Source organism: Mycobacterium deserti, assembly GCF_025345615.1.
In the GTDB taxonomy this organism is placed as follows: domain Bacteria; phylum Actinomycetota; class Actinomycetes; order Mycobacteriales; family Mycobacteriaceae; genus Mycobacterium; species Mycobacterium deserti.
In genome coordinates, this window is record NZ_JAODWD010000001.1 from 555,834 (window position 1) to 784,222 (window position 228,389).

The window sequence follows — 228,389 nt, forward strand, 5'->3', positions numbered from 1 at the left end:
CCCGGCGCGAGCGCCTGCGGTCCGAGCAGTCGCGGATCGATGCCCGTCGGCCCGACATCGGTCACCTTGAACTCGGGCCCGAAGTTCGACCGCACGTCCTTGACGCGGGCGATGTCGGCCTGCGGCGCGTCCGCCGAGTCGCCACACGCGGTCAGTACGAGGGCGCATGCCAACAACCACTGGCTGCCCAGCATCGCCCTCTTCGACATCGCGCACAATCTACCCGTCCGCCGAGCCGCCGGTCAGCCGCGCAACGCCGAGACCGTTCTCACCAACAGTTCAGCCGCGAAGTCCTGTCCGAGTTGCGGATTCGGCGAGCCCGGGTCTGTCACGACGGTGACGAACACGACATGCCCATCCAGATACGCGCTCGCGGTGTCGGCGTGCGAGCGCGTTTCGGTTCCGCCTTCGACGACAGTGGTGGTGGCCGTGGCCATCCCGACCGTCTGCGCACCGTCGATGCTCGGCGCCGCACCCAGCGAGACGTCGCCGGAGGTCTTCCCGCCCGACACCGTCCAGCGGCCGCATTGGGAGAGCAGCGCGGGATCCGGTGACCGACCGTCGGCGACCGCGGCGTAGACGATGCCGCCCGCACCCGAGGCCGACCACCCCCGCGCGTCGCCGGTGACCGGATCGGCCAGCACCCCGCACTGGGGCGGATCGGCCGTCCACTCGGCGCCCAGGCCCCACGACACGGCCGGCGCGATCCCGCCCGCCAGGCCTGCCACCTCGTAGCCGTCGGGCAGGTCACCGCGCACACGATCGATCCTGGCCGGATTCACCGGCGGCATCCGAGTCGAGGGCAGCGGTTCGGGATCCGGTTCCGACGGGACGCCGCAGGCAGCGAGGCAGATCACGATCGCCGCGATGGAACACTTCACGCCCGCCCGACGATCAACAAGTAGCGACATTTTCTCTCATAGGACGGAGGCTGTCATGCGTGCTCTTCGGAGTGTGGCAGCAACAACAGCGGCGGCGGGCATAATCCTGGCGCCAGCGGGGTTTGCCGCCGCGCAGCCGATACAGGCCGGCGACGCCCAGCAGACCATTGGTGAACTAGAGGCCACGGGCTACGACGTCGTCATCGACCGTGTCGGCAGCGGGCCGCTCAACCAGTGCATCGTCACCAGCGTGCGCAACCCGAAGACGGTCACCGAGACGATCTCGGTCGGCAGGGGCGAGGACCGCGAACTCATCACTGTGGTCAAGAGCCGGTCGATCACCGTCTCGCTCAACTGCTCGCGCTAAGCGGCGGGTGCCTCAGCCTCGTTACCGTTCGACACCGTTTCGGCGGTCGTCGTCTCGTCGTTCCCCGTTTCGGCCGTCAACGGCGCCCGGGCCGGTTCCCGCGAGTCGAACTCGACGGGTCCGCGCACGTCGGGGGTTTCGGGGTCGGTCACCGGCGTTGTCGGGGTGCCGGTCTGGCTGTCGGCCTCGTCGTCCTCTTCGACGACGATGACCTCGTCCTCCACGACGGCGACCTCGTCCTCCTCGATGACCTCGTCATCTTCGATGACACCGTTGGTCGCCTCGTCGATCGCCTCGTCGACGGGGCCGACCGGCTCGTCTTCGCTTCCACCCTGCCGGGCGCTGTCGTCACCGACGGAGGACGCCGACGTGACCGCCGCGTCGTTCAGCTCCTCGGACGGCGGCTCGGGGAGTTCCGGGCCGCCCACACCGAACGGACTGGTCACCGGCGCGGTTCCGAGCGGGCGGAACGTCGGATCGCCCGTCACCTCGGCGAGCGCGTCGTCGATTCCGGTGGGGATCGACCTGAGCAGATTGATCGCCGTCGCGACGGGATTGCGGAACGGCAACAGGCCGACCTTGGTCGCGACTCCCGGATCGACGTCGCGGGCGTACGCACCCTCGATCAGCACCCGAAGCGGTGCGTCCAACAACGTGAGGATGGGCGACGGGACGAAGCCTTCGACCGGCTTCAGGATCGGCAACCGCTGCGCCCGAATGAGGTAATAGTCCGTATCGCCCGTGTGCCCCTGATACTCCGCATCTTCGAAATCGCGGTTCTGAAGATCACCGTGGAAGTAGTAGTAGCCCGCCGCCGCGTTCAGGATGGCCAACACGTTGGTGAGGCTGGCCGGGGCGTCGCCACCCAATCCGTCGTACTGAGCCGCGACGTCAACGGTGGGCATGCAGGGACCGACATCGCAACTGTTCGTGGGCGTGGCGCCGTAGAACGGAATGTTCAGGATCGGGATGGTGAAGGGGAAGGGACTACGCGCCAGGACACCGCCGTTCGGGCGCATCGGATTGGCCAGGAGGAAGAACGACGTGTCCGCGCCGTCCGGGCGCGGAGTGGCGATCAGGTCCCTCTTGACCAGTGAAGCGACCACCGCGCTCTGCGAGTAGCCGAAGATCACGAAGTCCTCGGTCGGGCTCGGCGCCAGTTCCGGGCCGGGCGGCGTGACCTCGGGGTTGGTGTTGTAGTCGCAGCCGTCGCCGCGGACGCAACCGGTCAGGTTGGTGACGCCCGCGTCGACGGAGTCGCCGAAGGTCGTGTCCCGGAACACCGGGGTGAAGCCCGCCGGATAGATGACGGCGTAGACGTTGCCGTCGGCGTCCTGGATGGGATCGAGGCCCGGGCTCGTCGGCGCCTGCGAGGCCGGGCCGATGTAGCCGTTGATCGCGTTCTGCAGATAGTTGCTGACGAATGCCGGATCCTCGTCGTTGGTCAGCGGATGGTCGGTTCCGCCCATGATCAGCGCCGTGGCCAGCAGTTGGACGGTGGCCGCCGTCGTCCACGCGACCGCTATGGCGACGGTGCTCGCCAGCGCCAGAATGACTACCCCCAGCGAACGCATGGCTGCTCGCATTTCCGAAGCCTCCCCAAAGTAGCTACGCCCCCGCGATGGGACGCAATCTTGCTACACAAAGCGATCCCTCGCGGGAAAATGGGCGTCGCCCGAAGCTCGGTTCCAGGGCGATTCACGTGCGCCCAGCGAATGCCGACCGTAGGCTACCGCCGAGATTTCAATCGACGGGAGCATCCATGAGCACGTCAACCAGGGCCGGCGTGATCGCCATCGCTGCCGTCTCGCTCGGCCTGGGCCTGGTCGGCTGCGGTTCGGACACCAAGACCGAGTCCAGCGAGCAGGAGACGACCAGCACGCCGACGACCACGACCACCACCAGCGAAGCCGCCCCGGCGGCGCCGGCGCAGGCCGCAGGCGCCAACAAGACGATCGTCGACTACATCCGCGAGAGCGGCATCGTCGAGACGCCGGTCAAGCGCGGCGCCCCGGGCTCGCCGACCATCAATCTTCCGATCCCGCCCGGATGGCGCGACGCCGGCCCCAACGCCCCTGAATGGGCATACGCCGCAATAGTTTCCACGGATGCGGCATTCGCGCAGGACCCGCCGAGCATCATCGCGCTGGTCTCCAAACTGACCGGTAACGTCGACCCTGCCAAGATCCTCGAGTACGCGGCCGGCGAGATCAAGAACCTACCGGGATACGAGGGCGCCGAGGCAGGCCAGTCGAGCCAGCTCAGTGGGTTCGACGCCACCCAGATCGGCGGGCTCTACAACAAGGACAGGGTCCGGCGCGCCATCGCCCAGAAGACCGTGGTGATTCCCGGTCAGGACGGCCTGTACGTGCTGCAACTCAACGCCGACGGCACCGAGGAACAGATGGGCGTGCTGATGGACGCCACATCTGCCATCGACGATCAGACCACGATCATCCCGTAATCAGGCGCGGGAGATCGCCGAGGCCGCCGCCACCTGCTCGGCGGTCGGCCTGACGCCGGTGTAGCGCTCGAACTGCTCGGCGGCCTGCAGCGCGATCACCTCGGCGCCGGTGATCACGTCAACGCCCGCGGCACGAGCCGCGACGATCAACGGGGTCTCCGACGGCATCGCCACGACGTCGAACACGGTGCGCGCGCTGGAGATCGTCGCCTCGTCGAAGGCCTGGTCGCGCTCCTGGGGCCCACCGGCCATGCCGATGGGGGTGACGTTGACGATGACGTCGGCGGCGTGTGAGCCGATGTCGGTCAGGTGCTCGTAGCCGAGCCGGTCCGCCAGCGGCCAGCCGGTTTCGGGATTGCGCGCCACGATGGCGCCGTCGTGGAATCCCTTGTCGCGAAACGCTGCTCCGACTGCACTGGCCATGCCGCCGCTGCCGCGGATCAGCACCGACTGTGACGGGTCGAGGCGGTGTTCATCGATGAGTCGTTGGACCGCCAGATAATCGGTGTTCGACGCGGTCAGCCTGCCCTCGTCGTTGACGATCGTGTTGACCGAGCGGATCACCTGGGCCGACGGTTCCACCTCGTCGACGAGCGCGATGACGTCGGACTTGAACGGCATCGAGACCGAACACCCGCGGATACCGAGTGCCCGCACGCCACCGATCGCGGCGGCGATGTCGGTGGTGGTGAACGCCTTGTAGATGAAGTCGAGGCCGAGTTGGTCGTAGAGGTAGTTGTGGAACCGCGTCCCGATGTTGCTCGGCCGCCCGGACAGTGAAATGCACAGCCGAGTGTCTTTGTTCAAGGCCGGCCTGCGCCCAGCCACCTCCCCGCGCTGCATCAGTCGACCGCCCTGGTGACCTGGCGGACCACGTCGCGCATCTGCCGGATCGAATCGGGGGTGAGCTGAAGCGATTTGACGGCAGGAACATCCACAGCGGTGGTCACCACACCGAGGTCGTCACGGTGCCAGACCGCTCCCAACCGGTTCAAGATGGCGCGCATGGGGAGATTATCCGTCAGCACGCGCGCAGTGAAGCGTTGGACGCCACTGTAATTGGCCGCCACCACGAGAGCCTCCATCAGTACCGTGCCGATGCCCCTGCCCTGGTAGTCGTCGCCGACGATGAACGCCACTTCAGCGACGGCCGGGTCGTCCTCGTCGCGGACGAACCGCGCGTCGGCCACCACCGGGCCCTCGGCCCCGTCGGTCATCACCCACACGAAGTGGTGCACGTAGTCGACCTCGAACAGATAGGTCATCAACGACTTCGTCGGCGTGCGGGGAGTCTGGAAGCGGCGGTACAGCGTCTCTCCGGAGAACTCGACGGGCCCATTCGTCGTTCGCTCACTGTCACCGGGCAATACCGGCCGCAGGTAGAACCAGGTGCCGTCGCGCATCTGAACCGGAATCGGGGTGAGGAACGCGGCAAGCCGCTGCCGCGCAGTGCGGACCAGCTTGTCGAGCATGCCCGGAATCTCGAGCATGGTGGCGAACGCTTCCCGGTTGCCGACCCAACCCGTAAGCGGTTCGGTCGCAACGACGGTGGCGGTGCGGGGGGTGTCACGGAGTAAGGCGATCTCGCCGACGATCAGCCCGGGATGCACTTCGGCGACCGTGTCATGCCCATCGGCGCCGGTGTGGGTGACCTCCGCGCGGCCGGACCCGACCAGCAGGAAGGACACTGCCAGTTCGCCTTGCTGCATGAGCACCTTGCCGGCCGCCGCGGTCAACGGGCGCAGCTGCGCCGCCAACGGCGCGAGAGCCTCGATCGGGCAGCCGGCGAATGCCTCCAGCGCAGCGAGTTCGTCGGCGCGGACGACGGTCGGGCCGGCCACGCCCCGAGGCTACGGCGTATGCGTCGCGACGAGCAAGGACGGCATTTCGCCGAATATGCTCGAGTAATTCGCGCAGAAGTCGGAATCCGAATTCAGCGGATTTCCTTCCATTCTTTACTCGCCGACCTCTTGAACAGCCATACCGACATTGTGTTGCTGAACCATTCCCAGACGAGTTTCGGCCAACCGACGGCATGTGCGCGTCTTCCGGTGTGGTAGACGGTGAGGTTCTTCACGAATCGTGTACGACCGATTTTGGAGAGCCGCTGAAAAAGATCCATGTCCTCCGCCGCGGCAAGGCTTTCGTTGAATCCGTCGACCTTTCTGAAAGCATCTGCCTTGATCATCTGAAACTCTCCGCCGGCCGCTCCGATGCGCAGAATGTTATTGAGCAGCAAGAACTGCAGACCGAGCATCGTGAAGAACACGCGGTCGACGGGCCTGGCCGCCTCGGACGAAACCTGGTACCGGCACGTCAGGGCGACAAGTCCGCGTTCAGCCCGAAAGGCCTGGTGAGCCTGGTCGAAGAAGCGGTCGATGTCGGGGATGACCACATCGGCATCGACGAAGACCAGGTAATCGCCGGTCGCCGCGGCGGCCCCCATGTTGCGGGCCATGGCGATGGTTTGCCGGGCCGGTTTCGTGTAGACGATGACGGTGTCGGTGTACTTACGACAGACCTCGACAGTGCCGTCTTTGCTGTTGCCGTCGGACACGATGATCTCGTGCGGACCGGAATACCCGGACAGAGACTGCAGGGTCGTCTCGATCGTCCTGCGCTCATTGAGCGTGGGAATCACAAACGAAATCACCCGGCGGAGCTTATCCCCTCGGCGGGCAAAGAGCAGACCCCTCAAACAGCGCACCACGCGACTGAAGTCGTCCGAATTGTCGGCGGGCCCGTGAATGCCCGCGCCGACGGCACCCACGGTATCGTTTTGTTTCGTGATCGAACTGGAAGCCGTCAGCAAGACGTACGGGGAGACTGTCCCCGCGTTGCGGGACGTGAGCTTCTCCGTTCCCACCGGTTCGGTCTGTGCGTTGCTCGGCCATAACGGCGCCGGTAAGACGACCGCGGTCAAGATCCTGTCGACGTTGGTGCGGCCTACTTCGGGCCGGGCCGTTGTCGCCGGCTATGACGTCGTCGAAAGTCCTGCTGAAGTTCGTCAGAGCATCGGTGTGACGGGGCAGGAAGCCGCCGTCGATCCCCTTCTCAGCGGTCGGGAGAACTTGGTCCTGTTCTCCAGGCTGCGAGGCATGCGGCGTGGCCGTGCCCGTTCCCGTGCCGACGAGTTGATCGAGCAATTCGATCTCGCGCACGCGGCGGACCGGCCGGTGTACACCTACTCGGGGGGCATGCGGCGTCGCGTCGACATCGCCGCCGCGCTCGTCGTCTCACCCAAGGTGCTGTTCCTCGACGAGCCGACCACCGGGCTGGACCCGCGCAGCCGCCGCGAAGTATGGAGCCTGGTGTCGGCAATGGCCGCACAAGACGTGACGGTGCTGTTGACCACGCAGTACCTCGAAGAAGCCGACGTCCTGAGTGATTCGATCATCATTCTCGACTCAGGGCGCGTCGTGGCTTCGGGAACGGCTGAGGACCTCAAGCGCCGGGCCGGGTCGAGCTACTGCGAAGTGACGCTGGTGAACCCAGCCGATGTGTCTCGAGTCGCCGACGCACTGCGCGATCTCGGCGAAGTGGAAACCGATTTCGATTTGAACACCGTTGCAGTGCCGGCAGCCGACGGGCCCGCCACGCTCGCCGAGGTCCTGCGCCGCATCGACCGTCTCGGCGCCGAACTGATCGACATCTCGCTGCGCAAACCTTCTCTCGACGAGGTATTTCTGCACATCACTCGGCCGTCCATCACCGCATGACGGGACTGGCTGCGCTCACCGAGCGCATCGTGCTCAGCGCACGCCTCGACTTGATGTTCGCGGTGATCGCGCCGGTTGTCGGCTTCATCGGCGTCGTGCTCGTCTTACAGAACATCATCGACACCGGCGGAATGAGCTACGCCCAATATGTCCTACCGGCGATAGTCGTCCAGGCGATGCTGTTCGGCGCCATGACGACCACGGACCGGGCAGCTCATGAGCAGTCGTCGGGCTTCGGGCTGCGCCTGCGCACATTGCCGATAGCCGTCATGGCACCACTGACGGCGCGAATGCTGTACTGCCTCATCCGAGGCGTGCTCGCCTTGGTGGCGGCCGTTGCCATCGCGTACCTCTTCGGATTTCGACTGAGTGGCGGGCTGGGCTACGCCGCCGCTTTCGTCGTCCTCCCGCTTGTGCTGACGTTGGCCTTGTCGCTCGGCGCTGATGCCACGGGCACCGTCGCCAAAAGGGTCGGCAATGCCAGCCAGCTGTTGCAGATCCCACAACTGTTGCTCGTCCTCCTGTCGACGGGCCTTGCGCCCGTCGACGCCTTCCCGGGGTGGGTGCAGCCGTTCGTGAAATATCAGCCGGTCTCACAGGTCACCGACACGCTGCGGAACTTCGCCAACGGCGAAGTGGTCACCAGCAACCTGGTGACCAGTACGGCCTGGTGCATAGGCCTGCTCGTGGTGTTCGGCGTCCTGGCGGTCCGAATGCAGAGGCGGACGGAGTGAGCGCCGAACAGGTAGGACGCAACACACTGGCCTTCGAGACGGTTGTCTTCGCGGGGCGTCAGTTCACCCGCTGGCGGCGCCTTCCGGCGGTGCCAATTCAGTCGCTCCTGCTGCCTACGCTTCTGCTGGTCACCTACAGCCTGATGGTCAGTAAATCCATGACGAAACTGACCGGCGCCAGCGGTCTTCACGGCCTCGTGCCGATGTGCGCGGTGGCGGGAGCGATGTTGGGCGCCATCGGAGCCGCTCTGGCAATGCCCAGGGAACGCGAATCGGGCGTCTTCAGCCGATTCTGGACACTGCCGGTGCATCGAGCCAGCGCGCTCACCGGAATGCTTCTCGCCGAAGCGGTTCGCACGTTGGCGGCGACTGCGCTCATCACGGCCGTGGGTTTCGCGCTCGGCTTCCGATTCGAGGGCAGCTGGCTGGCGATCGTCCCGTTCATGCTCATGCCCGTGCTGGTGGTTGTCGTCTTCTCGGCCGCGGTGATAACGGTTGCGATGCGTCCGCAGGGACGAATTCTGCTGACGTGGCTGGGCACCGCCTCGATCGGCCTGGTTTTCGGCAGCAGCGGCATCGCCCCGCTGGACATCTACCCGTCGTGGCTCCGCCCGCTCGTCTCGCTGCAGCCGATGTCTCCGGTCATCGAAACCATGCGGGCACTTGCGCTCGGGAATCCGGTGACGTTGCCGCTATTTCAGGCGCTGGCGTGGATCCTCGGCCTCGGCGCGGTGCTGCTGCCGCTGGCCGTACGCGGTTACCGCACAGCGGCCGAAAACGACCGTTGACCTCTCCGCGCGCCAGCGGGCAACGGTATTGCCGGAGCGTTTGCGGTTTGATCGCGACCCGGTAGACCTTCCGCGCACTGTATGCACGGGGTGGGTAGAGCAGACGTTGCACATCCGCCGGAAGCACATTGCCCCTGCCTGTCTCGCTGCGCTGCGCAAGAACCCGAGTCACTTCCAAGTGCCACTTCCAAGGAGTGACGGGTGAAGTAGTTGATGTGCGTGACAGGGTCCGCGTCCAGCGGGATCCCCGCCCAGATTTCCTGCGGCACTTCGGCGTAGAGGACGCCGGTCGGTTTGAGGTAATAGCGCAGCGATGAGACGAGGTTCGCGCGTGACCATCGCACGGCGGGAACGTTGCCATCACCTCCAAAGGGCAATCACGGCAGTCGAACTCACTACCAGCGGCTCAACCTGCACCCGCCTCGTAGGGCACCGGCGCCGCAAATTCGCGGCTTTTTAGCTTCCCTGCCATATACCCGTAGGTGAAGGCACCGTCCATTGCGGCGACGGCAAGAATCTCGCTTGGCCTTCCTCGGAATCGCTCCCGCCACTGTTGCATCGCCGCCCGCAGTTTGATCCGCAGGGATGCATCGGTGCCGAAGGGACGCGGCGAATACTCGCCGTACACCCACTCCAGGTATGCAGTGCTTCCGCCGTACCGCTTCCACTGGCTTGCCAATTCTCGCAGCGTCGTCCGCGGCTCCCACTCCATGAGCACACGTGCGTCGGCCGCCATCGTGCCCAGCGATTGCTCCTGTATCCGCCAGCAGATATCGGCGTCACCGCCGCTGCGCATCGCGCGGAACCCGCCGACCTTCTCGAAGGCGATTCGATCGATCCCGAGGTTTGCCGTCGGAAAGTAGTCGGGCCTACCCGGGACTCCCACCATGCCACGCAGGTGGAACGGCTGCTGCCTCGCCGCCACCCGCGCGGCGAGTGTCTGTCCAGAAATCGTTCGAACATTCGTGCAGGACAACGCAACACCCGGACGGCTCTGAAGTTCGCGGTGCGCTTCGAGCCAACCCGGAAGCGGGCGGCACCGTCCATCCGTGAAGATCAATATGCCAGCCGCCGACGTACTCGCGGCGACTTGGCGTGCGTAGTACGGCCCGCGGCTTTCCGGCACGGTGACGACTTTCGCGCCAAGCGCGCCCGCCACCTGCCCCGTCGCGTCGTTCGAAGCGTCATCGGCGACCGTCACCCGGTCACGGTCGGTGAGCTGCTCCAACAGCGGCCGGAGGATCGCCGGCAGGTGATCGGCCATGTTCCGGGCCGGGATGATCACCTCGATCGAGCCGTCGGACGTCACAGTCGCTCCTGCGAAGCGTCGATGTGTGGTGTCAACGGTCTACGTCCTAACGCATGCACAAGCCAGCCCGCGCCGGCCCAGTACTCGCGGTCGATCGCATTTCGCGTGTCGAGCAACCGCGGCGCTCTCACAATCGAGCGGAACGCGAGGGGGTCGATGTTGCAGTACTCCTCCCACTCCGTTGCCAGCACTATCAAATCGACGTCTCGGCAGGCTTTTTCGACATCTTCGCAGTAGGTGAGCGTGGGAAATCTCGCTCTTGCGTTCGGAATCGCCTTGGGATCATGGACACGTACATCCGCTCCCCGCAGGTGCATCGACGCAGCCACGTTCAACGCCGGGGAGTCGCGAACATCGTCGCTGTTCGGCTTGAACGCGGCACCGAGCACCGCGACGTTCTTGCCTAGGAACTCGCCGCCGACGAGCGCGCTGGCCGCTGCGACGGCCTTCTCACGCCGACGCACATTGATCTTGTCGACCTCATGAAGGAATCTCAACGAGTCCGATGCGCCGAGTTCGCCGGCTCGGGCACTGAAAGCCCGGATGTCTTTGGGCAGGCAGCCGCCACCGAATCCGAGACCCGCAGTCAAGAACCGACTGCCGATGCGGTCGTCATAGCCTAGGGCGTTGGCGAGCGTCACTACGTCGGCACCGACCAGTTCGCACACCTCGGCCATGGCATTGATGAACGAGATCTTGGTCGCCAGAAAGGAATTGGCCGCAACCTTTACCATCTCCGACGTCGGCAGGTCGGTGGTGACGTGCGGGATACCCTCATCGATAAGAGTGCCGTAAACCTGCAGCAGAACCTTTTCGGCGTGCTCGGAGTCAACCCCGAAAACCAGTCGGTTCGGACGCAGCGTGTCCTCGATCGCTTTGCCTTCGCGAAGGAACTCCGGGTTCCACGCGATCTCCAGGGCCGGCGCCGACGGCCGGGCGGCCAGCTCTTCGGCGAGCCGCTGCGCGGTTCCGACGGGCACCGTCGACTTCCCGACGATCAACCCGGGAGTGTCCGCACTTGCAGCGATCAACTTCACCGCGTTGTCGACGTATTGGATGTCGGCGGCGTCGGACCCTGGAAGCTGCGGCGTGCCGACGCAGACGAAGTGCACGGTCGCATTCGCGAGCGCTTCTTCGACGTTCAGTGTGAACCTGAGCCGCCCCGAGGACAGCGCCGACTGAAGGAGTTCCTCGAACCCCGGTTCGTAGAACGGCGACACACCACTGGAGAGCAGCGAAATCTTGTTCGCGTCGACGTCGTAGGCGCGCACGTCATGGCCCAGGTGCGCCATGCATGCGGCGTGGACGGCGCCCAGGTAACCCGTACCGATAACGCTGAGTCTCATCTGGCTAGATCGCCCCTCGAGTGCCGGTGCTCGTATCAGTGAAATGTAACGCGCGCTTTACCCACGGCGGCGCGCAGCCGTCGGCTCGTTCCTTTTGACTGCATATGCTGCAATCTTGGCAAACCGGTGCCTCTAATTGTCCGCTTCCCAATCTGCGTAACCACGCCTACGATGCCCATCGCGCAACGCCCCCTCGATCGCATCGGCTCCGGTACATGAGACCAACCGATCATGTATCTCGCAACCCGAGTCCGAACTCGCTTCATATCTTCTGTAAGCACCAGCTAGTCTGACCGAGACCACGCATATCGGCGCACGCTTTCACGAGTTTCGTTCCTCACCGCACTTAAGTAGCGGCGCTCGAAAGCTGACCGCACAGCTCGATACTAAAGGCGCGAGAAGGTCTAGGAGAGCGGTGAAGAACAGGTTCCAATTAGAAGTCCTCGACAACGGGTTCTGCTCGGGTTGCGGCGCATGTACCGCAGTGAATCGGAATATGACGGTCGATTTCAACGACGAGGGCCAACTCATGGCCTCCTATCGACTGCCCACCGCCGGTGGCGAGGAGAACAAGGTCTGTCCCTTCAGCGACGATGCGCCCAATGAGGATCACATTGCAGATCGGTTGTACGGGGAACTCGCCCGCGCCGAATTCGTGGGTCCTTATCGGCAGTGCTACGTCGGCCACGCGGTATCCGACGACTACCGAAAGCATGGATCGAGCGGCGGACTTGGCCGCTGGCTCAATGCACAGTTGCTGGCCCAACGCGAGGTCGATTACGTCATTCACGTCGAGTCCGCCACCGAGGGTGACCGCTACTTCGACTACACGATTTCGACGGAACCAGAGGAACTGCTGACCACGGCGCGGTCGGCATATTATCCCGTCAGTATGGACAGGGCGCTGGCATTCATACTCGAGAATCCCGGGCGTTATGCGATTACTGCGGTGCCCTGCTTCGCGACGGCGCTTCGCAACTTGGCCGAACAGAATCCGGTTATAGCGGAACGGGTTAAATTCGTGATCGGCATCATCTGCGGTCACCTGAAGACCGTGAATTTCGCCAAAGCCCTCGCCCTTCAGGTCGGAGTTCAACCAGATGACCTGGCGACCGTCGAGTTCCGCCATAAGATATCCGGCCTCCGGGCCAACGAAAAAGGCTTCGTGGCATTTACGAAAAATGGCGAACGCACCGAACCCGTGAACACTCGCAGCCTTTTAGGCGGCGACTGGGGTCACGGCTTCTTCAAGTACAAAGCGTGCGACTATTGCGACGACGTCATCGCCGAGACCGCAGATATCGCGATTGGAGATGCGTGGCTGCCGAAATACATGAAAGATTCTCGCGGATACAGCGTTGTCGTGGCGCGTCACCCCATATTGGAAAAAATGATCCAAGCCGGCATGGCTGACGGTTCGCTGGCCCTAGAAGAGGTTGACCCAGAGGTCGTTGTGCGATCACAACTCGGCGGAATACGGCATCGGAATGAGGGCCTGGCGCAGCGGCTGATCGACGATCATAGCGCCGGAAAGTTCACCCCGAAAAAGCGGGTCGAACCGGCGTCGGCAAGTTCGGACAGACGCTACATATACCGGTTCAGGGTCCAGAGCCGCGAGCGAACGCGGTTCGCTCTCCAGAACTCGCGGGACCGTGATGGGAACTACCAGAAGCAGCTGTTCGTCGATCAGGTCGAGGACATCCTGCGGCTCGCCAATCCGCCGCTGATGTCACGCTTGGTCATTGGACCGCTGCGGCACATGGCCGACGAGGCTCGCCGACTCGCCTCGATAGGCCGTCGGCGAGTGAAAGGCCGCATCAACCGTCAGCCGCCGCGCGGTGTCGGCTCGGACCCGCTGGTTCGCCACCGGGCGGAATGACCTCGTGATAGTCGATATCCGCGGAACGAACACGCGCAACAAGGGTGCGCAGCTCATGCTGCAGGCTGCGTGCGAGCGAATCGGTGACCTATTCGAACTCTCGGTTCCACCGCTGCTGACCGACCGCACCGTCCGCGCCGACCTCGGGCTGCGGACGACACTCTGCGACCCTGTCGTGCCCCGGATGAGCTCCTTTGCCGGAAACATCGTCCCGTCGGCCATTCGACACCGACGAGGTCTGACGTCCGACCGCGAGATCGGCGGGGTGCTCGACGCGTCCGGATTCCACTATTCCGACCAATTTCCCGTTGCCTATCCACGCAGATCGGCGCTGGCGGGTCGGTCATGGCAACGTCGACGAATACCGAAAATTCTTCTGCCGCAGGCTTTCGGGCCGTTCGACAAGCCGGGCACACGACGCTGGTCTGAAGAGGCACTCGAACAGGCGCAGCTGATCTTCGCCCGTGACGACGTGAGCGAGCAGTATGTGCGCACACTTCGGCTGAGCACGCCGATCTTGCGGAGTCCCGACTTCACCATCGGCCTGAAACCGCGGCCCATCGCACCGGTTTCGAACGACCCGTTCCTGGCTGTGGTCCCCAACACGAAGCTGTTCACTCACGGCGGTCTGAACCGGGCGAGATATGTTCAGCTTCTGGCCGGCCTGAGTCGTGCTGCACGTGCCGAAGGCCTCACGACGCTGGTGATCGTGCACGAGGAAACGGACCACGACATCGCGAAGGAGGTATCGAACACGATCGGCGCCCGAGTTCTGCGCGACGCTGATCCTCTGGTGCTCAAGGCCGCACTGGGGCAGGCGTCGGCCGCGGTGGCGAGCCGCTTCCACGCGCTCGTTGGCTGTCTGTCGCAATCGATTCCGACTCTGTCCCTGGGCTGGTCGCACAAGTACCGCGAGCTGCTCAACGACTTCGGCGTCGCCGACAGAGTCCTCGCCGAAGACAGCGACCCGCGCGCCGCGATTCAACGCATCCTGTCCGACAGTGCGGGCAACACGCGCCAGAAGGAACGCCAAAGCGAGTTGAGCGATCAGGTTGACGTCATGTGGGAGCGCACGATCAATGCGCTGAACGGACCGTGACCGTCAGCGACGCAAGCCGGACTTGACGGCTGTTTGCACCGGCCGAGCCACCGCCCGCTTCGATCGACGTGACGCGTTCGACGCCGCCACGACGCGCCCGCCGACACGAACCAGCTCCCGAGTCGGGTACGGCTCGTCGGTGTCGATCAGATCGGTCGGGGCGTCGTCGTCCGAACTGCCACCCCCGCGGGCCGGCTTCGGCCAGGAAACCTTTACCTTCGACGGCCACCAGTTCGCATTTCCGAGCAGCACGGCGATGGCGGGCACGGTGATGGTCCGGACGAGGAAGGTATCCAACAGTAGGCCGATGCCGATCACGAACCCGATCTGCACCACGCCGGCGATGCTGCTGACGGTCAATCCGAACATCGACGCCGCGAAAATCAAACCGGCCGACGTGATTACGCCACCCGTCACACCGACCGTCTTGATGACGCCGGTGCGCAGACCACGCCCAGCTTCGTCGCGGATTCGCGAGATGAGCAGCAGGTTGTAGTCAGCTCCGACGGCGACTAGGACCAGGAAGGTCATTCCCGGGACGCTCCACGCGATCTCCTGGCCCAGGATGAACTGGAACACGACCACGCCGATTCCGAGCGCCGACAGGTAGGACAAGATCACCGTGCCGACCAGGTAGATCGGGGCAACGATGGACCGCAGCAGCACCACGAGGATCAGGAAGACGACGACGAGCGTGAAGATGATGATGAACTTGATGTCGCCGTTGTAGTAATTGCGCATCTCGTTCTGCACCGCGGAGAACCCCACCATCGATATCTTGGCGTCCGCCAACGTCGTGTTGGGTCGCGAATCCTCTGCGGTTTCGATGATCTGCTTGATCTGATCCATCGCCTCGGTGCTGAACGGATTGAGACCGGTCTGCACCAGATAGCGCGCCGTGTGCCCGTCCGGGGAGATGAAGATGTTGGCTGCCCGTTTGAACTCATCGGTCACCAGGATCTGCGGCGGAATGTAGAACCCCGCCATCGAGGGGCTGTTGGCGTCGCGCCGCATTGCCTGCAGGAATGCCGAGGCCTGATCGAGCCCGGATCCCATCGCCTTGGTCTGATCGACCAGTAGTTGCGTGCCCATGGCGAGCGCTCGGCTGGAGTCGGCCAACAGGTTGGCGCCCTGCTCCACACTGGCGATCTGCTGCGGAACGGCACTGACATCCTCGAGGTTCAGTTGCCGCGCGGCATCCGTTGCGCTGGTGATGGTTCCGCTGAGATCCCGAAGGGTCTCGTCCAGCGTCTGGGTCCCGTCGGTGGATTCGAGGTCGCGACCGAGAGCGGCGATGCTGCGAACTGTCTGCGCGTTCTCGGGGGCGGTGAGCCGCTGCAGATCCCTGCGGGACGCGACGCAGGCCGGGTCCGCGTTGCAGGTCGTACTGGCGTTGAGCGCGGTGAGCATCGGGGTTGCCCACGTGTAGATGTCGGTGATTCGAGTGGTGCTGACGCCCATCGCCTGTCCGAGTGAGCGCATGTTCTCGACCAGCGCCGCGGTCTTGTCGATCTCGTCGAGTTTCGCCGATCCGCCGTAGGTCTGCTGCAGTTGGGCGAGCAGAGTGGCCAGCGGTTTGACGGTCACGACGGCGGTGAGAACGCCGTTGCGAAGTTGATCCAGAGTGTCAGCGAGCTGATGCGATCCGCCGGCCAGAGTGTTCAGACTCGAGTCGTTGGTGGCGATGAGTGTGGACGCGTCGCCCAGCTTGCTTCCCACTTCGCCGGCCTGATAGGTGGCCTTGGCCTGCTCGAGCACCTCGCCGGTGGGTCGAGTGATGCCACGGACGATCTCGATGTCGGGCAATTCGCTGACCCGCCTGGCCATTTCCTCCATGTCGGCGAGCGCCCGGGGGCTGTGCAGATCCTGTGGCGATTGGATGAGCAGGAACTGCTGCGCGGTGCTGCTGATCGAGAAGTGTTTGTCCAATGCCTCATAGGCCAGGTTGCTGTTGGCGTCGGCCGGGAGGTTCTTGCGCTCGTCGTAGTTGTACTTGATGAACCCGGCCGCACTGGCGAGCGCGATCAGGATCACCAGACTGACTGCCAGGTGCGTGACGGGCTTGCGGACGATGTGAACGGCGGACCGTCGCCATAGCCTGCCCGTGAGATCGCGCCGAGGCTTGATCCACCCACGCCGCCCGGTGAGCACGATCATCGCGGGCAGCAAGGTCACCGAGGCCACGAAGCCGACGAAGACGGTGATCGACAGCGCGGCGCCGACGGTGGAGAAGACGCCGAGCGTGGTGAAGGTCAAGCCGAAGAACGCCAGTGCGGTGGTGCCTGCCGACCCCGCGATCACCTTGCCGATCGATTCCAGCGCACCGATCACCGCGTCGTCGGAGCTCTGGCCGTTTCGTACGCATTCGTGGTATCGGCTGAACAAGAAGACCGCGTAGTCGACGCCTGCGCCCATGATCACGGCCGTCATGAACATGAGCGTCTGCGGTCCGAGCCCCAACAGGCCCAGGTCGCCAAGGCCGGCCACGATCTGTTGAGCCACCACCAGCCCGACGCCGATCATCAGAATCGGCATGATCATCGCGACCAGGTTTCGGTACACCAGGATCAGGATGAGGAGGACGATCCCCACGGTGGCGATCTCCATGATGAGCTGATCGCGCACGCCGATCTTGTTGAGATCGTCGATGGTCGATGCCGGTCCGATGACGTTGGCTTGCAGCGACGAATCAGCCGTTACTTCACGCACGGCCCTTTCGACACGCTTGTAGGCCTTCTGGCCCTCGCCGGTGCCCATCGCGCCCCGCATGTTGACGGGCAGCTGCCAGGCCTGATTGCTCTTGCTGGTCATCACCTGCCGCAGCTCGGGGATGGAGACGAAGTCCTGCATCGTCAGCACGTTCTCGCTGTCGGCGCGCAACCTGTCGACCAGCCTGCGGTAGGTCGCTTCGTCGGCTTGAGTCAGTCCGCTCTCGTTGGTGAGCACGATGACGGCGACGTTCCCGGAGTTGCCTGAGCCACCTTTGCCGCCGCCGGAACCGCCCTCGTTGAAGGCTTGGCTCATGTCGCGCCCGGCCACCATCACCGCCGAGTCGTCCGGCAACAGTCCCGGCGGGTTGCGCTCTGCGACTTCGATCAATGTCGGCAGCGTCAGGAACAGCGCAGCGGCAATGGCGATCCATGAGGCGATGACCAGTAGCGGGTGGCGGACGACCACCCGACCCAGTGCCGGAAATCCAGCCCCCGCAAACACACCGCTAATTGTGGCGCGCCTCAACATCCCCATTAGGCTACACGCGCGCCGAGGCGCGCAATTGCATAGCAACTTTGCTGTTCATCCCCCGACGGACCGGCCCAATTATAGGGCAGCCGTGGTATTTTCCCGCATCGCGCGTGCGCCAAATCGCGCACTGCGGACAGCGTTATTCGACGCGGCTCGAATAAGCCGAATGTGCTCTAATCGGGGCGTGAAATTCGCGGTGGCCGTCCACGGAACTCGTGGCGATGTGGAGCCCTGCGCCGCGGTCGCCCTCGAACTCCGCAGCCGCGGGCACGAGGTGAAGTTAGCCGTTCCGCCCAATCTCGTCGACTTCGTCGAGAGTGCCGGTCTGGCGCCCTGCGTCCCCTACGGGGTGGATTCTGCGCAGCAGATGGATGCAGACATCTTCAGGAAGTACTGGAAGATCCAGAATCCTCTGGTCGCACTGCGCGAAGTCAGGGAATACATCACCCAGGGCTGGTCGGAGATGAACGCGACGCTCAAGTCGCTGGCCGGCGGTTCGGATCTGATCCTTACCGGCACGACCTACCAGGAGGTCGCCGCGAACGTCGCCGAGTATTACGACATCCCGCTGGCCGCGCTGCATTACTTCCCGGCCCGGGCCAACAGTCACGTCTTACCTCTGCCGCTTCCGTCGGCCGTGGTGCGTTCCGGATGGGCCGTCATGGAATGGGTGCACTGGCGCGCGTTGAAAGAGGCCGAGGATGCCCAGCGACGCGATCTCGGTTTACCGACGGCGACCGTGCGCGCCGTGCGACGCATCGTCGAGGGCGGCACACTCGAGATTCAGGCTTACGATGAGCTGTTCTTTCCCGGCCTGGCCGACGAATGGGACGGTAAGCGACCCTTCGTCGGCGCAATGACGCTTGAGCTGGGCTCTGCGCACGACGACGAGGTGGCGTCGTGGATCGCTGCGGGCGATGCGCCGATCTACTTCGGATTCGGCAGCATGCCGGTCGCCTCGCCGGCCGACGCTGTGGCGATGATCACGGCAGCGTGCGCGGATCTGGGTCAGCGGGCCCTGATCTGCAGCGGCGCCGTCGATCTCGATGATGTCCGACCTGCGGCACACGTCAAGATCGTGCGCTCGGTCAATCATGCCGACGTGTTCCCACTCTGCCGCGCCGTCGTGCACCACGGCGGCGCCGGAACCACAGCGGCTGGAATCCGGGCCGGGGTGCCCAGCGTCATCCTCTGGGTGGGTGCCGATCAGCCGTTCTGGGCCAAGCAGGTTGAGCGGTTGAAAGTCGGTGTCTACGCCAGGTTTTCGAAGACGACCGCTGAGTCGCTGCGGGAATCGCTGCGCACCGTGCTTGAGCCGCTCTACCTCGCCCGCGCCCGCGACGTCGCGACCTTGTTGACGAAACCCGCTGACAGCGTCCGCGCCACAGCCGATCTTCTCGAGGCGGCTGCCCGCCGCGGACGTCTCTCCTGATCAGGCACGGTCTTGCGCCGACTGGCGCATGGCTCGAAGCTGCAGCACCAGATAGCCGACAGCGACGGCTGATCCGCCGAACAGGATCACCGCATGTGTCACGCCCACAGGTGCGACGAGACTCGTCACTGTGGCGATGGGCAGCGCACACAGCCACCCGCGCACGACGCTTTGCCCCGACGGTCGTCAGTGTTCCCCCGGGTGGGCAACCTCGCTCAGCCAAGCCGTGAGAACTGATTGTTGCGGTACATCTCGGCGCACGACGCCCGCCGGATCTTGCCGCTGGTGGTGATCGGCAGCGCGCCACGAGGCACCGCAACGATGTCCGCGACACTCAAGCCGTGAGCATTTGAAATAGCCGATGTTACTTCACGTTTGAGCGCCGCCAACCTTTCCCTCGCCTCTTCTTGTGAGGCCCGGTTCTTGACCTCCACCAGCACCACGAGTTGTTCGGCGGATTCCTCCTCGACCGCGATGGCCGCGGTCCGGCCACCCGAGATCTCCTGGACGGTCGCCTCGATATCGTCGGGATAGTGGTTGAGCCCCCGCACGATAAGGATGTCTTTGATACGGCCGACGATGAAGAGCTCCCCCTCTGAGATGAATCCGAGGTCGCCGGTGCGCAGCCACGGCCCCTCCGGCGTCCCCGCGGACGGGTCGACGATGCTTGCGCCGAAGGTGTCCTCCGTCGGCTGCGGCCTGTTCCAATAGCCGAGGCACACGTTCTCACCCTGAACCCAGATCTCACCGACCATTTCCGCGGGGCACTCCATTTTGGACTGCGGGTCGACGATTCGCACCACCGGCGATTCCGGTGCGCCGTAACTGACCAGCGGCGTCCCGCTTTCGGTTCCGCACCGCTTCGCATGGCCCGCCGAGAGCTTCTCGGGTTCGAACTCGACCACGTTGGGCGGTTCGACCTGACGGCGCGTCGCGACATACAACGTCGCTTCGGCAAGACCGTACGAAGGCTTGAGCGACTCCTCTTTCAGATTGAATTTCGCGAAGCGCGACGCGAATCTGCGCAACGTCGCCACGTGCACGCGCTCGCTGCCACTCAACACCCGCAGCACGCCGCCGAGATCCTTGCCCGCCATGTCGTCGTCGGAGGTTCGTCCCGCGGCCAGTTCGAAGGCGAAATTGGGTGCGGCCGTGACGGTGTGCGGCTTGTCGGCCAGCAGCTGCATCCACCGGGCGGGGCGCACGAGAAACGATGCCGGGGTGGTGAACACGCTGTGCCAGCCGCCGAGAATGGGCGCGCACAGACCGAGCATCAAACCCATGTCGTGGTAGAACGGCAGCCACGAGACGGCGGTCGTGTTCGGCGGCGACACCTTGCCGAAGTCGGGAAAGAAGTCCGCGGTCACCTGCTCGAAGTTGGCCGTCAGGTTCCGGTTGGACACCATGACACCGGCGGGCGTGCGAGTCGATCCGGATGTGTACTGCAGGTAGGCCGTTGCGGGCCGCGGCTCGCGATCGTTGATCCGCTTGCGGCGGGAGTCCAGGTCCAGCGAGTCCACCTCGAGGATCGACGGCGCCGGCTGACCGTCTTGCGCAACGGCGTACTCGCCTACCGTCCCGGCGACGGCCGTGGTGGTGAGGATGACGGTGGGCGACGCGTCACGCAGCACCGCGGTGATTCGTTCGTCGTGAACACCGACCATCGGAGTGGAAAGCGGGACACCGATCACGCCGGCCTGCAACGAGCCGAGGAAGGCCACCACGTAGTCGAGTCCCTGCGGTGCAGTGATCACGGCACGATCGCCCGGCGCCGCGTGCTGCCGGAGCTCATGGGCGAGGCTCTGCACCCGGCGGTTCAGCTGCGACCAGGACAGAGCATGCGGGACGCCTCCCCATTCCTGGTCGTAGTCAACGAACGTGAACGCGGTGTCGTCGGGTTGCAAACTGGCGCGTTCCCGAAGGACGCCGGTAACGGAAGCATCGCTCATAATCGTTACCTTTCTAGTCGATCACGTCGAGCCGTGGGGACTGAGCCGCCGGCGCCGCAAATCATCATTTCGCGTCGCGCTCAATTCCGCCGAGTCGGCGGCATTGAAGATTCTAGGAACAGAAAATGTTGTGGCCTGGACCCACCTCATCTCCAAACCCGTCCGGCAAACTCGAATACCGTTGAATACGCCTTTGCCGGTCGCGCGGGTGGCTACGTAGCCCCCCTAGATTGGGCGATTCTGGCCATACTCACCGGCATGGGCCTGATAGCTGACGTCAGGGCGACCCGGGATCGCCGCGCGCTTACGCCGGATCAGCCGCCGCAACGCCGCGGCGTGCTGGCAATCGTCCTGGCGTGGCACCAAGCGCTGCACTGGTGGCTGATCCGCGTGGTGCCCACGCCGCTGATGCGCCACACCCTCCATTTGACGATGATTCGCAGGCCGGGCAACTTCCGTCGGCCGCGCAGCTTCAACGAGAAGGTTAACTGGAGAATTCTCAACGATCGGCGGGAAAGGATCGCCGCGGCCTGCGACAAGATGCGGATGAAGGAGTTGGCCCGAGCGGCCTATCCGGCGCCCGAGTTGCGCATCCCGCAGACCTACTGGTTCGGGACCGACCTGCGCACCGCACCGGACCTGGCCGGTCTGCCGCCATGGGTGCTCAAGCCCAATCACAGCAGCGGTCATGTGGTGTTCGGGCCGTCCGCCCAGACAGACGTCGCCGCGCTCGTGGAAGAAACCGATAAATGGGCCCAGCGCAACCCCGTTGAACTCGGCGAGTGGGGCTACGGACAGGCTCGGCCCGTGCTGCTCATCGAAGAACGCATCCCGACTCCTGACGGCACAGTGCCCGCCGACTACAAGTTCTTCGTCTTCGACGGCCAGGTGAAAACTATTCAGGTGAATCGCGGCCGGTACCGATACCAGACCGCTACCTTCCTCGACGCCGACTGGAACCGGCTGCCCGTGGAATGGCGGATCATGCCGTCTGCCGACGAGCCGCGGCCACCGGAACTTGAGAAGATGCTGGAAATCGCTCGTGCCCTCGGCTCGGGCTGGGATTTCGTCAGGGTCGACCTGTATGCGGTCGACGGCTCCATCTGGTTCGGCGAGTACACCCCCTACCCCGGCAGCGGGCTACTCCGTTACACGTCGCAGAAATTCGACGTCGACATGGGCATGCATTGGCAGTTACCGACGCGCGAGGAAGTGCGCCCCGGCCAGCCCTAGCCGGAACTCGGGCACTCGCTATTCGACAAATCCGGCGAGGCCGAAGTCGGCCAACGTACTGACAGCCTGGTCTTGAAGCGCTCGCCGCGAATTATCCGCGCCCGGTCGATAAGAACGTAGCGTCAGAAAAATCTTGCCCGCGACGCGCCCTGAACCAACGAACAATTCCCCGTTGACCAGTTCCGGGCTCTTCTCCGTGAGGTTCTGCTCGACCATTCGCAGCGAGAAGTAATCGGCCTGGGTGCCGTCTGCCTGGGTGACCGCTTCATCAAGCTCACCGCAATTCGAACAGCCGACCGGCCGGTCGGCTGCATTCAATGCGCCCAGCGGCAGTTTGCGGACTACCGCCTTTGGAACGAAAGGCGTAAGAGGAAAGACGCGTTCCTGGTCTGCGAATTTGCCGAGCCCCTCGGCTAGAGCCTGTTTGATGTGTCGACGAGTGCCCCGCAGGTCGGTGGTGACGTTGGCAGGGCTGATCGCGAAGTCGATGCCCTTCAAGGCATTGGCTCGGAGGTCGTTGGCGGTGCGGTCGTTGACCGGATACGAGAGGGTGACGAGTTCGTCGGCGGCCCGATGCCGGCCGAACCTCTCGGCGAGCTTGGCCGCGAACCCGGCGAGCAGCACATTGCTGGTGCCGCCGAGCCGCGCGGCGCACGCGTCCCACTCAGCGAGGTCGAGATAGATCGCCGCGGTCGGCACGGTGACCGGACGATCGCCGGCCGGCCGCGGCGCCGGCGTCGCCGCGTCAGTCCGTCGACCGAGACTCGGCCGGTTCTGCACGGCGACCTTCACCATGCCCCCGAGCGCGCGACCGACCTCCGGTAGGGCGCGCGCCGTCAAGCGCGCATCCTCGGCGAGCGCGCGTCGACGCCGGCGCGAGTGTGGGGGTGGGTAACCGAAGTCGTGCCTGATCCCGTTCACCGCGTCGCGCACCGCCAGCGACAGACCGATGCCGTCTACTACGGTGTGAGACGCCACCAAACTGATTGCCGTGCCGTAGTTCTCGATGGGCAGGACGGCCAGATGCCAGCACGGGCCGAATTCGGGGTCGACGGGCGTGTGCGCCCGCTCGTCGAACCAGTCGGCCACCACGCTCGGGTCCCAAGCCGACGGGCAGACGTCCAAGCGGGGCAGGTCGTGCCAGGCGACCCAGCGGTGACGTCCACCCGGCAGCGGCGACGGTTCGACGCGGCGCCCCAAGAGTCCGTGCGCCAGATTCTCGTGCATCCGCCGCAGTCCGCCATGGTCGATGTCACGGCGGTAGACCCACGTGGCCTGGACACAATGAACGTGTCCGCTGGCCCGCACCCAGAGGTACGACGCCTGGTCCATGAATGCGAGCGTGTTGTCGACTAGCGGCCGATCGTGAATTGCTCGCCCCCTGTTCACCGGGTGACGAGCCTATCAACACCTCGCGATCAGAGTCGGCGCTCCAAATCGTCACCCATCCAGATACCGCAGATCTCGCAGCACTCCTCGTCATCGGCCTGCGGGGTGTGGCTGCCGGCCTCGCGGCAGACGACGATGTTGCGGGCGAGGCGTTCCTTAACCGCCAAAGCGGCGTCGATTAGCGGATTGTCCATTAGCTGGTACCCGCCGTTTGTGCGCCGCCACATATTCTCGAGGCGCAACTCGATCGCCGCGGTGGTGGTATCGGCTGGATAGAAGTTCAGGAAGCTGTCGGGCACGAATCCGGGGTCGGCAGTTCCGAGACTGAAGAAAGCGGCGGAAAGGTCCAGTGCGAAGGACCCTTCAGAGATGTCGGTCGCGGCACACTTCTCGCACCGGCAGGCGCGCACGCAGTTATCGGTGCTCATCCCACCTCCCTATCGGCTGCGCTGCCGGAATGGACATTATCTACCCGCCTCGGCAACGTTCTAACGGCGTTTCGAGTACGAAGGTATTCCGTTCGCCTGAGAAACGGCTGAGGCGCTGCCGTGTAGGGCTTCAGAAAGTTGTATCCGTTCGATCACTGCCCCCAATTCGACAGTGCGGTCGAGTTACTGAAATACTCTGCGCGATGTTGGAACGCGTGTATCGCTCGGTGTTGACCAAGGTTGTTGCGCTTTCGCACCAACGCTTCGGAAAAATCGTCTCGAAGTACGGGTACAACCTGGTGACCCGCCGCCTCGGTACCGACGAAGTGCTGTTTTTGAACTGGGGCTATGAGGAAGAACCCCCGATGGCGTTGCCGCTCGAGCCGTCCGACGAGCCGGACCGCTTGTGCATTCAGCTCTACCACCGGGTCGCCGCTCAGGTGGACCTGAAGGGCAAGCAGGTTCTGGAGGTCAGCTGCGGCCACGGCGGCGCCGCCTCGTACATCACCAGAACGATGGCGCCCGCTGCCTACACCGGCCTGGATCTGAATCCCGCGGGCATCGCCTTCTGCAAGCGCAGGCACAAGCTGCCCGGACTTGGTTTCGTCCAGGGTGACGCCGAGAATCTGCCGTTCCCCGACGGATCGTTCGACGCGGTGATCAATGTCGAAGCGGCGCATCTGTATCCGCACTACCCTCGCTTCCTGGCTGAAGTGGTTCGGGTCCTGCGGCCGGGAGGACATTTCCTCTACGCCGACCTGCGCGGCCAAGAAGACATCGACGAGTGGGAGACCGCACTGACAGCCTCAGGGCTGCAGGAGATCTCCCAAGAGGAGATCAACACCCAGGTTCTGCGCGGACTGGAGAAGAACTCGGTGCGTTATCAGGACCTCATCAATCGCCACGCTCCGCCGCTTCTGCGCCGCGTCGGCCGAGACGTGGCTGTCACGCAGGGCTCGCCGCTGTACGAGGACGTCGAGAAGGGCATCATCTCCTACCGGCTGTACTGCCTTCAGAAGCCCGCGTCGACCTAGACGATCTCGCCGGTGAGGCCGAATTCGGCCAGTGTCCTCGCCACCAGGTCCCGGACCCGCGCCTTCGAATTCTCCTCGCCCGCTTGGTAGGCCACGACGCTGATCGTCATCTTGCCGTTGACGCGCCCGGCCACCACCACGAGTTGGCCGCCGGCCTTTTCGATGTCGGCTCGCCTGACGTTCTGATCGACTCCGCGCAACAAGACGTATTCGGCGTCGGTGCCGTCGACGCATCCGACGGCGGCGGGCACTTCACCGAGGTTGGAACATGTCACCGTCTTCTCGGCGCCCGACCCCAGGAACTGCTCGGCCACCCGTCGAAGCGCCCTCCTGGGCACCAACGGCACCAGCGGTAGAAGCTGTAGCGTCTCGTCGGGTACCTCGCGAGCCTTCTTCAGCGCCTCCCGGATCGCGATGCGGGCGTCCGTGAGATCTGAGGCCACGTCGTCCGGGATGATGCGCGCATGTGCGAACAGCATCGCGTTGGCTCTGGTGTCGTCCAGGGTGGTGCGGTCGTTCAGCGAGAAGATCAGCGGCACAGCACCGTCGGCGCCCCGGCGCCCGACGTGTTGACCCAGCTTCGCAGCGAACCCCGCGACGAGCGAGCTGCTGTTCCCGTACCGGGCATCGGCGCAGGCATCCCAGTCCGTCAGCTCGACGAACGCGGTCACCACGGGCACCACGACGCGGGCATCAGCACCGGCGCCCTTGGCAGGATGTGGTTGCGCCGGCGCGGATGACGCGGTCATGTCGGCCCGCTGCCGATAGGCGAGCTTCGCCGCCAGGACCACAGTTCGCCCGAGCTCTGGCGCGCTCCGTGCGGTCTCGCGCAGATCGGTCATCGCCGCTCGGAACCGCTTGCGCGAACCCGGCATCGGGTAACCGAGATCGCGCGTAGCGCCCGTCACCGCCTCGACCACGGTGAGCAAGGCGCCGACGCCGTCGCCCAGGTGGTGTGAGCCCACCAGTGTGACGCCCGTCGAACCGTCGGTCATGGGCAGGACGCTCAGATGCCAGCCGGGCCCGTGCTCGGGATCGACCGGTACCTGTGATCGCTCGTCCAGCCAGTCGCTGAAATGTGCGCGCGGACGCAGACTTTCGAAGTGAATGTCGGTGGGCGGACCGAGCGACGACACCCACCGGTGGCGGGCGAAAGGCACCGGTGACCGCTCGATCTGCCGACCCGCGAGTCCGTGCCCGAAGTTCTGGTGGAACCGCCGGATCCCGTCCATGTCAACGGGATGCTCGTAGAGCCAGGAGCACTGCATGAGCTGACCGCGTCCGGTGGCGCGCAGCAGCTGCAGCCCCGCCTGGTCCATCAGCGCGAGCTGGTTTTCGCGTCCCGGTTCGTCTCGCGCAGGTCTGCGCTTCATTCGGCGCCGAGAAGGCATGTCGCTGGCCATCCTTCGAGTCAGTCGATCACACCGGTCAGGCCGAAGTCGGCCATGGTGTCCGCCGCCAGCTGACGCAGCCAGGGCTTCGAGTTCTGCGCACCCGGGTGATAGGCCACGACCGTGATGGACATCCTGCCGCCGATGCGGCCGGCCAGCACTGTCAACAGTCCGCCCCGTTGTTCGAGATAACGCTGCGTGACGTGCCGGTCGACTCCACGCAACATGACGTAATCGGCGTCGGTGCCGTCGACTCTGGCCACAACGGGGTCGACATCGCCCAAAATGGACAGGGATACGGGCAGGTCGGCGAATCCGAACACGACGTCGGAGCCCCGTTTCACCGCCCACTTCGGGACGAACGGAGTCAGTGGGAGGAGTTTTAGGGTCGGGTCGGGCTGCTCGCGAAGGGCGTTCAGCGCCGCCTTGACAGCTGTCCGGACGCCGGACAAGTCTGTCGAAACCTGCTCGGGGTCAATGGTTACCGTGGCGATCGAGGCCGCGTTCGCCCTGGTGTCGTCCGGGACTCGGTCACTGATCGGGACGTGCAGGGTGACGGCGCCGTCGTCGACGCGCCGGCGCCCCACCCGGTCGGCGAGCTTCGCGGCGAAGGCGGCGACCAGCGAATGGCTGGCCCCGTTGAGCGCCTGCGCTCGGTCGTCCCAGTGGTCGACGTCGATGTAGATCGTGATCGCCGGCGCGACAACTGCGCGGTCGGGAACCGGTGCCATGGCTGCCTTTTCGGGTCCCGGTCGCGCGATCTCGTGGCGGCGTCCGAACGCCTGCCGCGCCGCTGTCACGACCGTTCTGGCCACCTCCGGAACGGCGCTGACCGTGTCGCGCAGATCGTCGGCGACCGCCCGCCTGCGCGTGCGTGAGCGCGGTGGCCGATAGCCGAAATCGCGCTTGCTGCCTTTGACCCCGTCGACGATGGTTTGTAAGGCCCCAACACCGTCGGACAGACAGTGCGACATCACCAGGCTGACCGCGGTCGATCCGTCGGTCATCGGCAGGACCCCGAGGTGCCAGCCCGGACCCCACTCCGGGTCGATCGGCAACTGAACGCGTTCGTCAAGCCAGTCGCTCAGTCCTGTTCGCGCACGGGAGGATTCGGCGATGTCCAGCTCGGCCGCCGGTCCCTGGGCCGCGACCCACCGGTGCCGGCCGAACGGGAGCGGCGACCGCTCGATCCGCCTGCCGAACAGTCCGTAGCCGAAGTTCTCGTGAAACCGTCTCACGCCGTCGAGGTCAACGGCCCGTTCGTACACCCAGACGACCTGCATGGCGAGTTCCTGGCCGGTGGCGCGCTGTCCGAGGAACAACAGCTGATCGGTGAACGAGATCCGATCGTCGGCCGGAACCGCCATTAAGCCGACTTCAGGTCCAGTGCGATGAGGTCGTCCGACGCGGGCGCCATCTCTTCGCGGCCCTCGGCGACACGCACGAACACGGCCTTCATCGCCTCGATGTAGCGGGTGACCGATTCGCGGGCGATTGGGTTGTTCGGGAACGCGACCGTGACCGAGGTGCCGTTGCCGAAGCGGTTGATCCACATCCCGACCTGGTGCGCCGCGCCGAGCTCGCTGTAAATCTTGCCGTTCAGCCCGTTCCACTCCGCGATGACGGCCGGCGAGAGCGGTGCAAGTGTCGCGTCAAGGTAGGAGATCATCGGGACGCCGAAGCCGGGTGCCCGCAGTCCCCATTCCGGGGGCGCGAGTTCGAGCACCCGGTCGAACGGCACGTGCGCCAGTTCGATTCCGGAGTCGAAGGAATGCTGGGCGGCGCGCGCCGTATCCGCGAACGACGTTGCGGTCACCGGGACGGTGATCGGCACCGTTCCGGTGAACCAACCTGTGGTCATCATCTCGGCATGGGTGCTGCGGGTGCTGGTCGGAGTGATCACGTGGTAGGTGTCGACCCCGGTCAGCTGATGCTCGGCCAGCGCGGCGGCGGCGAACACGCCACCGATGAACCGCACACCGGCGCCGGTGCAGGCCGATTCGAAGTGGTTCGAGGTCTCGTCGTCCATCAGATCGATGGTCAGAAGGTCACCTTCGCACGGCACCGACGGGTCGCCCAGCGGCAGCGGGAACTGCGGCAGGCTGCCGTTGTTGCGTTGCGCGAACGTCGTCCACCTGCGCACCTGCGGTGAGTCCGCGGTGAGCGCCGAGGTGAAGGCTCGCTGCCGGACGCAGTAGTCGTCGTAGCTGCCGGCTTCCGGAAGCGGAATAGGCGCCCCACCGTTGACCAGCGCGGCGTACATCATGTGGAGCTCGACGAACGCCAGCCCCATGAACATGGCGTCGACGTGAACATGGTCGACGGTCATGAAGAAGGTGAAGTGGTCGGCGCGCTGAATGACGCCGAACCGGAAGCAATCCCACTGAAGCGGGCCGGGCGTGCGCAGGATGTGCGCACGCCACTCGGACGCGGACTTCTCGCCGAGATCGGTCGCGACCATCTTGATGTCCTTGGGACTGCCGAGGGTCCGACGCACGACCTGGCCGTCATCGGTGAGCTCGAACCGGCTGCGGTACGTGTCATGCCTGCGCAGGTAGGCGTTGATGACGTACGTCATCGCTCGAATGTCGCAGCGGCCGGCGATGTTCCAGGCCGGAATCGTCAGCCTCGCCATCTCGGTGCCACGGGTCGCGTGTTCGCGATAGGCCCGCACGTGCTGTGCCTGCTGATAACTGGGCGGAACATCGGACACCGGCGCCTCGGCCACCTTCGCAAGCGTCGACCGCGAGGGCTCCCACGCGATGAGCTGGCCCGGTACGTCGACCCACTCGTGAATCGGCTCTAGTGCGAACACGTATTCCCCCTACTCCTGGCCCGGTGTCACGACGCCGTTACCGCCTCTTCGGCGGCCAGCGTGTCGCAGAGGCTGTCAGCCAACGCTCGGACCGTGTTGATGCCCATGGCACTGATGCGAACGCCCGTCTCCGCTTCGATGCGGGTACGCAGCTCGAGATTGCCAAGTGAATCGAGCCCGTACTCAGACAGGGGGCGATCCGGATCGATCGCCCGTCGCAGGATCAGACCGACCTGTTCGGCGATGAGTCGCCGAAGATGTGTCGGCCACTCTTCCCGTGGCAGCGATGCCAGTTCAGCACGCAGTTTCCTTCCCTCCGCCGGTCCTTGGCCCGCAGATTTGAATGCCGACGCGAACGGACTGCGCTGTGCGAACGCCGTCAGCCAGGGAGTGCCGAGTATCGGTGCGTAGCCGGTGTAAACCCGGTCGTAGCGCAGCATCGCGTCGAAGGCGTACGCGCCCTCGTCAGGCAGGATCGCGGCGTCGCCGTCGGCCATCGCCGTGCCCCTGCCGATCTCGGCCCACGCGCCCCACGCGATGGTGCTGGCCGGCAGGCCCTGGGCACGGCGCCAGTGCATGAACGCATCCAGCCAGCTGTTGGCCGCGGCGTACGCGCCCTGACCGGGTGAGCCGACGAGTGCGGCAGCCGAAGAGAAGGCACAGAACCAGTCCAGCGGCTGGTCAAGGGTCGCCTCGTGCAGCCGCTGCGACCCGTACACCTTTGGCGCCCAGTCTCGTTCGACGAGGTCGTCGGTGATGTTTGGCAGCGTCGCGTCCTCGACGACGGCGGCTGCGTGCAGCACACCGCGCAGCGGTAGCCCGGTCGCCGTCGCGGCCGACACCAGTCGCTCGGCCGTGCCCGCGGCGGCGATGTCACCGCACTCGACCACGATGTCGGCGCCGGTGGAGCGGACGAGGTCGACGATCTCCTGCGCACGGACGCTCGGCTGGCTGCGCGACGTCAGCACGATACGGCCGCAGCCGGCCTCGGCCATCTTCTCCGCGAGGAAAAGACCAAGCCCACCGAGTCCGCCGGTGATGATGTAGGAGCCGTCGGCCCGGAACACCGAAACTTGTTCCGGCGGAACAACTACGCTGCTGTGCGGTTCGCGCGGCACGTCGAGCACCAGCTTGCCGGTGTGCTGCGCTCCGCCGATCTGTCGGATCGCGGTGGCCGCCTCGGTCAGCGGGTAGCGGGTGATGTCCGGCTTCGGCAGCGTGCCGTCGGCGGTCAGTTCGTACACCTTCGCCAACAGCCTGCGGATTTTGTCGGGGTGGGTGACCGTCATCAACGCCAGGTCCACCGCGAAGAACGACAGGTTGCGGCGGAACGGGAACAGTCCCAACCGGGTGTCGCCGTAGATGTCGCGCTTGCCGATCTCGACGAACCGTCCACCGAAGGCGAGCAGTTCGAGCCCCGCTCGCTGCGCCGCCCCTGTGACGGAGTTCAGCACGATGTCGACCCCGTAGCCGCCGGTGTCGTTGCGGATCTGGTCGGCGAATTCGGTGCTGCGTGAGTCGTAGACGTGCTCGATGCCCCACTGCCGCAACAAGGCTCGCCGGTCCTCGCTACCGGCGGTGGCGAAGATCTCGGCGCCCGCCGCCCTGGCGACCGCGATCGCCGCCTGGCCCACGCCACCGGTTGCGGAGTGGATCAGGACCTTGTCGCCTGCCGAGATGCGTGCCAGCTCCTCGAGCCCGAGCCACACCGTCGCGTAGGCCAGACCCACCGCGGCCGCCTCGTGCTCCTCGAGTCCGTTCGGCAAGGGCGTCGCGAGGTCGGCGTCACATGTGACGAACGTGCCCCAGCATCCGTTGGCCGATACGCCGCCAACCCGGTCTCCGACCTTGTGCGCCGTCACATCGGGGCCGACGGCCGTGACGACGCCGCCGAACTCCGAACCCAGTTCAGGCAGCCGGCCGTCGAAGCTGGGGGCGCGGCCGAATGCGACGAGGACGTCGACGAAGTTGATGCTCGATGCGCTGACCGCGACCTCGATCTGGCCGGGGCCGGGTGGAACACGGTCGAAGGCAACCAGTTCCAGTGATTCGAGGTCTCCGGGCGTGCGCACCTGCAACCGCATGCCGTCGTGTTCGTTGCCCACGGTGGTGGTTCGCCGCTCCTCGGCGCGCAGCGGAGCCGGACTCAGCCGGGCGGTGTACCAGAGGCCGGCACGCCACGCCGTCTCGTCCTCATCGGAGCCCGCAAGCAGCGCAGGCGCCAGCAGCGCGGCGTCGGTCGCGTCGTCGATGTCGATCTGGGTGGCGCGCAGTCGCGGATGCTCCATCCCGAGCACCCGCACCAGACCCCGCAGTCCGGCGTGCTCCAGATTCGGAACATCGCCCGCGACAACGCTTTGCGTGTGGCGTGTCACCACGTACAGACGCGGCGCCTCACCCGGCACCTCCGGCAGCTCACGCGCGATCCGCACCACGTGGCGTACGCAGTCGCCACCCCTGATTCCCGGGTCTGCGTCCTCGTCGGCGTCGGCGGTCACGATGACCACCCCGCTCAGCGCGTGCTCGGTCACGTGGGAGACCAACAGCTTGGCGTTGGCCTGATGATCGGCGCGCTGGGGCCAGGCCATGGTCGTGCAGTCGGCGCCCGCAGCCTTCAGAGCGTCACCGAGCGATGCGGCCAGCGCGTTGCCGTTGTCGCTGACGTTGACCAAAAGCCATGCGCCAGCCTGGTCCTGGTCGAACTCGGGCAGTTCGCGCTGCAGCCACTCGATGGTCAGCAGCCGCTCATTGAGCAGCCGGTCGGCCTGCGCCTTCTCCGAGGCCCCGGTGCCCAGCTGTAGTCCCTTGACGCTCAACAGGACTGCGCCGTGCTCGTCGAGGACGTCGAGGTCGGCTTCCACACCGTCGACGTCGGCCTTGACGATGCGGCTGTAGCAGTAGTGCGCGTTGCGCGCCGACGCGTAGGCCCGCAGGCTGCGCACGCCCAACGGCAGCAGCATGCCGCCCGAGGCAGCAGCCTGCACGTCGGGATGCGCGACCACCGACTGGAAGCAGGCATCCAACAACGCCGGGTGTACTCCGTATCCGGCCTGCTGCGACCGCAGCGGACCGGGCAGTGCGACGGCGGCGATCACGGTGTCCGCCTCCGCGGTGTACGCCGTGGCCAGGCCCGCGAACGCGGCACCGTGGTGAATTCCGACCGCACCGAACGCGGCCCGCAGGTCGGCTCCGTCGACGCTGTCCGGATGCGCGGCGATGAGACCGTCGACGTCGTAGGACGCCGGCTCGTCAGCGGTCGCCTCGTGCAGGGTGGCATTGGCCCGCCGCGTGCGTTCGCCGTCGCGGTACGTCTCGACAGCGAACTCGACGACGCCGGCAGAGAGCACCGCCGCCGAGGACGACAGCGGGGTCGTCTCGTCGAGAAGCAGCATCTCTTCGAACGACACGTCGCGGACCTCGCCCGCGTCGCCGAGCACAGCCCGTGCGGCCGCCAGCGCCATCTCGCAGTACGCGGCACCCGGCAGCACAGCGACGTCGTGCACCTTGTGATCGCCCAGCCACGGCTGCGCTTCGGTGCCGACCTCCCCCTGCCAGATGTGGCGTTCGGGCTCCTCGGGCAGTTCAACGTGCGAGCCGAGCAGTGGATGCACCGCGACCACGCACGCGCCGCGGGTGTTCGCGTCGTGACCGTCACGGTCAAGCAAAAGCGGCGTGTGAGTCCACGATGGCAGTGGTGCGTCCACCAGTCGCCCGCTCGGGTAGAGCACCGAGAAGTCGACCGCGGCACCTACGGCATGCAGATCGGCCACGAGTCCGCGTACGCCGTAGGGCATTTCCTGCTGACGACGCATGCCGGCCAGCACGGCCGAAGGGACGTCGAGGTTGCGCGCCGTCTGCTCGACGGCGTTCTTCAACAGCGGATGCGGCGACAGTTCCGCGAACACCCGGTGCCCGTCCTCCAGGGCCGCCTGCACCGCCGCTGCGAAGCGCACCGTGTGGCGCAGGTTGTCCACCCAGTAGTACGCCTCGAAGTCCGCCTCGTCGCGCGGGTCGTACAGCGTTGCCGAGTAGTACGGGATCTGCGGTTCGGACGGGTCGAGGTCGGCGAGGGCTTCTTCCAGCTCTTCGAGGATCGGGTCGACCTGCGGCGAGTGGGAGGCGACGTCGACGGCCACCTCGCGTGCCATCACGTCACGCTCTTCCCAGGCCGCCACCAGATCGCGGATGGACTGCGTCGCGCCACCGACGACGGTCGACTGCGGTGAGGCGACCACCGACAGGACGACATCGGTCGTCCCGCGTGCGGCGAGTTCGGAAAGGACCTGTTGAGCGGGAAGTTCCACCGACGCCATGGCGCCCGAGCCGGCGATGCGCGCCATCAGCCGGGAGCGACGGCAGATGACCTTCACTCCGTCGTCCATCGTCAGCGCGCCCGCCACGACCGCGGCGGCGACCTCGCCCATGGAGTGCCCGATGACCGCGCCGGGGGTCACTCCGTAGGACTTCACGGTCGCGGCCAGTGCCACCTGGACTGCGAAGACGGTCGGCTGCACCTTGTCGATCCCGGTGACCGTGTCGGGCGCCGACATCGCTTGCGTCACCGAGAAATTCGACTCACGCGCAATCAGCGGCTCGAGCTCGGCAACAGTTGCCGCGAAAACCGGCTCCCTAGCCAGCAGTTCGGTGCCCATGCCTGCCCACTGCGAACCCTGCCCGGAGAACACCCACACCGGGCCGCGGTCATCTTGGGAGACTGCGGGCAGATACGGATTGTCGCCGCCCGCGACCTCCCGCAACTTGGCGATCAGATCCTCGCGGCCGCTGGCGATCACCGAGGTCCGCACTGACCGGTGTCCGCGCCGGCGGGCCAGCGTGTACGCCAGGTCGCACAGGTCGATCGCCGGCCCACGCCCGTTTCCGTCCCCACCGTTGGCGAGCCAGTCGGCGAACCGGCCCGCCGTCGCGCGCAGTTCGTCCGCCGAGGTCGACGACAGGCTGAACAGCTGCGGGCCGTAGTCCGTCCGCGCCGCCTGCGGCTCGGGCGCGTGCTCCGGCGCCTGCTCGACGACGGCGTGCACGTTGGTGCCGGACAAGCCGTAGGCCGACACGCCCGCCCGGCGCGGGCCGCTGATCGGCCACGCCGTATTCGCCTGCGGCACAAAGAGATTCGTCTGCAGTCGGGCCATCTCGTCGGGCAGGCGGGTGAAATGCAGGTTCTGCGGCACGACACCGTGCTGAACCGCGAGCACCGCCTTCATCACACCCAGTGCCCCTGCGGCCGACTGCGTGTGGCCGAAGTTGGTCTTGATCGACCCGAGGGCACAGGGGCCTTCGGTGCCGTAGACCTCGGCGACGCTGGCGAACTCGAGCGGGTCGCCCACCGGTGTGCCGGTGCCGTGCGCTTCGACCAGGCCGACGCTGGCGGCATCGACGTCGGCCGCCGCGAGCGCCGACCGGTACACCGCGGCTTGCGCCTCGGAGGAGGGCGTCGAGATGTTGACGGTTCGGCCGTCCTGGTTGGTGGCGGTGCCGCGGATGACCGCGAGGATCCGATCACCGTCGGTGAGTGCATCGTCAAGACGCTTGAGCATCAGCACGACGCTGCCCTCGGCGGAGACGAACCCGTCGGCGGCGACGTCGAAGGCGTGGCAGCGGCCTGTCGGCGACAGCATGCCCGCCGCGGAGCCGCCCGCGGCCTTGCGGGGTTCCAGCAGGACCGACACTCCGCCGGCCAGCGCGAGGTCGCTCTCCCCGTCGTGCAGGCTGCGGCAGGCCATGTGGATGGCGCTCAGCCCTGACGAGCACGCAGTGTCGACGGTAACGGCGGGCCCGTGCACGCCCAGCGCGTAGGCGATGCGGCCGGAGGCCAGGCTGAAGCTGGTCCCCGTGAACCCGTACGGTCCTTCGAGCGCCTGGGTGTCGGCCGCCAGATAGGCGTAGTCGTTGTGGGTCACACCCATGAACACGCCGGTCTGAGAGCCCGCGACCGACGCCGGGTTCAGCCCGCTGTGCTCCACGGCTTCCCACGCGGTCTCCAGCAGGAGCCGATGCTGCGGGTCGATCGCCGTGGCCTCGCGCTCGGTGATGCCGAAGAACGCAGCGTCGAAGGCGGAGACGTCATCGAGGAACGCGCCCCACTTGGATACCGAGCGGCCGGGCACGCCCGGCTCCGGGTCGTAGTACTCCTCGGCGTCCCAGCGGTCGGCAGGGACTTCGGTAATGAAGTCCTCGCCGTTCAGCAACGCTTCCCACAGCCGCTCAGGAGAGTCTATTCCGCCCGGAAGGCGGCATGACATTCCAATCACCGCGACGGGAATTGCGCGCGATTGACCCACCGTTTCAAAACCTCTTCTCCGCGTGCACTTAGGTACGTGCGTCCGAATTAGGATAAGGGCAAAATAGCCGTCCGTCCCAGTTACGCAAAACCAACGGCACAGCCGGCCGGCAACGATGACGGGCCGTATGCAGATGGGCGTCGTGAATAGCGATAACCGACAACAAATGTTGTCTGCCTTTCCACCCACAAGTGCACCTGCCGCGCGAACGCGGGCGGCCTAGTTCTACCACAACAAGACCGTCGTCCGCATACCTACGTCGGCGGGCAACCTGGGACTCGGCAAGAGTTCCGGTGCCGCACCCAGAGCGCCCCACGGCACCGTGAACATCGCCAGCATACGTTTGCTCCAGCGATCCCGACCGCCCCATGAGAGCCGATCTAGCAGCGTATTCTCAAGAATGGGACAGTTCCCACAGATTCGCCCGAACCATCGCGGCCACGCATCCGCAGCCAGTTTTGGCAAAATTGCGCTTCGCGTCTGGTCGGTATTTACGGTGGCGTATACCAATTCCCCGTCGAATGCGGCAAAGGCGGGGCCGTGCGTGTTCGCCCTTACGAATGCTTCAATCGCCTGCCGAGTATCCAGGTGCGCACCTGCATCGACGGCTCGCCATGTCCGGGCGTCCTGGTCACGGCATTTAATTCCGCCAGAGTCGCTACCTACCGGGTCACATACCTGAAAGTATTGCATTGACCTGTCGGTTTACCGCGCCGCCTTCGGTTGCATGGATTAGCCAGGCTTAGCTGTGGCGAACGGGCGACTCGAGTGCGAATTGATTACCGCCCGGGAGAGCGAACAATATTTGCCATAAGTGTGGTAACACGCACTTAATTGCCGCTTCGCCGCATAACAAGGTGAAGCGAATACTCACAACGAGCCGCGGGCGGGCGGGCGGTCAGCAAAGCCGTGATCCAGGTGCACGCAGGGGGTGCCAGTGGGCCTTCTCGCCGTGGGTCGTAGCGGCCGTCCCAAGGGGTCCGACCGCCGCGTTGACCGGTGCAGCCGTCCGGCAGCTTGCCCCTCGGCACCCTCAGCAACTGGAGCGGCGGATGCGATCACGATGGTTCGAGCGGGACGGCCGCGGCATTTCTGCTGTCCGGAAGACAAGTCGTTACGTGATGTGCTGCATCGACGCCACTCACGACCGCCCGCGCAGACCAGAGTACACATCTTCTGCACATCTGAACAGGTGGACAGATGATGCTGGCGGCCATACGTTGGAAGGGCATCGAGTGAGCACGCAGAGAGGAACTTCATGGCCGAGTACACCCTGCCCGACTTGGACTACGACTACGGCGCCCTGGAACCGCATATCTCCGGTCAGATCAACGAGATTCACCACGGTAAGCACCACGCCACCTACGTGAAGGGGCTCAACGACGCGATCGCCAAGCTCGAGGAGGCGCGCGCCGGAGGCGACCACAGCGCGATCTTCTTGCACGAGAAAAACCTGGCGTTCCATCTCGGTGGGCACGTCAACCATTCGATCTGGTGGAAGAACATGTCGCCGAACGGCGGCGACAAGCCCACCGGCGACCTCGCCGCCGCCATCGACGACCAGTTTGGTTCGTTCGACAGGTTTCAGGCCCAATTCGCCGCCGCGGCCAACGGCCTTCAGGGCTCGGGATGGGCAGTGCTGGGGTTCGACACCCTCGGCCAACGCCTGCTGACGTTCCAGTTGTACGACCAGCAGGCCAACGTGCCGCTGGGCATCATTCCGCTGTTGCAGGTCGACATGTGGGAGCACGCCTACTACCTGCAGTACAAAAACGTCAAAGCTGACTACGTCACGGCGTTCTGGAATGTCGTGAACTGGGAGGACGTACAGAACCGCTTTGCCGCCGCGACGAGCAGGGCCAACGGCCTGATTTTCTAGACGCTCTGGCTCGGCCTGACCGGACGGCGACAGTCCGCCGCCGATCACCAGCGCCGTCCCCAGATACACCGACAGCGCCGGCGCGTGGTCCCACACGAGCCAGTCGATCCTCGCGACGGGTTCGGTGGCTGACAGCCAGCGCACCGACATCATCGCGACGGCCAGCAGAGGGGCGCTGTAGGTCAGCAGGGTCGTGTTGGCCAGCGAGAACAGCGTGATCGCGACGAACAACCCGTACCAGCACGCCGTCCCCGTCACGGCGCTCAGGAGATGAAGTCCGAGTTGTCAGTGCGGAGTACTTGCCACTGTCCCGACCAGTGCCGCGCAGAAGCAACAGAACATGGAGATCAAGGCGTCGGCAGTGCCCTCGCTCCGCATGCGGAGACCAAGACGTTGCTCACGACAATCAACCCAATGCCCACCCACTCGTTCACGCCGAGGGCTTGATGGAGGACGAGCCAGCCCGCTAATGCCGCCCATATGGGATTAACGCTGGTGAAGGTGCCGAAGACGTGGTTTGGGACTCGGCGCAGTGCGAGCAGGTCGGCGACGTACGGCGCGATGGAAGACATCAATCCGCAGGCGACCGCGAGAGCCACCGCCGTCGCGCTGGGTACATGGGAAACGAACCATGCGACGGCGACCGGGGCCCACGCGGCGGCGGTCACGCTGCTGGCTACAGCGGTTCCCTGCAGGCCGGGCAGGCGTTGCCCGACGGACCGGTTCAACAAGACGTAAGACCCCCATGCTGCCGCGGCGAGCAAGGCGAGGGTGACGCCGACGAGGTCGGTCGTTGGGCCAGGGGCAGTCAGCACCACGACGCCGACGCAGGCCAGGACGGCACTTGCGACGTCGAGCGCACGCCGTGAGCTGGCGATCGCCACCGTAAGCGGGCCGAGAAACTCCAGCGTGACAGCTAGGCCGAGGCCGATACGGTCGATCGCGGCGTACAGACTCAGGTTCATCACACTGAACACGACGACCAAACCCAGGATCGGCAGCCATTGGAACTTGTGTAGGCCGCGGAACTTCGGGCGCACGATCGGCACCAGAACGATCGCGGTGACGACCTGCCGGATCGCGACCACACCAACCGGCCCGATGGTCGGAAACGCCATCGCTCCCAACGCCGCGCCGGTTTGGTTCGATGCCGAGCTGGCAAGCATCAGGGCGATGCCTGCACGACGCTGCTGCCGCATCGACGACGCGTCGAGAAGTCCCAGCTCGCCCGCAGGCCCACCGTGCGCACGCATGCGGGCGACCGTACCCATGTGGCCAACGTAAGTTCTGTCTGTACATAAACCTAATGCATGTATTGGGTCTGCCATACGCTTGAGTTATGGATTGGAATCTGCGGGAGCTTCGATTCTTCGTCGTGGCCGCGGAAGCGGGTTCATTCACCGAAGCCGCGGAGCAGCTTCATGTGTCGCAAGCAGCGGTGTCGCGCACGATCGCGGGCCTGGAAAGGACAGTCGGAGACAGGTTATTGCGGCGTGTCCCGAGAGGATGCGAGCTGACAACCCCAGGGCAGCTCATCGTGCCTCATGCACGCAGGGTGCTGTCCGAGGCAGACAGTTTCACGAGCTTCCTGAGATCGCGCCAGGCCGTCCTGCGGTTGGGATACGCGTGGGCTGCGATAGGGCGGCACACGGCCCGCCTGCAACGGGACTGGGCTCAGCGCCACGATGCGGTCGAGTTGCAACTCGTGCGGCACAACTCACCCACTGCCGGTCTGGCCGAAGGGCTGTGCGACGTCGCAATAGTGCGACGAGCAGTTGATGAAAAGCACTTCAAGTCCGTGGTGGTGGGGCTGGAACGGCGGCTTGTGGCATTTGCGTCCGATGATTCGCAGTGGTCGCGACGTCGTCAGTTGAGCTTGGCCGAGATCGCCGACCGGGCAGTGGTCATCGATCCCCGGGTGGGGACCACCAGCAGTGAGTTGTGGCATGGCGCCGCTGCGCAACCACGATTCATCGAATCCGCCGATGTGGACAGTTGGCTCGACACCATTGCCGCGGGACGCGGCGTGGGAATCACTGCCGATGCCACCGCCCACCACCATGCGCGCCCCGGGGTGATTTTCCGGCCGATCAAGGACGGCCCTCGCATACCGGTCAGGCTTGCCTGGTGGCACGACCACCGGCCCACCGGATTGAGCGACCTGGTGGACAGCGTTACCCAGCTTTATGCGACGGGGTGAGCCGGACACTGAGCTCTGAAGATTGTGTGGAGCTAAGGGGAATCGAACCCCTGACCTACTCGATGCGAACGAGTCGCGCTACCAACTGCGCCATAGCCCCTGATACCGGTAGCACAGGCTACCAGTCGCGACGCGTCGGTCGAAACCGACGGCGCTACTGGCCTGCCGCGCGAGGCAGGTCGAATCCCCGGGCGAACGGCGCGTAGTCGAGGTGCTCGAAGATCGGGTCCTCATCGTCGATCTCGAGCACCACCGAACCGGGCCTGCGCAACCGTGAGGGCACGACGTCGAACTCCCTGTCGTCGGTGTTCTCCACGCCAAGGCGCGACCGTGCCATCCGCTGTGCCCGCCTGCGGCGCAACCTCTCCTCGATGCGGGTCTGGCGCCGCAGGTATCCCAGGTACAGCACGGTGACCACGCCGATGGCGCCACACATCCACCACAGCGCAGGTGCCACGAGGTAGGCCGCGACAACCGAGGCGATCAGCGTCGCCGCCATCGCCATCAGCATGCGCCTGCGGAATCTGTACTTGCGGGCGCTCACCGCGGCGGCCGTCTTCGACTCGTACCGACGCTCGCGCGCCGCGCTCAGCGAATCGGCCAGCCGCAGGTCGGTCTCCGACGCAGCCTCCAGACCCGAAGAATCGGCGACATATTCGTACTCGTCGTCGGCCTCGTCACTCTCGTCGCTCTCGTCGCTCTCGGCGATGTCGGCGGTCTCGACGGCCTGAACCTCGACGGTTTCGACCGCTTCGAGGGCAGGCTCGTCGAAAGGCAATGGCAATTCGCCTGATTCGCTGTCCTCCGACCGCTCTTCGACGGCCTCGACGACCGCGGCGCGCACCACCGGTTCGTCCTCGGCGCGCTCGTCGAGGTCCTCGTCGAGATCGTCTTGAGACGGCTGCCAGTCGGGATCGCTGGCGTGGCCGGCCGCGGGGCGCGGGCGGCGCAGCCGGGCATTGCTCCCGCTGTTGAGCACGCGCGTCGCGAGCGCCACATCGCTGGTGCGCCGGACGGCGTCGCGCTTGCTGATCAGCATCGGCACCAGCACGAACAGCCAGAGAACGACGAGGGAAATCCACAGAAGTGATTGGGGGATGCTTGGCATGTCGCCTGCTCCTTTCCCCTTCAGGCTAGGTCCGTGACCTGCGCATCCATGGGCGGCGCGCCGAGACCAATTACACACCTGTAATTCAGTGCGAGCAAGCACCAACAGTCACAAATGTCACATTTGTAACACCGTGGCCTGAATTGCTGTCACGAAGCACCGTGACCTACGTCCAGTTCGCGTGCCCGTGGCGGACCAGCGCCGACGCCGCGGAGCCGTTGAGTTCCTCGACGGTGATGGCGACCAACTTGTGGTCGCGCCATGCGCCGTCGACCTCGAGGTAGCGCCGAAGCAGCCCCTCCTCGCGGAACCCGGCCTTCGTCAGCACGGCGCGGCTCGCGGCGTTCTCTGGACGCACCGTCGCCTCGACACGGTGCAGCATGACCGGGCCGAAGCAGTGGTCGAGGCCCAGCGCCAGCGCCGCGGTCGCCACCCCTCCCCCGGTGATCGAACTGGCCACCCAGTAGCCGATCCATGCCGAGCGCAGCGCACCATGGGTGACGTTGCCGATGGTCAGCTGTCCGCTGAACTGCCCGTCCACCTCGATGACATACGGCAGCATGCGGCCTTTACGAGCTTCCGAGCGTAGGCCCGAACACACCGACGGCCACGACGTGATCGCATGCCGCGTCTCCCAATCCATGCCCGTTGCCGGCTCCCACGGCTCGAGGTGAGCGCGGTCGGCGAGCCTGGTGCGGCTCCACACGGCGCCGTCGCGCAGCCGCACCGGCCGCAACCGGACCACGCCGGCGCGCACCCGCAACGGTCCAGCAGGCATCGGCCAACCCGGATGCATCGAACTGGACCGCAACAGACTCACGCCGGGCGCCGCATGGTCGAATCAGCCGCGCTGGGCCAGGAATGCGACGTCGACGATCTCACCGGTGCGGACCTCTTCGGCCTCGGTGGGGATGGTCACCAGACAGTTCGCCTCGGCGAGCGTGGCAAGTAGATGAGAAGCGCCCGGTGCCCCGCCGAGCGCCTGCACCAGGTATTCGCCGGTGTCCTGATCGCGCATCAACTGCCCACGCAGGTAACCCTTGCGGCCCGCGACCGAATTGATCGGAGACAGCGTGCGTGCCTGCACGATTCGCCGGTGTGCCTGTCGCTTGCCCAGCGACAGCCGAATCAGCGGACGCACCATCACCTCGAACACCACGAGCGCGCTGACCGGATTGGCCGGCAGCAGGAACACGGGCACGCCGTCGCGGCCGAGTTGGCCGAACCCCTGCACCGAGCCCGGATGCATCGCGATGCGCGTCACCTCCATCTCGCCGAGGTCGGCGAGCACCGACCGGACGGCTTCTGCGGCCGCACCGCCGACGGCGCCTGCGATCACCACCACCTCGGCGCGGTTGATCTGCCCCTCGACCACTTCGCGCAGTTCCTTCGGGTCGGTGTCGACGATGCCGACCCGGTTCACCTCGGCGCCCGCATCGCGGCCGGCCGCGGCCAGTGCGTAGGAGTTGACGTCGTAGACCTGGCCGTTGCCCGGCGTCCGGGACACGTCGACCAGCTCACCACCCACGCACATCACCGACAACCGCGGCCGCGGATGCACCAGGACGCGATCGCGCCCCACCGCGGCCAGCAGGCCCACCTGGGCGGGACCGATGATCGTGCCCGCGCGCACCGCCACGTCACCGGGCTGCACGTCGTCGCCGGTGCGACGGACATAGGCCCCCGACCGGACGCCGCGCAGCACGGTCACCCGGGCCTCGCCGCCGTCGGTCCAGCGCAGCGGAAGCACCGCGTCGGCGAGCGTCGGCATCGGCGCGCCGGTCTGCACGCGAGCGGCCTGCCGAGGCTGCAACCGGCTCGGGTTGCGCGCGCCCGCCTCGATCGAGGCCATCACGGGGAGGCTGACCTCGCGGTCGCCCTCGTCGTCGCCGTCCTCCTCGTCACCGCCGACGCCCAGCACGTCGACGCTGCGCACGGCGTATCCGTCGATCGCCGCCTGGTCGAATCCGGGCAGCGGTCGCTCAGTGACAACCTCCTCGGCGCACATCAGTCCCTGCGCCTCGGCGATCGCCACCCGGACCGGCCGCGGCGCTACCGCCGCAGCCGCAACTCGCGCTTGCTGTTCCTCGACCGAACGCACCGCACCCCTATCTGGACTCAGGGGCTTCAGCAGTCGATCAGCCCCAGTCGTTCTACCAGCCACCGTCGCAAATCGGGCCCGTAGTCGTCGCGCTCCAACGCAAAGTCAACCGCAGCCTTGAGATAGCCGCCGGGATTTCCGAGGTCGTGTCGAGAGCCGCGGTGCACGACGACGTGCACGGGATGGCCCTCGTTGATCAGCAACGCGATCGCGTCGGTCAACTGAATCTCGCCACCGGCGCCTCGCGGAACCCGCTTGAGCGCATCGAAGATCGCCCGGTCGAGCACGTAGCGGCCCGCGGCCGCATACGGTGACGGCGCATTCTCGGCCTTGGGCTTCTCGAACATCCCCTTGACCCGCATCACGTTCGCGTTGTTCGTGTCTTTGACGGGTTCGACGTCGAAGACGCCGTACGCGCTGATCTCGTCGCGGGGTACCTCGATGGCGCACAGCACCGAGCCGCCGCGCTTCGCGCGCACCTTCGACATGGTCACGAGCACCCCGGTGGGCAGCACCAGATCGTCGGGCAACAGCACCGCGATGGCGTCGTCCTCGGGTGTCAGAACGGGTTCCACACAGCCGACCGCGTGGCCGAGACCCAGCGGTTGCGCCTGCACCACCGACTCGACCTTGATCAGCTCGGGCGCCCGGCGGACCTTCTCCAGCATCGACGTCTTGCCGCGCGCTTCGAGGGTGCCCTCGAGTACGAGATCCTCGACAAAGTGCGCCACCACGCTGTCTTTGCCCTCGGAGGTGACGATGACCAGGCGCTCGGCGCCCGCTTCGGCGGCTTCGGCGGCCACCAGTTCGATCCCGGGTGTGTCCACAACGGGCAGAAGCTCTTTGGGAATCGTCTTGGTAGCGGGCAGGAATCGCGTCCCCAGTCCCGCCGCCGGGACGACCGCGGTGTGTGGAATCGTTACCTCAGGCGGTGTCACGGTTGACAGATTAACCTCCGGAGGTCGGTTAAACCCGCCGAGGACGCTTTTGGAGGCGGCACGTGAGCGAGACGAAGGACGTGCTGCGCGGCGCGATCCTCGCTGCCCGCCGTGCCGTATCCGCCCAGCAGCGCGCCGTCGAGGCGCGTGCACTGGTCGCGCACTCGGCGTCGCTGGTCGTCGAAGGCTCAACCGTGTGCGCGTACGTCCCGGTCGGGTCCGAACCGGGCTCTCTCGAACTGATCGACTCGCTGCACCGTCGGCACGTCCGGGTGCTGCTGCCGGTCGCCGCGGACGTCGAGCAGCCGCTGCAGTGGGGTGAATACCGCCCCGGTGGTCTGATCGACGCGCAATTCGGCCTGCGCGAGCCCGCCGAACCGCGGCTATCCGCCGAGGCCATCGCGAGCGCGTCGGTGGTGCTCGTGCCCGCGCTGGCGGTGGACCGCGCAGGGGTACGGCTGGGGCGCGGCGCCGGCTTCTACGACCGCAGCCTCCCGCTGGCCTCGACGTCGGCGCGGCTGGTCGCAGTCGTGCGCGACGACGAGCTTGTTGAGCGGCTGCCCGCCGAACCCCACGACGTGCGCGTAACGCATGCGCTGACGCCGAATGCGGGCCTGGTGGCCCTGTCGGGAATGACGCGAGCCACATAGCGGTTCTGGCACTTCAGCCGGTAGAGTGCTAAATACTTAACTCGTCTCGGAGGTTGTCGTGCCCACCTACTCCTATGCATGCACCGAATGCGGTCACCGGTTCGATGCGGTGCAGGCGTTCAGTGACGACGCGCTGACGACGTGCGGCGAGTGCAACGGTCGTCTGCGCAAGCTCTTCGGCAATGTCGGAGTGGTGTTCAAGGGCAGCGGCTTCTACCGCACCGACAGCCGCGAGTCGGCCAAGACGTCGTCGAACGGGTCCTCGAGCAGCAGTTCGGAGTCGTCGAGTTCATCGACGTCGTCGGAGAAATCCGACACGTCCTCAGCCAAGTCGTCCGACAAGTCGAGTTCGAGCTCTTCGAGCGACTCGAAGTCCGGCTCCAGCAGTTCGGCCCCGGCCGCTGCGGCCTCCAACTGACCGGAGTTATCCACAGGCGGGCTCGAGCCCGTCCCCTGGTTGACCCCCGCTGCCTACGGTGGCAGTCATGGGGGAGTCTCTGAATCCGTCGGCGTTAGGCCGGCTCGCCGCGCTGCGCCCCGACTGGTCCCGTACGGTCGCGGCGCGCCGAATCGCGGCGGGCGGGCTGGTCGTGCTGGCCGCCGTCGCCGCTTTTCGCCCGGACCCGGCCGACGACCGCACCGACATCGTGGTCGCGGCACGCGATCTGGCGCCCGGAATCGAACTCACCGGCGACGATGTGCGTCTCGAAAGCCGCATTGTCACAACGGTTCCCGACGGTTCGCAAGCCGATCTGAGCGCTGTGGTCGGCGCAACGCTGGCCGGCCCGGCCAGACGGGGCGAGCCGCTCACCGATGTACGCCTCCTCGGGCCCCGACTGGCCGAGTCGGCGGCGGGGCCGACCGCGCGGATCGTTCCGCTTCACCTCGACGACCCCGCGCTGCTCGACCTCATTCGCCCCGGCGACGTGGTCGACGTCCTCGCCGCCAAGGACGCCGACGTCGAGGCGCAACCACAGGTTGTCGCGACGGATGCGATCGTCGTGCTGGTGTCGGCGAAGCCGAGCGGGCCCGGCGCCGGCGGCGACCGCGTCGTGCTGGTCGCCTTACCCGGTCACGCCGCCAACGAGGTCGCGGCAGCGGCGCTGGTGCAGACGGTCACCTTGACGTTCCACTGAAGTCCTCCTCAAGGCTGCGGCAGCGGCGTGGTGGGCGCAACGGCGGTGCCGTGGCCTACTCACCCGCGGACTAACGTGACGTTTCTCCAATTCGGGGACATCAATGTCAGGAAGGGCGCAGCGCATGTTGAAGGGGTTCAAAGAATTTCTGGCCCGCGGCAATATCGTCGACCTCTCGATCGCAGTGGTCATCGGTACCGCGTTCACGGCGCTGGTCACCAAGTTCACCGAGAGCATCGTGGCGCCGCTCGTCAACCGCGTCGGTGCCGGGGGCGACGCCGACTTCGGCATCCTGCGATACGACATCGGCGGCGGACAGGCCATCAATCTCAACATCCTGCTGTCGGCCGCGGTCAACTTCATCCTGGTCGCGGCGGTGGTCTACTTCCTTGTCGTGGCACCGTACAACCGCTTGCGCAAGAAGGGTGAAGTCGAGCAGGCGCAGGACACCGAACTGACGCTGCTGACCGAGATCCGCAACATCCTCGCCGAGGCCAACGGGGCCACTGCCACCGACACCACCGCGCTCAGTCCCGGCACCGCCCACACGACGAGCGCGGACAAGTCGTAGCCGAACAGAACACAAAACAGCCCCCGGGTCACCCCGGGGGCTGTCTTGTCAGAGCTGGGAGTTAGTTCATGTTCCAGGGCTCGCCGTAGGTGGTGACGCTGTCACCAGCCGAGGAGATGAGCCGAGCGAACGGACGCAGCAGCACACCGCCGGCAGCGCCGGTCACCGTGCCGTGTGCGTTCGACACCGCCACACCGCCGTTGGCGCCCTCGACGTCAACCGAGAACGTCGCGACCTCCGTGATACCGGGGCCGTTGCCGAGGTCGGCGTTGATCGACACACCGGGGAACAGGTTCGGCGTGGTGATGAACCCGGCGCTGAAATCGCCCACGGCAGGCAGCGGCGCCTGGTCGAACAGGATGTTCGGGGTGGTGTAGTTGAAGTTGATACCCACACCCAGCGACCAGGGGAAGCCGATCTGGTAGCCGAGCTCGAGGGTGCCCTCGAAGTCGTCGGCGCCCTCGCCGGCGACGATGTACTTCGCACGGCCACTGTGGAACCACTCACGGGTCAGCCGGTTGCGGTCCAAGGGGAAGACACCATTGAGGAAGGTGTCCCACTGCTGGATGGTCAGGGTCCGGTCCTGTCCGTCCACCAGACTCAGTTCGTTGTCCAGACCTGCGTGAGAGGTGCCAGTGCTCACGAACAGCGACGCAACGGCCGCGACCATCGCGATCAGCACCCGACTGATTGCCTTCATGTTCTCCCTAGCTATTCGACGGTGGCCCGGGCTGGACCACCGTGTTGTTGTTCGTGCCTGGCCGTACACCTACACCACACACGACGCAAGAGTCACATGTGACGCAAATGAGAATCCTCACATGCTGCTCTTACGTTTTGCTCATCGTTGACACGAGGAACATAACGGTGGCGCAACCACCCGGCAACGCGAGGGTCAGCCGACACGATGTTGCGGCGAGGGCGCCGGGAAGTTTGCTGATACGCGCGCGTGGCGTCAGCGCCGCATCGGCCGTACCTGCCCGGCTCCGCCACCATGATCAATTCCGATTCGCCGCCTCATACGCCGCCACCGGATACGACGAACGGGCGGCCGTCCCGCCCGGCCGCTCCTCGGGATGAAAAGGCAGTTCAGAGGTGGTGTGGCGGCGTGTTGTCGCGCATCCACCGCTCGCGTTCGGCCTCGTCGTCGGGCGAAATAATGTCGCGCTCGTCAGCCGACATGTCGCGCCAGGGATCCGCGGGTCGAAAGTTAACTGCCCCTGGCGGCGGCTCTGCGCTGTCAGTCACAGTCGATCTTTACTGTGACAAAGATCACATTCGGCGAAAGATTGCTGTTCACCGGGGGTTAACAATCCGGCGGGCGTGCCGACACCGCCCGGGCGCGCGCGGCGGCGGGCGGTGCGGCGTCGACGGGTGTGGCGACGTATCGCCAGCGAGTCCACTCGCTAGATCTCCAAGCTGGATAGCTGGCCGATGATCTGGACGGCGAGCGGACTGAGCGTGGCCATGCCGTCGCGTACCGCCGCACGAGACCCGGCGAGGTTAACTACGAGCGTGCTGCCGGAGATTCCGGCGAGTCCGCGCGACACCCCGGCGTCGACGATGCCCGCCGATAGTCCCGACGCACGCAGCGCCTCGGAGATGCCGAGCAGTTCGCGGTCGAGGATGTCGAGCGTCGCCTCGGGCGTCACATCGCGCGGGGTGACCCCGGTGCCGCCGACCGATACGACCAGGTCGACGCCGCCGATCACGGCCGTGTTCAGGGCGTTGCGGATCTCGACCTCGTCGGAGGAGACCACGACGACACCGTCGACGACGAACCCCGCCTCACCCAGCAATTCGGTGACCAACGGTCCGCTGTGGTCTTCCTCGTCTCCGTGCGCGGTGCGGTCATCCACGACCACGACCAGAGCGCGGCCCACCAACTCCCCAGGCTGTTCCATGACTGCAACCGTATAACTCGGAACAGACAGAGACGCGGCCACTCTCAGTGCGGTGGGCCCGGGTCCGGGCCCGGGGCTCACTGCGGCGCCTTTCCGAGCGTGACCTGCACCGTCTGCGGCTTGCCCGTGGGATCCAGGTACGTCAGGGTCACCGAGTCGCCGGGCGCCTTGGACCGGACCGCTGCGACCAGCGCGTCGGCGCTGTTGATCACCCGGTCATTGACCTTCGTGACCACGACGCCGCTGGGCAGACCGGCCTTGGCCGCCGCGCCGCCCTCGGTGACCTCGACGATGCGCGCACCGTCGGTTGCCGCGTCGTTGCCCACCTGCACGCCGAGTGACGCGTGCGCGGCGGTTCCGTTCTCGATCAGTTCGTCAGCGATGCGCTTGGCCTGGTCGACGGGGATGGCGAAGCCCAGCCCGATCGATCCGCTCTGCGCTTGTGGCCCGGCGTCGCCACCCAGCGTGGCGATGGCCGAGTTGATGCCGACGAGCTCGCCCTTCATGTTGACCAGCGCGCCGCCCGAGTTGCCGGGGTTGATCGCGGCATCGGTCTGGATCGCGTCGAGCACCGTGTTCTGGTTGCGCGCGTCGCCGCCCGCGGCCACGGGCCTGTTCAGCGCGCTGATGATGCCGGTGGTCACGGTGCCCTCCAGGCCGAGCGGCGAGCCGATCGCCACCACATCCTGTCCCACCCGCAGGTCGGCCGACGAGCCGATCGTGACGGGCGTCAGGTCCGACACCCCCTGGGCGCGAACGACTGCGATGTCGCTGCTCGGGTCGGTGCCGACAACGGAGAACGGCGCGGTGCGGCCGTCGGCGAACGTCACCTTGGTCTGCCCGGCACCGGGCCCACCCGGGGTGTCCTGCGCGCCCGACACGACGTGGTTGTTGGTCAGGATGAGACCGTCGGAGGACAGCAGCACCCCCGAGCCCTCCTCGGATGCGCGACCCATCTCGACTTCGAGCTTGACGACGCTGGGCACCACCTTCGCCGCCACCTGCTCGACCGAGCCTGCGGGCAGGCTTGCGGCGGGAACGCTGGGCGCCGCGCCGCCGAGCGCCGAGGTGGCTCCGGGCGAGTTCGGTTGCGCCAGCAGTGCGACGCCCCCGCCGATGCCGGAAGAGACGATCGCCACGGCGATAGCGCCTGCGGTCAAAGCGCCTGCACGCGAACGCTTTTGAGGTGGTCGCGGAGCCGGCGGCTGTTGCGGTGCGCCACGGTAGGGGTCGTAGGGCGCGCGAAAGGTCTGCGTGGGATGCGGTTGCTGCTGCGTCGTGTAGCGCCAGTCGTACTGCTGCTGGTACGAACCGGGCCGGTGCGGACCGGGGTAGCCGGACGCCGCTTGCTCGTGCCCACTCGGCCGGCGGCCCGGCGGCGGTGGCGGCGAGTACCTCGGATGGTTCGTCATGTCGCTGCGGTGCTCTTCCTCTGGTAGGGCCTCGACTGTCCCGGTCTGTCCCGTTCGGTCTCGTTCAGCTAAACGTGTGGGCGCATGCTCACAGTGCCCAAATGGGCTGAGAATCCACTTAGAGAACCATCGACACTTGCATAGACTTCAGCCATTGTCGGCATTGCCCGATGGCGAGTCCACGCCCTTGGGAGCGTGTCGGACTTCGATGCGCTCGGTCACAGCGTCGGTCATCGGCCGGCCGGGCAACACCACATGAATCGAGGCACCCGGCGGCTGCCCGCCCGGGACGGTGTCCTGGACGCGCAGCGTACCGCCGTGTTTGAACACCACCTGTTTCACGATGGCCAGCCCGAGCCCGGAACCGGGCATCGCTCGGGCGGACGCCGAACGGAAGAACCGGTCGAACACCATTCCCCGCTCCTCCGGCGGAATACCCGGGCCCTGGTCGGAGACCACGAGTTCGGCGTGCGCCGGGGCGACCTGAGTCAACCGGACGCCGACCCGCCCTCCGGGTGGACTCCATTTCGCCGCGTTGTCCAGCAGGTTGAGCACCGCTCGCTCCAGCCCGCCGCCGTCGCCGTAAACCTGCCAGGGCGTGATCGTCACGTCGAAGTCGATGTCGTTGCGCCGACGGCGAACCCGCTCCAGCGAGCGGTCCACGACTTCGGACATGTCGACGGGCTCGTGAATGACCCCGCCGGCCTCCTCACGGGTGAGGTCCACGAGATCGCCCACGAGAGTGGACAATTCCTCGATCTGGCCGACGACGTCCGCGCGCAGCTCGGCCATCTCGTCCTCCGGCAATCGCGGCGCGCCGGGGGCCATCGAGGCGATCAGCAATTCGACGTTGGTGCGCAACGACGTCAGCGGCGTTCGTAGCTCGTGGCCGGCGTCGGTGACCAGCCGCGCCTGGCGGTCGCGGGATTCGGCGAGGGCGCGCAACATCATGTTGAACGCCTCGGTGAGCCGGGCCAGCTCGTCGCTGCCGAACACCGGGATGGGCCTCAGGTCGTCGGTACGGGCGACCCGTTCGGCCGCCTCCGTCAGCCGCGCTACCGGGCGCAGCCCGGCGCGGGCCACCGCGCCACCGGCCATCGCGGCCACCACCACCCCGACTCCGCCGATGATGAACAACACGGTGCCCAACCGGTTGAGCACCTGGATCGTCGGCCACATGCTCTTGGAAATCAGTAACGAGCTGTCATTGGACAGGTGCATGGCCAGGACCCGTTGATGGTTGACGCTGCGCAGCGACATGATCAGCTCGCCCTTGATCACCGCCTTCTCGGGGCTGCCGAGCGGAAGCGTCTGGCCCTCCTGGTTCGCGGTGAAGATGGCGCGTCCCGGAACCACCAGCATCGCGTTGACGTCGGAGTAGGCGGTGCCCTCGATGGCCTTGCCGGGGTCACTGGCAAGCGACCCGCTCTCGATCAGCAGCCGCGCGCGGCTGTGCAGTTGGTTGTCGACGTCGTCGTAGAGCGCGCGTGACATCACGGCCCAGACGGCCACGGCCATCAACACCACGACCATCGCCACCATTGACATTGCGAGCAGCATCACCCGCCACCGCAACGACAGTGAACTGCTCGTCGGCGGAGCCGACAATCCAGCGCTCGTCGGCGGAGCCGACAATCCAGCGCTCGTCGGGCGCGCCGACGCCGTGGGCCTCGGCCGCTTGAGTCTTGAAACGAACATCACGGAGGCGTCTCGCGCAGCACATAACCCACCCCGCGCACGGTGTGGATCAGTCGCGGCTCTCCTTCGGACTCGGTCTTGCGGCGCAGATATCCGACGTATACCTCGAGGGCGTTGCCGGACGTCGGGAAATCGAAGCCCCACACCTCTTCGAGGATTCGGCTGCGGGTGAGCACCCGCCTGGGGTTCGCAATCAACATCTCCAACAGCGCGAACTCGGTGCGGGTGAGGCTGATCGAGCGCTGCCCGCGGGTCACCTCCCGGGTGATCGGGTCCAGCGACAGGTCGGAGAAGGTCAGCGCAGGTGTGTCGGCGCCGTCCTCGGGGATGGTGCGGCGCCGCAGCAGCGCGCGCATCCGCGCGAGCAGTTCCTCCAAGGCGAAGGGTTTCGGCAGGTAGTCGTCGGCGCCCGCGTCCAGACCGGCGACCCGCTCGGACACCGAATCGCGCGCAGTGAGGACCAGGATCGGCAGGTCGTCGCCGGTGCTGCGCAGCTGGCGGCACACTTCCAGGCCGTCGAGCCGCGGCATCATCACGTCGAGGACCAGAGCATCGGGCCGATCACTCGAGATTCGGTCAAGGGCTTCGAGGCCGTCCTGGGCCAATTCGACGGAGTAACCGTTGAATGACAGGGAGCGGCGCAGCGATTCGCGCACCGCGCGATCGTCGTCGACGACAAGAATGCGCACAGCCACAGTGTCGACTGCTTATCTGAGAGTGACCTGAGAGGCGGGTGGGAGCCGTTCGACCGGCGACATCGCTGGTGGGAAGAGGTTAGCGGCGATCCAGATCGATAAGGCCGAGACGTGCGGCCTTGAGCAGGCGACGCGGCACCTTGTGCTGCTGGCCGGCGACCGTCACGCCGACGAGGTTGGGGCGCTCGGCTTTCCACTGCGCACGCCGGCTACGGGTGTTCGAACGCGACATCCTGCGCTTGGGCACAGCCATGATCGGAATCTCCTCTTGAACGGGCTAAGTCTTCGCACCGCGCGCATCTGCGGCGTCGGCGATTGCTGTTCAGGATAGCCCGTGAGCTGCGTAGCCTCCAAAACATCGCCAATGCCTTGACGCGATACCGCCGGTACCCGCTAACCTACCGGTTGGTTGGCAGCGCGGCGATTCGGTGATTGGAGGCCTGCGTGACTTCATCGACCGGTTCTGTCGGGCCCGTGCGCATCGGCAATTGTTCGGGTTTCTACGGCGATCGGCTCGCGGCCATGCGCGAGATGCTCACCGGCGGTGACCTCGACTACCTGACCGGCGATTATCTCGCCGAGCTGACGATGCTGATCCTGGCCCGCGATCGCGCCAAGTCGCCCGCCCGCGGCTACGCAAAGACCTTCCTCACCCAGCTCGAGGGCTGCCTCGGCCTCGCGCTCGACCACGGCGTGCGCATCGTCGCCAACGCAGGCGGTCTCAACCCGGCGGGGCTCGCCGACGCGGTGCGTGCGCTGGCCGAACGCCTCGGCCTGCACGTGCGGGTCGCCCACGTCGAGGGTGACGACCTGGTGGCGCGGTCGGCGGAATTCGGGTTCGACAGTCCACTCGCCGCCAACGCCTACCTCGGCGCATGGGGCATCGTCGACTGCCTCGCCGCAGGCGCCGACGTCGTCGTGACCGGGCGGGTGACCGACGCGTCGGTGATCGTCGGACCCGCCGCCGCCCACCACGGCTGGGCGAGTACCGACTACGACCGGCTGGCCGGCGCGATCGCCGCCGGGCACGTCATCGAATGCGGCGCCCAGGCCACCGGCGGCAACTACGCGTTCTTCACCGAGGTCGACGACCTGATCCACCCCGGCTTCCCGCTCGCCGAGATCCACGCCGATGGATCGTCGGTGATCACCAAGCACCCCGGTACCGGCGGCGCCGTCACCGTCGGCACCATCACCGCCCAACTGCTGTACGAGATCACCGGCGCCCGCTATGCCAACCCCGACGCGACCCTGCGTATGGACACCCTCGAGTTGTCCGACGACGGACCCGACAGGGTGCGCATCAGCGGTGCGCGGGGCGAGCCGCCCCCTCCGACGCTGAAGGTGTCGCTCAACAGCGTCGGCGGGTTCCGCAACGAGATGACGCTGGTGCTCACCGGGCTCGACATCGACGCCAAGGCGGACCTGGTGCGCCGCCAGCTGGAAACCAGCCTGACGGTCAAGCCCGCCGAGATGGAATGGACGCTGGCCCGCACCGACCATCCCGATGCCGACACCGAGGAGACGGCCAGCGCGCTGCTCCGGTGCGTGGTGCGCGATCCCGACCCGAACAATGTCGGACGCCGGTTCTCTTCGGCGGCAGTCGAACTCGCACTGGCGAGCTACCCCGGTTTCCATGCCACCAGTCCACCGGGTCAAGGGCAGGTGTACGGCGTCTTCACGCCCGCCTACGTGCCCGCGACCGAGGTGCCGCACGTGGCCGTACATGCCGACGGCACCCGTGTCGACATACCTCCTGCCACCGACACTGCCCAGTTGGCCGACGTGCCAACGCCGTCGCTACCCGAGCCTCCCGCGCTGGGCGAGACCAGACGGGCACCGCTCGGGCTGATCGCCGGAGCCCGCAGCGGCGACAAAGGCGGCAGCGCCAACGTCGGCGTCTGGGTGCGCACCGACGCCCAGTGGCGCTGGCTTGCGAACACGCTGACCGTGGACGCGTTGCGCGAATTACTGCCTGAGACAGCCGATCTGCCGGTCACCAGGCATCTGCTTCCCAACTTGCGCGCGGTGAACTTCGTCATCGACGGCATCCTCGGCGAGGGAGTGGCCTACCAAGCGCGGTTCGACCCGCAGGCCAAAGGACTGGGTGAATGGCTGCGCAGCAGAATCTGCGACATACCGGAGGAGTTGTTGGCGTGAGCATCTGGCACACATCTGAACGCGAGCAGCTGCGAAAAGCAGTGCGCGCCTTCGCAGAACGTGAGGTACTGCCTCACGTGAACGAATGGGAGCACAGCGGCGAGCTGCCGCGCGAGTTGCACCGCAAGGCCGGTGACGCCGGACTGCTCGGCGCAGGATTTCCCGAAGCGGTCGGCGGAGGCGGCGGCGACGGCGCGGATGCCGTGGTCATCTGCGAGGAGATGCACTATGCCGGCGCGCCGGGCGGGGTGTTCGCCTCGCTGTTCACCTGTGGCATCTCGGTGCCCCACATGATCGCCTCTGGCGACCAGCGCCTGATCGACACCTATGTGCGTCCGACGCTGCGCGGCGAGTTGATCGGCAGCCTCGCGATCACCGAACCAGGCGGCGGTTCGGACGTCGGGCATCTGACCACCAAGGCGGTGCGAGACGGTGACGACTACATCATCAACGGCGCCAAGACCTACATCACCTCCGGCGTGCGCGCCGACTACGTCGTGACCGCGGTGCGCACGGGCGGATCAGGCGCGGCGGGGGTTTCGCTGATCGTTGTCGACAAGAACACACCGGGGTTCGAGGTGACCCGCAAGCTCGAGAAGATGGGCTGGCGGTCGTCGGATACCGCTGAGCTGTCCTACACCGACGTCCGTGTCCCCGCGGCGAATCTGATCGGCGCCGAGAACACCGGGTTCTTTCAGATCGCAGGCGCGTTCGTCTCCGAGCGCGTCGGACTCGCCGCACAGGCCTACGCCAGCGCGCAACGTTGCCTCGACCTGACCGTCCAATGGTGTAGGGACCGTGAGACATTCGGCAGGCCGCTGATCTCACGCCAGCAGGTACAGAACACGCTGGCCGAGATGGCGCGGCGGGTCGACGTCGCGCGGATCTACACCCGCCATGTCGTCGAGCGCCAAATGCTTGAGGGAGGGCCGGGCGGCCCTAATATGATCGCCGAGGTGTGCTTCGCCAAGAACACCGCCGTCGAGGCGGGTGAATGGGTGGCCAACCAGGCAGTGCAATTGTTCGGCGGCATGGGCTATATGGCCGAGTCCGAGGTCGAGCGTCAGTATCGAGATATGCGCATCCTCGGAATAGGCGGCGGCACAACAGAAATCTTGACCTCGCTGGCTGCCAAGACATTGGGCTACCAAGCATGACGGCACTGCGCTCCGTACTCGATGCAGCGTCGCCCGCTTACACCGAGGCCGCCGCGGCGATGACCGAGAAGCTCGCCGAACTCGACGCGGAGCACGCCAAGGCGCTCGGCGGTGGCGGCGAGAAGTACGTGCAACGGCACCATTCCCGCGGCAAACTGACGGCGCGCGAACGCATCGAGATGCTCGTCGACCCCGACTCGCCGTTCCTGGAGTTGAGCCCGCTGGCCGCGTGGGGCAGTGCCTTCACCGTCGGCGCCAGCGTGGTGGTCGGTATCGGCGCGGTCGAGGGCACCGAATGCCTGATCGTCGCGAACGACCCGACGGTCAAGGGGGGTACGAGCAACCCGTGGACGCTGAAGAAGATTCTGCGCGCCAACCAGATTGCGCTGCAGAATCGGTTGCCGGTGGTGTCGCTCGTCGAATCGGGCGGCGCGGACCTGCCGACGCAGAAGGAGATCTTCATCCCCGGCGGCCGGATGTTCCGCGACCTCACGCGACTGTCGGCGGCCGGGATCCCGACTGTCGCGCTGGTATTCGGCAACTCGACCGCAGGCGGCGCGTACATTCCCGGAATGTCGGACCACGTCGTGATGATCAAGGAACGGTCGAAGGTGTTCCTGGCAGGCCCACCGCTGGTGAAGATGGCCACGGGCGAGGAATCCGACGACGAATCGTTGGGCGGCGCCGAGATGCACGCGCGCACATCGGGTCTGGCGGACTACTTCGCGGTCGATGAGCTCGACGCGATCCGCATCGGCAGGCGCGTCGTGGCGCGGCTGAACTGGCGCAAGGAGGGCCCGGCCCCGGCGCCCGTCAGCGAGCCGCTGTTCGACGCGGAGGAACTGCTCGGCATCGTCGGCACCGATCTGCGGATCCCGTTCGATCCCCGTGACGTCATCGCCCGCATCGTGGACGGCTCCGACTTCGACGAGTTCAAACCGCTCTACGGGTCGTCCCTGGTGACGGGATGGGCGCGGCTCTACGGCTATCCGATCGGCATCCTCGCCAACGCCCGCGGGGTGCTGTTCTCCGAGGAGTCGCAGAAGGCCACCCAGTTCATCCAGCTCGCCAACCGCTCCGACACGCCACTGTTGTTCCTGCACAACACCACCGGTTACATGGTCGGCCGCAAGTACGAGGAGGGCGGGATGATCAAGCACGGCTCGATGATGATCAACGCCGTCTCGAACTCGACCGTCCCGCACATCTCGTTGTTGATCGGCGCGTCCTACGGCGCCGGGCACTACGGCATGTGCGGCCGCGCCTACGACCCGCGTTTCCTGTTCGCCTGGCCGAGCGCAAAATCCGCGGTGATGGGCGGCGCCCAGCTGGCCGGCGTGCTCTCGATCGTCAGCCGCGCCGCCGCCGAGTCCCGCGGTCAGCAGGTCGACGAGGATGCCGACGCGGCGATGCGGGCGGCGGTTGAAGGTCAGATCGAGGCCGAGTCGCTGCCCATGGTGCTCTCGGGGATGCTGTACGACGACGGGGTGATCGACCCCCGCGACACCCGCACCGTGTTGGGAATGTGCCTGTCCGCCATCGCGAATGGCCCGATCAAGGGGACGTCGAACTTCGGCGTCTTCAGGATGTGAGCGATGAGAGCTTGCGCGAAGAGCAGAAAGCACGGCCGATGATCCGTCGAGTAATGGTCGCCAACCGCGGGGAGATTGCCCGCCGGGTGTTCGCCACCTGCCGCCGCCTCGGCATCGGCACGGTCGCCGTGTACACCGATCCCGACGCCGCATCGCCACACGTCGCCGAGGCCGACGCCGCGGTCCACTTGAACGGCACCACCGGATATCTCGATACTGCGCAGTTGATCGCCGCGGCGAAAGCCGCCGACGCCGACGCGATCCATCCAGGCTACGGATTTCTCTCGGAGAACGCGGACTTCGCCGCCGCGGTCATCGACGCCGGACTGACATGGGTCGGCCCGCCCGTGGCGGCGGTGGCCGCGATGGGCTCCAAGATCGAGGCCAAGAAGTTGATGTCGGCCGCCGGCGTGCCGGTGCTGGAAGAGCTGGATCCGGACACGGTGACAGCCGACCAGCTGCCCGTGCTGATCAAGGCGTCGGCGGGCGGTGGTGGGCGCGGTATGCGCATCGTGCGCGAACTTTCAGAGCTGCAGGGCCAAGTGGAGGCCGCCAGCCGCGAGGCGCAGTCGGCGTTCAGCGACCCAACCGTTTTCTGCGAGCGCTACCTGGCGGCCGGGCATCACGTCGAGGTGCAGGTGATGGCCGACGTGCACGGCACGGTGTGGGCCGTCGGTGAACGCGAATGCTCGATTCAGCGGCGCCACCAGAAGATCATCGAAGAGGCGCCGTCGCCGTTGGTGGAGCGGACGCAGGGCATGCGCGCCAAGCTGTTCGACGCCGCGCGGTTGGCCGCCGCCGCGATCGGATACAGCGGCGCGGGCACCGTCGAGTTCATGGCCGACGAGAAAGGCGACTTCTTCTTCCTCGAGATGAACACCCGCCTGCAGGTCGAGCACCCGGTCACCGAGGCCACCACCGGGCTGGATCTCGTCGAGCTGCAACTGCACGTCGCCGACGGCGGACGCCTGGATGCGCACGCCCCTCCGTCGCACGGGTCATCCATCGAGGCGCGGCTGTACGCGGAGGACCCCGCCAAGGGGTGGCAGCCGCAGGCGGGCACCGTGCACCGCTTCGACGTGCCCGGCCAGGTCAGGGTCGACACCGGCGTCGTCGACGGCACGACGGTGTCCATCTACTACGACCCGATGATCGCCAAGGTCATCTCGTACGCCCCGACACGCCGGCAGGCCGCGGGCGCGCTCGCCGACGCACTCGCTCGAGCCCACATCCACGGGGTGCGCACCAATCGCGACCTGCTCGTCAATGTGTTGCGGCATCAGGCATTCCTCGACGGCGCCACCGATACCGCGTTCTTCGACACCCACGGACTGGCTGAACTGGCCGCACCGCTGTCCGACGAGCGCGCGGTCGCGCTGTCCGCAGTGGCGGCCGCATTGGCCGAGGCCGCGCAGAACCGGGCGACGGCGGCGGTCTTCGCGGCGGCCCCGAGCGGCTGGCGCAACGTGTCGTCGAGCTATCAGTCGAAGTCCTACCAAGGCCCGCAGGGCGAGATCGAGGTGCGCTACCGCTTCACCCGATCCGGCGTCGATGTGCCCGACCACCCCGCTGTCGCCCTCGTGTCGTCCGCGCCGGAGAAGGTTGTGCTCTCGGTCGACGGCGTGGACCGACCGTTCCACGTCGCGCGCTACGCCGACGCGGTCTTCGTCGACTCCCCGCTGGGACCGGTCAGTCTTGTTGCGCAGCCACGCTTTCCCGACCCGGACTCCGCCATCGCCCAGGGCTCATTGCTGGCACCGATGCCCGGGTCGGTGTTGCGGGTCGGCGCGGCGGTCGGCGACACCGTCACCGCCGGACAGCCGCTGGTGTGGCTCGAGGCGATGAAGATGGAGCACACCATCACCGCGCCCGGCGACGGGGTGCTCGCAGAACTTCACGTCGAACCCGGCCAGCAGGTCGACGTCGGCACCGTGCTCGCCCTTGTGGCAGAAGGAGATTGACAGATGAGCTTCATCGAGACCACCGAACAGCAGGCACTGCGCAAGGCCGTCGCGGCAATGGCCGCGAACTACGGCCAGGACTACTACCTGGAGAAGGCGCGCGCCGACCAGCACACCGACGAGTTGTGGTCCGAAGCAGGCAAACTCGGCTTCATCGGCGTCAACCTGCCGGAGGAGTACGGCGGCGGCGGCGCGGGTATGTACGAGCTGTCCCTGGTCATGGAGGAGATGTCGAGCGCCGGGTGTCCGTTGCTGCTGATGGTGGTCTCCCCCGCCATCAACGGCACGATCATCGCCAAGTTCGGCACAGAGGACCAGAAGAAGCGCTGGCTGCCCGGCATCGCCGACGGTTCGATCACCATGGCGTTCGCGATCACCGAACCCGACGCCGGGTCCAACAGCCACCGCATCACCACCACCGCGCGCCGCGACGGCAGCGACTGGATTCTGTCCGGCCAGAAGGTGTACATCTCCGGCGTCGACCAGGCGCAGGCGGTGCTGGTGGTCGGGCGCGCCTACAAGGACGGAGTGGCCAAATCCGAGTCGCTCCGGCCTGCGCTGTTCATCGTGCCCACTGACACACCGGGCCTGAGCTGGACCAAGATCGAGATGGAACTAGTCAGCCCCGAGAACCAGTTCCAGGTGTTCCTCGACGAGGTCCGGCTGCCCTCCGATGCGCTGGTGGGTTCCGAAGACGCCGCGATCGCGCAGTTGTTCGCGGGTCTGAACCCGGAGCGGATCATGGGGGCGGCCAGCGCCGTCGGCATGGGCAGGTTCGCGATCGACAAGGCGGTCGACTACGTCAAGACCCGGCAGGTGTGGAAGACACCGATCGGCGCCCATCAGGGATTGTCACATCCGCTGGCGCAGAACCACATCGAGATCGAGCTCGCCAGACTGATGATGCAGAAGGCCGCGACCCTCTACGACAACGGCGACGACGTGGGGGCCGCGGAGGCGGCGAACATGGCCAAGTACGCGGCAGGCGAGGCATCGGTGCGCGCGGTCGACCAGGCAGTGCAGTCGATGGGCGGCAACGGGTTGACCAAGGAGTACGGCATCGCCGCGGCGGTGACCGCCTCGAAGCTGGCCCGCATCGCCCCGGTCAGCCGGGAGATGATCCTGAACTTCGTCGCGCAGACGTCGCTGGGCCTCCCCAGGTCGTACTGATGGGCGGCCCGGTCCGCTACACCGTCGACGGCAGCGTCGCGCGGCTCACCCTGGATTCGCCGGACAACCGCAACGCGCTGTCCACCGCGCTGGTCGACGGGCTGCACAAGGGGTTGACGGACGCGACCGAGAATCCCGGCGTGCGCGCGGTGGTTCTCGACCACACCGGCGGAACATTCTGCGCCGGAGCCGATCTCGCTCAAGCTTCGGGCAGTGGGCCGGCCGCCGACCCTGCCGAGCTGGCCGTCGACCGCGCCCGCGAAATGACCCGGCTACTACGGCGCATTCTCGAGCTGCCGGTCCCGGTGATCGGCGCCATCGACGGGCACGTCCGTGCGGGCGGCCTCGGCCTGGTCGGCGCGTGCGACATCGTCGTCGCGGGTCCGTCGAGCACCTTTGCCTTGACGGAGGCGCGCATCGGTGTTGCGCCTTCGATCATTTCGCTGACGCTGCTGCCCAAGATGACTGCGAGGGCGGCGGGCCGCTACTTCGTCACCGGAGAGAAGTTCGGTCCCACCGTCGCGGCGGAGATCGGCTTGGTCACGATCGCGGCCGACGACGTGTCGACCACGGTGTCGGAACTGAGCGCGGCTATCGGCAAGGCATCCCCGCAGGGACTCGCCGCGTCGAAAGCGTTGACCACGCGCGGCATTCTGGAGTCCTTCGACAACCACGCCGAAAACCTGACCAGGCAGTCGGCGGATTTGTTCGTCTCCGACGAGGCGCGCGAAGGCATGCTGGCCTTCCTGCAGAAGCGTCCGCCGAACTGGACTTCGACGAATTCCTAAGCCGCTTGGGCCTTTTCCGCGGACCGCCAGTTGCGAAGGCGCGACGGAGCGTCGCGCACGGCGTCGGCCGGTACGAACGCGACATAGAGCACGAACATCGCAACACTGAAGAACGCGATATTGAGATTGATCATGATCGCGAGGTGCATCACCACGCCGGCGATCAGAACCGGCAAGCGAAGTCGCCGGTTCCAGACGAGCACCGCGAGCGCCAACTCGATGAGCAGCGTGGCCCACGTCAGTGCATTGACCGCAATCGCGTTGCTGGCCAGCCATTCCGGCGCGGGCCACGTCGCCCACCTGCCGTCGCTGCGCCAGGCATAGAACACCGCCGACCCCTCCAGCCACGTCTTTCCGGTGAGCTTCGCTTGGACCGAAACGAGATAGATCACCGATAGCTGCACCTGCAGCAGCCGCACCGGCCACACCGAGCGGGTCTGCGCCGACCAGAACGACCCGGTGCGGCGTCGTTGATCGAGCGACAGCGCCGCACCGCAGGAGCAGAGTGCCAGGATGAGCGCGACGATGATCAGGATCGCGTCGCCTGCGTTGACGATGTAGACACCGCGCCGTACGAACGACTGGAGTAGGACGAACATCAAAACGGCGGCAACGCGGCTGTGCCAGCCCACAGTCAGTGCCAGGGCCGACACCAAGAGCAGTGCCCAACTGATCGACAGCGCCGTATCGCCACGCCAGATCTCGAGCACGGTCCACTGGTAGTCCAGCCTGCTGGGTTGGGGGGCGACACCCTCCTCGCCGAACACCTCGAACAAGTCCGGAAGCAGCGTCAGCGTCCACACCACGACGGCTATGCCGGACACGATCCGCACCAGCCCGAGCGTGTACATCGGTTCAGCGCTGAACCAGAACCTGCACCACGCGTCTCTGATCGACGTCATCGGGCTTCTCCCAGCTGCTCCTGATAGATCAGCTTCGTCGCGGTGGGCCGACGACTCCCGCGCTCCTGATCCGCGGGCGGCTGGAGCGTTTCTGTATGAAGTGTCATCTGAACGGCGACTGGGCGCTCGTTCGGCTCGGTCACCTGTCGCACCACCCAATGGGCGAACTGCGGTCGCAGATTCGCGTCGAGCACCACCCAGTACCGGACCCCCAGCCATCGGTCCCACCAACCGATACCCGGCTGACCCGGCTGTGACGTCCACGTCCTGATCTCGCCGTCGGCCATCTTCACCTGGACCTCGATGGTGTCGGCGCGCCTGGTCGGATCCGGCGCGTACATCGCCCAACCCTGGTCCAGGCCGGTCGGCACCGCGACCGGCGCCAGGACCGGCTGCAACGCCCGTTTGATCGGCGACTCCGGAAGGTTCCACGCGACGCACACCAGCAGGGCGATCGCGAGCAGACCACTGATCACGCGCTTACCGAGCCGCGATTCCTCGAACCGCTGCTGGACGCCCCGCTCGTTGTCGTCGCCATCAGCCACACGCAGATCCTAGGGTGTAGGAATGGCCCGCGACGTTCTCGTCACCGGCGCGACCGGCACGCTCGGGCGGCAGGTGGTCGGCGCGGCCACCGCCGCCGGTCACCGGGTGCGGGCGCTGAGCCGCAAGGAGCACATCGGGTACACGGGCGTGCACTGGCATCGCGCCGACCTGCTGGCCGATGAGGGTGTGAGCGCCGCCGTCGAGGGCGTCGACGTCATCGTGCATTGCGCCACCCAGGGCACCGGAGACAAGGACGTCACGTCGATGAACAACCTCGTCGCTGCCGCGCGCGGCGCCGGGGTGGGGCACATCGTGCACGTGTCGATCGTCGGGATCGAGCAGATCCCGCTGCCCTACTACCGGACTAAGCTGCGCGTCGAGCAGGTCCTCGCCGCGTCCGGCGTCGGCCACACCGTGCTGCGCGCGACGCAATTTCACGACCTGGTCGAGACGTCCTTCGCGGTCCAGCGGTTCTCCCCCGTGCTCTGGTCGCTGCGCGGGGTGCGGTTCCAGCCGATCGACACCCGTGACGTCGCGGCGCGGCTCGTCGAACTTCTGGATAACGGACCCGCAGGCCGGGCACCCGACATCGGCGGGCCCGCGGTGCACACTCACGCCGACCTGGCCCGGATGTACCTCGCGGCGCGCGGCGGCCGCCGCAAGGTGGTCCCGCTGTCCCTGCCGGGACGCATCATCGCTGGCTACCGGACGGGGGCCAATCTCGTGCCCGACAACCCCGTCGGGACCATCGGCTTCGCCGACCACCTGGCCGCCGCACAGAGATGAAAGTTTGATCATCTATCTGCTTCGCCACCGAGGCACAGAGCACAGTTTGGCCAACGACCTTGCATGTGCCAGCGTTCGTCGTAGGCTCGTAATCGATGAGCACTCCAGCGTCGCGGAACGGTTCCATGCGTGCTGCGGACACCGATCGCATACAGGTGGCGCAGTTGCTCACCGATGCCGCCGCCCAGGGCCGGCTGGAGCTGAGCGAATACGAGGACCGGCTGGCCAAGGCGTACGCGGCGCAGACCTACGACGAGCTCGACCGGTTGTCGTCGGATCTACCGGGCGCCTTCAGTCGCGGCCCCGGTGGCGGCCCGTGCCATCCCGCGCCGTCGACGTTGCTGCTGGCCATCATGAGCGGGTTCGAACGCCGCGGCCGGTGGAACGTGCCCAAGCGGCTCACCACGGTGGCGCTATTCGGCGGCGGCGTGGTCGATTTGCGGTACGCCGACTTCACGTCACCGGAGGTCGAAATCCACTCCTACTCGATCTTCGGCGGGCAGACCATCCTGGTGCCGCCGGAGGTCAACGTCGACTCGCGCGGTGTCGGGGTCATGGGCAACTTCGACCACAGCGTCGACGGTGGAGGCTCCCCCGGCGCGCCGTGCGTGCGCATCAAGGGCTTCTCCTTGTGGGGCAGCGTCGGCGTGAAGCGAAAGAAGCGCAAAGCCGCCTAGCGCGGCGACGACGAGCGCGGCGCTGACCCAAGCCGGTGCAGTCGCCCCGAGCGACGTGCTCAATGTCGCGCCTGCGAACAGCGGCCCTACGGTCGCTCCCACGTTAAGCGAAGCGGTGGCGTACGAACCCGCCATCGTCGGCGCGTCGGCGGCCTCGTACAGAACCCGGGCGATCATCGTGCCGCCGACGGCGAACGACAGCGCACCCGTGAGGAATGCGAGAGCCAACACCGCAACCGGCAGCGCGGCAAGCAGACCGAGTGCGGCCCACCCGAGGACAAGCAACGGACCGCATACCGCGACGACCGCGTGTGGTCTGAGATCCGACGGGCGGCCGGCGACGGTGACGCCGACGAAGGAGCCCGCCCCGAACAGCACCAGGGCGCCGCTGACCCACCGGGGCGCGAGTTCGGCGACGTCGGTGACGAGCGGGGCAAGGTAAGTGAAGGTCGCGAAGGTTGCCGCGTTGAGCATCGCCGCGGCAGTCATGGTGAGCGCCAAGCGGTACCGCCCTAGCTGGGCGATCTCGTCGCGCAACGACACGACCTCCGCCCGCACCACCCTGGCACGGCCACCGCACGCCACCCCGACAACCGCAGGCACGCAGAGCAGCCCCACCGCCCAGAATGTGGCCCGCCAGCCGAGCAGCTCACCCATCCAGGAGCCCGCGGGCACACCGGCAACGGTCGCGACCGTGGTCCCTGCGAGAAGGATCGACACGGCGCGCCCCGTGCGCTGCGGCCCGGCAAGGTCGGCGGCGGTCCTCAATGCCATCGCCAGGAATCCGGCAGTCGCCACCGCCGCGACGATGCGGGTGGCGATCAGAATCACAAAGCTCGTGGTGAGCGCGCCGGCGATATGCGCCGACAAGAACAACACCAGGAAGCCGATGAATGTCGGCCGTCGCGGCCACGAACGGGCCAGTGCGGCCAAAAGCGGTGCCCCGATGGCCATTCCGGCGGCAAACGCGGAAGTCAGCCAGCCGGCCTGACCGAGGGGGACGTGCAGGTCAGCGGCAACCGCAGGCAGCAGGCCGGCGAGCATGAATTCCGAAGTCGCCATCGCGAAGACGGCGACGGACAGTAGATACAAGGGCAAAGGCACAGCGGTACTCCTTGATGACGAGGGATGGTTTCATCTCGTCACCCCGGCCCGGGTGCTGTCGCGCAACTGGAGTCAGCGCATGTGGTCAGTGTCGAACGGGGCTCGCGGGGTGACCGTGAGCCCCTGCTCTGGACGCCTCTGGACTTGGCACGCAACGCACGCTACAGCGGCCACCGGTATCAGCCGCAAGGGATTTAACGTCTCCGGCGCGAGCGCAGATAGTCGCCGACGACGGCGGCGCCCAGCCCGTCGAGATCGGGCACCACGACCCTGCCCTCGACGCGGCGGGCGACCTGGTCGATGAACCGCGCCAGCCCCGGGTCACTGCCGAGCCGAAAGATCGTCACCTGCGCGCCTAGCCGGGCGATGTCGTCGAAGCCCTTGACGGTGTGCGCGATGGTGCGCGGGTGCGGCGGGTAGTCGAAGAACACGCCCGGTGGCTGAGCCGCCGAACCAGGTCCAGCGTCGCCCCCATATGCCTCGAGGTGGGCGGTCGGTTCGCCGTCGGTGACGACGAGCACCACCGGCTGAGCGTTGGGATGGCGCCGCAGATGACGTCCGGCCAGCGCCAGAGCGTGGTGCAGGTTGGTGCCCTGCTCGTACACCCCCTCCAGGCCGGTCAGCTCGGCGGCCGTCACGGTGCGTGCGTAGCGCCCGAACGCGATGATTTGCAGGGCATCCGAGCGGAATCGGGTACTGATCAGGTGGTTGAGCGCGAGTGCGGTGCGCTTCATCGGCAGCCACCGGTTCTCCATCACCATCGAGAACGACGTGTCCACGAGCAGGGCCACCGCCGACTGTGTGCGCGTCTCGGTCTCGGAGATCTCGACGTCGTCGACCGAGATGCGGAGGGGCCGCTCGGCGATGCCGGTGCCCGCCTGCCGCAGCACCGCGTTGGTGAGCGTGCGCGTGACGTTCCACGGCTCGGTGTCGCCGAACGCCCACGGCCTGGTGGCGCCGGTCAGCTCGCCGGCCGCGCCCGCGCGGCGGGTGTCACGTTCGCCATGTCTTCCTGAAAGCTGTTGCGCCACATCGCGCAACGCCGTCTGACCGAGCTGGCGCATCGCCTTGGGCGACAGCCGCCACTGTCCGTCGGAGCCGCGGTCGAGGAAGCCCTGATCCATCAGGGCACGCTCGAGCTCGGAGAGCGTCTTCGCGTCGACGGCGGCGTCCTCGCCGAGTTGGCGGGCCAGCATGTCGAGGTCGACGTCCTCCATCGTGGCACCGGCGTAGCTTTGCGACAGCGCCTCGGCGAGCTGCTCGAGTTCGCCGATATCCTGCATTGCCTGGGCGCCCTCACCCATGCCAAGCGGGTTGTCGCCGGAGAATCGCGACGAACCGTCCCAGTCTTCTCCGGGCCGCGCGGCCTGCAGGTGGGAGTCGAGCCGGTTGAGGGCATTCATCAGCGACGGCGAGCCGAATGCCTGCTGCGCCAAGGCATCCAGCTCGGCACGCTGCTCTTCGGACAGGCTGTTGCGGAAACGCTGTGCCGCGGCGGCGCGCTGCGCCAGTGAGTCGAGCAGTTCGTCGACATTGCGGGGGTTCTCCGGGAAGAACTCGCCGTGCTTGTTCATGAATTCTTGGAAGTCTTCGGCGGTGTCCTCGCCTTTGGCGTGCTTGTCCAGCAGTTCGTTGAGGTCGTCGAGCATCTCGTTGACGCGCTGACGGTCCTCGTCGGTGGCGTTCTCCAACGCCTCCTTCATGCCCGAGAAGCGCTGGTCGAGCATTTCGCGGCCGAGCAAATCCTTGATCTGGTCGTACTTCTCGCGCGCTTCCTGCGACCGCCAGTCGTAGTCGGCGAGCTCCTGCACCGCCTTGGCCGGCGACGACGGCAGTGACTCGATGCGCATCTCGTTGAATCGCGCGTCGTCATCGAGCGCGCGTGCGAGTTCTTTGCGCTCGGCCAGCACCGCCTCGTCGAGCAGCTGCTTGATCTCCTGCAGTGTGCCGTCGAGGTTGTTGCGCTGCAACAATTCCCGGCGACGGCGGTTGGCCTCGGCGGCGAGCTTGTCGGCGCCGCGCATGTTCTTGGTGCCGCGCCGAAGCATCTCCGACAGCGCCCGCCGCGGCGAGCTGCCCTCCATGACGTCCTGGCCGATCTGCTCCAGCGCCTCACGCAGATCCACCGGCGGGGCCAGCGGATCGGGTCCACCGGTGTAGCGCGAGTACCGCGACAGATGTTTAGCCATAGACGGTTTCGCCTTCTCCGGACTCTTTGTCGATCCTCTTGGCCAGGTACAGCGCCTCGAGTGCCAGTTCGACGGCGGCCGCGCGCTGGCCGTCGCTCTGCGCGCCGAGACGCTGCTGGACCTGGGCGATCGCGGGCACCTCCGGCACCGCCGCCAGCACGTCGCGCGCCGAGACGCGGTCGCCGGTGGTAACCGCCGACCCGCCTTCGATGGCGACCACCAGCGGGCCCACGTCGATGCCGCCGAGCAGCCGCTGCGCGGTATCGGCGGTGGCGCGACGCAGCAGATGTTCGAGCACCGCCTGCTCGCGGCCCTCCTCACCGGATTCGAACTCCAACTTGCCGCGCAGCACGTCGATCACGGTCGACAGATCCACCACCCGCGCGACCGGATCCGCCTCGCCGAGGATGGCCGAGCGGTGCCGCGCCGCCGCTGCAACGGTCTCGGCCGCCGCGATGGCGAAGCGCGCCGACACACCCGAGCGCTGATCGATCGAGCGCGACTCCCGCAGATAGCGGGCGAACCGGGCGAGCACGTGCAGCAGATAATCGGGCACCTCGGCGGCCAGGTGTGCCTCCTGGGTGATGACGCCGACCTCGGCCGCGAGTTCCTGTGGATAGTGCGTGCGGATCTCGGCGCCGAAGCGGTCCTTGAGCGGCGTGATGATGCGGCCGCGGTTGGTGTAGTCCTCGGGGTTCGCGCTGGCGACGACGAGCACGTCCAGCGGCAGCCGCAACGTGTAGCCGCGGACCTGGATGTCGCGCTCCTCCATCACGTTGAGCATCGAGACCTGGATGCGCTCGGCGAGGTCGGGCAACTCGTTGACCGCCACGATGCCGCGGTGTGCCCGCGGGATCAGGCCGTAGGCGATGGTCTCCGGGTCACCGAGGCTGCGGCCCTCGGCGACCTTGATGGGGTCGATGTCGCCGACGAGGTCGGCCACGCTGGTGTCGGGGGTGGCGAGTTTTTCGGTGTAACGATCGCTGCGGTGTCTCCACTCGATGGGCAGGTCGTCACCGCTGTCTGCGGCCCGACGAATCGACTCCGGCGTGATCGGGCTGAACGGGTGCTCGCCCAGTTCGGCGCCCGCGATCACGGGCGTCCATTCGTCGAGCAGACCGGTCAGCGCGCGGAGCAGCCTCGTCTTGCCCTGTCCGCGTTCGCCGAGAAGCACCACGTCGTGTCCGGCGATCAGCGCGCGTTCCAGTTGCGGAATGACGGTGTCCTCGAAGCCCAGGATGCCCGGCCACGCGTTGCGTCCCTCCGCCAGAGCGGCGAGTAGGTTCTCCCGGATTTCTTCTTTGACGCCCCGTTCGCGATGACCGGAAGCTTTCAGCTCGCCGACGGTCCGGGGCAGATCATGGGGTTGGGTCACCACTCCACGCTACGACCCCGTCCGCGAGCGTGCGTGTCTGCACCGGACACGCCGCAGAAATGTCAGATTTCGCGCACACTCGCGCGGCGACGGGCGGGCGTGCGCGCTGCGCCGCGAGGCCGCCGACGCGCTGACCGTCAGTGCGCGAAGTGACGTGCGCCCGTGAGGTACAGCGTGATGCCCGCGTTGGCCGCGGCCTCGGTGACGATGTCGTCGCGCATCGACCCCCCGGGATGCACGAGCGCCGTCACACCCGCCTCGGTCAGCACCTCGAGGCCGTCGGGGAACGGGAAGAACGCATCGGAGGCCGCGACCGCGCCGCGCACCCGATCGCCCGCGCGCTGCACCGCAAGCCGGGCCGCATCGACCCGGTTGACCTGACCCATGCCCACCCCGACGGTGGCCCCGTCGGCCGCGACGACGATCGCGTTGGACTTCACCGCCCGGCACGCGCGCCAGGCGAACTTCAAATCGGCCAGCGTCGCCGGGTCGGCGGGCGATCCGGTGGCCAGTGACCAGTTGACGGGATCATCGCCGGGGGCGGTGAACTCGTCGCGCTGCTGCAGCAGCAAGCCGCCGCTGATCTGACGGAACTCCGTCCCACCACCGACCGGCTGTGACGCCACCAGCACGCGGATGTTCTTCTTGCGCGCAAGCACGTCCACCGCGCCGGCCTCGTAGGCGGGCGCGATGATCACCTCGGTGAAGATGTCGGCGACGGTCTCGGCCATCTCAACCGTGACTTCGGTGTTGGCCGCGATCACCCCGCCGAACGCCGACAGCGGGTCGCATTCGTGCGCCTTACGGTGCGCGTCGGCCACGGACACCGACGAGACAGCGATGCCGCACGGGTTGGCGTGCTTGATGATCGCCACGCAGATGTCCTCGTGGTCGAACGCGGCGCGCCATGCGGCGTCGGCATCGGTGTAGTTGTTGTAGGACATCTCTTTTCCGTGCAGCTGATCGGCCTGCGCCAGACCAGGCCAACCGGCGTCGTTGCGGTACAACGCCGCCTGCTGATGCGGGTTCTCTCCGTACCTCAGCACAGCCTCGCGTCGCCACGTCGCGCCGACCCAGTTGGGCAGCGGACTTGTCGACGTGTCGTCAGGCGCCAGCACCGAGCCCATCCAGGACGCCACCGCGACGTCGTACTCGGCGGTGTGGCGGAAGGCCAACGACGCCAGCTTCTTTCGCTGCCCGAGGGTGAAACCGCCGGCGCGCACGGCGGCCAGCACCCCGTCGTATCCCAGCGGGTCGACCACCACGGCGACGCTCGGATGGTTCTTCGCGGCGGCTCGCACCATCGACGGTCCGCCGATGTCGATCTGCTCGACGCATTCGTCCTCGCTCGCGCCGGAGTCGACGGTCTCGGTGAACGGATACAAGTTCACCACAACGAGTTCGAATGCTTCGACACCCAGTTCACCGAGCGCCGACACGTGCTCGGGCTTGCGTTGGTCGGCGAGCAGTCCCGCGTGCACATGCGGATGCAGCGTCTTGACGCGGCCGTCGAGCACCTCGGGAAAGCCAGTCACCTGCTCCACCGGGGTCACCGGAACACCCTCGCCGGCAATCGTTTTCGCGGTCGATCCGGTCGAGACGATGGCCACGCCCGCCTCGTGCAGACCGCGGGCCAGTTCGGCGAGGCCGGTCTTGTCGTACACGCTGATCAGCGCACGCCGAATCGGCCGCTTGCCCTCGGTCATCCTATGGTCGCCTTTCGTCCGGTCCAGGTCACGCCGCGGGTCGCCACCGCGGCCAGAACGTCCACCAGCAGCCGTCGTTCGACCACCTTGATGCGTTCATGCAGGCTGCTCACGTCGTCGTCGTCGAGGACGGGCACGGGTTCCTGGGCCAACAGCGGTCCGGTGTCGGTTCCCGCGTCGACCAGGTGCACGCTGCATCCTGTCACCTTCACCCCGTATGCCAGCGCATCGGGCACCGCATGTGCGCCGGGAAATGCGGGTAGCAGCGCGGGATGGGTGTTGATGATCCTGCCGATGAAGAGCGAAAGGAACTGTGGGCCAAGGATTTTCATGAACCCGGCAGAGACAATGAGGTCGGGCTGGTGCGCGGCGGTCGCCTCTGTGATGGCCGCGTCCCACGCCGGCCGGTCGGGATGGTCGCCCAACCGCACGGTGTAGCTGGGCACCGACGCCGACGCTGCGATGTCGACAGCCGGGCAGGTCCGATCGACGCCGACCGCCACGATGCGCGCCGGAAAGTCGCCAGCTGCGGCGGCGAGCAACGATCTCAGCAGCGAACCCGCGCCCGAGGCGAGCACCACCACCCGCGCCGGTGCGCTCGGGGGCACACGAAGCGGTTGCTGCACGCCGCCGAGCCTAATCGTCGGTGCCGCGCGCCCGTTCCGTGGCTGTACCCGGCGTGGCGTCGTCGTCGGTGGCGAAGTGTTCCTCGGGGTCGTCGAGCCCGGGGTCAGCCGGCTCCGCAGGCGGGGGTGTGGGCACCGCAGGCGGGTCGGGCGGGTCGTCGGGCACACCGGCGACCGTCTCCACCTCCGCCTCCACCTCGTCGGTCTCATCGACCTCGACTTCGGGCTCGGGCTCGGGTTCGGGTTCGGCCGCGGGCTTCGGCTTCCTGGGTCTGCGAGCGATACCGCCCGTCATCGCCACGGTCAGCCCGCCGATCGCGACGAACCACACGAACACCGCGGGCCCGAACGTCGCGTGGTCCACGCCGACGTCGCCGAAGTTGCCCAATCGGCCGCCGCCTGCGTATCCGAGCAGCGCCATCACCACAGCCGCGACAGCGGCCGCCACGGTCAACTTGCCCAGTGCCTGTCCTGGCGGCAGCGGTCGACGGGCGCACTGCTGGCCGACGGCGACCGCCGAGGCCGCCGCCACGATCAGCAGCGCGACCCACACCGGCCCGAGGGGCGGTGTGGGCACCGCCGCCAGCACTGGCAGCGCGGGGATGTCGCCGCCGAGCACGGTGAAGGAGCTGAACGTGGCCAGCCCCACGTGCGCGCTGGAGCCCACCGCCACCGCAGCGGTGCCGACGACCACGTTGGGTATGTAGAGCACCGAGAGCACGGTCAGGCTGAACTGACCGAAGATCGAGTCGGTGATGCCGTACAGGTCGTTCATCGTCGCCCAGTGCACGACCATCGACCCGGCCATCACCACGCCGCACAGGCCGGCGAGCGCGAGCACACCCGCCGTCGCGGCGCGCACCGCGTCGGGCAGCCAGTTCGGCAGCCGCGACGCGACCAGCACGCGGCGGCCGACCCGGGTTGCCACGCCGATCAGCGCACCGATCCCGTGGACCACCAGCACGCTGCCGAACGCCCGAAGCGCACTCGGTGTCTGCAGATCGGTGAGCACAGAGGCGGCGTCATGAACGACGGCCAGCGATATCGCCGCAATCAGCAGCGGACCGCCGAGCGCCGACGCGACGACCCAACGGGTCACGAACCAGGAACCCCGAGGCGAGGTCGCCGCCGCGGTCGTACGCGCGGTTCCCCAGACCATCGCCAGCACCGGCAACAGCGGCATCACGCCCAGTTCGGCACCGCCGATCGATACCGGAACGAGGTGCACGCCCAGCCACATGCTGGCGATCGCGCCGAGCGCGCCCGTCATGTCGCTGTTGGCGATCAACAGCTGCAGCAGGACGACGGCCGCGATGACGACCAGCGCCACGACGGATGGCCCGAACGCGACCCGAAGTAGCTCACGCGCCTGACGTGTGCCGACTGGCCGGTTCTCCACTAAGGCCGCTCCTCGCGCAAGCTCACGCGCGCGTTGTTGACGCACGCGCGGCTCAGACTACGACGGCGCTGGGCCCGACTGCGAGGAAGACGACTGCTGGCCCTGCCCCTGTGTCGTCGGCGACGAACCCGAGGGCGGCTGGCCGTAGGTCGGGAACCCGGTCGGCGGCGTCGGCGGACCACCCTGGGCACCACCCTGCTGCGGACCGCCGGCATAGCCGCCCGTCGAGGGGGCACCCGGGTAACCGCCGTACTGCGACGGGTAGCCGGGACGCTGCTGCTGACCGAGCTGCTGTGGCTGGCCGAACTGCTGCTGTGCACCCTGGTGCGGCTGGCCGTAGTACTGGCCGCCGGGCCCGCCGCCGTACTGGCCGTACTGCTGGTCGTACTTGGGCTTCGGTGCTGGTGGGGTGATGACGCCTGCAGCGAACAGCAGCGCCGCGACCGCGACGATCGCCTGCAGCAGCGTGAACGCGATGATGAGGTAAAGGCCCACGTCGACGGTGACCGCTTCGGGCAGCGTCAGCAGCAGGGCGATCGCCTGCAGGAATCCCAACACGGCCAGCACCGCGACGATAGCGGTGCGGCCCTTCTGCTTGGGGACCAGGCTGACAGCCGCGATCAGTGCGGCCAGCAGGGCCGCGACCACGCCCAGGTCCATCAGCGAGGGCTGGTACAAGTCAGAGCCGACGTCGAGCAGCGGGAAGAAGATCGACAGGTAAGCCAGCAGACCGAGCGCGGCCACCGCAGCACCCAGATACACCGGCAGCTTGCTGCCGACGTCAGCGGCAGGCCCGGCGTCGGGCACCCTGCCGAACTGCTGCGTCGGCGCGGCGAATGAGGTGGTCGGCTGCTGCTGCGCCTGCGGATATCCGGGGCTTCCGGGCTGGCCTTGGGGGTACGACATGACCTCTCCTGTGCTGGACGGTTCGAACCCACGCTAGCGCACGGGTGCCCACGCCGATGCCAGCGCGGGTTCGCCTACCGAATCACGTTCGGAGTCCTCGATTTCGCGCACTAACGATAGCCGCCGAGGATCAGGGCGACTCGCGTTTGCGATACGCCGCAATGCGTTCGCCCTTCTGCTCGGGTGTGCCGATCAGCTGCGTGCCAGACGCGTCGTTGTACTGCACCAAGTCGTCAACTGCACGATCCGGCCCACATTCCGCGCTTGCCGGGGGTCAAGTTGCCGGCCTGCTTCACCGCACGCAGTCCGTCGTGGGAAGTGGACCGCGTCTGTTCGGTGTGTCGGCGCGCGCAGCGGCGCTTGCTCCGCAGACTGAAACACGTTCTAATTCCAGTCATGGATTACGGGCTCGTACTGTTCACCAGCGATCGCGGGATCGCCCCGGCGTCGGCGGCCAAGCTGGCCGACGACCACGGCTTCACCACCTTCTACGTGCCCGAACACACGCACATTCCGATCAAGCGCCAGGCCGCTCACCCCACGACGGGCGACGAATCGCTGCCCGACGATCGCTACATGCGCACGCTCGATCCGTGGGTTTCACTGGGCACGGCGTGCGCGGTGACGACGCGCGTTCGTCTCTCGACCGCGGTGGCCCTGCCCGTCGAACACGACCCGATCACCCTGGCCAAGTCCATCGCGACGCTCGACCATCTCTCCGGCGGTCGGGTCAGTCTCGGCGTGGGCTTCGGCTGGAACACCGACGAACTGGCCGACCACAACGTGCCGCCGGGCCGGCGGCGCACCATGCTGCGCGAATACGTCGAGGCGATGCGCGCGCTGTGGACCGAGGAGGAAGCCTCCTACGAGGGCGAGTTCGTCAACTTCGGCCCGAGTTGGGCGTGGCCGAAACCGGTGCAGTCCCACATTCCCGTTCTGGTGGGGGCCGCGGGCACTGAGAAGAACTTCAAGTGGATCTCGCGCAGCGCCGACGGCTGGATCACCACCCCGCGGGACTTCGACATCGACGAGCCGGTCAAGCTGCTGCAGGACACGTGGGCGTCCGCGGGCCGCGACGGTGCGCCGCAGATCGTCGCGCTTGATTTCAAACCCGACCCTGAAAAGCTGGCTCGCTGGGCTGATCTCGGCGTCACCGAAGTGTTGTTCGGCCTGCCCGACAAGTCCGAGTCCGAGGTCGCCGGTTATGTCGAGCGGCTTGCCGGGAAGCTTGCCGCCCTGGTCTAGGGCTCGGCGAAGCCTCCCGCGCTGAGCACCTTCCGGCCGGCCTCACCTGTCACCAGTTCGACGAATTTGGCTGCCGCGGGTGCGTTTTCGGAGTCTTTCAGCTGCGCTATGGGATAGGTGTTGGTCGCGCCGGCCGATTCGGGGAACGCGACGGCGGTGACCTTGTCGCCGGCGCCGATGGCGTCGGTGACGTAGACGAGCCCGGCGTCGGCCTGCCCACTGGTGACCTTGTTGAGGACGTCCGTCACCGACGACTCTTCGCTCACCGGAGTCAGGTCGACGCCGGTCGCCTGCTCGACGTTCTCGGTGGCCGATCCACACGGAACTTGCGGGGCGCACACCACCACACTGGTATCCGGCCTGGTCAGATCGTGAAACGTCGTGATGCGCTTCGGGTTTCCCGGCGCGGTGGCAATGGTCAGGGTGTTCGACGCGAAGTCGACCGGGTCGCCGGCGAGCAGGCCCGCCTGCCACGCCTTGTCCATGTTCTTGGTGTCGGCCGACGCGAAGACATCGGCCGTGGCGCCCTGGGTCAGCTGGGTGACGAGATCGGCGGATCCGGCGAACGAGAACTCCACCTCGGTGCCAGGGTTAGCGGCCTCGAACTGCTCGCCGAGTTCGGTGAACGTCGCCTTCAGCGATGCAGCGGCGAACACCATGATCGTGGACTCGGACGTCGGCGGGCCGGAGCCGCAGCCGGTGAGCAGCGCAAGGAGAGCGAAGGCGGACGCGACTCTCATGGCCATTCGGGCTAGGCCAGCGTGGCCCGGTTGCCGTCCTCAGTCGTCCGAACCTTGATGTGCGCGCCAAGGGGGTCCCCATCGGACATCAGCGCGACGAGGTCCTGGTCCTCCGTGGTGGCCATGAACCGGGAGTCATCGGCGTCGAGGCGGCCGATGATGATGCCGGTACGCACCGGCCAGTCGTAGCGCACCGAATAGGTCTCGATCGTTGCAGTGCCGTCGAGCGTCTCGGTCACCGGGACCGCCGGCAGGGCGGCCACCTCACGGTTGAGTTCCACGCTGCGGTCGGACCGCCACGGCGCGGGCAAGGTCGAGTAGATGCCGACCGAGTACTTGCTCATCGTGCCGCCGTTTGCGCCGACGAAGCCGAATTGCCCGGGCCTGTCCCGCATCTCGCACACCGTCTCAGCGATAGCATGCAGCGAGTAGCTGTTGCCCGGGCCGCCGAAGTACGGCAATCCCCCGGTCAGCGTCAGCCCCCGCGGATCGTCGGCGTTGAGTCCGAGCGCCTCGCAGATGACGAACACCGGGAAAGGAAAGCAGCTGTACAGGTCGAAAGTGGCGACATCGTCGACGTCGATCTGCGCCACCCTCAACGCTTCTCGCGCCGCGTGCACAGCCGCGGGCGACTCGCTCAGGTCGACGCGATCGAGGAGGTCCTGCTCGACGGTATCTGCGTGCCCGTGCACGTACACCCACTTCTCCTCGGGCACACCGAGTCTGCGGGCCGCCTCGACGGTCATCATCACCACTGCGGCGCCCTGGTTGACCTGATCGCGCGCGACGAGCAACCGCGGATACGGGTCGCAGATCATCCGGTTGTCGTCGGAGACGGTCACGATCTCATCGACCGAGCGCTCCACCGGCGATGACGAGAACGGGTTTTTGGCGGCTACTTTCGACATCGGCGCGAACAACTCCGCCATCTGACGCCGGTAGTCGGCGACGCTGAGCCCGAGTCGACGCCGTCGTGCGTTGTCCAGCAGCCCGTACTGCACTGCCGCGCCGGTCAGTCCGTGCTTGGCGGTGTACTCGGTGAAGTACTGGTGAATCTGGTGTCCACGGTCCTCGAGTTGGCCCTCGATGTGCTCGGTGAAGTCCGGCTTGTCCTCCCGATCGGCGAAATAGCGTGCCGTGGAGCCTGGTTCGGAACCGATGATCATCACGACGTCGGCCTCGCCCGCGACGATCGCGCCACCTGCTTCGGTGACCAGTTTCTGCGGACTCTGCCCGCCGACAGGTTCCAGCACGACGCGAGCGGGCTTGCCGCCCAGTCGGTTCATCACTGAGCGGGGGTAGTTGTTCGACTTGCCCAGCGTCGCGGGCATGGGCCCGGAGATCTCGAACTGGCGAAGCGCGAACACGGTGTCGACCGCCGCGGCGCCGACACCGGCATCGGCCAGGGCAGCGCCTGCCGCCTCCGTCGCGAGTTCGACCGCCGACATGCCGCGGTAACCGGGGTCATCGATGCGCTCGGTGAACTGACCGACGCCGACGAGCACCGGTGTGCGCGGATCGACAGCCATGACGAACCTCCTGACAGCTGTTAATTCGTCAGGCTAAACGATGGCCCCTGCGAACACGAACTTCTAGAGGCTCTTCAGGATCTCCCGCGCCAGGTTTGCGGTCTCCGACGGCGTCTTGCCCACCTTCACGCCCGCGGCCTCGAGGGCCTCCTTCTTGGCGGCCGCGGTGCCCGACGAACCCGACACGATCGCGCCGGCGTGGCCCATCGTCTTGCCCTCGGGGGCGGTGAAGCCCGCCACGTAACCGACGACCGGCTTGGTCACGTTGTCCTTGATGTAATCGGCCGCGCGCTCCTCGGCGTCGCCGCCGATCTCACCGATCATCACGATGACCTTCGTGTCGGGGTCCTTCTCGAACGCCTCGATCGCGTCGATGTGCGTGGTGCCGATGACCGGGTCGCCGCCGATGCCGATGGCGGTCGAGAAGCCGAAATCGCGCAACTCGAACATCATCTGATAAGTCAGGGTGCCCGACTTCGACACCAGGCCGACCGGGCCCGAATCGGTGATGTTCGCCGGGGTGATGCCCGCCAGCGCCTCACCGGGGGTGATGATGCCCGGGCAGTTCGGCCCGATGATGCGGGTCTTCTGCCCCTTCTCGACGTTGTAGGCCCACGCATAGGCGCTGTCCTGCACCGGGATTCCCTCGGTGATGACGACGAGCAGCGGGATCTCGGCGTCGATGGCCTCGATGATGGCGTCCTTGGCGAACTTCGGCGGCACGAAGACCACCGATACGTCGGCCCCAGTCTCCTTCATGGCCTCACCGACGGACCCGAACACGGGCAGCTCGACCTCGTTGCCGTCCTTGTCCTTGTGCGACACCGTCGTTCCGGCCTTGCGCGAGTTCACGCCGCCGACCAGTTGCGTGCCGGCCTTGAGCATCAGCGCGGTGTGCTTGGTGCCCTCGCCGCCGGTGATGCCCTGGACGATGACCTTCGAATTTGCGTTCAGGAATATAGACATGGGTCATGTCTCCTTAATGTCTTTACTTGTTCGCCAGCTCGGCGGCTTTGTCGGCGGCGTCGTCCATCGTGCCGACTTCGGTCACCAGCGGGTGCTTGGCCTCGGCGAGGATGCGGCGGCCCTCCTCGACGTTGTTGCCGTCGAGGCGGACGACCAGCGGCTTGTTGGCCTCGTCGCCGAGGATCTTCAGGGCGTTGACGATGCCGTTGGCAACCGCGTCGCAGGCGGTGATGCCACCGAAGACGTTGACGAACACGCTCTTGACCTGCTCGTCGCCCAGGATGACGTCCAGACCGGCAGCCATGACCTCGGCCGAGGCGCCGCCGCCGATGTCGAGGAAGTTGGCGGGCTTGACGCCGCCGTGCTTCTCACCGGCGTAGGCGACCACGTCCAACGTGGACATCACCAGACCGGCGCCGTTGCCGATGATGCCGACCTGACCGTCGAGCTTGACGTAGTTCAGGTCGTGCTCCTTCGCCTTCTGCTCGAGAGGGTCCGACGCGTCCTTGTCCTCGAACTCCGCGTGGTCCTCGTGCCGGAAGTCCGCGTTCGCATCCAGGGTGACCTTGCCGTCCAGCGCCAGGATCTGATCGTCGGGCGTGCGCACCAGGGGGTTCACCTCGACCAGCGTGGCGTCCTCCTTGACGAACACCTCCCAGAGCTTGGCGATGGTCACCGCGGCGGCGTCGAGCACCTCCTCGGGCAGGTGGCCCTTCTCGGCGATCTCGCGGGCGAACGCCTCGTCGACGCCCTTGGTGGCGTCGACGGGGACGCGGGCCAACCGGTCCGGCTTGCTCGCGGCGACCTCTTCGATCTCCATGCCGCCCTCGACCGAGCACATCGCCAGGTAGGTGCGATTCGAGCGGTCCAGCAGGAACGAGATGTAGTACTCCTCGGCGATGTCGCTCGCCTCGGCGACCAGGAGCTTCTTGACGACGTGTCCCTTGATGTCGAGACCAAGGATGTTCTGCGCGTGGGTGAAGGCGTCGTCGGCGGTCTCCGCGTACTTCACGCCGCCGGCCTTGCCGCGACCGCCGGTCTTGACCTGTGCCTTGACCATGACGGGCTTGCCGATCTCCTCGGCGATCGCCTTGGCGTCCTCGGCGGAGTCGGTCACCCGGCCGGGTGTGGTGGGTACGTTGTGCTTGGCGAACAGCTCTTTCGCCTGGTATTCGAAGAGATCCATTGACTCACTGTCTGTCTGCGTTGACGGTCAAGTTAATTCGAAGGTTTACAGCCCATCGGCTCGTGGGAACTTTATCCACACGCGCACAGAGCGTTGGCACCGCCCACCGCTCATGTGTCAGATCTCACCGCGCGGCCACAGTGATACATGTCACAATCGCCGCCGGAATACCCGCTTGGGTTGCCACCAACATTGGGATTTGGTTAACGTGCCTCTGGTCTAGATCACGTTTAGGTCACGGCACAAAGGACATTTCAGGTTGGCATCGCACCGTTCGCCCCGCTCACCCCAACGGGTGTCGACGAATCGGCGATTCGACGGTCGCGTAACTCAGGTCCCTGAACGCCCCGCCGAGATCACGGACATCATCCCGTTCAACGAGTTCGGCAAGCTCGATGAGCTGGAGTTCCGCGAGAACAGCGCATTCGACCGCGAATCCCAGGTCATCTACGCGCCCGAGCTCGACGACCTGGCCGACACCGACGACCAACTCCCGATGCGCCTTGCGGTGCCCTCGGAGTTCCGTTCCGACCCGCGCGACGCGCGCCGCACCCGGGATCAGTCGTCCTACGCCTATCGCGACAGCCACACCGACGTCAGTGACGGCGTGGCCGCGACCGACATCATCGACATCAGCGGCCGCCGCGGCGGTGCGCACCGCAAGCAGGACGTCCCGGTGAAGGGCCGCCTGATGGTCGCGGCCATGGCCGTGGGCGCGACGGCCGCGGGCGCCTACTCGATGTCCAACGCCACCGATGAGCCCGCCGAGACCGTGCTGGCCGCCGACCAGGCGGTGATGGGCGGCGCAGGCGTCGTCACCGGCTCGGTGGACGGCATGCAGGTCATCACCGTTGCGCCGGCGTCCAACTCGGTACACACCGAGGAGATCCAGAAAGCTGCGGCCTTCGCGCAGGAGCGCGCCGATCGTGAGGCCCGACTGCAGCGGCCGATGTTCGTGATGCCGACCAAGGGCGTGTGGACATCGGGCTTCGGATACCGCTGGGGCGTGCTGCACGGCGGCATCGACATCGCCAATTCCATCGGCACCCCGATCCTCGCGGCTTCCGACGGCGTCGTCATCGCCGCGGGCCCGCAGGGCGGTTACGGAAACTGGGTGAAGCTGCGGCACGCCGACGGCACCGTGACGGTCTACGGCCATCTCAGTTCGTGGTCGGTCGAGATCGGCGAGCGGGTCTGGGCAGGCGACCAGATCGCCAAGATGGGCAACACCGGCAATTCGACCGGTCCGCACCTGCATTTCGAGGTGCTGCTGGGCGGCACCGACCGCGTGGACCCGACCGGTTGGCTGGCCAAACGCGGACTCTCGCCGGGCAACTACTCTGGCTGAGTGGCCAGCGACGACAGCGATACCGGAGCCCCTAGTTCTCCACAGATAATCCGCCGCCACCCCACCGGCGAAATCCCCGTCAGCAGCGACGAGGCGCTCGGCCGAAGTGCCGACAGCAGCGAATCGCATACCGGCATCATCCGTCGTCACCCCACCGGCGAGTTCCCGGTCGCAGCCGCGGAGCCGCAGACAAGTTACATCCCGCGCGCAAGGCCCGTCACCGTGCCGGCCACCCGGCCGAATCCGCGCACCGCGATCGCCACGGCCGTCGTCAGCATCATGTCTGGTTGGGCGACAACGGTTATCGCGACCGACCTGATCACCGGATGGTGGCGCAGTGACCGGCTGTTCTGCGTCGCCGTCGGTTTCCTCACCGCGATCTCGGCGGCGGCGGTCATCGCGGGCCTGATCGGCCTGCTGCTGCGCCGCCGGATGAGCAGGCTGCTGATCGTCGTCGGCTCGGTCGTCGCGCTGCTGATCTTCTCGAGCCTGTTCGTCGCGGGCGCGAAGCTGCCGCCGGTGGTGTACGCGATACCGATCCTGCCGCTAGCCAGCATCGTGTTGGCTCTGCTGCCCGCGACCGGCCGGTGGGCGAAAGCGCGCTAGAGCTTGCTCACCGGCGCGTGGTTGTGCATCAGTTTGACCCGTCCGGCGCTGCCGAAGTCGATCAGCGACATGGCCGATTCGCCGACGCCGGTGACTTCCTCGACGCGGCCGAGCCCATATTTGTCGTGGTTGACGCGGTCGCCGGGCTCGAGCACCACCAGCGGACGCTTTCCGGCCGCCGATCGCGTCGGTGAGGGTCGCGGCGTGCCGAACCGCCCCGCCCCGCTGACGGGCGCACTGAACGACGGTGTCGGATCGGTACGCCGCCAGTCGATGAGGTGCTGCGGAATCTCTTTGAGGAAGCGGGATTCCGGGTTGAGCATCGGCTGGCCCCACGACGAGCGGACCTTGGCCCTGCTGAGATAAAGCCGCTGACGCGCCCTGGTGATGCCGACGTAGGCGAGCCGTCGTTCCTCGGACAGCTCAGTTGGATCGCCCAGTGCCCGCATGTGCGGGAACATCCCGTCCTCCCAGCCCGTCACGAAAACCACTGGGAATTCGAGGCCTTTGGCGGTATGCAGCGTCATCATCGTCACCACACCCGCGCCGTGCTCGGGTAACTCGTCGGCGTCGGCGACCAGCGAGACGCGTTCGAGGAACTGCGCCAGCACACCGGTGTCGGGGATGTCCTCGTCGATGGGCTCGTCCTCGCTCAATGCCTGCGCATTGGCCAGATCGATGCTGAATTCGTGTGCGACGCTGACCAATTCGTTGAGGTTGTCCAACCGCGCCAGATCCTGCGGATCGCTCGACGACTCGAGTTCGGTGCGGTAGCCGGTGCGGTCGAGCACCGCCTCGACCAGCTCACCCAGTTCGCCGTCAAGACGGCCACGCAGCTCGTCGAGCAGCTCGACGAAACCCTTGATGCACTTCTCCGAGCGGGTGTTGAGCATCGGCACCCTGCCCTCGGCGGCCGCCTGCAGCGCGTCGTTGAACGACGAGCCGGTGTTCTCCGCGTACACCGCCACGCAAGCTTCGGCACGGTCACCGATGCCCCGGCGCGGGGTGTTGAGGATGCGACGCATGCTCACCGAGTCGCCGGGATTGTCGAGCACCCGCAGGTAGGCGACGATGTCGCGGATCTCCCTGCGCTCGTAGAAGCGCACTCCCCCAACGACTTTGTACGGGATCCCGGCGCGGATGAAGACTTCCTCCAGCGCCCGCGAGGAGTTGTTGGTGCGGTAGAACACCGCGACATCGTTGTAGCTGTAGCCGCCCTGGTCTGCGAGCCTGTCGATCTCCTGGGCGACGAAGCGCGCTTCGTCGTGCTCGTTGTCGGCGACGTATCCGACGATCAGCTCGCCGTCGCCCTCGTCGGTCCACAGCCGCTTCTCGCGACGGCCCGCGTTGCGCGAGATCACCGAGTTGGCCGCGTTCAAGATGTTCTGCGTGGACCGGTAATTCTGTTCCAGCAGAATCGTTGTGGCGTTCGGGTAGTCGCGCTCGAAGTCCTCGATGTTGCGGATGGTCGCCCCGCGGAACGCGTAGATGGACTGATCCGCGTCGCCCACCACGCACAGCTCGGCGGGCGCGACCCCGTCCTCGGTCTCGCGGCCTACGAGCTCGCGCACGAGCACGTACTGCGCATGGTTGGTGTCCTGGTACTCGTCGACCAGGATGTGCCGGAAGCGCCGCCGGTAGTACTGCGCGATCTGCGGAAAAGCCTGTAGGACAGCCACCGTCTCGCCGATGAGGTCGTCGAAGTCCAGGGCGTTGGCCGCCCGCAGCCGGCGTTGATATTCGGCGTAGACCTCGGCGATGATCCGCGGCAGCTCCTCCCCCGCCTCCGAGGCCTCCGCGGCCGCCTGCTCCGGACCGATCAATTCGTTCTTGTGGTTGGAGATGCCGTTGGACAGCAACCGCGGCGAGTACCGCTTGGTGTCGAGGCCAAGGTCCTTGCCGATCATCAAGAGCAGCCGGCGCGAGTCGTCGGCGTCGTAGATAGAGAAGTTGGAGTTCAGGCCCGGCAGCAGCGAGGCCTGGTTGCGCAGGATCCGCACGCAGGTGGAGTGGAACGTCGACACCCACATCGCCCGCGCGCGCGGGCCCACCAGCTGCGCCACGCGCTCGCGCATCTCGGCGGCGGCCTTGTTGGTGAAGGTGATGGCCAGCACCTGCCCGACGCCGACCTCACGCGCGGCCAGCAGGTAGGCGATCCGGCGGGTGAGCACGGCGGTTTTGCCCGAGCCCGCCCCGGCGACAATGAGCAGCGGCGTGCCCTCGTGCAGGACGGCTTGGCGCTGCTGCGGGTTGAGTCCGTCGAGCAAGTGGTCTGATTCGGTGGCAAGAGACATGTTCTGTCGAATTTACCGCTGCCCGGCGACACCGTGGCGCAGCCGCCACATGACACTTTTGCGCAGACGCGGCCCTAGTGGCACACTCGATTCGTGCTCATGCAGCAAGGACGATTTTTTTACGGGTACCGGCCAGCGGTGCCCGTGGTCTAGCTGCTTCGAAAAGAGCCCCGCGGTCCGCTTCTGCGATCCGGGGCTCGTCTCTTGTGTGAGGCCCGGATACGGATGAGACCAAAACCCCCACACAACGAGAATCCGGAGAACGATATGACGATCGAAGCCGAACAGAGTCCCGCTGACATCGACGACCTGCGCCAGGAGATCGACCGGCTCGACGCCGCGATCCTGGAAGCGGTTCAGCGGCGCGCCGAGGTATCCAAACTCATCGGGCAGGCCCGCATGGCCTCAGGCGGCACCCGGCTGGTGCACAGCCGAGAAATGAAGGTCATCGAGCGCTACAGCGTGCTCGGCCCCGAGGGCAAAGACCTCGCGATGCTGCTGCTGCGCCTGGGCCGCGGCCGCCTCGGCCACTAGCGCAGGGCCTTCACCAGCCACGGAGTCATCCACTCCACCGCCTCCGGCGTCGGGTGCACGCCGTCGCTGCGCACGCGGATGCCGTCGACCCGGTTGGTGTACACCCCGTTGGGGCTCAGCTTCTCGTTGAGGTCCAGCACGCTGACGTTCGGTCGCTTGGCGGCGACGCTGCGCAGCAACGCGTTCCATTCGTCGACGCGATCCGGGTCGTCTTCGGGATACAGGCTGCCGTCCGGCTTCTCGGCGCGTCGGTTGTAGGGCTCGGTGGTGACGACGACCTGCGCGCCCGTCGAGGACAGGATGTCGAGCGCACGGTTGAGTTCGCCGCGCAGGTATGCGTCATATCCGTCTTCGCCGATGTGGGTCCAGCGGCCCTCGTTGATCCGGTCGACGACCTCCCACCGGCCGACGATCATGAGCGCCACGTCGGGCCGGTCGTGGTTGATGCGCTGCGACCACCGGCTCGGCCAGGTGTCGCATTCGGGTTTCTGGTTCAGCGTCTGGCCGGTGTACCGGTAGGGGCCGCCGCGCGCGATGCCGCACCCGATGGTCGTGTAGTTGGTGAACGCGAGCCCCGGCGTCGGCGGCAGGTATCGCATGACCGTCCACGCGACGGAGTCGCCGAAGACCGCGACGCTCCTGGTGCCGGGCTCGTGGGCCGACGGCAGGCGGACTTCGACGGGCCGCTCCGGAGCGACGAGAGCGGCGGAATCAATCGCGGGCCCCGGCGGGACGTCGGGTTTGACCCCGACGGGCAGCACCGTCATCGTCACCACAGCGGCGGTGGCGGCTGTCGCGCCCGCCAGCGGCAGCATCGGCACGATGACGGGACGCCACCGGCGGATCGGCTGTTCGAGCAGCCACCACGACGCCGCTGCCACCGCGACCGTCAACGCGCAGCGAAGCACGAACAGCGGCCAGCCCGACCAGCCCGTGCGTTCCCCGTTGAGCGCCAGGAAGATCGGCCAGTGCCAGAGGTACACACCGTAGGAGATCGCACCGAGGCTCACCAGTGGCCGCCACGCCAGCACGCGCGCAACCGGACCGTCCTGTTCCACGGCCACCGGCGCGACGACGAGCACCGCCGCAAGCGCCACCACGATCAGCAGGCCGGCGCGGAAGTCGTCGACACTGCCCGTCGCGTAGTGCGCGGCGACGCCCAGCACCGCCAGTCCGACGAACGGCAGGATGCGGGCCACCCATCGCGCCCAGCGCGTGCGCAGGTACGGACCGCCGAGCGTGACCGATGTCCAGTCGCGGACCAGCAGTGCCGCGGCGGCGGCGCCGACCAGGAGCGCCTGCGCGCGGATGTCGGTGCCGAAGTAGATGCGGTTCACCGTGGTCTCGGTGGTGAACACGATCGCCGCGGCCGCCGATGCCAGCACGCCTGCCGTCGCGAGCACGAAGACGGCCAACCGCAGGCGGGAGCGAAACGCCAACGCGACCGCGATGATCACGATGGGCCACAGCAGGTAGTACTGCTCCTCGACGCCCAGCGACCAGGTGTGCTGCAGCGGCGACGGCGGGGCGCCCTGGGCGAAGTAGTCGGTCCGCTGCGCGACGAAAGCCCAGTTGGACACCCAGAAAAACGCGGCGACGGCGTCGTCGCGCAGGGTGGCGGTGGCCTCGGGCGAAAAGACGTCGCGCGCGGCCACCACGGCGAGCACCATCACCAACAGCGCGGGCAGCAGTCGCCTGGCCCGTCGGATCCAGAAGTCGCGCAGTGCGATTCGCCCGGTTCGGGCCCGTTCGTCGAGCAGCAGCGAGGTGATCAAGAATCCGCTGAGCACGAAGAACACGTCGACGCCGAGGAAGCCGCCTGACAAACCGGGGATGCCGCCGTGGTCGGCCAGCACAAGTGCGACCGCCACGGCGCGGATGCCGTCGAGTGCGGGAATGGCCTGGCGCACTGGCGGAAGTGTAGGTGCGCGGGGCGCTCGTACCCGGAAGGCGCGCTGACAGAATGTCGCCGCCGAGCGGCTCCGGGGGACCCTACTTCGTCAGGGCGATGTACTTCACGTCGAGATACTCCTCGATGCCCTCGGAACCGCCCTCGCGCCCGAACCCGGATTCCTTGACCCCGCCGAACGGCGCGGCCGGATCGGAGATCACACCGCGATTGATGCCGACCATTCCGGACTGGACGCCCTCGGCCGCCCGCAGCGCGCGGTCCAGATCCCTGGTGTAGATATAGGCCGCCAAGCCGTACTCGGTGTCGTTGGCCGCGGCGATGCCCTCCTCCTCGGTGTCGAAGCCGGTGATCGGCGCGACGGGCCCGAACACCTCTTCTTTGAGGATGCGGGCGTCGGCGGGCACGTCGGCCAGCACGGTCGCCGGGTAGAAGTGTCCTGGCCCGCCGGGCGCCACCCCGCCGACCGCGACCGTCGCACCGCGCGACACCGCATCGGACACCAGATCCTCGACCGTCGCGACCTGCTTGGCGTTGATCAGCGGCCCCAGCGTGGCGTTCTCGTCGAGGCCCTTGCCGAGCGTGAACTCGCTCATCCGCTTCACCAGTTTCTCGGTGAATTCCTCGCGCACGGAATTGGCGACGTGGAAGCGGTTGGCCGCGGTGCAGGCCTCCCCGCCGTTGCGCATCTTGGCCAGGATCGCGCCGTCGACGGCGGCGTCGACGTCGGCGTCGTCGAACACGACGAACGGCGCGTTGCCGCCGAGTTCCATCGACGTGCGCAGCAGCTTGTCGGCCGACTGCTTGACCAGAGACTTGCCGACACCGGTGGACCCCGTGAAGGTCAGCTTGCGCAGCCTGCCGTCGTTGATCAGCGCTTCGGTGACCGGGCCCGGGTTGCTGGTCGGCACCACCGACAGCACGCCCTTCGGCAACCCCGCCTCGTCCATCAGCTTGGCCAGATAGAGCATCGTCAGCGGGGTCTCCTGCGCAGGCTTGACGATCATGGTGCAGCCCGCGGCGAATGCCGGGCCGATCTTGCGGGTGCCCATCGCCAGCGGGAAGTTCCACGGCGTGATCGCAAAGCACGGGCCCACGGGTTGCTTGGTCACCAGCACGCGACCGGTTCCCGCCGGGCTGGGGGTGAACCGTCCCGCGATGCGCACCGCCTCTTCGGCGAACCACCGGAAGAACTCGCTGCCGTACTTGACCTCGCCCATGCTCTCGGGCAGCACCTTGCCCATCTCGAGCGTCATCAGCGTGGCGATGTCCTCGGCACGCTCGGTGATGGTCTCGAACACCGACCGCAGGATCTCGCCGCGTTCGCGCGGCGGCGTCGCCGCCCACTCGGCTTGCACTGCGCAGGCGGCGTCCAGCGCGGCGACCGCGTCCTCGGCGTCGGCGTCGGCGACGGCGGCCAACACGGAGTCGTCCGACGGGTCCAGCACGTCGAAAGTCGACTTGCCATCGCGCTCCTCACCACCGATCCAGATTCCGGTGGGGACTGACTTGAGCAGTGCTTGAGTCTTCTCGGTGTCCATAACTCTCTCTTACACCTTTGGTCATTTGGCCGCATTAAGGTCGAGCCCATGAGTGCCGAAGCGCAGCAGATTCCCGACATCGCGACCTCGCAAGCCTGGCAGGCCCTGCAGCGCCACCACGATGAGATCGGCGACAAGCACCTGCGTGAGCTTTTCGACGCCGACCCGGCACGCGGCACCGAACTGGTGCTCACGGTCGGTGACCTCTACATCGATTACAGCAAGCACCGGCTCACTCGCGACACGCTCTCGCTGCTGATCGACTTGGCCCGCGCGGCTCGGCTCGAGCAGCGTCGCGACGCGATGTTCTCCGGCGTGCACATCAACACCTCCGAGGACCGCGCCGTTTTGCACACCGCGCTGCGGCTGCCACGCGGTGCGCAGCTGTCCGTCGACGGCCAGGACGTCGTCACCGATGTGCACGAGGTGCTCGACAGGATGGGCGACTTCACCGACCGGCTTCGCAGCGGCGAGTGGACCGGCGCCACCGGTGAACGCATCACTACCGTCGTCAACATCGGTATCGGCGGATCGGACCTCGGTCCGGTGATGGTGTACGGGGCCCTACGGCATTACGCCGACGCGGGCATATCCGCGCGCTTCGTCTCTAACGTCGATCCGGCGGACCTGGTGGCCAAGCTCGACGGACTCGATCCCGCCACAACGCTTTTCATCGTCGCTTCGAAAACCTTCTCGACGCTCGAAACCCTGACCAATGCGACGGCGGCGCGGCGTTGGCTCACCGACTCTCTCGGCGACGCCGCGGTGGCCAAGCACTTCGTCGCGGTGTCGACCAACAAGAAGCTCGTCGACGACTTCGGCATCAACACCGACAACATGTTCGGCTTCTGGGACTGGGTCGGTGGCCGCTATTCCGTCGACAGCGCCATCGGACTGAGCGTGATGGCCGCGATCGGCAGGGAGCGGTTCGCCGAGTTCCTGGCCGGCTTCCATCTCGTCGACGAGCATTTCCGCACCGCGCCCCTTGAGGCCAACGCGCCTGCGCTGCTCGGGTTGATCGGCCTGTGGTACAACAATTTCTTCGGCGCGCAGTCGCGGGCAGTCCTGCCCTACAGCAACGACCTGGCGCGGTTCGCGGCATATCTGCAGCAGCTGACCATGGAGTCCAACGGCAAGTCGGTGCGGGCCGACGGCACCCCTGCCGTTGGCGACACTGGCGAAATCTTCTGGGGCGAACCGGGAACCAACGGCCAGCACGCGTTCTACCAATTGCTGCATCAGGGCACGCGACTGGTGCCCGCCGACTTCATCGGCTTCTCCCAACCGACCGACGATCTTCCGACGGCCGACGGCACGGGCAGCATGCACGACCTGCTGATGAGCAATTTCTTCGCGCAGACCCAGGTGCTGGCGTTCGGCAAGACCGCCGACGAGATCGCCGACGAGGGCACCCCGCCGGATGTGGTGCCACACAAGGTGATGCCCGGAAACCGGCCCACCACAAGCATTCTCGGCACAAAGTTGACACCGTCGGTGGTCGGCCAGTTGATCGCTCTCTACGAGCACCAGGTCTTCACCGAGGGCGTCATCTGGGGCATCGATTCGTTCGACCAGTGGGGTGTGGAGCTCGGCAAGACCCAGGCCAAGGCGCTGCTGCCGGTGATCACCAACGACGATCCGCCTGCTGCACAATCGGATTCGTCGACCGACGCCCTGGTACGGCACTACCGTGCGGAGCGCGGCCGCAGCGCCTAGGCCTCGGGGTCGCGCCGGATCCAGCCGAGGATCATCGCGGGCAGGCAGCCAGCGAATGTCAGCACGGTCAGCGCCATCAGGCCACCCGCATAGGCCATGTTCGTGTCGGTGCCGCCGGTGAAGGTCGCGCCGAAGATCAGATAGAAGATCGGCACCAGCATCAGGTACTGCGTCACGGTGAGGCCGATCGAGCGTGCGGTGTTGCGCTGCTGCACCTCGTACTCGTCGAGCGCTGCCTGCGGGGCGTCGCCCTGCCGACCGGAGACGATCTGGAGCACGCTCCACGCCGGGAAGAAGACCAGGCAGGCGGGGAACCACAGCAGCGGCGCGCGCTCAATGCCGAACGCGCACAGCACACTCACCGCGAACATGAACACGAAAGTGAAACCCAGCACGACGACCAGAACCCGGCGCCGTCGCTGCGTGCGCCAGCCGGGCAGCAAGTTCCTATAGGCGCGCTCGCGTTTGAGGAACCGCCGGGTGCGGAAGTTCTGGTACCGATCGATCAGAGTCGGCTCCGCCTGCAGGACGGACGGGGGTGTCTCATTCATGGGTGTCGTCTCCTTGCGCTCGGGTCTTTCGGTAGAGCTCGGCGGACAGCGGGGTGAACTCCGTGCGGGAGAACACGGCTTCGACCGGCAGGTCGAACACGTCGCATATCCGGAACGCCAGATCGAGGCTGGGGTAGTGATCGCCCCGCTCCAGTGCGCCGACAGTCTGCGGGTTGATGTCGACCAATTCGGCGAGTTCGGCCCGCGTCATCCGCCGCTCGGCGCGCAGGACGCCGATGCGGTTGTGGATCGGGAGGGTTTTCCCCCGCCTCACCGGACTCATGCAACATAGTGTTGTGAAAACCCAATGGTTTGTCAAGCGCTAACAACGCCACCGCTGTCGGTGAACCGACGCACGGAAGCGGCGCACGCTCCCGAAGGAACGTGCGCCGCGAGGAGGCGATTCAGTGGACGATTACGGGGCGGGCATCGTCAGGCAGCCAACGTTCGGAAGGCAGCCGCTGGCACCATCGGGGCCTGCCGCGCCGCCGGGTCCGTTCGGAGCCAACGATCCACTGGCACCGCCGGCGCCGGCTTCGCCGCCAGGACCACCGGGGATCACGCCCTGGGCGCCGCCACCGTCAGCGCTGCCAACGGGGCCGTTGGGGATGGCGACATCGGCGCCGCCACCGTCGACACTGCCGATGCTGGAACACGGTGTGCCATCGGCATTCACACACGGCGGAGGTGCCGGCTGAGCACCTGCGATGGGCGCAGCGGCGATCGCAGCTGCCGCAGCGCCCGCGAACAACACGGGGGTCATCTTCGTCAGTTTGATCATGAACGAGGACTACCACGCTCGCCGAGCGCCTAAACCTTAAGAGTGTCTAAGCAAAATATTTCGTCAACTGCGGCGGTAGCACACGCATGACCTGCACCAGCGGAGCCCACGGCCACCACGGAACCGCGGCACGGCCGGCCTCGCGCTCCATCGCATCGACCATCGCCTTGACGCCGGTTGCGTTGTCCACCATCAACATCGTCGACGCCGACTTGGCTGTCATCTCCGACTCGATGTAGCCCGGCTCGAGCGTGGTGACCTTGATCGGGCCCTTGGCGAACTCCGCGCGCAGGGACTCTCCCAGCGACGACACGCCTGCCTTGCTGGCGGCGTAGGCGGCCTTGACGCCGGGCACGCCCTTGTTCCCCAGCACCGAGGACACCAGCACGAGATGCCCGCCGCCGGCCTGCTTGAACATTTCGATCGCGGTCTCGATCTGCACAAGCGCCGCAACGAGATTGGTCTCGATTGTCGCCTTGTTGGCCCACAACTTGCCTGACCCGAGCGGCGCACCCTTGCCGATGCCCGCGTTGACGACGACGCGGTCGATGCCGCCCAGCTCGTCGGACAGCTCGGCGAAGACCTTCGGCACCTGCTCGTGGTCGTTGACGTCGAGTGCGGCCACCGCGACGCTGATACCGGGGTGACGCTCGAGCAGTTCGGCCTTGAGTTCCTCGAGGCGGTCGACGCGACGCGCGCACAACGCGAGGTCGCGGCCCTTCGCGGCGAACGCGCGCGCCATGCCCTCACCGAGTCCGGAGCTCGCGCCAGTGATCAGGATCTTCTGCCGTTGCACGCCGACAGCTTAAGCATCATGGACAGACGAGCCCCAATCGGCCGCTACCCCTGTAGCGGCGCTGGCGTCCTACCGCCGATTTACTTGAGCAGGCGCGACATCCGCCGGTCGGCCAAGACCTTGCCGCCGGTCTGGCACGTCGCGCAGTACTGAAACGACTTGTCGGCGAACGACACCTCACGGACGGGGTCGCCGCAAACGGGACACGGCAGGCCTGTTCGGGCGTGCACGCGCAGACCCGAGCGCTTCTCGCCCTTGAGCGTCGCCGCCTGCTGGCCGACGGACCGGGTGACGGCGTCGGTCAGGACAGTGATCATCGCGTCGTGCAGCGCGGCCAGCTGCGCATCGGTGAGCTTGCCCGCCGTCGCGAACGGACTCACCCGCGCGACATGCAGGATCTCGTCGCTGTAGGCGTTGCCGATGCCCGCGATCACTTTCTGGTCGGTGATCACGGTCTTGATCCGGCCGCTGTTGCCTTTGAGCACGTTGGCCAGGTCGTCGGGACCCAGCGACAGCGCATCCGGGCCCAGCGCGGCGATACCGGGCACCTTCACCGGGTCATCGACCAACCACACGGCGAGGCGCTTCTGTGTGCCCGCCTCGGTCAGGTCGAATCCCGGGGCCTCGCCGGGTGTGCCGAGGTGGACCCGCAACGCGATCGGCCCTTTGCCCGGCTTGAGCGGCGCCGCCGCCAGCTTCTCGGACCACTTCAGCCAGCCCGCCCGCGACAGGTGCGTGATCAGGTGCAGGTCGCCGACCTGCACGCCGAGATACTTGCCCCACCGGTTGGCCTCGGTGACGGTCTGGCCGTTCAGGGCGGTGATCGGCGGGTCGAACGTCTTGAGCACCGAGAACGCCGACACGTCGATGCGCCCGATCTGTCGGCCGACCGCATGGCGACGCAGGTGATCGGCGAGCGCTTCGATCTCGGGCAGTTCGGGCATGTGTCCAGTGTGCCGATCAATCCCGGGCGCGTCGTCCGACGCCGCCGGTGACCAGCGACAGCAGCCAGCTCACGACCGACAGCACGATCGCCGCCCAGATCGCGGTCCACCAGAAGTCGTCGATGAACAGGCCCCAATGGGTGGTGTGCTCGGTGATCTGCGACGTGATCCACAACATCAGGGCGTTGATCACGACGTGGAACAGGCCGAGCGTCAGGATGTACAGCGGAATCGAGATGAACTGCACGATCGGCTTGATCACCGCGTTGACCAGCCCGAAGATCACGGCGACAACGAATATGATGCCGATCTCGGCCAGCGTCGAGTCGCCGCCGACGAATCGGATGCCGGGCACGATGAGCGTCACCACCCAGAGCGCAACGCCGGTCAGTGCGGCCCGCAGCAGGAATCCCACGCGGCTAGTCTGCCGAACGCAACAGATAGGTGTCCATGATCCAGCCGTGTCGGGCGCGGGCCTCGGCGCGCAGTTCGACGATCCGACGCCCCACCTCCCCCACCGTCCCCGACATCAGGAGTTCGTCGGGCGTGCCCAGATAGGCGCCCCACCAGATCCGGGTCTCGGGCCGGCAATCGCGGAATGAACAGTCCGCGTCGAGCATTACCACGGCGCTGCCCGACAACCCATGCTCGCGTAGCTGCCTCCCCGTGGTGATGAGCACCGGCTCTCCGACGTCGTTGAGCGGGATGCGATGCCGCGCTGTGAGCGCCTGGATCGCGGAGATGCCGGGAATGACGTCGTAGGAGAAGTCGACGTGGGCCGCGACGGCGTCGAGGATGCGCAGGGTGCTGTCGTATAGCGAGGGATCACCCCAGGCGAGGAAGGCACCGACGCCGTCGGGCTCGAGCTCGGTCTCGATGGCCTCGGCCCAGACGCGCGCTCGGGCCGCATGCCAGTCCGCGACCGCCTGCCGATAGGCCGGACTGTCCGACGCGGTCCTGGCCCTCGGCGGGTCGGACAGCGCGACGAACCGGTAGCCGGGTGCGGTGATGAACCGCTCGCAGATGTGGCGGCGCAGCACGACGAGGTCGTCTTTCTCCGAACCCTTGTCCATCGCGAAGAACACGTGCGTGTCGTTCAGCGCGGCCACCGCCTGGGCCGTCACATGGTCCGGGTCGCCCGCGCCGATGCCGATGACGTGGATCCGACGAGTCACGCAGGCGAGTATGCGCTACGTGTCCTGCCCGCGACTGCTCCGCAGCCGCCTGCCGCGCTCGACGTCCTTCTCGATCGCGGCTTCCGTCTTCTCGATGACGCGGGTGTCTTTCGGCGGCAACTGCAATTCCCGTTCGGCGGGGATGCCTGCCTGCAGCTGTCGTCCTCGTTCCAGCTCCGCGTCCAACTCGGCCCCGAACAGCAGCGCCAGGTTGGTGATCCAAATCCATAGCAAGAAGACGATGACGCCCGCCAACGCGCCGTACGTCTTGTTGTAACTGCTGAAGTTGGCGACGTAGATTGCGAAGCCGATCGACGCCACGATCCAGGTGAGAATCGCCAACGCGGCGCCCACACTCATCCACCGGAACTTGGGCTGCTTGACGTTTGGTGTCGTGTAGTACAGGACCGCCACGGCAGCGACGACCAGTACCAGGATCACCGGCCAGCGCGCGATGTTCCAGGTGGTCACCGCCGCGTCACCCAGCCCGATGGCCTGGCCGGCGGCGCGTGCGACCGGTCCGCTGACCGCGAGCATGAATGCAACGGCGGCAGCCATGACCAGACCGCCGAGTGTCAGGACCAGCTGCATCGGCCGCAGCTTCCATACGGGGCGACCTTCGTCGATCTCGTAGATGCGGTTCATCGCGCGGCCGAAGGCGCCGACATACCCCGATGCCGACCACAACGCCGTCAGGATGCCGATGAGCAACGCGAAGCCTGCCGACGGTGACTCGACAAGCTGCTGCACGGTGGGGCGCAGGGTGTCCACTGCCGACGCCGGCGCCACATCGGAGACGATGTCGAGCATGGCGTCGGTGGTGCGGCGCCCCTGTCCGAAGACGCCGAGCAGCGAAACCATCACCAGCAGCGCCGGAAACAGCGACAGCACCGCGTAGTAAGTGAGCGCGGCAGCCAGGTCGGTGCACTGGTCGTGGCCGAACTCCCGCGCGGTCTTGCGCAGTACGTACAAGAACGACGGTTTGGTCAGATCGGTGGGCGACTCGGGCTTACGCGAGTCGTCGGGATCCAGGTGTTGTTCCGGCGCATCGCGGTCCACGGCCATGCCCAACCGTTACCCGCCCCCGGACGGCACAAACGTGCACCGTGAGCAGCTACTACCCGAGGTATGCGGTACCCGAGGTATTGACTAATCGTCACCCCCGACCTACGTTTTGGGAACCGTCAACGAAGGGACGTCGCTGATGACTGCACCCACGCGTGAAGAGTTCTCCGAACGCCTGCTGAAGGGCTCGGTGAAGAAGTCCTACGCGCCGATCGTCGACATCGACTGGGACGCCCCGCTGGACCCGGACAAGTTCTTCCTGCCACCCAAGGTCGTCTCGCTGTACGGCACGCCGCTGTGGGACGCGATGTCGCGTGAGCAGCAGATCGAACTGTCGCGCCATGAGCTCGTCAACACGCTGTCGGCGGGCATCTGGTTCGAGAACATCCTCAATCAGGCGCTGCTGCGCAAGATGATGCACCAGGATCCGACGGCTCGCGCCACACACTACGAGCTGACCGAGTTGGGCGACGAAACCCGGCATATGGTCATGTTCGGCAAGGCGATCGAGCGGGTCGGCGCAAAACCCGTGCGGCCCAAGCGGTATCAGCGAGTGATCATCAACCTGCTGCCGATGGCGTTCCAGGGGCCGATGCTGTGGGTCGCGGCTCTCGTCGGTGAGGAGATCTTCGACTCGCTGCAGCGACAAATGATGGATGATCCCGACCTGCAGCCGATGGTGCAGCGGCTGATGCGGATTCACGTCACCGAGGAGGCCCGCCACATCCAGTTCGCCCGCGACGGATTGCGCAAACGGGCCCCGAACATGAGGTGGTTGCCAAAGACGTTCGTCGCCAACATCAACGGTGTCGGCGGACTCTTCTTCCGCTACCTGTTCACCAATCCGGTGCCGTACCGGCGCGTGGGACTCGACCCGAAGCAGGCTCGTCGGATCGCCCGCTCCAGCCCGTTCCGGCATGAGGCCCAGGTACTCGGGTTCGCGCCATTGGCGGCGTTTCTCGACGAAGTCGGGTTGCTCGGTCCGATCGCACGACGCATGTGGAAACGCAGCCACTTCCTGTGACCGACGACGTGCTGCTCGTCGACGAGGAGATCGTCGACGCCGCATTCGACGAGTCCACACACACGTGGACGGTGCGCACCCGCAACCAGACCCAGCAGGCCCGGATCGTCATCGCCGCCAACGGCCAGCTACCAGAGACTCCCGTAAAGGACAACGTCGAGTTGACGCCGTTCCTCGGCGTCGCGGTTCACGGCGTCCCCAACTACTTCATCCTGACCGGACCCGACTCGGCGCAGCAGAAGCGCTACATCGGCGAGTGCCTCGAGCGCATGAGGCGTAGGGGCAGCAGCCGCATCGAAGTCCGATACAGCACCCAGCGCAGTTGCAACGAACGTGCGACACAGACGAATTGGCGCCGGATGCGCGACAAGATCTCGTCGGACTTCGACTTCGGGTCAATCGGCGGGCTCGACGACGAGGTGTACGACGGCCAGGCAACCCTGCATATAGCCGATGGTGAAGCGGTGAGCAGGGTTCGGCTCACCGGCCGCATCGATCCGATCGACGGCCGATATCACTGGCAGGGCACCGTTCTGGGTTCTCTGCCCCACACCGCCAAGCTGCCCCAACGGGTCGCGCTGACGATCGGCGGTCGCACCGCCGAGGCGCGCCTCACTGAACGGACGCCACAGGGCGGCTATTCCGTGGTCGGCGTCGGCACGCCGCCGTACGAACGCCCCGCCACAGTGAGCACCACCACCGCGACAACCCGCGAGATCAGCAGCGGATAGAGCCGCTCATCGGGAGGTAATCGTGCCCGGTGCAGCTAGCTCAAATCTTCGTCGGTCAACGCCGCGAAGCCCTTCGCCTGTCCCCGGGCCAGCGCTGCTCGTACGACGCCGACGATCAAGCCCTGCACCGCGGCGGCGATGAACACCTCGCGCGCCGTGCGGCTGAGGTCCTTGGGATCCGGCTCCTCGTCGTCCGGGTTGATCCGCTGCCAGATCTCGGTGAAGATCTTGCCCGCGATGAGTCCACCGACGACGCTGCTGGCAATCGACAGAGGTTTATATACGGTCTTGGCGGCGCTCATGCCCAACAACTTTCCCGTCGGGCCGATCCTCAAACCCGCCACTAGAACAGGTTCTAGTATCACGGGGTGCGATTCACCTACGCCGAGGCGATGACCGATCCGGCCTACTACATCCCGCTGGCCAAGGCCGCCGAGGCAGCCGGATACCACGCGATGACCATCCCCGACAGCGTCGCCTACCCCTTCGAATCGGACTCGAAATACCCCTACACGCCCGACGGCAGTCGCGAGTTCCTCGACGGCAAGGCGTTCATCGAGGCGTTCGTCATGGCGGGCGCGCTCTGCGCGGTCACCACAACGCTGAAGTTCAACTTCTTCGTCCTCAAGTTGCCGATCCGCCCGCCCGCCCTGGTCGCCAAGCAAGCGGGGTCGCTGGCAGCCCTGTTCGGCAACCGCCTGGGCCTCGGCGTCGGAACAAGCCCTTGGCCCGAGGACTACGAGTTGATGGGTGTGCCGTTCGCGCGGCGCGGCAAGCGCATGGATGAGTGCATCGAGATCATCAGGGGCCTGACGAGCGGCGAGTACTTCGAATTCCACGGCGAGTTCTACGACATCCCCAAGACGAAGATGACGCCTGCACCCACCGAACCCATCCCCATCCTCGTCGGCGGCCACGCCGACGCAGCGTTGAAGCGCGCCGCTCGTTGCGACGGATGGATGCACGGCGGCGGCGATCCCGAAGAGTTGGATCGACTGATAAAACGGCTCAACCAAATTCGCGCCGAAGGGGGCCACACGGGTCCGTTCGAGATTCACGTCATCTCGGTGGACGCGTTCACCCCCGACGGAATAAAACGCCTGGAGGACAAGGGCGTCACCGACGTTGTCGTGGGATTCCGGATCCCTTACATCACCGGCCAGGACACCGAGCCGCTGGAGAACAAGATCCGCAATCTCGAGATGTTTGCAGAAAACGTGATGACGAAGGTCTGACTCTCGCCCCGGACGGGTAACCGCTCGACATGGGAGCTGCTGATGGCTGATCGGGTCAGTGAACTGTCGATCACCACGGACGCCAACTCCTCTGTCACCGTGCTCAAGGCCGATGGTGTGCTCGACAGCACGACCTACCGCAGGCTGCGCGACACGATAATCAGTGCGGCCCTGAAGGAACCGGCGGCCGTGGTCGTCGACGTCACCGATCTCGATGTGCCCGCACGGTCGGCGTGGACGGTGTTCACCAGCGCGCACTGGCGGGTTCGCGTCTGGCCCCGGACGCCCCTTGCGCTTGTGTGTACGCGCGCGGCGGGACGGGACGTCGTGCGACGTCACGGCGTCACGCGCTACGTTCCGGTGCACGCGACGCTCGACCAGGCCGTCCAGGCGGCCGAACACGGTGCGCCGCAGTTCGCGCAGCGGGCGGGCGGACACCTGCGTGCCGACAACAGCAGCGTGTGGCGCGCACGGCGCATGGTCGCGGGTTGGCTCGATATGTGGTCGCTACCCGATCTCGTTCCCGCCACCAAGGTGGTCGCAACGGTGCTCGTCGAAAACGTTCTGCATCACACCGGCAGTGCGCCGAGCCTGCGCTTGGAGACCGACGGTGAGACGGTGACCGTCGCTGTCGAAGACGAGAGCCCCAAGCTCGCGGAACTCATCGAGAGACCAAGCGGTGGGCAGGGGCCGTCGGGGCTGAGCATTGTCGCCGCGTTGTCGAGGGCATGGGGCAACGCCACCACCGGCCCCGGGAAAACGGTGTGGGCGGTCATCGGCGCCGAGAGCCGGATGTAAGGCCCGGTCGAGCCGCCGCGCCTCACCCTCGCAGCGTCGTGTGGGGGCTCTGTCCATACGTATGGCGATAGAGCACCGCAAAACGACCGGTGTGCGCAAAGCCCCAACGCGCCGCGATCTCGGTGACCGTGTCATTCGAGCGATCGGCCGCCGAAAGCTCGAGGTGGGCGTAATGCAGACGCATCCGGCGCAGATGCTGCAGCGGTGTGGTCGCCAGGTGCCGCCGGAACATGTACTGCACCGCGCGCGGCGTCACGTGGATCGCCGCGGCGATGTCGGCCAGCGAGATGTCGTTCGTGGCGTTGGCGTCCATGAACTCCACGGCGCGGCGCAACAACACCGGCTTGGCATCGCTGCGATCGTGGGCCTTCGCACCCTCCGCCGTCGCATTGTTGGGGAAGGTGGACAACATGACCGCCGCCAGAAGTCGGCTGGCATGGCCGACGACGAGCGGCGTGACCACCGCATCGGGGGCCATGACGGTCTTCGACACGTACGCAACGGTGTTCTTCCACAGCAGGGCCGCGTCCAGGTCCACGGGTGTGAAACTCGTGAACCGCACGGGTAGCGGCGCCTGGTCGCGCGGCACATTCCGCGCCACCCCGGCCACGACCGCCGGGTCCAACAGCACGGTCATCGCCCGCACATCGTGCGTGAACGTACGGTAGGGCAAATCCGGCTGCGACAGCATCGCGATCTCATCGGTGGAGGTCTCGCTGTTCAAGCCGGCGCATTCGCTGGTGATCACGCCGCTCGACACCCAGACCGCCATGACCTTGTTGATCGGATCCGGGGCCGCCTTCACTTCTCCGGCCAGGTAGACCTGTTCAATCGCCAGCGGACCGACAGCGGTTCGGGCGTGGCGCAGAACAAGGCCGGACGATCGGTCCTCTGACGCGCGCTCGAGCCGAAGGCTGGTGCCGTATACGTCGTTGAGGAACTTCTCCGCGTCGGCGAAATCTGCGAACTCGACCCGGGTCCGCGATGGCTGCAAATGGTGGGCAAGATTTGTGTCGATGATTATCACCCCTGGGTGATATCGATACGACGGGGCTGAGGCTGAACCCCCGTGACGCAAGCCTACGCCGTTTCTCGTCGTGGGCGGGCGAGCAGGACGAGACGTCTCAGTTCTGTAAGACCTCAGCCCGCTCTGTCTGCTTCTTCATATCGTTTACAAAGGTTTGCGTTCCCTATGAAGATCCGGCCAAGTCGCGCATTGTCCTTAAGTTGAAATGCGAAGGCATCACACCAAATAGGAGGACAAGAAAATGAATATTCATGTCGCACTTGGCTTTACCGTAAGCACCTTGGCTGCGTCTACCGTCGCCCTGGCCGGAATCGCCTCGGCCGCACCCACTGGACCATCTCAGGTCGAGGAAACCGTGCGCACGCTCGAGGCAAGCGGCTACCACGTGATCGTCAACCGGACCGGCGCGGCCCCGCTGTCCGCCTGCACGGTCAGCGCCGTCCGTCCCGGGGTCACGCACCAGACCACCGACGTCCGCGGCAGCGACATCGAGCCGATGATCATCTCCGATACGGTCTATGTCGACGTGGCGTGCTGAGCGAGCTGCGGCACCATAGGCAGGCGCACGGTGAACACTGTTCTGCTGGAGTTGGATTCGGCAGTGATGGTGCCATCGTGCGCCTCCACGATGGAGGCAGCGATCGATAGCCCCAGCCCGAAACTACCCGCTTCCCGCGACCGTGATTTGTCGGCGCGGACAAACCGCTCGAACAAGTGGGGCAGCAATCCCGAGTCGATACCCGGCCCATTGTCGGCCACCGTCACTTCGACGTATGCGTCGTCGGCCCGTCCGGCGGCTCCAACGGTCAAGGCTGTCGTCACCGTGGTGCCCTCGGGTGTGTGCACGCGCGCGTTGGACAACAGGTTGGCGAGCGTCTGATGCAGCCGTGCGCGGTCGCCGCGGACCCACACCGCGCGGTCGGGCACCTCGATCAGCCACCTGTGCGTCGGGGCCGACACCGCCGCGTCGTTGACGGCGTCGACGAGGAGGTCGTTGAGGTCGACGTCGACCGCATCCAGATCGTGCCCCTCGTCGAGCCGGGCCAGCAGCAGCAGGTCGGCCACCAAGGAATTCATCCGGCTGGTCTCGGCTTCGATGCGCGCCAGCGAGTACTCAGTGGTCTCGGGCAGGACGGCACTGTCCTGGCGGGTCAACTCGGCATAGCCGTGAATGGCCGCCAACGGGGTGCGGAGTTCGTGGCTGGCATCGGTGATGAACTGCCGCATCCGGCGGTCCGACGCGGCGACGTCGGCCAGTGCCCGCTCGACGTGATCCAGCAGGCGGTTCAACGTGTCGCCGACCAGTCCGACCTCGGTGCGCGGATCGGTGTCACGGGTGGGCACCCGCGGGGTGATCGCATGGTTGTCGCGATCGAGCGGGAGGCTCGCCACCTCGGCGGCGGTCGCGGCCACGCGGCGCAGCGGGCGCAGCGCGAACCGGACGATCGCCACGGTGCTCATCGCCGTGATCACCAACGCCAGCACGGTCATTCCGGCGACGAGGGCGGTTTCGCGGATCATCGCCTCCCACGCGGGCGTGCGGGACACGCCGGTCACGAGGAGCTCGTCGCCGTCGCCGGGCCGGCCGACCATCCGGTACCAGCCGAGGCCGGGAAGTTCGACCGTGCGCGGTTCCACGCCGCTCCACGACATGTCGGCGATCGCGCCGACGGCGGCCTCGGGCGCTGGCCGCGCCTCTCCGCCGATGAAATGTGCCGAATCAACGACCTTGCCGTTCTGGACCAACGCGATGACGCTGTCGGGCGCCTGCCCGATGAGGTATCGCAGGGGTTTCATGGCGCCCGGAGGCGGCAGCTGACCCGTCGGAAGTGGTGTGGTCCGGTACTTGGTCACCGACTGGCTGAACCCGTCCGCGGATCCCGACAGCTGGGCGTCGATGATGCCCAGCACCGACGACCGCAGCGACAGCACGGACACCGTTCCGAAGGTGACCAGAGCGACCATCACCACCGCCGAAACGCCGACGACGAGTTGCCGGAGCAAGGTCCAGCTCTGCCAGGTGCGTCTCATTCGGACGGCCGCAGCATGTATCCGACCCCGCGCACGGTGTGGATCATGGGTTCTGACCCCGCGTCGACCTTCTTTCGGAGGTACGAGACGTAGAGGTCCACGATGCTGGAGCGTCCGCCGAAGTCGTAGTTCCATACGCGGCGCAGAATCTCCTTGCGGCTCAACGCCCGTCGCGGGTTGCGCATGAGGAAGCGCAACAGCTCGAATTCGGTCGAGGTCAGTGCGATCGGCACACCACCGCGGGTCACCTCGCGGCTGGCGGCGTCGAGCGCGAGGTCGCCGACCGTCAGCGACTCGTCGTCAGCCGGTGTCAGATACGCCGAGCGGCGCAACAACCCGCGCAACCGCGCGACGAGCTCCTCGAGCGAGAACGGTTTGGTCATGTAGTCGTCACCGCCGGCGGTCAGCCCCGCGACGCGGTCCCCTACCGAATCGCGTGCGGTGAGAAACAAGGTGGGCGTGTACGTCTCGGAGTCGCGGATCTGGGCCAGCACCCCGAGCCCGTCCATGTCCGGCAGCATGATGTCGAGAACGAGAACGTCCGGCGTGTTGGCCCGATACTTGCCCACGGCCTCGGCGGCGTCGTGGGCTACATCGATCTCCCAGCCTTCGTACTGAAGCGCCATCCGCACCAGATTGGTCAACGCGCGCTCGTCGTCGACGAGAAGCACGCGGATCGGGGACCCGTCGGCGCGGTACATCCTGGGCAGCTGACCCAGAATCGCGCGGCGCGGTCCCGGCTCGCTGACCGGGGCAGACGTCACGTGATCATTGTCGCGGCCGGAAAGCGAACCGTCACCACGCTCATAGAACTTTCACATGTGGCCTGCCGGGCGAACCCTTACCCAGCGGATAGGAAATCCTTCCCGCGAGCGCCCGAATTCTGACTTTCCGGCGATTACGCGGCAACAACGTGGCCGCGACCATGGATCTCGTCAACGGATGACCGAGAAAAGGAAACACCATGTTTGCTGAGGAAACAGTGCGGTTGCGCCCTGGCGACCTGCCGGTACGGCCGCGGCCGAACAGTCTCGTCGGCAACGAGCCGAAAACAGTGCGGCTGCGCCCGAGCGAGGTGCCGCTCAAGACGCTGCCGAAGGCCATCAGCGGTTTCGAGGGCAAGACCGTGCGCCTGCGCCCTGTCGATCTGCCCGTCATCGGCAACGTCGCCAAGACGGTGCGGCAGCGCTACGCCGACCTGGGGACCGTTCGGAGCGCCCCCACCACGTGGGACTTCGCGCGTCTGGCCCTGGTGCTGGTGTTGGCGTCGATGCCGATCCTGGCGATCTCGGTCGAGGTGTTCGGTCTGGCTTCCCAGAGCACGATCACCATGGTGACCATTTCGCTGGCCGCCGTACTGGGCGCGCTGGTCGCGTTCGCGCCGCACCGCATCGACGTGGTCGTCGGACGCGGCCTGATCGCAGGCATGGTCGCCTGCATCGTCTACGACGGTGCCCGGCTGTTCGCCGTGCACGTGCTGGGACTGATGGGCGACTTCATCCCAGTGATGGGGTCGTTCGTCACCGGCGAGCCGGACACCGCGGGCAGTGCGGCGGTCGGCTACGTGTACCGGTACATCGGCGATGCCGGCGGGCTGGGCGTCGCGTTCTTCGTCGTCGCCTTCGCCGTGGGCATCGACCGGTGGTCCAACGTGCAAGCGGTGCTGGCCGCCGTGGGTTTCGCCTTGTTCCCCTGGGCCGGGCTGATCGCGACGGTCGCGCTGGCACCGCGCGGCGAGGCCATGATGTTCTCGCTGAATCCGGCCACCTTCACGATCACGCTGGTCGGGCATCTGATCTTCGGCCTGGTCCTGGGACTCGCCTTCCTGAAGGCACCGCGGGGGCGCGAGCACAGCGAATGGCCGTGGACGCCGATCCTGGAGACCCGGTGGGTCAAGAAGGTGCGCAGTCAGCCGTGACGGTCGTGCGCGTGTTCGAGACCATGGACCTCCTGTCTGGGTCAAAATTGCCCGGACAGGAGGTCCACATGTCTTCCCATCTGGAAGTCTTCAAGCCGTCGGGCCGGGAGCTGATCCCGCTGAGCGGCCAGCGAGTGACGCTCGGCAAGGCCTCGACCAATGCGGTGTCACTCGAGCACGACCCAACCGTCTCCCGCTTGCACGCCATTCTGGAGAACCACGGATCCGCCTGGTCGATCCGCGATGTCGGCAGCCGCAACGGCACCTTCATCAACGGGGAGAAGATCGAGGCGGAGCGAGTCCTGCGGTCCGGTGACGAGCTGCGACTGGGCAAGGCGCGGCTGGTCTTCCTGGAGGCCAGACAGGCCGACGAACCGCTCGAGGAGGCGACGATCGTCCCCGACGCGGCCCAGCTCCCGCCACGCCTGACCCGACGCGAATTCGATGTGCTCATGGTGTTGTGCAGACCACTGGTCTCCGATGACCCGTTCCCCGAACCGGTTTCGGTCCGCGCCATGGCCGGCGAACTGTTCGTCACCGAAGCCGCGGTCAAGCAGCATCTGCAGAACCTCTACGACAAGTTCGCGATCCCCACCGAGGGTGACCGCCGCGTCCGACTGGCCAACGAGGCACTTCGGCGTGGGGCCGTGACGATCGCCCAGTTGCGCGAGGCTAAGTGAAGTCGAGGGCTTCGACTGTCGCGACCGGACCGTCGTGGGTCGGCCGGTCGGCGCCTCCGATGCAGTACAGGGTCGAGCCGACCGCGGCGACGACCTGCCCGTGCACGGGTGTGTTGATCGGGGCCAACGACCTCCACTTCCCGGTGGCGATGTCGTACATCTCGACCGTGGCCAGCACGCGTGTCGGTTCCTCGCCCCCGACAGCCACGATCCGCCCGTCGACCAGCGCGGCGCCGTAGCTTCCGCGCGGCGTCGGCAGGTCGGGCAGCTTCTCCCATGTGCCTGCGGCGGGATCGAACCGCTCGAAGGCTGCCGAATTCTCGTCGGCGCTCAGGAATCGCCCGCCCAGCGTGTACACATAGGCGCCGTCCGATACCGCAGCCAGGTGCTCCCGGGGGGTCGGCAGGTCGGCGGCGTCGGTCCAGGACTGGCCGTCGAACACCTCGGTCTGTGCGACGAGTTGCTTGTCGTCCTGCCCGCCGACCACGACGAGCTTGTCGCCGACGACCGCCGCCGCAGGCGCGGCCCTGGCGTGCGTGAGGCCGGGCAGCTCTTCCCACTTACCCGCGCGAAGCACGAACGCCTTGTTCGACGGTTCCGCGATGTTGTCGGTCGCCCCACCGAGCACGACCATCTCGCCCTTGTAGGTGGCCGCCGCCGCGTGATGAAGCGGAATCGGCAGCGGGGGCTGCGGCTGCCACACGCCCGTCCTGGTGTTGTAGCTCTCCACCGTCTGCAGCGTCTCGCCGTGGCGCATACCGCCCGCGACCCAGATTTCGTCGCCGAGCACCGTCCACGCCATCATCAACCGCTCGGTCGGCGCATCGGGCAGCGCCCGCCACGCCGGCGCCGGCTGCGGTTTGCGCGGCTGGAGTTTGAGCGATTCGGCCGCAGGCGTGACCTGATCGTCGCCGGGTCCGGTCGACCCGCCGATCGCGTACACCGTTCGCCCCACACCGGCGAGCGCCATACCGTGACGCGCAACGGTCAGATCCGGCAACCCATTCCACGATTGGGTGGCCAGGTCCAGTGAGACGACGCTCTTGAGAACGGCGCCAGCAGAGATGCCTCCCACCACCACCAGGCGTCCATCGGTGTACGCCACTCCGAAGTCGCTTCGCCGACCCGGGAGTTCGGGCAGCGCGGCCCACGTGTCCGCGGCCGGGTCATAGGTTTCCACCGTCGCCAGGTCGGAGGTCCCGTTCGAACCGCCAACGACGTACACGAGCTTGCCGTCCGAGGCCGCGCCCAGCATGCGACGGGGGGTCGGGATCGGGGCACCGAGCTTCCATGCGGTGCCGTCGAAGACCTCGGTCGTGTTCAGCAGCGCACCGTTTGCGTCGACGCCACCGGTGACGACGATGCGATCGCCGACCACGGCGGCCGCCGCTGCCGCCCGGGGTTGCAACAGCCGCGGCAACTCGGTCCAGCGACCGTTGACCACGCGCCACACCTGGTCGGTGGCGACCCTTGCGTCGGCGCCCTGTGTGCGCCAACCGCCGATCACGACCGGATTCTCCTGCCACGTCACCGCCATCGCGTGCTGGACGGGAACGGGTAGGTCCTCACCGCTCTTCCAGCTGTCGATGGCGGGGTCGTAGCCCTCGTGCTGTCCGCTCACGCGGTCGTCGGCCCCCATCCCGCCGAACACCCAGATCGTGCCGTCGGCCTCGGTGACGGCGACCCCGTCACGGGCGACGCGCGCGTCGGCGATCGGCTTCCAGCCCAGCTGTGCTTCCGCGCTCGGCTGGCTGGGAGCGGCTGTACCGCCGCCGCCGCCGTCGTCGCGCGATGACGAGATCATGTAAACACCGCTGGCCACCAATGCCACCACGGCGACGACGGCGGCCGACGCAATCAGAATTCTGTTGCGGCTCCTCTTGTTTGCCGTCGCCGGCGGCTCGGGTGCCGTCGGTTCGGATACCGGCGGTTCGGATGCCTGCGGTCCGGGCGAAGTCGGGCGGGGTGGCTGTACCGCCGCCCACGGCAGGCTCGACGCACTGATGGATGCGGTGTGAGCGAACATGCCGGGAGTCGGCGGCGGCAGCGACCCCGTCGGCACGCCCTCGCTTACCGGGTCGGGCTCCGACGGTGGGATCGCTTGTGTGCCTTCGGGCTCGGGCTCGGGCGGGCCGCCGGGCTCGCTGAGCGCCATCGAATCGGCCATCAGCCCGTTGTGCCGTTGCGCCAACTGCAGTTCGCGGCCGAATTCCTCGGCTGAGGCATGCCGTTCGTCCGGCTCCCGGGACAACGCCTTCTCCAGCGCGGCGCAGACGTCGGCCGGGATGCCATCGGACCGCATGTCGGGGACCGGCGTCGACGTGATCCGCAGGTAGTGCGCGATGAGATCCTCGTCGGGCTTGCGTTCGTGCGGCGGGTTGCCCGCAATCAGTGCATAGATCGTCGCGCCGAGTGAGTACACGTCGGCGGCGACCGTCGGCGGACTGCCCGCGAGCACCTCGGGTGCGGTATAGGACAGGGTGCCGGTGAAGAACCCGGTCATCGTCTTGTAGCCACCCGCGATCCGCGCGGTGCCGAAGTCGCTCAGCTGCGGTTCGCCGTAGTCGTTGACGAGCACGTTCGCCGGCTTGATGTCTCGGTGCAGGGTGCCGGTCCGGTGGGCGGTTTCGAGCGCGCCGCACAGCTTCACGCCGATGCGCAGGGCCTCCGGCCACGCGATGCGGCCCTCCTGGCGCACGCGCTGCGCAAGCGATCCTCTTGCGTGGTAGGGCATGACGATGAATGGCCGGTTCCCGTCGGTGACGCCCACCTGCAGGATGTTCACGATGTTCGGATGGCCGGACAGCTTTCCCATCGCGTAGCCCTCACGCAGGAAACGCTCTCTGTCGTCCTCGTCGAGATCGGAGGCGAGCACCTTGATGGCAACGCTTCGGCCCAGGGACTGCTGCGTGCAGCGATAGACGACCCCGCCACCGCCGCGGCCCACTTCGACGGCGTCGGTGAACCCTGCGCCCGCCAGTTCGGCCGCTATCCCGCCCGCCATGATGTCGATCGTCTCCCTGTGCATGTGACTACGTCGCTTAAAAGGTACCGAGCAAAGGCAACGCAAAAGCACGATTTCCCTGTGCCGGCGTTCCGTCTTTGGGATCGGTAGTTCATCCGCCGGTATCTGATGACCGCTAGGACGCAGTCAACAGCGGTGCGTCATCTCCTCGAGCAACGAAGGGAATCATGATCGATTTTCAGAACGGCACGTACGTCAAGCTCGGACCGAGCGACCCGCAGCAGGTCGCCGCGGAATTGGCGCCCATCCTCGTCGACGATGAACGCGTCCATCTCAGCTTCAGGGGCATGAGGGACTCGGTCGTGTTCACCGACAAACGGCTCATCGCGATCAACGTGCAGGGGCTCACGGGCAAGAAGCGTGACTATTCGTCGTTGCCGTACAACAAGATTCAGGCCTGGAGCATCGAGACCGCCGGACGCTTCGACCTCGACGCCGAACTCGAGTTGTGGTTCTCGGGACTGGGCAAGATACGGCTGGACTTCAAGGGCCAGGTGGACATCCGCACCATCGGCAAGCTGATCGGAGACCACGTGCTCTAAAAGTCATCACCTCGCCGCTCCGTCGAGCGCGGTCTTGACGTCCGCCTGGGGCGAAACCTGCCCCATCGGCGCGTCGATGAGCCGCCCTCTCGATTCGGTGCCTATCGTCGGCGCATGACGGACGTCGTGGTCATCCACACCGACGGCGGGTGCAGACCCAACCCCGGTCCAGGCGGCTGGGGTGCGGTGCTGCGGCAGCGTGAGCATGTCCGCGAGATGTACGGTGGCGAGTCCGGCCAGACCAGCAACAACCGGATGGAATTGACCGCGCCGATCATGGCGCTGGAGGCGCTCACCAGATCCGTCGTGGTGCACCTCTACACCGACAGCACATACGTCCGAAACGGCATCACCAAGTGGGTTCTCGGCTGGGAGCGCAACGGGTGGCTGACCGCGGCCAAGCAGCCGGTGAAGAACGTCGATCTCTGGCAGCGGCTCCAAGTGGCATGCGCGCGTCACCAGGTCGAGTGGTTCTGGGTCAAGGGACACTCGGGCATCTCCGACAACGAGATGGCCGACGTCCTGGCAACCAAGGGCATGCAGGAGGCGATCGACGCTTCTCGCGCACTGACCTGCTGACGCCGCCGCTATTCCCAGACCGCTGGCGGAGTTGTAGGACCCTTGCCGTCAGGCCGAGACGACTACCCGATAGCGTGCGTCGCCGGATCGCACCCGTGCCACAGCACGGTTGATGTCGGCCATCGGGTAAGTCTCCACCCTTGGCCGGACTCCGTGGCGCGCGGCGAAGCCAAGCATCTGCACCGTCTCCTCCCGCGAGGCCGGCACACCGCCAACGATCCTCTTCTCCGAGGGGAGCAACACGAACGGCGTTATCTGCATGGGGCTCTCGGGCAGACCGACCACACTGAGCGTGCCCTGCGGTTTCAGTGCCGCAAGGTAGACGTCCCATGGGAGGTCGGCGGGCACTGTGGACAGGATGAAATCGAAAGTGCCCGCGGCCTCTTCCAATTCGTCCGTCTCGCGAGTGGCGATGAATCCGTCGGCACCCAGCTCTAGGGCTTCGGCCTTCTTGCTCAGCGAAGTCGAGATTGCGGTGACGTCACATCCCCATGCATCAGCGAATTGGATTGCCAAGTGCCCCAACCCACCGATGCCGACGATGCCGATCCGATCTGTGGGCTTGACGCCGTGCCGGAGGAACGGCGCGAAGACTGTTGCCCCTGCACACAGCAGCGGTCCAGCGTCCTGCGAATCGATGGCGTCGGGAATCGGGTAGGCAAAACGCCAATCGCTGGCCCGCACCGACGACGCGAAACCGCCACGATCTCCCCGCAGGACCGTGTCATCACGGTGGGCGCACAACTGCTGTCGACCACTCAAACAGAATTCACAACCCATGCAGCTGCCCGCGATGGCTCCGACACCGACCCGCTGGCCAATTCGCATGCGCTCAGGATCAACCGCGGTTCCGACCGCCGAAACCACACCCACCGCTTCATGCCCCGCTACGACCGGAAACCGCGAGTAACCCCAGTCGTTGTCGATCATTCCGACGTCGGTATGGCAGATCCCGCAGTGTGTGACGTCGACGTCGACCTCCAGTGGGCCGAGTTCGCCCGGGTCGTACTCGTACGGGGCGAGCTCAGCCCCGACCGACGTCGCTGCCAATGCGGTAACGCTCATCACTGTGTGCCCCTTCATACGCTAATGACCATCTGGTCATTACAGTAGGTCCGAACCGGGATAATGTCCAGCGGTACATTAGGACGGTGTCGAGCGCCAAGTCCGATCCGCCATCAGGTGCGGTCAGCCCGCAGAAACGCAAACGCGTGCGCGATCCAGAAGCGCACCGTGCCGCGATTCTGGAGGCCGCACGTGCCGTCTTCGGTGAGCGCGGGTATCGAAGTGGCACCATCCGGGAGATAGCCGGGCGTGCCGGCGTGACCCATGGTCTCGTCGTCCGGCACTTCGAGACCAAGGACCAACTCTTCGTCGCCGCGCTGCTCGACGGTCGCCGCATTCAACCGCCGGCAGATCCGGACCTCTCGGGTCTGCCCGAACGAGTGGCCCGCGCCTATGTCGAACAGATCGAAGCCGACGGGCCGAGCGACCCGTTCATTGCACTCATTCGCAGTGCAGGCGATGCGGACATAGCGAAGCAACTACTGCGGGCAATGAGGATGGAGCCGGCCGCCGCTTACCTCGCCGTGTTGGACGCCACAGACCTCGAACTGCGGAGCGACTTACTCGGTGCGTTGTTGATCGGAGTGACTTTCACCCGGTACATTCTCGCCGACGGGCCCTTGGCGATGATGTCATCCGAGCACCTGGTCGCCTACCTCACCCCGCTAGTGCGCGGGATCCTGATCGATCCCAAGCCCGAATCAGGCGCCCAAGACACCACGTCATGACGCTGTTGCATCGGATGCATCTGCGATGTGCACATCTCCTGCGGAGAGCTTCGCCTCGGTCGTCGCGACATTGCGAATAATGCTAGCGCGCAGCACTTCTGGCATTAGACTATTCCCAGACCACCTCGTCGGGCGTCTTGTCCGGTCGCAAGCCGCGCCACGATGGTTGCCGCAGCCGGCCGTCGCCGGTGCGCTCGCTGTAACGCACCTCCCCGACCAGTTCGGGCCGCACGAACGTGACGCCGCGGGCGTCCTGTGTGGAAAGTCTTGCGTTGAACGGTGATTCGTCGACCTGTAGCGGCTCGAGTGTTTTCTTGAGCTTGGTCAGCTCCTTCTCGGTGAAGCCGGTGCCCACCCGCCCGACGAACTGCAGACCGCCGTCGACCGGGATACCGAGCATCAGCGCGCCGATGCCGCTGGACCGGCCGCCCTCGCCCTGACGCCAGCCGCCGATCACGACCTCCTGCGTGTTCCAGATCTTGTCCTTGATCCACGACGCCGACCGTCGCCCCGGTTGGTAGGTCGAATCGCGCTTCTTCGCGACCACCCCTTCCCAGCGGCGCTTGCGCGCGTACTCCAGCGCTTCGGGCCCGTCGCCGGGCACCAGATCCTTGATGATGAGGCCGCCGGCCTCGGCGAGCGCCTCGAGCACCCGGCGCCGGTCGGAGTACTTGGCTTTCAGCAACGATCGGCCGTCGAGGTACAGAATGTCGAACGCCCAGTACTCGACGCGGGTGGACCGCGCGCGGTTCTGCATCTCCGAGAAGCTGGGCACGCCCTGCTCGTCGAGTGCCACCGCTTCACCGTCGAGGATCACATGGTGGTCGGCCAGATCTGCTGCGAGCGCGGCGAATTGCGGGTACTCACTGGTGACGTCGCGGCCACGGCGAGAACGCAGGTTGAGCACGCCGTGGTTGGCGTCGACCAGGACGCGGTAGCCGTCCCATTTGCCCTCGAACGCCCACTGCGTCGACTTCATCTTCGCGACCGAGCCTTCGGTGGCCAGCATCGGCGCGAGATCGCCTGCCGTCGCCCGCGGTTGCTCCTTCATCCGGTGCGCAAGCCAGTTCTTGCCACCGGTCTGGATCAGCGCGTAGCGCCCATCGATCTTCTTGCCGTGCAAGGTGACGATGACCTCGCCGCCCTTTGCAGGGCCGTCGGGCGCATGGTCGTTGAACTTCTCGGCCTCGTAGGTGCCGGAGTCCCAGATGATCACTTTGCCGCCGCCGTACTCGCCCTTGGGGATCTCACCGGAGAAATTGCCGTACTCGAGCGGGTGGTCCTCGGTGTGGACGGCCAGGTGGTTGACCGACGGGGTGTCGGGCAGATTCTTCGGCACCGCCCAACTCACCAGCACTCCGTTCCGTTCGAGCCGGAAGTCGTAATGCAGGCGCCGGGCGTGGTGTTCCTGAATGACGAAGAAGTCGTCGTTGCCGGTGACGGGCGGGGTGTTCGGAACCGGCTCAGGAGTCTTGCCGGCGTCACGCATGCTGCGGTAGGTGGACAACGCATCGGCGACCGGCGCGTCGGCGTCCATCTCTGCCAGCAGGTCACCGTCGCGCTCCAGGCGCTCCAGCACTTCGTCGAAGCGTAGATGCCGCAGATCGGGATCCTCGATCTCGTCCCAGGTGCGCGGCGCCGCGACCGTGGGCTCGTCGCGGCCGCGCAGCGAATACGGCGCGATCGTCGTCTTGGCGGCGCTGTTCTGGCTCCAGTCCACGAACACCTTGCCGGTGCGCAGGCTCTTGGTCATGGTGGCCGTCACCCGCTTGGGCATGGCCTTCTCCAACTGCACAGCGATCCGACGGGCCAACACCGACGCGCCGTGTGAGCTGATCGGCGTCTCCAACGGCACGTAGAGATGCAGACCCTTGCTGCCGCTGGTCAACGGAAATGTGTCCAGACCGATGCCGGTGATGAGCTCGCGAACCTCGTGGGCCACCTCGCACAGCTGCCGGAAGGTCACTTCCTCGCCGGGGTCCAGATCGAACACCACGCGGGTGGCGAGTCCGGGCGTCTGCTCGGCGCCGCCTTCGCGGCTCCACGTGTTGACGAATCGCCATTGCGGCACATGCACTTCCAGCGACGCCTGCTGCGCGATCCAGGCAAGCGCCTCGGCGCTGTTGACGATCGGATACGTGGTGGTGCCCGACTTGTGGGTGACCGACGCGCGCTCCAGCCAGTCGGGAGCCGACGAGGCGAGTTGCTTCTCGAAGAACGACGGCTCGTCGACGCCGTTGGGCCAGCGCTTGCGGGTCACGGCGCGGCCCGCGACGTGCGGGACCATGGCCTCGGCGACGTTGACGTAGTAGTCGAACACCTCGGCCTTGGTGGTACCCGTCGCCGGGTAGAGCACCTTGTCCGGGTTGGTCAGCTTCACCCGGCCGAAACGATCCACCACCTCACGGTATTACCCGCTGTTACGTTGACCTAGTGAGGCGACTTGTGGCGGCGTGCCTGCTCGCCGCGGCGGCGGGCGTCGGTGCCGCACCCGCTGCGGCCGATCCGCAGGATCTCGTCCCGTGGTGTTCGGGCGATCAGACGCCGATGGACAGCAACTGCCGCGAGATGGCCCATCAGGTGTTCACCCACGGATCGGGCACCGATCCCGAACTTCCGACGGGTACGGACCCCGGCAACCAACCCGTCACCTAGCGGCCTGGCGCGCCGGGTGGCCAGTTATGCACGCATTTGACCGGTTATCCGCGTCATAAGTCCCCACTCGGCGCGAAGTCAGGCGAGGCGCTCGCCCGTGTCCGGGTTGAACAGGTGCACGACGCCGTCCGGACGCTTGCGCAGCCGCACGGTGTCCGCCAGCTTGGGCGCCGTCCTCGGATTCGACCGCGCGACCATTTGCACACCGGAACCGGCGTGGGTGTAGACGTAGGCCTCGCTGCCGAGATCCTCGACAAGGTCGACCACGACTTCCATGCCGCCGGAGTCGGCGATCTCCAGCTGCTCGGGCCGGATGCCCATCGTTACTTCTTGCAGACCCGCGTCGTGCAGCAGCGTGAGCTGATCGCGTTCGAGCGGGAGCGTGTCGTCGCCAACCTGCACGCCGTCGCTCGTGATCGGCAGCGTCACCAGGTTCATCGCCGGCGAACCGATGAAGCCCGCGACGAACGCGTTGGCCGGCTTGTCGTAGAGGTCGTTCGGCGCCGCGAACTGCTGCAGCTGGCCGTTGCGCAGCACCGCCACCCGGTCGCCCATCGTCATCGCCTCGACCTGATCGTGCGTGACGTAAACGGTGGTGGTGCCGAGTCGTCGCTGCAGTGCGGCGATCTCGGTGCGAGTCTGCACGCGTAGCTTGGCGTCGAGGTTGGACAGCGGCTCGTCCATGCAGAACACCTGCGGCTCGCGCACGATCGCCCGTCCCATCGCCACGCGCTGGCGCTGACCGCCGGATAGCTTGCCGGGCTTGCGGTCCAGGAATTCGGTCAGGTCAAGCAGTTTCGCGGCATCCTCGACCTTGCGGCGGCGCTCGTCGGCGGACACCCCACGCAGCTTCAGGGCGAACCCCATGTTCTCGGCAACGGTCTTGTTCGGATAGAGCGCGTAGTTCTGAAACACCATCGCGATGTCGCGGTCCTTCGAGGCCACACCGGTCATGTCCTTGCCGCCGATTTCGATGCTGCCCTCGTCGATGTCCTCGAGGCCGGCGAGCATGCGCAGCGCCGTGCTCTTACCCGAACCCGACGGCCCGACCAGCACGACGAACTCACCGTCGTCGATCTCGAGGTTGAGCGAGTCGACCGCGAGCTTGTCGGACCCCTCGTAGATGCACGAGGCGTTGCGGTAAGTGATTGTGGCCATTGCGATTTGCTCCTCTACTTGATGGCGCCGAAGGACAGTCCACGAACCAGCTTGTTCTGGGCGACCCAGCCCGCCAGAACCACCGGTAGCGCGGCCATCGTCGCCGCCGCGCACAGCTTGGCCCAGTACAGGCCCTCACCCGCTATGAAGCCGACGAGGAACACCGGCATGGTCTGCGCCTGCACAGCGGTGAGGCTGACTGCAAAGAAGAACTCGTTCCAGGCGAAGATCACACAGATCAGCGCGGTCGCCGCGATCCCGGGTGACACGAGCGGCAGGATCACCTCCCGCGCCGAACGCCACAGGCTCGCGCCGTCCAGACTTGCGGCCTCGAGCAGTTCGCCCGGCACCTCGAGGAAGAACGATCGCATCATCCATATCGCCACCGGCAGGTTCATCGCCGTGTAGAGGATGATGAGTGCCCAGATGTTGTCCAGCAGGCCGATATTGGACACGATCACGTACAGCGGGATGATCACCGCCACCACGGGCAGCATCTTGGTGCTCATGAAGAAGAACAGCGCGTCCTGGGTCTTGCGCACCGGCCGCAGCGACAACGCGAACGCCGCCGGAACGCCAAGCGCCAACACAATGATCGTCGATACCGTCGTGGCGAACAACGAGTTGAGCAGACCGGTGCCGACACCCTGGTCGAACACCGCCTTGAACTCGTCGAGTGTGGGGGTGAACACGATCTTGGGTGTGGTGGTGTACGCGTCGACCTCCTTCTTGAAGGCCGTCAGTACCATCCAGAACACCGGGAAGAAGAATCCGAGTCCGACGATCCAGGCGACGACACCCCATGGGTCGAATTTGCGGCGCTTACCCGTGCTCGCGGGTGTAGTGGTGGTGCTCATCAGGCCGCCTCCTCCTTGCCGGAAAACGATTTGAAGATCAGGCGCAAGGCGAAGCTGGCGATGATCATCGTGAAGATCACGACGACCACGCCCATCGCGGCGGCCTGACCGATGTCGAAGCCGAGGAACGCGCGCTGATAGATGTAGAACGGCAGGTTCGCGCTGGCGGTACCCGGCCCGCCCTGCGTCATCATGTAGATCTGGTCGAAGGTGTTGACGAGGTAGATCGCCCCCAGCACCGTGCCCAGTTCGATGAATCGCCGTAGGTGCGGAAGCGTCAACTCGCGGAAGATCTGGAACGCTCCCGCACCGTCGACTCGACCGGCCTCCAGGATGTCGCGAGGCATCGACTGAAGGCCGGCGAGAATGAGCAGCATCATGAATGGGGTCCACTGCCAGACCAGAGCGACGATGACCGAGCTCAACGGGAAGCTGCTGACGAAATCAATTCCCTCGCCGGGGATTATCCAGTTCACGATGCCGAATACGGGATCGAGCATTGCCGTCTTCCACATCAGCGCTCCGGCAACGGGTGTCACGAGGAACGGCGTGATCAGCAGTGTGCGCACGACGCCTCGGCCGAGGAATGCCCGGTCCAACAACAGGGCAAGCAGCAGACCGAGCACCACCGAGATCAGTACGGTGGCCACGATGATCCACACGGTGTTGAGCGCCACCTGCCAGAACGTCCCGTCGCCGACCACGTCGATGTAGTTCTGCAGGCCGACGAACTCACTTGACCCGGGCCGCACCAGGTTCCACGACAAGGTCGAGTAGTACAGGGTGAACAGGAAGGGAATCTGCGTGACGATGATCATGAAGATCAACGCGGGCAGCAGCGGCCCGCGCCTGCGCCACCCCTCGGCGCGGGACACCCCGGCGTCCTGGTTGTCCTTGATGCGCGCGACGTGCTCGGCTTGCGTCTCGACGACTCGGCGCTCTCCGCCGATCTGACTCGTTGTCATGACTGCTCCTGGTAGGTCCGGCCGACGACCTCGGCGTACTGCTGTGACTGCTCGAGCGCCTCGTCCACCGACTTCTGCCCGGCGATCGCCGCGCTGATCTGCTGACTCACCCGGGTGCCGAGATCCTGGAACTCCGGGATGGCCAGGAACTGAATCCCGGTGTACGGCACGGGCTGCACTGTCGGTTTGAGCGGATCCGCACCCTCGATGGAGTCGAGCGTCTCCCGTGCGTAGGCCTTCGACGCTTCCTGATACTGAGGGATCTGGTATGTCGATAGCCTGCTGCCCGGCGGCACCCGGGCCCAGCCCAGTTCCTCACCGACCAGCTTGATGTAGTCCTTGTCAGTCATCCAGGAGATGAATTTCCAGGCCGCATCCTTCTTGTCGCTGCTCTTCGGGATACCCAGCGCCCAGGTGTAGAGCCAGCCGGAGTTGGGCTTCTCCACCATCGGCGCCATCGCGTAACCGACCTTGCCGACGACAGTGGACGACGCCGGATCCTCCACTGTCGAGACAGCTGAGGTGGCGTCGTACCACATCGCCGCGCGCCCCTGCGAGAACTGTGTGGCGCATTCGCTGAATCCGCTTGCCGCCGCGCCGGGTTCGCCGTATTCGCGGACCGTGTTGACGTAGAACTGGACCGCTCTCTTGACCTCGGGACTGGTCAGCTGCGCATTCCAGTTCTCGTCAAACCAGCGGCCGCCGAAGGTGTTGATCACGGTGTCGAGGGGGGCCAGGACCTCGCCCCAGCCGGGCTTGCCGCGCAGGCAGATGCCGACCATGTCGGGTCCGTTGAGCTTGGCGGCCGCATCGGCGACCTGTTGCCAGGTCGGGGTGCGGGACAGGGTGATGCCGGCCTGCTCGAGCAGGTCCTTGCGGTACATCAGGAACGACGACTCGCCGTAGAACGGCACCGAGTACATGTCGCCTTCGTACGACAGCGATTGCCGCAGCGACGGGATGAAGTCGTTCTGGTCATATCCCGGTGTCTCATTGATGTTTTCGGAGAGGTTGACCAGCCAGTCGTTCTCGGCCCACTGCGGCGTCTCGTAGTTGCTGATCATCACGACGTCGAACTCGCCGCCACCCATCGCGGTGGACGCGGTGATCTTCGCGCGGGCCTGGTTCTCCGACAGCGTCACGAACCGCAGCTTGATGTCCGGGTTGGCTTCCTCGAACTTCGACGACAACTCGCGGGCGTCGGTCATCTGAGAGTTCGACACCATGGCGATGGTGACGGTGTTGGCGGTGGCACCCAGAGTGCCTGCCCCGGCACAGCCGGCGGTCAGCGTCAGGCCGATTGCCGCGGCACACCCGGCCAGTCTTCGTATCGCTTTCACTGCCATATCACCTTTCACTGCGCCAACAACCAACGGGCACAATCGATGTCACATACGAGAAGCCTTGCCAACCGGCCGCGCAGCGCCCCGAGAGTGGCGGGGTACTTGGTGCTTCCACTGGAGATCAGGATGGTCTTGCGGCATTTGCGGACGTCTTCGAGTGGAACGGAGACCGCACGCTGCTGAAGTTCGGTGTTGACAGGCGTGCCGTTCCCGTCGAAGAACCGGCCACCGATTTCGCCGACTGCGCCGAGCGACACAAGTTCGTCCAGCATCCGGGTGTCGAGGTAGCTGCCTTCGAAAAGCGTCGTGGACGTCGACACCGCGCCGACGCCGAACAGCATGACGTCCGCGCGCCTGCCCGCCTCCAGGGTTCGGGAGATCACCGAGTCGCTGCGCATGGAGGCCACCGTCGACGGATCGGCATACAGCGGCGCGGGCAACCGAATCGTGGTGGCGCGCAGCACATCGGCACAGCGACTCAGGATGAACTCAGTGCCGGTCTGATAGGCCGCGGTTGACATGGCCCCGTCCAACTGGACGACCACGCGGCAGCTCGCCACACCCGGCGTCAGCGCATGCGCGACCGCCACTTGCTCTGGCCCCCAGGTGAATCCGAGGACGTCGTCGGCCGTGAGTCGCCGCATCAGAAGGGCCGCCGCGGCGCGTCCGACGCTCGCGAACGCGGCCGGTCGGCCCGGCGCGCCGACATCGATGCCGTGCCCGGCCACCACCGCCTCGGTCAGCCCGAAACGCTGCTCGAGTTCGCGTTCCTCGTCGGCGTGCAAGTCGTCGCGCAAGTCCGCAGGTACGGCCACCTCGATTCGCACCAGACCCTTGGCCTTCGCCCGGGCGACCAACCGGCCCGCGGTCGGACGGGAGACGCCGAGTCTGGCGGCGATCTCGGCCTGTGTCAGCCCGTCGAGGTAGTAGAGCGTCGCCGCCCGGAGGGCCAGACGTAGATCCTCCGACGCACGGTTCTGCGGCCCGACCGGGCCGGCGACCTTGCCGTTCGTCGATGCCGTCACAGATCCCGCCTGTCTCGATCTGGTGAGCATATGCTCAGGGGTGCGAGTAGATGCTCATCACGCTAGCATGGGTGGTGTGACGCACACAACACTCTTGCTCCGCGCCGCGCGAACCCGCCAGGCGGATGGCGCCGCGGGGTCATGAGGCTCGACAACTCGACCCTGGCGCAGCTATCCGTCGACAAGCCCACCTACAATCGCGACGAAATCACCGTCGGTATAGTGCATTTCGGTGTCGGCGGCTTCCACCGCGCGCACCAGGCGATGTATCTCGACCGACTGATGGAGCGGGGCCTGGCCAACGAGTGGGGCATCTGCGGTGTCGGCGTGATGCCGGCCGATCGAAAGATGGCCGACGTGATGTCCACCCAGGACAACCTGTACACGCTGCTGTTGGAGAACCCCGACGGCACCCGCAACGCACGGGTGATCGGTTCGATCGTCGACTACCGCTACGCCCCCGATGATCCCGAAGCGGTCGTCGAGTTGATGGCGGCACCCAGCACGCGGATCATCTCGCTCACCATCACCGAAGGCGGTTACAACATCGAGGGGCTGGGTGACGGCACCAACGTCTTCGGTTTGGTCGCCGAAGCACTCGCCCGCCGCCGCGAGCGCGGAGCGACCTCGCCGACGATCGTGTCGTGCGACAACATCGAGGGCAACGGGGAGGTCGCGCGCCACGCGTTCACCGCCTACGCCGACCGGTTGCATCCCGGCCTCGGTGATTGGATGCGCACCCATACCCGGTTCCCGAACTCGATGGTGGACCGCATCACGCCGGTCACCACACCCGAGGTCGTCGAGGCGGTGAGGGGCGAGTTCGGTGTCGACGACCGATGGCCCGTGGCGGCCGAACCGTTCACCTCATGGGTGCTCGAAGATGACTTCAGCGACGGCCGTCCTCCTCTGGAGAAGGTTGACGTGCTGCTGGTCGACGACGTCACGCCGTACGAGCTGATGAAGTTGCGGCTGCTCAACGCCAGCCACCAGAGTCTCTGCTATTTCGCCTATCTCGCGGGCTACCGGCTGGTGCACGACGCCGCGGGCGACCCGCTGTTCGCCGAGTTCCTGCGGCAGTACATGGACGCCGAGGCGACGCCGACGCTCAAGCCGGTGCCGGGCATCGACCTGCCGGACTACAAGCGCACGCTGATCGAGCGGTTCGCCAACCCCGGCGTCAAGGACACGATCACCCGGTTGTGCTTCGCCTCGTCGGACCGCATCCCGAAGTGGCTGCTACCCGTCGTCCGCGAGAACCTCAGGACCGGCGCGCCCGTACGGCTGTCCGCAGCCACCGTCGCCAGTTGGGCGCGCTACGCCGAGGGCGTCGACGAGCACGGCGAGCCGATCGACGTGCAGGACCAGCTCGCCGACACTCTCGTGCCGCTGGCTCGCTCGCAGCGCGAGAATCCGACCGCGTTCATCGAGAACACTTCCCTGTTCGGCGATCTGGCGAGCCAGCCGAGATTCGTCGACGCGTATGTGTGGGCGCTGGAGTCGCTGCACCGAGACGGCGCTCGCACGACCTTGGAGACCCTGGTGAAGGAGACGCCGTGAGAGCACTGGTCATCGGCGAGGCGTTGATCGACATCGTCGAACGCGAGGGAGCCTCGAGCACCGAGCACGTCGGCGGCAGCCCGCTCAACGTCGCGGTCGGGCTCGCCCGGCTGGGCCGCGAGGTCGACTTCCTCACCCACATCGCGAAGGACGAGCGTGGTCGGCGCATCGTCGAGTATGTCGAAGCGTCCGGCGCGCAACTGGTTTCGGGCAGCACGAGTGCGAAGCGCACACCAACGGCGGTAGCGACGCTCGACGCAAGCGGATCAGCGCAGTACGTCTTCGACATCGATTGGCAGCTGACCGGAACCCCAGAGGTGGCGCCGCCGCTGGTCGCGCACACCGGATCGATCGCCACGGTCCTGGAGCCGGGGTGCCGGGCCGCCGCTGCACTGCTCGACGCGTACCACCCGTCGGCGACCATCACATTTGACCCGAATGTGCGGCCCGCCCTGATCGAGAACGGCGACGCGGCCCGCGGTCGGATCGAGCGGCTGGTCGAGCGCGCGGACGTCGTCAAGGTCAGTGACGAGGATCTGCGCTGGATCGACCCGGACCATTCGCCGAAGCAGATCGCCCGCACGTGGCTGAGCCTCGGCCCGTCGATCGTCGCGGTGACGATGGGCGACCGGGGGTCGTTCGCGCTGTGCGCCGCAGGCATGGCGCAGGCGCCGGCCCGACAGGTTCAGGTCATCGACACGCTGGGCGCCGGCGACGCGTTCATGACCGGACTGATCGACGCCCTGTGGTCGGCGAACCTGCTGGGTGCCGGGCAGCGTCGTGACCTGGCAAAAATCAGCATCGAGGTCTTGAACGCCGCCCTTGCGACCGCCGCGCTCTCGTCGGCGCTGACCGTCGCCCGCGCCGGTGCCGACCTGCCGGATCGCACTACCCGCGACGCGGCGGCCCGATCCGCCATACTGGGCTAATGCGCTCCATATGGAAGGGTTCGATCGCCTTCGGCCTGGTGAACGTCCCGGTCAAGGTCTACAGCGCCACCGAGGACCACGACATCAAGTTCCACCAGGTCCACGCCAAGGACAACGGGCGCATCCGCTACAAGCGGGTTTGCGAGGTGTGCGGTGAGGTGGTCGAGTACCGCGACATCGCGAAGGCGTTCGAGTCCGACGACGGCCAGACGGTGATCATCACCGATGAGGACATCGCGACGCTCCCGGAGGAACGCAGCCGCGAGATCGAGGTGATGGAGTTCGTCCCCCGCGACGACATCGATCCGATGATGTACGACAAGAGCTACTTCCTGGAGCCCGACGGCAAATCGTCGAAATCCTATGTGCTGTTGACCAGGACGCTGAAGGAGACGGACCGGGTCGCCATCGTGCACTTCGCGCTGCGCAACAAGACCCGCCTCGCCGCATTGCGCGTGCAGGACTTCAGTAAGCGCGACGTGATGATCGTCCAGACGCTGCTGTGGCCCGACGAGATCCGCGACCCCGACTTCCCCGTGCTGGACAAGGAAGTCGACGTCAAGCCGGCGGAGCTGAAGATGGCGAGCCAGGTGGTCGAGTCGATGACCGACGACTTCAACCCCGATCGCTATCACGACGACTATCAGGAACAGCTGCACGAGCTGGTGCAGGCGAAACTCGAAGGCGGCGAGGCGTTCACCACTGAAGAGCAGCCGCAGGAACTCGACGAGACCGAAGACGTCTCGGACCTCCTGGCCAAGCTCGAGGCCAGCGTGAAGGCACGGCGCGAAGGTCGCGGTTCGAGTGGTTCCGGCGACGGCGACAAGCCGGCCAAGAAGGCAGCGTCGAAGAAGGCCCCGGCCAAGAAGTCGGCCGCGAAGAAGACGCCCGCCAAGAAGGCAGCGTCGAAGAAGGCCGCCGCCAAGAAGTAACGGTCAGTCGGGCGTCGGAGGCTGCGTCATCACCCAAGCCCGGGCGCGGAGATTGTGCCCACCGGGCGATAGCTCATCGACCTGGGTCGCGAGCGACCAGAGATGTCCCATCGGGTCCCGGATGACGGCGTAGCGATCCCCCCAAAATTCGACGGCGGGAGCGCGCACGGGGTTCGCCCCCGCCGCAAGGGCTCGTTCAAAGACCGCGTCGACGTCCGCGACGTAGAGGTGCAGTCGCACGGTGGTTGCGTTGGCGCCGGTCGGCGCGCGCAAGTCATCGCCGCCGAATTCGTCGACCACCAGCAGCCGACCATCGCAGATCAGCAGTTCGGAGTGCATGATCCGGCCGTCCGGTGCGTGGTTGCGCACCAACTCGTCGGCCCCGAACGCCTCGCGATAAAAGGCGATTGCGGCAGCGGCGTCGGCCGCGGCGATCTGGGGCGTCGGACCCGCGAATTCGTCGCCGATCGACGTCATGACGCGTGTCGATTCGTACTCGACAGGACTCCGACTCGGCGCGCGGCGGCGACCATCGCAGACAGCCGATCGGCCTCGGCGCGCGCCGCCGCGCGGCCGGCCGTCGTGATCCGGTAGATGCGCCGTCGCTCGGCGCGGCGATCCGACGCCGCGTGTGTCGAGACCTCCTCATCGAGTTCTTCGATCAAGCCATCGACGCGAAGCCTCTGCAAAGAGCGGTACAGCGTTGCCGGACCGAGGGTGACCCCGCCTTCGGTGAGCGTTTCGACATCATGCATGATGGCGTATCCATGTCGCGAATCCGCGTGCAGGACAAGCAGAATCGCAAACATCGCAGAGGTCAGCATCAGCGCGGCTGCATGATCAGGACTTCGAGGCCGTCCGGATCGGTCACGACGAACGAGGTGCCCCAAGCCAGCCCGTTCGGTTCGGTGGCCGGTACGCCGCGAGCGACCACGCTCGCGTGGGCGGCGTGGACATCATCGGTGGCGAAGATCAGGTCGGCGGCCGAGCCGACGCGGTCCTGCTTGCCGAAGGCGTTCCCGTCGGCCAGCACGAGCCCCGTATCGGATCCCGTCGGCCTCACCTCGATCCATCGGCCGGCCGGCCCCATGTCGCGGTCCGCCCGCTTTTCGAAGCCCAGCTTGTCGACGTAGAAGTCGAGAGATCGCTGCTGGTCACTGACGTAGACGGTCACAGTGTTGAGTCGCGTGATCACCGAAATCACTCCTTCGCTCGAGCGCCGGGTTATATCCATCATGGATAGTACTCGCCGTGGCTACACCCGCGCGGCCGCTCACAGGGCCCGTCCGAATTAGAACGTGTTTCAGAAACAGCCCACCCGGGCGCCCAGGCCTTGTTACGGTTTCGCCCGGCGAGGGAAGGGAGCAGACGTGATCCTCGACAGATTCCGGCTCGACGACCAGGTCGCGATAGTCACCGGCGCGGGCCGCGGACTGGGCGCGGCGATGGCCCTGGCTTTCGCGGAAGCCGGTGCAGACGTGGTGATCGCGTCGCGCACGCAGTCGCAACTCGAAGAAGTAGCCGAGCAGATCAAAGGAGTCGGCCGCAAAGCCCACATCGTCGCCGCCGACCTCGCCCACCCCGAGGACACCGCCAAGCTGGCTGGCACCGCCGTCGAGGCCTTCGGCAAACTAGACATCGTCGTGAACAACGTCGGCGGCACCATGCCGAACGCGCTGCTGAGCACGTCGGCCAAGGACCTGCGCGACGCATTCACCTTCAACGTCTCCACCGCGCACGCCCTGACAACCGCGGCGGCACCGCTGATGCTCGAGCACTCCGGCGGCGGCAGCATCATCAACATCACCTCGACGATGGGCAGGCTGGCGGGCCGTGGATTCGCGGCCTACGGCACGGCCAAGGCGGCACTCTCGCACTACACCCGGCTCTCCGCGTTGGACCTGTGTCCGCGCATCCGCGTCAATGCGATCGCCCCGGGATCGATACTGACCTCCGCTCTCGACATCGTCGCCTCCAACGACGAGTTGCGCGATCCGATGGAGAAGGCCACGCCGATGCGCCGACTCGGCGACCCGCAAGACATCGCCGCTGCCGCCGTCTATCTCGCATCTCCTGCGGGCAGCTACCTGACCGGCAAGACGCTGGAGGTCGACGGCGGCCTCACGTTCCCGAACCTCGACCTGCCCATCCCGGATCTGTGAGGCCGCAACCATGACTGGATCATCGGCTCAGCCGACGGGGACAATCAAAGTCGCCGCGGTCGGCACCGGCAACGTCGGGCGCCATGCCCTGCGTCAACTCGTCGTCAACCCCGACTACGAGCTCACCGGAGTGTGGGTGTCATCGGACTCCAAGGCCGGCAAGGACGCGGGAGAGCTTGCGGGACTTGATCGTTCGACGGGTATCACTGCCACCACCGACCTCGACGCCATTCTTGCCGCCCAGCCGGACTGCGTCGTCTACACGGCACTGGCCGACAATCGGCTGCCGGACGCGCTGGAGGACTACCGCCGCATCCTCGCCGCGGGCGTCAACGTGGTCGGCAGCAGCGCCGTGTTCCTGCAGTACCCGTGGCAGGTGCTGCCCGAGGAACTGATCAAGCCCATCGAGGAGGCGACGCAGAACGGCCGGTCGAGCATCTTCGTCAACGGCATCGACCCCGGATTCGCCAACGACCTGATTCCCCTCGCTCTTGCCGGTACCTGCCAAACCGTCGAGCAGATCCGCTGCATGGAGATCATCAACTACGACACCTACGACAGCGCAGCCGTGATGTTCGACGTGATGGGTTTCGGCAGGGCCATGGACGACATTCCGATGCTTCTGCAGCCCGGCGTGCTCAGCCTCGCGTGGGGATCGGTGGTGCGGCAACTGGCCGCGGGCATCGGCGTCGAACTCGACGAGGTGACCGAGACCTACGTCCGTGAACCCGCACCTGAGGACTTCGATATCGCCTCGGGTCACATCGCGAAGGGCACGGCGGCGGCGCTGCGCTTCGAGGTGCAGGGCAAGAAGGACGGCAACATTGCCGTGGTCCTCGAACACGTCACCCGCCTGCGCGACGACCTGCACCCCGACTGGCCGCAACCCGCGCAGGAAGGCGGTTCCTATCGCATCGAGATCACCGGCGAACCGTCCTACACGGTCGACCTGTGCTTGAGCAGTCCGAGTGGCGACCACAACCACGCCGGACTGGTCGCCACCGCGGCGCGCGTCGTCAACGCGATCCCCGCGGTCGTGGCGGCGCCGCCGGGTATCACGACGACGCTCGACCTGCCCCTCATCACCGGAAAAGGGTTGTACGCTCTGACATAGCGGGGCCAACGAGAAGAGGGTCGCCTATGCGAAGGACACGTCGTTTTCTCGTCTCACTGACGGCAGGCGCCGGTGCGGTCGCGGCGATCACCACCGCAACCCCGGCGCTCGCGCAGCCCCAGCCTCCTCTGCCCCAGTGCGTGGACACCGGCGGGGCGGAGGCCGCCGGAGGCTCGACCACCATGTGCGCCACGCCCGGCAACGTTCAGATCAACTCCACTCCGGCCGACACCACCTACCTGTATCCGTGGGAAGACGAGTTCTACGGGCCCGCCCTGATCATCGGCGGCGGTGGCGGCTGGCACGGCGGTGGCGGCCCCGGCGGCCGCTGACCGCCCCATGGCCCAAAGGAGGCCAATCATGCAGTACAAAACCCGTTACTCTGCAACGCTTTTCGCAGCGATAGGCGCGGCCGTCATTATGGCGCCGCCCGCCGCTGGAGCACCCGAATGCACCAGCATCGCGCCCAACACGACGCAGTGCGAGACCAACGGCAGCTCGCAGATCGTCACCTCACCGTCGATCACCACCGGCCCGTACTGGGGCTGGCCCTATGGCGGCGGCTTCTCGTTCTCGCTCGGCGGATTCGGCTTCTAGCCCCGCGCCCCAGGTTTCGGCCGACGCGATTCGGCTAACCTAACTTTTCAATTCGCTCTACCGGATGAAAAGTGGGTTAGGTGAAAGCGGACGTCGACGCCCGTATTCGACCGAGTTGGGTGCTGCTCGGGCCTGCGTTCGTCGCGGCCATCGCCTATGTCGATCCCGGCAACGTCGCCGCCAACGTCAGCGCCGGGGCCCAGTTCGGCTTCCTGCTCGTCTGGGTCATCGTCGTGGCCAACAGCATGGCCTGCCTCGTGCAGTACCTGTCGGCGAAGCTCGGTCTGGTCAGCGGGCTGTCGCTGCCCGAGGCGGTGGCCACGCGGACCCGGCGCCGAAGTCGGCTGGCGTACTGGCTGCAAGCCGAATTGGTCGCTATGGCAACAGATCTGGCCGAGGTGATGGGCGGGGCGATCGCGCTGTACCTGCTCTTCGATCTGCCCCTGGTCCTCGGCGGCGTCATCACCGGTGCCGTCTCGCTGATACTGCTGATCGTGAAGGATCGCCGGGGCCAGACGATCTTCGAGCGAGTCATCACCGGTCTCCTGATGGTCATCGCGATCGGCTTCCTCACGAGTCTGTTCGTCGCACCGCCGGCGGCCGGCGACGTCGCGGCCGGATTGGTGCCGAAGTTCGCCGGTTCGGAAAGTGTGCTGCTGGCCGCGGCCATGCTCGGCGCGACCGTGATGCCGCACGCGGTGTACCTGCACTCGGGACTGGCGCGCGACCGGCACGGCCACCCCGACTCCGGGCCGCGGCGACGGATGCTGCTGCGCGTCACCCGGTGGGACGTCGGCATCGCGATGGTCATCGCCGGCGCGGTGAACATGTCGATGCTGCTGATCGCCGCGACGAATCTTCAGGGCCAGGACAACACCGACTCGATCGAGGGGGCGCACGCCGCGGTCGCGGACACCCTGGGTCCGATCGTGGCGCTGCTGTTCGCCATCGGATTGCTCGCCTCCGGCCTCGCGTCGTCGTCGGTCGGCGCCTACGCCGGGGCGATGATCATGCAGGGCCTGCTGCATGTGTCCATCCCGATGGTGTTGCGCCGCCTGATCACCCTGCTGCCCGCGCTGGTGATCCTCGCGGTGGGTCTGGACGCGAGCCGGGCGCTGGTGTTGTCGCAGGTGGTGCTGTCGTTCGGCATCCCGTTCGCGTTGATCCCGCTTATCCGGGTGACCAGCGACCGCGCGGTGATGGGCGACGACGTGAACCATCGCGTGACCACTGCTCTCGGTTGGACCGTCGCAGTATTGATTAGTCTGCTCAATGTGGTGTTGATCTATCTGACTGTCGCGGGATAGATGCTGGCGGCGCGACACGTCTACTTCGCGTACGGGTCCAACCTGTGCGTCAATCAGATGGCGCTGCGTTGTCCCAGCGCGGTCAACCCCCGCCGAGCCACTCTTGCCGACCACGACTGGTTGATCAACGAGCGCGGGGTGGCCACCGTCGAGCCGTTCGACGGTTCACAGGTGCACGGCGTGGTGTGGGAATTGACCGACCGTGACCTGGCCACGCTCGACAGTGCGGAGGGTGTTCCGGTGCGCTATCGCCGCGATCGGCTCACCGTGCACACCGACGAGGGCCCCTCGCACGCGTGGGTCTACATCGACCACCGTGTCGAGCCGGGCGCGCCGCGGCCGGGCTACCTCGAGCGCATCATCGACGGCGCACTGCACCACGATCTACCGCAGCGCTGGGTCGAGTTCCTCAAGCGCTGGGATCCGGCGCACTGGCCGAACCGCACGCACCGCGCGAATCCTGATGCCCCACAGACGCTTTCTGATCTGCTGACGCGCCCGGGCGTCGAGGAGCTTTCCACGCTGCGATCGCGGTTCGGGTTCCTGGCGATCCACGGCGGCGGCCTCGAGCAGATGACCGACGTGATCGCCGAGCGCGCCGCCGACGCCGCGGGTGCGTCGCTGTACGTGGTGCGTCACCCCGACCACTACCCACACCATCTGCCCTCGGCGCGCTACCGCGCCGAGGAATCCGAGCGGCTCGCCGAATTCCTCGACCACGTCGATGTCGCGGTGTCGCTGCACGGCTACGGGCGCATCGGGCGCAGCACCCAACTGCTGGCCGGCGGGCGAAACCGCTCGCTTGCCGAGCATCTCGCCCGCCACGTCGACGTCCCCGGCTATCAAGTCGTCACCGACCTCGATGCGATTCCGCGCGAGCTGCGCGGACTGCATCCGGACAATCCGGTCAACCGGATGCGCGGCGGTGGCGCCCAACTGGAGTTGACACCGCGGGTGCGCGGCGTCAGCCCGCGCAGCCAGCTGCCCGGCGACGACGGACTGACCCCGGCCACCTCCGCACTGGTGCAGGGACTCGTCGCGACCGCGCACTCGTGGGAACTACCCTGGGCTTAGTGCGCTCCACAGCCGTCGCCATCCTTCTGATCCTGGGCCTGGCCACCGCGCCCGCCCATGCCGAGACCGCCCCGGTACCCGACGCGTTGACCCGCATCGTGGTCGACGGCGATCTCGCGGGCGCCGTCGCCGTGGTCCGCGACGGACCCGGGCTCACCCGGTTCGCGGCCGGTCACTCCGACGTCCACACTCGAACCGGCTTCGTGCCCAACACCCACGTTCGTGCGGCAAGCATCACGAAAACCTTTGTCGCCGCTACGGTTATGCAGCTGGTCGCCGAGGGCAGGGTCGACCTCGATGCGCCGATCGAGACCTATCTGCCCGGCCGCATCCGCGGCAACGGCATCGACGCCGACGCGATCACGATGCGACAACTGCTGCGCCACCAGAGCGGCCTACCCGAGTATTTCGACAAGGACACCGCGCCGCCGGTCGAGCCGGTAACCGGCGAGCAACTGCTCGACATGGCGCTGAGCAGACCGGCACAATTCCCGCCCGGCGCGGAAATGCGATACACGAACACGAACTACATCGTCGCCGGGCTGGTGATCGAGAAGGTGACGACGCGTCCCGCCGTCGAGGAGATCACCCGGCGCATCATTGCGCCGCTCGGCCTGTCCGAGACCTACTTCCCCGCGCCGGGTGACACCGGGTTGCGGCAGCCGTTCGCGCACGGCTACGAGATCGACGACGGGGGGCGGACCGACGTCACCGATTTCAACGCCTCCGCCGCGGGCCTGGCAGGCGGGCTCATCTCGACCAACGAGGACACGACGGCGTTCATCACCGCGCTGCTCGACGGCCGGATCGTGGCGCGGCCACTGCTGGACCAGATGATGGAAACGGTCCCGATGCCCGGCGGCGACGGCCTGCTCAGTTACGGCCTCGGGCTGAGCAAGGTGTCGCTGCCCTGCGGCAGAACGGCGTGGGGGCACGGCGGCGACCTCCAGGGGTTCCACAGTTTCATGGCCAAAACCTTCGACGGACCCGCCATCTCCATGACCTTCACGCAGTCTCCGGACGCCACCTCGCCGGCCACCGATCCGCGCGGCGACGTGCTCACGGCGTTGTACTGCCCGGCGTAGGCGAGCACCCATCCGGGTCGGGGCCCTGCTCCGAATACCTGATGTGGATCGCCCATACCTGTACCGGACCCGGGTCACGCACCTGCGGCGTGCCCCGGTACACCACTACTTCGAACACAGCGGCTACAGCTGGTACGTCGACGTCGACTCGCTGCCGCGGCTGCCGAGATGGCTGCGGCCGTTCGCCCGCTTCGACGCCGGTGACCACTTCGACGGCGCCCCCGGCGACTCGCTGCGAACGCGTGTCGAGGCCTTCCTGCGCGAGCGCGGCGTCGACCCGGACGGCGGCAAGATCACCGCGCTGCTGCAGGCCAGGGTGCTGGGCTACGAGTTCAACCCGGTCAGTTTGTTCTGGTGTCACGATTCGTCCGGCATCGTGCGCCACGTCGTCATGGAGATGCACAACACCCGCGGAGGCCGGCATGCCTATCTGTTGCCGCCGGGGTCGGATCCCGCCGCGATGGCGATGAAGAAGCTGCGCGTCTCACCGTTCCACGGCGTCGACGGCTACTACCTCGTTCGGGCCCCGCGACCGGGCGCCGAGTTGGACGTCACGGTCTCGCTACATCGCGACAATGAACCGGCGTTCGTGGCGACGGTGCGCGGTACGCGACGGCCCGGCGGCGTCGCCGAACTGCTGCGCATGCAAGCGGTGGCACCGATGGCTCCGATGATGGCGGCCCTGGAATTTCGCGTGCAGAATCTCACACTCATGCTGCGGCGAGTACCCGTCGTCAACAGCGTCAGCGAAACACGTTCGGAGACAGCCCCATTGCTCGCCGCCCCGGCGAGATCGCGATAACTCGTGACGCTGTTGGCGCCGGTAGCTAGGCTACGGCTCGTGACCACGGATCTCGACGAACTGCTTCGCCAGGTGGCCAGGCAGGACGTCGAAGCTTTCGCGGCCTTGTATGACCTGACCCGCGCCCGGGTGTTCGGCCTCGTCATCCGGGTGCTGCGCGATCCGGGATACAGCGAGGAGACGACGCAGGACATCTATCTGCAGGTGTGGCGCAATGCGGGCAACTACGACCCGTCTGCGGGCTCGCCGCTGGCCTGGTTGATGACGCTGGCCCACCGCCGCGCTGTCGACAGGGTGCGATCGGAGCAGGCCACCAGCGCGCGCGAATCGCGGTACGGCGCGGCCAGCGTCGAGCCGCCTTCGGACCAGGTCTCGGATTCGGTGATACTGCGCGACGAGCGGCGCCAGGTCACCGACTGCCTTGGCTCGCTGACCGACATGCAACGCGAGTGCATTCAGCTCGCGTACTACGACGGGCTCACCTACGTGCAAGTGTCCGAACGTTTGTCGGCGAACCTCGCGACGATCAAATCGCGCATGCGCGACGCCATACGCGGCCTTCGCAAGTGCTTGGCGATCTCATGACCGAGCCCACCTACCCAGACCTCATCGCCGTCGCGACGCCCTATGCGCTGCACGCGTTGTCCGAGGACGAACGCGACGATGTGGAAAGACTGTTGGCCACCGCGCCTCGCGACGTCGCAACGGCATTCGCCGACGAAGTACGCGCCATCCGAGAGACCATGGCGGTCGTGTCGGCGGCCACCGCCGTCGAACCACCGGACACCCTCAAGAGCCGGGTGCTCGCCGGGGTCGAGCCCCGGCCGTCCGAAGCCGGCTACGCCGAACCGGTCGAATTGCGGCCGAGGCCGCGCCGATGGCAGAAGCCGATCCTGGCCGCCGCGGCCGCGTTGGTCATCGGTCTCGTCGCGGTCGGGGTCGGCATTGCGCTGCGGCCGACGGCCACCCCGTCGACGGCCGATCAGATCTTCGCCGCGCCGGATGTCCGAACGGTCTCGGGTGAGATCCCGACGGGCGGCACCGCGACGGTCGTGTTCTCCCGCGAGAAGAACGCCGGCGTGCTGGTGATGAACAACGTCGCGCCGCCGGAGCCCGGCACGGTGTATCAGATGTGGCTCATCAACGATCGAGGCCCGCACTCGGCAGGAACGATGGACACGGTGGCCCCGTCGACGACGGCGGTCCTACCCGACCTCGACGGATCGCAGACCTTGGCGTTCACCGTCGAGCCTCCGGGCGGTTCCGAGCGGCCGACGGGGGAACCGTTCGCTGCTCTGCCGCTGGCCTAGGTGCCTGCCAGCGTCGCTGCGGCGGCTTCGGCGATGACGTCGGAGATGTCGTGGCGTGGCTCCCATGCCCGCCGCTGCCGCATCGCACCGTTGCCCTTCTCGAGGAGGCGGGCCAGTCCGTCGGTGACGAGGTCGTGGTCGCCGACGGCCTTCAATGCGGGTCCGATGTGCTCGACGAGCCGGGTCAACAGCTCGCGCGCGGGCACGCTCTCGTGGCTCTCCAACAAGTCGACGGCATCACCGTCGAGGCCGTCGCGTGCCGACTTCCAGTACGCCGCCTTGAGTGCCAGCGCGGTCAGCGGTGGGTACGGATCGCCGCGACGTTCCTCGTCGAGAGAGGTCATCACCAGGCCCCGGATCACGGTGGCCAGCAGCACTGTCTCCTCGACCGTGGCCGGGACGTCGGCGACCCGCACCTCGATGGTCGGGAAGTTCGCCGACGGACGCACGTCCCAATAGACCATTCCGTCGTCGAGCATCGCGCCCGCTTCTTGGAGCATCCGAACGGTGGCGTCGTACTCGTCGACGGACTCGAAATGCGGCGGCGGCCCTGCGCTGGGCCAGCGCGCCCACAGCACGCTGCGCCAGCTGGCGTAGCCCGTGTCGGTGTTGCGGTAGACCGCCGAGTTGGCGGTCAGCGCGAGCAGCAGCGGCAGCCAGGGACGCAACCGGTTGCTGACGCGCACCGCAGCCTCGCGGCTGGGCACCGCGACGTGCACATGGCACCCACAAATGCCTTGTTCGTGGGCAATCATGCCGAACCGGTTGGCGATCTCGCGGTAGCGCGGGTTGTCGGTGATCGGGAAGTGGTGCGGCACGGTCGGCGGGAGTGCGACCGCCAAGAGCCGTGCACCTCCCGCCTCGGCGGCGTCGGCGGCGAGGCGTCGCAGGCGGAGCAACTGGTCACGCAGGTCGCGGCTGCTGCTCACCACTTCGCTGGTGGTCTCGACCTGGCAGCTGGTCAGCTCCAGCTGCAGCTTCACCCCCCGCTCGGACGCGTGTCCGGCGACGGTCTCGTTGAGCGCGACGGGTTCGCCTGACGCCGGATCGGCGAGCAGGAACTCCTCTTCTACGCCCATTGTGGGGTGGCTGGTCATGGGAAGAATATTGATCCGGCCCGTCGGAATCTTCGTCGACGGGCCGGATCGGGCAACAAGTCCTTTGGTGGGTGGGAGCCGGGGGCTTCAAAGAATTGAAAGTCAGCGGCAGAGTTATTTCCCAGTGGAGAACGCTGTCAAACCTCTGTGGCCGAATACGATCGGCTGATGGTCAGAGAGTTCCGGTTCGGCGTTGGTCTGCAGGCCGCGCGACGGCAGAAGTCGGTGCAGGACTGGGCTCGCCGTGCGGAGGACATGGGATACGACATCGTCCACATGGCCGACCACCTCTACACGACGGCGCCGTTTCCGATGATGACGGCGATGGCGATGGCGACCGAGACGTTGAGGGTCGGCACCTTCGTGCTCAACGCGGGGTTCTACCGGCCGGCGCTGCTGGCCCGTGACGTCACGTCGCTGCGTGATCTCAGCGGCGGGCGGTTCGACCTGGGGCTCGGCGCCGGTTACGTCAAGGAGGAGTTCGAACAGGCCGAACTGCCCTATCCGACGGCAGGACAGCGGGTGGGATGGCTGCGCCATGTCGTCGAGCACATGAACGAGCACGCGTCTGACGTGCCGATCCTGATCGCGGGCAACGGCGACAAGCTGCTCACGCTCGCCGCGCAACGGGCCGACATCATCGGCCTGACCGCCGGCGCGCCGATCACCGCGCAGTCCGACCCATTGGCCGACCGGATCGGGTTCGTCCGCGAGAAGGCGGGTGACCGCTTCGACCGGCTCGAACTGAACATCGCGGTGACCGCGATGCCGGTGGACGATTCGGGAATGCCGGACCTGTCGATCACCCGTCGGTTTCTGCCGGAGTTGTCCGACGAGGAGATCCTGCAGACGCCCGCCGTGCTGTCGGGCACGGCCAGGGACATCGCCGACACCCTGCGCCGCTATCGGGACACCTACGGCGTCACCTACATCACCGTGCAGCAGTTCCACGCCGAGGCGTTCGCGAAGGTGATCGCGGAGCTGCGCTGACACCGCGGCGTGGACGGCAGCCGGTAAGCTCCCAGCGTTACGCCCTCGTAGCTCAGGGGATAGAGCACGGCTCTCCTAAAGCCGGTGTCGCAGGTTCGAATCCTGCCGGGGGCACTTCGCGGGCGTCGGTCCTACAGGATCCGATGGTGGAGCGTGTCGAACATCTTGTCGAAGACCGACCTGGGCGGCATCGTCGCGGCGCTCAGTGCCACGAAGTCGATGACCAGCTGCTCGGCGACTGCCCGCAGCGTGGTGTTGGTCTGCTCGGCGCGCCAACACAGCTTCTGCAGAGCAGATTCGTCGTCCATTTCATAGACGAGCATCAACATGCCCCTGGCCTGGTCGATAACCGCCGTTGATAGTTCAGAAGTCACGAATTCCTCGGCGGCCTGTTTGGGCCAAGTCGCCGCACGTGCGTTTCGCGGAGTAGGTCAGGCAGTGAGACGGACGCGTGTCGGACTCACTCCGGCTACGAGTGTTCCGCAATTGAAGTTCAGATGCCAGCGCGACGGCTGCCCAAATTCTTCTGTGCGAGTCCTTCGGACGCTTTCATGCTGTCGAGCAACTCCAGGGCCACTTTGTGCACTTTGATGTTGCGCCTTTGGGATTCAGCCACCAGTTTGGCGAACGCCTCGGACGGCTCGCAGCCGTGCAGCGCGATCAGTGCACCTTTGGCCATGTCGATGTCGGACCGCGAGAGCAGTGCGGTCTCGAGTTGGGTGACCGTGTCTCGGGAGTGCTGCCAGCGCTTGGCGTTGCTGATCGCCTGACCGGCCGCGAATGTGTACAGGCGAATGAGTTCGGCATCGTACGGTTCGAACGCCGAGGCCGTGCGGCTGTATATGTTGAGCGACCCGACGAGTTCCTGTTCTTCGGCTGAGCCGACGATCAGTAGTGGAACCGACAGACTTGCGCGGATTCCCAGTCGCTGCGCGGCCTCAACGAATTCCGGCCACCGAGAATGTTCTTCGCCGATCTCCGCGCGCGCCGGAGCGCGCTGCGACGCTGCTTCCAGGCACGGCCCCCGGCCCGACGCGTACTGCTGGTGATCGAGTTCGGAAGCCAGGTCATGGGTGCAGGCCGCGGTACGGGCCTGCGGCCACGACAGCACAGTGATGCTGACGGCGTCCGCATGCGGGATCGCGGCGACTGCAGTTTCCGTCACGCGCGCGGCGATGTCATCGAGGGGTTCTTCGGCGGCGAAGAGGTCGCGCAATCCCTCTATCGCTTCTGCTGTCGTAGCCAGCTTTGCCATCAACGGGGCCAGCAGATGAGTACTCATGATTGGTGCCCTTCGGAGCATGCGATTACCGCTGCTACGGGCACACTATGACCTCAGTGTATGCCCCAGATCGGTTCGCCATCGCTCTTCGCTGCATCTACGCAGGGCACTAGCCTGAGTTGCGGGTGTCGATGACGCGCTGCGCGATGTCGGCCAACCGCGTGTTGCTGTCCTGTGAGAGCTGGCGCAGCATCTCGAATGCCCGCACATCGTCGACGCCGTAGCGCTCCATGATGATGCCCTTGGCCTGGCCGATCTTGTCCCTGGTCGACAGTGCGGACTTCAGCTGCTCACCGTGTCGGGCCGCCAAGATCGCCGCGGCGGCATGCGCGGCCAGCACCGACCCGATGGTTTCGTCTTCGCCATCGAACGCATGCGGCTTGAACGCGAACAAATTCAAGGCACCGGCGGTCTGATCGCCGGTATACAGCTTGAACGACACACCACTGAGCACGCCGTGCTCGACGGCCGCTGCGGAATACTGCGGCCAGCGCTTCTCTTCGCGGAAGTCCTCGGTCCGCACGATCAGGTCGTCAACGGCAGCCTGAATGCACGGTCCCTCGTTGAACGTCATCTGCAGGTCATCGAGCTTGCCCGGCAGATCGGAGGTGTCGGCAAGGGATTCGTACTTGCCCGCTTTACCGACGAGCAGTATCCCTGAGGCGTCGGCACCGGGGATGAGTTCCATCGCAGCGGACGTGACGTCGTTCAGCACTTCTTCCATGCCGCGCGGAGGCGCCGATACGCGGGCGAGATTGGCCATTCGCTGCGCCAAGTCGAGTTCGCGGGCTCGGGTCATAAGACGAAGTCTTCCCGATCGGAGCTTCCACCACACGCGGATACCCGTATCTGCGTTTGCAGCTCCACGGCGCGGGCAATAGCCCCGTGCAGGCAGGAACGGCGGTCGACCGCTGAATCTGCCGAGGTCTCGTCGGTTCAGACCAAGAGCCGGCGGGGCCGCCCGCACCCAGCGATCCACGGTCACTCTCTTAGTTGTAGTACCGTGCGACCAATGGTGTCGGTGTCCGGGTCATCGGCGGCCGTCACCTTCGTCGTGAAGGGAACCTGACCATGGACGTCGAGGTTGTCGGCAAGTTCTTGTCCACGCTGGCCGAGGACGACGACCACCCCTACCGCACCGGCCCCTGGCGGCCGCAGACGACGGAGTACGACGCCGACGACCTGACCGTCGTCGAGGGCGCGATTCCGCATGACCTCGACGGTGTGTACCTGCGCAACACCGAGAATCCCGTGCATCCGGCGCTGAAGTTCTATCACCCGTTCGACGGCGACGGCATGGTGCACGTCGTCGGATTCCGCGACGGAAAGGCGTTCTACCGCAACAGGTTCGTCCGCACCGACGGATTCCAGGCCGAGAACGAGGCGGGCGGCCCGCTGTGGCCAGGGCTGGCCGAGCCGGTGCAACTGGCCAAGCGCGACTACGGCTGGGGCGCACGCACGCTGATGAAAGACGCCTCAAGCACCGACGTCGCCGTGCACCGCGGCGTCGCGCTGACGAGCCACTACCAGTGCGGCGATCTGTACCGCATCGACCCGTTCTCCGGCGACACCGTCGGCAAGGAACAGTGGGGCGGCCGGTTCCCGTCCGACTGGGGCGTATCGGCACACCCGAAGGTCGACGACCGAACGGGCGAACTGCTGTTCTTCAGCTACAGCAAGCAGGCGCCCTTCATGCGCTACGGAGTTGTCGACGCCGACAACGAACTGGCGCATCTAACCGACATTCCGCTGCCCGGCCCGCGCCTGCCGCACGACATGGCGTTCACCGAGAACTACGCGATTCTCAACGACTTCCCGATGTTCTGGGATCCACAGTTACTCGCCGCCGACATTCATCTGCCCGGGTTCCACCACGACATGCCGTCGCGGTTCGCGGTCATCCCCCGCCGCGGCGGCGCGGAGGCCATCCGGTGGTTCGAGGCCGATCCGACTTTCGTGCTGCACTTCACCAACGCCTACGAAGACGGCGACGAGATCGTGCTCGACGGGTTCTTCCAGGGCGACCCGTCGCCGTTGGACTCAGGCGCCGAGGGGAAGTTGCAGAAGGCTTTCCGCTACCTGGCGCTCGACCGTCTGCAGACCCGGCTGCGCCGATGGCGGTTCAACCTGGTGACCGGCCAGACCACTGAAGAGCAGCTGACCGATTCCATCACCGAGTTCGGCATGATCAACGCCGGCTACGCAGGACTGCCGTACCGCTATGCCTACGCGGCCACGGGCAAGCCCGGCTGGTTCCTCTTCGACGGGCTGGTCAAACACGACCTGCACACCGGCGCCGAGGAGCGGTTCGCTTACGACGACGGCGTCTACGGCAGCGAGACCGCAATGGCGCCGCGCGTCGGCAGCACGGCCGAGGATGACGGCTACCTGGTGACGCTGGCCACCGACATGAACGCCGACGCCTCCTACTGCCTGCTGTTCGACGCCACCAGGGTGTCCGACGGACCGATATGCAAACTTGCTCTCCCGGAACGTATCTCGAGCGGCACGCACTCGACCTGGGCGGCGGGGCCTGATCTGCGCCGCTGGCGAGACGCCGATACCGCGGCCGGAGCGATCGGACTGTAGGTGGCCCCGCCCAACGCCGTCGGGCGCATGCTCGGACTTCTCGGCGACGAGTGGACACTGCTGGTCCTTCAGCAGGCTCTGCTGGGCGCGACGCGTTACGCCGACTTCATGGCGCGCCTGCCGATCTCCAATTCAGTACTGGCGCAGCGCCTTCGGACATTGTGCGACGACGGCCTCCTGCAACGCCGCGAGTACCAGACCAATCCCCCGCGTTCGGAGTACCTCGTCACACCCGAAAGTCGGTCGCTGTGGCCAATGCTGTTGTCCATCTGGGAGTGGGAACGACGGTGGGTGGCCGAACATGCACAGCCGGTGCCCGACCTGCGCCATGTCGCGTGCGGTGAGGACTTCGCCCCGCTGACCACGTGTCGCGCCTGCGGCGGAACGGCCAGCGAGAAAGATGTTGTCGCGCAGTGGGGTCCCAGCGGTTCGTGGCCGCGGTCTGTGCCGACGTCAACGACCCGCCGACGCTCCGGCCAAGCCGAGGCGGCGGGCTTGTTTCCGCACACGATGAGCGTGATCGGCAACCGCTGGGGTTTCGCCCTGGTGGTCGCGTCGTTCGTCGGGATGAGCCGCTTCACCGACTTTCAGCGGCAACTGGGCGCGCCGCCCGGGTCGATCGCCGACCGCCTGTCGATCCTGATCGTCAACGGGGTCTTCGACGTCGCAGGCAAGCGCTACCGGCTGACCGCGAAGGGCCGGGCGCTGTTCCCCGTCGTCGTGACCGCCCTGCAGTGGGCACAGCGGTGGTTCGACGCGCCCGAAGGGCCTGCCGTCGTCGTGACCCACACAGCGTGTGGCGGTAGGTTCCTCGCCGCTCTGACCTGCGATCAGTGTGCCCAGCCATTGCGCGGCACACAGGTCCTGCCCGCCGAAATTTCAGCCAAAAGCTTCTGGCACTCTCGACCCGAGAGTGCTAACATCGCAGGTGCACAGTGATTGACTGCCCGTCAGGGTGGCGGGCCTTGAACGATGAGGAGGTGGATTGCTGTGCTTCGCTTTGATCCGTTCAGTGACCTTGATGCTCTGACCCGGGGCCTGCTGACCAGCCAGACCGGATCAAATCGCACCCCCCGGTTCATGCCGATGGATCTGTGCAAGGTTGACGACCATTACCTGCTGACGGCCGACCTGCCCGGTGTTGACCCCGGCTCGGTGGACGTGAACGTCGACAGCGGCACGTTGACCATCTCGGCGCATAGAACCGCCCGCTCGGAGGACGCCGTGCAGTGGCTCGCCAACGAGCGGTTCTTCGGCACCTACCGCAGGCAGCTCTCCCTCGGCGAAGGCATCGACGCATCGGCGATCTCGGCGACGTACGAGAACGGTGTTCTGACCGTCACCATTCCGATCGCCGAGCGCGCCAAGCCGCGCAAGATCAGCGTCGCCCACGGCGGCGAGCAGCGCTCGATCCAACCGACAACGGTCGACGCGGAGTAGGGCGGCCCCTCAGCCGTTGCGGTCCAACCGGTACTTCAGGTTGGACCGCACGGCCGGCCACTCGATGTCCAGTATCGAATAGACGACGGTGTCGCGGCGCGAGCCATCGGCCAGGATCTGATGGCTGCGCAGCACACCGTCGAGCTTGGCTCCCAGCCCCTCGATCGCCGCACGGCTGCCGAAGTTGAAGAAGTGTGTGCGGAATTCAACTGCAACGCAGTTCAATTGGCCGAAGGCGTGGCCGAGCATGAGCAGTTTGGTTTCACTGTTCACCCCGCTGCGCCGTGCCGATTCGACATACCAGGTGTTGCCGATCTCCAACCTGCGGTTCGGCGCGTCGACATTCATATAGCTCGACGACCCGACGAATGCGCCGTCTAGACGCCGGACCACCAGCGTCAGGCCGGTGTCAGGGGTCTGCGCAGCCAACCGCGCATCGACCCACGCCTCCACCCGGTCCGGTGCAGGCGCCGCCGTGAACCACAGCTGCCCCAGCTCGCCGTCGGCGGCGGCTGCAGCGATCTCCGGAACATGCTCGCGGGTAAGCGGTTCCAGCGTCACCCAGCGGTCCCCGGCCAGCGTTACCGGCTCGACGAAGCCGCTCATGCCGTTCGGTTGCCTGCCCACGCGGCCAACATCGCCCACACCGACAGCAGCACCGCGACGATCGCCAATGCGCCCCCGACATACAGCCCGTACCCCGCTGACACCGGCGGGTAGACGTACAGGCGGTAGTACCACAGGGTGAGAACTACCAGCAGCACCGAAATACCCAGTGCCGCAGATGAAGCCAGGCGCGACGACAGATTGCGAGCCGCCATCGCGCCCGCGACGATCAACGCCGCCGCCAGGAGCACGATGAGTTGACCGACGCCGAACCCCGGCGGTGGCACTGACAGAGTGCCGTTGACGCCGCCGATCGCGGTGGCACGCCCTCCACCGTCGGCCGTCGAGGTGAGCCATGGGAGCCATGCGCTCACCGCGACGATCGCCGCTGACAGCGCGACCAGCCAACCGGGGCGCAAGCGCATGCGATGAGACTACGGTATGGCAATGACCGAACTACCGGACTGGGCACGCCGACTCGACCTGTCGCCGCATCCCGAGGGTGGCTGGTTCAAAGAGACCTGGCGCAGCGATCTGACCATGCCGCAATCCGCGTTGCCGCCGGACTACACCGGGCCCCGCAGCGCCGGCACGGCCATCCTGTTCCTGCTCATGCCGGGTCAGCAGTCGGCGTGGCACACCGTGCGCAGCGCCGAACTGTGGCTCTTCCACTTCGGTAGTCCGCTACTGCTCGAGATCGGGACCGAGCAGGCCAGCGCCACAACGCATCTGCTCGGCGCGGACATCGCGGCGGACGAGCACCCACAGATCGTGGCGCCGCCCGGCAACTGGCAGCGGGCCCGCCCCCGCGACGACCAGCCGAGCCTGGTCAGCTGCGTGGTGGTACCCGGCTTCGACTTCGCCGACTTCTCACTCGCCGCTCCTAGCGGCTGAGCAACTCGAGCGCCGCGGACACCAGCGCCGCGTTGTCCGGTGCCAACGACCCGTCAGGCAGATGCAGAGTGTCCTCCAGACCAATGCGGGTCTGCACGCCGCGCCTGCCTGCGTGTTCCAGCAGCGGCCAACAACTTTCGTCGAGTCCGTGCAGGAGCACGGGTGCGGGTGAGCCGGCCGATCTCACCGTGCTGAGCAACACGTCGGCGGTCGCCGCGTCACCGTCGCCCTGCAATTCGATCATCACCCGCAGGCAGTGCTCGGCGATGTCGGAGGCGGCCCACGAGGCCGCGGCATCGGCGTCGAAGATGCCGGCTTCGACGCCGACACCCTTGCCCAGCAGCAGACGCGCCAGATCCTCCGAGCCGGGCTCGTGCCAGTTTACCGAGGCGAAGTCGGGCAGCACAGTCCATGCCTCGACGGTGCGTAAGCGTTCTCGCTCGTTACGCAACGCCCAGTAGCCCGTCGTCACCCCGAGCGGCAGACCCGGCACCGTGTGGCGCACCGCGGTCACCGCGGCGGCGACGACCTCGGGTTGTAGTGAGTCGGCGCCGTCAGCGTCCTTGGGATGCAGGTGCACCGCCTTGGCGCCCGCTCGGTGCACGGCGAGCGCCTCGGCAGCCAGCTGATCGGGGCTGACCGGCAGGTTCGGGTGCTGATCGGGGGTGCGGGCGCCGTTGATGCACGCCTTCACGTAGATCTGCGCGGGCATCTCAGAACCGTCCAGCGCGCAGCTTGTCCAGCAGCCTTCGGTCCCGCTTGGTAGGCCGTCCTGCCCCCCGGTCGCGTGCCGCGACCGTAATGGTCTCTGTCGGCGCGGGTTTCGGCGATCGATCCAGGAAGCACGTCACCGCGTCGGCCGCCCCCACCCGTTTCTGTATCACCCGCACCACCTCAACAACGCGCGTGGCCTGACCGATCCGCGCGCGCACCTCGTCGCCGGGCGACACCGGGGTGGCCGGCTTTGCGGGCCGCCCGTTGACCCGGACGTGCCCACCCCGGCACGCCTCGGCGGCGTCGGGTCGGGTCTTCATCAGGCGGACGGACCATAACCACCTGTCCACACGGGTCGACTCCACGCATCCATTCTGGCCCACCGGCCGATCGCCGCGATTACCTTATTGTGACCTTATTTTGTCCTTAAATTTCTTATAATCTCGTGTACGGTGGGCGCACGGCAGCGAGGGAAGGAACCCGATATGCATCACGCACCGGCACGTATCGTTCTGATCACCGGCGGATCGAGAGGCATCGGCGCCGAGGTCGCACAGCAACTCGCCGACGCCGACACCCACGTCATCGTGAACTACCGAAAGACGGCGGCACGCGCCGAGGCCATTGCCGAGGCCATTCGCAGCGCAGGCGGGAACGCCTCGACCATCGGCGCCGATATCTCCGACCAGACCGAGTGCGCCGCGATGATCGACACCATCGCGGCGCGATTCGGCCGGTTGGACGCCCTGATACTCAACGCATCGGTCAGCGTCGAACTGGGCGCGCACCCCGGTTACGCGATGCGCCGCAACCGCGACGCACAACGGCGCGTCGCGCTGCTGGCCGTGCCGCTGATGCCCGCAGGCGGGCATATCGTCTTCGTCACCAGCCACCAGGCTCACTTCTTTCCCCACAAGGCTGTGCCGAAGGGTTACACCGCAATCGCCGCGAGCAAGCAGGCCGGCGAAGCGACGCTGCACGCGATGCGTGCGCAATTCCATCGCGCCGGTGTGCATTTCACGGTGGTCTCCGGCGAAGACAGCGACGGCCACTTCGCCGAGGCGATCGTGAACGCGGCCCGCAACCCGAACCCGTCCGGGACCGTCTGCGTCGGCGGGCCGCGCCACCTGCTGAGCGCCTAGCTCGCCACTTTCGCCGAGCTTAGGAGGCGACGCCGAGCACCCGCAACGCGTTCTCTTTGTAGATCAACGGCACCACCGCCGGGTCGATGTCGAGCGTCTCGAAGTCGCGCTTCCACCGGTCCAGCTGGATGTAGGGATAGTCCGTGCCGAACAACACTTTTGTGCGCAACTGTCTGCTCATTGCGCGCACCAGTTGCGTCGGGAAGTACTTGGGGCTCCAGCCGCTCAGATCGACATAGACATTGCTCTTGTGCCCGGCGATGGCGATCTGTGAATCCACCCACGGCACCGCCGGATGGGCCATCACGATCGTCATCTCTGGAAAGTCGGCGGCCACGTCGTCAAGCAGCATCGGATCCGAGTAGCGCAGTTTGATGCGATGCCCGCCCGGCAGTCCGGCGCCGATGCCGGTCTGACCGGTGTGAAACAGAGCGGGCACCCTGGCCTCGGTGATCGCCTCGTAGATCGGATAGAAGCGGCGGTCATTCGGCTCGAAGGCCTGCATACTCGGATGGAACTTGAACCCCTTGACGCCGTAGTCGCGGACCAGTTCGTGCACGCGGTGCACGGCGCGACGCTCGTGCCACGGGTCGACGCTGCCGAACGGGATCAGCACGTCGTTGTTGCGCGCCGCGCCCGCGATCAGGTCCTCGACCGAGTTCGGCACGTGCCGCATGGCTGTGCGCGCATCGACGGTGAACACCACCGCGGCGGTGTTGTGCCTCCGGTACTCGTCGGCCAGTGCGTCCACGCTGGACAGGGCACCAGGCCCGCGTTTGAAGTACTGCCCGACAGCGTCGACCAGTTCGTCGTCGTATGCCTTCCGGCCGTGGCCGTCGACCTCCACATGGGTGTGGATGTCGATGGCCGCAACGCGTCCGAAATCGACTCCGTAGTGGTACTTCTCGGCGGTCATGTGCCGACGCTATCCGGCGGCGGCCTCCTGCACGTAGCCCAGGGCGGCCTTGGTTTCCAGGAACTCATCGAAGCCGAACTGGCCCCACTCGCGCCCGTTACCACTGCGCTTGTAGCCGCCGAACGGGGCGTTCATGTCGAAGCCGTGGTTGATCGCCACCGAACCGGCCCGGATCCGGCGCGCCACCTGCCGAGCCTTGTCGAGATCGGCCGCCGACACGTAACCGGCCAGGCCGTAGTCGGTGTCGTTGGCAATCTCCAAGGCCTGGTCGAGATCGTCGTAGCCGAGGATGCACAGCACCGGCCCGAAGATCTCCTCACGCGCGATCGTCATGTCGTTGGTGACGTTCGCGAACACCGTCGGCTTGACGTAGTAGCCCTTCTCCAGCCCCTCCGGCCGGCCACAGCCACCGACGACGACCGTCGCGCCTTCGTCGATGCCCTTCTGGATCAGACCCTGGATCTTGTCGAACTGGGCCTTGGAAGCCACCGGGCCTATCGCGGTCTTCTCGTTCGGATCGCCGACCTTGACCGCCGACGCGGTCTCCTTGGCGACCGCGATCGCCTCGTCCATCCGCGAATTGGGCACCAGCATGCGCGACGGCGCGTTGCAGCTCTGGCCGCTGTTCATCATCATCACCGACGTGCCGGCGGCCACGCTCTGGGCGAACGCGTCGTCGTCGAGCACGATGTTGGGGCTCTTGCCGCCGAGTTCCTGGGTCACCCGCTTGACGGTCGCCGCGGCATTCTTCGCGACATCCACCCCTGCGCGCGTCGACCCGGTGAACGACACCATGTCGATGTCGGGGTGGCTCGATAGCGCCGCGCCGACGCCGGGTCCGTCGCCGTAGACCAGGTTGTACACACCGGCGGGAACGCCTGCCGCCTCGATGATCTCGGTGAAGATCTGCGCCGAGTACGGCGCCACCTCCGACGGCTTGAGCACCATCGTGCAGCCCGTCGCCAGCGCCGGGTAGACCTTGCACGCGATCTGATTGATCGGCCAGTTCCACGGAGTGATCAAGCCGCAGACGCCGATCGGCTCCTTGACCACCAGCGTGGTGCCGTGCTGCTCCTCGAACTCGAAGTTCTTCAAGACGTCGATCGCGGTGGCCAGGTGCCCGAGGCCGAGGTGCACCTGTGGACCGGCCGCCAGTGAGGCAGGCGCACCCATCTCCTCGGTGACCGCGTCGGCCAGGTCGTCGGTCCGCTTCTGATACTCGCCCATGATGGCCTGCAACACGTCGAGGCGTTCCTCCCGGCTGGTCTGCGACCAGGTGGCAAAGGCGCGGCGGGCGGCCTGCACGGCCACGTCGACGTCGGCCGCCGAACCGATGGCGATCTTGCCGGAGACCTGTTCGGTGGTCGGGTTGTCGACCTCGAGCGAGTTGGGCCGGACCGGGTCGACCCACTGGCCGTCGATGTAGAACTTCAGGTATTCGCGCATGGGTTCACTCTTCCGTATGGACGGGTCTTACTGGGTACCTTCGGCATACCAGGTGCGGAATCGGTCGTACTTGGGCATCTCCTCGGAGTTCGCGGTCGGGTCGATGCACACATGCACCACACCGACTTTGCCGCTGGCGTACGCGCGAGCGATCGCCGGTCCGATCTCCTCTTCCTTCTCCACGTACTCACCGTGGCAGCCGAAGCCCTCGGCGATCTTGTCCATCCGGACATCCTTGCTCCAGTGCACGCCGGGCTGAGGGGACGGCTGGGAGAACGTGCGCTTGTACACGCCCACTTCGAGGCCCCACTGGTGATCGACACCCACCACGCACACCAGCGGCAACCCCTCGCGCGCGGCCGTCTCGAGTTCTGCGATGTGAAACAGGAACGCCGAGTCACTGGTCAGCAGCATGACCGGACGCTTGCGTCCCTCGGCGATCGATGCGCCGACGGCGTAGGGCAGGCCGGTGCCGAGGTGCCCGAAGTTCTGGTTCCAAATCACGTCGCGCGGTTTCGACTGGGAGTACGTCCATTGGAAGATCACGGTCGCGCCGCCGTCGCGCACCATGATGCCGTCGTCGAGTTCGTCGAACGCCTTGGTCGCCTCGACCACATAGCGCGCCGGGTGCACCGGGGTCCGTCCACTCGGGGCCTCCTCGGCCACCCGGGCCAGCTCCGCGGCGTCGGCCTCGACGAGGGCCTCCAGGTTGACCGAAGGTGCGCGCGGGGTGTCCCGCAGCGCTTCGACGAGCTGCGGTACGACGCCACGCAGATCGCCGACCAGCGCCACGTCGAACTGCCGGTTCACGCCGATGGCGGTCGGGTCTTGCTCGACGTACACCCACTTGCGGTTCGCATCGTTGCCGGCCCAGTGCTGGGTCCGGCCGTAGTGCATGGGCTCACCGAGCTCGGTTCCCAACGCCACGCACAGGTCGGAATCCTCGACTGCCTCGTTGGCGGCCGGGGAGAACAAGTAGGGGAAGGTCCGCTCCTGCAGTCCCGGGATGAACGACGTGCCGCCGGAGGTCTGGATCACCGGGCAGGCCATCAGCTCGGCCAGCTCCTTGACCTCCTGCTGGGTGCGCGACGTGTGGACGCCGTGACCCACCAGCAGGATCGGGCTCTTGGCCTCGCGGATCAGTGCGACGGCCTCGGCGACCTCTTTCTCACCAGCGCCCTGATTGACGAGGCGATACCGGTTCGGCGGCAACGGATCCGGGACTTCGAGTTCTTCGAGGATGACGTGTGACGGGTACTCGATGTAGCTGGGGCCGGGGGTACCGGACATCGATCGGCGGATGGCCTCACGGATGATCTCGTCGGTCTGGTCGGCGTATTCGATCGAGCTGCTGTATTTGACCGACGGCGTGAAAAGCCCTTCCTGCTGCACGAACTGGATGCGCCCCCGTCGCACGCGCCGTTCGGTGACACGCGCCCGCTGACCGCCGAGGAAGATGACGGGTGAGTTCTCGACGAGGGCGCACATCATGGCGCCGGCGATATTGGCCACGCCAGGTCCGAGTGTGCCGATACACAATCCGGGCTTGCCGGTCATCCGTGACGCCGCCTCGGCCATGAAGCCTGCGCTGAGCTCGTGATGCGGCGCAACGACCGACCATCCGCGGGCTTCGGCTTCGGTGAACATGTGCACGAAGTTGGGGTCAGGGATACCGAACAGCGTGTTGACGCCCTCGGCCTCGAACAGGTCGAGAATGCGTTTGTAGACAGGTACTCCCACGACGAATCTCCTTTTATAGGTAGCGTTTGGCCAGTTCTTTGCGGTGAACTGCCGGTGATCCGAACAGCGAACGATTGAGCGCGGCGCGTTTCAGGTAGACGTGGATCCCGCTCTCCCACGTGTAGCCGATACCGCCGTGCAACTGCATGGCCTTGCCCGCGACGTCGACGGCGGCGGAGCAGACGTAGGACTTCGCCATCGATGCGGCCACGTGGGCGTCATCGTCGTCGTCGACGATTGCGGCGACGGCATCGCGAACAAGCTGACGCGACACGGCGATTCGCACCTGCATGTCAGCGCACGCATGTTTGATCGCCTGGAACGAGCCGATCGGCCTACCGAACTGGTGGCGCACCTTCGCATAGCCGACGGTGGCCGACAGCATGGCCTGGGCCAGGCCGAGGCTGTCGCAGGCCACGGCGACCGCCGCGCGGTTGCGCAGCAGGCGGACCGCAACATCGGCATCCCCGTCGAACCGGAGCATAAGGGGTTGCTCGTCGGTCCGCGACGACACGGACGCGAGCCGGCGTGTCTCGTCGACGACCGGCGTCGGGGTGAGCGTCAGGTCCGCGACGGCCACGCCTCCGTTGGCCACCACGAGCATGTGGTCGGCGCCTTCGGCGTCGGGCACGAAATCCAACGACTCGAGCGCGACCGCGACCCTGCTTTCGCCGGAAGCAACGTCGGCCAGCAACCGATCACGAGTATCGCTGGGCTGCAGTGCGTTCAACGTGCCAACCGCGAGCACGGCACTGCCCAGATAACTGGTGGCACTGGCGGCACGTCCCATCTCCTCGCAGACGACCGCCGTCTCGGCGAAGGTCGCGCCCGCTCCGCCGCACTCCTCGGCCACCTCCAGACCGACCCAGCCCGCATCGACGAGCACCGGCCAGTCGACCTCCCGCTCCTTGCCGAGCAGGTCGGCCGCAACCGACCGCAGCTCGTCGTGAAACTCCTCGAAACCCATCAGAGGGCACTCGGCTCTCGCGGCAGCCCCAGCCCGCGCTCGGCGATGATGGTGCGCTGGATCTCGCTCGAACCGCCGGGAATGGTCCACTCCCACGAGCCGATGAAGTCGAGTACCCAGGCACCCGACTCCCAGCCGCTCGACAGGGGTTTGGCCAACTCGGTGTGGGCGGCGAGACCACCCGCCTCCGCGCCGAAGTCGGTCATCCGTTGCAGCAGTTCGCTGTAGTAGAGCTTGACGACCGACGCATCAGCCGGGCCAGCGGTTCCGGCCTCTGTGTCGTCCACCAGCTTTCGGCACAATCCGCGCAGTCCGGTGATCTCGATGTCGAACTGCGCCAGTCGGTCGGCTACCAGGGGGTCGTCGGTCGCACACTGCTCGACGAGCCACCGGAAGCCCGCATGGCCGAGGCGCTCGGCGAGTTCGAGCATGGTCAACCCGCGCTCGGCGCCCAACGTCGCCTGGGCGACCTGCCATCCCGCGTTCTCGGCGCCGACGAGGTTGGCGGCCGGGACCGCGACGTCGTTGAGGAAGATCTCGCAGAAGTGCGAATCACCGACGGCGTTGCGGATAGGGCGCACGTCCACGCCCGGCGTCGCCATGTCCAGCAGGAAGTACGAAATCCCCTTGCGTTTGGGCGCATCGGGGTCGGTACGGGCGAGAAGGAGACACCAGTCCGCGTGGGCGCCGCCGCTGGCCCACAGCTTCTGCCCGTTGACGACGAACGTGTCCTTCTCGCGGCGCGCGGTCGTGCGCAGGCTCGCCAGGTCGGAGCCGGCCTCCGGTTCGGAGAACCCCTGCACCCATATCTCGCCGTCGAGAATCGCGGGCAGGTGGCGGCGCTGCTGCTCCTGAGTGCCCGCGGCAAGCAGGGTCGACGCGGCGTGGTGGATGCCGACGAACGCCAGCACCAGCCGTGGCGCGTCGTGGGCCGCCAGTTCCTGGTAGAGCACGATCTGGTCGGCGACGGACATGCCCCCGCCCCACTCCCGCGGCCAGTGCGGGACGGCGAAGCCTGCGCTGTGCAGTTCGGCGAACCAGGCCTTCTGGAACGCGACGAACTCGTCACCGGTTGCGCCGGTTTGCTTTTCGCGCCAGTCACGGGGGATGTGCTCGGCACACCACGCCCGGACGGTGTCGCGGAACTCCGTCATGCGCGCACCGCCGTCGTCCTGAGCCGGTCCATCACCTGCGCGACGGCGAGCCCGTCGTCGAACGACGGCGCGACCTGGGTGCCTGTCCGCAGCGCCTCGGCCACCTCGGCGAGGAACGTCGTCAGCGCCGGTGGCGGCGACCGTCGCGGGGGCGGTGCGAACTCGAGGGTCTCGGCGTCCTCGCCTGCCCGGCGAAGCACCAGCGTCGTGTCACCGGTCAGTTCGATCGACCCCGCGCTGCCCATCAGAATGGCGCGGGGGACGGTGGGCACGGCGGCCGCGAAGCCGGTGTCGTGCACGGCGGTGCATCCGTTATCCATCCTGAACCAGGCGCTGTAAGCGTCTTCGGCGGTGGCGTTGCGCGGCGCCTCCGGGTGCGGGGGGCCGTCGATGCGGGTCACACCGCCACAGTCGACGACCTCGCTGCCGAACAAATGGCGGGTGTAGTCGATGAGGTGCGATCCGTATGCGCCGATCCAACCGCCGCCGAGGTCGCGGTCGTTGATCCAGCCGTACTTGCGGCCGCGTAGCCCGCCGCCGAAGAAAGTCCAGTTGAGATGCGCGACGTCGCCGATGGCTCCTGCGTCGGCCAGTTCCTTGACCTTCGACCACGACTCGTTGAACCGGAACTCGAAGTTGAGGAAGTGCAGGACGCCGGCGTTACGGGCACCGTCGCGCATGGCCTTCGCTTCGTCGGCGTTACGACCGAACGGCTTGTCGCACAGCACCGCCCGCCCATGATCGATTGCGCCCATCACATGGTCGGCGTGCATGAACGGCGGCGAGTGCACGGAGACGAGATCGACGTCGGACGCAAGGGCCGTCCTCACCGCGACGGCGTCGCGCGGGCTGACCACCTCGACCTCGAAGCCGAGACCCTCGTAGGCCGGGGCCGCGGCGTGCTTGCCGAAGCCGGTGCCGATGACCGCGACTTTCACGAGAACAACCCCGTGAGTCCGGCGCGGCCCGCCCTGCTGGTCAACTCGTCGCGCGTCGCCGACAGTCCGGTCGGGAGGCGGCGAAGCGGTTGGCTGTATCGCGACAGCCAGGACAGTGTGGTCTCGTCGCAGAACCCGACGGCGCCGTGCAGTTGGTGACACACCCGGAACACGATCTCGGCCGCTTCGATTGCCGACATCCGAAGTGCGAGAGCGTCGGCCAGCGCGTCAGGACGATTGTCGGCGATGCTCCACAGCGCGTACTTGGCCAGGATGTCCAGCCCGCTGCGCTCGACTTCGGCGTCGGTCAGTTGGAACTGCACCCCTTGCAACGACGACAGCGTCTGGCCGAACTGCTTGCGCAGGCTCACGTGGGCGATGGTCAGTTCGATCGCGCGGTCGAGCATGCCCAGCAGCGTCCAGCACGGCAGCACCAGCCCGAGGGCGACGTCGCCGGCGCCCGCATCGTCGATCGCCGACAGTTCGAGTTCGGCGACGAACCCGGAGCCGGTCTCGGCGCAACCCGTCACGCGGCTGCGCGCACCACTCAACGTGACTGCTGCCCAGCGTAATTCAAGGTCTCCGATTGTCGCCGACGGCCTGGCACCCCCGACGACGACCAGGCCGTCGACGTCCAGATCGTCAGGACGGGCCAGACGTTCGGCCACCGGATACGGCACCGCCCAGTACCCGGCGCTGCGGCACAGCGCCGCGGCGGCCTCCAGCCCGTCGGTATCGGTGCGCGGGTCGAGGTCCCAGGCGCCGAGTCCGTTGAGCACCGGGCCGACGAGTGTCTCCCTGCTGCCGGGCTTACCTTCGGCATCCTGCAACAGTTGGTCGCCGCCTGCCGCTTCGAACGCGCGAAGGGCCTGCCTACCGAATTCCCTGGCGTCGTCGCTGAGATCGAGGATCATCTGGCCGCCAGCATCGCCCGCGACAGCAGGATGCGCTGCATCTCGATACTTCCCGACGACACAGTGGACGCCTGGGAGTACTTCCAATGATCGTCGACCTCGCCGAGGAACCAGTCCGCTCCCGGGTCGTCGTGCGTGACTTCGGCCGCGATGTCCATCAGAACCTCGGCGCTGTCCTGGTCGAGCTTGGTGACCGCGATCCGGTACGCGGCGGCGTCACCGGGTTTGATGCGCCCGCTGCTCTGCAGTTCGACGATTCGGTAAGCCATCAGCCGCGCGCGCCGGCAGTGCGTCAGCATCCGCACCCACCGGCCCCGCAGCTCGGCGGGCAGGTCGTCCCAGCGATCGCCGAGCACCGTGGGGGCCGCCGCCAGCAGGCGTTCACACCGGGCGTAGCGCGCGATGCCGACCCGCTCGAACGACATCACGTCCTGCACGATCGACCACCCCGCGTCGACGGTGCCGAGCACGTCGGCCTCGGTGACGCGCAAGTCGTCGATGAACACCTCGTTGAGGTGGTGCGGACCCAGCATGGCTCGAATCGGCCTGACCTGGATCGCCGGATCGTCCATCGGGACAAGGAAGATCGTCAGGCCCTGCTGCTTCTTCTGGGTGGCTCCTTCACCCACCTTCGAGGTCCGGGCGAGCAGGAAGCACCACTGAGCCATGGTCGCGTATGACGTCCAGATCTTCTGGCCGCTGACCAGCCAGCCGTCGCCGTCGCGGCGCGCAGCGGTACGTAGCGAAGCGAGGTCTGAGCCGGCTTCGGGCTCGGAGAATCCTTGACACCAGATGACTTCACCGCGGGCGATCGGCGGCAGATGCTTGCGCTGCTGTTCGGCGGTGCCGTGACGCATGATGATCGGCCCGACCCAGTTGACGCCCATGTACTGCGCGCCGCGCGGCTCGTGATGCGCCCACATCTCCTCGCGCACCACGGTCTGCTCCCACACCGACGCCGACGCGCCGCCGAACTCCTCGGGCCACGCCATGCACAGCAGGTTGCGCTCGGCGAGCAACCGGCAGAATGCCTGCGCCGTCTCCAGGTCGGCGGGATCGTCGGTGAATGCGCCCAGGAAGTGTTCGGGCACATGGGCTTTCACCAGTTCGCGGAGCAGGCCCCGCAGCTCGGTGGCCCGCTGGCCCATCTCGAAGTCCATGGTCACACCGGTCCTGCGGCGCGGGTATCGGCCAGGCCAAGCTCATCGAGCACGTCCTCGGTGTCGGCGCCCAGTTCCGGAGCGGGGCCGGCGACGCGTCCCGGTGTGCGCGAAAACCAGGTGGGCACACCGGGAAAGCGCACCGGACCGTGCGGCGTGTCGACCGTCTCGAACATGCCGACGGCATTCAGGTGGGGGTTGTCGAACAGCGCGTCGGGGGTGTTGAGCGGCGCAGCGGGAATCTCGAGTTCGCCGAACAGCATGAGCCACTCGTCGGTGGTGCGCTCTTTCATCGTCTCGGCGAGCAAGCCGTACACCGCGTCGATGTCGGAGGCACGCAGCTCCAGCGTGGCGTATTTCTCGCCGTTGTCGCTGTGCCACGCCGGTTGCACGGCGTTGATGAACGCGTTCCAGTGCTTGTCGTTGTAGATCAACACCGCGATGTACCCGTCCTTGGTGCGGTACGGCCTGCGGTTCGGTGCGACCGTGCGCGGGTAGACGGCCGGGCCGAGCGGGGGGTCGAACATGGCGCCGTTGGCATGTTCGACCAGCATGAAGGACGCCATCGTCTCGAACATAGCGACCTCGACCTCTTGGCCCTCCCCCGTACGCTCGCGATGGAACAGCGCCATCATCGTCGCGTAGAGGGCCGTCAGCCCCGCGACCTTGTCGGCCATGATGGTGCCGACGAAGTCCGCTTCGCCCGTCAATTGCCGCTGCACAGCGGGTATTCCGCATTCAGCCTGGATGGTGTCGTCGTAGGCGGGGCGATCGCGCTCGGGGCCGCGGCGGCCGTAGCCGTAGCAGTTCGTGTAGACGATACGCGGGTTGATCGCCGCGACGTCGTCGTAGCCGAACCCCAGCTTGAGGACCGCCTTGGAGCGCATCGAGTGGATGAACACATCGGCGCGTTCGATGAGTGCACGCACCGCGGCCTTGCCGGAATCGGTCTGCAGGTCGAGCACGATACTGCGCTTGCCGCGGTTGACGTTGACGAACACCCCGCTCATTCCCGGTGCGGGACCGACCGAGATGAATCGGGTGTTGTCTCCCTGGGGCGGTTCGACTTTGATCACCTCGGCGCCCATGTCGGCCATGATCTGGGTGCAGTAGGGCCCCATCACCATCGCGGTGAGGTCGACGACGCGCACGCCTCTCAACGGGCCGCTATGCATGCAACACCCCGCCCGTTTCCCTCGTCGCGTCCGCGGTCTGCCTGGCCATCCCGAAGCTGTAGCGGATGTGTTCGCCGTGCCCGTCGGGCACGACGGGGAAGACGACTGTCTCGGACATGTCGCGGATCGCGCTCATGTGCTCGCCGACGTCCGAGATCGACCACGAGGGTCGGTACACGCCGGGGGTTTCGGTGACGACGGCTCGTGCCACCCGCCCAGCGAGCGCAACAAGAATCTCCCCTGTGATGGAGCAGGATTCGTGGCCTAGCCAACCGACGACGGGCGCAACAAGTTCCGGACCCATCGGCGGGTACGCCGATGTGTCAATACCTTGGGCCATCCTGGTCACGGCGGCGGGCACGATCACGTTGCTCTTCACCCCGTGGGCCGCGCCCTCCATCGCCGCGACGTTCGACAGGCCGATGACACCCGCCTTGGCCACCGCGTAGTTGGCCACCTCGTGGTTGCCGTAGAGGCCACCGATCGACGACGTGAGCACGATGCGGCCGTATCCCGCATCGCACATCGCGGGAAACGCCGGACGCACGACGTGGAAGGCGCCGCGCAGATGGACGTCGACGACCGCCTCGAAGTCGTCGTACGTCATCTCCTTGAGCGAAGCGCGGCGCACAATGCCTGCATTGTGGACCAAGACGTCGATGCGACCGTACCGTTCGAGCGCGGTAGCGATGATCGCCTTGCCGCCCTCCGGCGTGGCGACGGAGTCCGTGTTGGCGACGGCCTCACCCCCGGCGGCGGTGATTTCGCGGACCACATCGTCGGCGGGCGAGGCGTCATCACTGTCACCGGTGAGGCTTCCACCGGGGTCGTTGACCACGACCTTCGCGCCCTGCCCCGCCAGCAGCAGGGCGTACGCACGGCCCAGTCCCCGACCGCCGCCGGTGACCACCGCAACACGGTCGTCAAACCTCAGGTCGCTCATGCGCCGAGCGCAGTCGGGGTCACTGCCGCAACTCCAGGCCGTCGAGGTCACCCTTGGCCCGCCACTGTTTGAGCAGGTCGTCGAACGCGTAGAAGCCCGGCGAGTACGGCTCACCGAGGAACGACCGGATGCCTTCGCCGCCGCCACCGCCCTCGTTGTTGTAATAGCCTGGGGTGCAAGAGACTTCGAAAGCCGAGTTGTCGATCGCGTACTCGCGAATGGTGCCGACCCAGCCGTCCTGGGCCTCCTGGGTGGGCTCGACGACGGTCGCCTGTCGCTTGACCGCCTCGGAGATTATGTAGGCGATGTGCTCGGCCTGCTGCTCGAACATGGCGGTGGTGTTCGCCGAGACGCCGCCCTGGATGAAGCCGGTGTGGAACTGGTTGGGGAAGCCGCGGCTGGTGACCCCGTGCAACGTCTTGTAGCCGTCGCGCCAGTGGTCGAACAGCGACACGCCGTCGCGCCCCTCGATGACATCCATGGCGTAGCGTCGGCTGATCTCGGTCGAGATCTCGAACCCGCTGGCGAAAATCACGCAATCGACTTCGTACTCAACGCCGTTCGCCACGATCCCGTTCTCGGTCAGCCGCTCCACCCCCTGGGTCTGCGACACGTCGACCAACGTGACGTTGGGGCGGTTGAAGGCGGCGAGGTACTCGTCGCTGGAGCAGGGGCGTTTGCACAGGAACCGGTAGTACGGCTTGAGCAACTCCGCGGTGTCGGCGTCCTCGACTTCGTCGGCGATGCGGCGACGGAGGCGCTCCATGATCTTGTAGTCCTCCTCCTCCCTGATCGCCATGATCTGCTCGATCCCCAGCGACGCGGGATCGGGGCTGGCGGCGATGCGCGCCGTCATGTTGCGGCCGAGTTCGGTCCAGAAGTCGCAAACCTGATCCGGAGCGTCGAAGACCACGCCCTCGAACGGCGACCAGCGATGGAAGTTGCGCTTGCGCTCCTCCTGCCAGCCGGGCTGCAGGGAGCTCACCCACTGCGGATCGGTCGGCTCGTTTCCTCGCACGTCCACCGACGACGGCGTGCGCTGGAAGACAAACAGCTGGGCGGCATCTCGGCCGAGGTGCGGTACCAGCTGCACACCGGTGGCTCCAGTGCCGACCAGCGCGACGCGCTTGTCGGCGAGCTTGTGCAGCCCGCCGTTCGCGTCGCCGCCGGTGTAGTCGTAGTCCCATCGCGCCGAATGGAAGACGTGGCCTCCGGCGTTCACGTAGTCCTTGATCCCGGGGATGCCGGGCAGCTTCGGCCGGTTGTACGAGCCCTGCGTCATGACCACGAACCGGGCCCGGATGTCGTCGCCGCGGTTGGTGCTCAGCCGCCAGCGGTCGATCTTCTCGTCCCAGCACACGGTGCGCACCTGCGTCGAGAAGATCGCCCCGTCGTAGAGCCCGAAATGCTTTCCGATGTTGCGGCAGTGTTCGTAGATCTCGGCGCCGTCGGCGAACTTCTTGGTCGGCATGTAGCCGAGTTCTTCCAACATCGGGATGTAGCAGTACGCGTCGTTGTCGCACTGGATTCCGGGGAACCGGTTCCAGTACCAGACCCCGCCGAAGTCGCCGCCCATCTCGATGACGTGCACGTCGTCGACGCCGGCCTTCTTCAGGTACGCCCCTGCCAATAGTCCGGAGATGCCGCCACCTAGCACCGCGACCTCGATGTCCTCGTTGATCGGGGTGCGCGGGGTCACCGGCGTGTGTGGGTCGACCTCCGCGAACTCCGAGAAGTCGCCCGTGAGTTCGAGATACTGCTTCGACCCGTCCGGGCGCAGTCGCTTGTCGCGCTCATACAGGTACTTGTCCCTCAACGCATCGATGTCGATGTCATCGGGGGTCTGCGTGGGGCCGCAGGTGTCGAACAACGTCATGTGTTAGAGCTCTTTCGGTTCGCCGGTGCCCATGTACTTGGACAGTTGGTAGTGGAGGTTGACGGTGCTGCGCTCGCGGTACGGGTTGGGCTTGGTACCTGCGAAGCCCAGCGACTTCATGCCCTGCTGCACCGCGGCCATGTTGGAGAAATCCTGCGGCAGCACCGACAGCCAGTTCGGGCTGTCCTTCGGGGTGTACTGCCATTCAGTCTGCGGCTCTTCACCTTTGGGGTACAGCTCGAACACCGCGACCTCAAAGATGCACTTGTTCGGGTTATAGCTAGGGTCGGGACGAGCCGAGTAGCAGAGCGCGCTGGTCAGACCCTGGCCGACCTGAAAGTTCGGGAAGATCTGCCACGCCGTGCCGCTCTGGCCCAGGATGTCCGGTGGGATCGTCGGCCAGATCACCCCGCGGGCTTCGTCGTCGCGCCGCGCCGAGGCCAGCCAGTGCTGCAGCACCTTGTCGGCGGGTGTGCCCTCCGGCAGTTCGTCGACCAGGCGCTTGGCGGCGTTCACCAGCGTCTCGGTGGTGGTCGCGTTCGTCTGCTCCCACGTGTACATCTGCATCTCGGCGGTGGAGACGCGCGGGTCGTCGCCGGTGCCGAGGCGGATTTTGGACTTCGTCTCGTCCATACCCTTGGGTGCGTCGTAGCCGATGTTGCTGTGTCGGCCTTGCGCCTTGGCCCAGCCTCTGAACTCGCCGAACTTGTTGAACTCCGGGTGCGTGGTGAACACGTGGTAGGTCTCGTTGAAGGCCTCCATCGCGACCTTCCAATTGCAATCGAAGTTCAACCACTTGCGCCACTTGAAGCGCATGTTCTCCAGACCGAACGGGTCGAGGATCTTCGCGGCGGGAAAAAGGTAGTCCGCCAACGGTTCGCACCCCGGATCCATGTTGACGAACAGCCAGCCGCCCCAGGTGTCGACCTGCACGGGGACGAGGTGGGTGTTCTCCGGTGTGAGGACGCCCTTCCAGTCGTCCTGCTCGCGGATGTGCGTGCAGGCACCGTCGAGACCGTAGGTCCAGCCGTGGAATCCGCAGACGAACGACTTTCGAGCACGGCCACAGGCGTTCTTCGCGCCGTCGGGGGTGTCGACCAACTTGCGTCCGCGGTGCATGCACACGTTGTGGTGTGCGGCGAAGTCGGAGGCCGAGTTCCCCGCGCCGGTGCGCACCACGATGATCGAATCGTCAAGGATGTCGTAGGTGAGGTAGCCACCGATTTCGGGGATCTCCTCGACGCGGCCGACCTGCTGCCAGACCTTGCGCCACAACTTGTCTCGCTCAGCGCGGGCGTACTCCTCAGAGATGTATGCCTCGACGCCGATCGTCATAGGATCGGACAGATCCTCGGCGATCTGTCCTGTCGAGTCGTCCGGATCGGCCTCGACCTCAATCGCGGCGTCGAGGTCGGATTCGGTGTGAGTCATCACGTGGTCCTTTCACGGCCGACTGATGGAACTACGGAAGGATTCGTCTTTGAGGAACAGCGAGGTGTTGTCGGCGCCGAGGTGGGTCCACTTGAGGTCCAGCCCCCCGTCGACCAGCAGTGTCTGTCCCGTGATGTAGCTCGACAGATCGGAGAGCAGGAACAGGATCGCGCCCGCCTGTTCCTCCGGCCGGCCCCGCCGGCCCATCGCGATCGCCTGGCGGTCGCGCTCGGGGTCCTCGTCGACGTAGGTGCGCGACGCGACCGTCTCCGTCACGCCGGGCGCGACGGCGTTGACGCGGATGTCGTCGAGCGCCAGCTCGGCTGCCATGGTGCGGGTCATCGCGACGACCGCCGCCTTGGCGGTGCCGTAGGCGATGTGGAACGGCGCGGTGTTCATTCCGCTGATCGACGACACCGAGACGATCGACCCCCGCAAGCCCCGCTCGCGCAATCTCCGGCTGACCGCCTGACTCATGAAGAACGCCGTCTCGAGATTGGCGGCGAACAGTGCCCGCCAGTCGTCGCGAGTGACCCGGGTCGCGGGCATCCACGTCGATGGTGCGGCGCCGCCTGCGATGTTGACGAGGCCGTACAGGACACCGTCGGCCTGGCCGACCCGGTCCATCACCGTGGCGATGCCGTCGTCGGTGGACGCGTCCGCGGCGACGGGCAGAACCGACAGGCCCTGCTTCGCCAGCGGCGCGACGTGCTCGTCGAGGTTCTCCTTGGACCGACTCACCGCGAACACCGTTGCGCCGGCCTCGGCCGCCATGCGCGTCACCGTGGTGCCGATACCGCCCCCGCCCGCACCGGATACCACCACGATGCGGCCGTCGAGCGAAAGAAGATTCGCCACTATTTGTCCGGACAATAAATGGTGCTCTGCATATTGCAGAACACTATTCCGCAGCGATTATCGGCTCGTCAAGGCCGGGTGTACGCCGTTGCCTCGCTATTGTCTGGACTAGCCGAGCTTGCTAACGTCCGGGGTCATGACCAGGTCGATGCAAGCCGCCCGGTATCCAGCGACGACGCCGACGACCGCAGACGGGTGGCGAGTCGAACGCCTGACCCCGCCGAGCCGGTTGTTCGGCGCGAACGGCCTGCGCCCCGGGCCCGACGGACGGCTCTACATCGCGCAGGTGACCGGCAGCCAGATCAGCGCACTCGACGTCGACACCGAAGAGATGGAGATCGTCAGCGCGAAAGGCGGCGACATCATCGCGCCGGACGACCTGGCGTTCGACGGCAAGGGCAATCTCTACGCGACCGAGTACATGGACGGCCGTGTCAGCGTGCGCGAGGCGAACGGGCGCAGCCGGGTGATCCGCGACGACCTGCCTGCGGCGAACGGCATCACCATGCACCGCGGGAGATTGTTCGTCAACGAATGCCGCGATGGCGGCAGGCTGATGGAATTGGACCTCGACGGCGGAGCGCCAAGAATCGTCCTGGAGAACCTGCCGTCGCCGAACGCAATGGAGGTCGGCCCCGACGGTTTCCTCTACTACCCAGTGATGACGGCCAACGAAATCTGGCGCGTGGACCCCGACGGCGGCGAGCCGCAGCGTGTCGTCGGTGAACTCGGGGTGCCCGACTCAGTGAAGTTCGACGCCGACGGGTTCATCGTGTCCACCCAGGTCGCCAGCGGACAAGTGCTGCGAATCGATCCCCGCACCGGCGCGAAGGCCGTTCTGGCGCAACTCAACCCAGGTTTGGACAACCTCGCGTTTGTGAACGGCCGACTGTTCGTCTCGAACTTCACCGGTCAGATCGCCGAGGTGCTCGACGGCGGCGAAACCCGCGACCTTCTGCCCGGCGGGTTCAACTGGCCACACGACCTCGCGGTGGGAGACGACGGCAGGCTCTACATCGCCGACGGCACATACTTCTACGCTCTGCAGCCTGACGGATCACGGGAAACCGCGGGCATGCTGTTCAGCCCCGGCTATCCGGGCTACATGCGCGGCGTCGTCGCCACCGGAGCGGGCGATTTTCTCTGCACGACGTCGCTCGGGCAGGTCGGGCGGTACCGACCCGGCGGCGAAACCGAATACCTGGCAACTGGTTTCGATCAGCTCTACGGCATCGCCATCGGCCCCGACGACACCGTGATATTCGCCGAACTCGGCGCGGGCCGCGTCCACTCGCTGCGGGCGGGAAACACCGAGGTGCTGGCGTCGGGCCTGAAAGAACCCGTTGGCGTGACCTTCGGTCCCACCGGCGTACCCCTGGTCGCCGAGGCCGGGGCGGGCCGGGTGGTCCGTATCGCCGGCTCCGGCGCCGAGACCGTCGTCGATGGCCTGCAGCGGCCGCAGGGCATCCTGGTCGCCGACGGAGCGCTGTTCGTCGTCGATGCGGGCGCCAAGGAAGTGGTGGCGGTCGACCTTGACACCGGCGCGCGGACCACCGTCGCCGCCGGGCTGCCGATTGGTGCGCCGCCGGGGGTGGAGCCCAAGCCACTGAGAGGAATTCAACCGTTCTCAGGACCCCAGGGCCCGTTCGCCGGTATCGCGATCGATCGCGACGGCACGCTGTACGTATCGGCCGACGGTGACGGCAGCGTGCTGGCGCTGCGCCGCGCATGACTGGCGAGCGAGTAGCGCAGGCGGATCGCGCATGACTGGCGAGCGAGTAGCGAAGGCGGATCGCGCATGACTGTCAGCGCGACGGACCACCGCTACCTTCAGGTGGCGCGCACCCTGCGCAAGGAAATCGTCGACGGGGTGTACCCGGTGGGTTCGCAGTTGCCGACCGAGCAGCAACTGTGCGAGCGGTTCGAGGTGAGCCGCTACACCGTTCGCGAGGCGCTGCGCCGACTGCGTGACGACAACCTGGTGGCTTCGCGTCCGCGCGCCGGAACACTGGTGGTTCCCCGACCCACGACGAACAGCTACGCACAGGACGTTGTCTCCATCGATGACCTGCTCGCGTTCGCGTCCGGCGCACAGCTCACGATCGAGTCCAACGCAATGATCACACTCGACGCGGAATTGGCATCGCGCACCGGTCTACCGGCCGGATCCGAGTGGCTCGCTGTGCGCGGCTACCGGCAGGCCGACGCCGGTGGGGCACCGGTCTGCAGGACGGAGTACTACATCAATCGCGCGTTCGCGGCCGTCGGTCGCCTGCTGCAGCGGCACTCCGGCCCCATCTTCCCGCTGATCGAGGACCTCTTCGGAGTCAGCGTCGTCGAAGTGCACCAGGAAATCTCGGCCGTATCGGTGACCCCGGAGCTGGCCGCCGCGCTGGACGTCGAACCAGGCTCGGCCGCCCTGGAGATGCAGCGCACGTACAAGACGTCCGACGACGAGGTCGCCCAGGTGACGGTCAACACGCATCCGTCCTCGCGGTACCGGCATTCGATGACCATGCGGCGGGTCAAGGGTTAGGCCCCGGTGAGAGTCGACGAGCAGCGCACTGCCGACGCCTACCGGCGCGGGTTGTGGGTGCGCGAGACACTCGCCGATGCGCTACGCGACGCCGCGCACAGCACACCCGACCGAACGTTGTTGGTCGACGGCGACATTCGCCTGACGTGTCACAGCTTGCACGAGCAGGCGACGGCGCTGACCCATGCGTTGATGGAGCGGATGCCCGCGGGCAGCGTCGTGTCGTTCATGCTGCCGAACTGGCATGAGGCCGCAGTGGTGTACCTGGGTGCGACGTTGGCCGGCATGGTGGTGAACCCGATCCTGCCCTCGTTGCGCGACCGCGAACTGCGGTTCATCCTGTCCGATGCCGACACCAGGGCGGTTTTCGTGCCGTCATCGTTCGGCACCTACGACTACGCCGCGATGCTCGACCGGGTGACCGCCGAGATGGCGTCGCCGCCGGAGGTCGTGGTTGTGCGCGGTGACGCGGGCCGTCACACGCCGTACCCAGCCCTGTTCGGCGCATCAGGTCCGACGATGTTGCCGGTGGTCGACCCCGACACTGTGCGCATGATTCTCTACACCTCCGGGACCACCGGGCGCCCCAAAGGTGTCTTACACAGCCATAATTCGATTCACGCGCTGATCCGCCAGATCGGTGAGCACTGGCGCGTCGACGGGGGCGACACGTTTCTGGTGCCGTCTCCGATCGCGCATATCGGCGGGTCGATCTACGCATTCGAATGCCCGCTGCTGCTGGGATCGACGGCGGTGCTGATGGAACGGTGGGATCCGGTCAAGGCGGTGGGCCTGATGCTGGCCGAGCGCGCCACCCACATGGCAGGGGCAACGCCCTTTCTGACCGGACTGCTTGCCGCCGCGAAGGACGCCGGGACCCGGTTGCCGGATCTGAAGGTGTTCATCTGCGGCGGAGCGTCGGTGCCGCCGACGCTGATCCATGACGCCGCAGAGTATTTCGACAAGGCCGCCGTGTCGCGCGTCTACGGATCGACCGAGGTACCGGTGACGACGGTCGGAGCGCTCGACGACGTGGCGCACGCCGCGGACAGCGACGGTCGCCCCGGCATCGCCGACATCAAGCTGGTCGAGGGAGAAATCCGGGCCCGGGGGCCGCAGATGCTCGTCGGCTATCTCCATTCCGAGGACGAGGTCGCAGCGTTCGACGACGAAGGATACTTCCGCACCGGCGATCTCGGGCGGTGGGCCGACGACGAGTACCTGGTGGTCACCGGACGGGCCAAGGACATCATCATCCGCAACGGTGAGAACATCTCGCCCAAGGAAGTCGAGGACCTGCTGATCGCCCATCCCGGGGTTGCGGAGATCGCGGTGGTGGGGGTGCCCGACGAACGCACCGGCGAGCGCGCATGCGCGGTGGTCGTGCCCACCGATCACCGCCCGCCCGAACTCGGCGATTTTCGCGACCTGTTGGTCGGCGCAGGGCTCGCGAAGTTCAAAATCCCTGAGCAGATTGTGATTTGGGATGCCCTGCCGAAGAACGACGCGGGCAAGGTGTTGAAACATCGGATCCGAGCGACGCTGACGGGAGACTGATATGGCGCGGACGCAAGGAGCACAAATGACTCAGGTAGCGATCGTGACGGGCGCGAGCAGCGGCATCGGGTTCGGGTGCGCGACCAAACTCGCCGAGGCGGGCATGGCCGTGCTCGGCACCGGCCGCGACGCGGACCGACTGGCCGAACTGGAGGCGGCGGTCGGCGATCCCGACCGGGTCGCCACCATCGCCGTGGACCTTACGGCGGACGACGCGCCGCGGCGGATCGTCGATGCCGCGGTTGACCGGTGGGGTCGCATCGACTTCCTGGTGAACAACGCCGGTGTCGGCAGCCCCAAGCCGCTGCATGAGACCGACGACGAATCACTGGACTATTTCCTGGGTTTGATGCTGCGGGCGCCGTTCCGACTGGCCCGTGACGTGATCCCGCATATGCAGTCGGGCTCGGCGATCATCAATGTCACTTCGACTTTCGCGGTGGTCGGCGGGCTGCGCGGCGGCGCTTATTCGGCCGCCAAGGGCGGTCTGACGTCGCTGACGGGGCATATCGCGTGCCAGTACGGCCCGCAGGGAATCCGCTGCAACGCGGTCGCCCCCGGTGTCACGCTGACGCCGATGGTGGCGACCCGTCTGGAGGACGAGCGATTCCGCAAGATCAACACCGAGATGACGCCGTATCCGCGGCTCGGCGAGGTCGACGACATTGCGAGCACGGTCGCGTTCCTGTGTTCGGACGGTGCAAGTTTCATCAACGGGCAGACCATCGTCGTGGACGGCGGCTGGAGTTCGACCAAGTATCTTTCGGACTTCGCACTGAACTCGGAATGGGTGCCGCGGCAATGAATCTGTTCGCGGTGCTGGACCAGACCGCAGGCCGATTCGGCGACCGCGGTGCGGTGTTTGTCGGTGAGCGGCAATTGCATACGTGGTCGCAGCTGCGCGACCGCGCACTGCGGATCGCCGCGACGCTCGGCGCGCCCGGAACCCGGATCGCGATCGCCAGCGAGAACCGTCCCGAAATCGTCGAGCTGATGTTCGCCGCGTGGGCCGCGGAGTGCGTGGTGGTACCGATCAACTACAAGCTGCACCCTCGCGAGATGGAGCAGATCATTGACGACGCCGGCGCGTCGCAGGTGTTCGCGTCGCCGAAGATCGCCGAGGGTCTGGCCCACGGCGAGATCATCGACGGGCCGCACTATTGCGCGCGCCTCGCGGCCGATCCGGTGGATCCGCCACGCGACATTGACCCGACCAGACTGGCCTGGTTGTTCTACACCAGCGGAACGACCGGTCGCTCGAAGGGCGCGATGCTCACCCACCGCAACCTGATGGCGATGACGGTGTCGCACCTGGCCGATTTCGATGCGCCGGACCAGGACTGCAGCCTGCTGCACGGGGCGCCGATGTCGCACGGTTCGGGCCTGTACATCCCGCCCTACGTGCTCCGTGGTGCGCGGCAGGTGATTCCGCGGTCTGCGGCGTTCGAGCCCGACGAGTTCCTCGATCTGTGCGATCACCACCCCGGCTGCAGCGCGTTCCTTGCGCCGACCATGGTGCAGCGGCTGGTGCAGACGGGTCGCTCGTGTCCACGCAATCTGCGCACCGTCGTTTACGGCGGCGGCCCCATGTACGTCGAGAGCCTGAAGAAGGCGATGGCGGCGTTCGGCCCGATCTTCGTTCAACTCTACGGTCAGGGTGAGGCGCCGATGACCATCACCGGGCTGCGTCGAGCCGACCATGTCGATGCCGACGACGCGGTCCTGGGGTCGGTGGGCTATGCCAGGTCGGGCGTGGATGTCGCCGTGCTTGGCGACGACGGTACACCCGCCGCGATGGGCGAGATCGGCGAGATCGTCTGCCGCGGAGACGTTGTCATGGCCGGTTACTGGAATAACCCTGAGGCGACGAGCAAGACACTGCAGGACGGCTGGTTGCGCACCGGCGATATGGGGTCGTTCGACGCGCGCGGTTTCCTGACGCTGCGGGACCGCTCGAAGGATGTCGTCATCAGCGGCGGAAGCAACATCTATCCGCGCGAAGTCGAAGAGGTACTGCTCGAGCACCCCGGTGTCGACGAGGCAGGGGTCGTCGGCGCGCCCGACGACGAGTGGGGCGAGGTGGTGGTGGCGTTCGTCGTCGGCACGGCGACGGCCGACGAACTCGACGCGCACCTGCTCGACCGCATCGCCCGGTTCAAACGGCCCAAGCGCTACGAGTTCATCGACGAGCTGCCGAAGAACAGTTACGGCAAGGTGCTCAAGCGCGCGCTGCGCGAGCGGCTGGCTCAGTAGATACGCCCGGCGGTACTGACTAGCATTCCGCCATGCGCGTCGTCATCGCCGGTGGACACGGCAAGATCGCCCTCATCCTGGAACGCCTCCTCGCCGAGCGTGGCGACTCCGTCGTCGGACTCATCCGCAATCCCTCGCAGGCCGCCGACCTCGAAGCCGCGGGCGCCGAGGCTGTGGTCATCGACCTCGAGGCGGCCTCCGTCGACGATCTGGCGCCACACCTGCGTGGTGCCGATGCGGTCGTTTTCGCCGCGGGCGCGGGCCCGGGCAGCGGTGCGGCGCGCAAGGAGACCGTCGACCGGGATGCGGCGATTCTCCTGGCCGACGCCGCCGAAGCAGCGAATGTCGCCCGCTACGTGATGGTGTCATCGACGGGTGCCGACGCCGACGCGCCGGGTGTCCGAGACGAGGTTTTCACCGCCTACCTGCGCGCGAAGGGGGCGGCGGACGACAACGTGCGAGCGCGACCGAAGCTCGACGTCACCGTCATCCGACCCGGCCATCTCACCGACGATCCCGGGACGGGACAGGTCACGACCGCCGAGCACACGCTGCGGGGCAGCATTCCGCGTGCAGACGTCGCCGCAGTGATACTCGCGGTCCTCGACACGCCGCGCACCATTGGTCAGACGTTCGAGCTGATCGCCGGCGACATCCCGATCACGGCTGCGGTCACCACATCAGACCGCGAATGACCTCCGCCTGCGGGATGTCCTCGACCGCGATCAACCCTTTGGGAGCGCGGCACACCCAGTCGATCACGTTGACCACCCGCGCCGCCGTCGAGACGCAGCCCGCCTCGGTGACATCGAGCGCCGGGTGCGAGACGTGTGTGTTGAGTTCGACGCGCGGCTCCCCTTCGACCACCACACGATGCACACCGGTTTTGCCGTCGGGCGGATACTCCCACTCCGGAGCCGCGCCAGCGGTGAGTCGGGTGACGTGTTCCATCGTGATCACCGCGACGCCGTCGCGCACACCTTCGACGGCGAAGCGCACCGCGGCCATCTGGCCGGGCTCCACAGTCGCCATCTTGCACTCGATGCGCGTCGGCGTATACCAGCGCTCGATACGCTGCGTGACGTCGTCGAGCTCAACGCCGAGTTGCACAGCCAGGTTGCGCACCGGACCGCCCCACATCGACGTCAGTACGCCGGGCACGTAGAAGATCGGATCTTCGTCCTCTGGAGACAGGCCGAAACCCATTGACTTGCCGGTGAACTCGTAGTCGTCGTAGTTGGCGTAGTCGAAGATCTCCTGCACCGTGATCGACGTGGCCCGGGTGACCAGGCTCAGTGCGCTGTGCACCTCGGTGTCACCGGAATACCCGGGATCGATTCCGTTGACGTACAGCGACGCATCGCCGGACTCACAGGCCTGGCCGAGCGGCTCGCGCAGCCAGTCGTCGGCGAGGCGCGGAGTGACCAGCCAGACCATGGAGCTGGCCACGACGTTGATGCCCGCCGACAGGAATTTCACCAGCTGCTCGATCGCCTCCATCGGCCGCGTCTCCGCCTGCGCTGTGTAGACGACGCAATCCGGCCCCAGCGCGATCAGGGCGTCGATGTCGTCCGTGGCGACGATGCCGGTGGGTTCATCCAGGCCGCACAGTTCGGCGGCGTCCCGCCCGACCTTCGTCGGGCTGGCCGCATGCACACCCACCAACTCGAGGTCGGGCCTTCCGATGATCGCTCGCAGCGAGTGCTGCCCGACGTTGCCGGTGGAGAATTGCACTACCCTGCGCATCGTTGTCCTCGTCAGTAGTCGGGGATCGGCAGCGGCGAGTTGTTCGAGTCGATACCGCCGTCGACGTGGAAGATGGCATTCGTGGCGTAGCAGCCGGGGGTGGACAGGTAGACACACAGCCGCCCGAGGTCCTCGACGTCGCCGAGCCGGTGCAGCGGTGTGGCTTCGTTCATCTTCTCCAGCGATCCAGGCAACATGTCGAGGCTGCTTTGCAGGCCATCGGTGGCGAACGAGCCGAGGGCGATCGCGTTGACGCGGATCTTCGGCGCGAGTTCCTGGGCCATGGCCCTGGTGAGCGCCTCGAGTCCGCCCTTGGCGGTGCAGTAGGCGGTCAGCGCCCGGATGCCGAACCGGGCGGACCCCGACGAGATGTTGACGATCGACCCGTGACCGGCCTCGATCATGTGAGGAGCCGCGAGCTGACTCATGATGAACGCCGATGTGACACACCAGTCGAACGTGTGCCGGAAGTCTTCGTCGGTGATGTCGAGGAAGCGTGCGTATGTGGAGCCACCGACGTTGTTGACGAGGATGTCGATGCGGCCGAACTCGGCCATCGCGGTGCCGACGACACGCTCGCCGTCAGGGCGGCTCATCGCATCGGCGACCACCGCCCGTCCCTTGCCGCCCGCCTTCTCGATGCCCTCGATGGTCGCGACGATGTCGGACTCGGTGCGCGCGGTGCCGACGACCGTGGCGCCCGCCTCGGCGAGAACTCGCGCAATGCCTTGGCCGACACCCTTTCCCGCGCCGGTGACGATGGCGACCTGACCGTCGAGGTTGAACTGTTCCAGCGCCATAAGTCTCCTCTGCTCTTACTGACCGCAGTCAACCACACTCGGTGTCGGCAATCCAGCTATCGTGGGTACATGGCAGTGGTGGACAAGCCGTCGGCGCGTGAGACCAAGCGTTTGCAGACGCGGGAACGGCTGATGGGGGCGGCGATCGCCGAGTTCAAGCGATCTGGTCTCGCGGCAGCCGACGTAGGCGCCATTGTGACCGCGGCAGGAGTCGCCCACGGCACGTTCTTCTTCCACTTCCCCACCAAGGAGCACGTGCTGCTCGAACTGGAGCGCCGAGAAGAGGAACGCATCGCCAAGCAGTTGAAGCGGTCCGCGGCGTCGTTGGACGGACTCGATTCAATTCTGCACGAGGCGGTTCGACTGATCCTGGGACTCGAGCGGCGTCTCGGGTCCGTCCTGTTCAAGGACTTCCTCGCCCTGCACTTCTCGCAGACACGACCCGTCGACGAGAGCACCGAACACCCGGTAATCGTCGAAGTCGCCCTCAAGATCGAGGGGGCGCAGCAGCGCGGTGACGTCGACGCCGACGTGCATCCGATGAACAGCGCGGTCTTCTTCCTGCTCGGCCTGTACGCCCTGTTGACCACCACGCACGATTGGCCGACGCAGAGTGCCATGCTCGACGACTACGTGACGCGGACGCTGCGCGGTATCGAATCACGCTGACTTCGTTGACTTAGGTCAGTGTCACTGCCATGCTCTGAGGTGCCGATCCCAGGAGGGTGCCTTGACTCTGCCCGCATTCGTCCCCGCCGGGGGCGGACTCGACGACCACATGGAGCGCTCGCGGCTGGCGCAACGGCAGGCCGACAAGTGGCTGATCTCGGGCAGCCTGCTCATCGGCACCGCGGCACTGGGGGTCTTCGGCCTGCCGCTGTTCCTGCGCGGCGTGTGGTTACTGCGCAACGCGCAGCGCGAGGGGCTGTCCGTGCGCCCGATGATCGTCACCCTGATCGGCTATCTGGTCATCATTGACGCCGCCATCAACACCGTCGGATGGGCGCTCGACCTCGTGGCCAACCACACCATCCTGGCGCGAATCCTGTTGAACGGCTGGGGCGCGATGTTCGACGCCGGCTACTTCTGGCACTACAACGAGTTGTGGCTGGGCGGCGCGGCCGGCCCCGGCGAGAAGGCCATGGAAGTGGGGATGATCCTCACCGTCTTCACGATGCGGATCGCGGCGGCGATCGGCTTCCTACAGATGAAGCGCTGGGGCCATCAGTGGATGATCATCACCTGCTGGATGGGGGTGCTCATCTGGTGCCTCTACGTGTTCAACATGACTATGTACGCCGACGTGCGCTACGCCGGGACCATCTTCCCCGTGGTCGGTTGGTGGTTGTACGACATCTTCTACATCACGCCGTTCCTCGCGATCCCCTATCTGCACACGGTGAACCGCGAGATCTTCTCCGACTGACTCAACTCATTGACTTAGGTCAGTAAGTCGGATAGAAAGAATGCATCATGACGGCTCAGGTGGGGGTGTCTGCGCGCGAGGTGCGCCGGCAGCAGACGCGGGAACGGATACTCGCCGCGGCGATCGCCGAGTTCAGCCGGGCTGGGATGACCGGTGCCGACGTCGGCGCCATCGTGACCGCGGCGAAGGTGGCACACGGCACCTTCTTCTTCCACTTCCCCAGCAAGGAACACGTGCTGATCGAGCTCGAGTCACGCGAAGAAGCGCGCATCGCAGAGGAATTCGCGCAGTACCTCGACACGCCGCGCGACCTGTGTGCCTTGCTCACCGAAGTCGTCCACCTGGTGACGGGGTTGGAGTCCAGGTTCGGTCCGCTGCTGTTCAAGGAACTGCTCGCACAACACTTCTCTCCGACCCGGCCACACCGGGACGAGTGGACCGACCACCCCGTCATCGTGCTGCTCGTGCGCGAGATCGAGCGGGCGCGCGTGCACGGTGACGTCCACCCGGAAGTCGACGCCTTCTACAGCGCGACGTTCTTCCTGCTCGGCATCTACGGCGTGCTCACCACCACCGACCACCCCGACACCCGCACCACGATGCTGACCAAGCTGGTCGACTCCGCCGTGCGCGGGCTGGAGGTCCGATGAACCCGATATCGAGGAGGTCGCACTGATGGACTGGATCTGGGAGATCCTCCGATACGTCGCCGCCTGGGGCGGAACCGGGCTCATCATCTGGTTCTGGTACTGGATGTTCTCCAACATCGGAACGTTCTGAGCCGCGATGACAGAGCTCTCCGACACCCACGCGATGACTGTCGAGCGCAGCTGCGCGGTGACGGCGGTCGCGTTCAGCGACCGGCGGCGCGAAGGCGTCCGCCTGGTCACCGGGGAGCATCGTGCGTTCGGTCTGACCGCGTCGCTGGACTACGTGCACGTGCCCTATCCGGCGCGACCGGACTGGACCCGGTCGACGCTGACTTGCGGTGTGGCGTTGCAGTGTTCGCCGTCGAAGGAACGCGTCGTCGAATACCGGCTCAACGAACTGTCAACCCGAGAACTGCGTGCGCTGACCCTGGTTGAGGCCGGCGTCGCGCTCGGGTGGATCGCCTGCCGCTGGCCGGGTCTGCTGCCCGAGATCAGCCGCACGCTCGGTGATGTCGACGCGCTGCCCTCCGACCTCGACGCGTCGGCGATGCTCGACCGGGCCATCGAGCTGGCACGGTCCGGCCAACCACTGTCCGTCCCGCCGCTGCTCGGCAGGCTGCCAATGGCGTACACCAACCCGCGGACGGTGGCCGACAAGCTGCGCCGGACGTTGGGCCGGATGCCCTGGACCACCACACAGAAGCGGCTGCCCCGGCCCTACTCCATCCCCGTCGGCGGCGACGGCGGTATCCGCAACCCCAACCTGCCGCCACCCAGCAGGCCGCAGGACAACGACCTCGACATCACGCCCGACCACCGGCCGGGGATCCCCTATCCGGAGTGGAACGCGTGGACCGAGACATTCATGCCGAACCATGTCGCAGTCCTCGAGCGCGCGCACGCCAGGCACGGCCGCGCCCCGGAACCGGTGTCACCCGAACTCCGGAAATGGTTCTCCGAGCACACCCACCGCGCGATGAAGAACCGCCTGGAGGACGGCTCCGACCTCGACGTCGAGCAGTACGTCCGGCACTACATCGACCTGACCACCGGTGAGGCCGTCGAGCCGCGGGTGTTCCGTGAGCTGCTGCCCAGCAGCCGCGACGTCACGACGGCCCTGCTGCTCGACGGCAGCTCGTCGCTCGGGGTACACGGCGGGCGCATCTTCAAGCTCGAATTAGCCTGCGCCGACGCGCTTTCCCGGGCGATGACCCTGGCGCGGGAACGCCACGGCATCTTCGTGTTCACCGGGAACACCCGCCATCGTGTCGAAGTCAACTGCCTCAAGGACTTCGAGGACCGGCGTTTCGTCCCGCCCAGCCGCCTCGGTCTGTCGACCGGCGGATACACCCGCCTCGGCGCACCATTGCGCCACTTGACCAGTCGGCTGCTGGCGCAACCGTCCGAACGCCGACTGCTCATCGTGATCGGTGACGGCCTGATATCCGACGAGGGGTACGAGGGCCGCTACGCCTGGGCCGACGCGGCGCACGCCGTCGAGGAGGCCAATGACGCCGGGGTGCGCATCTACTACGTCGGCGTCGGGCCGACCCGCGTCGACCCGCTGCCGGAGGTTTTCGGACCCCGCCGCTCACAACGCATCCGACGAGTCGAGGAGCTTCCCCGAGTGCTTGCCCACGTACATCGAGAGCTGGTGGCCGCATGAGCGATGCTTGCGCGCGAATAATCACCACTGACTACTACGCGAATGCCAACGAAGTCCGCCTGTTCGAGCAGGCCTACCGGCAACGGCTGCCGGTCATGCTCACCGGCCCGACGGGATGCGGCAAGACGCGCCTGGTCGAACACATGGGAATCCTGTTGAACCGGCCCGTCGTGACGATCAGTTGCCACGACGACCTCACGAGTTCCGACTTGGTCGGCCGCTTCATGGTCACAGGCGGCGACGTCGTGTGGACCGACGGCCCGCTCACCCGGGCCGTGAAGGCCGGCGCGATCTGTTATCTCGACGAGGTGGTAGAAGCGCGCCACGACTCACTGGCCATCCTCCACTCACTGACCGACCACCGCCGCGCGCTGTATCTGGACCGGGCCGGTGAGGTGGTGCAGGCGCCGGACACCTTCATGCTGGTGTGCTCCTACAACCCGGCCTATCGCAGTTCGCTCAAAGAACTCAAACCGTCACTGCGGCAACGCTTCGTGACATTGCCCATGAAATATCTGGCCCCCGAGCGCGAAACCGAGGTGATCGTGACCGAAGCGGGCGTCGAACCTGCAACCGCCGCCCGGCTCGTTCAGTGTGCCACGGCGATCCGCACCGCCGACGAGGCGTTCCACTTCGAGCCGCCGTCGACCCGCGTGCTCGTCACCGCTGCGCAGTTGATCGTCGCGGGCGCAAGCGAGTTGGAGGCCGCCGAGGCCTGCATTCTCGCTCCGCTGTCCACCGACGGTGCCATCAACGCCGGATTACGCGAAGTCGCCGTGGCCAGCCTGGCCGCCGACGCCTAGGGAAGGAGTCGAGATGGATCACAAAGAGCGGAAGCGCAAGAAGGCGCTGATCATCCTGCAGATCGTGATCTACGGCTATCTGTTCACGATGTTCTGCATCCAGCTGTACATGTCGTTCGCCCGCGGCTGGTGGGAACTGTGAGCACGGATGTGCGCTCGGGCGGCGCGATCAGCCTCGAGGAACATCACGAGGAATCCCGCCTGGCGCAACGTCGCGCCGACAAGTGGATGATCGTCGGCGCCGGCCTAATGGGCATGTGGGCACCGGGGATCTTCGGGCTACCCATCTTCCTGCGCGGGGTCTGGCTGCAGCGCCAGTCCGCGCGCGCCGGTTTGTCGATGCGGCCGATGATCGTCACGCTGATCGGCTATCTCGTGTTGATCGACGGGATGCTCAACAGCCTCGGCTGGGCGCTGGACCTGGTTGCCAACCACACGCTGATCAACCGTGTCCTGATGGTCGGCTGGGGCGCCATGTTCGACGCCGGCTACTTCTGGCACTACAACGAGGCGTGGGTGGGCGGCGCGGCCGGTCCCGGCGAGAAGTCGATGGTGTTCGGGATGATCCTCACCGTCTTCGCGATGCGCTGCGCGGCGGCGATCGGCTTCCTGCAGATGAAGCGCTGGGGGCATCAGTGGATGATCATCACCTGCTGGATGGGGGTGCTCATCTGGTGCCTGTACGTGTTCAACATGACTATGTACGCCGACGTGCGCTACGCCGGTGTGGTCTTCCCGGTCATCGGCTGGTGGCTCTACGACATCTTCTACATCACGCCGTTCCTCGCGATCCCCTACCTGCACACGGTCAACCGCGAGATCTTCTCCGACTGAACCTCTTCGAAGGAGCACAACCATGACGACCACGTCAGAATCGACCGAGGAGCAGCGGGAAGACCTGCCGCCCGGCACTACGCCGTACTACGCCCGCATGCACCGCTACATCAAACGCGCCGTCCTGGTGTGTCTGGTCGCGCTGGTGATCGAAGGGGCGTTCACGCTGCCGTTCATGGCGGTCTACTACGGCTATCCCACCCTCAGCCTCACCGAGATCTGCAGTGAATTGCTCAAGGTCAGGTATTCCGACGACACGTTGGAATGCAAGGTGCCCTACCCGCCGCTCGGTCCGCCCGAGGGCGCCGAGGGCAAGGACACCGCCCAGGACCAGTGGGGCATCCAGCCAGTACCGAAGTACAACCGGATCGGCTTCCGGGAACTGGTCCGCCTCCACGACGAGCGTGAGGCACGGCAGGCCGCCGAACAGCAAGGCGCTCCGTCGCCGTGACCAGATCGCTCGAGGAGCATGCGCGCAACTGGGACCTGCGCCACGGCGACTTCGCCGACAACGACTTCCTGTACGACGTCTACTCGGTGATGCGGCGCGATGCGCCGTTCGCCCACACCGACTCGCCGTTCCTGTCCGCCACCCCAGGTGGCGCGTGGGTGGCGACACGCTACGACGAGTGCTACCGCATTCTGCAGGACTGGCAGAACTTCTCGAGCAACCCGACGCCGGAAGGCGCCGAGCAGCTTGCGGGCGATCTGGTGATCACCATGGATCCACCTCGCCAGCAGAGTTTCCGCAAGGTCCTCAACCCGTACTTTTCACCGGCGCGTATGAAGGCACTGCGACCGCAAATCCGCGAGGAGACCGATCGGTTGATCGACCGGTTCATCGAAGCCGGCAACGGCGACCTGGCGCAGGTGGCATGGCGACAGCCCGGCATCGTCTTCTTCAAGTACCTGCTCGGCATGCCGATCGACGATGTCCCATTGTGCATCGAGTTGACCGACACGGCGCTCAACGGCGACACCGACGAAACCCGAATGGGCGCATGGGGATCGCTGTATCAGCATCTGCACGACGCGGTGTCGACCAGAACCACCCAACCGCCGCGAGACGACATGATCGACGTACTGCTCAACGCCGAGATCGAGGGTGACAAGCTGCCCTTCGAGATGGTCGTCGCCAATGCGATGCTACTCGTGCAGGCCGGACTCGAAACCACCGCGAGTGCGATGTCGTTCGCATTTCACTATCTCGCAACGCATTCCGACGAGCGCAACCGGCTCATCGACGAGCCCGAGATACTACCGCGAGCGGTCGAGGAGTTCGTTCGCTTCGCCGGCTCAATCCACGGAATCCCCCGCACGGTCGCCACGGACGTAGAGCTCAGCGGGCACGCCTTCTGCCCCGGCGAGTCGGTGATCGTCAACTACGCCGCGGCCAACCGTGATGCAGCACAGTTCCCCGACCCCGACCTATGCGTCCTCGACCGCCAGGCGAACCGGCACCTCGGCTTCGGGGCGGGCGTACACCGCTGTCTCGGTTCCAATCTGGCGCGCCTCGAGTTCAGCGTCGGCCTCGAACAGGTTCTCTCGAGAATGCCCGATTACGCGCTGGCGCCCGGCACCGACGCCACCTTCCATGGCAACTCGATCACCCGCGGATATCGCACCATCCCCGTGGTCTTCACCCCGGGCTCGCGACGCACATGACCTACCGAATCGTGCAGTGGACCACCGGCAATGTCGGCACGAAGTCGGTGCACGCAATCGTCGAGAATTCGCAACTCGAACTCGTCGGATGCTACGCGTGGTCGCCGGACAAGATCGGCCGCGACGTCGGCGAGCTGTGCGGCATCGCGCCGCTCGGCGTCAAGGCCACCGATGATGTCGATGCACTGCTCTCACTGGAGCCCGACTGCGTCGTCTACAACGCCAGGTTCGCCGACGTCGAGGACCTTGTCCGCATTCTCAGTGCAGGCATCAACGTGGTGACCACCTCGGAGTTCATCACCGGGCACCGCCTCGGCACGGGACGCGACCGCGTCGCCGCCGCTTGCGAACGGGGCGGGTCGACGATCTTCGGCAGCGGACTGAACCCTGGGTTCATCGAACTGTTCGCGATCGTCACGGCAGGAATCTCCGATCAGGTCAAGCGGATATCGATAGTCGAGTCCTTCGACACCACGATCTACAACTCACCGGAGACCGAGAAGATCATGGGATTCGGCTATCCCATCGACCACCCCGACCTGCTCACTGTGACAGAACAGGGCTCGGGGATCTTCCGCGAGGCGGTCCTCATCGTCGCCGACGCGCTCGGCGTCGAGCTCGACGATGTGCGGTGTGCGGCCGAGTACGCGCAGACCACCGAAGACCTTCGGCTGCCAGGCGGCTGGCTCATCGGCAAGGGATGCGTGGCAGGCATCGACGTGCGCTGGACGGGGCATCGCGGAAACCGTGAGATCGTCGAGGTGCGAGGGATCTGGACCAAGGGACAGTCGCTGAGGCCCACGTGGACAATGGATTTCGGTTACAGCGTCACCGTCGAAGGGCGCCCGACGATCAAGACCACGCTGAGCTTCGAACCGCCCACCGACTTCGTGGCCGAGACCATCGAGGAGTACATCCTGCTCGGCCTGACCATCACCGCCGTGCCCGCGATCACCGCGATACCGGCCGTTGTCGCGGCCCCGCCCGGTATCGCGACCTACAACGACCTGCCGCTGCTACTGCCCCGAGGTGTCGTCAATGTCTGAGTCTGCGAAGACCTACCGCGTCATCCAGTGGATGACCGGCGATGTTGGACAGGTCGGCGTGCGGCACTTCGCCGGCAGCCCGGTATTCGACCTGGTAGGCGTGCTGGTGCACAGCAAGGACAAGGTGGGCAAGGACGCCGGCGAGATCGCGGGCATCGCACCGACCGGTGTCGTTGCGACAAACGACATCAAGGAGATCGTCGCCATGGACGCCGACTGCGTCTTCTACACGCCGATCATCATGGACACCGAGACCGTCTGCCGGCTCCTGCGGTCAGGCAAGAACGTCGTGACCACCAGCGGATTCTTTCATCCGTCACCGGACTTCCGAGATGCGGGCGAGGCAATCCGCGCTGCGTGCCGCGACGGCGGAACGTCGTTCCACGGGGGCGGCATTCATCCGGGGTACGCCGGTGACATCCTGCCGCTCACGCTCGCCCGCGTGATGAGCCGGATCGACACGATCCAGGTGTACGAGGTGGTCAACGTCCTCGAGGACGCGCCGATCGACCACATCGACTGGATGGGGTTCGGCAAGGATAGGGATAAGTTCCTCACCGAGCCGACGATCCTCGGTCTGGGTTTGCCGTTCTTCGCCCAATCGATGTACATGATCGCCGATGGGCTGGGCGTTACCATCGACGAGGTAACCGCCGCCGAGGTGGACGTCGCGACGGCGGTCGAAGACATCCCTCACGACGAAGGCGTGATTCCCGCGGGAACGGTAGCCGCGCAACGGCACGAGTGGACAGGGTGGGTCGACGGAGCGCCCCTCATCGTCTTCCACGCGATCTATGTGACCGCTGGTCCCGATCAGCTGGAGCCGGCATGGGATTGGGGCAAGACCCGGTACGAGATCGTCATCGAGGGAGATACGCCGACCGAGCTGACGCTGCAGGGGGTCAGGCGCGCCGACGGGACCATGACCCATCCCGGGTACGACTGGACCGCGATGGGCGCCATCAACGCGATTCCGGACGTCTGCGACGCCGCACCGGGCTGGCTCACACACCTGGATCTCGGTTTGATCCGACCTCGGGGGTTGGTGCGCAGATGAGTCAGAAATCGGCGCGGCTGCATCACGTCGTCTTCGCGGTGGCCCGCGAACGCCAGGCAGCCGTCGCGCAGATGTTCACCGAACTCGGCTTCCGTTTCGACAGCACGGATCTCGCCGACCTCGGCGTGACGGTGTACCTCGATTGGGACGGCGGCCTCGAGCTGATCAGTCCCATTCCCGGCTCGACGGCCGAGGTGGCCCGGTCGGTGACCGAGTTCCTGGACCGCTCCGGCGACGGCATATACACGGTGGTGCTGCAGGTGCCTGACGCATCGGCCGCCGAGTCGCTGACCGAGCGATACGGGTCCGCAACACGTTTCCGCCAGAGCTTCTCCGGTGAGGGCTCGTACCTTGACGAGGTCGAACTGTCGGTGTTCGGCCTTCCGCTGACCTTCTTGTCCACCAACGTCTGATGACCGATTCCACCGCCGCCCTGCCGCACGTCCGCTACGAGGACCTGCCGATGTCGCGCGACCGCGGCGCGGGTTGGGCCAAACTGCGCGGCCTCGGGCCCGTGCTGCAGGGCGAGGGTTGGTACTACCTGACACGTCGAGAGGATGTGCTTGCGGCCCTGCGTGATCCGGGCACGTTTTCGTCGAGAATCGCTTACGACGACATGATCAGTCCGGTGCCGCTGGTCCCCCTCGGATTCGATCCACCCGATCACACCCGCTATCGCAGAATTCTGCATCCCTTCTTCAGCCCGCAGACCCTCGGCGCGCTGCTCCCGTCGCTGCAGGCACAGGCGATCGAACTCATCGAGAAGATCGCCGAGCGCGACGAGTGCGAGGTGATAGCCGACCTCGCCACGCCGTATCCGTCGCAGGTTTTCCTCACGTTGTTCGGTCTGCCGCTGCAGGACAGGCAGCGGCTCATCGCCTGGAAGGACGCGATCATCGCGTTCAGCCTGACCACCGACCCGGAATCGGTCGACCTGACCCCTGCGGTGGAGTTGTACACCTATCTGACCGACGCCGTCGCGAGCCAGCGGCGGCATCCGGAGGAGGGTGTGCTGTCGCAACTCCTCCATGGCGACGAACCGCTGACCGACGCCGAAGCAGTCGGGCTATCACTGGTTTTCGTTCTCGCCGGCCTCGACACCGTCACGTCGACCATCGGCACCAGCATGTTGGAGCTGGCCAGGCGCCCCGAATTGCGTCACGGGTTACGGGGAAACGCTGACGGCATAGCCGTTTTCGTCGAGGAGATGATCCGCCTTGAACCCGCCGCTCCCATCGTCGGGCGGGTCACCACCCGGCCGGTGACCGTCGCGGACGTCACCCTGCCCGCCGGGGCGCAGGTCCGACTCTGCCTGGGCGCCGTCAACCGCGACGGCAGCGACGCGACATCGACCGACGACGTCGTGCTGGACGGAAAGCTGCACAAACACTGGGGATTCGGCGGTGGTCCCCATCGATGCCTGGGCTCGCACCTGGCGCGGATGGAGTTGAAGCTCCTCATCGCCGAATGGCTGGCGCGGATACCGGAGTTCGAAGTGGCGCCCGGCTACACCCCGGAGATCACCTGGCCATCGGCAACCTGCACGTTGCCGGCATTGCCCCTGAGGTTCGGCAGCACCCGACAGGAGACGTCGTGACCGTTGACAGCGCCAAACCCAGCGTCTTCGACGCCGATCTCCCCACACTGGACTACGGCTTCACCGACACACCCCAGAACATCTATCCGCAATTCCTGGCCGCCCAGCAGCAGGCGCCGATAGCGCTGGGACCGATTGGCCCTGAGATTCTTTCCTACGAGCTTGCACGGAGCGTGTTGCGCGACCCGCGATTCGTCATTCCGCCGGGCATCCACCTCTCCGCACACGGCATCACCGAGGGACCGCTGTGGGACCGGGTGACCCGAAGCATCCTCAACATGGAAGGCGAAGAACACCGCCGTCTGCGCGGCCTGGTGTCGCGGGCATTCACACCGCGGGCAACGGGAGGTATGCATGACACCATCCACACCGTGGTCAACGAGCTGATCGACCGCGTCATCGATTCGGGCCGTTGTGAATTCGTCGCCGATATCGCTCGTCCATACCCGATCCCGATCATCTGTGCACTGCTCGGCGCGCCCCGCGACGACTGGCAGCAGTTCTCGCGGTGGGCCGAGGACATCTTCAAGATCGTCAGTTTCGACTGCAACCTCGCCGAGGAGCAATCCGTTGTTCTCAAGGCGTGGGCTGAATTCGACGACTACATCGACGACATGGTGGCGCATCGGCGCCGGCGGCTGTCCGATGACCTTCTCTCCGAACTCATCCGCATCGAGGACGACGGCGACCGGCTCGACGCGTCAGAGCTGCGCATGTTGGCGTTCAGCATCCTGGTCGCAGGCACCGACACCACCCGCAGCCAGCTGGCCGCCTCGATGCAGGTGTTGGCCGATCACCCTGCCCAGTGGGAGTTGTTGCGGGACAAGCCCGAGCTGGCGATGCGAGCGGTCGAGGAGACCATGCGGCATTCACCCTCGATGTGCAGCACGGTCCGCAGCGTCACCGCCGACGTGGCGATCGGCGCCTACACCTTTCCGGCCGGCACGTTCATCCTGGTCAACACGTACGCGGCGAACCGCGATTCCGCCGTCTACCACGACCCGGCACGCTTCGACATCACCCGCGACGAACCGCCGCCCATCCTGACGTTCGGCGGAGGGGTGCACTACTGCCTCGGCGCCAACCTGGCGAGGCTCGAACTCGCAGAGGCGCTGAAGATTCTCACTGAACGCATCCCGACTCCGCTCCGAACCGGATCGGTCCCCTGGAAGCCGCTCCTCGGCCTAAGCGGGCCGACGAGCCTGCCGATCGAGTTCGGGTGATGCAGCCGCGCTGAGCATGTCATCGAGCTGCGACCAGGCGTCAATCACTGCGCACACACCCGCCTCGATGAGCTGCGACCTGCGGGCCGCTCGCTCGGCAGTCGGTACGAACATCACGTTCCCGACCGTCGGGAAACCCGCCCCGACGGCTGACAGCACGCCTGGAACCGAATCCTCGATGGCCAGACCCTGGCCCCCTTCGATGCCCAGCGCATCTCCTGCGAACCGATAAACCGCGGGATCGGGCTTGCTGGTGGGGACGGGAAGCGAGTCTTCGGCGCTGAAGCGGACTCCGGGCGGTATCAAGACGTCCAGACCGGTAGCGGTGAAACAGGCCTGCAGCCGGACAGCAGCACTGGAGCTCACCGCCGCCAGTGCGTACCGAAGGCCCATCCGCTCGAGAGGCCCGTACACACGCGCATCCGGAGTGAGGGTGGCGGCGAGATGCTCTGTGACGGTGTCTCGTTCCTTCGTGACCCAGTCGTCGAGTTCGGCACAGGTCAACGCTGTGCCTTCGATGATGTCGTCCTCCGTCGCAACCACGGCATCGTTGTGCCCGCGCGCCAACATCGCCTCGACAGGAATCCCACCGCCCACTGCGAGGTCGATCGCCGTCGTACGGAAGTTCTTGCCAGTCGTCCTGAGCCTCAGTTCTTCTGCCGACCAGTTGCCCGGCAATCCAAGACGCTGGAGGAACGCATTGGTGACTGTGACCGACGCATCGAAGGCCGGTTCTTCGGAAGGAAAGAGGTTCCCGTCCGCGTCACACAACAGAACTTCGACGAGCGCCGGATCGAATTCGGCACCATGCACCTGCATCTCTGTCATTTCGCTACCGCATCGGCAAGCTCACCGGAGACGTTGCGACGCAACGTGTCCCGCACTCCGCGTTCGTCGATATCCCTCAGCGAAGCACTCACGCGGTGAACGAACGCAGAGTCGGTGCCGAGATCTCCAAAGATGTCCCTGATTTCGAGCAGCGGACGCGCATTCTTCTGACCCAGCTTGGCCAGCGTCGTCAACTCGGGGGCACGCTGATCCTCGATCGTGAATGATGCGCCGGCGAAGTCATACCCACGCAGGTACCGCAGCCACGCCGCCAGGGCCAAGGTCAGCATCGCATGAGGGCGGCGCTGAGCCCGCGCCTCGTGCAGCGACGGCAACAGATATGCGGGCATCTTCGTCGAACCGCGAGCGGCGAGTCGTGAACACTGGTCGCTGATATGAGGATTCGTCAGGCGGTCCATCAGGACCCGCCGATACTGATCAAGGTTCCAGCCCGGCACCGACGGAAGCAGAGGGGCGATCTCGTGCTGCATCATTTGTTCGACGTAGCGGTAGATCAGCGGATCGGCCATCGCTTCCGCAGTTCGCCGGTAGCCGGCGAGTAAACCCAGATAGCCGATGGCACAGTGGACGCCGTTGAGCATGCGGGTCTTCACCAATTTGTGCGCGGTGACATCGTTGACCATCTCGGCCCCGACTTCCTCCAGCTGGGGCCGGCCGTTGCAGAAGTGATCTTCGACGATCCATTGGGTGAACGGCTCCGTCACCACCGGCCACAGGTCGGCGACGCCGAATCGACGCTGGATGCTGTCGCGATCCTCCGGCGACGTCTTGGGGGTGATGCGGTCGACCATCGTGGAGGGGAACGCGACGTTGTTTTCGATCCAACGAGCAAGTCGGGGATCACGTAGTTGCGCGAAACTCACCAGCGCCGTGCGTGCCGCCTTGCCGTTGTCGGGCATGTTGTCACAGGACAACACCGTGAATGGCGGCGTGCCCGAACGGCGCCGTCTGTCCAGCGCGTCCGCCAGATACCCCCACGCAGTCTGGAATTGGCCCACGCTGCTGCAGTCCGTTTGTATCGCTTCGCATTCGGTGTCGAGTTCGCCACTCTTCGGATCGAGGTGGTAGCCGTTACCGGTGATGGTGAGCGTGACGACCCGGGTTCGCTCGTCTGCGAGGGCGGCGCGTACGTGGGCCGCCTCGTCGCCGGCGTAGTGGTAGGCACACAGCGAGCCGACCACTCTGGCCCGTTCCACACCGGTTCCCCGCTCCACCACGGTGTACAGGCAATCCTGCGCTGACAGCGCCTCTTTCATCTCGCGGCGGCGCAACCCGACACCAACCACACCCCAACTCTGCGAGATGCCCTTTCGAGCCAGATCGTCAAGGTACATCGCCTGGTGCGCGCGGTGAAACCCGCCGACGCCGATGTGCACGACCGCCGGCACCAGCGCCGATCGATCGTACGTCGGCACGGTCAACCGATCCGAGTGCAATGAAAGCGTCGCGTTTGTCAGCGGAATCCCGACGTCCGGTCGCAGGCGCGATACGTTCAGCATGGTTGTCCCCCAGCAAGCAAAGATTGGAGGCGCTGACTTCACGTGACGCCTCCCGGGCGGCGCTCGTGCTAAACGCCGTCTATAGGTACCACCGCGAAGGTTTTTCAAACACCTTCTGCGTAAACAGGCCTCAACAGGTCGCGGATCGCATCCCAGAGCTGCGGCCCAGCGGCCAGCACGTCGCCGGTGGGGGGCCATGTGCCGGGCGTCCGGCCAGCGAGGTCCCCGACGATTCCTCCTGCCTCGGCGACCAGCAAAGCACCTGCAGCGCAGTCCCACGGCTGCAGGCCCGGTGCCCAGACAGCATCGGCGCGCCCCGTCGCGACCTGCGCCAGTGCACACGCAGCGCTACCGCCCCGTCGCACATCCCGTACTCGCGGAGCCAGTGCGGAGATCATCGGACCACTGTGCGGGCGCTGGTCTTCCCGCCCCAGGTTTACCTCCACCAGGGCTTCGTGCAGCGGCCTCCCGCCTTCAACGGCCATGCGCCGATCACCTGCGAAGGTGCCGCGGCCGGCGCTGGCGACCGTCGTCCTGTCAAGCATCGGCTCGACGACCACGCCCGCCACGATCTGCCGATCAGAACGCCGCACGGCCGCAACACTGACCGCCCAATCGGGACGGCCGTAGAGGTAGTTGGTGGTGCCGTCGATGGGATCGACCGCCCACAAAACATCTGAGGTACCGGTCTGTGTGCCACCTTCCTCGCCGAGCACCGCGTCATCTGGTCGATACGCCGAAAGCACCGCTCTGATGGCCTGTTCCGCATCGCGATCCGCGTGGCTCACCAGGTCGCGCGGGCCGGTCTTTTCCTCTATCGCAAGGGATTCCGAGCGTTCACGCCAGCCCATCGCGACGCGGGCGCCCGCGTCTGCCGCCAAGCGTGCGACCGCCAATAGATCCCGACCATCGATCGTCATGCGTGCGCGTCGGTGACACTGACACCCTGCTGCCCGGTCATCGCCTCCCATGTGGCCCTACCGACAACGAAACGCCCGACCGCGGATCCGATCCCCGCTGCGATCGCGCCCAGCGCATTGGGCCGCTCGAACCGTCGCATTGTCCGTGTGCTGAAAAACAGGTAGGCCCCCATCAGCAGTAGCCATGGCAGGACCGCCAACCCGGGCCGGGGTGAACCCATCAGCACCATGGACACCGCCACCCCCGCCGCGCCGAGCAGGATAAGCGGTGGGCGCCAGCGGGCACCGGCCGTTACCACCGCGGTCGTCACGGCGCCGACCACCGTCGCCGCCACACCGTCTCCGACCGTGCACGGCCCGCACAGCAGACGGCCGGTGACTGCGGCGGCTCCACCCGCGGTGATCGCGGCCAAGTGCCAGGGCGCAACTTGGGAAGTCGATTCCCGCAGCGGCGCCCAGTCTTTGAGATCGTCGATCTGTCCGCTCACCCGCGTCGGCAACCACCGAACCAGCGCGAGAAGATGCTCTCTGGCCTGACCGGCACGGGCATGCCACACCACCCGGCCGTCCACTGCCGACGCGAAAGCGGTGGCCTCCATGGCCCATCGGCCAGTGACGAAGGCGATGCCGTAGGCCCACAGCGTGATGGCCGCGGCTACGGCCAGCGTCGGCCGCGCGGTCAACTCCACCGCAAGGGCCAAACCCGTGATACCGCGCACCACGTAACCGCCTCCTGCGGTCAACCACAACAGGACGATGCCCGTTGAGAGAGGCGCTGGGATGTCTCCGGACCGGCCAGTGCTGACGGAGCGCAGCATCTCGTACACGATCGCCACTCCGAACACTCCGAGGGTTGCGAAGCCGAGGATCGGACCCAGATCGAGGCCTGGCAGCGACACGATGAGCACGCCGGTGACGGCCAGCCGCGCGACGATGACCGCGCAACTGGCGAACACGTGCGCGCGGGCGCTGGACAACGGACCGGGCAGCCGGCCGCGGTCGTTCGACGCGGGGTGTTGCTGATCGGCCGCGAAGCCACGGATGTCGTTCCACTGATAGCGCGCGGGATAGATCAACAGCTCTACTGCCAAGAGCACCACACCGGCCCGCAGCAAGGACGTACCCGTGACGTCGCCCGCGCTCAACAACCCGAGAACGTACGTGGTAGGTATGAGCAGCCCTTTGACGAGATCCTTGGGCCGAGGCATCAGCAGATAACCGAGCATGGTGCGCGACCGCCGGCCGGCGCTGGGCGCCGCCGCGCGGAGCAGCATGATCTCAGTCATCGACACCCTGTTCCCTCGAGATTCGCCCGGCAAACGCTGCCGGTAGAGCGCGATCAGAGGATCGGCCGACCGCCCGTCACGGCCACCCGCGCCCCCGAGATGTAGCTGCCTTCGTCCGAGGCGAGCAGGACGTAGACGCCGGCCAACTCAGCCGGTTGCCCAGCGCGCCCGAGCGGGGTGTCGTCGCCGAAGTTCTGCACCTTCTCCGACGGCATCGTCGCGGGGATCAACGGCGTCCAGATCGGCCCGGGCGCAACGCTGTTCACCCTGATGCCCTTCTCCCCCAGCAATTGCGCCATGCTGGCCGAGAAGTTGGCGATCGCCGACTTGGTCGCGGCGTACGGCGCCAGCGTCGGCGACGGCATGTCGGAATTGACCGACGAACTGCCGATAACCGACGAACCCGGCTGCATGTGCGGTAACGCGGCTTTGAGCAAGTAAAAATAGGCGCCGATGTTGACCTTGAAGGTGTAATCCCACTCCTCGTCGGAGATCTCGTCGAGGCTCTCGTGGGTCATCTGGTAGGCCGCATTGTTGACCAGCACGTCGATGCCGCCCAACTCGTCGACAGCCGTGCGGATGATCTCGCGGCAGTGGTTCGGGTCGGATACGTCGCCGGCCATCAGCACACACTTGCGTCCGGCGTCCTCGACGAGCCGCTTGACCTCGTTCGCGTCGTCGTCCTCGTTGAGGTAGGAGACCAGCACATCGGCTCCCTCGCGGGCATAAGCGATGGCCACCGCCCGCCCGATGCCACTGTCGCCGCCTGTGATAACCGCTTTCTTGCCCGTGAGCCTTCCGGACCCGCGGTAGCTCTGCTCGCCGCAGTCGGGGACCGGGTCCATCTGGCTCTGGACACCGGGCACTTGCTGCTGTTGATCAGGAAATCCCATGCCGGGGAGGTAGCCGTTTCGACTGGTCGGAAACATGTCAGGGGGCTCGAGTAACTTCGCACGTATGTTCGATCTCCTCGGGGACGCCGGCGTGGTGGATGCCATCACCGTGGCGTCGCGCGAGCAGAACGCGGCATGTGGCCGTGAGTTGATCACCATCGGTGAGTTGTACGCCCGGTATGCGCCCGACGACGAAGACGAACGCAACGACTGGGCGGTCGACGGCCACACCAATCTGGTTGCCGAATTGTCTGCGGCACTCAACATCAGCCGCGGCCGCGCCTCGGCACGGCTTGACTACGCGATCGCTCTGCGCGACCGCCTACCGGAGGTGGCGCGGATCTTCGCCGCCGGCGACATCGACTATCAGATGATGGCCGCGCTGGTCTACCGCAGTGACAATGTCATCGACGACGAGGCGCTGGCCAGACTCGATGCGGCATTCGCTAATTGGGCGCCGAAATGGATGAAGTTGTCGGGGCCCAAGCTCAAAGAGCGCATCGACATGTGGGTCGAGAAGTTCGATCCCGAGGCAGTGCGCATATCCGAGAAGGCTCGCGACGACCGCTATGCCGACGTCGGCCCGATCAGTCCGGGCATGGCCGGCATCTGGGCCAAGATGACCTTTGACGACGGCGTCGGCATCGATGACCGCCTCGACGAAGTGGCCGCCACCGTGTGCAGCGACGATCCACGCACGCTCCGCCAGCGCCGCAGTGACGCGATGGTGGCCGTCTTCGCCAAGACATTTCGGCTGAGATGCCAATGCGGACAGGAGAGCTGCCCGGCAGCCGGCGCCGAAGACGCGTCGCTGAGCCAGGTCGTAGTCCAGGTCATCGCCGAGCAGTCGAGTTTCGATGGCGATTCCGACAATCCTGGCTACGCGATCGGCCACGGCGCCGTTCCTGCGTCGATGCTGCGCGAGATGACCGCCACCGCGAAACTGCAACCGGTACGGCTGCCGCCGCCGTGCGCCGAGTCGGCCTACCGTCCCTCGGCGGCGTTGGCGCGCTTCGTGCGCTGCCGCGACCTGGCGTGCCGCTTCCCCGGTTGCGACGCGCCCGCTGCGAAATGCCAGATCGACCACACCATCCCTCATCCGCTCGGCCCGACCCACCCGTCGAACCTCAAGCTGCTGTGCGTGACTCACCATTTACTCAAGACGTTCTGGACCGGGCCGGGCGGCTGGGCCGATCGCCAGCTACCCGACGGCACCGTGATCTGGACTGCGCCCAGCGGGCGCGTCTATACGACCGCACCTGCGGGCGCTGATTTCTTCGCCAGCCTCGCCACTCCACAGGCGAATTCCTTCTGCCGCCCACGAGCCGGCCGCTCACTGCCGAGCGCGGACTGATGATGCCGATCCGCAGACGAACTCGCGCCCAGGATCGCGCCTATCGCATCACCCGGGAGCGGCGAATCAACGCCGACCGCATCGCCGAGGAGGAACGCCAGCGCAAGGCCTGGCTCGCCGCCAACTACGAACCGCCGCCATTCTGAGCGGGCGGCTCGCAGAACCGCAGTTGATTTCCGAACGGGTCGGTGATGTCCACCGTCCGGCCCCACGGCGCCTCCTCGAGACCTGGCCGTGCGAAGCGGTAGTCGCGCGCCGAAATCTCGGCGTGGAACTCGGCGATCCCGTGCATCGGCAGGAACACCGCGCTGCCCGGTGTGCCGTCGCCGTGATGCTCGGACAAGTGCAGCAGGCAATCCGATCGGCTGATCTGCGCGTAGCGCGGGAAGTCGGCCTCGAACCGGTGCTCCCAGTCGGTGCGGAAGCCGAGGTAATCGAGGTAGAACTCGTCGGCCTTGGCCTGGTCGAAAACCCGCAGGATCGGGACGGCGCGGTCGAACCGGATCTCGCTCACACCGGGGCGAACACCGATTTGAACTTGTCCAGCGATTCGCGGATGTCGCCCTTGAGCGCGCCGGCGACCACCATGCCGATCGGCCCGAACAGCGCGGGTCCGCCGAGGTGGACGTCGAATGTCACTGTCGACCCCTCGGCGGACGGTTTCACCTTGCCGATCAGCTTGACCTTGACGCCGCCTTTGCCGTCACCGTTGAGCGTCATCGCCTCCGGCGGCTTGTAGTGGACGATGGTCCACTTGATCCGGTTCGGCATGCCCTTGACCTCGACGATGGACTCCAGCGTGGTGCCCTTCTCGAGCGTCTCGGGCAGCTTGGACCGCCACACGCGGTGAATACTCAGCCATTCCTTGTACCGGGACAGGTCTGACGCGCACGCCCAAGCCTTCTCCGGCGGCAGGGGGACGTCGACGGAGACCGAGAGCTTCGCCATCGCCTACGAGGTGGGAGGCGCCGTGGGCGGTTGTTGCTGCGGCGGGGTGCCCGGAGGCGGCTGCGGAGGCGGGACCTGGCCCGACTGCTGCGTCGGAGGCACCTGCCCGCCGGTGTCGGCGTCCCGCACGACCTTCTTGGCCGCACCCTGCACCTTGTCGACGTGCTGGGTGTACTTGCCCTGCGTCTTCTTGTCGACGATGTCACCGGCCTTGTCGATCGCGGTGTCCACCTTGTCGGCGTTCTTGGCCAGCAGATTCTTCACCTTGTCGAGGAATGCCATGCGCCCAAGGCTACTCGGAACGCCAGAGCTGTCGGCGTTCGCCCAGAATCGCACCCTGGACCCACCAGGTCACTTCGATGGCGGCCGCACCGATCAGCCCGATGCCCAGCGCCATTGATGCCACGGCCACATTCGCCACGTCCAAGATGAAGACCTCCTGCGCTAGCGGGATCGAGAAGATCACCACGTAGGCCAGCGCCGAGACCGCCACCAGCGCCATCCGCCACCACTGATACGGCCGTGCCACCACCGCCAGGACCCACAACGCCGACACCAGTAGCGTGATCAGCGCCGCGGTCGATGCCTGCGTCTGCTCGATCTCGGTGGCCTCGCGCCCCTGATACGCCACCAGGTATGACGTGAACGTCGCGACCCCGACGACCAGTCCCGACGGCAGCGCCGCCGTCATGACCCGACGCACGAAGCCCGAGTGCGCGCGCTCGTTGTTGGGCGCCAACGACAGCACGAACGCCGGTATGCCGATCGTGAACCAGGCCGCGATGGTGATGTGGATCGGCTGGAACGGAAACAGCAGCGGGTCAGAACCAAACAGTTTCGACGCCAGGCCGGCCAGGCCGACGAGGACGGCGAGCATCACCGAGTACACCGTTTTGGTGAGAAACAGGTTCGACACGCGCTCGATGTTGCCGATCACCCGCCTGCCCTCGCCGACGACATAGGGCAGCGTCGCGAACTTGTTGTCCAACAGCACGATCTGAGCCACCGCCCGGGACGCCGAACTGCCCGAACCCATCGCCACCCCGATGTCGGCGTCTTTGAGCGCCAACACGTCGTTGACGCCGTCGCCCGTCATCGCCACCGTGTGCCCATGCGATTGCAGGGCGTGCACCATGGCCCGTTTCTGATCGGGCCGCACGCGGCCGAACGTCGTGTAGCCCTCCAACGTCTCGGCGAGCCGATCGGGCTGTTCGGGGAGCTCGCGCGCATCCATGGTGTTGCCCTCGAGGCCCAGTGACCCGGCCACCGCGCCGACCGACACCGCGTTGTCCCCCGAGATCACCTTGATCGAGACCTTCTGCGAGGCAAAGTAGTCGAGGGTGTCACGGGCGTCGGGGCGCACGCGCTGTTCGAGCACCACCAAGGCGGCGGGCGTGACGTTGCCGGGCGCGTCGGCGTGGTCGACGGGTAGGTCCGAGGATCCCAGGAGCAACACCCGCAGACCCTTCGCGCCGATCTGCTCGGCTTGCTCGGCGACGGGCGATGCCGGTGCCAGTAGCACGTCGGGGGCGCCGATAACCCAGTTGCCGTGCTCACCGTACGAGGCGCCACTCCATTTGGTGGCCGACTTGAACGGCGCAGTAGCGGTGCTGGTCCACCCGGGCGGCATCTTGTACGCCTCGGCGATGGCGAGCATGCTCGCATTCGGTCGGCTGTCGTCGGCGGCCAGCTGAGCCAGGATGTCGGCGACGTCACGCTCGTCGAGCCGCTTGATTTCCGAAAGGCGCATGCCGTTCTCGGTCAGCGTGCCGGTCTTGTCGGCACACACGACGTCGACGCGGGCGAGGCCTTCGATAGCGGGCAGCTCGTTGACCAGACACTGCCTGCGCCCGAGCCGAACCACACCGACGGCGAACGCGATCGACGTCATCAGCACGAGGCCCTCGGGCACCATCGGGACCAGTGCGCCGACCATCCGCAGCACCGATTCACGCCAGCCGACGTCGGTGGTGAACAACTGCGTGTAGATGATCAGCAGGCCAGCCGGAATCAGCAGATAGGTGATGAACCGCAGAATCTTGTTGATGCCGCTGCGCAGTTCGGAGTTCACCAGCGTGAACTTGCTGGCCTCCTCGGCGAGTTTGGCCGCGTACGCATCACGGCCGACCTTGGTCGCGCGGTATGCGCCACTGCCCGCGACGACGAAGCTGCCCGACATCACATGATCGCCGGTGTCTTTCGCGATGGGCTCGGCCTCGCCGGTGAGCAGCGACTCGTCGACCTCGAGGTTGACCTCCTCGACGAGTTCGCCGTCGACCACGATCTGGTCACCGGGTCCCAGTTCGATGACGTCATCGAGGACGACTTCGCTGGGCAGGACAGGACGGCTCGCCGGCCCGGACGATGTGAGCCTGCGCACCAACGGCTTCGCCTGTCCGACGATCGCCAGCCTGTCCAAGGTCTGCTTGGCGCGCAGTTCCTGGATGATGCCGATCGCGCTGTTGGCGATGATGAGCAAGCCGAAGGCGCCGTTGACCACCGAACCGGTGGACAGCACGATGATCAGCAGTACACCGAGGATGGCGTTGATGCGGGTGAAGACGTTGGCCCGCACGATGTCAGACACGCTGCGCGCGGCGCGGGTGGGAATGTCGTTGGTCTTGCCTTCGGCGACGCGCTGTGCGACGTCGGCATCGGAGAGCCCGGTGGCCGCGATCGTGGTCATCGGGTGAAGGTCCCCTTGCCCGATTCGTCGTAGTACTCGAGCACCAGCCTGTTGCCGTCGAAGGTGGCCTTGCCGACCGATCCCGGCGGAGAGTTCTCCGACACCCAGGTGTAGGTGAACACATTGCCGTCCCAATGCTCGAGCGGCACAGCGAGCTTCGTGCCGATGCTCAACTGCAGCCTGCCGTCCTTCTCGGCGACCCTGGCCGGGCCCCAGTAGTCGTTGTTGTACGTGCCTACGTACGACGCAAGCGGTGCCGCAGGCGCGGGGGCGGTGGGCGGCTGCTTGCCGGCGAGCGAGCCGACGGGCTGTTCCATCTGTGTGAAGACGTCGTTGTAGAGCTTGTACCAGTCCTCGCGGACCTCGCCGAACTGGACGAGGTCGGCGAATTGCGCGTTGAGCGCTTCGGGAACGCCCGACGGGGTGGCGTTGGTCAGCGCGACGATCGCCACGTCGGCCGACGGGAGGATGACGAAGTTCGTTCCGGCGCCCAGTTCGAACGCACCGGAGTGGCTGATCTCCATCCGCGCCGCCGAACTCGCGCTCACGTTGAAGCCGTACCCGTAGAAGCCAGAGCGCATCGCGGGCTCCGACGCGGGGCTCGAGACGACCTGCGGCGTGAGCGCAGGCAGCAGTGCCTTCTCGTCGACGATCTGTTTGTTCTCGTGACTTCCGTTGGCCAGCATCATCGCCAGCCAGCGGGTCATGTCGTTGAGCGACGAACTGGCACCTCCCGCCGGACCTTCCGCGTCGGCATCGCGCACATAGGACGGCTCGTAGCGACCGTCGGCATGGATGTGCCCGACGGTGCGGTTGGGCCGATCCTCGTAGTCACTGAACCGGAAGCTCGTCGCGGCCATACCGAGCGGTTCGAACAGCACCTCGTCGGCCAGGGTCTCCCACGGCTTGCCCGCACTCACGGCGACGGCTTCGGCACCCGCGGTGAATCCGAAGTTTGTATAGGCGTAGGAGATTCGGAACGGGTCGAGGGGCAGCTGGCGCATATTCTCGAGCACCCGTCTGCGGTCAAAGCCCAGGTCTTCGAGCATGTCACCGGCGTGGTCGGGCAGGCCGGAGCGGTGCGAGAACATGTCGCCGACGGTGACCATCCGCGTGACGGCCGGATCCGCCAGCGCGAACCACGGCAGCTTCTCTGTGATGGGCGTGTCCCAACCGATCGCGTCGACACCGACCTGGTGCGCCACCACCGTGGAGGACAAGGACTTGGACAGCGACGCCAGCTGAAACACCGTGTCGGGGTCCACCTTTTCGCCGGTCTTGACGTCCCGCACACCGAAGCCCTTGGCGTACACGGTCTTTCCACCGTGCACGACGGCGACCGCCATGCCGGGGACCCCCGACTTCTTCATCAGGTCCTCGGCGATGCCGTCGAGCTTGCCGACGGCGTCCTCGACCGCGTTCTGGGGCAGCGGCATCGCCGGCACCAGCGGGGGCGGCACGTCCGACTGTGCGCTCGGCGCCGGTGTGGACTCAGCGGGTTTATCGGTACCGCATCCGGCGATGAGCAACGACACGGCGACGGCCACGCAGGCCAGTGCTTTCATGACGTGAACGGTAACCCGCCGAACGGTGAGAAGTTGTTAGAGCTGCCACCACGGCTCGGTGGTCGAGGTGGGCTGCACGCGCTCGCCCGGCTTCGGCACGGCGACGTTGACCCGTTCCGCTTCGGCGGCCTGGAGCAGGCGCTCGACGGGCTCGGACCACGGATGCGGAGCCAGCCGGAAGGTCGCCCAGTGAATCGGGACCAGCAGGCCCGACGCGGCGTCGCTGACATCGAGGTGGGCGCGCACCGCCTCCTCGGGGTTCATGTGGATGTCGGGCCAGGCCGGGTGGTACGCGCCGATCGGCATCAGCGTCAGGTCGAAAGGACCATGGGCAGAGCCGATTTCGGCGAAGCTCTTGGTGTAGCCGGTATCGCCGCCGAAGAAGGCGCGATGCCCTGGGCCCACGATCGCCCATGAGGCCCACAAGGTGGTGTTGCGAGTGAACAGCCGGCCCGAAAAGTGCCGCGCGGGGGTGCACACCAACGTCAGTTCGTCGATCTGATGGCTTTCGTGCCAGTCCAATTCGACGATGCGGGTCTCGGGTATCCCCCACGCGCGCAGGTGTGCGCCGACGCCGAGCGGCACGACGAACGGCGCGCGCTGCGTGCGGGCCAGGCCGATGATCGTCTCGTGGTCCAGGTGGTCATAGTGGTCGTGGCTGATCAGCACGGCGTCCAAGGCCGCCAGCGATTCCAGCGGAGCCGGCACATCGTGCATCCGCTCCGGTCCCACCGTCTGCGAGGGCGAGCAGCGCCTGCTCCACACCGGGTCGGCCAGCACGCGGTAGCCGTCGACCTCGATGAGGGCCGACGAGTGGCCGAACCAGCACACCGAGACACCTGTCGCCGAAGCCGCTGCGGACTCGGGTGCCACCACCGGGATCGGCCGGGAGGGCCGCGACACGGAACGCGAGCCGAGCAGATCCCAGATGATCTGCCGCTGCTCCTCCCGTTCGAGGCTCATGGTCGATGACGGTTCGAGGTTGACGAACGCGCCGTCGGAGAAGTGCGGAGATCGCCGGGCGACGGCCTCGATCTCGGCGGGTGAAGCGCCCAGTGCCGCGGGGGTGCCGTGCAACGCGCGCAGCGCCCACCCCCCGGCCAGCAGCGATGCCGTGCCGAACCCGAACCGCAGCGCCCCGCCGATCATCAGGCGCCCTGGAACCGGGGTGGCCGCTTCTCGATGCGTGCCACCTGGGCCTCGATGATGTCCTGACTCGCCCACGCCCGGTCGAACAGTTCCTGATGGGCCGGCCACGGATCCTCGTAAGCGCCGTCGTCGTTGAGCACCCGCTTGGCGTGTTGCAGCGCCAGCGGCGCGTAGCCCGCGATTTCGGCGGCCCACGCCTGCGCGTCGGCGATGGTCCCGATGCGATTGGCCATCCCGGTGGCCAGTGCGGCGTCGGCGGTGAGTCGTTCGGCGGCCAGCAGCATGCCCCTGGCCCGGCCCGCACCGACCAGCGACGTCAACCGTCTGATGCTCCAGTTATCAAGTGCGATACCGTATTTCGCGACAGGAAACTGGAAGTAGGCCTCCGGCGCGACGACGCGCAGGTCGCAGATCATCGACAGGATGACGCCCGCCCCGATGGCCGGGCCGTTGATGGCCCCGATGACCGGGATCGGCGCGGCGTCGATCGCGAGGTTGAGCGCCCTGGCCTTGTCGGGCAGATCCTCGGCCACTCCGGAGGCGTCGGACAGGTCGGCACCCGAGCTGAACACATGGCCCTGGCCGGTCAGCACGATCGCCCGGACGTCTTCGGCAGCGGCTTTCTGGATCGCCTCGCGCAGTCCGTCGACCAGCTCTCCGTTCAGCGCGTTGCGCCGCTCGGCACGCTGCATCTCCAACGTCAGCACGTGGCCATCGCGGGTCACACCAATCATGGCGGCCAGCCTATATAGCCTCATCGTGTGAGCCGGATCGGTGCCCTCCAGCTACGCGATTCCGTGCTGGACGAAGGGTCGTTCATCAGCTGGGACACCCCGCCCCTCGCCGTCGCGGCGAATGCCGACTACCAGCGCGAACTGGCCTCGGCGACCGCGGCCACCGGCCTCGACGAGTCGGTGCTCACCGGCGAGGGCACGGTGTTCGGTCGCCGGGTGGCCCTTGTGGTGTGCGAATTCGACTTCCTGGCCGGCTCCATCGGGGTCGCGGCCGCCGAGCGGATCACCGCCGCGGTGGCGCGGGCGACGGCTGAGGCGCTGCCGCTGCTCGCGTCGCCGAGCTCGGGTGGCACCCGGATGCAGGAAGGGACGGTGGCGTTCCTGCAGATGGTCAAGATCGCGGCGGCCGTCGAACTGCACAAGCGGGCGCACCTTCCGTACCTGGTCTATCTGCGCCATCCGACGACCGGCGGCGTGTTCGCGTCGTGGGGGTCGCTGGGGCACGTGACGGCCGCCGAACCGGGTGCGCTTGTCGGGTTTCTCGGCCCGCGGGTCTACGAACACCTCTACGGCGAGCCGTTCCCGTCGGGCGTCCAGACCGCAGAGAACCTGCACCGCCACGGCGTCATCGACGGTGTCATCCCGCTGGAGGCGCTGCGCGCCACGCTGGACCGCGCACTCACGGTGATCGCCGACCCGCCGGGACCACCGCCGGCGCTGCCCGAGCCCGAGTCGCCGGCCGATGTGCCCGCCTGGGAGTCGGTCGAGGCGTCGCGACGTCCCGACCGCCCGGGAATCGGCTACCTCCTGCGCCACGGCACGACCGAACGGGTGCTGCTGTCGGGCACCGAGCGCGGCGAGGCCGCGACGACGGTGCTGGCGCTCGCCCGGTTCGGCGGTCAGCCCGCTGTCGTCCTGGGCCAGCAGCGGGTCGTGGGCGGACTGGTGGGGCCGGGCGCGCTACGCGAGGCGCGCAGGGGGATGGCGTTGGCGGCGAGCCTGAGGCTGCCGCTGGTCTCGGTCATCGACACCGCCGGGCCTGCGCTGTCGGCCGAGGCGGAGCAGGGCGGGCTCGCCGGGGAGATCGCGCGCTGCCTCGCCGAACTCGTCACGCTCGACACCCCGACGGTGTCGGTGCTGCTCGGCCAGGGCAGCGGCGGGCCTGCGCTGGCCATGGTGCCCGCCGACCGGGTGCTGGCTGCGCTCCACGGCTGGTTGGCGCCACTACCGCCGGAGGGTGCCAGCGCGATCGTGTTCCGCGACCTCGACCACGCCGCCGAACTGGCTGAGGCCCAGGGAATCCGATCGGCGGACCTGACGCGCGCCGGAATCGTCGACGCGATCGTGCCCGAGCTCCCCGACGCCGCCGACGAGCCGATGCAGTTCACCGAGCGGCTGTCGGCGACGATCGCCAACGAGTTGCACGCGCTGCGCTCCATGCCCGACGAGCACCGCCTTGCGGCCCGGCTGAGGCGGTATCGGCGGATCGGTCTGTGAAACCGACGCTCGTCTTCGTGCACAGCCCCGTCGTGGGGCCGTCGACATGGGCCGCAACGGCGAACATGATGCGACACAAGGGGTTCCGATGTGAGGTGCCGGACCTGACGGAGGTTGTGTCGATGGGTCCGCCGTTCTACCAGAAGCTGGCCGCGGCCGCGGCCAGACCGGTGAGCGGCGGTGGATCAGTGGTGCTGATCGGCCACAGCGCGGCGGGATCGTTACTGCCCGCGATCGCCGATGCTGTGCCGGGTCCCGTGCGCGCAATATTCGTCGACGCGCAGCTTCCCCATCCCGGCCAGAGTTGGTTCGAGACCGCGCCCGCACCGCTGTGCGCCCAACTGCGCGAAATGGCCGAGGGCGACGCGGTGCCGCGCTATCACGAATGGTTTTCGCCCCGCGCCTTCGAACGCGCCCTGCCCGATGCGGCTACGCGCCGCCGGTTCGTCGCGGAACTCCCGCGCGTCCCGCTCGCGTACTTCGAGGAGCCCGCGCCCGTCACCCGGCGGCTGGGCAGGAAATGGGCGTACGTGCGGTTGAGTCCGGCCTTCGATCATGCCGCCGACGAGGCCGCGCGGCGCGGCTGGTGGGTGGCCCGCCGCGAGTGGGATCACCTGCGAATGCTCACCGCGCCCGACGCGGTCGCCGACGTCGTCGCGCGGGCTGTCGCGGCGACGCGGCTCGATGGTGGAACGTAACGCCTCCGTCGGCCGGGCTAGCCGCCCAGTTCGGAGACCTCGGCGTCGAGCGTCGACGCCAACTCGGTCAGCTCGTGATCCGACGGGTCGGCGCCGACACGGCTGACGAGATCGTCGCGCGAGACCACTTCGAGGGCGCCTCGATACTGGTCGGACTCGAGCCGGCCGCCACTGATCACCTCGGTCCGGCCCTCGATCAGCACAAGCACCGCGTCTTTGCCATCGGCCTGGAGCAATTGACGGACATCATCCACGGAGATCATGGCTCAGCTATACCCATCCACGGTTGATCTATCTATGGCCCGTCGAGGTAGCGCTGCACGGTGGGCCCCAGCCATTCGATGGTCTCCTCGCGCGACATGGCCACGACGGGCGGCAGCCGCAGCACGTAGCGGCACCACGCCAGCCCGAGCATCTGCGTCGCGATCAGACCTGCCCTGAGTTCGGGCTCGTCGGGGTTGACCTTCGCGACCACCGGAAGCAACTGTCCCCCGAAGATGGCTTGCATCCGCTGAGCCGCATCGGCATTCGTCGCACTGGACCGCAACAGCACGATCAGCGCCTCGTCGCGTTCCCACCGTTCCACGAAATGGGTTACCAGGCGGGCGCCCAGTTCGTCGTGCCCGGCATCCGACAGGTCCGGAATCGCGAGATCGAAGTCGGCCGCGGCGGCGAACAGCCGGTCCTTGTTGCCGAAGTACCGCATCACCATCGACGGATCGATGTCGGCGTCCTCGGCGATGGCCCGGATGGTGGCCCGCTCGAAGCCCGAGGCGGCGAACCGTTCCCGTGCGGCGGCGAGGATCACGGCCTTGGTCTGCTCCGACGATCTGCGCATGCCAACAAGTGTATGCCAACAGCTGTTGACTTTTGACCGCGATCGGCGCATCGTTATGCCAACAAGCGTTGGCATTTGAGATGGGAGAAGACGATGTACGACACAGATGTGCTGGTCGTCGGCGCCGGGCCGACGGGACTCACCCTCGCCGCGTCATTGGTCGCACAGGGCGTGACGACGACGGTGGTGGACCGCCAGGCGGCGGGCGCCAACACGTCGAGGGCGGCCGTGGTCAACGCCCGCTCGCTCGAGGTGCTGGAAGGCCTGGACGTGGCGCGGCGGCTGGTCAAGGAGGGCGTGCAGGCCCCCCGGTTCACGATTCGGGACCGTCAGCGGGTGCTGATCCCCGTCGACTTCAGTGCGCTGCCCACCGAGTACGCCTACTCGCTGATGGTCCCGCAGTCGACGACCGAGCGCCTTCTGCTAGCCCGGCTACAAGAGTTGGGCGGGACGGTCGTGCGGCCCAAGACGCTGACCGCGGTCTCGCAGGACTCCAGCGCGGCGACGGCCTCATTCGACGACGGGACGGTGATTCGGGCGCGCTACGTGGTGGGCGCCGACGGCGTCCACAGCGTCGTGCGCGAGCAGGCGGGCATCGGCTTCGAGGGCGGTGTGTACGACGAATCGTTCGTGTTGGCCGACGTCCGGCTGACCGGCGATGCCCCGCCCGACGAGGTCATCCTGTTCTGGGCGAAGGCGGGGCTGACCGTGGTGGCCCCCCTGCCCGCCGACGTGTACCGGATCGTCGCACCCGTCGCCGACGCACCGCAGGAACCGTCGGCCGCCTTCGTCCAGCAGATTCTCGACGATCGCGTGGGCGCCGGAGCGCTGACGATCACCGAGGTGCTGTGGGGCTCGCGCTTCCGCATCCACCACCGGGTGGCCGATTCGTACCGATCGGGTCGGCTGCTGCTGGCCGGTGATGCGGCGCATGTGCACAGCCCGGCGGGCGGACAGGGCATGAACCTCGGTATCCAGGACGCCGTCGTGTTGGGCGAGGCGCTGGCGGCCGTTCTCGCCGGCGCGCCCGAAACTCTGCTCGACGACTACAGCGCAGCACGCCGTCCGATCGCCCGCGAAGTCGTGGAGATGACGGACCGGCTGACCAAGCTGGCGACGCTGCCGCGGGCGGCGCGCCCGATCCGCAACGCGGCGATCAGCCTGGCGGGCCGGGTGCCCGCGGTGCGTCGTGCGCTGGCCTGGCGGCTCAGCGGTCTGCAACATCGCTGAGCCGGGCCCAGTGCCCGCGGCTGCGGACGTACACCACGGTGGAGGCGATCAGCACCTCGACCAGCGCCACCGAGGTCGCGGCCGTCATCTGACCGGGCGCCGCGGCCACCGTGCCGTGGTGATGGGCGGGCGCGGGTAGATGCAGCGCGATCATCGCCAGATTCATCAGCGCGACGACGGTCCAGGCCCGCACGCTTCCTTCGCGCCACAGTTCACGCGCGCAGTACAGGCACCCCACGATCATGACCACGAGTAGCCCCGCCGCGACCGGGTTGGCCGCGTGTCCGAGCATCGCCGTGTGCAGACCGGCCGAGCACACGGCGAGCGCGGCGCACGATCGCCGTCCCAGCGCCCCGATGGACGTCATACGTATTGAGACCCCCGTTGGCGGCGAAACTCATCCCTTCGAGGCGAGTCCGAGGAGTTCGACACTGCGTTCGCGCATCTCGACCTTGCGGGTCTTGCCCGTCACCGTCATCGGGAACTCGTCGACGACCAGGATGTAGCGCGGAATCTTGTAGTGCGCCAGGCGACCTTCTGCGAATGCGCGCACCGCGGCAGCGTCCAGGTCGGCTCTTCCGGGTCGCATCCGGATCCAGGCGCAGATCTCCTCGCCGTACCGGTCGTCCGGCACACCGATCACCTGGGCGTCCTCGATGTCCGGATGCGTGTACAGGAACTCCTCGATCTCGCGCGGATAGATGTTCTCCCCGCCCCGGATCACCATGTCCTTGATGCGGCCGACGATGTTGCAGTACCCGTCCTCCCGCATGACCGCCAGGTCGCCGGTGTGCATCCATCCGTCGGAATCGATTGCCTGCGCGGTCTTCTCGTCGTCGTCCCAATAGCCCAGCATCACCGAGTAACCGCGCGTACAGAACTCGCCGGGCTCACCGCGCTGCACCAATTCGCCGGTCTCGGGGTCGATGATCTTGATCTCGACATGTGGATGCGCCCGGCCGATCGACGCCGTTCGGCGTTCGAGATCGTCCTCGATGCGCGTCTGGCAGGACACGGGCGACGTTTCGGTCATCCCGTACGCGATGGCCACCTCGGACATGTGCATGTCGTTGACGCAGCGCTTCATCACTTCGACCGGGCACACCGAGCCCGCCATGATCCCGGTGCGCAGCGTCGACAGGTCGCGGTCGGGGAACCGCGCATGGTTCTGCATCGCGATGAACATCGTCGGCACGCCGTATACGCCCGTGCACCGCTCCTGCTCGATGGCCGCGAGCGTCGCCTCCGGATCGAACCCCGGCGCCGGGATCACCATCGTGGTGGCGTGGCTGGTGCAGCCGAGGTTGCCCATCACCATGCCGAAGCAATGGTAGAAGGGCACCGGTATGCACAGCCGGTCCTCGGGACCCAGGTTGATGAGCTCGGTGGTGAAGTAGCCGTTGTTCAGGATGTTGCGGTGCGACAGCGTCGCGCCTTTCGGGAAACCCGTTGTGCCGGATGTGTATTGGATATTGATCGGGTCGGTGTTCGACAGCCCGGCGCTGCGTTGGGCCAACTGAACGACGCTGACCTCGTCGGCATGTGCGCGTAGCGCATCCCAGTCGGGCGTGCCGATGAACACCACATCGGTCAGCGCGGGCGCTTCGGGTCGTACCTGCTCGACCATTGCGACGTAGTCAGAGGTCTTGAACGAGGTTGCCGCGATCAGCATCCGCGTGCCGGACTGATTGAGCACGTAGGCCAGTTCGTGTGTGCGGTAGGCCGGGTTGACGTTGACCAGGATGGCGCCGATCTTGGCGAGCGCATACTGCGACACCGTCCACTGCGCGCAGTTCGGCGCCCAGACGCCGACTCGGTCGCCTTCGGCGATGCCGGTCGCCATCAGTCCCCTGGCCAGGATGTCGACCTCGGCGTTGAGCTCGAAGTACGTGTAGCGCAGCCCCTGGGCGAGATCCACCAGCGCCTCGACGTCGGGGTGGGCCGAGGCGACGCGCTCGAAATTCGCCCCGATCGTCTCCTCGAGGATGGGGGTGTCGGTGGGACCCGCTTCGTAGGACGTCATGTCCTACTCATCTTCGCGTCGAAACCGCGCCCGGATCGCGAATCGGCAGAAATTCGCGCACTCCCAGCAGTCTCGGTAAGGATGGGCCCGTGGCCACGATCACTCCGTTCCGCATCGACGTCGCCGACGCCGACCTCGCCGATCTGAAAGACCGTCTGGCCCGGACGCGGTGGCCGGAGGCCGAGTGCGTGGACGACTGGAGTCAGGGCGTCCCGCTGAGTTACACGCGGGAGCTGGCGAACTACTGGGCCAAGGACTACGACTGGCGCACCCGCGAGGCGGCCCTGAACCGCTTCGACCACTACACGACCGAGATCGACGGTCTGCCCATCCATTTCATCCATCAGCGGTGCGAGCGCGACGACGCCTTCGGAATCGTGATCACGCACGGCTGGCCGGGCTCGGTCGTCGAGTTCCACAAGGTGATCGAACCGCTCACCGCGCACGGCTTCGACGTCGTGTGCCCGTCGCTTCCGGGCTACGGGTTCTCCGGCAAGCCGACCACGACCGGGTGGGGGGTCGAGCGGATCGCGGCCGCGTGGGACACGCTGATGGGCCGGCTCGGCTATCAGCGCTACGGCGCGGCGGGCGGCGACTGGGGTGCGGCGGTGACCACACAGATGGGACGCAACGGAGGTGGCTGCGCCGCGATCCACCTGAACATGCCGCTGGGCCGGCCGCCGAAGGACCTGCGCGACCCGACAGAAGAGGAACTGCAGGCCATCGAAGCCGGGGTCTACTACAACCGGTGGGATTCGGGTTACTCGAAGCAGCAGGCGTCGCGTCCGCAGACGCTCGGCTACGGGCTGGTCGATTCCCCGGCTGGGCAGCTGGCGTGGATCGTCGAGAAGTTCTGGTCGTGGACCGACTGTGACGGCCACCCGGAGAACGCGCTGAGTCGCGACGAACTGCTCGACAACGTGATGCTCTACTGGCTGACCGCCTCCGGGGCGTCCTCGGCGCGGTTGTACTGGGAGAGTTTCGGCACGTTCGGCCGCGGCGGAGACCGGGTCGAGATACCGACCGGCGTCGCCGCATTTCCGAAGGAGATCCTGCGGGCACCGCGTAGCTGGTGCGAGCCCGGGTACAACATCACCCACTGGACACAGATGCCGCGCGGCGGCCACTTCGCGGCCTTCGAACAACCGGAGTTGTACGTCGATGACGTGTCCACTTTCTTCGCAACGGTGCGTTAGGGGTCTGCATGCGAGCCATCGAGGCTGACTATCTGGTGGTCGGCGCGGGCGCCATGGGGCTCGCGTTCATCGACACGCTGATCGACGAATCGGACGCGACGGTCGTGGTGGTGGACCGCAATGACCAGCCGGGCGGCCACTGGACGACGGCCTATCCGTTCGTCCGGCTGCACCAGCCGTCGGCGTATTACGGCGTGAACTCGCGGGGACTCGGTAGCGACACCATCGACTCGGCCGGGCTCAACGCCGGCTTCTACGAGTTGGCCAGCGGGGCCGAAGTGTGCGCCTACTTCGACTCGGTGATGCGTCAGCACCTGCTGCCGACCGGGCGGGTGACCTACCTGCCGATGAGCGAATACACCGGCGACGGACGGATCCGCACGCTCGGCGGGGAGGACATCGCGGTGCGAGCGCGCCGCGTCGTCACCAGCCACGTGGAGATCATCGTGCCGTCGATGCGGGCCCCCTCGTATTCGGTCGCCGACGGCGTCGATTGCGTTCCGCCCAACGACCTTCCGCGTGTCCGCGAGGCGAGGGACCGGTACGTGATCGTCGGTGCGGGCAAAACCGCGATGGATGCGTGCCTGTGGCTGCTGCGCCACGGCGTCGAGCCGCGTCGGTTGACGTGGATCAAACCGCGCGACTCCTGGGTGCTCGACCGCGCGGCGATTCAGCCGGGCAAGCAATTCGCCAAGGGCGTGCTGCGCGACTTCGCCAACCAGCTTGGCGCGGTGTTCGAGGCCGAGTCGCTGCCGGATCTGTTCGACCGGCTGGAGGCCAAGGGATGCCTGATGCGCATCGACACCTCAATCGATCCGACGATGTACCGGTGCGCGATCCTGTCGCAGGCCGAACTCACCGAGCTGCGGCGTATCGAGGACGTCGTGCGGCTGGGCAAGGTGCAGGCGATCGAGCCGGGCCGCGTGAGGCTGGAGGGCGGCACGGTCGACGTCGACGGGTTGGCGCTCTACATCGACTGCAGCGCAGACGGATTCGCTCATCGAGAACCGGTGCCGGTGTTCGACGGCGACCACATCACGCTGCAGGCCGTGCGCACCTGCCAGCCCGCGTTCAGCGCGTCGGTGATCGCCCACGTTGAGGCGGCATACTCCGATGACGACACAAGGAACGCGTTCTGCGGGCCAGTCCCCTACCCTCGTGAGCCGATCGACTGGCTACGAATGATGCATGCGTTCAACAAGAATCAGCTGCAGTGGTTCTCCGACCCCGACATGATGGCGTGGGTCGACGCGGCGCGGCTGAACGTGCTACACCACGTGTCCGCCTCGGTCAGCCCGCGTGCCCGCGAGAAGATCATCTCGGTGCTGACATCCCAACTGCCCGAGATCAACGACAAGCTGGAAACACTGCTGGCACAAGCTTAAGCCAGCGTATTGGAATAGATGCACTAGTATTTACCGGATGCCACGGCCTGTGCTGCACCCGACCGACACGATGCTCGACGCCGCGCGTGAACTGTTGATTCAGAACGGCACACGAGCAGCCACCATCACAGCCATCGCCGAGGCGAGCGGCGTCCCTGTGGGTTCGATCTATCATCGTTTTGGCTCGTTGGACACGCTGATCGCCAAACTCTGGATGCGCGCTGTCTACCGTTCCCAAGCCTCCTTCGTTGCCGCGATGGAACACCCCGATGCCATCGAAGCTGCGGTGACGGCGGCACTATCAATCGTCGATTTCTGCGGGCAGCACCCGTCGGATGCGCGACTGCTGGCCTCATTCGGTCGCGAGGAACTGATCGCAACCACACCCGCCGGGGTGCTCGCTGATGAGCTTGCCGAGCTGAACCGTCCTGTTGAGCGGGCGGTGACGACGCTGACAGAACGCCTGTACGGCAAGAACACTCGCCGGGCCCTCGACCGCACGATGCTGGCCGTCTTCGATCTCCCCTACGGTGCGACCAAGCGCTACCTGGTTGGTGACCGCAAGCTCCCGTCCCGTCTTCGCCACGACCTGGAGGTGGCAGTCAGGGCCGTTCTCAATTCGCCGCTGTGACGGCCTCGCGATGAGTCGCCGGCGAACGCGGATGCCGCAGCCAATGGACGCTGACGGCGACAATCCACATCACCCAGATGGCCACCGGACCCGCCATCCCGCCGAGCAGACCATTACCTGAGTTCGGGGCACCGGTGAGGGAAAAGAACCCCGCCAGTGCAGCGAGGTTGACCACAGCCCCGACCGCGGAAAGCCATCCGAAGCCGTGCGGCCAAAGGCCGTCGAACGCCAGGACGGCGACCGCGATGAAGAAGGTGGTCCCGGCCGCCGCTGCCGGCGCCGCCAGCAGGAACGCCACCGCGTGCGCGAGCCAGACGGCTTCCGGGGAAGCACGCTCGAAACCCAGCACAGCCGCGGCAACGACCCCGAACGCAACACAGAGTGCTGTCATGAACATCAGCGCGCTCGCCAATGCGCTCCAGGTCCAAGCCGAACGGCGAGGGATGAGTTCAGCGATCAGTTCCCCGAGAAAGATGAGGAACGCGACGAAGCCGAGGCTGGCCGAGCACAGGACCAGCTTCATGGCGTCGGCGTGTTCGGCGTAGTAGGCCCCGACTCCCGCAGGCCCCGCCAGGTCAGGAAACTCGGGGATAACCAAAGCCATCGGCGTCCACAGCAATGCGAGTGCGAGGCCGGCCACGCCACCGCCCCGCCTGCCAAGCATCCAGCGCTCCCTTGTCATCACGACTCCCGTCGTGCTCGTTGCAGGAACTCGTTGAGCGCGGCGGTGTCGTAGTGGAACATCTGCGCCCGGGCGAACCTGCCGTCGCGCACCTCGTACAGGGCCAGGACTTCGGACTCGAACCGCTCGCCGTCCGAACTGACGCCTCGCGTCCAGTACTTGACCACCACCTCATCACCGTTGACTGCAACCACTCTCGGGTCGAAACGCCGCTCCGCTTCGCTTGGCTGAAGTGGCCCCCACGTGCCGAGCCAGGTCCTTTCCGGCTCTGATTCCAGTTGTTCTCGGAGCACGTTCTTGCCCTTGAGCACACCGCCGTACGGCAGCGACGGCGCCTCGTGAAACTCCAGGTCGTCGTGGTACAGACGGTCCAGCGTTTCGGCGTCGCGGTCTTGAACCGCCCGGATGACGTCGAGCACCACTCGCGCTTTGCTATCCATGTCGAACCCCGATCTCACATCAGGTCGCCGCTTGGGCGAACAAGTAATAGAATATCTACTCTAGTATCTGCGTTCTAATATTGCCACCCTCGTAGCGGATGACGAACAACGTTGTAGGCAGTGCGACTCGGCGCGCGAAGGCGACGCCGGGTACTGCTCAGCGAATCAGGCCAGTGAGTCCATCCATGCGCGGTGCAACGCGGCATACCGGCCGTCGTTGCGCGTGATCAGTTCCTCGGGGACCCCGTCCTCGACGATGCGGCCGTGTTCGAGCACCAGCACCCGGTCGGCGACCTGCACCGTCGACAGGCGGTGCGCGATGACCAGCGCGGTGCGATCGGCCAGCACCGTCTCCAAGGCCCGCTGCACCATTCGCTCACTGGGGATGTCCAGCGACGACGTCGCCTCGTCGAGGATCAGCACCGCAGGATCGGCCAGGAAGGCCCTGGCGAACGCGACGAGTTGGCGCTGTCCCGCCGAGAGCCGGCCGCCGCGCTTGGCCACGTCGGTCTCGTAGCCGTCGGGCAGCGTATCGATGAACCGGTCCACGCCGACGGCCTCGGCGGCCGCGACGACCTCGGCGTCCCGTGCATCGGGGCGGCCGAACCGGATGTTGTCGGCGATGCTGCCGTCGAACATGAAGTTCTCCTGCGTCACCATCACGACGTTGCGGCGCAGTTCCGGCTGCGACACGTCGCGCAGGTCTACCCCGTCGAGTGTCACCGACCCGGCCGTCGGATCGTAGAACCGCGCAATGAGTTTGGCGATCGTGGTCTTGCCCGCGCCGGTGGTGCCGACCAACGCGACGGTCTGACCCGCGGGTACGTCGAGCGTCAGCCCTGGCAGTACGGGCCGGCCGCGGACGTAGGAGAACTGCACGTCGCGGAACGCGATGTCACCGCGCACCCGCGTGAGTTCGACCGGGCGTTTCGGGTCTTTGATCCCGGGTCGCTCGGCGAGCACGCCTGCCAGTTTCTCCAACGCCGACGCGGCGGACTGGAACGTGTTGAAGAACTGCGAGATCTCCTGCATCGGCTCGAAGAACATGCGCAGGTAGAGCAGGAAGGCCGCGAGCGTGCCGATGGTCATCTGGTCGTGCAGCACGCGGTAGCCGCCGTAGAGGAGCACCACCCCGGTGGTGACGTTGCCGACGAGTTTCACGCCGGGCATGAACACGGCGAGCAGCCGGAAGGTCTTCTCGTTGATCGCGCGGTAGTCGTCGGCGATGTCCTCGAAGATCTCCTGGTTCCGCGGTTCGCGGCGGTAGGCCTGCACCGCCTTGATGCCGGTCATGGTCTCGACGAACTGCACGATCACCAGCGCGGCGCTCTCCCGCACCTTGCGGTACGTCTTGGCCGACTCGTTGCGGAACCACCACACCAGCGCCACCAGCAGCGGGAAGGCCGCCAGGCACATCAGGCCGAGCTGGACGTCCAGTACGACAAGCAGAATGGCCGTACCGACCAGCGTGAGCACCGCGGTGATCAGGCTGTCGAACCCCGTCTCCAGCATGTCCTGGATGGCCTCGACATCGTTGGTCGAGCGGCTGACCACGCGGCCCGACGTGTAGCGCTCGTGGAAGGCGATGTCGAGACGCTGGAAGTGCCGGAACACCCGGCGGCGCAACTCGAGCAGCACCTTCTGCCCGATGCGGCCCGAGCGCCGCAAGAAGAACATCCTGCTGGTGGCCTGCACGACGACCACGACGCCGAGTGCGCCGACGATCATCAAGAGTGTGTGCGCCGGACCGCCATTCGTGATGGGCGGGATGCCATGGTCGATGCCGCGCTGGACGAGCAACGGAACCGACAGCCGCGCAACGTTTTCCACGATCACGACCAGAGCGAGCAGGGCGACGGTGACGCGGTACGGTCGCAGCAGTGAGCCGAGCAGTGAGCGTGCCTCGCGGCGCCTGTCGATAGTCTCGTCGATCGGCAGGTCGTCGTTCTGGTCTTCGTTGAGCCGGCCGCGCCAGTCAATTGCCGTCATCGGCGTTCAGCCTCCGAGGTGACGTAGCCGCGCGGTTCGTGCTCCTCGATGACGTGGTCCAGGCGGGTGCGGTCCTCGTCGTTCTCCCAGTCGCAGACCCGTTCGCTGCCGTCGTCGAGTTCGTCGTCGGCGGCCAGCAGATAGCGGTACTTGGGCACGGTCGCCAGGAGGTCGGCGTGGGTGCCGACATGGGTGATGGTGCCGGCCCCATTCACCCCGTCCAGCAGTGCGACCTTGTCGGCCAGGAGCACCGTCGACGCGCGGTGTGCGACGACGATGCCGGTGACCGCGTGCAAGACCCGCCGCAGCGCCTCCTCGACGACCGCCTCGGTGTGCACGTCGAGCGCCGACAACGTGTCGTCGAGGACCAGGATCTTCGGCCCGGCGAGAATTGCCCGCGCCAGCGACAGCCGCTGCCGCTGCCCGCCGGACAGGCTCATGCCCTGCTCACCGATGCGGGTGTCGAGCCCGAACGGCAGGTCGTAGACGAATTCCGCTGCCGCAACCTCGATGGCTTGACGCAGATCGGCGTCGGTCGCGTCGGGCCGACCCAGCCTCAGGTTCTCGGCAACCGACATCGAGAACAACGTCGGGTCCTCGAACGCGGTGGCCACAGTCTGCCGCAGTGCGGGCAGGGACAATTCGCGGATGTCCTGGCCGTCGATGCAGATCGATCCCTCGGTGACGTCATAGAGCCGCGACAACAGCGCGGTCAACACCGACTTGCCCGACCCCGTCGAGCCGACGAGCGCCAGCGTCTCTCCCGGTTCGACCGTGACGGTGACGTGGCGCAGCGCAAAGTCGTCGTCGCTCGCATCGGGGAAACGGAAGCCGACATCGACCAGTTCGAGCCGCCCGCCGCGGGGCGCCTCGTGCTTCGGTCCGTCGACGATCTCTTGTGGCGCATCGAAGATCTCGGCGATCCGGTTGGCCGCGGTGAACGATTCCTGGGTCATCGACAGCAGGAAGCCCAGCGACGCGATCGGCCACACCAGCGACAGCATCATCGTGATGAAAGCGACGAGCGTGCCCATGGTCACGTAACCGTGGCCGGCCGCGTACGCCCCAAAGCCCAGCACGATGATCAGCGTCAGGTTGGGGATGATCTCGAGCAGCGTCCAGAACTTCGCCGATACCGACACGCGGCTTACCTGTGTGTCGTAGAGGTTCGTCAGTTGTTTGTCGAAGCGGTCGAAGACGTAGTCCTCACGGCCGAACGACTTCACCACGCGCAGGCCCAGTGCCGACTCTTCGACGTGGGTGGCGACGTGACCGGCCTGGTCCTGAGCCAGGCGCGAGAGCCGGGTGTACTCCTGCTGGAAGTGCAGCACGGTCAGGGTGATCGGGACGATCGACAGCAGCACGACCACACCGAGCGGCCAGTACATCGACAGCAGGATCGCGGTCACGGCGGCGATCTGCAGGCCGTTGAGGATGAGGAACAGCAGTCCGAATGACATGAATCGGCGAATGGTGCTCAGGTCGTTCATGATTCGTGACAACAGCTGGCCTGACTGCCATCGGCCGTGAAACGACATCGGCAGGATCTGCAGCCGGGCGTAGAGGTCCTTGCGGATGTCGGCCTCCACGCCCATGGTCGCGCGGGAGACCAGCCATCGGCGGATGAACCACAGCACCGCCTCGGTGACGCCGACGCCCATCGCGGCGGCGCCCAGCAGCCACAGCCCCTGCTGGTCCTGATGACGCACCGGGCCGTCGATGACGGCCTTGGTCATCAGCGGGATCGAGACGGTGGCGCACAGGCTGGCGATCGCGACCACGAACATCGAGATCCACCGCACGCGGTACGGAAACAGGTACGGCAGCATCCGCCACAGATCCGAACTGGAACGACGGTGCTTCGGTGGCGGGGCGATCGCCGGCTCTGAGCGCAGCGCACGGGGGATGGGGTCAACCACTGAGAACATCTTCCCATGAGCGGCAACCGGTTAACGTCATGCAGCGACTTCGTCGTTTTGGCTGTTCTCCTGCTCACCGAATTGCGTCTCGTAGAGCTCGGCGTACCGTTCGCCGCGCGCGAGCAGTTCTGAGTGCGTACCGCGCTCGACGATGCGGCCACCCTCGACCACCAGGATCTGGTCGGCGGCGCGGACGGTGGACAGCCGGTGGGCGATGACGATCGACGTCCGGCCGCTCAGCGCCTCGGCCAGCGCCTGCTGGACGGCGGCTTCCGACGCGGAATCCAACGACGCGGTGGCCTCGTCGAGCACCACTACCCGCGACCGGCCGAGCAACAGCCGGGCGATGGTGAGCCGCTGCCGCTGCCCTCCGGAGAGCCGATAGCCCCGCTCACCGACCACGGTGTCGAGTTTGTCGGGCATGTCCGCGATGACGTCGGCCAGCCGAGCACGGTCCAGTGCCTCCCACAATTGCTCGTCGGTCGCGTGCGGTGCGGCCAGCCGCAGGTTGGAGGCGATCGACTCGTGGAAGAGGTGCCCGTCCTGGGTCACCATGCCGACGGTTTCCTTGAGCGACGCGAAGGTCAGGTCACCGACATCGACGTCGCTCAGTTTCACCGAGCCCGAGTCGACGTCGTAGAGCCGCGCCAACAGCGCCGCGATCGTCGACTTGCCCGCTCCTGACGATCCGACCAGCGCCACCATTTGGCCCGGCCGCGCGGTGAACGAGATGCCGTGCAGCACTTCGTCTCCGCCTCTCTCGTCGAGAGCGGCCACTTCCTCGAGTGACGCCAGGGAGACCTTGTCCGCCGAGGGGTAGGAGAACCGCACGTCGTCGAACTGGACCTCGACGGGCCCGTCGGCGATGTCGACCGCGTCGGGCTTCTCCTGGATGAGCGGCTCAAGGTCGAGGACCTCGAAGACCCGCTCGAAACTCACCAGAGCGCTCGCGATCTCGACGCGGGCGTTGGCCAGTGCCGTCAGCGGCGCGTAGAGCCGGGTCAGCAGCAGGGCGAGCGACACGATGGCCCCGGCCTGCAGATGGCCGCCGATGGCCAGCACGCCGCCCAGGCCGTAGACGAGTGCCAGCGCCAGCGCCGACATCAGCGTCAGCGAGTTCATGAAGACCGACTGCAGCATCGCGGTCTTGACGCCGATGTCGCGCACTCGCCCGGCGCGGATCTCGAATTCCCGCGACTCCGTTGCCGGACTGCCGAACAGTTTCACCAGCGTCGCGCCGGGCGCCGAGAACCGTTCGGTCATCTGGGTGTTCATCGTCGCGTTGTGGATGGCGGCCTCGCGGGACAACCGCGCCATGCTCGCGCCGATGCGCCGGGCCGGCAGGATGAACAGCGGCGTCAGCACCAGCGACAGCAGCGTGATCTGCCACGAGATCGACAGCATCACCGCGAGCGTCAACGTCAGCGTGACGAGGTTGGACACGACGCCGGACAGCGTGTCGGAGAATGCGCGCTGCGCGCCCATGACGTCGTTGCCGAGGCGGCTGACGAGCGCGCCCGTGCGGGTGCGCATGAAGAAGGCGACCGGCATGCGTTGCACGTGGTCGAACACCGCGGTGCGCAGGTCGAGGATCAGCCCTTCGCCGATGGACGACGACAACCACCGGGTGCCCAGCGAGACCGCGGCCTCGGCGAGGGCCACCAGCGCGATGATTGCGGCGAGCAGCACCACGACTCCTGCCGCGCCACCCTTGACGATCTGGTCGACCACTTTGCCCGCCAGCACCGGCGTGGCGACGGCCAGTAGCGCGCTGACCACGCTGACTGCAACGAAGAGCCGCAACCGCCGGTGATGACGGCTAGCGAAGCGCCAGATGCGACCGAGCAGGGCCCGGTTGGCCAGCGAGCGCAGATCGCCGCCGCGGGCGTGGGTCTGCCGGTACAGGCTTTGCCGGGCGGCCGTCTCAATACTCATGGAATCACCGTAGAACCTCAACAATGGATGAGGTCAACGGCTTCCCGCGCCGCCGACCAGCGGTCATGGGAGTACCCGGAATGGCGGGCTCGTAGCGGCAGAGAGGCTGACGGCGCTGCGACCGAGCAGTCGACCCACCACAGGGAGCTGGTTTAGCTTGGGATTCCGTGACCGAAATCCCGAGCGGATCGCCCAGGCTCGACTGGTGGGAAAGACGTACGGACTGGCCCCTGGCGGCAGTGGCCATCATGTTCCTCGTCGCATACGCGGTCGATGTGCTGGCACAACCCAGCGGCGCGGCCGACCGCGCGGTCGACCTGGTCACGTGGGGTTCCTGGGCGGTTTTCGCGATCGATTACCTGATCCGGCTGGGGCTGGCCACGGACCGGTGGCGCTGGTTCTACCGCCACCTGTTCGATCTTGCGATCGTTCTCTTGCCCCTGCTGCGTCCGTTGCGACTGGTGCGACTCGTCATTCTCATCACCGCCCTGCACCGCGCGGTCGGCAACGCGATCCGGGGCCGCGTGGTCGTCTACACGGTCGCCGCTGCAGTGCTGTTGGTGTTTGTCGCCTCGCTGGCGGTGCTGGACAGCGAGCGCCACGTCCCCGACGCCCACATCACCGACTTCGGCGAGGCCCTGTGGTGGTCGGTCACCACGATCACCACCGTCGGTTACGGCGACCTGACTCCGATCACCACCGAGGGCCGCGTGATCGCTGCGCTCCTGATGATCGGCGGAATCAGCCTCGTCGGATCGATCACCGCGACGTTGGCGTCCTGGATCGTGCAACGCGTTGCCGACGAGCAGGCGGCCGAAGAAGCGGTGACGACGGCGCACATCAATCGATTGGTCAGTGAGATCGGCGAGCTGCGCAGCGAGGTGCGTCGCCTCGGCGGAGAAACAGACCCCGACCGGCCGGACGGGTAAAGGGCAGCTTCCCCCAGCCGCCGCCCTGCATCAGGCAAGATTGCACGCATGGACAGTGGAGCAGCCTCGCCCCGGGTTCTGGTAGTCGACGACGACCCGGACGTGTTGGCCTCGCTCGAAAGAGGGCTGCGGCTGTCCGGGTTCGACGTGTCGACCGCCGTCGACGGCGCCGAGGCGCTGCGCAGCGCGACCGAGACCCGACCGGATGCGATCGTGCTGGACATCAACATGCCGGTGCTCGACGGCGTCAGCGTGGTGACCGCGCTGCGGGCAATGGACAACGACGTGCCGGTGTGCGTGCTGTCCGCTCGCAGTTCGGTCGACGACCGTGTGGCCGGCCTGGAAGCCGGTGCCGACGATTACCTCGTCAAGCCCTTCGTGCTGGCCGAACTCGTCGCGCGGGTGAAGGCCCTGTTGCGCCGGCGCGGATCGACGGCGACGTTCTCCTCGGAGACCATTCAGGTGGGTCCGCTGGAGGTCGACATCCCGGGCCGCCGCGCCCGGGTCAACGGCGTCGACGTCGACCTCACCAAGCGCGAATTCGACCTGCTCGCCGTGCTGGCCGAACACAAGACCGCCGTGCTGTCCCGCGCGCAGCTGCTGGAGCTGGTGTGGGGTTACGACTTCGCCGCCGACACCAACGTCGTCGACGTCTTCATCGGTTATCTGCGCCGCAAGCTCGAGGCGGGCGGCGCGCCTCGACTTCTGCACACCGTGCGCGGAGTGGGATTCGTCCTGAGGCAGCAATGATGTGGGGGTACCGCCCGCTTGCGGGGGACGCTTGCGCAAAGAACCGACAGCAGTAGCCGATGAGCCTGCTGTCACGCTTCTTCCGACGCACCCCCTCGCTACGCACCCGCGTCGCGCTGGCCACGGCGATCGGGGCGGCGATCGTCGTGGTGATCGTCGGAACCGTCGTCTGGGTCGGCATCACCAACGACCGCAAGGAACGCCTGGATCGCCGCCTCGACGAGGCCGCCGGGTTCGCGATCCCGTTCTTGCCCCGCGGACTCGACGAGATCCCGAAGTCGCCGAACAACCAGGACGCCGTGATCACGGTGCGCCGGGGCGAGGAGGTGACGTCCAACTCGAACGTCGTGCTGCCGCAGATGAATCCCGGCTACGCCGACACCTACGTCGACGGGGTGCGCTACCGGGTGCGCACCGTCGACATCCCCTACTACCCGGGGCCGATGTCGGTGGCCGTCGGCGCGACCTACGACGACACCATCAATGACACCAACAACCTGCACCGCAGGGTGATCATCATCTGCGTGTTCGCCGTCGGGGCCGCCTCGGTGTTCGGCTGGGTGCTGGCCGCGCTGGCGGTGCGTCCGCTCAAACGCCTGGCCCAGCAGACCCGACAGATCGACGCCGGCGACGAGGACCCGGACGTGGAGGTGCGCGGCGCCACGGAGGCCGTCGAGATCGCCGAAGCGGTGAAGGGCCTGCTCGAGCGGGTGTGGGAGGAGCAGGACCGCACCAAGGCCGCGCTTACGTCGGCGCGCGACTTCGCCTCGGTTTCCGCGCATGAACTGCGCACGCCGCTGACCGCGATGCGCACCAACCTCGAGGTGCTGGCCACTCTCGACATGCCCGAGGAACAGCGCAAAGAAGTGGTCGGCGACGTCATCCGGACGCAGTCGCGCATCGAGGCGACCCTCGCCGCACTGGAACGGTTGGCCCAAGGCGAGCTGTCGACCTCCGACGACCACGTCCCGGTCGACATCACCGACCTCTTGGACCGCGCGGCGCACGACGCGATGCGGGTCTACCCGGATCTGGACGTCTCGCTGGTGCCCGCCCCGACGGTGATCATCCTGGGCCTGCCCACTGGCCTGCGGTTGGCGGTGGACAACGCGATCGCCAACGCGGTCAAGCACGGCGGGGCGTCGCGGGTTCAGTTGTCGGCGGTGCCGTCACGCGCGGGGGTCGAGATCGCGATCGACGACGACGGCGTTGGCGTTCCCGAGGAGGAGCGCAAAGTGGTGTTCGACCGGTTCTCCCGCGGCTCGACGGCGTCGCATTCCGGCTCCGGCCTCGGCCTCGCGCTGGTCGCCCAGCAGGCCGAATTGCACGGCGGCACAGCGTCGTTGGAACAGAGTCCGCTCGGCGGTGCCCGCCTGCTGCTGAAGCTGCCTGGCGTCCGCTAGCGGGCGGCTACTTCGTCGCCAGTAGGTCGATGACGAAAATCAGCGTCTTTCCCGACAGCCGGTGCCCACCGCCCGCGGGACCGTAGGCCTGCTCCGGTGGGATGACCAGTTGGCGGCGGCCGCCGACCTTCATACCCGGGATCCCGTCCTGCCAGCCCTGGATCAATCCGCGCAGCGGGAACTCGATCGACTCGCCGCGGTTCCACGAGCTGTCGAATTCCTCACCGGTGTCGTACTCGACTCCGACGTAGTGCACCTCGACGTTGCCGCCGGGCACCGCCTCCGCGCCGTCGCCGACGACGACGTCGGTGATCACCAACTCGGTCGGCGGCGGGCCGTCGGGAAACTCGATCTCGGGCTTTTGTCCTGAAGTCACCGCACCCACCGTAGTCGGGCAGACTGGGGGCGTGGCGAAAGACCAAGACATACTCGATAACGTCAACAAGCTGGTCGCCGAGGAGAAGGAGCTGCGGTCCAAGCTGCAGCACCGTGAGATCGACGAGTCGGAGGAGCACCAGCGGCTCAAAGCCGTTGAGATCGCCCTCGACCAGTGCTGGGACCTGCTGCGGCAGCGCCGGGCACTGCGCGAGACCGGCGGCGATCCGCGGGAGGCGCAGGTGCGTCCGCCCGGCGAGGTCGAGGGCTACCTGAACTGAGTTCTGACACCGGAGGCGCCGGGTCGGCGACATACGACGTCGTCATCGTCGGCGGCGGGCACAACGGTCTGGTGGCCGCCGCGTACCTGGCGCGGGCGGGACGACGCGTCCAGATCCTCGAGCGGCTCGACCACGTCGGCGGCGCGGCGGTGTCGGCGCTCGCATTCGACGGGATCGACGCTCGGCTGTCGCGCTACTCGTATCTGGTCAGCCTGCTGCCGCGGCGCATCGTCGAGGACCTCGGCGCGCGGGTGCGACTGGTCCGGCGGCGCTACTCGTCCTACACGCCTGACCCGACGACCGGGGGCCGCACCGGGCTGCTGGTCGGACCGACGTCGACGTTCGGCGCGATCGGCGCCGCCGCCGACGAGGCCGGCTTCGACGACTTCTACCGACGCTGTCGCAGCGTCACTGCGCGGCTGTGGCCGACGTTGTTGCAACCGCTGCAGTCCCGCGCGAAAGCCCGCGGGCTCGTCGGCGACGACGCCGCGTGGCGGTTGATGATCGACGAGCCGATCGGCCGGGCGATCTGCGACGCTGTCGACAACGACCTGGTGCGCGGGGTGATGGCCACCGATGCGCTGATCGGAACGTTCGCCCGCACCGACGACTCGTCGCTGATCCAGAACATCTGTCTGATGTATCACCTGCTCGGCAACGGGACCGGCGACTGGGACGTGCCGGTCGGTGGGATGGGCGCGGTCAGCGGTGCACTGGCCGCGGCCGCAACGGGTAACGGCGCCGAGATCGTCACCGGCGCCGAGGTTTACGCGATAGACCCGAAGGGTGAGGTGCACTATCGCCGCGACGGCAAGGAGCATCGGGCGCACGCCCGGATCGTGCTGGCGAACGTGACGCCTGCGGTGCTGGCGCGGTTGGTGGGCGACCCCGAACCACCGTCCGCACCCGGCTCTCAAGTCAAGGTGAACCTGATGCTGCGACGGCTGCCGCGCCTGCGCGACGACACCGTCACACCGGAGCAGGCGTTCGGCGGCACGTTCCACATCAACGAGACGCTGCGGCAACTCGATTCGGCCTACACGCGCGCCGACCACGGACTGATTCCGGATCCGCTGCCGTGCGAGATCTACTGCCACTCGTTGACCGACCCGTCGATCCTGTCGGAGTCGTTGCGCGAGTCGGGCGCTCAGACATTGACGGTGTTCGGGTTGCACACCCCCCACCGGTTGACGGCTGCAAGCGACCCCGACCGGGTCCGGAACGCGCTGACGTCGGCGGTGCTCAATTCGTTGAATTCCGTTCTCGCCGAACCTATCCAAGAAGTCCTGATGGAGGACGCGTCAGGTCGGCTGTGCATCGAGACGAAGACAACCGTGGACTTGGAGCGCACGCTGGGCATGACGGGCGGCAACATCTTCCACGGCGGGCTGTCGTGGCCGTTCGCCGAGGACGACGAACCGCTCGACACACCTGCACGCCGGTGGGGCGTGGCGACGGCCCACGCACGGATCATGCTGTGCGGCTCCGGGTCTCGTCGTGGCGGCGCGGTGTCGGGGATCGGCGGACACAACGCGGCGATGGCGGTGCTGGAAGGCTAGCCGCTACTTCGCCGAAAGTCGGGCGAGGATCGCTTTCAGAGCGTCGAGCTCAGCGCGCTCAAGCGTGGCCAGGACATCGGGCGCCGGGTCCTCGACCGCGTCGATCCTGTCGACCATCTCGCGGCCGGCCTCGGTCAGCGAGACCACCTTGCATCGCCGGTTCGACGGGTCGACCGCGCGCACCACGAGGCCGCGCTCCTCCAGATCGTTGACGGCCACCGTCGCCGCAGGCGCGTCGATGGTCGCGGCGTGCGCCAGGTCCTTGACCGTCATGGGCCGTCGGCTCAACCGCTTCAACACCCGAATCCGACTGAACGGCAGACCCGCTTCCTCGATTACCGCGCGCTTCCAGCTGTCGCGGTTGTCGAACACCAGCGCGGTCATCGCCCGCCAGACCTCGTCGGCCAGTCGGTTACGCGACATCGGCAGCCACCAGCGGTGCGAGCCGGTCAGCCGAGCGCAAAGCGCGCCCGGACGTCGCGTAGAAGCCCAGTACGAAGATCGTCACGCCGAGGCCGATGAAGACGAACCACAGCGGTCGCGCCGCCTCGGCGAAGTCAACGCCGGTAGCCAGCAGCGCCGAGCCCGCGATCGAACCGCACAGCGCCACACCGAGACTCACGCCGACCTGCCTGCTGGTCGACGCGATCGCGGAAGCGGCCCCGGCTCGATCAGTCGGCATACCGCTGACCGCCGCGGTGGTGACCGGCGCGTTGACGACCGAGAAGCCGACGCCGAACACGGCGAACACCACCAGCAGCTGCCACACCGGAGTGGTCGCAGTCAGGCGGGTCAGCATCAGCGACGCCGCGGTGATCAAGACTCCGGCGGTCAACAGCGACGGACGGCTGCCGAAGCGGCCCACCATCCGACCCGACAGCGGCGAAAAGATCAGTGCACCAAGGGCTACCGGCAGATATATCAGGCCGGTGTGCAGGGCGGAGAAACCCCGTTCGTCTTGCAGGTACAACGACATCATGAACAGGAACGCTCCCCATGCGGCGAACGCGCACACCGCGATCATCGTCGCCGAAGCAAAGGGAATGCTGCGGAAGAAGCGCAGATCGATGAACGGGTCGTGGCGCCGCGACTCGTAGAACACGAACGCGATGAATGCCGCCACCGCCGCAGCTAGGACTCCGATCGTTCGAACGTCGCCCCATCCGATACCCGGCCCTTCGATGAGCACGAAGACGATTCCGAACAGGAACGCCATGCCGAGGCCCTGGCCGACCGGGTCGACGTCGCGCATCGTCGCCGACTTCGATTCCGGCACGAAGATCGCGGTGAGCGCGATGGCCAGCGCGCAGATCGGCAGGTTGATCCAGAACACGGCGCGCCAGTCGACGAACTCGATGAGCGCCCCGCCGACGATCGGTCCGAGCGCCATCGAGAGGCCGACCACACCGCCCCACACGCCGATGGCGCGGGCGCGTTCCACCCGTCCGGTGAAGACCTGGGTGATGATCGACATCGCGACCGGGTTCATCATCGACCCCCCGACGGCCTGCAGGAAGCGTGCCGCGATCAGCGTCTCGATGTTCGGCGCCAGACTGCACAGAAGGGATCCGAGCGCGAATACCGTCAGGCCGAGCTGGAAGACGCGCCTGCGGCCGAACCGGTCGGCGGTCGCACCGGCGAGCAGCAGCAGCGAGGCCAGCACCAGCGTGTAGATGTCGATGACCCACTGCATCTGCGAGGGTGATGCGTGCAGATCCCCGCGGATGTTCGGGATGGCGACGTTGACGATCGTGGCGTCCATCGACACGATCAGCAGGCTCAGGCAGCAGGACACCAGGATGATGGCCTTGCGCCGGGCGCTCAATGACCGCACGACGGTTTCATTCACCGGACAATTGTGAAACTACAACTGTCCGGGCGGCAACCCACTGTGGGCGAACAGACACAAAACTGCCCAAGTTTGGGGCTAAACGGGCAGTTTTGCGTCTGCTCGCGAAGGGATGGTTAGCGGGAGCCCGGGTCTACGTAGTCGCGCTCGGTGTAGCCGGTGTAGATCTGCCGCGGGCGACCGATCTTGCCGCTGCCGTCCTCGTGCATCTCACGCCAGTGCGCGATCCAACCCGGGAGTCGGCCCACCGAGAACAGCACGGTGAACATCCGGGTGGGGAAGCCCATGGCGCGGTAGATGACCCCGGTGTAGTAGTCGACGTTGGGGTACAGCTTGCGCTCGATGAAGAAGTCGTCGGTCAAGGCGATCTCCTCGAGCTCCTTGGCGATGTCCAGCAGTTCGTCGTCGCCGCCGAGCTTGCCGAGGATCTTGTCGGCCTGCTCCTTCACGATGCGCGCCCGCGGGTCGTAGTTCTTGTAGACGCGGTGGCCGAAGCCCATCAGCTTGACGTTGTCTTCCTTGTTCTTGACCTTCTTGACGAAGGTCTGAACGTCGTCATCGCCGACGCGGATCTTCTCCAGCATCTCCAGCACCGCCTGGTTCGCGCCACCGTGCAGCGGGCCCCACAGCGCGTTGATACCGCCGGAGATCGACGTGAAGAGGTTGGCCTGCGACGAGCCGACCAGACGCACCGTCGACGTCGAGCAGTTCTGCTCGTGGTCGGCGTGCAGGATCAGCAGCAGGTCGAGCGCCCGCACAACCTCGGGGTCGACCTCATAGGGCTCGGCGGGGAAGCCGAACGTCATCCGCAGGAAGTTCTCGACCAGCGACAGCGAGTTGTCCGGGTACAGGAACGGCTGGCCGACCGACTTCTTGTAGGCGTAGGCCGCGATGGTCGGCAGCTTGGCCAGCAGCCGGATGGTCGACAGCTCCACCTGCTCGTCGTCGAACGGGTCCAGCGAGTCCTGGTAGTACGCCGAAAGGGCGTTGACAGCACTGGACACCACCGGCATCGGGTGAGCGTTGCGCGGGAAACCGTCGAAGAACCGCTTGAGGTCCTCGTGCAGCAGTGTGTGCCGCTGAATCTGAGTGGTGAATCTCTCGAGCTCGTCCTTGGTCGGCAGCTCTCCGTAGATCAGCAGATAGCTGACTTCGATGAAGTTCGACTTCTCGGCCAGCTGCTCGATCGGATACCCGCGATACCGCAGGATTCCCGCATCACCGTCGATGTAGGTGATGGCGCTCTTGGTCGAGGCGGTGTTGACGAAGCCTTCGTCAAAGGTCGTGTAGCCAGTCTTCGACAGCAGCGAGCCCAGCGCGATACCGTCAGCGCCCTCGGTGGCGGAAACGATGTCCAGGTCAATCTCGCCGCCGGGGTAGGAAAGAGTGGCCTTCTCTCCCCCACTACTTGCGTTATCGGCCACGGGTATCCCTTCTACGCTGCTGGGAATTGACTTTGTCCTACAAAAGGTAGTCCCATCGGCGCGGCCGCGCTCTGGCGGGGGCGGACAGGGCGTCAGACGGGCTGGACGACCTCTGTCATCAAGTCGGTGAACTCGGCGAACGTCGTTTCGACACGGAACACGATGTCGTCTACGGAAAGCCGAGCCCAATCCACGTTCTCGTCGGCCAGATCACCGACCGCGGTCATGATGAGCGATGCCCACACCGACGAAACCAGCTTGACCCTGCGGTCGTCCGATGCGACGCCCATCCGTTCGGCCAGCACGACGCTCACCGGATGAGCCCGGTACTCCATGGCGGCCTCGCGCAACGACGGCGAAGTCATGACGATGCGCACGATGCACAGCATCCGCTCGGCCGACAGCTCACCCGGCGGAGCCGACTTGGTGGTGTGGTACATCGCCACATACGCACGTCGAAGCGCCTCGAAGGGGTTGAGGTCGAGAGGCTGACGCGCCAACTCGACGGCGGCTTTGTCGAGCGCCTCGTCGATCAGCGCCAGACCGATGGCGTCCTTGGTCGGAAAGTACCTGCTGAAGGTGCGCGGCGACACGTCGGCGATCGCCGCAATCTGATCCACTGTCGTGCGCTCGAATCCCTGTCGCTCACACAAGCGCACCGCTGCGTCGATCAGCATCGTCCGCGTGCGTTGTTTCTTGCGTTCGCGCAGGCCGACAGCGCCGTTCCCCCGAACATCAGCCACAAAGGGCATGCTAACCCGCGCGGGGCAGACAAGCCTAAAGAATTTGGCAACGACCGCCACCTGTCGTTGCTCATACTTTGTCGTCGCCCGCCACGCGGTAGCGGACGAACGCGGGGACGACGGCCACCGCGAGGAGCACCCCGACAACCACCAGCACGCCACCGCCGGTGGCGGCGACCGTGGTGCCGACGACGGCGGCGGCCGCCCCATGCGTCGCGTCGGCCAGGCGCGGACCACCGGCGACCACGACGGTGAACACGCCCTGAAGCCTGCCGCGCACCTCGTCGGAGGCCGCCTGCTGGAGGATGGTGTTGCGGAACACCGAGGACACCATGTCGGCGGCGCCGCCGATGGCCAGGAACGCCACCGCGATCCACAACAACGTGCCCGCCGTGCCGCCTGCGAACCCGCACGCAACGCCGAAGCCGATCATCGCCACGCCCCACACCACGATGGCGACGACGACCGCAAGACCTTGGCGACGGATCCGGGGCAGCCACCCCGAGAAGACCCCGCCCGCAACCGCACCGAGCGCAATCGCGGCCGACAGCAGCGCCATCGCGGTGCCGCCCTCGATGGGGCCGCCGAAGCTCTCGTGCGCCATCTGCGGGAACAGCGCCCGCGGCATGCCGAGGATCATCGCGATGAGGTCGACGACGAACGACATCAACACCACGTTGTTGCCTGCCAGGTAGCGGAAGCCCTCGAGCACCGCCGCCAAACCCCACCCCGATCCGCCCGTGCCGCCGTTCGCGGGCGGTATCGGCGACAGCCGAAACGTCGCCCAGATCGGCACCACACAGGTGATCGCGTCGATGAGATACAGCGTGGACAGGTCGACCCAGTGGAGCATCACGCCGGCCATCAGTGGTCCGACGATCGCGCCGAGCTGCATGACGGTGATGTTCAACGAGTTGGCGGCGGGCAACTGGTCGCTGGGCAGCATGCGCGGGATCGCCGCCGAGCGGGTCGGCTGATTGATCGCGAAGAACGCCTGCTGCACCGACAGCAGGCACAGCACCACCCAGACGTTGTTCAATTCCAGCGCGGCCTGCAGCCACAGCAGCACAGAGGCCACCGCCAGACCGCACGACGCAATGATCAACAGCAGCCGCCTGTCCATCGCGTCGGCCCACGCACCGCCGAGCAGCCCGAAAACCACGAGCGGAACCAGCGCGAAGATGCCGGAAAGGCCGACGTACGCCGAGTTCTGGGTCAGCGCGTACAACTGCACCGGCACCGCGAAAATGGTCAGGTTCGCGCCGACGGTGGTGACGACCCCTGCGAACCACAACCGTCGGAAGTCCGGGGTGCGAAGCGGGGTGGTGTCGGCGAACAGCCCCACTACGGCTGAAGCCGCTCGATGCGGCTCGGTTCTACGGCCGGCTCACCGGCGGGGAAATGCAGCCGGATTCGGTTGTGCACGCGGTTCTCTCGGCCCTGCCAGAACTCGACGACCTCCGGTGCGATCAGGTAGCCGCCCCAGTTCGGCGGTACCGGGACGGCGTCATGGTCGGCGAAGCGAGAGGTCACGTCGTCCAACTGGGCCAAGAGGGCGGCGCGCGACTCGATGGGCCGCGACTGATGCGAGGCCCACGCTCCCAACTGCGAGCCGCGCGGCCGTTTCGACCAGTAGTCGGCGGTCTGCTCGGCTGCCACCTTCGTCACCGGACCGCGGACGTGGACCTGGCGGCCGAGTGAAAACCAGGGAAACGTCGCCGACGCGTACGGGGTGGCGGCCAGATGCTCACCCTTGTCGGAGTCGTAGTTCGTGTAGAAGGAGATGCCGGAGGAGTCCACGCTCTTGCACAACACAGCACGGGTCACGGGCCGTCCCTTGGCATCAACCGTGCCGATCACCATCGCATTCGGTTCCGCGGCACCCGAATTTTCGGCGTCGGCTATCCACTTGCGCAGCAGCGCAACCCAGCCCTCGGCCAGCCAGTCGGCATCCAGATCGGGGCTGCCGTCCTTCTCCACCGAGCCGTATTCCACCCGCATCCTCGCCAAGTGCTCGTCGTCTCGCGCTGCCACGCGATAACGCTACGCCTCGTCCGCGACCTGGTTACCGACCGGTAGATGCCGCGGGCGGTCCGGGTGCGAGAATCTGCCCATGACGGTGCCCGATGACTTCGTTTCCGGACTGGAAGGCGTCGTCGCCTTCACCACCGAGATCGCCGAACCGGACAAAGACGGTGGTGCACTGCGGTATCGCGGTGTGGACATCGAGGATCTGGTCGGGCAGCGGGTGACCTTCGGCGACGTGTGGAGCTTGTTGGTCGACGGCAAGTTCGGCAACGGCCTTGCGCCCGCGGAGCCGTTTCCGTTGCCGATCCACAGCGGTGACGTGCGCGTGGACGTACAGGCCGGCCTGGCCATGCTGGCCCCGATTTGGGGCTGGGGTCCCCTCCTCGACATCGACGACGACACTGCGCGCGCGCAACTCGCCCGCGCTTCGGTGATGGCGTTGTCATATGTGGCGCAGTCCGCCCGGGGTATCTACCGGCCCGCAGTTCCGCAGCGGACCATCGACGAATGTTCCACGGTCACTGAGCGGTTCATGACCCGATGGCAGGGTGAACCCGACCCCAAGCACGTCGAGGCGATCGACGCGTACTGGGTGTCGGCAGCCGAGCACGGGATGAACGCCTCGACGTTCACCGCGCGGGTGATCGCGTCCACAGGCGCCGACGTGGCGGCGGCATTGTCGGGGGCGATCGGCGCGATGAGCGGACCGTTACACGGCGGCGCGCCCGCTCGGGTGATCCCGATGATCGAGGACGTGGAGAAAACCGGCGACGCAGGCGCCGTCGTGAAGGGCATCCTCGACCGCAAAGAGAAGCTGATGGGATTCGGTCACCGTGTCTACCGCGCCGAGGACCCGCGGGCCCGCGTGCTGCGCGCCACCGCGAAACGGCTGGACGCACCGCGCTACGACGTGGCCGCCGCGCTAGAGCAGGCCGCGCTCGCCGAGCTGCGCGAACGCCGCCCCGACCGCGCGATCGAAACCAACGTCGAGTTCTGGGCCGCGGTGATCCTCGACTTCGCGCAGGTGCCGACCAAGATGATGCCCGCGATGTTCACCTGCGGCCGCACCGCCGGCTGGTGCGCGCACATTCTCGAGCAGAAGCGGTTGGGCAAGCTGGTGCGCCCGGCGGCGGCCTACGTCGGCCCCGGACCCCGCGACCCGCAATCCGTCGAAGGCTGGGACCAACTGGCCCGGTCATGACAGCCACATTCTTTTCGGCGGCAAGGAGTTTCGCCCAGCTGGTGCGTGAGATTCCCGCCGCGGCGTGGGACGGGCCGGGCCTGGGCGAGTGGGATCTGCGCGCGCTGGTGGGACACACGTCGCGCTCGTTGATCACGGTGAGCACCTACCTGAAGACCACCGCCGAGCGGGAGGACATCACGACGCCGGCGGAGTACTACGTTCGGGTGACCCCGACGGCGCTTGGAATTAGCCCAGCCGACGTTGCTGAGCGCGGGCGGCAGGCCGGAAGGGACCTCGGCGCGGATCCCGCGGCGACGATCGACGCGTTGGCCTCACGGGTATTCGACGAGGTGGCCGACGCGGGCAACCCCCTGATCGAGGTGCTCGGCGGGCTCGGTATTCGCCTGCACAATTATTTGCCGACGCGGACATTTGAACTGGCGGTCCACAGCCTAGACATTGCTGAAGCTGTCGGCATCCGGCACGTTCTGCCTCCCGATGTGCTGGACGAGGCACTCTTGCTAGGGATGCGGACTGCTGTCGAGACAGGGCACGGGGAGACGGTGCTCCTGGCGCTGACCGGACGCGCTCCCCTTCCGCCGTCGTTCTCGGTGGTCTGAATCCCGCGGGGAATTCGTTGCGACGCTTTACCACCCCTTTCGCACGCAAAGCTCGCATCGGGCTTTAAGGTAGCGAAATGCCTCAGATGGATCGTCGCAACATGATGATGATGACGGGACTCGGCTTTTTGGCCGCCACTATCCCCGTCTCCCAAGCTCACGCAGCGCCGGCGGACCGCGCGCCGCGGCCCCAGCAGCCGCCGCCGAGCGGCCAATCACAGGCCTACATTTTCCAGGACGAGTTCGACGGCCCCATGGGTGCGGCCCCCGATCGGGCCAAGTGGACGGTGCAGAGCTGGCAGGACGAGGTGTATCCGCCGGTCGAGGGGATTTACCGCGACGATCGCCGAAATGTGTTCCTCGACGGCAACTCCAACCTCGTACTACTCGCCACCAACGACATGGGCAGGCTCTACAGCGGCAAGCTGCGGGGCAATTGGCGGGGCATGATCAACACCACGTGGGAAGCGCGAATCAAACTCGACTGCCTGACCCCCGGCTGCTGGCCGGCGTTCTGGGCGGTGAACGAGGATCCGCTGCCCGACGGCGAGGTCGACATCTTCGAGTGGTACGGCAACGGCCAGTGGGCGCCGGGGACCACGGTGCACGCGGCGTCCAACGGCAAGACCTGGGAAGGGAAATCAATTCCCGGTCTCGTCGACAGTGCCTGGCACACGTGGCGGATGCGCTGGGATGAGGACGGTTTCAAGTTCTGGCGGGACTACGTCGACGGTGCCGAACCGTACTTCAGCGTGCCGCCGAACAAAATTCAGGTGTCGGGCAGGCCCGACGACTGGCGCTGGCCGTTCAACAACCCCGGCTACTGGATGCAGCCCATGTTCACCCTCGCCGTCGGCGGGCCCGGCGGCGGCAATCCCGCCCTGGGCCAGTTCCCGGCGGCGATGCTGGTCGATTACATCCGCGTCTGGTAGCCGTTACGGCGCTCACCGCTCTGCCTTGATGACCTGGACCAGGTTGAACTGCCAGCGCTCGACAAGCCGGTAGCCAAGGTCGCGCGGAACCGCGAATGCGGGGGTGCCCCCGAACCGAGGCCCCGGCGGCAACGCCGGGGCCTGTTCGTGTGCGGGCCTTGATGTGTCGGCTTCGGTGATGAACCACACGACGCGGCATACGCTCAACGGCCCAGCGCTGGCCTCCGGTATGAGATTGGTGCCGAAGACGTCATCTCGGTCCGTCGCCCGTTGCCACAGACTGATGTCGACCACGTTCCGGTAGGCATCAGGGCGTGCCGCCAGGAGGGGGCGCATGGGTGCGGGCATGAAGCCCACCGTGTCGTTCACCAGCAAGCACTCACCCGGTGCGGCTTTCGCCGTAATCAGATCGGCTACCTGGCTGTAGTCCATTCCGTACTTGGCGTACGAACTTCGTTGCACCAGAAAGAAATTGGGAGCAGCGGCGACGGCAAGTACGCTCACTGCTGCCGCCGCGGCCCAGGGCTTGACGGTCAATGCGCCCACGCAGACGCCCAGAATCAGGGCGACGGCCGGTGCGGTGAAGGACAGGTAGCGAGGTGTGTAAATCGGCTGAACCCATGCCGACCACCCGACGATCACGGCCGTCGGTATCACCAACCAGGTGATCGCCACGGTCAACAACCGTCGGTCCGCATGCATCAATTGCGTAGATGTGAAGCGCCACAGCACAATAGCCGTCGCGACGACCAGCGCCGACACGAGCGTGAACAGCGGGCTCCTCTCGAAGACCTGCTGGATCGCGACGTCCTCGATGGTCCGGCGCCCGATCGGTGAGATCCAGACGATCTGGTGCACCTGACCGACGGTTTCCCTCACGAACGGCGCCACCACGCACCCCGCGAGAACCGACGTGACGGCGAACCGCACAAGGACAGTTCGATCGCTGCGGAAAAAGCAGAGAAACGCGACGTGCGCCAGCACCATCAGTGCGAGATACACCTCGAGCAGAACCGACGTCGCGAGGACGAATCCGTATAACAGCCAGAGCCGACCCTTGTTGCGGTGGGCGGCACAGACGAGCACGAGGGTCAGCCACACCGCGGCCGTCATCGAAAGGGCATAGGGCCGCGCCTCGATGCCTGCCCACGTCGCCCGCGGCACGATCGCGCAGATGACTCCGGAGCTCACCGCGACAGTGCGAGACGAGAACTGCTTGCCCAGAACCACGACGCCGGCCGCCGCGACTCCGACAGCAAGACCGCTCGGCACCCGCGACCAGAATTCCGTCGGCGGGAAGATCGTGAACCAGCCGTGCATGAGCAGGTAGTACAGGCCGTGAACGGCGTCGACGTTGTTCAGCATCTGCCACAGCTGCCCAAGAGAGCGACTGTATGACGCCGAGATCGTCGCGGCCTCGTCGTACCAGAACGACGGCCGGCCCGCACCGATCAGACTGACTGCCGCGGCCACGACTCCGACGGCCAGGGGGTCCAGCACAGCGGGCCTCGGTCTCACCAGCACTCCCCGCCCGGACACGCCGCTATGTTGCCAGACGCCAGTCCGTGTCAGGCGCAGTCGGAGGCGGGCGACTTCGTTTGTCGGTGCCCGGTGGTTGCATGACGGTCGGCGCGATGAGTTCGGCCCGTTCGGTGAGTCGTACTTGTAGCCCACGAAGGTAGACCAACTCTTCAAGGAGACAGCTCATGGCAATCGACGTCCAACCCGCGGTTTCGCCCCACCTCATCGTTGACGACGCTGCGGCCGCCATCGACTTCTACGTCAAGGCGTTCGGCGCGCAGGAGTACGGCAGAGTCGGGGGACCCGACGGAAAGCTGGTCCACGCGGCGCTGAACATCAACGGGTTCATGGTGATGCTCAACGACGACTTCCCCGAGATGTCGGAGGGCAAGTCGATGACGCCGACGGCATTGGGTGGAACGCCGGTGACCATCCACCTGACGGTCACCGACGTCGACGCCAAATTTCAGCGGGCCGTCGATGCGGGCGCAACGGTGGTTCACCCGCTCGAGGACGCGTTCTGGGGCGATCGCTACGGCGTGGTGCGCGATCCGTTCGGACATCACTGGTCGATGGGTCAGCCCATCCGGGAAGTCAGCATGGAAGAAATCGAAGAGGCGATGCAGCAGAGTCAGTAGCGAGTCGCTGCACGGCTGATCTCACGAACGGCGCCCGCCCGGCGTCTACAGGATGTGACGACCACATCTGACAACGCTGACGTCCTGCGCGCCATGTACGCCGCCGAGGTCCGATACCTCGCGGCCGGTGGCCCGGCCGTCGCCGACTTCGGCACGCTCGCACCCTTTTTCGCCGCCGACGTCGCGCTGCACCAGGCCGTCGCACTGCCTTACGGCGGGGTCTGGCGCGGGCACGACGGCTTGCAGCGCTTCTTCGTCGTGATGAGCCGGACGTGGGAAACGTTCGAGATGGTCGAACAGGAATTCCTGTCGACCTCTGCCACCGCGGTGGTCCTGACTCAGGTGCACGCCCGGTCGCGCGCGACCCGTCGGTCCGTTGACTTCCCGATCCTTCAGACTCTGCGTGTCGTCGACGGCCGCATCGCCGAGGTGCGGCCCTTCTACTGGGACACCGCAGCGATCGCCGCCGTCTGCGCTCAGACGGTCGAGCCGGCGACGTAGTCCAGCAGTACCGACATCGGCAGGAGGTTCGAACCCGTTATGGCACTTAGGGTTGCGATGCTGTCGTGTTTCGGCGTGCGTTCGAGTTCAGGTGTCGCGGGGTCGGACCCGTACAGGCCGAACTGCAGGTGGTAGCCCTCGGACCATTCGAGGTTGTCGACGAACGACCAGTAGGTGTAACCGCGGATATCGGTGCCGTGTGCGACCAGATCCTGAACGACGGCGATGTGGTTGGCGATGTAGGACGGCCGCTTCGTGTCGTCGTCGTCGGCGATGCCGTTCTCGGTGATCCACAACGGCTTTCCGTACGACGCAGCCACTTCGAGAACCTCGCGGAACCCACCGGGGTCGATGGGCTGGTTGAAATCGCTGCACGTCGGCGAACTCGCCGCGCACCGCACGGGTAGGCCCCGCAGGAACGGCAGTCCGGGGACGGGCGCCAGTCCGAAGCCCTGCATGGGCTGGGAGCCGTAGTACTGCACACCGAGAAAGTCGACCTTGTTCTTGAAGTCCTCGTGAACCTCGTCGGCTGTCCTGATCCCGTCGAGGTTGGCGTCCACCCAGCCGTCGATGACGGCATTCGGGAACCAGCGGTTGAAGGTCTGGTTCCAGGCGTCGGCCGCCTGCACGTCGAGCGGGTTGACTGGGTTGGCCGGCCGGGCGGGAACCATGTTGTTGGTGAAGCCGACGAACGCTTCGGGCTGCCCCTCGGTGGCCGAGATGTCGTCCCAGGCGTGGATCGCATCGTATGCGGCCGCGTGCGCCTTGGCCTGATTGACCAGGAACGTCGAGGCGAGGTCGGGCCGGATGAGGCCGGGAGGCCATGCGGGAACGAGGCCGGGCAGGGCGAAGAACTGCGTCAGAACCGGCGGGAACGGCTCGTTGATCGTCGCCCAGTTGTCGACCTGGTCGCCGTACTTCCACGCGAGATAGGCGGCGTACTTCTCGAACTCGACGGGCGTGGTGGGCGACAGCCATCCCGCGGCCGGCGCGGGCAGTCCCAGCTGCGCGAGGGCGCGTGTGGAGATCGGATCGTGCACCCACGCCGGCAGCGAGAAGTGCGTTACCGTGACCATCGGCTCCAGGCCGTGGGCCCGCAGCGAGGCAAGGACATCGCGGTAGTGCTCGACCTCCTCCTGATCGGCCAGAGCGTCGAGGGCTTCGAGATCAGCCTCGGTGATGGCGCCCCCGTCATCGGAGATATCCACGCTCGCAGTCGACTTCGGAAAGATCCGACTCCACTCGATGCCCATCCGGAACGAGTTCATCTCGAGCTCGTCACGAGCCAACCGCGCGTCTTCGTCGTAGTTGACGTAAGCGCCCGGACCGTTCTCGGGCACTCCCTTGGTCAGACCCAGCAGCTGGTTGATCGGGTCGTGCACCCACTTGTACCAGTCGGAGTTCGGGTCGACCGGAGAGCCGGGCCCACCTTCGGCTTGGAAGCCGGAATGCGCGACGCCCCACGCAAAGTCGGTGGGGAACGAGAGGTCAACGCCTTCGGTGGCCGTCACATTGACGGTGACGGTCCGCGCGACCCGGTGACCACCGCCGGGGTACAGCAGATTGCCGACGATCGGTACGAACTGCAGCAGACCCAACGGCCCGTTGATGTGCAGGCCCGCCGCTTCGTCGCCGGCGACCACCACAAACGAGTCCCAGCCGCCGACCGCGGCCATCGCGTTCATCGGCCGATAGGTGAAGTTGCCGTCTGCGTCGACCTCGACGACACCGCCGCGCAGCGGTCTGCCGATCACCGTGTAGGTCAGCGGATCCTCGTCTGGATCGACGATGCCGACATTGCCCTTGATGAGCACATCGCCGTCGACGAGGCTTTGTGTGTACTGGACGGGGCCGTCGGTGAGTCGCGGCGAGGAGTTGAAGAACTCGCGACGCACCCAGGCCAGCAGCGCCCAGAGCGTCGGCGGTTCGGCCGGCGGAGACGGCAGCCCCGCGGCAAAGGGGCTGAGCACCGCGTTGACGAGGCTGGACACCAGTCCCGTGACATAGGTCACCGCGGTCGTGGGATCGAACGCGGTGGGCCATGGCCTCAGGGACGGCACGGCAGGCGGAGTCAGCGCGGTCGTCACCGCCACGGTGGCCTCGGTGAGTGGCGTTTCGCTGTCCACGGCCGCCGACGACATCGACCGTGCCGCAGGCGGATTCGTCGGCCGCGGTGCGTCGTTGGTCAGCGTCGCGTCGGTGTCAACGACGTGGATCGTGGCGACGGGTTCGACTTCGTTGCCCGACGTCTCGGCGACCGTATCGTCATCGGGCTCGACGGAGTCGTCCGCCTCGTCGTCCACGCCGCTCTCTGTGTCGTTGGAGGTTTCGTCGTCCGACGAGTCTTCGTCTTCGTCCTGGGTTTCGGCGTCGATTTCGGCATCGGCGTCGGCATCGGCGCCGTCCTGCTCGTCGACCTCGGGTCCCGCTTCGGCGTCCACGTCCGTGTCGGTCCCGGTCTTGGCGTCCGCCGTCCCGGTGGTGTCGTCACCCGCCGGGCGGGCCGATTCCGAGGGTGCCGAGTCTGACGATTCCGAATTCGACGACGGCGTCTCGGCCAACGCGACTGCGCATCCGTACCCGGTGACGACGGCGGCTCCGACGCCCAGCGCGACCGCGAGACTTCCGATCCGACCGACACATGCCGCTGCTGTCATGACCCTGCTATACCGCCGCGAGTCGACCGGCCGGGCGGCTTTGGCGAAAGTGCTAGCGCCGCAGTCCGGCGAGCAGGCGTTCGCGCAGGGGCGGCGCAGGCGCCGCCGCCGCGGCGGCAAGCATGTCGGCGACGGCGGTGAACTTGCGACGCGGCCGGTCTTCCCCTCCGCGCGCAACCTCGGCCGCATCGATGGCCTGCCAGCCCGCGGCGTCGACGACGTCGGGACGCCTGCTGCGCACGAGTCGCTCGAGCGCGGCCGGCTTAGAGACGGGATCGTCGAGCAGTCCGGCGTTGTAGTCGTCGACGAGGTTGCGCACGGTCTGCGCCGCGCACGACTTGTTGGTGCCGATGAACCCGGTCGGTCCCCGCTTGATCCAGCCGGCGACGTAGCTGCCCCGCACGGGATGCCCCGACGCGGGGTCGACCACCCGGCCGCCGTCGTTCGGCACCACCGCAGCATTCTCGTCGAACGGCAGGTCGCGAATCGGCTTGCCGCGGTAGCCAATTGACGTCAGCACCGCCCCGGCCGGCAGCACCCGCACCTCGTCGGTGCCGGTGACGGTGAATTCCACACCCTCGGCGCGTTCGGTGCCGATGACACGGCTCGGCGTCAGCCCGTACGTGAGGCGGATACGAGGCCGGGTCGCGGGGGCGGACGCATCGCCGAGCTTGCTGAGGACCTCCAGCTTGTTGCGCGTCAGCGCGTCTTCGACTGAGGCGAGGTCACGCAGAACGAGGTCGCGGTCTGCCGCATCGAGCACCACCTCGCCCGTCGATGTCAGTCCGATCAATTCGGGCAGCGTGAACGCCGACTGCGCGGGACCACGACGCGCGACGATCACCACCTCGGTGACCTTCGAATCGCGCAGCGCGCCCAGTGCGTGATCGGCGATGTCGGTCCGCGCCAGCGTGTTCGGGTCGGTCGTCAGAATGCGTGCGACGTCGAGGGCTACGTTGCCGTTGCCGATGATGACCGCTCGCTCGTGGCTCAGCTCGATCGACAAGTCGCTGAAGTCCGGGTGGCCGTTGATCCATGCGACCATCTCGGTCGCGGTGCCGGTGCCGGGCAGGTCCATGCCCTCGATGTCGAGTCGACGATCGTCGGGCGCTCCGACGGCATAGAGCACCGCGTGATGGTGGGTCAGCAGGTCGGCGTGAGTCAGGTCTGTTCCGACGTCCACATTGAGGTAGAACGTGAATC

The 228,389-nt window shown here is 66.5% G+C and carries 217 protein-coding genes, 2 tRNA genes and 3 pseudogenes (2 of these 222 cut by a window edge); 98 read left to right on the forward strand and 124 right to left on the reverse strand.

Annotated elements, in window-relative coordinates; translation table 11 throughout:
- A protein-coding gene (locus N4S67_RS02805; protein WP_260991405.1) for a DUF5642 family protein crosses the window boundary here: on the reverse strand, positions 1-209 show its 5' end (the start). 457 nt of this gene lie to the left of the window's left edge; only the first 209 of its 666 coding nucleotides appear in the window; it begins with the start codon at positions 207-209; its stop codon lies beyond the left edge, outside the window.
- Between the two features lie 33 nt (positions 210-242).
- Positions 243-911: a DUF5642 family protein gene (locus tag N4S67_RS02810; protein ID WP_390893186.1), complete on the reverse strand. Its 669-nt coding sequence runs from the start codon at positions 909-911 to the stop codon at positions 243-245.
- A 25-nt stretch (positions 912-936) separates the two neighbouring features.
- Between N4S67_RS02810 and N4S67_RS02815 the strand changes: the two genes are divergently transcribed.
- Entirely contained in the window at positions 937-1,248 is a 312-nt protein-coding gene (locus N4S67_RS02815) for a hypothetical protein (protein WP_260991407.1), read from the forward strand.
- Here the strand turns inward: N4S67_RS02815 and N4S67_RS02820 are convergent.
- Positions 1,245-2,822 carry a PE-PPE domain-containing protein gene (locus N4S67_RS02820; RefSeq protein WP_260991408.1) on the reverse strand — a complete coding sequence of 526 codons (1,578 nt, stop codon included), beginning with the start codon at positions 2,820-2,822 and terminating at the stop codon, positions 1,245-1,247. The two genes, N4S67_RS02815 and N4S67_RS02820, sit on opposite strands and share 4 nt — an antisense overlap.
- Positions 2,823-3,010: 188 nt before the next feature.
- Between N4S67_RS02820 and N4S67_RS02825 the strand changes: the two genes are divergently transcribed.
- Positions 3,011-3,712: an LpqN/LpqT family lipoprotein gene (locus N4S67_RS02825; protein ID WP_260991409.1), complete on the forward strand. Its 702-nt coding sequence runs from the start codon at positions 3,011-3,013 to the stop codon at positions 3,710-3,712.
- Here N4S67_RS02825 and N4S67_RS02830 read toward each other — a convergent pair whose 3' ends face one another.
- The 3 genes from N4S67_RS02830 to N4S67_RS02840 all read right to left on the reverse strand — a co-directional run bounded on the left by N4S67_RS02830 (position 3,713) and on the right by N4S67_RS02840 (position 6,482).
- A complete protein-coding gene (locus N4S67_RS02830; RefSeq protein ID WP_260991410.1) occupies positions 3,713-4,555 on the reverse strand; it encodes a shikimate 5-dehydrogenase in 843 nt (280 codons plus the stop codon).
- Positions 4,555-5,553, reverse strand: coding sequence for a GNAT family N-acetyltransferase (locus N4S67_RS02835; RefSeq protein WP_260991411.1), 999 nt, complete (start codon positions 5,551-5,553; stop codon positions 4,555-4,557). The genes N4S67_RS02830 and N4S67_RS02835 overlap by 1 nt, the downstream gene beginning before the upstream one ends.
- A gap of 92 nt (positions 5,554-5,645) precedes the next feature.
- Positions 5,646-6,482 (reverse strand): glycosyltransferase, encoded by an 837-nt coding sequence (locus tag N4S67_RS02840; RefSeq protein WP_260991412.1) that lies wholly within the window; start codon positions 6,480-6,482, stop codon positions 5,646-5,648.
- A gap of 16 nt (positions 6,483-6,498) precedes the next feature.
- On the opposite strand from N4S67_RS02840, the gene N4S67_RS02845 reads away from it, so the two are divergent.
- Genes N4S67_RS02845 through N4S67_RS02855 form a run of 3 tightly spaced genes read left to right on the forward strand, consistent with a single transcriptional unit; the run spans position 6,499 to position 8,953 of the window.
- Positions 6,499-7,431 (forward strand): ATP-binding cassette domain-containing protein, encoded by a 933-nt coding sequence (locus N4S67_RS02845; RefSeq protein WP_313959919.1) that lies wholly within the window; start codon positions 6,499-6,501, stop codon positions 7,429-7,431.
- Entirely contained in the window at positions 7,428-8,165 is a 738-nt protein-coding gene (locus N4S67_RS02850) for an ABC transporter permease (protein WP_260991414.1), read from the forward strand. Before N4S67_RS02845 ends, N4S67_RS02850 begins: the two co-directional genes overlap by 4 nt.
- Positions 8,162-8,953, forward strand: a complete 792-nt coding sequence (locus N4S67_RS02855; protein ID WP_260991415.1) for an ABC transporter permease — start codon at positions 8,162-8,164, stop codon at positions 8,951-8,953. Before N4S67_RS02850 ends, N4S67_RS02855 begins: the two co-directional genes overlap by 4 nt.
- A 406-nt stretch (positions 8,954-9,359) precedes the next feature.
- Here the strand turns inward: N4S67_RS02855 and N4S67_RS02860 are convergent, their stop codons facing one another.
- Positions 9,360-10,262 carry a glycosyltransferase gene (locus N4S67_RS02860; protein WP_260991416.1) on the reverse strand — a complete coding sequence of 301 codons (903 nt, stop codon included), beginning with the start codon at positions 10,260-10,262 and terminating at the stop codon, positions 9,360-9,362.
- A complete protein-coding gene (locus tag N4S67_RS02865) occupies positions 10,259-11,608 on the reverse strand; it encodes a UDP-glucose dehydrogenase family protein (RefSeq protein ID WP_260991417.1) in 1,350 nt (449 codons plus the stop codon). Before N4S67_RS02865 ends, N4S67_RS02860 begins: the two co-directional genes overlap by 4 nt.
- A 496-nt stretch (positions 11,609-12,104) precedes the next feature.
- On the opposite strand from N4S67_RS02865, the gene N4S67_RS02870 reads away from it, so the two are divergent.
- Both N4S67_RS02870 and N4S67_RS02875 read left to right on the forward strand, forming a co-directional pair.
- Positions 12,105-13,487, forward strand: coding sequence for a Coenzyme F420 hydrogenase/dehydrogenase, beta subunit C-terminal domain (locus tag N4S67_RS02870; protein WP_260991418.1), 1,383 nt, complete (start codon positions 12,105-12,107; stop codon positions 13,485-13,487).
- 4 nt (positions 13,488-13,491) lie between these two features.
- Positions 13,492-14,586 (forward strand): polysaccharide pyruvyl transferase family protein, encoded by a 1,095-nt coding sequence (locus N4S67_RS02875; protein ID WP_260991419.1) that lies wholly within the window; start codon positions 13,492-13,494, stop codon positions 14,584-14,586.
- A gap of 3 nt (positions 14,587-14,589) precedes the next feature.
- Here the strand turns inward: N4S67_RS02875 and N4S67_RS02880 are convergent, their stop codons facing one another.
- A complete protein-coding gene (locus tag N4S67_RS02880; protein ID WP_260991420.1) occupies positions 14,590-17,826 on the reverse strand; it encodes an MMPL/RND family transporter in 3,237 nt (1,078 codons plus the stop codon).
- A gap of 187 nt (positions 17,827-18,013) precedes the next feature.
- On the opposite strand from N4S67_RS02880, the gene N4S67_RS02885 reads away from it, so the two are divergent.
- Positions 18,014-19,261 (forward strand): glycosyltransferase, encoded by a 1,248-nt coding sequence (locus N4S67_RS02885; protein ID WP_260991421.1) that lies wholly within the window; start codon positions 18,014-18,016, stop codon positions 19,259-19,261.
- Between the two features lie 215 nt (positions 19,262-19,476).
- On the opposite strand, the gene N4S67_RS02890 is transcribed toward N4S67_RS02885, so the two are convergent.
- Positions 19,477-21,210 carry an AMP-binding protein gene (locus N4S67_RS02890; protein ID WP_260991422.1) on the reverse strand — a complete coding sequence of 578 codons (1,734 nt, stop codon included), beginning with the start codon at positions 21,208-21,210 and terminating at the stop codon, positions 19,477-19,479.
- A gap of 258 nt (positions 21,211-21,468) precedes the next feature.
- Here N4S67_RS02890 and N4S67_RS02895 point away from each other — a divergent pair, with 258 nt between their 5' ends.
- On the forward strand, positions 21,469-22,443 hold the full coding sequence (locus N4S67_RS02895; RefSeq protein WP_260991423.1) for an ATP-grasp fold amidoligase family protein: 975 nt from the start codon (positions 21,469-21,471) through the stop codon (positions 22,441-22,443).
- An 18-nt stretch (positions 22,444-22,461) separates the two neighbouring features.
- Here the strand turns inward: N4S67_RS02895 and N4S67_RS02900 are convergent, their stop codons facing one another.
- Positions 22,462-23,775 (reverse strand): hypothetical protein, encoded by a 1,314-nt coding sequence (locus N4S67_RS02900; protein WP_260991424.1) that lies wholly within the window; start codon positions 23,773-23,775, stop codon positions 22,462-22,464.
- An 86-nt stretch (positions 23,776-23,861) separates the two neighbouring features.
- Positions 23,862-24,260 (reverse strand): hypothetical protein, encoded by a 399-nt coding sequence (locus tag N4S67_RS02905; protein ID WP_260991425.1) that lies wholly within the window; start codon positions 24,258-24,260, stop codon positions 23,862-23,864.
- A 203-nt stretch (positions 24,261-24,463) separates the two neighbouring features.
- Between N4S67_RS02905 and N4S67_RS02910 the strand changes: the two genes are divergently transcribed.
- Positions 24,464-25,294, forward strand: coding sequence for a phthiotriol/phenolphthiotriol dimycocerosates methyltransferase (locus tag N4S67_RS02910; protein ID WP_260991426.1), 831 nt, complete (start codon positions 24,464-24,466; stop codon positions 25,292-25,294).
- Here the strand turns inward: N4S67_RS02910 and N4S67_RS02915 are convergent.
- Genes N4S67_RS02915 through pks2 form a run of 4 tightly spaced genes read right to left on the reverse strand, consistent with a single transcriptional unit; the run spans position 25,291 to position 35,796 of the window.
- Complete coding sequence (locus N4S67_RS02915; protein ID WP_260991427.1) at positions 25,291-26,685, reverse strand: hypothetical protein; 1,395 nt, start codon at positions 26,683-26,685, stop codon at positions 25,291-25,293. The genes N4S67_RS02910 and N4S67_RS02915 overlap by 4 nt on opposite strands.
- Positions 26,686-26,705: 20 nt before the next feature.
- On the reverse strand, positions 26,706-28,052 hold the full coding sequence (locus tag N4S67_RS02920) for a hypothetical protein (RefSeq protein ID WP_260991428.1): 1,347 nt from the start codon (positions 28,050-28,052) through the stop codon (positions 26,706-26,708).
- A complete protein-coding gene (locus tag N4S67_RS02925) occupies positions 28,052-29,500 on the reverse strand; it encodes a condensation domain-containing protein (protein WP_260991429.1) in 1,449 nt (482 codons plus the stop codon). Before N4S67_RS02925 ends, N4S67_RS02920 begins: the two co-directional genes overlap by 1 nt.
- 26 nt (positions 29,501-29,526) lie before the next feature.
- Positions 29,527-35,796, reverse strand: a complete 6,270-nt coding sequence (gene pks2, locus N4S67_RS02930; RefSeq protein ID WP_260991430.1) for a sulfolipid-1 biosynthesis phthioceranic/hydroxyphthioceranic acid synthase — start codon at positions 35,794-35,796, stop codon at positions 29,527-29,529.
- Positions 35,797-37,054: 1,258 nt separating this feature from the next.
- Between pks2 and N4S67_RS02935 the strand changes: the two genes are divergently transcribed.
- The gene (locus N4S67_RS02935) at positions 37,055-37,675 is read left to right on the forward strand and encodes a superoxide dismutase (RefSeq protein WP_260991431.1); all 621 of its coding nucleotides are present in this window, start codon (positions 37,055-37,057) and stop codon (positions 37,673-37,675) included.
- Positions 37,676-38,022: 347 nt separating this feature from the next.
- Here the strand turns inward: N4S67_RS02935 and N4S67_RS02940 are convergent, their stop codons facing one another.
- Positions 38,023-38,946 (reverse strand): EamA family transporter, encoded by a 924-nt coding sequence (locus N4S67_RS02940; protein WP_313959921.1) that lies wholly within the window; start codon positions 38,944-38,946, stop codon positions 38,023-38,025.
- 68 nt (positions 38,947-39,014) lie between these two features.
- On the opposite strand from N4S67_RS02940, the gene N4S67_RS02945 reads away from it, so the two are divergent.
- Positions 39,015-39,875, forward strand: a complete 861-nt coding sequence (locus N4S67_RS02945) for a LysR family transcriptional regulator (RefSeq protein ID WP_260991432.1) — start codon at positions 39,015-39,017, stop codon at positions 39,873-39,875.
- Positions 39,876-39,902: 27 nt separating this feature from the next.
- Here the strand turns inward: N4S67_RS02945 and N4S67_RS02950 are convergent.
- The 5 genes from N4S67_RS02950 to N4S67_RS02970 all read right to left on the reverse strand — a co-directional run bounded on the left by N4S67_RS02950 (position 39,903) and on the right by N4S67_RS02970 (position 44,022).
- Positions 39,903-39,975 (reverse strand) — tRNA-Ala (locus N4S67_RS02950).
- Positions 39,976-40,029: 54 nt separating this feature from the next.
- Positions 40,030-40,983 carry a divisome protein SepX/GlpR gene (gene sepX / locus N4S67_RS02955; protein ID WP_260991433.1) on the reverse strand — a complete coding sequence of 318 codons (954 nt, stop codon included), beginning with the start codon at positions 40,981-40,983 and terminating at the stop codon, positions 40,030-40,032.
- 166 nt (positions 40,984-41,149) lie between these two features.
- Positions 41,150-41,803: a GNAT family N-acetyltransferase gene (locus N4S67_RS02960; protein ID WP_260991434.1), complete on the reverse strand. Its 654-nt coding sequence runs from the start codon at positions 41,801-41,803 to the stop codon at positions 41,150-41,152.
- 21 nt (positions 41,804-41,824) lie between these two features.
- Entirely contained in the window at positions 41,825-43,084 is a 1,260-nt protein-coding gene (glp, locus tag N4S67_RS02965) for a molybdotransferase-like divisome protein Glp (RefSeq protein ID WP_260991435.1), read from the reverse strand.
- Positions 43,085-43,110: 26 nt separating this feature from the next.
- Entirely contained in the window at positions 43,111-44,022 is a 912-nt protein-coding gene (locus N4S67_RS02970; protein ID WP_260991436.1) for a UTP--glucose-1-phosphate uridylyltransferase, read from the reverse strand.
- A gap of 62 nt (positions 44,023-44,084) precedes the next feature.
- On the opposite strand from N4S67_RS02970, the gene N4S67_RS02975 reads away from it, so the two are divergent.
- From N4S67_RS02975 to mscL, 4 genes are all read left to right on the forward strand, one after another.
- Positions 44,085-44,672 (forward strand): 5-formyltetrahydrofolate cyclo-ligase, encoded by a 588-nt coding sequence (locus N4S67_RS02975; RefSeq protein WP_260991437.1) that lies wholly within the window; start codon positions 44,085-44,087, stop codon positions 44,670-44,672.
- Between the two features lie 58 nt (positions 44,673-44,730).
- On the forward strand, positions 44,731-45,090 hold the full coding sequence (locus N4S67_RS02980) for an FmdB family zinc ribbon protein (protein ID WP_260991438.1): 360 nt from the start codon (positions 44,731-44,733) through the stop codon (positions 45,088-45,090).
- Positions 45,091-45,157: 67 nt separating this feature from the next.
- Positions 45,158-45,808 (forward strand): SAF domain-containing protein, encoded by a 651-nt coding sequence (locus tag N4S67_RS02985; protein ID WP_260991439.1) that lies wholly within the window; start codon positions 45,158-45,160, stop codon positions 45,806-45,808.
- A 124-nt stretch (positions 45,809-45,932) separates the two neighbouring features.
- Complete coding sequence (mscL, locus tag N4S67_RS02990; protein WP_260991440.1) at positions 45,933-46,379, forward strand: large-conductance mechanosensitive channel protein MscL; 447 nt, start codon at positions 45,933-45,935, stop codon at positions 46,377-46,379.
- Between the two features lie 61 nt (positions 46,380-46,440).
- On the opposite strand, the gene N4S67_RS02995 is transcribed toward mscL, so the two are convergent.
- The 7 genes from N4S67_RS02995 to rpmF form a co-directional block, all read right to left on the reverse strand.
- Positions 46,441-47,079 carry an MspA family porin gene (locus N4S67_RS02995; protein ID WP_260991441.1) on the reverse strand — a complete coding sequence of 213 codons (639 nt, stop codon included), beginning with the start codon at positions 47,077-47,079 and terminating at the stop codon, positions 46,441-46,443.
- Positions 47,080-47,468: 389 nt separating this feature from the next.
- Complete coding sequence (locus N4S67_RS03000; protein ID WP_260991442.1) at positions 47,469-47,627, reverse strand: hypothetical protein; 159 nt, start codon at positions 47,625-47,627, stop codon at positions 47,469-47,471.
- A 158-nt stretch (positions 47,628-47,785) separates the two neighbouring features.
- Positions 47,786-48,331: a MogA/MoaB family molybdenum cofactor biosynthesis protein gene (locus N4S67_RS03005; protein WP_260992027.1), complete on the reverse strand. Its 546-nt coding sequence runs from the start codon at positions 48,329-48,331 to the stop codon at positions 47,786-47,788.
- Positions 48,332-48,360: 29 nt separating this feature from the next.
- Positions 48,361-49,695, reverse strand: coding sequence for a S1C family serine protease (locus tag N4S67_RS03010; protein ID WP_260991443.1), 1,335 nt, complete (start codon positions 49,693-49,695; stop codon positions 48,361-48,363).
- Positions 49,696-49,842: 147 nt separating this feature from the next.
- A complete protein-coding gene (locus N4S67_RS03015; protein ID WP_260991444.1) occupies positions 49,843-51,255 on the reverse strand; it encodes a HAMP domain-containing sensor histidine kinase in 1,413 nt (470 codons plus the stop codon).
- 137 nt (positions 51,256-51,392) lie between these two features.
- Positions 51,393-52,082, reverse strand: a complete 690-nt coding sequence (locus tag N4S67_RS03020; RefSeq protein WP_260991445.1) for a response regulator transcription factor — start codon at positions 52,080-52,082, stop codon at positions 51,393-51,395.
- Between the two features lie 85 nt (positions 52,083-52,167).
- The gene (gene rpmF, locus N4S67_RS03025) at positions 52,168-52,341 is read right to left on the reverse strand and encodes a 50S ribosomal protein L32 (protein WP_260991446.1); all 174 of its coding nucleotides are present in this window, start codon (positions 52,339-52,341) and stop codon (positions 52,168-52,170) included.
- Positions 52,342-52,562: 221 nt separating this feature from the next.
- Here rpmF and N4S67_RS03030 point away from each other — a divergent pair, with 221 nt between their 5' ends.
- The 6 genes from N4S67_RS03030 to N4S67_RS03055 are packed head-to-tail and all read left to right on the forward strand — an operon-like array spanning position 52,563 to position 60,916.
- Positions 52,563-54,248: an acyclic terpene utilization AtuA family protein gene (locus N4S67_RS03030; protein ID WP_260992028.1), complete on the forward strand. Its 1,686-nt coding sequence runs from the start codon at positions 52,563-52,565 to the stop codon at positions 54,246-54,248.
- Positions 54,245-55,405 (forward strand): acyl-CoA dehydrogenase family protein, encoded by a 1,161-nt coding sequence (locus tag N4S67_RS03035; protein ID WP_260991447.1) that lies wholly within the window; start codon positions 54,245-54,247, stop codon positions 55,403-55,405. The genes N4S67_RS03030 and N4S67_RS03035 overlap by 4 nt, the downstream gene beginning before the upstream one ends.
- Positions 55,402-56,997 carry an acyl-CoA carboxylase subunit beta gene (locus N4S67_RS03040; RefSeq protein ID WP_260991448.1) on the forward strand — a complete coding sequence of 532 codons (1,596 nt, stop codon included), beginning with the start codon at positions 55,402-55,404 and terminating at the stop codon, positions 56,995-56,997. The genes N4S67_RS03035 and N4S67_RS03040 overlap by 4 nt, the downstream gene beginning before the upstream one ends.
- Before the next feature lie 38 nt (positions 56,998-57,035).
- Complete coding sequence (locus N4S67_RS03045) at positions 57,036-58,958, forward strand: ATP-binding protein (protein ID WP_260992029.1); 1,923 nt, start codon at positions 57,036-57,038, stop codon at positions 58,956-58,958.
- A 3-nt stretch (positions 58,959-58,961) separates the two neighbouring features.
- Positions 58,962-60,128, forward strand: coding sequence for an acyl-CoA dehydrogenase family protein (locus N4S67_RS03050; RefSeq protein WP_260991449.1), 1,167 nt, complete (start codon positions 58,962-58,964; stop codon positions 60,126-60,128).
- A complete protein-coding gene (locus tag N4S67_RS03055; RefSeq protein ID WP_260991450.1) occupies positions 60,128-60,916 on the forward strand; it encodes an enoyl-CoA hydratase family protein in 789 nt (262 codons plus the stop codon). Before N4S67_RS03050 ends, N4S67_RS03055 begins: the two co-directional genes overlap by 1 nt.
- Here N4S67_RS03055 and N4S67_RS03060 read toward each other — a convergent pair.
- Positions 60,913-61,818, reverse strand: coding sequence for an HTTM domain-containing protein (locus N4S67_RS03060; RefSeq protein WP_260991451.1), 906 nt, complete (start codon positions 61,816-61,818; stop codon positions 60,913-60,915). The genes N4S67_RS03055 and N4S67_RS03060 overlap by 4 nt on opposite strands.
- Positions 61,815-62,363, reverse strand: coding sequence for a hypothetical protein (locus N4S67_RS03065; protein WP_260991452.1), 549 nt, complete (start codon positions 62,361-62,363; stop codon positions 61,815-61,817). The genes N4S67_RS03060 and N4S67_RS03065 overlap by 4 nt, the downstream gene beginning before the upstream one ends.
- A gap of 22 nt (positions 62,364-62,385) precedes the next feature.
- Between N4S67_RS03065 and N4S67_RS03070 the strand changes: the two genes are divergently transcribed.
- Positions 62,386-63,150, forward strand: a complete 765-nt coding sequence (locus N4S67_RS03070; RefSeq protein WP_260991453.1) for an SDR family oxidoreductase — start codon at positions 62,386-62,388, stop codon at positions 63,148-63,150.
- Positions 63,151-63,245: 95 nt separating this feature from the next.
- Positions 63,246-63,827, forward strand: coding sequence for a DUF1707 SHOCT-like domain-containing protein (locus N4S67_RS03075; RefSeq protein ID WP_260991454.1), 582 nt, complete (start codon positions 63,246-63,248; stop codon positions 63,825-63,827).
- Here N4S67_RS03075 and N4S67_RS03080 read toward each other — a convergent pair.
- The 8 genes and pseudogenes from N4S67_RS03080 to N4S67_RS03115 all read right to left on the reverse strand — a co-directional run.
- Positions 63,783-64,931 (reverse strand): annotated as a pseudogene (locus N4S67_RS03080) (Cmx/CmrA family chloramphenicol efflux MFS transporter); the annotation flags it as partial. The gene N4S67_RS03075 and the pseudogene N4S67_RS03080 overlap by 45 nt on opposite strands.
- 194 nt (positions 64,932-65,125) lie before the next feature.
- A complete protein-coding gene (locus N4S67_RS03085) occupies positions 65,126-67,120 on the reverse strand; it encodes a VWA domain-containing protein (protein ID WP_260991455.1) in 1,995 nt (664 codons plus the stop codon).
- A complete protein-coding gene (locus N4S67_RS03090; RefSeq protein ID WP_260991456.1) occupies positions 67,113-68,495 on the reverse strand; it encodes a sigma 54-interacting transcriptional regulator in 1,383 nt (460 codons plus the stop codon). The genes N4S67_RS03085 and N4S67_RS03090 overlap by 8 nt, the downstream gene beginning before the upstream one ends.
- A 137-nt stretch (positions 68,496-68,632) precedes the next feature.
- Positions 68,633-70,201 (reverse strand): bifunctional phosphoribosylaminoimidazolecarboxamide formyltransferase/IMP cyclohydrolase, encoded by a 1,569-nt coding sequence (gene purH, locus N4S67_RS03095; RefSeq protein WP_260991457.1) that lies wholly within the window; start codon positions 70,199-70,201, stop codon positions 68,633-68,635.
- The gene (gene purN / locus N4S67_RS03100; protein WP_260991458.1) at positions 70,198-70,827 is read right to left on the reverse strand and encodes a phosphoribosylglycinamide formyltransferase; all 630 of its coding nucleotides are present in this window, start codon (positions 70,825-70,827) and stop codon (positions 70,198-70,200) included. Before purN ends, purH begins: the two co-directional genes overlap by 4 nt.
- 10 nt (positions 70,828-70,837) lie before the next feature.
- Complete coding sequence (locus tag N4S67_RS03105) at positions 70,838-72,226, reverse strand: cell division protein PerM (protein WP_260991459.1); 1,389 nt, start codon at positions 72,224-72,226, stop codon at positions 70,838-70,840.
- 57 nt (positions 72,227-72,283) lie between these two features.
- Complete coding sequence (locus N4S67_RS03110) at positions 72,284-73,132, reverse strand: DUF5336 domain-containing protein (RefSeq protein WP_260991460.1); 849 nt, start codon at positions 73,130-73,132, stop codon at positions 72,284-72,286.
- 33 nt (positions 73,133-73,165) lie between these two features.
- Positions 73,166-73,440: pseudogene (locus tag N4S67_RS03115) on the reverse strand (dimethylsulfone monooxygenase SfnG); the annotation flags it as partial.
- A gap of 88 nt (positions 73,441-73,528) precedes the next feature.
- Between N4S67_RS03115 and N4S67_RS03120 the strand changes: the two are divergent.
- The gene (locus N4S67_RS03120; RefSeq protein WP_260991461.1) at positions 73,529-74,377 is read left to right on the forward strand and encodes an LLM class F420-dependent oxidoreductase; all 849 of its coding nucleotides are present in this window, start codon (positions 73,529-73,531) and stop codon (positions 74,375-74,377) included.
- Here N4S67_RS03120 and modA read toward each other — a convergent pair.
- The 4 genes from modA to sucC all read right to left on the reverse strand — a co-directional run bounded on the left by modA (position 74,374) and on the right by sucC (position 78,798).
- Positions 74,374-75,123, reverse strand: coding sequence for a molybdate ABC transporter substrate-binding protein (modA, locus tag N4S67_RS03125; RefSeq protein ID WP_390893192.1), 750 nt, complete (start codon positions 75,121-75,123; stop codon positions 74,374-74,376). The two genes, N4S67_RS03120 and modA, sit on opposite strands and share 4 nt — an antisense overlap.
- 5 nt (positions 75,124-75,128) lie before the next feature.
- Entirely contained in the window at positions 75,129-76,646 is a 1,518-nt protein-coding gene (locus N4S67_RS03130; RefSeq protein ID WP_260991462.1) for an acetyl-CoA acetyltransferase, read from the reverse strand.
- Positions 76,647-76,709: 63 nt separating this feature from the next.
- Entirely contained in the window at positions 76,710-77,612 is a 903-nt protein-coding gene (sucD, locus tag N4S67_RS03135; protein ID WP_260991463.1) for a succinate--CoA ligase subunit alpha, read from the reverse strand.
- A 22-nt stretch (positions 77,613-77,634) separates the two neighbouring features.
- A complete protein-coding gene (gene sucC, locus N4S67_RS03140; RefSeq protein ID WP_260991464.1) occupies positions 77,635-78,798 on the reverse strand; it encodes an ADP-forming succinate--CoA ligase subunit beta in 1,164 nt (387 codons plus the stop codon).
- 259 nt (positions 78,799-79,057) lie between these two features.
- Here sucC and N4S67_RS03145 point away from each other — a divergent pair, with 259 nt between their 5' ends.
- Both N4S67_RS03145 and N4S67_RS03150 read left to right on the forward strand, forming a co-directional pair.
- Complete coding sequence (locus N4S67_RS03145) at positions 79,058-80,146, forward strand: M23 family metallopeptidase (RefSeq protein ID WP_260991465.1); 1,089 nt, start codon at positions 79,058-79,060, stop codon at positions 80,144-80,146.
- A complete protein-coding gene (locus tag N4S67_RS03150) occupies positions 80,147-80,752 on the forward strand; it encodes a hypothetical protein (protein ID WP_260991466.1) in 606 nt (201 codons plus the stop codon).
- Here N4S67_RS03150 and pcrA read toward each other — a convergent pair.
- On the reverse strand, positions 80,749-83,046 hold the full coding sequence (gene pcrA / locus N4S67_RS03155; protein WP_260991467.1) for a DNA helicase PcrA: 2,298 nt from the start codon (positions 83,044-83,046) through the stop codon (positions 80,749-80,751). The two genes, N4S67_RS03150 and pcrA, sit on opposite strands and share 4 nt — an antisense overlap.
- A 225-nt stretch (positions 83,047-83,271) precedes the next feature.
- Here pcrA and N4S67_RS03160 point away from each other — a divergent pair, with 225 nt between their 5' ends.
- Positions 83,272-83,580, forward strand: a complete 309-nt coding sequence (locus N4S67_RS03160; RefSeq protein WP_260991468.1) for a chorismate mutase — start codon at positions 83,272-83,274, stop codon at positions 83,578-83,580.
- Here N4S67_RS03160 and N4S67_RS03165 read toward each other — a convergent pair.
- Positions 83,577-85,490, reverse strand: coding sequence for an acyltransferase family protein (locus tag N4S67_RS03165; protein WP_260991469.1), 1,914 nt, complete (start codon positions 85,488-85,490; stop codon positions 83,577-83,579). The two genes, N4S67_RS03160 and N4S67_RS03165, sit on opposite strands and share 4 nt — an antisense overlap.
- 82 nt (positions 85,491-85,572) lie before the next feature.
- A complete protein-coding gene (locus tag N4S67_RS03170; protein WP_260991470.1) occupies positions 85,573-87,030 on the reverse strand; it encodes an NAD-dependent succinate-semialdehyde dehydrogenase in 1,458 nt (485 codons plus the stop codon).
- 48 nt (positions 87,031-87,078) lie between these two features.
- On the opposite strand from N4S67_RS03170, the gene pgi reads away from it, so the two are divergent.
- Complete coding sequence (gene pgi / locus N4S67_RS03175) at positions 87,079-88,746, forward strand: glucose-6-phosphate isomerase (protein WP_260991471.1); 1,668 nt, start codon at positions 87,079-87,081, stop codon at positions 88,744-88,746.
- Here the strand turns inward: pgi and N4S67_RS03180 are convergent.
- The 9 genes and pseudogenes from N4S67_RS03180 to N4S67_RS03220 all read right to left on the reverse strand — a co-directional run bounded on the left by N4S67_RS03180 (position 88,743) and on the right by N4S67_RS03220 (position 94,058).
- Positions 88,743-89,297: a hypothetical protein gene (locus N4S67_RS03180; protein ID WP_260991472.1), complete on the reverse strand. Its 555-nt coding sequence runs from the start codon at positions 89,295-89,297 to the stop codon at positions 88,743-88,745. The two genes, pgi and N4S67_RS03180, sit on opposite strands and share 4 nt — an antisense overlap.
- Positions 89,290-89,580 carry a helix-turn-helix transcriptional regulator gene (locus N4S67_RS03185; protein ID WP_260991473.1) on the reverse strand — a complete coding sequence of 97 codons (291 nt, stop codon included), beginning with the start codon at positions 89,578-89,580 and terminating at the stop codon, positions 89,290-89,292. Before N4S67_RS03185 ends, N4S67_RS03180 begins: the two co-directional genes overlap by 8 nt.
- A gap of 132 nt (positions 89,581-89,712) precedes the next feature.
- Positions 89,713-90,078, reverse strand: a complete 366-nt coding sequence (locus tag N4S67_RS03190) for a hypothetical protein (RefSeq protein ID WP_260991474.1) — start codon at positions 90,076-90,078, stop codon at positions 89,713-89,715.
- A gap of 46 nt (positions 90,079-90,124) precedes the next feature.
- Entirely contained in the window at positions 90,125-90,874 is a 750-nt protein-coding gene (locus N4S67_RS03195) for an SDR family oxidoreductase (RefSeq protein ID WP_260991475.1), read from the reverse strand.
- Positions 90,875-90,954: 80 nt separating this feature from the next.
- Entirely contained in the window at positions 90,955-91,428 is a 474-nt protein-coding gene (locus N4S67_RS03200; protein WP_260992031.1) for a zinc finger domain-containing protein, read from the reverse strand.
- 147 nt (positions 91,429-91,575) lie between these two features.
- Positions 91,576-91,818 (reverse strand): annotated as a pseudogene (locus tag N4S67_RS03205) (DNA-formamidopyrimidine glycosylase family protein); the annotation flags it as partial.
- 16 nt (positions 91,819-91,834) lie between these two features.
- The gene (locus N4S67_RS03210; protein ID WP_260991476.1) at positions 91,835-92,233 is read right to left on the reverse strand and encodes a phage holin family protein; all 399 of its coding nucleotides are present in this window, start codon (positions 92,231-92,233) and stop codon (positions 91,835-91,837) included.
- A 4-nt stretch (positions 92,234-92,237) separates the two neighbouring features.
- Positions 92,238-92,993: a precorrin-6A synthase (deacetylating) gene (gene cobF / locus N4S67_RS03215; RefSeq protein ID WP_260991477.1), complete on the reverse strand. Its 756-nt coding sequence runs from the start codon at positions 92,991-92,993 to the stop codon at positions 92,238-92,240.
- 15 nt (positions 92,994-93,008) lie between these two features.
- Entirely contained in the window at positions 93,009-94,058 is a 1,050-nt protein-coding gene (locus N4S67_RS03220; protein ID WP_260991478.1) for a YihY/virulence factor BrkB family protein, read from the reverse strand.
- 139 nt (positions 94,059-94,197) lie between these two features.
- Here N4S67_RS03220 and N4S67_RS03225 point away from each other — a divergent pair, with 139 nt between their 5' ends.
- Positions 94,198-95,082 (forward strand): AurF N-oxygenase family protein, encoded by an 885-nt coding sequence (locus N4S67_RS03225; protein ID WP_260991479.1) that lies wholly within the window; start codon positions 94,198-94,200, stop codon positions 95,080-95,082.
- Positions 95,079-95,813: a DUF4873 domain-containing protein gene (locus N4S67_RS03230; protein ID WP_260991480.1), complete on the forward strand. Its 735-nt coding sequence runs from the start codon at positions 95,079-95,081 to the stop codon at positions 95,811-95,813. The genes N4S67_RS03225 and N4S67_RS03230 overlap by 4 nt, the downstream gene beginning before the upstream one ends.
- A gap of 35 nt (positions 95,814-95,848) precedes the next feature.
- On the opposite strand, the gene N4S67_RS03235 is transcribed toward N4S67_RS03230, so the two are convergent.
- Positions 95,849-96,115 (reverse strand): DUF4235 domain-containing protein, encoded by a 267-nt coding sequence (locus tag N4S67_RS03235; RefSeq protein ID WP_260991481.1) that lies wholly within the window; start codon positions 96,113-96,115, stop codon positions 95,849-95,851.
- Positions 96,116-96,181: 66 nt separating this feature from the next.
- Between N4S67_RS03235 and N4S67_RS03240 the strand changes: the two genes are divergently transcribed.
- Together N4S67_RS03240 and N4S67_RS03245 are read left to right on the forward strand one after the other, a co-directional pair.
- Complete coding sequence (locus N4S67_RS03240; RefSeq protein WP_260991482.1) at positions 96,182-97,048, forward strand: LLM class flavin-dependent oxidoreductase; 867 nt, start codon at positions 96,182-96,184, stop codon at positions 97,046-97,048.
- Between the two features lie 42 nt (positions 97,049-97,090).
- Positions 97,091-97,846, forward strand: a complete 756-nt coding sequence (locus N4S67_RS03245; RefSeq protein WP_260991483.1) for an ATP-binding protein — start codon at positions 97,091-97,093, stop codon at positions 97,844-97,846.
- 22 nt (positions 97,847-97,868) lie between these two features.
- Here the strand turns inward: N4S67_RS03245 and N4S67_RS03250 are convergent, their stop codons facing one another.
- A complete protein-coding gene (locus N4S67_RS03250) occupies positions 97,869-98,651 on the reverse strand; it encodes a helix-turn-helix transcriptional regulator (protein WP_390893197.1) in 783 nt (260 codons plus the stop codon).
- Positions 98,652-99,153: 502 nt separating this feature from the next.
- Here N4S67_RS03250 and N4S67_RS03255 point away from each other — a divergent pair.
- On the forward strand, positions 99,154-99,411 hold the full coding sequence (locus tag N4S67_RS03255; RefSeq protein ID WP_313959922.1) for a hypothetical protein: 258 nt from the start codon (positions 99,154-99,156) through the stop codon (positions 99,409-99,411).
- Here the strand turns inward: N4S67_RS03255 and N4S67_RS03260 are convergent.
- On the reverse strand, positions 99,390-100,904 hold the full coding sequence (locus N4S67_RS03260; RefSeq protein WP_260991486.1) for a sensor histidine kinase: 1,515 nt from the start codon (positions 100,902-100,904) through the stop codon (positions 99,390-99,392). The two genes, N4S67_RS03255 and N4S67_RS03260, sit on opposite strands and share 22 nt — an antisense overlap.
- The gene (locus N4S67_RS03265; protein ID WP_260992032.1) at positions 100,901-101,605 is read right to left on the reverse strand and encodes a response regulator transcription factor; all 705 of its coding nucleotides are present in this window, start codon (positions 101,603-101,605) and stop codon (positions 100,901-100,903) included. Before N4S67_RS03265 ends, N4S67_RS03260 begins: the two co-directional genes overlap by 4 nt.
- A gap of 263 nt (positions 101,606-101,868) precedes the next feature.
- On the opposite strand from N4S67_RS03265, the gene N4S67_RS03270 reads away from it, so the two are divergent.
- Together N4S67_RS03270 and N4S67_RS03275 are read left to right on the forward strand one after the other, a co-directional pair.
- Positions 101,869-102,822: a hypothetical protein gene (locus tag N4S67_RS03270; protein ID WP_260991487.1), complete on the forward strand. Its 954-nt coding sequence runs from the start codon at positions 101,869-101,871 to the stop codon at positions 102,820-102,822.
- 68 nt (positions 102,823-102,890) lie between these two features.
- The gene (locus tag N4S67_RS03275) at positions 102,891-103,502 is read left to right on the forward strand and encodes an FHA domain-containing protein (RefSeq protein ID WP_260991488.1); all 612 of its coding nucleotides are present in this window, start codon (positions 102,891-102,893) and stop codon (positions 103,500-103,502) included.
- Here N4S67_RS03275 and N4S67_RS03280 read toward each other — a convergent pair.
- Positions 103,495-106,506: a serine/threonine-protein kinase gene (locus N4S67_RS03280; protein ID WP_260992033.1), complete on the reverse strand. Its 3,012-nt coding sequence runs from the start codon at positions 106,504-106,506 to the stop codon at positions 103,495-103,497. The two genes, N4S67_RS03275 and N4S67_RS03280, sit on opposite strands and share 8 nt — an antisense overlap.
- Positions 106,507-106,694: 188 nt before the next feature.
- On the opposite strand from N4S67_RS03280, the gene N4S67_RS03285 reads away from it, so the two are divergent.
- Both N4S67_RS03285 and rnhA read left to right on the forward strand, forming a co-directional pair.
- Positions 106,695-107,069 carry a PH domain-containing protein gene (locus N4S67_RS03285; protein WP_260991489.1) on the forward strand — a complete coding sequence of 125 codons (375 nt, stop codon included), beginning with the start codon at positions 106,695-106,697 and terminating at the stop codon, positions 107,067-107,069.
- Between the two features lie 114 nt (positions 107,070-107,183).
- Entirely contained in the window at positions 107,184-107,648 is a 465-nt protein-coding gene (gene rnhA, locus N4S67_RS03290; RefSeq protein ID WP_260991490.1) for a ribonuclease HI, read from the forward strand.
- Positions 107,649-107,696: 48 nt separating this feature from the next.
- Here rnhA and N4S67_RS03295 read toward each other — a convergent pair whose 3' ends face one another.
- Positions 107,697-108,713 (reverse strand): NAD(P)-dependent alcohol dehydrogenase, encoded by a 1,017-nt coding sequence (locus N4S67_RS03295; protein WP_260991491.1) that lies wholly within the window; start codon positions 108,711-108,713, stop codon positions 107,697-107,699.
- Between the two features lie 86 nt (positions 108,714-108,799).
- Between N4S67_RS03295 and N4S67_RS03300 the strand changes: the two genes are divergently transcribed.
- On the forward strand, positions 108,800-109,441 hold the full coding sequence (locus N4S67_RS03300) for a TetR/AcrR family transcriptional regulator (protein WP_260991492.1): 642 nt from the start codon (positions 108,800-108,802) through the stop codon (positions 109,439-109,441).
- Between the two features lie 109 nt (positions 109,442-109,550).
- Here N4S67_RS03300 and N4S67_RS03305 read toward each other — a convergent pair whose 3' ends face one another.
- On the reverse strand, positions 109,551-111,842 hold the full coding sequence (locus tag N4S67_RS03305) for an ATP-dependent DNA ligase (RefSeq protein ID WP_260991493.1): 2,292 nt from the start codon (positions 111,840-111,842) through the stop codon (positions 109,551-109,553).
- Positions 111,843-111,874: 32 nt separating this feature from the next.
- Between N4S67_RS03305 and N4S67_RS03310 the strand changes: the two genes are divergently transcribed.
- Positions 111,875-112,096: a hypothetical protein gene (locus tag N4S67_RS03310; protein WP_260991494.1), complete on the forward strand. Its 222-nt coding sequence runs from the start codon at positions 111,875-111,877 to the stop codon at positions 112,094-112,096.
- 78 nt (positions 112,097-112,174) lie between these two features.
- Here N4S67_RS03310 and N4S67_RS03315 read toward each other — a convergent pair whose 3' ends face one another.
- The 5 genes from N4S67_RS03315 to N4S67_RS03335 are packed head-to-tail and all read right to left on the reverse strand — an operon-like array spanning position 112,175 to position 117,474.
- Entirely contained in the window at positions 112,175-113,254 is a 1,080-nt protein-coding gene (locus tag N4S67_RS03315) for an ABC transporter ATP-binding protein (protein ID WP_260991495.1), read from the reverse strand.
- Positions 113,255-113,268: 14 nt separating this feature from the next.
- Complete coding sequence (locus N4S67_RS03320; protein WP_260991496.1) at positions 113,269-114,111, reverse strand: carbohydrate ABC transporter permease; 843 nt, start codon at positions 114,109-114,111, stop codon at positions 113,269-113,271.
- Positions 114,111-115,076 (reverse strand): carbohydrate ABC transporter permease, encoded by a 966-nt coding sequence (locus tag N4S67_RS03325; protein WP_260991497.1) that lies wholly within the window; start codon positions 115,074-115,076, stop codon positions 114,111-114,113. The genes N4S67_RS03320 and N4S67_RS03325 overlap by 1 nt, the downstream gene beginning before the upstream one ends.
- Positions 115,073-116,422 (reverse strand): ABC transporter substrate-binding protein, encoded by a 1,350-nt coding sequence (locus tag N4S67_RS03330; RefSeq protein WP_260991498.1) that lies wholly within the window; start codon positions 116,420-116,422, stop codon positions 115,073-115,075. The genes N4S67_RS03325 and N4S67_RS03330 overlap by 4 nt, the downstream gene beginning before the upstream one ends.
- Before the next feature lie 8 nt (positions 116,423-116,430).
- Positions 116,431-117,474 (reverse strand): sugar-binding transcriptional regulator, encoded by a 1,044-nt coding sequence (locus N4S67_RS03335; protein WP_390893199.1) that lies wholly within the window; start codon positions 117,472-117,474, stop codon positions 116,431-116,433.
- A 111-nt stretch (positions 117,475-117,585) separates the two neighbouring features.
- On the opposite strand from N4S67_RS03335, the gene N4S67_RS03340 reads away from it, so the two are divergent.
- The 3 genes from N4S67_RS03340 to ku are packed head-to-tail and all read left to right on the forward strand — an operon-like array spanning position 117,586 to position 120,865.
- Complete coding sequence (locus tag N4S67_RS03340) at positions 117,586-119,004, forward strand: mannitol dehydrogenase family protein (RefSeq protein WP_260991500.1); 1,419 nt, start codon at positions 117,586-117,588, stop codon at positions 119,002-119,004.
- Positions 119,001-119,933, forward strand: coding sequence for a carbohydrate kinase family protein (locus N4S67_RS03345; RefSeq protein WP_260991501.1), 933 nt, complete (start codon positions 119,001-119,003; stop codon positions 119,931-119,933). Before N4S67_RS03340 ends, N4S67_RS03345 begins: the two co-directional genes overlap by 4 nt.
- Positions 119,933-120,865, forward strand: coding sequence for a non-homologous end joining protein Ku (gene ku, locus N4S67_RS03350; RefSeq protein ID WP_260991502.1), 933 nt, complete (start codon positions 119,933-119,935; stop codon positions 120,863-120,865). The genes N4S67_RS03345 and ku overlap by 1 nt, the downstream gene beginning before the upstream one ends.
- A 3-nt stretch (positions 120,866-120,868) precedes the next feature.
- On the opposite strand, the gene N4S67_RS03355 is transcribed toward ku, so the two are convergent.
- From N4S67_RS03355 to N4S67_RS03365, 3 genes are read right to left on the reverse strand one after another with little or no spacing between them, the layout of a single operon-like run.
- A complete protein-coding gene (locus tag N4S67_RS03355) occupies positions 120,869-121,342 on the reverse strand; it encodes a VOC family protein (RefSeq protein ID WP_260991503.1) in 474 nt (157 codons plus the stop codon).
- A complete protein-coding gene (locus N4S67_RS03360; RefSeq protein ID WP_313959923.1) occupies positions 121,339-121,689 on the reverse strand; it encodes a PadR family transcriptional regulator in 351 nt (116 codons plus the stop codon). The genes N4S67_RS03355 and N4S67_RS03360 overlap by 4 nt, the downstream gene beginning before the upstream one ends.
- Positions 121,689-122,060, reverse strand: a complete 372-nt coding sequence (locus tag N4S67_RS03365; protein WP_260991504.1) for a VOC family protein — start codon at positions 122,058-122,060, stop codon at positions 121,689-121,691. Before N4S67_RS03365 ends, N4S67_RS03360 begins: the two co-directional genes overlap by 1 nt.
- A 175-nt stretch (positions 122,061-122,235) precedes the next feature.
- On the opposite strand from N4S67_RS03365, the gene N4S67_RS03370 reads away from it, so the two are divergent.
- From N4S67_RS03370 to N4S67_RS03415, 10 genes are all read left to right on the forward strand, one after another.
- Positions 122,236-123,027, forward strand: coding sequence for an SDR family oxidoreductase (locus N4S67_RS03370; protein WP_260991505.1), 792 nt, complete (start codon positions 122,236-122,238; stop codon positions 123,025-123,027).
- A gap of 10 nt (positions 123,028-123,037) precedes the next feature.
- Positions 123,038-124,141, forward strand: coding sequence for an NAD(P)H-dependent amine dehydrogenase family protein (locus N4S67_RS03375; RefSeq protein WP_260991506.1), 1,104 nt, complete (start codon positions 123,038-123,040; stop codon positions 124,139-124,141).
- A 26-nt stretch (positions 124,142-124,167) separates the two neighbouring features.
- Positions 124,168-124,473 (forward strand): hypothetical protein, encoded by a 306-nt coding sequence (locus tag N4S67_RS03380; protein ID WP_260991507.1) that lies wholly within the window; start codon positions 124,168-124,170, stop codon positions 124,471-124,473.
- A 28-nt stretch (positions 124,474-124,501) separates the two neighbouring features.
- Positions 124,502-124,738 (forward strand): hypothetical protein, encoded by a 237-nt coding sequence (locus tag N4S67_RS03385; RefSeq protein WP_260991508.1) that lies wholly within the window; start codon positions 124,502-124,504, stop codon positions 124,736-124,738.
- Between the two features lie 80 nt (positions 124,739-124,818).
- The gene (locus N4S67_RS03390) at positions 124,819-126,045 is read left to right on the forward strand and encodes an Nramp family divalent metal transporter (RefSeq protein ID WP_260991509.1); all 1,227 of its coding nucleotides are present in this window, start codon (positions 124,819-124,821) and stop codon (positions 126,043-126,045) included.
- Positions 126,046-127,119 (forward strand): poly-gamma-glutamate hydrolase family protein, encoded by a 1,074-nt coding sequence (locus tag N4S67_RS03395; RefSeq protein WP_260991510.1) that lies wholly within the window; start codon positions 126,046-126,048, stop codon positions 127,117-127,119.
- Complete coding sequence (locus tag N4S67_RS03400; RefSeq protein ID WP_260991511.1) at positions 127,119-128,204, forward strand: serine hydrolase domain-containing protein; 1,086 nt, start codon at positions 127,119-127,121, stop codon at positions 128,202-128,204. Before N4S67_RS03395 ends, N4S67_RS03400 begins: the two co-directional genes overlap by 1 nt.
- Before the next feature lie 43 nt (positions 128,205-128,247).
- The gene (locus N4S67_RS03405; protein ID WP_260991512.1) at positions 128,248-129,006 is read left to right on the forward strand and encodes a DUF1365 domain-containing protein; all 759 of its coding nucleotides are present in this window, start codon (positions 128,248-128,250) and stop codon (positions 129,004-129,006) included.
- 3 nt (positions 129,007-129,009) lie between these two features.
- A complete protein-coding gene (locus tag N4S67_RS03410) occupies positions 129,010-129,591 on the forward strand; it encodes a sigma-70 family RNA polymerase sigma factor (RefSeq protein ID WP_260991513.1) in 582 nt (193 codons plus the stop codon).
- A complete protein-coding gene (locus N4S67_RS03415) occupies positions 129,588-130,316 on the forward strand; it encodes an anti-sigma factor (RefSeq protein ID WP_260991514.1) in 729 nt (242 codons plus the stop codon). The genes N4S67_RS03410 and N4S67_RS03415 overlap by 4 nt, the downstream gene beginning before the upstream one ends.
- Here the strand turns inward: N4S67_RS03415 and N4S67_RS03420 are convergent.
- A complete protein-coding gene (locus tag N4S67_RS03420) occupies positions 130,313-131,413 on the reverse strand; it encodes a glutamate--cysteine ligase (RefSeq protein ID WP_260991515.1) in 1,101 nt (366 codons plus the stop codon). The genes N4S67_RS03415 and N4S67_RS03420 overlap by 4 nt on opposite strands.
- 168 nt (positions 131,414-131,581) lie before the next feature.
- Here N4S67_RS03420 and N4S67_RS03425 point away from each other — a divergent pair, with 168 nt between their 5' ends.
- Both N4S67_RS03425 and N4S67_RS03430 read left to right on the forward strand, forming a co-directional pair.
- Entirely contained in the window at positions 131,582-132,403 is an 822-nt protein-coding gene (locus N4S67_RS03425) for a TIGR03621 family F420-dependent LLM class oxidoreductase (protein WP_260991516.1), read from the forward strand.
- A gap of 41 nt (positions 132,404-132,444) precedes the next feature.
- Positions 132,445-132,517: transfer RNA gene (locus N4S67_RS03430), tRNA-Arg, on the forward strand.
- A 17-nt stretch (positions 132,518-132,534) separates the two neighbouring features.
- On the opposite strand, the gene N4S67_RS03435 is transcribed toward N4S67_RS03430, so the two are convergent.
- The 3 genes from N4S67_RS03435 to N4S67_RS03445 form a co-directional block, all read right to left on the reverse strand.
- Positions 132,535-132,777, reverse strand: coding sequence for an ANTAR domain-containing protein (locus tag N4S67_RS03435; protein ID WP_260991517.1), 243 nt, complete (start codon positions 132,775-132,777; stop codon positions 132,535-132,537).
- Between the two features lie 119 nt (positions 132,778-132,896).
- Positions 132,897-133,685, reverse strand: a complete 789-nt coding sequence (locus N4S67_RS03440; protein ID WP_260991518.1) for a GAF and ANTAR domain-containing protein — start codon at positions 133,683-133,685, stop codon at positions 132,897-132,899.
- 109 nt (positions 133,686-133,794) lie between these two features.
- Complete coding sequence (locus N4S67_RS03445; RefSeq protein ID WP_260991519.1) at positions 133,795-134,484, reverse strand: GAF and ANTAR domain-containing protein; 690 nt, start codon at positions 134,482-134,484, stop codon at positions 133,795-133,797.
- Positions 134,485-134,756: 272 nt separating this feature from the next.
- Between N4S67_RS03445 and N4S67_RS03450 the strand changes: the two genes are divergently transcribed.
- Genes N4S67_RS03450 through N4S67_RS03460 form a run of 3 tightly spaced genes read left to right on the forward strand, consistent with a single transcriptional unit; the run spans position 134,757 to position 137,714 of the window.
- Entirely contained in the window at positions 134,757-136,274 is a 1,518-nt protein-coding gene (locus N4S67_RS03450) for a carotenoid oxygenase family protein (protein WP_260991520.1), read from the forward strand.
- 27 nt (positions 136,275-136,301) lie between these two features.
- On the forward strand, positions 136,302-137,213 hold the full coding sequence (locus N4S67_RS03455; protein ID WP_260992035.1) for a winged helix-turn-helix transcriptional regulator: 912 nt from the start codon (positions 136,302-136,304) through the stop codon (positions 137,211-137,213).
- A gap of 51 nt (positions 137,214-137,264) precedes the next feature.
- A complete protein-coding gene (locus tag N4S67_RS03460; RefSeq protein WP_260991521.1) occupies positions 137,265-137,714 on the forward strand; it encodes an Hsp20/alpha crystallin family protein in 450 nt (149 codons plus the stop codon).
- Between the two features lie 9 nt (positions 137,715-137,723).
- Here the strand turns inward: N4S67_RS03460 and N4S67_RS03465 are convergent, their stop codons facing one another.
- Together N4S67_RS03465 and N4S67_RS03470 are read right to left on the reverse strand one after the other, a co-directional pair.
- Complete coding sequence (locus N4S67_RS03465; RefSeq protein WP_260992036.1) at positions 137,724-138,320, reverse strand: GNAT family N-acetyltransferase; 597 nt, start codon at positions 138,318-138,320, stop codon at positions 137,724-137,726.
- On the reverse strand, positions 138,317-138,745 hold the full coding sequence (locus tag N4S67_RS03470) for a hypothetical protein (RefSeq protein ID WP_260991522.1): 429 nt from the start codon (positions 138,743-138,745) through the stop codon (positions 138,317-138,319). The genes N4S67_RS03465 and N4S67_RS03470 overlap by 4 nt, the downstream gene beginning before the upstream one ends.
- Before the next feature lie 22 nt (positions 138,746-138,767).
- Here N4S67_RS03470 and N4S67_RS03475 point away from each other — a divergent pair, with 22 nt between their 5' ends.
- On the forward strand, positions 138,768-139,214 hold the full coding sequence (locus N4S67_RS03475) for a cupin domain-containing protein (RefSeq protein WP_260991523.1): 447 nt from the start codon (positions 138,768-138,770) through the stop codon (positions 139,212-139,214).
- On the opposite strand, the gene N4S67_RS03480 is transcribed toward N4S67_RS03475, so the two are convergent.
- Both N4S67_RS03480 and N4S67_RS03485 read right to left on the reverse strand, forming a co-directional pair.
- Entirely contained in the window at positions 139,204-139,926 is a 723-nt protein-coding gene (locus tag N4S67_RS03480; protein ID WP_260991524.1) for a 3-keto-5-aminohexanoate cleavage protein, read from the reverse strand. The two genes, N4S67_RS03475 and N4S67_RS03480, sit on opposite strands and share 11 nt — an antisense overlap.
- A gap of 1 nt (position 139,927) precedes the next feature.
- Positions 139,928-140,293 carry an RNA-binding S4 domain-containing protein gene (locus N4S67_RS03485; protein WP_260991525.1) on the reverse strand — a complete coding sequence of 122 codons (366 nt, stop codon included), beginning with the start codon at positions 140,291-140,293 and terminating at the stop codon, positions 139,928-139,930.
- Positions 140,294-140,413: 120 nt separating this feature from the next.
- Here N4S67_RS03485 and N4S67_RS03490 point away from each other — a divergent pair, with 120 nt between their 5' ends.
- A complete protein-coding gene (locus N4S67_RS03490) occupies positions 140,414-141,070 on the forward strand; it encodes an SDR family oxidoreductase (RefSeq protein WP_260991526.1) in 657 nt (218 codons plus the stop codon).
- 19 nt (positions 141,071-141,089) lie between these two features.
- Here the strand turns inward: N4S67_RS03490 and N4S67_RS03495 are convergent, their stop codons facing one another.
- From N4S67_RS03495 to N4S67_RS03555, 13 genes are read right to left on the reverse strand one after another with little or no spacing between them, the layout of a single operon-like run.
- Entirely contained in the window at positions 141,090-141,986 is an 897-nt protein-coding gene (locus N4S67_RS03495) for an amidohydrolase family protein (protein ID WP_260991527.1), read from the reverse strand.
- Positions 141,987-141,995: 9 nt separating this feature from the next.
- Positions 141,996-143,432, reverse strand: coding sequence for an aldehyde dehydrogenase family protein (locus N4S67_RS03500; RefSeq protein WP_260991528.1), 1,437 nt, complete (start codon positions 143,430-143,432; stop codon positions 141,996-141,998).
- 27 nt (positions 143,433-143,459) lie between these two features.
- Positions 143,460-145,172 carry a thiamine pyrophosphate-binding protein gene (locus N4S67_RS03505; protein ID WP_260991529.1) on the reverse strand — a complete coding sequence of 571 codons (1,713 nt, stop codon included), beginning with the start codon at positions 145,170-145,172 and terminating at the stop codon, positions 143,460-143,462.
- Between the two features lie 13 nt (positions 145,173-145,185).
- Positions 145,186-146,139, reverse strand: a complete 954-nt coding sequence (locus N4S67_RS03510) for an acyl-CoA dehydrogenase family protein (RefSeq protein WP_260991530.1) — start codon at positions 146,137-146,139, stop codon at positions 145,186-145,188.
- A complete protein-coding gene (locus N4S67_RS03515; RefSeq protein WP_260991531.1) occupies positions 146,139-147,293 on the reverse strand; it encodes an acyl-CoA dehydrogenase family protein in 1,155 nt (384 codons plus the stop codon). Before N4S67_RS03515 ends, N4S67_RS03510 begins: the two co-directional genes overlap by 1 nt.
- A complete protein-coding gene (locus N4S67_RS03520; protein WP_260991532.1) occupies positions 147,290-148,231 on the reverse strand; it encodes a Gfo/Idh/MocA family protein in 942 nt (313 codons plus the stop codon). The genes N4S67_RS03515 and N4S67_RS03520 overlap by 4 nt, the downstream gene beginning before the upstream one ends.
- Positions 148,228-149,145, reverse strand: a complete 918-nt coding sequence (locus tag N4S67_RS03525) for an acyl-CoA dehydrogenase family protein (RefSeq protein ID WP_260991533.1) — start codon at positions 149,143-149,145, stop codon at positions 148,228-148,230. The genes N4S67_RS03520 and N4S67_RS03525 overlap by 4 nt, the downstream gene beginning before the upstream one ends.
- Positions 149,142-150,305, reverse strand: coding sequence for an acyl-CoA dehydrogenase family protein (locus N4S67_RS03530; protein WP_260992037.1), 1,164 nt, complete (start codon positions 150,303-150,305; stop codon positions 149,142-149,144). Before N4S67_RS03530 ends, N4S67_RS03525 begins: the two co-directional genes overlap by 4 nt.
- A 2-nt stretch (positions 150,306-150,307) precedes the next feature.
- Positions 150,308-151,480, reverse strand: a complete 1,173-nt coding sequence (locus N4S67_RS03535) for a CaiB/BaiF CoA transferase family protein (protein ID WP_260991534.1) — start codon at positions 151,478-151,480, stop codon at positions 150,308-150,310.
- Entirely contained in the window at positions 151,473-152,423 is a 951-nt protein-coding gene (locus N4S67_RS03540) for an SDR family NAD(P)-dependent oxidoreductase (protein WP_260991535.1), read from the reverse strand. Before N4S67_RS03540 ends, N4S67_RS03535 begins: the two co-directional genes overlap by 8 nt.
- 19 nt (positions 152,424-152,442) lie before the next feature.
- Positions 152,443-154,299, reverse strand: coding sequence for a flavin-containing monooxygenase (locus N4S67_RS03545; protein WP_260991536.1), 1,857 nt, complete (start codon positions 154,297-154,299; stop codon positions 152,443-152,445).
- Between the two features lie 3 nt (positions 154,300-154,302).
- Positions 154,303-155,730 carry an aromatic ring-hydroxylating oxygenase subunit alpha gene (locus N4S67_RS03550; RefSeq protein ID WP_260991537.1) on the reverse strand — a complete coding sequence of 476 codons (1,428 nt, stop codon included), beginning with the start codon at positions 155,728-155,730 and terminating at the stop codon, positions 154,303-154,305.
- Positions 155,731-155,742: 12 nt separating this feature from the next.
- Positions 155,743-156,588: an SDR family NAD(P)-dependent oxidoreductase gene (locus N4S67_RS03555; protein ID WP_260991538.1), complete on the reverse strand. Its 846-nt coding sequence runs from the start codon at positions 156,586-156,588 to the stop codon at positions 155,743-155,745.
- Positions 156,589-156,724: 136 nt separating this feature from the next.
- Between N4S67_RS03555 and N4S67_RS03560 the strand changes: the two genes are divergently transcribed.
- The 6 genes from N4S67_RS03560 to N4S67_RS03585 all read left to right on the forward strand — a co-directional run bounded on the left by N4S67_RS03560 (position 156,725) and on the right by N4S67_RS03585 (position 163,629).
- Positions 156,725-158,320 carry a Vgb family protein gene (locus tag N4S67_RS03560; RefSeq protein WP_260991539.1) on the forward strand — a complete coding sequence of 532 codons (1,596 nt, stop codon included), beginning with the start codon at positions 156,725-156,727 and terminating at the stop codon, positions 158,318-158,320.
- 66 nt (positions 158,321-158,386) lie between these two features.
- The gene (locus tag N4S67_RS03565; RefSeq protein WP_260991540.1) at positions 158,387-159,124 is read left to right on the forward strand and encodes a GntR family transcriptional regulator; all 738 of its coding nucleotides are present in this window, start codon (positions 158,387-158,389) and stop codon (positions 159,122-159,124) included.
- A 6-nt stretch (positions 159,125-159,130) separates the two neighbouring features.
- A complete protein-coding gene (locus N4S67_RS03570) occupies positions 159,131-160,681 on the forward strand; it encodes an AMP-binding protein (protein WP_260991541.1) in 1,551 nt (516 codons plus the stop codon).
- A 25-nt stretch (positions 160,682-160,706) separates the two neighbouring features.
- Positions 160,707-161,486: an SDR family NAD(P)-dependent oxidoreductase gene (locus tag N4S67_RS03575; protein ID WP_260991542.1), complete on the forward strand. Its 780-nt coding sequence runs from the start codon at positions 160,707-160,709 to the stop codon at positions 161,484-161,486.
- Positions 161,483-162,934, forward strand: coding sequence for an acyl-CoA synthetase (locus N4S67_RS03580; RefSeq protein WP_260991543.1), 1,452 nt, complete (start codon positions 161,483-161,485; stop codon positions 162,932-162,934). Before N4S67_RS03575 ends, N4S67_RS03580 begins: the two co-directional genes overlap by 4 nt.
- A gap of 32 nt (positions 162,935-162,966) precedes the next feature.
- Entirely contained in the window at positions 162,967-163,629 is a 663-nt protein-coding gene (locus N4S67_RS03585; RefSeq protein WP_260991544.1) for an NAD(P)H-binding protein, read from the forward strand.
- Here N4S67_RS03585 and N4S67_RS03590 read toward each other — a convergent pair.
- Positions 163,607-164,680: an NAD(P)H-dependent amine dehydrogenase family protein gene (locus N4S67_RS03590; RefSeq protein ID WP_260991545.1), complete on the reverse strand. Its 1,074-nt coding sequence runs from the start codon at positions 164,678-164,680 to the stop codon at positions 163,607-163,609. The two genes, N4S67_RS03585 and N4S67_RS03590, sit on opposite strands and share 23 nt — an antisense overlap.
- Before the next feature lie 11 nt (positions 164,681-164,691).
- A complete protein-coding gene (locus N4S67_RS03595) occupies positions 164,692-165,480 on the reverse strand; it encodes an SDR family NAD(P)-dependent oxidoreductase (protein ID WP_260991546.1) in 789 nt (262 codons plus the stop codon).
- Between the two features lie 69 nt (positions 165,481-165,549).
- Here N4S67_RS03595 and N4S67_RS03600 point away from each other — a divergent pair, with 69 nt between their 5' ends.
- The 14 genes from N4S67_RS03600 to N4S67_RS03665 all read left to right on the forward strand — a co-directional run bounded on the left by N4S67_RS03600 (position 165,550) and on the right by N4S67_RS03665 (position 177,447).
- On the forward strand, positions 165,550-166,149 hold the full coding sequence (locus N4S67_RS03600) for a TetR/AcrR family transcriptional regulator (RefSeq protein WP_260991547.1): 600 nt from the start codon (positions 165,550-165,552) through the stop codon (positions 166,147-166,149).
- Positions 166,150-166,258: 109 nt separating this feature from the next.
- Positions 166,259-166,906: a hypothetical protein gene (locus N4S67_RS03605; RefSeq protein WP_260992038.1), complete on the forward strand. Its 648-nt coding sequence runs from the start codon at positions 166,259-166,261 to the stop codon at positions 166,904-166,906.
- Between the two features lie 47 nt (positions 166,907-166,953).
- Positions 166,954-167,556 (forward strand): TetR/AcrR family transcriptional regulator, encoded by a 603-nt coding sequence (locus N4S67_RS03610; RefSeq protein WP_260991548.1) that lies wholly within the window; start codon positions 166,954-166,956, stop codon positions 167,554-167,556.
- Between the two features lie 136 nt (positions 167,557-167,692).
- The gene (locus N4S67_RS03615; RefSeq protein WP_260991549.1) at positions 167,693-169,222 is read left to right on the forward strand and encodes a nitric oxide reductase activation protein NorD; all 1,530 of its coding nucleotides are present in this window, start codon (positions 167,693-167,695) and stop codon (positions 169,220-169,222) included.
- Positions 169,223-169,242: 20 nt separating this feature from the next.
- Positions 169,243-170,025 carry a CbbQ/NirQ/NorQ/GpvN family protein gene (locus N4S67_RS03620; RefSeq protein ID WP_260992039.1) on the forward strand — a complete coding sequence of 261 codons (783 nt, stop codon included), beginning with the start codon at positions 169,243-169,245 and terminating at the stop codon, positions 170,023-170,025.
- Between the two features lie 13 nt (positions 170,026-170,038).
- Entirely contained in the window at positions 170,039-170,167 is a 129-nt protein-coding gene (locus N4S67_RS03625; RefSeq protein WP_260991550.1) for a hypothetical protein, read from the forward strand.
- Positions 170,164-170,859, forward strand: coding sequence for a hypothetical protein (locus tag N4S67_RS03630; RefSeq protein ID WP_260991551.1), 696 nt, complete (start codon positions 170,164-170,166; stop codon positions 170,857-170,859). The genes N4S67_RS03625 and N4S67_RS03630 overlap by 4 nt, the downstream gene beginning before the upstream one ends.
- 22 nt (positions 170,860-170,881) lie before the next feature.
- Positions 170,882-171,310: a hypothetical protein gene (locus N4S67_RS03635; RefSeq protein ID WP_260991552.1), complete on the forward strand. Its 429-nt coding sequence runs from the start codon at positions 170,882-170,884 to the stop codon at positions 171,308-171,310.
- On the forward strand, positions 171,307-172,524 hold the full coding sequence (locus tag N4S67_RS03640) for a cytochrome P450 (protein WP_260991553.1): 1,218 nt from the start codon (positions 171,307-171,309) through the stop codon (positions 172,522-172,524). Before N4S67_RS03635 ends, N4S67_RS03640 begins: the two co-directional genes overlap by 4 nt.
- On the forward strand, positions 172,521-173,570 hold the full coding sequence (locus N4S67_RS03645) for an NAD(P)H-dependent amine dehydrogenase family protein (RefSeq protein ID WP_260991554.1): 1,050 nt from the start codon (positions 172,521-172,523) through the stop codon (positions 173,568-173,570). Before N4S67_RS03640 ends, N4S67_RS03645 begins: the two co-directional genes overlap by 4 nt.
- Complete coding sequence (locus N4S67_RS03650; RefSeq protein WP_260991555.1) at positions 173,563-174,627, forward strand: NAD(P)H-dependent amine dehydrogenase family protein; 1,065 nt, start codon at positions 173,563-173,565, stop codon at positions 174,625-174,627. Before N4S67_RS03645 ends, N4S67_RS03650 begins: the two co-directional genes overlap by 8 nt.
- Positions 174,624-175,040: a VOC family protein gene (locus N4S67_RS03655; protein ID WP_260991556.1), complete on the forward strand. Its 417-nt coding sequence runs from the start codon at positions 174,624-174,626 to the stop codon at positions 175,038-175,040. The genes N4S67_RS03650 and N4S67_RS03655 overlap by 4 nt, the downstream gene beginning before the upstream one ends.
- Positions 175,040-176,224: a cytochrome P450 gene (locus N4S67_RS03660; RefSeq protein WP_260991557.1), complete on the forward strand. Its 1,185-nt coding sequence runs from the start codon at positions 175,040-175,042 to the stop codon at positions 176,222-176,224. The genes N4S67_RS03655 and N4S67_RS03660 overlap by 1 nt, the downstream gene beginning before the upstream one ends.
- Positions 176,221-177,447 (forward strand): cytochrome P450, encoded by a 1,227-nt coding sequence (locus N4S67_RS03665; RefSeq protein WP_260991558.1) that lies wholly within the window; start codon positions 176,221-176,223, stop codon positions 177,445-177,447. The genes N4S67_RS03660 and N4S67_RS03665 overlap by 4 nt, the downstream gene beginning before the upstream one ends.
- On the opposite strand, the gene N4S67_RS03670 is transcribed toward N4S67_RS03665, so the two are convergent.
- Genes N4S67_RS03670 through N4S67_RS03690 form a run of 5 tightly spaced genes read right to left on the reverse strand, consistent with a single transcriptional unit; the run spans position 177,409 to position 182,894 of the window.
- Entirely contained in the window at positions 177,409-178,275 is an 867-nt protein-coding gene (locus N4S67_RS03670; RefSeq protein ID WP_260991559.1) for an HAD family phosphatase, read from the reverse strand. The two genes, N4S67_RS03665 and N4S67_RS03670, sit on opposite strands and share 39 nt — an antisense overlap.
- A complete protein-coding gene (locus tag N4S67_RS03675) occupies positions 178,272-179,993 on the reverse strand; it encodes a mannitol dehydrogenase family protein (protein WP_260991560.1) in 1,722 nt (573 codons plus the stop codon). The genes N4S67_RS03670 and N4S67_RS03675 overlap by 4 nt, the downstream gene beginning before the upstream one ends.
- Positions 179,900-180,715, reverse strand: a complete 816-nt coding sequence (locus N4S67_RS03680) for an inositol monophosphatase family protein (protein ID WP_260991561.1) — start codon at positions 180,713-180,715, stop codon at positions 179,900-179,902. The genes N4S67_RS03675 and N4S67_RS03680 overlap by 94 nt, the downstream gene beginning before the upstream one ends.
- Positions 180,712-182,001 carry a hypothetical protein gene (locus N4S67_RS03685; protein WP_260991562.1) on the reverse strand — a complete coding sequence of 430 codons (1,290 nt, stop codon included), beginning with the start codon at positions 181,999-182,001 and terminating at the stop codon, positions 180,712-180,714. The genes N4S67_RS03680 and N4S67_RS03685 overlap by 4 nt, the downstream gene beginning before the upstream one ends.
- Before the next feature lie 53 nt (positions 182,002-182,054).
- Positions 182,055-182,894 carry an SDR family oxidoreductase gene (locus tag N4S67_RS03690; RefSeq protein WP_260991563.1) on the reverse strand — a complete coding sequence of 280 codons (840 nt, stop codon included), beginning with the start codon at positions 182,892-182,894 and terminating at the stop codon, positions 182,055-182,057.
- A 64-nt stretch (positions 182,895-182,958) separates the two neighbouring features.
- Between N4S67_RS03690 and N4S67_RS03695 the strand changes: the two genes are divergently transcribed.
- Together N4S67_RS03695 and N4S67_RS03700 are read left to right on the forward strand one after the other, a co-directional pair.
- Entirely contained in the window at positions 182,959-184,248 is a 1,290-nt protein-coding gene (locus N4S67_RS03695; protein ID WP_260991564.1) for an HNH endonuclease signature motif containing protein, read from the forward strand.
- Positions 184,249-184,250: 2 nt separating this feature from the next.
- Positions 184,251-184,394 (forward strand): hypothetical protein, encoded by a 144-nt coding sequence (locus N4S67_RS03700; RefSeq protein WP_260991565.1) that lies wholly within the window; start codon positions 184,251-184,253, stop codon positions 184,392-184,394.
- On the opposite strand, the gene N4S67_RS03705 is transcribed toward N4S67_RS03700, so the two are convergent.
- Genes N4S67_RS03705 through N4S67_RS03735 form a run of 7 tightly spaced genes read right to left on the reverse strand, consistent with a single transcriptional unit; the run spans position 184,373 to position 191,330 of the window.
- Positions 184,373-184,762: a glyoxalase superfamily protein gene (locus N4S67_RS03705; protein ID WP_313959924.1), complete on the reverse strand. Its 390-nt coding sequence runs from the start codon at positions 184,760-184,762 to the stop codon at positions 184,373-184,375. The genes N4S67_RS03700 and N4S67_RS03705 overlap by 22 nt on opposite strands.
- On the reverse strand, positions 184,759-185,196 hold the full coding sequence (locus N4S67_RS03710; protein WP_260991566.1) for a type II toxin-antitoxin system Rv0910 family toxin: 438 nt from the start codon (positions 185,194-185,196) through the stop codon (positions 184,759-184,761). The genes N4S67_RS03705 and N4S67_RS03710 overlap by 4 nt, the downstream gene beginning before the upstream one ends.
- A 3-nt stretch (positions 185,197-185,199) precedes the next feature.
- Positions 185,200-185,478: an antitoxin gene (locus tag N4S67_RS03715; protein ID WP_260991567.1), complete on the reverse strand. Its 279-nt coding sequence runs from the start codon at positions 185,476-185,478 to the stop codon at positions 185,200-185,202.
- A gap of 10 nt (positions 185,479-185,488) precedes the next feature.
- The gene (locus N4S67_RS03720) at positions 185,489-187,882 is read right to left on the reverse strand and encodes an HAD-IC family P-type ATPase (protein ID WP_260991568.1); all 2,394 of its coding nucleotides are present in this window, start codon (positions 187,880-187,882) and stop codon (positions 185,489-185,491) included.
- Positions 187,879-189,447, reverse strand: a complete 1,569-nt coding sequence (locus N4S67_RS03725) for a serine hydrolase (RefSeq protein ID WP_260991569.1) — start codon at positions 189,445-189,447, stop codon at positions 187,879-187,881. The genes N4S67_RS03720 and N4S67_RS03725 overlap by 4 nt, the downstream gene beginning before the upstream one ends.
- A gap of 36 nt (positions 189,448-189,483) precedes the next feature.
- On the reverse strand, positions 189,484-190,596 hold the full coding sequence (locus tag N4S67_RS03730) for an MBL fold metallo-hydrolase (RefSeq protein ID WP_260991570.1): 1,113 nt from the start codon (positions 190,594-190,596) through the stop codon (positions 189,484-189,486).
- Positions 190,596-191,330 (reverse strand): enoyl-CoA hydratase, encoded by a 735-nt coding sequence (locus N4S67_RS03735; protein ID WP_260991571.1) that lies wholly within the window; start codon positions 191,328-191,330, stop codon positions 190,596-190,598. The genes N4S67_RS03730 and N4S67_RS03735 overlap by 1 nt, the downstream gene beginning before the upstream one ends.
- 27 nt (positions 191,331-191,357) lie before the next feature.
- On the opposite strand from N4S67_RS03735, the gene N4S67_RS03740 reads away from it, so the two are divergent.
- Entirely contained in the window at positions 191,358-192,827 is a 1,470-nt protein-coding gene (locus N4S67_RS03740) for an acetyl-coenzyme A carboxylase carboxyl transferase subunits beta/alpha (protein WP_260991572.1), read from the forward strand.
- Positions 192,824-193,525, forward strand: a complete 702-nt coding sequence (locus N4S67_RS03745; protein ID WP_260991573.1) for an alpha/beta fold hydrolase — start codon at positions 192,824-192,826, stop codon at positions 193,523-193,525. The genes N4S67_RS03740 and N4S67_RS03745 overlap by 4 nt, the downstream gene beginning before the upstream one ends.
- A gap of 17 nt (positions 193,526-193,542) precedes the next feature.
- Here N4S67_RS03745 and N4S67_RS03750 read toward each other — a convergent pair whose 3' ends face one another.
- Complete coding sequence (locus N4S67_RS03750) at positions 193,543-193,788, reverse strand: hypothetical protein (protein WP_260991574.1); 246 nt, start codon at positions 193,786-193,788, stop codon at positions 193,543-193,545.
- Positions 193,789-193,820: 32 nt separating this feature from the next.
- Positions 193,821-194,363 (reverse strand): TetR/AcrR family transcriptional regulator, encoded by a 543-nt coding sequence (locus N4S67_RS03755; protein ID WP_260991575.1) that lies wholly within the window; start codon positions 194,361-194,363, stop codon positions 193,821-193,823.
- A 93-nt stretch (positions 194,364-194,456) separates the two neighbouring features.
- Between N4S67_RS03755 and N4S67_RS03760 the strand changes: the two genes are divergently transcribed.
- Positions 194,457-195,593 carry an FAD-dependent oxidoreductase gene (locus N4S67_RS03760; protein ID WP_260991576.1) on the forward strand — a complete coding sequence of 379 codons (1,137 nt, stop codon included), beginning with the start codon at positions 194,457-194,459 and terminating at the stop codon, positions 195,591-195,593.
- Here N4S67_RS03760 and N4S67_RS03765 read toward each other — a convergent pair.
- Together N4S67_RS03765 and N4S67_RS03770 are read right to left on the reverse strand one after the other, a co-directional pair.
- The gene (locus N4S67_RS03765) at positions 195,571-195,960 is read right to left on the reverse strand and encodes a hypothetical protein (protein WP_260991577.1); all 390 of its coding nucleotides are present in this window, start codon (positions 195,958-195,960) and stop codon (positions 195,571-195,573) included. The two genes, N4S67_RS03760 and N4S67_RS03765, sit on opposite strands and share 23 nt — an antisense overlap.
- 30 nt (positions 195,961-195,990) lie before the next feature.
- On the reverse strand, positions 195,991-197,616 hold the full coding sequence (locus N4S67_RS03770) for an AMP-binding protein (RefSeq protein WP_260991578.1): 1,626 nt from the start codon (positions 197,614-197,616) through the stop codon (positions 195,991-195,993).
- 89 nt (positions 197,617-197,705) lie between these two features.
- Here N4S67_RS03770 and N4S67_RS03775 point away from each other — a divergent pair, with 89 nt between their 5' ends.
- From N4S67_RS03775 to N4S67_RS03785, 3 genes are read left to right on the forward strand one after another with little or no spacing between them, the layout of a single operon-like run.
- Positions 197,706-198,812: an epoxide hydrolase gene (locus N4S67_RS03775; protein WP_260991579.1), complete on the forward strand. Its 1,107-nt coding sequence runs from the start codon at positions 197,706-197,708 to the stop codon at positions 198,810-198,812.
- A gap of 8 nt (positions 198,813-198,820) precedes the next feature.
- Positions 198,821-200,197 carry an NAD(P)-binding protein gene (locus N4S67_RS03780; protein ID WP_260991580.1) on the forward strand — a complete coding sequence of 459 codons (1,377 nt, stop codon included), beginning with the start codon at positions 198,821-198,823 and terminating at the stop codon, positions 200,195-200,197.
- A 37-nt stretch (positions 200,198-200,234) separates the two neighbouring features.
- Positions 200,235-200,828, forward strand: coding sequence for a TetR/AcrR family transcriptional regulator (locus tag N4S67_RS03785; protein WP_260991581.1), 594 nt, complete (start codon positions 200,235-200,237; stop codon positions 200,826-200,828).
- On the opposite strand, the gene N4S67_RS03790 is transcribed toward N4S67_RS03785, so the two are convergent.
- The 5 genes from N4S67_RS03790 to N4S67_RS03810 all read right to left on the reverse strand — a co-directional run bounded on the left by N4S67_RS03790 (position 200,812) and on the right by N4S67_RS03810 (position 207,793).
- Positions 200,812-201,510 (reverse strand): hypothetical protein, encoded by a 699-nt coding sequence (locus tag N4S67_RS03790; RefSeq protein WP_260991582.1) that lies wholly within the window; start codon positions 201,508-201,510, stop codon positions 200,812-200,814. The two genes, N4S67_RS03785 and N4S67_RS03790, sit on opposite strands and share 17 nt — an antisense overlap.
- Entirely contained in the window at positions 201,510-201,950 is a 441-nt protein-coding gene (locus N4S67_RS03795; protein WP_260991583.1) for a nuclear transport factor 2 family protein, read from the reverse strand. The genes N4S67_RS03790 and N4S67_RS03795 overlap by 1 nt, the downstream gene beginning before the upstream one ends.
- A 165-nt stretch (positions 201,951-202,115) precedes the next feature.
- On the reverse strand, positions 202,116-203,939 hold the full coding sequence (locus tag N4S67_RS03800; protein ID WP_260991584.1) for an ABC transporter ATP-binding protein: 1,824 nt from the start codon (positions 203,937-203,939) through the stop codon (positions 202,116-202,118).
- A complete protein-coding gene (locus N4S67_RS03805; RefSeq protein WP_390893205.1) occupies positions 203,936-205,858 on the reverse strand; it encodes an ABC transporter ATP-binding protein in 1,923 nt (640 codons plus the stop codon). The genes N4S67_RS03800 and N4S67_RS03805 overlap by 4 nt, the downstream gene beginning before the upstream one ends.
- A gap of 36 nt (positions 205,859-205,894) precedes the next feature.
- Positions 205,895-207,793 carry an ABC transporter ATP-binding protein gene (locus N4S67_RS03810; RefSeq protein WP_260991586.1) on the reverse strand — a complete coding sequence of 633 codons (1,899 nt, stop codon included), beginning with the start codon at positions 207,791-207,793 and terminating at the stop codon, positions 205,895-205,897.
- A 176-nt stretch (positions 207,794-207,969) separates the two neighbouring features.
- Between N4S67_RS03810 and N4S67_RS03815 the strand changes: the two genes are divergently transcribed.
- The 3 genes from N4S67_RS03815 to N4S67_RS03825 are packed head-to-tail and all read left to right on the forward strand — an operon-like array spanning position 207,970 to position 210,875.
- Positions 207,970-208,722, forward strand: a complete 753-nt coding sequence (locus N4S67_RS03815) for a potassium channel family protein (RefSeq protein WP_260992041.1) — start codon at positions 207,970-207,972, stop codon at positions 208,720-208,722.
- A gap of 39 nt (positions 208,723-208,761) precedes the next feature.
- Positions 208,762-209,472: a two-component system response regulator PrrA gene (gene prrA, locus N4S67_RS03820; RefSeq protein ID WP_260992042.1), complete on the forward strand. Its 711-nt coding sequence runs from the start codon at positions 208,762-208,764 to the stop codon at positions 209,470-209,472.
- A gap of 59 nt (positions 209,473-209,531) precedes the next feature.
- On the forward strand, positions 209,532-210,875 hold the full coding sequence (locus tag N4S67_RS03825; protein ID WP_260991587.1) for a HAMP domain-containing sensor histidine kinase: 1,344 nt from the start codon (positions 209,532-209,534) through the stop codon (positions 210,873-210,875).
- 7 nt (positions 210,876-210,882) lie between these two features.
- Here the strand turns inward: N4S67_RS03825 and N4S67_RS03830 are convergent, their stop codons facing one another.
- Entirely contained in the window at positions 210,883-211,251 is a 369-nt protein-coding gene (locus tag N4S67_RS03830) for an FKBP-type peptidyl-prolyl cis-trans isomerase (RefSeq protein WP_260991588.1), read from the reverse strand.
- Between the two features lie 31 nt (positions 211,252-211,282).
- Here N4S67_RS03830 and N4S67_RS03835 point away from each other — a divergent pair, with 31 nt between their 5' ends.
- Both N4S67_RS03835 and N4S67_RS03840 read left to right on the forward strand, forming a co-directional pair.
- A complete protein-coding gene (locus N4S67_RS03835; RefSeq protein ID WP_260991589.1) occupies positions 211,283-211,531 on the forward strand; it encodes a DUF2630 family protein in 249 nt (82 codons plus the stop codon).
- Positions 211,528-213,090, forward strand: coding sequence for a phytoene desaturase family protein (locus N4S67_RS03840; RefSeq protein ID WP_260992043.1), 1,563 nt, complete (start codon positions 211,528-211,530; stop codon positions 213,088-213,090). The genes N4S67_RS03835 and N4S67_RS03840 overlap by 4 nt, the downstream gene beginning before the upstream one ends.
- 3 nt (positions 213,091-213,093) lie before the next feature.
- Here the strand turns inward: N4S67_RS03840 and N4S67_RS03845 are convergent, their stop codons facing one another.
- The 6 genes from N4S67_RS03845 to pdxH all read right to left on the reverse strand — a co-directional run bounded on the left by N4S67_RS03845 (position 213,094) and on the right by pdxH (position 219,107).
- Complete coding sequence (locus N4S67_RS03845) at positions 213,094-213,513, reverse strand: MarR family winged helix-turn-helix transcriptional regulator (RefSeq protein ID WP_260991590.1); 420 nt, start codon at positions 213,511-213,513, stop codon at positions 213,094-213,096.
- Positions 213,503-214,939 carry a DHA2 family efflux MFS transporter permease subunit gene (locus N4S67_RS03850; RefSeq protein WP_260991591.1) on the reverse strand — a complete coding sequence of 479 codons (1,437 nt, stop codon included), beginning with the start codon at positions 214,937-214,939 and terminating at the stop codon, positions 213,503-213,505. The genes N4S67_RS03845 and N4S67_RS03850 overlap by 11 nt, the downstream gene beginning before the upstream one ends.
- A 116-nt stretch (positions 214,940-215,055) precedes the next feature.
- Positions 215,056-216,363 (reverse strand): citrate synthase, encoded by a 1,308-nt coding sequence (locus N4S67_RS03855; RefSeq protein ID WP_260991592.1) that lies wholly within the window; start codon positions 216,361-216,363, stop codon positions 215,056-215,058.
- A gap of 92 nt (positions 216,364-216,455) precedes the next feature.
- Entirely contained in the window at positions 216,456-217,106 is a 651-nt protein-coding gene (locus N4S67_RS03860; protein WP_260991593.1) for a TetR/AcrR family transcriptional regulator, read from the reverse strand.
- 70 nt (positions 217,107-217,176) lie between these two features.
- Entirely contained in the window at positions 217,177-218,451 is a 1,275-nt protein-coding gene (locus N4S67_RS03865) for an MFS transporter (RefSeq protein ID WP_260991594.1), read from the reverse strand.
- A complete protein-coding gene (gene pdxH / locus N4S67_RS03870) occupies positions 218,451-219,107 on the reverse strand; it encodes a pyridoxamine 5'-phosphate oxidase (RefSeq protein WP_390893245.1) in 657 nt (218 codons plus the stop codon). Before pdxH ends, N4S67_RS03865 begins: the two co-directional genes overlap by 1 nt.
- Before the next feature lie 112 nt (positions 219,108-219,219).
- Here pdxH and N4S67_RS03875 point away from each other — a divergent pair, with 112 nt between their 5' ends.
- From N4S67_RS03875 to N4S67_RS03885, 3 genes are all read left to right on the forward strand, one after another.
- Positions 219,220-220,335, forward strand: coding sequence for a citrate synthase 2 (locus N4S67_RS03875; protein WP_260991596.1), 1,116 nt, complete (start codon positions 219,220-219,222; stop codon positions 220,333-220,335).
- Positions 220,332-220,937: a maleylpyruvate isomerase N-terminal domain-containing protein gene (locus tag N4S67_RS03880; protein ID WP_260991597.1), complete on the forward strand. Its 606-nt coding sequence runs from the start codon at positions 220,332-220,334 to the stop codon at positions 220,935-220,937. The genes N4S67_RS03875 and N4S67_RS03880 overlap by 4 nt, the downstream gene beginning before the upstream one ends.
- Positions 220,938-221,023: 86 nt before the next feature.
- A complete protein-coding gene (locus tag N4S67_RS03885; protein ID WP_260992044.1) occupies positions 221,024-221,869 on the forward strand; it encodes a glycoside hydrolase family 16 protein in 846 nt (281 codons plus the stop codon).
- Positions 221,870-221,881: 12 nt separating this feature from the next.
- Here the strand turns inward: N4S67_RS03885 and N4S67_RS03890 are convergent, their stop codons facing one another.
- Positions 221,882-223,387 carry a glycosyltransferase family 39 protein gene (locus N4S67_RS03890; RefSeq protein ID WP_260991598.1) on the reverse strand — a complete coding sequence of 502 codons (1,506 nt, stop codon included), beginning with the start codon at positions 223,385-223,387 and terminating at the stop codon, positions 221,882-221,884.
- 188 nt (positions 223,388-223,575) lie between these two features.
- On the opposite strand from N4S67_RS03890, the gene N4S67_RS03895 reads away from it, so the two are divergent.
- Both N4S67_RS03895 and N4S67_RS03900 read left to right on the forward strand, forming a co-directional pair.
- Positions 223,576-224,028 carry a VOC family protein gene (locus N4S67_RS03895; protein WP_260991599.1) on the forward strand — a complete coding sequence of 151 codons (453 nt, stop codon included), beginning with the start codon at positions 223,576-223,578 and terminating at the stop codon, positions 224,026-224,028.
- Between the two features lie 54 nt (positions 224,029-224,082).
- Positions 224,083-224,529, forward strand: coding sequence for a nuclear transport factor 2 family protein (locus tag N4S67_RS03900; RefSeq protein WP_260991600.1), 447 nt, complete (start codon positions 224,083-224,085; stop codon positions 224,527-224,529).
- Here the strand turns inward: N4S67_RS03900 and N4S67_RS03905 are convergent.
- On the reverse strand, positions 224,505-227,186 hold the full coding sequence (locus tag N4S67_RS03905; RefSeq protein WP_260991601.1) for a family 1 glycosylhydrolase: 2,682 nt from the start codon (positions 227,184-227,186) through the stop codon (positions 224,505-224,507). The two genes, N4S67_RS03900 and N4S67_RS03905, sit on opposite strands and share 25 nt — an antisense overlap.
- A gap of 52 nt (positions 227,187-227,238) precedes the next feature.
- Positions 227,239-228,389 carry the 3' portion of an FAD-dependent oxidoreductase gene (locus tag N4S67_RS03910; RefSeq protein ID WP_260991602.1) on the reverse strand. 535 nt of this gene lie beyond the right edge of the window, so only the last 1,151 of its 1,686 coding nucleotides appear in the window; the start codon falls outside the window, past its right edge; it ends in the stop codon at positions 227,239-227,241.

What these genes read in the sequence shown, in the direction of transcription:
- N4S67_RS03170 (WP_260991470.1), bottom strand. Translation starts at nt 87,030, where the DNA reads ATGGACACCGAGAAGACTCAAGCACTGCTCAAGTCAGTCCCCACCGGA.
- N4S67_RS02870 (WP_260991418.1), top strand. Translation starts at nt 12,105, where the DNA reads ATGACGGTCGATTTCAACGACGAGGGCCAACTCATGGCCTCCTATCGA.
- N4S67_RS03845 (WP_260991590.1), bottom strand. Translation starts at nt 213,513, where the DNA reads ATGTCGCGTAACCGACTGGCCGACGAGGTCTGGCGGGCGATGACCGCG.
- N4S67_RS03325 (WP_260991497.1), bottom strand. Translation starts at nt 115,076, where the DNA reads ATGACAACGAGTCAGATCGGCGGAGAGCGCCGAGTCGTCGAGACGCAA.
- N4S67_RS03595 (WP_260991546.1), bottom strand. Translation starts at nt 165,480, where the DNA reads ATGGCGCTGGAACAGTTCAACCTCGACGGTCAGGTCGCCATCGTCACC.
- N4S67_RS03355 (WP_260991503.1), bottom strand. Translation starts at nt 121,342, where the DNA reads ATGACGTCGATCGGCGACGAATTCGCGGGTCCGACGCCCCAGATCGCC.
- N4S67_RS03420 (WP_260991515.1), bottom strand. Translation starts at nt 131,413, where the DNA reads ATGACCAGCCACCCCACAATGGGCGTAGAAGAGGAGTTCCTGCTCGCC.
- N4S67_RS02940 (WP_313959921.1), bottom strand. Translation starts at nt 38,946, where the DNA reads ATGGGTACGGTCGCCCGCATGCGTGCGCACGGTGGGCCTGCGGGCGAG.
- N4S67_RS03480 (WP_260991524.1), bottom strand. Translation starts at nt 139,926, where the DNA reads ATGCCCGCGCAGATCTACGTGAAGGCGTGCATCAACGGCGCCCGCACC.
- N4S67_RS03575 (WP_260991542.1), top strand. Translation starts at nt 160,707, where the DNA reads ATGACTCAGGTAGCGATCGTGACGGGCGCGAGCAGCGGCATCGGGTTC.
- modA (WP_390893192.1), bottom strand. Translation starts at nt 75,123, where the DNA reads ATGGCCATGAGAGTCGCGTCCGCCTTCGCTCTCCTTGCGCTGCTCACC.
- N4S67_RS03750 (WP_260991574.1), bottom strand. Translation starts at nt 193,788, where the DNA reads ATGATCTCCGTGGATGATGTCCGTCAATTGCTCCAGGCCGATGGCAAA.
- N4S67_RS03515 (WP_260991531.1), bottom strand. Translation starts at nt 147,293, where the DNA reads ATGACGGAGTTCCGCGACACCGTCCGGGCGTGGTGTGCCGAGCACATC.
- N4S67_RS02935 (WP_260991431.1), top strand. Translation starts at nt 37,055, where the DNA reads ATGGCCGAGTACACCCTGCCCGACTTGGACTACGACTACGGCGCCCTG.
- N4S67_RS02810 (WP_390893186.1), bottom strand. Translation starts at nt 911, where the DNA reads ATGTCGCTACTTGTTGATCGTCGGGCGGGCGTGAAGTGTTCCATCGCG.
- N4S67_RS02850 (WP_260991414.1), top strand. Translation starts at nt 7,428, where the DNA reads ATGACGGGACTGGCTGCGCTCACCGAGCGCATCGTGCTCAGCGCACGC.
- N4S67_RS03280 (WP_260992033.1), bottom strand. Translation starts at nt 106,506, where the DNA reads ATGGCGGGCGGGATAGCGGCCGAACTGGCGGGCGCAGGGTTCACCGAC.
- N4S67_RS03445 (WP_260991519.1), bottom strand. Translation starts at nt 134,484, where the DNA reads ATGACCCGAGCCCGCGAACTCGACTTGGCGCAGCGAATGGCCAATCTC.
- N4S67_RS03160 (WP_260991468.1), top strand. Translation starts at nt 83,272, where the DNA reads ATGAGACCAAAACCCCCACACAACGAGAATCCGGAGAACGATATGACG.
- N4S67_RS03440 (WP_260991518.1), bottom strand. Translation starts at nt 133,685, where the DNA reads ATGAGTACTCATCTGCTGGCCCCGTTGATGGCAAAGCTGGCTACGACA.
- N4S67_RS03875 (WP_260991596.1), top strand. Translation starts at nt 219,220, where the DNA reads ATGACGGTGCCCGATGACTTCGTTTCCGGACTGGAAGGCGTCGTCGCC.
- N4S67_RS03795 (WP_260991583.1), bottom strand. Translation starts at nt 201,950, where the DNA reads ATGGATAGCAAAGCGCGAGTGGTGCTCGACGTCATCCGGGCGGTTCAA.
- N4S67_RS03235 (WP_260991481.1), bottom strand. Translation starts at nt 96,115, where the DNA reads ATGAGCGCCGCCAAGACCGTATATAAACCTCTGTCGATTGCCAGCAGC.
- N4S67_RS02880 (WP_260991420.1), bottom strand. Translation starts at nt 17,826, where the DNA reads ATGTTGAGGCGCGCCACAATTAGCGGTGTGTTTGCGGGGGCTGGATTT.
- N4S67_RS03635 (WP_260991552.1), top strand. Translation starts at nt 170,882, where the DNA reads ATGACGACCACGTCAGAATCGACCGAGGAGCAGCGGGAAGACCTGCCG.
- N4S67_RS03715 (WP_260991567.1), bottom strand. Translation starts at nt 185,478, where the DNA reads ATGGCATTCCTCGACAAGGTGAAGAATCTGCTGGCCAAGAACGCCGAC.
- N4S67_RS02920 (WP_260991428.1), bottom strand. Translation starts at nt 28,052, where the DNA reads ATGGCGGTTCCGGCCGACGATCGGATCTCGTTCACCGATCAGCTGTTG.
- N4S67_RS03190 (WP_260991474.1), bottom strand. Translation starts at nt 90,078, where the DNA reads ATGATCAAACTGACGAAGATGACCCCCGTGTTGTTCGCGGGCGCTGCG.
- N4S67_RS02985 (WP_260991439.1), top strand. Translation starts at nt 45,158, where the DNA reads ATGGGGGAGTCTCTGAATCCGTCGGCGTTAGGCCGGCTCGCCGCGCTG.
- N4S67_RS03585 (WP_260991544.1), top strand. Translation starts at nt 162,967, where the DNA reads ATGCGCGTCGTCATCGCCGGTGGACACGGCAAGATCGCCCTCATCCTG.
- N4S67_RS03735 (WP_260991571.1), bottom strand. Translation starts at nt 191,330, where the DNA reads ATGATTGGTGTGACCCGCGATGGCCACGTGCTGACGTTGGAGATGCAG.
- N4S67_RS03450 (WP_260991520.1), top strand. Translation starts at nt 134,757, where the DNA reads ATGGACGTCGAGGTTGTCGGCAAGTTCTTGTCCACGCTGGCCGAGGAC.
- N4S67_RS03245 (WP_260991483.1), top strand. Translation starts at nt 97,091, where the DNA reads ATGGCTGATCGGGTCAGTGAACTGTCGATCACCACGGACGCCAACTCC.
- N4S67_RS03260 (WP_260991486.1), bottom strand. Translation starts at nt 100,904, where the DNA reads ATGAGACGCACCTGGCAGAGCTGGACCTTGCTCCGGCAACTCGTCGTC.
- N4S67_RS02915 (WP_260991427.1), bottom strand. Translation starts at nt 26,685, where the DNA reads ATGCCTTCTCGGCGCCGAATGAAGCGCAGACCTGCGCGAGACGAACCG.
- N4S67_RS03465 (WP_260992036.1), bottom strand. Translation starts at nt 138,320, where the DNA reads ATGAGCGGCTTCGTCGAGCCGGTAACGCTGGCCGGGGACCGCTGGGTG.
- N4S67_RS03110 (WP_260991460.1), bottom strand. Translation starts at nt 73,132, where the DNA reads ATGTCGTACCCCCAAGGCCAGCCCGGAAGCCCCGGATATCCGCAGGCG.
- N4S67_RS03340 (WP_260991500.1), top strand. Translation starts at nt 117,586, where the DNA reads ATGAGGCTCGACAACTCGACCCTGGCGCAGCTATCCGTCGACAAGCCC.
- N4S67_RS03895 (WP_260991599.1), top strand. Translation starts at nt 223,576, where the DNA reads ATGGCAATCGACGTCCAACCCGCGGTTTCGCCCCACCTCATCGTTGAC.
- N4S67_RS03790 (WP_260991582.1), bottom strand. Translation starts at nt 201,510, where the DNA reads ATGACAAGGGAGCGCTGGATGCTTGGCAGGCGGGGCGGTGGCGTGGCC.
- sucD (WP_260991463.1), bottom strand. Translation starts at nt 77,612, where the DNA reads ATGTCTATATTCCTGAACGCAAATTCGAAGGTCATCGTCCAGGGCATC.
- N4S67_RS03130 (WP_260991462.1), bottom strand. Translation starts at nt 76,646, where the DNA reads ATGGCTGTCGATCCGCGCACACCGGTGCTCGTCGGCGTCGGTCAGTTC.
- N4S67_RS03225 (WP_260991479.1), top strand. Translation starts at nt 94,198, where the DNA reads ATGACTGCACCCACGCGTGAAGAGTTCTCCGAACGCCTGCTGAAGGGC.
- N4S67_RS03490 (WP_260991526.1), top strand. Translation starts at nt 140,414, where the DNA reads ATGCATCACGCACCGGCACGTATCGTTCTGATCACCGGCGGATCGAGA.
- N4S67_RS03085 (WP_260991455.1), bottom strand. Translation starts at nt 67,120, where the DNA reads ATGGCTAAACATCTGTCGCGGTACTCGCGCTACACCGGTGGACCCGAT.
- N4S67_RS03565 (WP_260991540.1), top strand. Translation starts at nt 158,387, where the DNA reads ATGACTGTCAGCGCGACGGACCACCGCTACCTTCAGGTGGCGCGCACC.
- N4S67_RS03600 (WP_260991547.1), top strand. Translation starts at nt 165,550, where the DNA reads ATGGCAGTGGTGGACAAGCCGTCGGCGCGTGAGACCAAGCGTTTGCAG.
- N4S67_RS03720 (WP_260991568.1), bottom strand. Translation starts at nt 187,882, where the DNA reads ATGACCACGATCGCGGCCACCGGGCTCTCCGATGCCGACGTCGCACAG.
- N4S67_RS03265 (WP_260992032.1), bottom strand. Translation starts at nt 101,605, where the DNA reads ATGTACCGCGCCGACGGGTCCCCGATCCGCGTGCTTCTCGTCGACGAC.
- N4S67_RS03295 (WP_260991491.1), bottom strand. Translation starts at nt 108,713, where the DNA reads ATGAGCGTTACCGCATTGGCAGCGACGTCGGTCGGGGCTGAGCTCGCC.
- N4S67_RS03070 (WP_260991453.1), top strand. Translation starts at nt 62,386, where the DNA reads ATGGCCCGCGACGTTCTCGTCACCGGCGCGACCGGCACGCTCGGGCGG.
- N4S67_RS03680 (WP_260991561.1), bottom strand. Translation starts at nt 180,715, where the DNA reads ATGACGATCGATGGTCGGGATCTATTGGCGGTCGCACGCTTGGCGGCA.
- N4S67_RS02815 (WP_260991407.1), top strand. Translation starts at nt 937, where the DNA reads ATGCGTGCTCTTCGGAGTGTGGCAGCAACAACAGCGGCGGCGGGCATA.
- N4S67_RS03785 (WP_260991581.1), top strand. Translation starts at nt 200,235, where the DNA reads ATGCCACGGCCTGTGCTGCACCCGACCGACACGATGCTCGACGCCGCG.
- N4S67_RS03825 (WP_260991587.1), top strand. Translation starts at nt 209,532, where the DNA reads ATGAGCCTGCTGTCACGCTTCTTCCGACGCACCCCCTCGCTACGCACC.
- N4S67_RS03725 (WP_260991569.1), bottom strand. Translation starts at nt 189,447, where the DNA reads ATGAAAGCACTGGCCTGCGTGGCCGTCGCCGTGTCGTTGCTCATCGCC.
- N4S67_RS03395 (WP_260991510.1), top strand. Translation starts at nt 126,046, where the DNA reads ATGCTGGCGGCGCGACACGTCTACTTCGCGTACGGGTCCAACCTGTGC.
- N4S67_RS03685 (WP_260991562.1), bottom strand. Translation starts at nt 182,001, where the DNA reads ATGACTGAGATCATGCTGCTCCGCGCGGCGGCGCCCAGCGCCGGCCGG.
- N4S67_RS03880 (WP_260991597.1), top strand. Translation starts at nt 220,332, where the DNA reads ATGACAGCCACATTCTTTTCGGCGGCAAGGAGTTTCGCCCAGCTGGTG.
- N4S67_RS03360 (WP_313959923.1), bottom strand. Translation starts at nt 121,689, where the DNA reads ATGCTGACCTCTGCGATGTTTGCGATTCTGCTTGTCCTGCACGCGGAT.
- sepX (WP_260991433.1), bottom strand. Translation starts at nt 40,983, where the DNA reads ATGCCAAGCATCCCCCAATCACTTCTGTGGATTTCCCTCGTCGTTCTC.
- N4S67_RS02945 (WP_260991432.1), top strand. Translation starts at nt 39,015, where the DNA reads ATGGATTGGAATCTGCGGGAGCTTCGATTCTTCGTCGTGGCCGCGGAA.
- N4S67_RS03380 (WP_260991507.1), top strand. Translation starts at nt 124,168, where the DNA reads ATGCGAAGGACACGTCGTTTTCTCGTCTCACTGACGGCAGGCGCCGGT.
- N4S67_RS03690 (WP_260991563.1), bottom strand. Translation starts at nt 182,894, where the DNA reads ATGGGATTTCCTGATCAACAGCAGCAAGTGCCCGGTGTCCAGAGCCAG.
- N4S67_RS03055 (WP_260991450.1), top strand. Translation starts at nt 60,128, where the DNA reads ATGGGCGGCCCGGTCCGCTACACCGTCGACGGCAGCGTCGCGCGGCTC.
- N4S67_RS03525 (WP_260991533.1), bottom strand. Translation starts at nt 149,145, where the DNA reads ATGATCCTCGATCTCAGCGACGACGCCAGGGAATTCGGTAGGCAGGCC.
- N4S67_RS03060 (WP_260991451.1), bottom strand. Translation starts at nt 61,818, where the DNA reads ATGACGTCGATCAGAGACGCGTGGTGCAGGTTCTGGTTCAGCGCTGAA.
- N4S67_RS03625 (WP_260991550.1), top strand. Translation starts at nt 170,039, where the DNA reads ATGGATCACAAAGAGCGGAAGCGCAAGAAGGCGCTGATCATCCTGCAG.
- N4S67_RS03475 (WP_260991523.1), top strand. Translation starts at nt 138,768, where the DNA reads ATGACCGAACTACCGGACTGGGCACGCCGACTCGACCTGTCGCCGCAT.
- rpmF (WP_260991446.1), bottom strand. Translation starts at nt 52,341, where the DNA reads ATGGCTGTGCCCAAGCGCAGGATGTCGCGTTCGAACACCCGTAGCCGG.
- N4S67_RS03800 (WP_260991584.1), bottom strand. Translation starts at nt 203,939, where the DNA reads ATGACGGCAATTGACTGGCGCGGCCGGCTCAACGAAGACCAGAACGAC.
- N4S67_RS03045 (WP_260992029.1), top strand. Translation starts at nt 57,036, where the DNA reads ATGATCCGTCGAGTAATGGTCGCCAACCGCGGGGAGATTGCCCGCCGG.
- N4S67_RS03695 (WP_260991564.1), top strand. Translation starts at nt 182,959, where the DNA reads ATGTTCGATCTCCTCGGGGACGCCGGCGTGGTGGATGCCATCACCGTG.
- N4S67_RS03385 (WP_260991508.1), top strand. Translation starts at nt 124,502, where the DNA reads ATGCAGTACAAAACCCGTTACTCTGCAACGCTTTTCGCAGCGATAGGC.
- N4S67_RS03500 (WP_260991528.1), bottom strand. Translation starts at nt 143,432, where the DNA reads ATGCGCGAATACCTGAAGTTCTACATCGACGGCCAGTGGGTCGACCCG.
- N4S67_RS03650 (WP_260991555.1), top strand. Translation starts at nt 173,563, where the DNA reads ATGTCTGAGTCTGCGAAGACCTACCGCGTCATCCAGTGGATGACCGGC.
- N4S67_RS03040 (WP_260991448.1), top strand. Translation starts at nt 55,402, where the DNA reads ATGACGGCACTGCGCTCCGTACTCGATGCAGCGTCGCCCGCTTACACC.
- N4S67_RS03180 (WP_260991472.1), bottom strand. Translation starts at nt 89,297, where the DNA reads ATGAATGAGACACCCCCGTCCGTCCTGCAGGCGGAGCCGACTCTGATC.
- N4S67_RS03185 (WP_260991473.1), bottom strand. Translation starts at nt 89,580, where the DNA reads ATGAGTCCGGTGAGGCGGGGGAAAACCCTCCCGATCCACAACCGCATC.
- N4S67_RS03425 (WP_260991516.1), top strand. Translation starts at nt 131,582, where the DNA reads ATGGTCAGAGAGTTCCGGTTCGGCGTTGGTCTGCAGGCCGCGCGACGG.
- N4S67_RS03780 (WP_260991580.1), top strand. Translation starts at nt 198,821, where the DNA reads ATGCGAGCCATCGAGGCTGACTATCTGGTGGTCGGCGCGGGCGCCATG.
- N4S67_RS02900 (WP_260991424.1), bottom strand. Translation starts at nt 23,775, where the DNA reads ATGGACCAGGCGTCGTACCTCTGGGTGCGGGCCAGCGGACACGTTCAT.
- N4S67_RS03610 (WP_260991548.1), top strand. Translation starts at nt 166,954, where the DNA reads ATGACGGCTCAGGTGGGGGTGTCTGCGCGCGAGGTGCGCCGGCAGCAG.
- N4S67_RS03320 (WP_260991496.1), bottom strand. Translation starts at nt 114,111, where the DNA reads ATGAGCACCACCACTACACCCGCGAGCACGGGTAAGCGCCGCAAATTC.
- N4S67_RS03905 (WP_260991601.1), bottom strand. Translation starts at nt 227,186, where the DNA reads ATGACAGCAGCGGCATGTGTCGGTCGGATCGGAAGTCTCGCGGTCGCG.
- N4S67_RS03545 (WP_260991536.1), bottom strand. Translation starts at nt 154,299, where the DNA reads ATGACGTTGTTCGACACCTGCGGCCCCACGCAGACCCCCGATGACATC.
- N4S67_RS02905 (WP_260991425.1), bottom strand. Translation starts at nt 24,260, where the DNA reads ATGAGCACCGATAACTGCGTGCGCGCCTGCCGGTGCGAGAAGTGTGCC.
- N4S67_RS02830 (WP_260991410.1), bottom strand. Translation starts at nt 4,555, where the DNA reads ATGCAGCGCGGGGAGGTGGCTGGGCGCAGGCCGGCCTTGAACAAAGAC.
- N4S67_RS02865 (WP_260991417.1), bottom strand. Translation starts at nt 11,608, where the DNA reads ATGAGACTCAGCGTTATCGGTACGGGTTACCTGGGCGCCGTCCACGCC.
- N4S67_RS03535 (WP_260991534.1), bottom strand. Translation starts at nt 151,480, where the DNA reads ATGCATAGCGGCCCGTTGAGAGGCGTGCGCGTCGTCGACCTCACCGCG.
- N4S67_RS03700 (WP_260991565.1), top strand. Translation starts at nt 184,251, where the DNA reads ATGCCGATCCGCAGACGAACTCGCGCCCAGGATCGCGCCTATCGCATC.
- pcrA (WP_260991467.1), bottom strand. Translation starts at nt 83,046, where the DNA reads ATGTCTCTTGCCACCGAATCAGACCACTTGCTCGACGGACTCAACCCG.
- purH (WP_260991457.1), bottom strand. Translation starts at nt 70,201, where the DNA reads ATGACCGAGGGCAAGCGGCCGATTCGGCGTGCGCTGATCAGCGTGTAC.
- pgi (WP_260991471.1), top strand. Translation starts at nt 87,079, where the DNA reads ATGAGTGCCGAAGCGCAGCAGATTCCCGACATCGCGACCTCGCAAGCC.
- N4S67_RS03050 (WP_260991449.1), top strand. Translation starts at nt 58,962, where the DNA reads ATGAGCTTCATCGAGACCACCGAACAGCAGGCACTGCGCAAGGCCGTC.
- N4S67_RS03645 (WP_260991554.1), top strand. Translation starts at nt 172,521, where the DNA reads ATGACCTACCGAATCGTGCAGTGGACCACCGGCAATGTCGGCACGAAG.
- N4S67_RS03755 (WP_260991575.1), bottom strand. Translation starts at nt 194,363, where the DNA reads ATGCGCAGATCGTCGGAGCAGACCAAGGCCGTGATCCTCGCCGCCGCA.
- mscL (WP_260991440.1), top strand. Translation starts at nt 45,933, where the DNA reads ATGTTGAAGGGGTTCAAAGAATTTCTGGCCCGCGGCAATATCGTCGAC.
- N4S67_RS03770 (WP_260991578.1), bottom strand. Translation starts at nt 197,616, where the DNA reads ATGACGTCCTACGAAGCGGGTCCCACCGACACCCCCATCCTCGAGGAG.
- N4S67_RS03075 (WP_260991454.1), top strand. Translation starts at nt 63,246, where the DNA reads ATGAGCACTCCAGCGTCGCGGAACGGTTCCATGCGTGCTGCGGACACC.
- N4S67_RS03660 (WP_260991557.1), top strand. Translation starts at nt 175,040, where the DNA reads ATGACCGATTCCACCGCCGCCCTGCCGCACGTCCGCTACGAGGACCTG.
- N4S67_RS03550 (WP_260991537.1), bottom strand. Translation starts at nt 155,730, where the DNA reads ATGACTCACACCGAATCCGACCTCGACGCCGCGATTGAGGTCGAGGCC.
- N4S67_RS02910 (WP_260991426.1), top strand. Translation starts at nt 24,464, where the DNA reads ATGTTGGAACGCGTGTATCGCTCGGTGTTGACCAAGGTTGTTGCGCTT.
- N4S67_RS03810 (WP_260991586.1), bottom strand. Translation starts at nt 207,793, where the DNA reads ATGAGTATTGAGACGGCCGCCCGGCAAAGCCTGTACCGGCAGACCCAC.
- N4S67_RS03335 (WP_390893199.1), bottom strand. Translation starts at nt 117,474, where the DNA reads ATGCTCACCAGATCGAGACAGGCGGGATCTGTGACGGCATCGACGAAC.
- N4S67_RS02895 (WP_260991423.1), top strand. Translation starts at nt 21,469, where the DNA reads ATGGGCCTGATAGCTGACGTCAGGGCGACCCGGGATCGCCGCGCGCTT.
- N4S67_RS03015 (WP_260991444.1), bottom strand. Translation starts at nt 51,255, where the DNA reads ATGCTGCTCGCAATGTCAATGGTGGCGATGGTCGTGGTGTTGATGGCC.
- N4S67_RS03615 (WP_260991549.1), top strand. Translation starts at nt 167,693, where the DNA reads ATGACAGAGCTCTCCGACACCCACGCGATGACTGTCGAGCGCAGCTGC.
- N4S67_RS03655 (WP_260991556.1), top strand. Translation starts at nt 174,624, where the DNA reads ATGAGTCAGAAATCGGCGCGGCTGCATCACGTCGTCTTCGCGGTGGCC.
- N4S67_RS03375 (WP_260991506.1), top strand. Translation starts at nt 123,038, where the DNA reads ATGACTGGATCATCGGCTCAGCCGACGGGGACAATCAAAGTCGCCGCG.
- N4S67_RS03560 (WP_260991539.1), top strand. Translation starts at nt 156,725, where the DNA reads ATGACCAGGTCGATGCAAGCCGCCCGGTATCCAGCGACGACGCCGACG.
- rnhA (WP_260991490.1), top strand. Translation starts at nt 107,184, where the DNA reads ATGACGGACGTCGTGGTCATCCACACCGACGGCGGGTGCAGACCCAAC.
- N4S67_RS03495 (WP_260991527.1), bottom strand. Translation starts at nt 141,986, where the DNA reads ATGACCGCCGAGAAGTACCACTACGGAGTCGATTTCGGACGCGTTGCG.
- N4S67_RS02890 (WP_260991422.1), bottom strand. Translation starts at nt 21,210, where the DNA reads ATGAGCGATGCTTCCGTTACCGGCGTCCTTCGGGAACGCGCCAGTTTG.
- N4S67_RS03275 (WP_260991488.1), top strand. Translation starts at nt 102,891, where the DNA reads ATGTCTTCCCATCTGGAAGTCTTCAAGCCGTCGGGCCGGGAGCTGATC.
- N4S67_RS03415 (WP_260991514.1), top strand. Translation starts at nt 129,588, where the DNA reads ATGACCGAGCCCACCTACCCAGACCTCATCGCCGTCGCGACGCCCTAT.
- N4S67_RS03220 (WP_260991478.1), bottom strand. Translation starts at nt 94,058, where the DNA reads ATGGCCGTGGACCGCGATGCGCCGGAACAACACCTGGATCCCGACGAC.
- N4S67_RS03330 (WP_260991498.1), bottom strand. Translation starts at nt 116,422, where the DNA reads ATGGCAGTGAAAGCGATACGAAGACTGGCCGGGTGTGCCGCGGCAATC.
- N4S67_RS03885 (WP_260992044.1), top strand. Translation starts at nt 221,024, where the DNA reads ATGGATCGTCGCAACATGATGATGATGACGGGACTCGGCTTTTTGGCC.
- N4S67_RS03580 (WP_260991543.1), top strand. Translation starts at nt 161,483, where the DNA reads ATGAATCTGTTCGCGGTGCTGGACCAGACCGCAGGCCGATTCGGCGAC.
- N4S67_RS03675 (WP_260991560.1), bottom strand. Translation starts at nt 179,993, where the DNA reads ATGGCCCCCCACCGGCGACGTGCTGGCCGCTGGGCCGCAGCTCTGGGA.
- pdxH (WP_390893245.1), bottom strand. Translation starts at nt 219,107, where the DNA reads ATGCGGGTGGAATACGGCTCGGTGGAGAAGGACGGCAGCCCCGATCTG.
- N4S67_RS03285 (WP_260991489.1), top strand. Translation starts at nt 106,695, where the DNA reads ATGATCGATTTTCAGAACGGCACGTACGTCAAGCTCGGACCGAGCGAC.
- N4S67_RS03760 (WP_260991576.1), top strand. Translation starts at nt 194,457, where the DNA reads ATGTACGACACAGATGTGCTGGTCGTCGGCGCCGGGCCGACGGGACTC.
- N4S67_RS03710 (WP_260991566.1), bottom strand. Translation starts at nt 185,196, where the DNA reads ATGGCGAAGCTCTCGGTCTCCGTCGACGTCCCCCTGCCGCCGGAGAAG.
- N4S67_RS03540 (WP_260991535.1), bottom strand. Translation starts at nt 152,423, where the DNA reads ATGAGCGACCTGAGGTTTGACGACCGTGTTGCGGTGGTCACCGGCGGC.
- N4S67_RS02995 (WP_260991441.1), bottom strand. Translation starts at nt 47,079, where the DNA reads ATGAAGGCAATCAGTCGGGTGCTGATCGCGATGGTCGCGGCCGTTGCG.
- N4S67_RS03455 (WP_260992035.1), top strand. Translation starts at nt 136,302, where the DNA reads ATGCTCGGACTTCTCGGCGACGAGTGGACACTGCTGGTCCTTCAGCAG.
- N4S67_RS03605 (WP_260992038.1), top strand. Translation starts at nt 166,259, where the DNA reads ATGGAGCGCTCGCGGCTGGCGCAACGGCAGGCCGACAAGTGGCTGATC.
- N4S67_RS03120 (WP_260991461.1), top strand. Translation starts at nt 73,529, where the DNA reads ATGGATTACGGGCTCGTACTGTTCACCAGCGATCGCGGGATCGCCCCG.
- N4S67_RS03510 (WP_260991530.1), bottom strand. Translation starts at nt 146,139, where the DNA reads ATGGGTTTCGAGGAGTTTCACGACGAGCTGCGGTCGGTTGCGGCCGAC.
- N4S67_RS02825 (WP_260991409.1), top strand. Translation starts at nt 3,011, where the DNA reads ATGAGCACGTCAACCAGGGCCGGCGTGATCGCCATCGCTGCCGTCTCG.
- sucC (WP_260991464.1), bottom strand. Translation starts at nt 78,798, where the DNA reads ATGGATCTCTTCGAATACCAGGCGAAAGAGCTGTTCGCCAAGCACAAC.
- N4S67_RS03590 (WP_260991545.1), bottom strand. Translation starts at nt 164,680, where the DNA reads ATGCGCAGGGTAGTGCAATTCTCCACCGGCAACGTCGGGCAGCACTCG.
- N4S67_RS03730 (WP_260991570.1), bottom strand. Translation starts at nt 190,596, where the DNA reads ATGATCGGCGGGGCGCTGCGGTTCGGGTTCGGCACGGCATCGCTGCTG.
- N4S67_RS03765 (WP_260991577.1), bottom strand. Translation starts at nt 195,960, where the DNA reads ATGACGTCCATCGGGGCGCTGGGACGGCGATCGTGCGCCGCGCTCGCC.
- N4S67_RS03670 (WP_260991559.1), bottom strand. Translation starts at nt 178,275, where the DNA reads ATGACAGAGATGCAGGTGCATGGTGCCGAATTCGATCCGGCGCTCGTC.
- ku (WP_260991502.1), top strand. Translation starts at nt 119,933, where the DNA reads ATGCGCTCCATATGGAAGGGTTCGATCGCCTTCGGCCTGGTGAACGTC.
- N4S67_RS03270 (WP_260991487.1), top strand. Translation starts at nt 101,869, where the DNA reads ATGTTTGCTGAGGAAACAGTGCGGTTGCGCCCTGGCGACCTGCCGGTA.
- N4S67_RS02820 (WP_260991408.1), bottom strand. Translation starts at nt 2,822, where the DNA reads ATGCGTTCGCTGGGGGTAGTCATTCTGGCGCTGGCGAGCACCGTCGCC.
- N4S67_RS03530 (WP_260992037.1), bottom strand. Translation starts at nt 150,305, where the DNA reads ATGGACTTCGAGATGGGCCAGCGGGCCACCGAGCTGCGGGGCCTGCTC.
- N4S67_RS03315 (WP_260991495.1), bottom strand. Translation starts at nt 113,254, where the DNA reads ATGGCCACAATCACTTACCGCAACGCCTCGTGCATCTACGAGGGGTCC.
- N4S67_RS03010 (WP_260991443.1), bottom strand. Translation starts at nt 49,695, where the DNA reads ATGACGAACCATCCGAGGTACTCGCCGCCACCGCCGCCGGGCCGCCGG.
- N4S67_RS03470 (WP_260991522.1), bottom strand. Translation starts at nt 138,745, where the DNA reads ATGCGCTTGCGCCCCGGTTGGCTGGTCGCGCTGTCAGCGGCGATCGTC.